Origin of the sequence: Pseudomonas farris, from assembly GCF_019145235.1 — a bacterium.
Taxonomy (GTDB): Bacteria; Pseudomonadota; Gammaproteobacteria; order Pseudomonadales; family Pseudomonadaceae; genus Aquipseudomonas; species Aquipseudomonas farris.
The window spans coordinates 225,418-456,103 of sequence record NZ_JAHSTV010000003.1; the positions used below are offsets into that span (position 1 = coordinate 225,418).

Annotated in this window: 183 protein-coding genes, 5 pseudogenes and 1 riboswitch (2 of these 189 running past the window's edge); of the genes and pseudogenes, 106 read left to right on the top strand and 82 right to left on the bottom strand. The window is 59.9% G+C overall.

Annotated elements, in window-relative coordinates; all coding sequences use genetic code 11:
* The 4 genes from KVG95_RS07360 to glnA form a co-directional block, all read right to left on the bottom strand.
* Nucleotides 1-255, bottom strand: partial view of a DUF4124 domain-containing protein gene (locus KVG95_RS07360; protein WP_264082247.1) — the beginning only. The gene continues 354 nt to the left of window position 1, outside the view; the window shows 255 of its 609 coding nt (coding positions 1-255); its start codon is at nt 253-255; its stop codon lies off the left edge, out of view.
* Complete coding sequence (locus KVG95_RS07365; protein ID WP_217855282.1) at nt 252-767, bottom strand: DUF4124 domain-containing protein; 516 nt, start codon at nt 765-767, stop codon at nt 252-254. Before KVG95_RS07365 ends, KVG95_RS07360 begins: the two co-directional genes overlap by 4 nt.
* A 101-nt stretch (nt 768-868) precedes the next feature.
* Nucleotides 869-1,417 (bottom strand): chorismate mutase, encoded by a 549-nt coding sequence (locus tag KVG95_RS07370; RefSeq protein WP_217855284.1) that lies wholly within the window; start codon nt 1,415-1,417, stop codon nt 869-871.
* 134 nt (nt 1,418-1,551) lie between these two features.
* Entirely contained in the window at nt 1,552-2,958 is a 1,407-nt protein-coding gene (gene glnA, locus KVG95_RS07375) for a glutamate--ammonia ligase (protein WP_007907861.1), read from the bottom strand.
* A 330-nt stretch (nt 2,959-3,288) separates the two neighbouring features.
* Between glnA and thiI the strand changes: the two genes are divergently transcribed.
* Both thiI and typA read left to right on the top strand, forming a co-directional pair.
* Nucleotides 3,289-4,743, top strand: a complete 1,455-nt coding sequence (thiI, locus tag KVG95_RS07380) for a tRNA uracil 4-sulfurtransferase ThiI (protein WP_217855292.1) — start codon at nt 3,289-3,291, stop codon at nt 4,741-4,743.
* 139 nt (nt 4,744-4,882) lie between these two features.
* Nucleotides 4,883-6,703: a translational GTPase TypA gene (gene typA / locus KVG95_RS07385; RefSeq protein ID WP_007907857.1), complete on the top strand. Its 1,821-nt coding sequence runs from the start codon at nt 4,883-4,885 to the stop codon at nt 6,701-6,703.
* Nucleotides 6,704-6,910: 207 nt separating this feature from the next.
* On the opposite strand, the gene KVG95_RS07390 is transcribed toward typA, so the two are convergent.
* On the bottom strand, nt 6,911-7,351 hold the full coding sequence (locus KVG95_RS07390) for a YkgJ family cysteine cluster protein (protein ID WP_217855294.1): 441 nt from the start codon (nt 7,349-7,351) through the stop codon (nt 6,911-6,913).
* A 256-nt stretch (nt 7,352-7,607) separates the two neighbouring features.
* Between KVG95_RS07390 and KVG95_RS07395 the strand changes: the two genes are divergently transcribed.
* The 5 genes from KVG95_RS07395 (at nt 7,608) to KVG95_RS07415 (ending at nt 17,220) form a co-directional block, all read left to right on the top strand.
* Complete coding sequence (locus tag KVG95_RS07395; RefSeq protein ID WP_217855296.1) at nt 7,608-10,058, top strand: glycogen/starch/alpha-glucan phosphorylase; 2,451 nt, start codon at nt 7,608-7,610, stop codon at nt 10,056-10,058.
* A 290-nt stretch (nt 10,059-10,348) separates the two neighbouring features.
* On the top strand, nt 10,349-13,936 hold the full coding sequence (locus KVG95_RS07400; protein ID WP_217855298.1) for a DUF2339 domain-containing protein: 3,588 nt from the start codon (nt 10,349-10,351) through the stop codon (nt 13,934-13,936).
* Nucleotides 13,933-15,300, top strand: coding sequence for a DUF3999 domain-containing protein (locus KVG95_RS07405; protein WP_217855300.1), 1,368 nt, complete (start codon nt 13,933-13,935; stop codon nt 15,298-15,300). Before KVG95_RS07400 ends, KVG95_RS07405 begins: the two co-directional genes overlap by 4 nt.
* Before the next feature lie 303 nt (nt 15,301-15,603).
* Nucleotides 15,604-16,614 carry a class 1 fructose-bisphosphatase gene (locus KVG95_RS07410; protein WP_038978569.1) on the top strand — a complete coding sequence of 337 codons (1,011 nt, stop codon included), beginning with the start codon at nt 15,604-15,606 and terminating at the stop codon, nt 16,612-16,614.
* Between the two features lie 3 nt (nt 16,615-16,617).
* Nucleotides 16,618-17,220 (top strand): DUF924 family protein, encoded by a 603-nt coding sequence (locus KVG95_RS07415; RefSeq protein WP_217855302.1) that lies wholly within the window; start codon nt 16,618-16,620, stop codon nt 17,218-17,220.
* Between the two features lie 133 nt (nt 17,221-17,353).
* Here the strand turns inward: KVG95_RS07415 and KVG95_RS30315 are convergent, their stop codons facing one another.
* On the bottom strand, nt 17,354-18,118 hold the full coding sequence (locus tag KVG95_RS30315) for a methyl-accepting chemotaxis protein (RefSeq protein ID WP_370694726.1): 765 nt from the start codon (nt 18,116-18,118) through the stop codon (nt 17,354-17,356).
* Between the two features lie 93 nt (nt 18,119-18,211).
* A pseudogene (locus KVG95_RS30320) lies at nt 18,212-19,246 on the bottom strand (HAMP domain-containing protein); the annotation flags it as partial.
* 280 nt (nt 19,247-19,526) lie between these two features.
* Between KVG95_RS30320 and KVG95_RS07425 the strand changes: the two are divergent.
* Entirely contained in the window at nt 19,527-19,781 is a 255-nt protein-coding gene (locus KVG95_RS07425; RefSeq protein WP_217855306.1) for an outer membrane protein assembly factor BamE, read from the top strand.
* Nucleotides 19,782-19,813: 32 nt separating this feature from the next.
* Nucleotides 19,814-20,383: a lipocalin family protein gene (locus KVG95_RS07430; protein ID WP_217855307.1), complete on the top strand. Its 570-nt coding sequence runs from the start codon at nt 19,814-19,816 to the stop codon at nt 20,381-20,383.
* A gap of 118 nt (nt 20,384-20,501) precedes the next feature.
* Here KVG95_RS07430 and KVG95_RS07435 read toward each other — a convergent pair whose 3' ends face one another.
* Entirely contained in the window at nt 20,502-21,866 is a 1,365-nt protein-coding gene (locus KVG95_RS07435; RefSeq protein WP_052966807.1) for a formimidoylglutamate deiminase, read from the bottom strand.
* A gap of 306 nt (nt 21,867-22,172) precedes the next feature.
* On the opposite strand from KVG95_RS07435, the gene hutC reads away from it, so the two are divergent.
* The 17 genes and pseudogenes from hutC (at nt 22,173) to mdoH (ending at nt 44,044) form a co-directional block, all read left to right on the top strand.
* Complete coding sequence (gene hutC / locus KVG95_RS07440) at nt 22,173-22,883, top strand: histidine utilization transcriptional repressor HutC (RefSeq protein ID WP_201087442.1); 711 nt, start codon at nt 22,173-22,175, stop codon at nt 22,881-22,883.
* 10 nt (nt 22,884-22,893) lie between these two features.
* A complete protein-coding gene (locus KVG95_RS07445) occupies nt 22,894-23,463 on the top strand; it encodes a HutD/Ves family protein (protein WP_217855309.1) in 570 nt (189 codons plus the stop codon).
* Between the two features lie 453 nt (nt 23,464-23,916).
* Nucleotides 23,917-25,620: a urocanate hydratase gene (hutU, locus tag KVG95_RS07450; protein WP_217855310.1), complete on the top strand. Its 1,704-nt coding sequence runs from the start codon at nt 23,917-23,919 to the stop codon at nt 25,618-25,620.
* Between the two features lie 156 nt (nt 25,621-25,776).
* Entirely contained in the window at nt 25,777-27,249 is a 1,473-nt protein-coding gene (locus tag KVG95_RS07455) for a purine-cytosine permease family protein (RefSeq protein ID WP_217855312.1), read from the top strand.
* A 68-nt stretch (nt 27,250-27,317) separates the two neighbouring features.
* Nucleotides 27,318-28,286 carry an ABC transporter substrate-binding protein gene (locus KVG95_RS07460; protein WP_123361141.1) on the top strand — a complete coding sequence of 323 codons (969 nt, stop codon included), beginning with the start codon at nt 27,318-27,320 and terminating at the stop codon, nt 28,284-28,286.
* A 71-nt stretch (nt 28,287-28,357) separates the two neighbouring features.
* Nucleotides 28,358-29,209 (top strand): ABC transporter permease, encoded by an 852-nt coding sequence (locus tag KVG95_RS07465; protein ID WP_030129253.1) that lies wholly within the window; start codon nt 28,358-28,360, stop codon nt 29,207-29,209.
* Nucleotides 29,206-30,036: a quaternary amine ABC transporter ATP-binding protein gene (locus tag KVG95_RS07470; RefSeq protein WP_051414811.1), complete on the top strand. Its 831-nt coding sequence runs from the start codon at nt 29,206-29,208 to the stop codon at nt 30,034-30,036. The genes KVG95_RS07465 and KVG95_RS07470 overlap by 4 nt, the downstream gene beginning before the upstream one ends.
* A 171-nt stretch (nt 30,037-30,207) precedes the next feature.
* Nucleotides 30,208-31,731, top strand: coding sequence for a histidine ammonia-lyase (hutH, locus tag KVG95_RS07475; RefSeq protein WP_217855314.1), 1,524 nt, complete (start codon nt 30,208-30,210; stop codon nt 31,729-31,731).
* A 118-nt stretch (nt 31,732-31,849) separates the two neighbouring features.
* Entirely contained in the window at nt 31,850-33,382 is a 1,533-nt protein-coding gene (hutH, locus tag KVG95_RS07480; RefSeq protein WP_217855316.1) for a histidine ammonia-lyase, read from the top strand.
* Between the two features lie 100 nt (nt 33,383-33,482).
* The gene (gene hutI / locus KVG95_RS07485; RefSeq protein ID WP_217855318.1) at nt 33,483-34,688 is read left to right on the top strand and encodes an imidazolonepropionase; all 1,206 of its coding nucleotides are present in this window, start codon (nt 33,483-33,485) and stop codon (nt 34,686-34,688) included.
* 10 nt (nt 34,689-34,698) lie between these two features.
* On the top strand, nt 34,699-35,502 hold the full coding sequence (hutG, locus tag KVG95_RS07490; RefSeq protein WP_217855347.1) for an N-formylglutamate deformylase: 804 nt from the start codon (nt 34,699-34,701) through the stop codon (nt 35,500-35,502).
* Between the two features lie 277 nt (nt 35,503-35,779).
* On the top strand, nt 35,780-36,727 hold the full coding sequence (locus KVG95_RS07495) for a choline ABC transporter substrate-binding protein (RefSeq protein ID WP_217855355.1): 948 nt from the start codon (nt 35,780-35,782) through the stop codon (nt 36,725-36,727).
* A 186-nt stretch (nt 36,728-36,913) separates the two neighbouring features.
* Nucleotides 36,914-37,834: pseudogene (locus KVG95_RS07500) on the top strand (alpha/beta hydrolase).
* Nucleotides 37,835-37,949: 115 nt separating this feature from the next.
* Nucleotides 37,950-38,921 (top strand): prolyl aminopeptidase, encoded by a 972-nt coding sequence (gene pip, locus KVG95_RS07505; protein ID WP_048396065.1) that lies wholly within the window; start codon nt 37,950-37,952, stop codon nt 38,919-38,921.
* Complete coding sequence (dtd, locus tag KVG95_RS07510; RefSeq protein WP_123361149.1) at nt 38,918-39,355, top strand: D-aminoacyl-tRNA deacylase; 438 nt, start codon at nt 38,918-38,920, stop codon at nt 39,353-39,355. Before pip ends, dtd begins: the two co-directional genes overlap by 4 nt.
* Nucleotides 39,356-39,675: 320 nt before the next feature.
* Nucleotides 39,676-41,481, top strand: a complete 1,806-nt coding sequence (locus KVG95_RS07515; RefSeq protein ID WP_217855357.1) for a glucan biosynthesis protein G — start codon at nt 39,676-39,678, stop codon at nt 41,479-41,481.
* The gene (gene mdoH / locus KVG95_RS07520) at nt 41,474-44,044 is read left to right on the top strand and encodes a glucans biosynthesis glucosyltransferase MdoH (RefSeq protein WP_217855359.1); all 2,571 of its coding nucleotides are present in this window, start codon (nt 41,474-41,476) and stop codon (nt 44,042-44,044) included. Before KVG95_RS07515 ends, mdoH begins: the two co-directional genes overlap by 8 nt.
* A 129-nt stretch (nt 44,045-44,173) precedes the next feature.
* Here mdoH and KVG95_RS07525 read toward each other — a convergent pair whose 3' ends face one another.
* The 10 genes from KVG95_RS07525 to ubiE all read right to left on the bottom strand — a co-directional run bounded on the left by KVG95_RS07525 (nt 44,174) and on the right by ubiE (nt 52,300).
* On the bottom strand, nt 44,174-46,090 hold the full coding sequence (locus tag KVG95_RS07525) for a methyl-accepting chemotaxis protein (protein WP_217855361.1): 1,917 nt from the start codon (nt 46,088-46,090) through the stop codon (nt 44,174-44,176).
* A 127-nt stretch (nt 46,091-46,217) separates the two neighbouring features.
* Nucleotides 46,218-46,925: a 16S rRNA (uracil(1498)-N(3))-methyltransferase gene (locus KVG95_RS07530; RefSeq protein ID WP_217855364.1), complete on the bottom strand. Its 708-nt coding sequence runs from the start codon at nt 46,923-46,925 to the stop codon at nt 46,218-46,220.
* Nucleotides 46,922-47,716, bottom strand: coding sequence for a twin-arginine translocase subunit TatC (tatC, locus tag KVG95_RS07535; RefSeq protein ID WP_123721594.1), 795 nt, complete (start codon nt 47,714-47,716; stop codon nt 46,922-46,924). Before tatC ends, KVG95_RS07530 begins: the two co-directional genes overlap by 4 nt.
* The gene (gene tatB, locus KVG95_RS07540) at nt 47,713-48,174 is read right to left on the bottom strand and encodes a Sec-independent protein translocase protein TatB (protein WP_217855366.1); all 462 of its coding nucleotides are present in this window, start codon (nt 48,172-48,174) and stop codon (nt 47,713-47,715) included. Before tatB ends, tatC begins: the two co-directional genes overlap by 4 nt.
* A gap of 10 nt (nt 48,175-48,184) precedes the next feature.
* Nucleotides 48,185-48,463: a twin-arginine translocase TatA/TatE family subunit gene (locus KVG95_RS07545; RefSeq protein ID WP_123721592.1), complete on the bottom strand. Its 279-nt coding sequence runs from the start codon at nt 48,461-48,463 to the stop codon at nt 48,185-48,187.
* 25 nt (nt 48,464-48,488) lie between these two features.
* A complete protein-coding gene (locus KVG95_RS07550) occupies nt 48,489-48,821 on the bottom strand; it encodes a phosphoribosyl-ATP diphosphatase (RefSeq protein WP_007899279.1) in 333 nt (110 codons plus the stop codon).
* Nucleotides 48,814-49,215, bottom strand: coding sequence for a phosphoribosyl-AMP cyclohydrolase (gene hisI / locus KVG95_RS07555; RefSeq protein ID WP_007909357.1), 402 nt, complete (start codon nt 49,213-49,215; stop codon nt 48,814-48,816). Before hisI ends, KVG95_RS07550 begins: the two co-directional genes overlap by 8 nt.
* Before the next feature lie 90 nt (nt 49,216-49,305).
* On the bottom strand, nt 49,306-50,910 hold the full coding sequence (ubiB, locus tag KVG95_RS07560; RefSeq protein ID WP_217855376.1) for a ubiquinone biosynthesis regulatory protein kinase UbiB: 1,605 nt from the start codon (nt 50,908-50,910) through the stop codon (nt 49,306-49,308).
* Complete coding sequence (locus KVG95_RS07565) at nt 50,907-51,530, bottom strand: ubiquinone biosynthesis accessory factor UbiJ (RefSeq protein WP_217855378.1); 624 nt, start codon at nt 51,528-51,530, stop codon at nt 50,907-50,909. The genes ubiB and KVG95_RS07565 overlap by 4 nt, the downstream gene beginning before the upstream one ends.
* Nucleotides 51,530-52,300: a bifunctional demethylmenaquinone methyltransferase/2-methoxy-6-polyprenyl-1,4-benzoquinol methylase UbiE gene (ubiE, locus tag KVG95_RS07570; RefSeq protein WP_008005057.1), complete on the bottom strand. Its 771-nt coding sequence runs from the start codon at nt 52,298-52,300 to the stop codon at nt 51,530-51,532. The genes KVG95_RS07565 and ubiE overlap by 1 nt, the downstream gene beginning before the upstream one ends.
* 155 nt (nt 52,301-52,455) lie before the next feature.
* On the opposite strand from ubiE, the gene KVG95_RS07575 reads away from it, so the two are divergent.
* The 3 genes from KVG95_RS07575 to KVG95_RS07585 all read left to right on the top strand — a co-directional run bounded on the left by KVG95_RS07575 (nt 52,456) and on the right by KVG95_RS07585 (nt 54,134).
* On the top strand, nt 52,456-52,731 hold the full coding sequence (locus tag KVG95_RS07575) for a polyhydroxyalkanoic acid system family protein (protein ID WP_007899268.1): 276 nt from the start codon (nt 52,456-52,458) through the stop codon (nt 52,729-52,731).
* A gap of 181 nt (nt 52,732-52,912) precedes the next feature.
* Nucleotides 52,913-53,335, top strand: coding sequence for a phasin family protein (locus KVG95_RS07580; protein ID WP_007899266.1), 423 nt, complete (start codon nt 52,913-52,915; stop codon nt 53,333-53,335).
* 10 nt (nt 53,336-53,345) lie between these two features.
* Complete coding sequence (locus KVG95_RS07585) at nt 53,346-54,134, top strand: phasin family protein (protein WP_217855380.1); 789 nt, start codon at nt 53,346-53,348, stop codon at nt 54,132-54,134.
* A 161-nt stretch (nt 54,135-54,295) separates the two neighbouring features.
* Here the strand turns inward: KVG95_RS07585 and KVG95_RS07590 are convergent, their stop codons facing one another.
* The 10 genes from KVG95_RS07590 to KVG95_RS07635 all read right to left on the bottom strand — a co-directional run bounded on the left by KVG95_RS07590 (nt 54,296) and on the right by KVG95_RS07635 (nt 67,298).
* On the bottom strand, nt 54,296-54,913 hold the full coding sequence (locus tag KVG95_RS07590) for a TetR/AcrR family transcriptional regulator (RefSeq protein WP_052965056.1): 618 nt from the start codon (nt 54,911-54,913) through the stop codon (nt 54,296-54,298).
* A 59-nt stretch (nt 54,914-54,972) separates the two neighbouring features.
* On the bottom strand, nt 54,973-56,655 hold the full coding sequence (gene phaC, locus KVG95_RS07595; protein WP_217855382.1) for a class II poly(R)-hydroxyalkanoic acid synthase: 1,683 nt from the start codon (nt 56,653-56,655) through the stop codon (nt 54,973-54,975).
* Between the two features lie 114 nt (nt 56,656-56,769).
* Nucleotides 56,770-57,624, bottom strand: a complete 855-nt coding sequence (phaZ, locus tag KVG95_RS07600) for a poly(3-hydroxyalkanoate) depolymerase (protein WP_217855384.1) — start codon at nt 57,622-57,624, stop codon at nt 56,770-56,772.
* A gap of 134 nt (nt 57,625-57,758) precedes the next feature.
* Nucleotides 57,759-59,438 carry a class II poly(R)-hydroxyalkanoic acid synthase gene (phaC, locus tag KVG95_RS07605; RefSeq protein WP_217855386.1) on the bottom strand — a complete coding sequence of 560 codons (1,680 nt, stop codon included), beginning with the start codon at nt 59,436-59,438 and terminating at the stop codon, nt 57,759-57,761.
* A gap of 242 nt (nt 59,439-59,680) precedes the next feature.
* Nucleotides 59,681-60,058 (bottom strand): gamma-butyrobetaine hydroxylase family protein, encoded by a 378-nt coding sequence (locus KVG95_RS07610; protein ID WP_019581848.1) that lies wholly within the window; start codon nt 60,056-60,058, stop codon nt 59,681-59,683.
* A gap of 179 nt (nt 60,059-60,237) precedes the next feature.
* The gene (gene hslU, locus KVG95_RS07615; RefSeq protein WP_217855388.1) at nt 60,238-61,578 is read right to left on the bottom strand and encodes an ATP-dependent protease ATPase subunit HslU; all 1,341 of its coding nucleotides are present in this window, start codon (nt 61,576-61,578) and stop codon (nt 60,238-60,240) included.
* A gap of 54 nt (nt 61,579-61,632) precedes the next feature.
* Nucleotides 61,633-62,163: an ATP-dependent protease subunit HslV gene (gene hslV / locus KVG95_RS07620; protein ID WP_007899242.1), complete on the bottom strand. Its 531-nt coding sequence runs from the start codon at nt 62,161-62,163 to the stop codon at nt 61,633-61,635.
* 231 nt (nt 62,164-62,394) lie between these two features.
* Nucleotides 62,395-63,102, bottom strand: a complete 708-nt coding sequence (locus KVG95_RS07625) for an SPOR domain-containing protein (protein WP_038978602.1) — start codon at nt 63,100-63,102, stop codon at nt 62,395-62,397.
* Between the two features lies 1 nt (nt 63,103).
* Entirely contained in the window at nt 63,104-64,840 is a 1,737-nt protein-coding gene (gene argS / locus KVG95_RS07630) for an arginine--tRNA ligase (RefSeq protein ID WP_052965061.1), read from the bottom strand.
* A 238-nt stretch (nt 64,841-65,078) separates the two neighbouring features.
* Entirely contained in the window at nt 65,079-67,298 is a 2,220-nt protein-coding gene (locus tag KVG95_RS07635) for a primosomal protein N' (protein WP_217855390.1), read from the bottom strand.
* A gap of 170 nt (nt 67,299-67,468) precedes the next feature.
* Between KVG95_RS07635 and rpmE the strand changes: the two genes are divergently transcribed.
* The 3 genes from rpmE (at nt 67,469) to KVG95_RS07650 (ending at nt 69,966) form a co-directional block, all read left to right on the top strand.
* Nucleotides 67,469-67,699 carry a 50S ribosomal protein L31 gene (rpmE, locus tag KVG95_RS07640; protein WP_007899231.1) on the top strand — a complete coding sequence of 77 codons (231 nt, stop codon included), beginning with the start codon at nt 67,469-67,471 and terminating at the stop codon, nt 67,697-67,699.
* A 14-nt stretch (nt 67,700-67,713) separates the two neighbouring features.
* Nucleotides 67,714-68,514, top strand: coding sequence for a thermonuclease family protein (locus tag KVG95_RS07645; RefSeq protein WP_217855392.1), 801 nt, complete (start codon nt 67,714-67,716; stop codon nt 68,512-68,514).
* Between the two features lie 183 nt (nt 68,515-68,697).
* Nucleotides 68,698-69,966 (top strand): malic enzyme-like NAD(P)-binding protein, encoded by a 1,269-nt coding sequence (locus tag KVG95_RS07650; RefSeq protein ID WP_007899225.1) that lies wholly within the window; start codon nt 68,698-68,700, stop codon nt 69,964-69,966.
* Nucleotides 69,967-70,219: 253 nt separating this feature from the next.
* Here KVG95_RS07650 and KVG95_RS07655 read toward each other — a convergent pair whose 3' ends face one another.
* Nucleotides 70,220-72,658 (bottom strand): penicillin-binding protein 1A, encoded by a 2,439-nt coding sequence (locus tag KVG95_RS07655; RefSeq protein WP_437180787.1) that lies wholly within the window; start codon nt 72,656-72,658, stop codon nt 70,220-70,222.
* A gap of 218 nt (nt 72,659-72,876) precedes the next feature.
* Between KVG95_RS07655 and KVG95_RS07660 the strand changes: the two genes are divergently transcribed.
* The 11 genes from KVG95_RS07660 (at nt 72,877) to hemE (ending at nt 88,678) form a co-directional block, all read left to right on the top strand.
* Nucleotides 72,877-73,941, top strand: a complete 1,065-nt coding sequence (locus KVG95_RS07660) for a pilus assembly protein PilM (protein WP_123499947.1) — start codon at nt 72,877-72,879, stop codon at nt 73,939-73,941.
* The gene (locus tag KVG95_RS07665; RefSeq protein ID WP_052965067.1) at nt 73,941-74,507 is read left to right on the top strand and encodes a PilN domain-containing protein; all 567 of its coding nucleotides are present in this window, start codon (nt 73,941-73,943) and stop codon (nt 74,505-74,507) included. The genes KVG95_RS07660 and KVG95_RS07665 overlap by 1 nt, the downstream gene beginning before the upstream one ends.
* Entirely contained in the window at nt 74,504-75,127 is a 624-nt protein-coding gene (gene pilO, locus KVG95_RS07670; protein WP_217855396.1) for a type 4a pilus biogenesis protein PilO, read from the top strand. The genes KVG95_RS07665 and pilO overlap by 4 nt, the downstream gene beginning before the upstream one ends.
* On the top strand, nt 75,124-75,651 hold the full coding sequence (locus tag KVG95_RS07675; RefSeq protein ID WP_217855398.1) for a pilus assembly protein PilP: 528 nt from the start codon (nt 75,124-75,126) through the stop codon (nt 75,649-75,651). The genes pilO and KVG95_RS07675 overlap by 4 nt, the downstream gene beginning before the upstream one ends.
* Nucleotides 75,652-75,664: 13 nt before the next feature.
* Nucleotides 75,665-77,740 carry a type IV pilus secretin PilQ gene (locus tag KVG95_RS07680; protein WP_217855400.1) on the top strand — a complete coding sequence of 692 codons (2,076 nt, stop codon included), beginning with the start codon at nt 75,665-75,667 and terminating at the stop codon, nt 77,738-77,740.
* Between the two features lie 4 nt (nt 77,741-77,744).
* The gene (aroK, locus tag KVG95_RS07685) at nt 77,745-78,263 is read left to right on the top strand and encodes a shikimate kinase AroK (RefSeq protein WP_052965071.1); all 519 of its coding nucleotides are present in this window, start codon (nt 77,745-77,747) and stop codon (nt 78,261-78,263) included.
* 150 nt (nt 78,264-78,413) lie between these two features.
* A complete protein-coding gene (aroB, locus tag KVG95_RS07690; protein ID WP_217855403.1) occupies nt 78,414-79,514 on the top strand; it encodes a 3-dehydroquinate synthase in 1,101 nt (366 codons plus the stop codon).
* Nucleotides 79,515-79,524: 10 nt separating this feature from the next.
* On the top strand, nt 79,525-81,111 hold the full coding sequence (locus KVG95_RS07695) for an SPOR domain-containing protein (RefSeq protein ID WP_217855404.1): 1,587 nt from the start codon (nt 79,525-79,527) through the stop codon (nt 81,109-81,111).
* Nucleotides 81,112-81,462: 351 nt separating this feature from the next.
* On the top strand, nt 81,463-85,908 hold the full coding sequence (gene gltB / locus KVG95_RS07700) for a glutamate synthase large subunit (protein WP_217855406.1): 4,446 nt from the start codon (nt 81,463-81,465) through the stop codon (nt 85,906-85,908).
* Between the two features lie 33 nt (nt 85,909-85,941).
* A complete protein-coding gene (locus KVG95_RS07705) occupies nt 85,942-87,360 on the top strand; it encodes an FAD-dependent oxidoreductase (RefSeq protein ID WP_048396075.1) in 1,419 nt (472 codons plus the stop codon).
* Between the two features lie 250 nt (nt 87,361-87,610).
* Nucleotides 87,611-88,678 carry a uroporphyrinogen decarboxylase gene (gene hemE / locus KVG95_RS07710; RefSeq protein WP_217855407.1) on the top strand — a complete coding sequence of 356 codons (1,068 nt, stop codon included), beginning with the start codon at nt 87,611-87,613 and terminating at the stop codon, nt 88,676-88,678.
* Between the two features lie 172 nt (nt 88,679-88,850).
* Here hemE and KVG95_RS07715 read toward each other — a convergent pair whose 3' ends face one another.
* The gene (locus KVG95_RS07715) at nt 88,851-90,092 is read right to left on the bottom strand and encodes an MFS transporter (protein WP_437180788.1); all 1,242 of its coding nucleotides are present in this window, start codon (nt 90,090-90,092) and stop codon (nt 88,851-88,853) included.
* A gap of 152 nt (nt 90,093-90,244) precedes the next feature.
* Here KVG95_RS07715 and KVG95_RS07720 point away from each other — a divergent pair, with 152 nt between their 5' ends.
* A complete protein-coding gene (locus KVG95_RS07720; RefSeq protein ID WP_052965078.1) occupies nt 90,245-91,147 on the top strand; it encodes a LysR family transcriptional regulator in 903 nt (300 codons plus the stop codon).
* A 139-nt stretch (nt 91,148-91,286) separates the two neighbouring features.
* Here the strand turns inward: KVG95_RS07720 and KVG95_RS07725 are convergent, their stop codons facing one another.
* From KVG95_RS07725 to KVG95_RS07835, 23 genes are all read right to left on the bottom strand, one after another.
* Nucleotides 91,287-91,727 (bottom strand): hypothetical protein, encoded by a 441-nt coding sequence (locus tag KVG95_RS07725; protein ID WP_052965079.1) that lies wholly within the window; start codon nt 91,725-91,727, stop codon nt 91,287-91,289.
* 102 nt (nt 91,728-91,829) lie between these two features.
* Nucleotides 91,830-92,354: a DUF4822 domain-containing protein gene (locus KVG95_RS07730; RefSeq protein WP_217855411.1), complete on the bottom strand. Its 525-nt coding sequence runs from the start codon at nt 92,352-92,354 to the stop codon at nt 91,830-91,832.
* Between the two features lie 423 nt (nt 92,355-92,777).
* Nucleotides 92,778-93,224, bottom strand: a complete 447-nt coding sequence (locus KVG95_RS07735; RefSeq protein ID WP_217855412.1) for an excinuclease — start codon at nt 93,222-93,224, stop codon at nt 92,778-92,780.
* Between the two features lie 30 nt (nt 93,225-93,254).
* Nucleotides 93,255-94,481, bottom strand: coding sequence for a beta-ketoacyl-ACP synthase (locus KVG95_RS07740; RefSeq protein ID WP_217855414.1), 1,227 nt, complete (start codon nt 94,479-94,481; stop codon nt 93,255-93,257).
* Nucleotides 94,481-95,209 carry a 3-oxoacyl-ACP reductase FabG gene (fabG, locus tag KVG95_RS07745; protein ID WP_217855416.1) on the bottom strand — a complete coding sequence of 243 codons (729 nt, stop codon included), beginning with the start codon at nt 95,207-95,209 and terminating at the stop codon, nt 94,481-94,483. Before fabG ends, KVG95_RS07740 begins: the two co-directional genes overlap by 1 nt.
* A complete protein-coding gene (locus tag KVG95_RS07750) occupies nt 95,209-95,667 on the bottom strand; it encodes a hotdog family protein (protein ID WP_008009164.1) in 459 nt (152 codons plus the stop codon). Before KVG95_RS07750 ends, fabG begins: the two co-directional genes overlap by 1 nt.
* Nucleotides 95,664-96,860 (bottom strand): beta-ketoacyl-[acyl-carrier-protein] synthase family protein, encoded by a 1,197-nt coding sequence (locus tag KVG95_RS07755; protein WP_217855418.1) that lies wholly within the window; start codon nt 96,858-96,860, stop codon nt 95,664-95,666. The genes KVG95_RS07750 and KVG95_RS07755 overlap by 4 nt, the downstream gene beginning before the upstream one ends.
* Nucleotides 96,857-97,339 carry a DUF3261 domain-containing protein gene (locus KVG95_RS07760; RefSeq protein WP_217855420.1) on the bottom strand — a complete coding sequence of 161 codons (483 nt, stop codon included), beginning with the start codon at nt 97,337-97,339 and terminating at the stop codon, nt 96,857-96,859. The genes KVG95_RS07755 and KVG95_RS07760 overlap by 4 nt, the downstream gene beginning before the upstream one ends.
* A complete protein-coding gene (locus KVG95_RS07765) occupies nt 97,339-98,064 on the bottom strand; it encodes a class I SAM-dependent methyltransferase (protein ID WP_217855427.1) in 726 nt (241 codons plus the stop codon). The genes KVG95_RS07760 and KVG95_RS07765 overlap by 1 nt, the downstream gene beginning before the upstream one ends.
* Nucleotides 98,061-99,308: an NAD(P)/FAD-dependent oxidoreductase gene (locus KVG95_RS07770; protein WP_217855429.1), complete on the bottom strand. Its 1,248-nt coding sequence runs from the start codon at nt 99,306-99,308 to the stop codon at nt 98,061-98,063. The genes KVG95_RS07765 and KVG95_RS07770 overlap by 4 nt, the downstream gene beginning before the upstream one ends.
* Nucleotides 99,295-100,455, bottom strand: a complete 1,161-nt coding sequence (locus KVG95_RS07775; RefSeq protein ID WP_217855431.1) for a sodium:proton antiporter — start codon at nt 100,453-100,455, stop codon at nt 99,295-99,297. Before KVG95_RS07775 ends, KVG95_RS07770 begins: the two co-directional genes overlap by 14 nt.
* The gene (locus KVG95_RS07780; RefSeq protein ID WP_217855433.1) at nt 100,452-102,791 is read right to left on the bottom strand and encodes an MMPL family transporter; all 2,340 of its coding nucleotides are present in this window, start codon (nt 102,789-102,791) and stop codon (nt 100,452-100,454) included. Before KVG95_RS07780 ends, KVG95_RS07775 begins: the two co-directional genes overlap by 4 nt.
* Nucleotides 102,775-103,377 carry an outer membrane lipoprotein carrier protein LolA gene (locus tag KVG95_RS07785; protein ID WP_217855435.1) on the bottom strand — a complete coding sequence of 201 codons (603 nt, stop codon included), beginning with the start codon at nt 103,375-103,377 and terminating at the stop codon, nt 102,775-102,777. Before KVG95_RS07785 ends, KVG95_RS07780 begins: the two co-directional genes overlap by 17 nt.
* Nucleotides 103,374-103,799 (bottom strand): acyl-CoA thioesterase, encoded by a 426-nt coding sequence (locus KVG95_RS07790; RefSeq protein ID WP_217855437.1) that lies wholly within the window; start codon nt 103,797-103,799, stop codon nt 103,374-103,376. The genes KVG95_RS07785 and KVG95_RS07790 overlap by 4 nt, the downstream gene beginning before the upstream one ends.
* A complete protein-coding gene (locus tag KVG95_RS07795; protein WP_217855440.1) occupies nt 103,792-105,336 on the bottom strand; it encodes an HAL/PAL/TAL family ammonia-lyase in 1,545 nt (514 codons plus the stop codon). Before KVG95_RS07795 ends, KVG95_RS07790 begins: the two co-directional genes overlap by 8 nt.
* A complete protein-coding gene (locus KVG95_RS07800; RefSeq protein WP_217855442.1) occupies nt 105,317-106,264 on the bottom strand; it encodes a lysophospholipid acyltransferase family protein in 948 nt (315 codons plus the stop codon). Before KVG95_RS07800 ends, KVG95_RS07795 begins: the two co-directional genes overlap by 20 nt.
* The gene (locus KVG95_RS07805) at nt 106,261-106,995 is read right to left on the bottom strand and encodes a glycosyltransferase family 2 protein (protein WP_217855811.1); all 735 of its coding nucleotides are present in this window, start codon (nt 106,993-106,995) and stop codon (nt 106,261-106,263) included. The genes KVG95_RS07800 and KVG95_RS07805 overlap by 4 nt, the downstream gene beginning before the upstream one ends.
* A gap of 131 nt (nt 106,996-107,126) precedes the next feature.
* Nucleotides 107,127-108,809: an acyl-CoA synthetase family protein gene (locus KVG95_RS07810; protein ID WP_217855444.1), complete on the bottom strand. Its 1,683-nt coding sequence runs from the start codon at nt 108,807-108,809 to the stop codon at nt 107,127-107,129.
* Entirely contained in the window at nt 108,806-109,351 is a 546-nt protein-coding gene (locus tag KVG95_RS07815) for a COG4648 family protein (protein WP_030129182.1), read from the bottom strand. The genes KVG95_RS07810 and KVG95_RS07815 overlap by 4 nt, the downstream gene beginning before the upstream one ends.
* Complete coding sequence (locus tag KVG95_RS07820) at nt 109,348-109,602, bottom strand: acyl carrier protein (RefSeq protein ID WP_007903178.1); 255 nt, start codon at nt 109,600-109,602, stop codon at nt 109,348-109,350. Before KVG95_RS07820 ends, KVG95_RS07815 begins: the two co-directional genes overlap by 4 nt.
* A 9-nt stretch (nt 109,603-109,611) precedes the next feature.
* Nucleotides 109,612-109,872 carry a phosphopantetheine-binding protein gene (locus tag KVG95_RS07825; RefSeq protein WP_217855446.1) on the bottom strand — a complete coding sequence of 87 codons (261 nt, stop codon included), beginning with the start codon at nt 109,870-109,872 and terminating at the stop codon, nt 109,612-109,614.
* Nucleotides 109,853-110,662 carry a lysophospholipid acyltransferase family protein gene (locus KVG95_RS07830; RefSeq protein ID WP_217855448.1) on the bottom strand — a complete coding sequence of 270 codons (810 nt, stop codon included), beginning with the start codon at nt 110,660-110,662 and terminating at the stop codon, nt 109,853-109,855. Before KVG95_RS07830 ends, KVG95_RS07825 begins: the two co-directional genes overlap by 20 nt.
* Complete coding sequence (locus KVG95_RS07835) at nt 110,638-111,363, bottom strand: beta-ketoacyl synthase chain length factor (protein ID WP_052965098.1); 726 nt, start codon at nt 111,361-111,363, stop codon at nt 110,638-110,640. Before KVG95_RS07835 ends, KVG95_RS07830 begins: the two co-directional genes overlap by 25 nt.
* 356 nt (nt 111,364-111,719) lie before the next feature.
* Here KVG95_RS07835 and KVG95_RS07840 point away from each other — a divergent pair, with 356 nt between their 5' ends.
* Nucleotides 111,720-112,490 (top strand): ParA family protein, encoded by a 771-nt coding sequence (locus KVG95_RS07840; RefSeq protein ID WP_008009127.1) that lies wholly within the window; start codon nt 111,720-111,722, stop codon nt 112,488-112,490.
* Nucleotides 112,491-112,620: 130 nt separating this feature from the next.
* On the opposite strand, the gene trxC is transcribed toward KVG95_RS07840, so the two are convergent.
* On the bottom strand, nt 112,621-113,055 hold the full coding sequence (gene trxC, locus KVG95_RS07845) for a thioredoxin TrxC (protein WP_030129872.1): 435 nt from the start codon (nt 113,053-113,055) through the stop codon (nt 112,621-112,623).
* A gap of 194 nt (nt 113,056-113,249) precedes the next feature.
* Here trxC and KVG95_RS07850 point away from each other — a divergent pair, with 194 nt between their 5' ends.
* Entirely contained in the window at nt 113,250-113,546 is a 297-nt protein-coding gene (locus KVG95_RS07850) for a type II toxin-antitoxin system HigB family toxin (RefSeq protein ID WP_123721553.1), read from the top strand.
* Entirely contained in the window at nt 113,543-113,944 is a 402-nt protein-coding gene (locus KVG95_RS07855) for a helix-turn-helix domain-containing protein (RefSeq protein ID WP_217855450.1), read from the top strand. Before KVG95_RS07850 ends, KVG95_RS07855 begins: the two co-directional genes overlap by 4 nt.
* A gap of 5 nt (nt 113,945-113,949) precedes the next feature.
* On the opposite strand, the gene selO is transcribed toward KVG95_RS07855, so the two are convergent.
* The 5 genes and pseudogenes from selO to KVG95_RS30330 all read right to left on the bottom strand — a co-directional run.
* Complete coding sequence (gene selO, locus KVG95_RS07860; protein ID WP_217855452.1) at nt 113,950-115,413, bottom strand: protein adenylyltransferase SelO; 1,464 nt, start codon at nt 115,411-115,413, stop codon at nt 113,950-113,952.
* A 48-nt stretch (nt 115,414-115,461) separates the two neighbouring features.
* Nucleotides 115,462-118,812: a mechanosensitive channel MscK gene (mscK, locus tag KVG95_RS07865; protein WP_217855454.1), complete on the bottom strand. Its 3,351-nt coding sequence runs from the start codon at nt 118,810-118,812 to the stop codon at nt 115,462-115,464.
* A gap of 34 nt (nt 118,813-118,846) precedes the next feature.
* Nucleotides 118,847-120,589, bottom strand: coding sequence for a potassium/proton antiporter (locus KVG95_RS07870; protein WP_217855456.1), 1,743 nt, complete (start codon nt 120,587-120,589; stop codon nt 118,847-118,849).
* 155 nt (nt 120,590-120,744) lie between these two features.
* Nucleotides 120,745-121,617: a methyl-accepting chemotaxis protein gene (locus KVG95_RS30325; protein WP_390176098.1), complete on the bottom strand. Its 873-nt coding sequence runs from the start codon at nt 121,615-121,617 to the stop codon at nt 120,745-120,747.
* Nucleotides 121,600-122,436: pseudogene (locus tag KVG95_RS30330) on the bottom strand (MCP four helix bundle domain-containing protein); the annotation flags it as partial. The gene KVG95_RS30325 and the pseudogene KVG95_RS30330, both read right to left, overlap by 18 nt.
* 209 nt (nt 122,437-122,645) lie before the next feature.
* Between KVG95_RS30330 and KVG95_RS07880 the strand changes: the two are divergent.
* The 4 genes and pseudogenes from KVG95_RS07880 (at nt 122,646) to KVG95_RS30340 (ending at nt 125,225) form a co-directional block, all read left to right on the top strand.
* Complete coding sequence (locus tag KVG95_RS07880) at nt 122,646-122,876, top strand: hypothetical protein (protein ID WP_217855460.1); 231 nt, start codon at nt 122,646-122,648, stop codon at nt 122,874-122,876.
* Entirely contained in the window at nt 122,873-123,175 is a 303-nt protein-coding gene (locus KVG95_RS07885) for a cell division protein ZapA (RefSeq protein WP_048396096.1), read from the top strand. The genes KVG95_RS07880 and KVG95_RS07885 overlap by 4 nt, the downstream gene beginning before the upstream one ends.
* Before the next feature lie 145 nt (nt 123,176-123,320).
* A pseudogene (locus KVG95_RS30335) lies at nt 123,321-124,358 on the top strand (HAMP domain-containing protein); the annotation flags it as partial.
* Nucleotides 124,359-124,493: 135 nt separating this feature from the next.
* Nucleotides 124,494-125,225 (top strand): methyl-accepting chemotaxis protein, encoded by a 732-nt coding sequence (locus KVG95_RS30340; protein WP_437180789.1) that lies wholly within the window; start codon nt 124,494-124,496, stop codon nt 125,223-125,225.
* A gap of 143 nt (nt 125,226-125,368) precedes the next feature.
* Here KVG95_RS30340 and KVG95_RS07895 read toward each other — a convergent pair whose 3' ends face one another.
* Nucleotides 125,369-127,171, bottom strand: coding sequence for an acyl-CoA dehydrogenase (locus KVG95_RS07895; protein WP_217855464.1), 1,803 nt, complete (start codon nt 127,169-127,171; stop codon nt 125,369-125,371).
* Between the two features lie 246 nt (nt 127,172-127,417).
* Nucleotides 127,418-131,371 carry a trifunctional transcriptional regulator/proline dehydrogenase/L-glutamate gamma-semialdehyde dehydrogenase gene (gene putA, locus KVG95_RS07900; protein WP_217855466.1) on the bottom strand — a complete coding sequence of 1,318 codons (3,954 nt, stop codon included), beginning with the start codon at nt 131,369-131,371 and terminating at the stop codon, nt 127,418-127,420.
* Nucleotides 131,372-131,831: 460 nt separating this feature from the next.
* Between putA and putP the strand changes: the two genes are divergently transcribed.
* The 7 genes and pseudogenes from putP to KVG95_RS07935 all read left to right on the top strand — a co-directional run bounded on the left by putP (nt 131,832) and on the right by KVG95_RS07935 (nt 143,182).
* Complete coding sequence (gene putP / locus KVG95_RS07905) at nt 131,832-133,316, top strand: sodium/proline symporter PutP (RefSeq protein ID WP_217855469.1); 1,485 nt, start codon at nt 131,832-131,834, stop codon at nt 133,314-133,316.
* Between the two features lie 375 nt (nt 133,317-133,691).
* Entirely contained in the window at nt 133,692-135,710 is a 2,019-nt protein-coding gene (locus tag KVG95_RS07910; RefSeq protein WP_217855470.1) for a type VI secretion system Vgr family protein, read from the top strand.
* Nucleotides 135,700-136,437 carry a DUF4123 domain-containing protein gene (locus KVG95_RS07915; protein ID WP_217855472.1) on the top strand — a complete coding sequence of 246 codons (738 nt, stop codon included), beginning with the start codon at nt 135,700-135,702 and terminating at the stop codon, nt 136,435-136,437. Before KVG95_RS07910 ends, KVG95_RS07915 begins: the two co-directional genes overlap by 11 nt.
* Complete coding sequence (locus tag KVG95_RS07920; RefSeq protein ID WP_217855474.1) at nt 136,437-141,098, top strand: RHS repeat protein; 4,662 nt, start codon at nt 136,437-136,439, stop codon at nt 141,096-141,098. The genes KVG95_RS07915 and KVG95_RS07920 overlap by 1 nt, the downstream gene beginning before the upstream one ends.
* Nucleotides 141,098-141,385 carry a contact-dependent growth inhibition system immunity protein gene (locus KVG95_RS07925; RefSeq protein WP_217855476.1) on the top strand — a complete coding sequence of 96 codons (288 nt, stop codon included), beginning with the start codon at nt 141,098-141,100 and terminating at the stop codon, nt 141,383-141,385. Before KVG95_RS07920 ends, KVG95_RS07925 begins: the two co-directional genes overlap by 1 nt.
* A gap of 388 nt (nt 141,386-141,773) precedes the next feature.
* Nucleotides 141,774-142,095 (top strand): annotated as a pseudogene (locus KVG95_RS07930) (hypothetical protein).
* Nucleotides 142,096-142,342: 247 nt separating this feature from the next.
* Nucleotides 142,343-143,182, top strand: coding sequence for a 23S rRNA (adenine(2030)-N(6))-methyltransferase RlmJ (locus KVG95_RS07935; RefSeq protein WP_008009107.1), 840 nt, complete (start codon nt 142,343-142,345; stop codon nt 143,180-143,182).
* A 150-nt stretch (nt 143,183-143,332) separates the two neighbouring features.
* Here KVG95_RS07935 and msrA read toward each other — a convergent pair whose 3' ends face one another.
* The 5 genes from msrA to aceE form a co-directional block, all read right to left on the bottom strand.
* Nucleotides 143,333-143,980 (bottom strand): peptide-methionine (S)-S-oxide reductase MsrA, encoded by a 648-nt coding sequence (gene msrA / locus KVG95_RS07940; protein WP_030129439.1) that lies wholly within the window; start codon nt 143,978-143,980, stop codon nt 143,333-143,335.
* A gap of 173 nt (nt 143,981-144,153) precedes the next feature.
* The gene (locus tag KVG95_RS07945) at nt 144,154-146,847 is read right to left on the bottom strand and encodes a putative bifunctional diguanylate cyclase/phosphodiesterase (protein WP_123721539.1); all 2,694 of its coding nucleotides are present in this window, start codon (nt 146,845-146,847) and stop codon (nt 144,154-144,156) included.
* Nucleotides 146,848-147,084: 237 nt separating this feature from the next.
* The gene (locus tag KVG95_RS07950; protein ID WP_217855480.1) at nt 147,085-148,482 is read right to left on the bottom strand and encodes an alkaline phosphatase D family protein; all 1,398 of its coding nucleotides are present in this window, start codon (nt 148,480-148,482) and stop codon (nt 147,085-147,087) included.
* 283 nt (nt 148,483-148,765) lie between these two features.
* Nucleotides 148,766-150,730, bottom strand: a complete 1,965-nt coding sequence (gene aceF / locus KVG95_RS07955; protein ID WP_217855482.1) for a dihydrolipoyllysine-residue acetyltransferase — start codon at nt 150,728-150,730, stop codon at nt 148,766-148,768.
* Nucleotides 150,731-150,741: 11 nt separating this feature from the next.
* On the bottom strand, nt 150,742-153,387 hold the full coding sequence (aceE, locus tag KVG95_RS07960) for a pyruvate dehydrogenase (acetyl-transferring), homodimeric type (RefSeq protein ID WP_123358735.1): 2,646 nt from the start codon (nt 153,385-153,387) through the stop codon (nt 150,742-150,744).
* A 384-nt stretch (nt 153,388-153,771) separates the two neighbouring features.
* Here aceE and glnE point away from each other — a divergent pair, with 384 nt between their 5' ends.
* From glnE to KVG95_RS08040, 16 genes are all read left to right on the top strand, one after another.
* Nucleotides 153,772-156,711 carry a bifunctional [glutamate--ammonia ligase]-adenylyl-L-tyrosine phosphorylase/[glutamate--ammonia-ligase] adenylyltransferase gene (gene glnE, locus KVG95_RS07965; protein WP_217855483.1) on the top strand — a complete coding sequence of 980 codons (2,940 nt, stop codon included), beginning with the start codon at nt 153,772-153,774 and terminating at the stop codon, nt 156,709-156,711.
* A gap of 296 nt (nt 156,712-157,007) precedes the next feature.
* Entirely contained in the window at nt 157,008-158,042 is a 1,035-nt protein-coding gene (gene waaF / locus KVG95_RS07970) for a lipopolysaccharide heptosyltransferase II (protein WP_201061386.1), read from the top strand.
* Nucleotide 158,043: 1 nt separating this feature from the next.
* Nucleotides 158,044-159,105, top strand: coding sequence for a lipopolysaccharide heptosyltransferase I (gene waaC, locus KVG95_RS07975; protein WP_052965121.1), 1,062 nt, complete (start codon nt 158,044-158,046; stop codon nt 159,103-159,105).
* Nucleotides 159,105-160,226 (top strand): glycosyltransferase family 4 protein, encoded by a 1,122-nt coding sequence (locus KVG95_RS07980; protein ID WP_217855485.1) that lies wholly within the window; start codon nt 159,105-159,107, stop codon nt 160,224-160,226. Before waaC ends, KVG95_RS07980 begins: the two co-directional genes overlap by 1 nt.
* The gene (gene rfaP, locus KVG95_RS07985) at nt 160,226-161,032 is read left to right on the top strand and encodes a lipopolysaccharide core heptose(I) kinase RfaP (protein WP_052965123.1); all 807 of its coding nucleotides are present in this window, start codon (nt 160,226-160,228) and stop codon (nt 161,030-161,032) included. The genes KVG95_RS07980 and rfaP overlap by 1 nt, the downstream gene beginning before the upstream one ends.
* The gene (locus tag KVG95_RS07990) at nt 161,032-161,766 is read left to right on the top strand and encodes a lipopolysaccharide kinase InaA family protein (RefSeq protein WP_217855487.1); all 735 of its coding nucleotides are present in this window, start codon (nt 161,032-161,034) and stop codon (nt 161,764-161,766) included. The genes rfaP and KVG95_RS07990 overlap by 1 nt, the downstream gene beginning before the upstream one ends.
* Nucleotides 161,763-162,515 carry a lipopolysaccharide kinase InaA family protein gene (locus tag KVG95_RS07995; RefSeq protein WP_217855489.1) on the top strand — a complete coding sequence of 251 codons (753 nt, stop codon included), beginning with the start codon at nt 161,763-161,765 and terminating at the stop codon, nt 162,513-162,515. Before KVG95_RS07990 ends, KVG95_RS07995 begins: the two co-directional genes overlap by 4 nt.
* On the top strand, nt 162,515-163,966 hold the full coding sequence (locus KVG95_RS08000) for a lipopolysaccharide kinase InaA family protein (protein ID WP_217855491.1): 1,452 nt from the start codon (nt 162,515-162,517) through the stop codon (nt 163,964-163,966). The genes KVG95_RS07995 and KVG95_RS08000 overlap by 1 nt, the downstream gene beginning before the upstream one ends.
* A gap of 237 nt (nt 163,967-164,203) precedes the next feature.
* The gene (locus KVG95_RS08005) at nt 164,204-164,539 is read left to right on the top strand and encodes a YceK/YidQ family lipoprotein (RefSeq protein ID WP_217855812.1); all 336 of its coding nucleotides are present in this window, start codon (nt 164,204-164,206) and stop codon (nt 164,537-164,539) included.
* A gap of 174 nt (nt 164,540-164,713) precedes the next feature.
* On the top strand, nt 164,714-166,471 hold the full coding sequence (locus tag KVG95_RS08010; protein WP_007902547.1) for a carbamoyltransferase family protein: 1,758 nt from the start codon (nt 164,714-164,716) through the stop codon (nt 166,469-166,471).
* Nucleotides 166,455-167,585, top strand: a complete 1,131-nt coding sequence (locus tag KVG95_RS08015; RefSeq protein WP_217855493.1) for a glycosyltransferase — start codon at nt 166,455-166,457, stop codon at nt 167,583-167,585. The genes KVG95_RS08010 and KVG95_RS08015 overlap by 17 nt, the downstream gene beginning before the upstream one ends.
* On the top strand, nt 167,585-168,481 hold the full coding sequence (locus KVG95_RS08020; RefSeq protein ID WP_217855495.1) for an antimicrobial resistance protein Mig-14: 897 nt from the start codon (nt 167,585-167,587) through the stop codon (nt 168,479-168,481). The genes KVG95_RS08015 and KVG95_RS08020 overlap by 1 nt, the downstream gene beginning before the upstream one ends.
* 8 nt (nt 168,482-168,489) lie before the next feature.
* Nucleotides 168,490-169,920 carry a PIG-L deacetylase family protein gene (locus tag KVG95_RS08025; RefSeq protein ID WP_217855497.1) on the top strand — a complete coding sequence of 477 codons (1,431 nt, stop codon included), beginning with the start codon at nt 168,490-168,492 and terminating at the stop codon, nt 169,918-169,920.
* Nucleotides 169,917-170,873 carry a glycosyltransferase family protein gene (locus tag KVG95_RS08030; protein ID WP_052965131.1) on the top strand — a complete coding sequence of 319 codons (957 nt, stop codon included), beginning with the start codon at nt 169,917-169,919 and terminating at the stop codon, nt 170,871-170,873. Before KVG95_RS08025 ends, KVG95_RS08030 begins: the two co-directional genes overlap by 4 nt.
* 39 nt (nt 170,874-170,912) lie before the next feature.
* Nucleotides 170,913-171,680, top strand: a complete 768-nt coding sequence (locus KVG95_RS08035) for a glycosyltransferase family protein (protein WP_217855498.1) — start codon at nt 170,913-170,915, stop codon at nt 171,678-171,680.
* Nucleotides 171,681-171,684: 4 nt separating this feature from the next.
* Nucleotides 171,685-172,836: an O-antigen ligase family protein gene (locus KVG95_RS08040; protein ID WP_217855500.1), complete on the top strand. Its 1,152-nt coding sequence runs from the start codon at nt 171,685-171,687 to the stop codon at nt 172,834-172,836.
* A 42-nt stretch (nt 172,837-172,878) separates the two neighbouring features.
* Here KVG95_RS08040 and KVG95_RS08045 read toward each other — a convergent pair whose 3' ends face one another.
* Nucleotides 172,879-173,520 carry a BUD32 family EKC/KEOPS complex subunit gene (locus KVG95_RS08045; RefSeq protein ID WP_052965134.1) on the bottom strand — a complete coding sequence of 214 codons (642 nt, stop codon included), beginning with the start codon at nt 173,518-173,520 and terminating at the stop codon, nt 172,879-172,881.
* Nucleotides 173,521-173,636: 116 nt separating this feature from the next.
* Here KVG95_RS08045 and msbA point away from each other — a divergent pair, with 116 nt between their 5' ends.
* Together msbA and hldE are read left to right on the top strand one after the other, a co-directional pair.
* Complete coding sequence (msbA, locus tag KVG95_RS08050) at nt 173,637-175,436, top strand: lipid A export permease/ATP-binding protein MsbA (RefSeq protein WP_217855508.1); 1,800 nt, start codon at nt 173,637-173,639, stop codon at nt 175,434-175,436.
* A 261-nt stretch (nt 175,437-175,697) separates the two neighbouring features.
* Entirely contained in the window at nt 175,698-177,119 is a 1,422-nt protein-coding gene (hldE, locus tag KVG95_RS08055) for a bifunctional D-glycero-beta-D-manno-heptose-7-phosphate kinase/D-glycero-beta-D-manno-heptose 1-phosphate adenylyltransferase HldE (RefSeq protein ID WP_052965997.1), read from the top strand.
* A gap of 121 nt (nt 177,120-177,240) precedes the next feature.
* Here the strand turns inward: hldE and KVG95_RS08060 are convergent, their stop codons facing one another.
* From KVG95_RS08060 to KVG95_RS08075, 4 genes are all read right to left on the bottom strand, one after another.
* Nucleotides 177,241-178,209, bottom strand: coding sequence for a metal ABC transporter ATPase (locus tag KVG95_RS08060; protein ID WP_217855510.1), 969 nt, complete (start codon nt 178,207-178,209; stop codon nt 177,241-177,243).
* Between the two features lie 32 nt (nt 178,210-178,241).
* The gene (locus KVG95_RS08065; RefSeq protein WP_217855512.1) at nt 178,242-179,054 is read right to left on the bottom strand and encodes an aldo/keto reductase; all 813 of its coding nucleotides are present in this window, start codon (nt 179,052-179,054) and stop codon (nt 178,242-178,244) included.
* Entirely contained in the window at nt 179,051-180,226 is a 1,176-nt protein-coding gene (locus KVG95_RS08070) for an NAD(P)/FAD-dependent oxidoreductase (protein ID WP_217855514.1), read from the bottom strand. Before KVG95_RS08070 ends, KVG95_RS08065 begins: the two co-directional genes overlap by 4 nt.
* Nucleotides 180,227-180,425: 199 nt before the next feature.
* Nucleotides 180,426-180,758, bottom strand: coding sequence for a DMT family transporter (locus KVG95_RS08075; RefSeq protein WP_052965993.1), 333 nt, complete (start codon nt 180,756-180,758; stop codon nt 180,426-180,428).
* A 103-nt stretch (nt 180,759-180,861) separates the two neighbouring features.
* Between KVG95_RS08075 and KVG95_RS08080 the strand changes: the two genes are divergently transcribed.
* A complete protein-coding gene (locus tag KVG95_RS08080) occupies nt 180,862-181,752 on the top strand; it encodes a LysR family transcriptional regulator (protein ID WP_217855515.1) in 891 nt (296 codons plus the stop codon).
* Between the two features lie 22 nt (nt 181,753-181,774).
* Nucleotides 181,775-183,052, top strand: coding sequence for a lipid IV(A) 3-deoxy-D-manno-octulosonic acid transferase (gene waaA / locus KVG95_RS08085; protein ID WP_217855517.1), 1,278 nt, complete (start codon nt 181,775-181,777; stop codon nt 183,050-183,052).
* Between the two features lie 101 nt (nt 183,053-183,153).
* On the opposite strand, the gene KVG95_RS08090 is transcribed toward waaA, so the two are convergent.
* The gene (locus tag KVG95_RS08090) at nt 183,154-184,593 is read right to left on the bottom strand and encodes a TolC family outer membrane protein (RefSeq protein WP_217855519.1); all 1,440 of its coding nucleotides are present in this window, start codon (nt 184,591-184,593) and stop codon (nt 183,154-183,156) included.
* A 193-nt stretch (nt 184,594-184,786) separates the two neighbouring features.
* A riboswitch (TPP riboswitch) is annotated at nt 184,787-184,892 on the top strand.
* 166 nt (nt 184,893-185,058) lie between these two features.
* Between KVG95_RS08090 and thiC the strand changes: the two genes are divergently transcribed.
* Complete coding sequence (gene thiC, locus KVG95_RS08095; protein WP_217855521.1) at nt 185,059-186,948, top strand: phosphomethylpyrimidine synthase ThiC; 1,890 nt, start codon at nt 185,059-185,061, stop codon at nt 186,946-186,948.
* A 187-nt stretch (nt 186,949-187,135) separates the two neighbouring features.
* A complete protein-coding gene (gene cytX, locus KVG95_RS08100) occupies nt 187,136-188,428 on the top strand; it encodes a putative hydroxymethylpyrimidine transporter CytX (RefSeq protein WP_217855523.1) in 1,293 nt (430 codons plus the stop codon).
* Here cytX and KVG95_RS08105 read toward each other — a convergent pair.
* Nucleotides 188,397-189,143 carry an RsiV family protein gene (locus tag KVG95_RS08105; protein ID WP_217855525.1) on the bottom strand — a complete coding sequence of 249 codons (747 nt, stop codon included), beginning with the start codon at nt 189,141-189,143 and terminating at the stop codon, nt 188,397-188,399. The genes cytX and KVG95_RS08105 overlap by 32 nt on opposite strands.
* Nucleotides 189,144-189,384: 241 nt before the next feature.
* Between KVG95_RS08105 and KVG95_RS08110 the strand changes: the two genes are divergently transcribed.
* The 9 genes from KVG95_RS08110 to KVG95_RS08150 all read left to right on the top strand — a co-directional run bounded on the left by KVG95_RS08110 (nt 189,385) and on the right by KVG95_RS08150 (nt 198,754).
* Nucleotides 189,385-190,002 (top strand): NUDIX domain-containing protein, encoded by a 618-nt coding sequence (locus KVG95_RS08110; RefSeq protein ID WP_038978686.1) that lies wholly within the window; start codon nt 189,385-189,387, stop codon nt 190,000-190,002.
* On the top strand, nt 189,993-190,445 hold the full coding sequence (locus tag KVG95_RS08115; RefSeq protein ID WP_007902592.1) for a DUF1249 domain-containing protein: 453 nt from the start codon (nt 189,993-189,995) through the stop codon (nt 190,443-190,445). Before KVG95_RS08110 ends, KVG95_RS08115 begins: the two co-directional genes overlap by 10 nt.
* A gap of 111 nt (nt 190,446-190,556) precedes the next feature.
* Complete coding sequence (cpdA, locus tag KVG95_RS08120) at nt 190,557-191,372, top strand: 3',5'-cyclic-AMP phosphodiesterase (protein WP_217855527.1); 816 nt, start codon at nt 190,557-190,559, stop codon at nt 191,370-191,372.
* A gap of 141 nt (nt 191,373-191,513) precedes the next feature.
* The gene (locus KVG95_RS08125; RefSeq protein WP_217855529.1) at nt 191,514-192,122 is read left to right on the top strand and encodes a YqiA/YcfP family alpha/beta fold hydrolase; all 609 of its coding nucleotides are present in this window, start codon (nt 191,514-191,516) and stop codon (nt 192,120-192,122) included.
* A gap of 52 nt (nt 192,123-192,174) precedes the next feature.
* Nucleotides 192,175-194,079 carry a DNA topoisomerase IV subunit B gene (gene parE, locus KVG95_RS08130; protein WP_007902595.1) on the top strand — a complete coding sequence of 635 codons (1,905 nt, stop codon included), beginning with the start codon at nt 192,175-192,177 and terminating at the stop codon, nt 194,077-194,079.
* Complete coding sequence (locus tag KVG95_RS08135) at nt 194,079-195,068, top strand: esterase-like activity of phytase family protein (protein WP_217855531.1); 990 nt, start codon at nt 194,079-194,081, stop codon at nt 195,066-195,068. The genes parE and KVG95_RS08135 overlap by 1 nt, the downstream gene beginning before the upstream one ends.
* The gene (locus tag KVG95_RS08140; protein WP_217855533.1) at nt 195,065-195,586 is read left to right on the top strand and encodes a retropepsin-like aspartic protease family protein; all 522 of its coding nucleotides are present in this window, start codon (nt 195,065-195,067) and stop codon (nt 195,584-195,586) included. The genes KVG95_RS08135 and KVG95_RS08140 overlap by 4 nt, the downstream gene beginning before the upstream one ends.
* Nucleotides 195,587-195,596: 10 nt before the next feature.
* Nucleotides 195,597-197,864, top strand: a complete 2,268-nt coding sequence (gene parC, locus KVG95_RS08145; RefSeq protein ID WP_008074670.1) for a DNA topoisomerase IV subunit A — start codon at nt 195,597-195,599, stop codon at nt 197,862-197,864.
* A 176-nt stretch (nt 197,865-198,040) separates the two neighbouring features.
* Nucleotides 198,041-198,754, top strand: coding sequence for a PqiC family protein (locus tag KVG95_RS08150; RefSeq protein ID WP_123721507.1), 714 nt, complete (start codon nt 198,041-198,043; stop codon nt 198,752-198,754).
* 253 nt (nt 198,755-199,007) lie between these two features.
* Here the strand turns inward: KVG95_RS08150 and KVG95_RS08155 are convergent, their stop codons facing one another.
* Nucleotides 199,008-200,543: an AhpA/YtjB family protein gene (locus tag KVG95_RS08155; RefSeq protein ID WP_217855535.1), complete on the bottom strand. Its 1,536-nt coding sequence runs from the start codon at nt 200,541-200,543 to the stop codon at nt 199,008-199,010.
* Nucleotides 200,544-200,677: 134 nt separating this feature from the next.
* On the opposite strand from KVG95_RS08155, the gene serB reads away from it, so the two are divergent.
* Nucleotides 200,678-201,892 carry a phosphoserine phosphatase SerB gene (serB, locus tag KVG95_RS08160; protein ID WP_217855537.1) on the top strand — a complete coding sequence of 405 codons (1,215 nt, stop codon included), beginning with the start codon at nt 200,678-200,680 and terminating at the stop codon, nt 201,890-201,892.
* 129 nt (nt 201,893-202,021) lie between these two features.
* On the opposite strand, the gene KVG95_RS08165 is transcribed toward serB, so the two are convergent.
* From KVG95_RS08165 to KVG95_RS08180, 4 genes are all read right to left on the bottom strand, one after another.
* Nucleotides 202,022-203,812 (bottom strand): cyclic-di-GMP receptor FimW-related protein, encoded by a 1,791-nt coding sequence (locus KVG95_RS08165; RefSeq protein WP_217855545.1) that lies wholly within the window; start codon nt 203,810-203,812, stop codon nt 202,022-202,024.
* Between the two features lie 157 nt (nt 203,813-203,969).
* Nucleotides 203,970-204,830, bottom strand: a complete 861-nt coding sequence (gene asd, locus KVG95_RS08170) for an archaetidylserine decarboxylase (RefSeq protein WP_217855547.1) — start codon at nt 204,828-204,830, stop codon at nt 203,970-203,972.
* Between the two features lie 19 nt (nt 204,831-204,849).
* The gene (locus KVG95_RS08175) at nt 204,850-205,665 is read right to left on the bottom strand and encodes a rhodanese-like domain-containing protein (protein WP_217855549.1); all 816 of its coding nucleotides are present in this window, start codon (nt 205,663-205,665) and stop codon (nt 204,850-204,852) included.
* A gap of 107 nt (nt 205,666-205,772) precedes the next feature.
* Nucleotides 205,773-207,305 (bottom strand): HDOD domain-containing protein, encoded by a 1,533-nt coding sequence (locus KVG95_RS08180; RefSeq protein ID WP_217855551.1) that lies wholly within the window; start codon nt 207,303-207,305, stop codon nt 205,773-205,775.
* A gap of 166 nt (nt 207,306-207,471) precedes the next feature.
* On the opposite strand from KVG95_RS08180, the gene motA reads away from it, so the two are divergent.
* Both motA and motB read left to right on the top strand, forming a co-directional pair.
* Nucleotides 207,472-208,323, top strand: coding sequence for a flagellar motor stator protein MotA (motA, locus tag KVG95_RS08185; RefSeq protein WP_052965961.1), 852 nt, complete (start codon nt 207,472-207,474; stop codon nt 208,321-208,323).
* A gap of 3 nt (nt 208,324-208,326) precedes the next feature.
* Entirely contained in the window at nt 208,327-209,355 is a 1,029-nt protein-coding gene (motB, locus tag KVG95_RS08190; RefSeq protein WP_217855553.1) for a flagellar motor protein MotB, read from the top strand.
* Nucleotides 209,356-209,494: 139 nt separating this feature from the next.
* On the opposite strand, the gene rsgA is transcribed toward motB, so the two are convergent.
* Entirely contained in the window at nt 209,495-210,526 is a 1,032-nt protein-coding gene (rsgA, locus tag KVG95_RS08195) for a small ribosomal subunit biogenesis GTPase RsgA (RefSeq protein ID WP_007902636.1), read from the bottom strand.
* A gap of 107 nt (nt 210,527-210,633) precedes the next feature.
* On the opposite strand from rsgA, the gene orn reads away from it, so the two are divergent.
* Complete coding sequence (gene orn / locus KVG95_RS08200; protein ID WP_008068863.1) at nt 210,634-211,176, top strand: oligoribonuclease; 543 nt, start codon at nt 210,634-210,636, stop codon at nt 211,174-211,176.
* Between the two features lie 250 nt (nt 211,177-211,426).
* Nucleotides 211,427-212,038 (top strand): trimeric intracellular cation channel family protein, encoded by a 612-nt coding sequence (locus KVG95_RS08205; protein WP_030128339.1) that lies wholly within the window; start codon nt 211,427-211,429, stop codon nt 212,036-212,038.
* Here KVG95_RS08205 and queG read toward each other — a convergent pair.
* Nucleotides 212,020-213,105, bottom strand: a complete 1,086-nt coding sequence (queG, locus tag KVG95_RS08210; protein WP_217855555.1) for a tRNA epoxyqueuosine(34) reductase QueG — start codon at nt 213,103-213,105, stop codon at nt 212,020-212,022. The two genes, KVG95_RS08205 and queG, sit on opposite strands and share 19 nt — an antisense overlap.
* 63 nt (nt 213,106-213,168) lie before the next feature.
* Between queG and KVG95_RS08215 the strand changes: the two genes are divergently transcribed.
* The 12 genes from KVG95_RS08215 (at nt 213,169) to KVG95_RS08270 (ending at nt 228,170) form a co-directional block, all read left to right on the top strand.
* Nucleotides 213,169-214,668: an NAD(P)H-hydrate dehydratase gene (locus tag KVG95_RS08215; RefSeq protein WP_217855557.1), complete on the top strand. Its 1,500-nt coding sequence runs from the start codon at nt 213,169-213,171 to the stop codon at nt 214,666-214,668.
* Nucleotides 214,656-215,126, top strand: coding sequence for a tRNA (adenosine(37)-N6)-threonylcarbamoyltransferase complex ATPase subunit type 1 TsaE (tsaE, locus tag KVG95_RS08220; RefSeq protein ID WP_217855565.1), 471 nt, complete (start codon nt 214,656-214,658; stop codon nt 215,124-215,126). The genes KVG95_RS08215 and tsaE overlap by 13 nt, the downstream gene beginning before the upstream one ends.
* A complete protein-coding gene (locus KVG95_RS08225) occupies nt 215,127-216,554 on the top strand; it encodes an N-acetylmuramoyl-L-alanine amidase (protein WP_302470493.1) in 1,428 nt (475 codons plus the stop codon). It begins immediately after the preceding gene.
* Nucleotides 216,551-218,461 carry a DNA mismatch repair endonuclease MutL gene (mutL, locus tag KVG95_RS08230; RefSeq protein WP_437180785.1) on the top strand — a complete coding sequence of 637 codons (1,911 nt, stop codon included), beginning with the start codon at nt 216,551-216,553 and terminating at the stop codon, nt 218,459-218,461. Before KVG95_RS08225 ends, mutL begins: the two co-directional genes overlap by 4 nt.
* Entirely contained in the window at nt 218,461-219,432 is a 972-nt protein-coding gene (gene miaA, locus KVG95_RS08235; RefSeq protein ID WP_217855573.1) for a tRNA (adenosine(37)-N6)-dimethylallyltransferase MiaA, read from the top strand. Before mutL ends, miaA begins: the two co-directional genes overlap by 1 nt.
* Before the next feature lie 94 nt (nt 219,433-219,526).
* Nucleotides 219,527-219,787: an RNA chaperone Hfq gene (hfq, locus tag KVG95_RS08240; RefSeq protein WP_007902656.1), complete on the top strand. Its 261-nt coding sequence runs from the start codon at nt 219,527-219,529 to the stop codon at nt 219,785-219,787.
* A gap of 12 nt (nt 219,788-219,799) precedes the next feature.
* Nucleotides 219,800-221,101, top strand: coding sequence for a ribosome rescue GTPase HflX (hflX, locus tag KVG95_RS08245; RefSeq protein WP_008009827.1), 1,302 nt, complete (start codon nt 219,800-219,802; stop codon nt 221,099-221,101).
* 96 nt (nt 221,102-221,197) lie between these two features.
* Complete coding sequence (gene hflK, locus KVG95_RS08250; RefSeq protein WP_038978711.1) at nt 221,198-222,370, top strand: FtsH protease activity modulator HflK; 1,173 nt, start codon at nt 221,198-221,200, stop codon at nt 222,368-222,370.
* Complete coding sequence (gene hflC / locus KVG95_RS08255) at nt 222,370-223,239, top strand: protease modulator HflC (RefSeq protein WP_038978712.1); 870 nt, start codon at nt 222,370-222,372, stop codon at nt 223,237-223,239. The genes hflK and hflC overlap by 1 nt, the downstream gene beginning before the upstream one ends.
* A gap of 315 nt (nt 223,240-223,554) precedes the next feature.
* Entirely contained in the window at nt 223,555-224,742 is a 1,188-nt protein-coding gene (locus KVG95_RS08260) for an ATP phosphoribosyltransferase regulatory subunit (protein WP_217855575.1), read from the top strand.
* 54 nt (nt 224,743-224,796) lie between these two features.
* Nucleotides 224,797-226,086 carry an adenylosuccinate synthase gene (locus KVG95_RS08265; protein ID WP_007902666.1) on the top strand — a complete coding sequence of 430 codons (1,290 nt, stop codon included), beginning with the start codon at nt 224,797-224,799 and terminating at the stop codon, nt 226,084-226,086.
* A 149-nt stretch (nt 226,087-226,235) separates the two neighbouring features.
* Complete coding sequence (locus KVG95_RS08270) at nt 226,236-228,170, top strand: methyl-accepting chemotaxis protein (RefSeq protein ID WP_217855577.1); 1,935 nt, start codon at nt 226,236-226,238, stop codon at nt 228,168-228,170.
* A gap of 122 nt (nt 228,171-228,292) precedes the next feature.
* Here KVG95_RS08270 and KVG95_RS08275 read toward each other — a convergent pair whose 3' ends face one another.
* Both KVG95_RS08275 and KVG95_RS08280 read right to left on the bottom strand, forming a co-directional pair.
* Nucleotides 228,293-229,858, bottom strand: a complete 1,566-nt coding sequence (locus KVG95_RS08275) for an ABC transporter permease (RefSeq protein WP_217855589.1) — start codon at nt 229,856-229,858, stop codon at nt 228,293-228,295.
* A protein-coding gene (locus KVG95_RS08280; protein ID WP_217855592.1) for an iron ABC transporter substrate-binding protein crosses the window boundary here: on the bottom strand, nt 229,858-230,686 show its 3' portion. Its footprint extends 182 nt past the window's final position; 829 of the gene's 1,011 nt are visible here — the last part of the coding sequence; its start codon lies off the right edge, out of view; the stop codon is at nt 229,858-229,860. The genes KVG95_RS08275 and KVG95_RS08280 overlap by 1 nt, the downstream gene beginning before the upstream one ends.

Consider the following 230,686-nt stretch of genomic DNA (forward strand, 5'->3'; position numbering starts at 1 on the left):
ATCCGGGTCCGGCACCAGCACACGAAGCATGTCGTAATGAAACAGGGGTTTGGCTTGGTTTTTCGCGGCCGTCATTGGCCCGGCGCCGCTCGGGTTGGCCGACATTCGATTGCTGGTCGCCAGCGGTACACGCTTGGCATTACGGGTGCCCGGCTGATCGGTGAAGACCCGATTGCCCTGGGCGTCTATGTAGGTAAAAACCTCGGCCATTACCGGCAGGCTGATCAGCCATGCGACCAACAGCCAGAACCTCAAGGCTTATGCACCCGTTGTACGGTGAGAGTCACGGTAGGGCTCTGCTGCACGACGTTTTGCCCATCGATCACCTGAACCGCGAGGCGGTGTTCGCCACGGTCGATGTTCACCAGTTGCAGAATCGGGACGTTGCTCGGTTGGCCGTAGGGTTGATCGTCCAGTAACAGCCTCAATCGATGAGAGCCTTGCAGGCGCGGTTGGATCAATACGCTGACCGTGAACGTGCCATTGTTGGCGCGCAGGGCTTCTTCGGTAGGCAAACCGGTCAGCTCCAGCACCTGATAGGCGCTGTTGGGCTGTTCGCGGCTACTGGATTGCGCAGGCGCTACAGGCTCGCTCGGCGGTTGAATCTCGACGCTGTTGAGCGGTGGCAACTCCACGGGTTGAGCCTTTACGCCATCAGGCGGTTGATTGCTGTAGGCGGTGTTGCCGTTGGCATCGGTGTACTTGTAGATCTGCGCGGCGGCGGGCAGGGCAATCAGCACAAGCAGGTATAACAACAATGAGCGCATTGCAGGCTTCCATTGGCCGTTGGGCAAGTGTCCGGCCCTGTTCCGTTCATGGCGACTAAGCGCTGAGCATAGAGCACTTCAGCGCACGTCGGCAGGTCGGCTCAACGGCTGGCGCTGCACAACTCAGCGGTGGCGCGTACCTGGGCAAGCTGACGCAATGGCGCGTGGGTGCCGGTTTTATTGGCCTTGGCCAGCCAGGACGGGCACTGCGGGTCGTTGCGATAAGGGCTGAAATCGGCCAGTTGTTGCAGCAGGCGTTTTTGTAACTGATCAAGTTGTGGGCGGATCTGCCCGACGAGATCGGGGCGGGGATCGTTGGGCGCCTTGCCTTGTGCATGCCAGTCAGACAGGTGCGCGTATTGCACCAGTTTGTTGGCCTCGATCTGCGCCGAGAAGAACTGTTCGACGGCTTCGTTGCTCAATTTATAGGCAGGTGCCAAGGCGACAGCGCCGGCAATGACTTCGCGCTCGCGCTGACGGTCTTCGACTGGTTTACCGCTGTCCCATTTGCTCAGCGCGACCTGATCGGCAATCGCCAGGCGTTCTTCGATGGTGCCAAGCAACGGGGCGAGGGCGGCGGGGGCTGGGCTGGCAAAAGCGCTGTTGGCCAGCAGGGTGGTGAGCAGGGCAAGGCACGGGCGTAGGCGCATGGGGCATCTCGGCTTTATCGGATGAAGGCCATGATGCACGCAACCGGGCATTCGATGACAGACGGTCGCCCATAAAAAAGGCCTCCCGAAGGAGGCCTCTCTTTTGTCACGCCGCGTAGCACGGCGCTACTGGATCAGCAGCTGTAGTACAGCTCATATTCCAGTGGGTGTACGAAGGTACGAACCTTGATTTCTTCTTCGCTTTTCAGGGCGATGTAAGCGTCGATGAAGTCGTCGCTGAAAACGCCGCCTTTGGTCAGGAACGCACGACCTTTGTCCAGCTCTTCCAGGGCTTCCTTCAGGCTGCCGCAAACTTGTGGGATCTCTTTCGCCTCTTCAGGCGGCAGGTCGTACAGGTTTTTGTCAGCTGCGTCGCCAGGGTGGATCTTGTTCTGGATGCCATCCAGGCCAGCCATCAACAGTGCAGCGAAGCCCAGGTACGGGTTAGCTGCCGGATCCGGGAAGCGAGCTTCGATACGGCGAGCGCGAGGGCTGGACACGTAAGGAATACGGATCGAAGCCGAACGGTTACGAGCCGAGTAAGCCAGCATCACTGGAGCTTCGAAACCTGGGACCAGACGCTTGTAGGAGTTGGTCGACGGGTTGGTGAAGCCGTTCAGAGCCTTACCGTGCTTGATGATGCCGCCGATGAAGTACAGAGCGGTATCGGACAGGCCGGCATAGCCTTCGCCAGCGAAGGTGTTCTTGCCATCTTTGGCGATGGACAGGTGAACGTGCATACCCGAACCGTTGTCGCCGTACAGAGGCTTAGGCATGAAGGTCGCGGTGCGGCCATATGCGTCAGCAACGTTGTGTACGCAGTACTTCAGGGTTTGAACTTCGTCAGCCTTGGCAACCAGGGTGTTGAACTTCACGCCGATTTCGTTCTGACCGGCAGTCGCCACTTCGTGGTGGTGAACTTCGATGACCAGACCCATTTCTTCCATGGCGTTGCACATGGAGGTACGGATTTCGTGGTCGTGGTCGAATGGCGGAACAGGGAAGTAGCCGCCTTTGACGCCTGGACGGTGGCCTTTGTTGCCGCCTTCCACGTCCTGGTCGGACATCCACGAACCTTGTTCGGAGAAGATTTTGAACATGGAGCCGGAGATGTCGGACTTGAACTTCACTTCGTCGAAGATGAAGAATTCAGGCTCTGGACCCACGAATACGGTGTCGCCGATACCGGTCGACTTCAGGTATTCCTCGGCACGCTTGGCGATCGCACGTGGGTCACGGTCGTAGCCTTGCATGGTCGAAGGCTCGATCACGTCGCAAACCAGGATCAGGGTCGGCTCTTCGGTGAACGGGTCGAGAACGGCAGTGCTGTCGTCCGGCATCAGGATCATGTCGGAAGCTTCGATGCCTTTCCAGCCAGCAATGGAGGAACCGTCGAACATTTTGCCTTCTTCGAAGAAAGCTTCATCCAGCCCATCGCGAGCCGGCATGGTCACGTGGTGCTGAGTGCCTTTGGTGTCCGTGAAGCGCAGATCAATCCACTTGACGTCATGATCTTTGATGAGTTGAACCGACTTCGACATAGTGTCCTCCGGGTGGCTTCGGGCTTAGTAGTGGATGCCCTTAGAATGTGGGTGATGCCGGCGCGAATACTCTGCCAAGGCAACCTGCCTCACAAGGGAGCAAATTGCATGCCAGTGCCCCACCATGGGTTTTTTGCCCCAATATCACGCTTATAAAGGTGCAAAGCCTCGAAAAGCGCCAAACCTCGCCCTGTAATGTAGCGTTGAAATCCATAAATGACCTGTTTTGGTGCGCGCAAAACCTTCTGCACATTAACTGGTTAAACCTTGAGCAATTTCCGCTATAATCCGCGCCCCCCTTTTTCGGCTGGCCCAGCGCGCGCTGTTTTCATGAAACTAATCGTAAAAGTCTTCCCCGAGATCACCATCAAGAGCCGCCCGGTACGGATGCGTTTCATCCGCCAGTTGGCCAAAAACATCCGTACCGTGCTCCGCGATCTGGACCCGGCTGTGGTGGTGAACGGTGTGTGGGACAATCTCGAGCTGGAAACCCGCGTCAGCGAGCCGAAAGCCCTGAAGGATATGACCGAGCGCCTGAGCTGCATGCCGGGCATCGCGCATTTCCTGCAGGTCGATGAATACCCGTTGGGCGACTTCGACGACATCGTCGCCAAGTGCAAGCAGCATTTCGGTGACGCCCTGGCCGGGAAGATCTTTTCGGTGCGCTGCAAGCGTGCCGGCAAGCACGAATTCAGCTCCATGGACGTCGAGAAATATGTCGGCAGCCAACTGCGTCGTCAGTGCGGCGCCGCCGGAATCTCGCTCAAAGAGCCGGAAATTGAAGTTCGCATCGAAATTCGCGACAAACGGTTGTTCGTGATCCACAGCCAGCACAACAGCATCGGCGGTTATCCGCTGGGTGCCCTGGAACAGACGCTTGTATTGATGTCCGGTGGCTTCGATTCCACCGTCGCCGCCTACCAGATCATGCGCCGCGGACTGATGAGCCATTTCTGCTTCTTCAATCTGGGCGGACGTGCCCACGAACTGGGCGTCATGGAAGTCGCGCACTTCATCTGGAAGAAGTACGGCAGCTCCCAACGCGTGTTATTTGTCAGTGTGCCGTTCGAGGAAGTACTGGGAGAAATTCTCGGGAAAGTCGATAACAGTCATATGGGTGTAGTTTTGAAGCGTATGATGTTGCGCGCTGCTTCCCGTATTGCCGATCGACTGGAGATCGAAGCGCTGGTCACCGGCGAAGCGATTTCCCAGGTGTCGAGCCAGACGTTGCCGAACCTGTCCGTGATCGACTGCGTGACCGACAAGCTGGTCTTGCGACCGCTGATCGCCAGTCACAAGCAGGACATTATCGACCTGGCCAACGAAATCGGCACTGCCGATTTCGCCAAGCACATGCCGGAATACTGCGGGGTCATCTCGGTGAACCCAAAGACCCATGCCAAGCGTCCGCGCGTGGAGCATGAAGAGAAAGAATTCGACATGGCAGTGCTCGAGCGTGCGCTCGAGAACGCCAAACTGGTGCCGATCGATCGCGTGATCGACGAATTGGGCCAGGATTTGCAGATCGAAGAAGTCAGCGAAGCACTGGCGGGCCAGATCATTATCGACATCCGTCACCCGGATGCCGCTGAAGACGAGCCGCTGGAACTTGCTGGCATTGAGGTGCAGACGATGCCGTTTTATGCATTGAACGCTCGTTTCAAGGAACTGGACCCTACTCGCCAGTACCTGTTGTATTGCGACAAAGGCGTGATGAGTCGCCTGCATGCCCACCATTTGCTCAGTGAGGGGCATGCCAATGTGCGCGTTTATCGACCGAGCTAAGTGCCCGGGGCTGTTTGCCTGTGGCCTGCGTCACCGGCCCCCCGACGCCGCCGTCAAGCTGTAACGGCTTTGACGGACTCTAAAGTTAATCGCTGCCACGACCTGTCAGCACACCGAATCCTCTGATCGAGATACACAAGTGATCGAAAATCTACGCAACATCGCCATCATTGCTCACGTTGACCATGGTAAAACCACCCTGGTAGACAAACTCTTGCGTCAATCCGGCACCCTGGAGCGCAACGAGCTCAACGACGAGCGCGTGATGGACTCCAACGACCAGGAGAAAGAGCGCGGTATTACCATTCTGGCGAAAAACACCGCCATCAACTGGAACGGCTACCACATCAACATCGTGGACACCCCGGGCCACGCCGACTTCGGCGGCGAAGTTGAACGCGTAATGTCGATGGTTGACTCCGTTCTGCTGCTGGTTGACGCTCAAGACGGCCCTATGCCGCAAACCCGTTTCGTGACCAAGAAGGCTTTCGAAGCCGGCCTGCGTCCAATCGTGGTTATCAACAAGGTTGACCGTCCAGGCGCGCGTCCGGACTGGGTTCTGGACCAGATCTTCGACCTGTTCGACAACCTCGGTGCTACCGAAGAACAGCTGGACTTCAAAGTCGTCTACGCCTCGGCCCTGAACGGCATTGCCGGTCTGGAACACACCGACATGGCTGAAGACATGACTCCGCTGTACCAGTCGATCGTCGACAACGTACCTGCGCCGAAAGTCGACCGTGACGGTCCGTTCCAGATGCAAATCTCCGCTCTGGACTACAACAGCTTCCTGGGTGTTATCGGCGTTGGCCGTATCGCTCGTGGTCGCATCAAGCCGAACACTCCGGTTGTCGCTATCGACGCCGACGGCAAGAAGCGTAACGGTCGTATCCTGAAGCTGATGGGTCACCACGGCCTGCACCGCATCGACGTTGAAGAAGCAGCTGCCGGCGACATCGTCTGCATCAGCGGCTTCGACCAGCTGTTCATCTCCGACACTCTGTGCGACCCACTGAACGTCGAAGCGATGAAGCCGCTGACCGTTGACGAGCCAACCGTTTCCATGACCTTCCAGGTAAACGACTCGCCTTTCTGCGGTAAAGAAGGCAAGTTCGTCACCAGCCGTAACATCAAGGAACGTCTGGACAAAGAACTGCTCTACAACGTTGCTCTGCGCGTTGAAGAAGGCGACACCGCCGACAAGTTCAAAGTCTCCGGCCGTGGTGAGCTGCACCTCTCGGTACTGATCGAAACCATGCGTCGCGAAGGCTTCGAAATGGGTGTTGGTCGTCCGGAAGTAATCATCCGCATGGTTGACGGCGTCAAGCACGAACCGTACGAAAACGTGACCATCGACCTGCCGGAAGAATCGCAAGGTTCGATCATGGAACAGATCGGTATCCGTAAAGGCGACCTGACCAACATGGTTCCGGATGGCAAGGGCCGTGTGCGCCTTGAGTACAACATCCCGGCTCGTGGCTTGATCGGTTTCCGTAACGAGTTCCTGACCCTGACCTCCGGTGCAGGCATCCTGACCTCGATCTTCGACCGTTACGACGTGATGAAGTCCGGCGACATGTCCGGCCGTCAGAACGGCGTGCTGGTTTCGGTTGCTACCGGTAAGGCGCTGACTTACTCGCTGGAAACCCTGCAAGCTCGCGGCAAACTGTTCCTGGGTCACGGTGAAGACGTGTACGAAGGTCAAATCGTCGGCATCAACAGCCGCGACAACGACCTGGGTGTCAACCCAACCAAAGGCAAGAAGCTCGACAACATGCGTGCTTCGGGTAAAGACGAAACCATCGCTCTGGTTCCGCCTATCCGCTTCACTCTGGAGCAGGCTCTGGAATTCGTTCAAGAAGACGAATTGTGCGAAGTCACTCCTAAGTCCATCCGTCTTCGTAAGAAGATCCTGGGCGAAAGCGAGCGTACCCGCGCTGCCAAGAAAGCCGGTAACTGAGTTTCGACTTAGTTAGCGCTTAAAAAAACGCCCCCGACCGCAAGGTCGGGGGCGTTTTTGTACGTCTGGGGTTTGTATGGTGTTTGATCTGGCCCCTTCGCGAGCAAGCCCGCTCCCACATTTGATTTGCGGCGTACACAAATCAAATGTGGGAGCGGGCTTGCTCGCGAAGGCGGGCTGTCAGGCGCCGAAGAACTCGGTGGCGGATTAAAACTTCTCGAGCGTGCGACGGCTGCTGCTCTCGCGCACCACTTCTTTGGGCTTGTACGCGCAATACCCCGGCCGCGGCCCGATCTTCGGGTGGTTGCGGCAGGTGTCCGGGCGCTTATCATAAATAGTGCACAGACGGCTCTTACGATCCAGGTACAGGCAATCGTTGTTGCTCATGCGCTGAAGGGTGAAGATCTCGGACTTCTGGTTATAGCGCTCGACGATCCCTTCCTTCTGCAAACGCTTGGCGATGTTCTTGGGCGGATCGCCACGCTCGAATTCGTCAACGATGCCGATACGGATCAGATCCTTGATCTTGACCTCGACCGGCAAGGTGCAGCAGCTGGACACGCAGGAACCGCACATCGGGGCAGAGTACTTGGCCCAGGTATCGAGGCGATCGATCTCCGCGGCGGCGATCAGGTTGGGCTTCATCATCGGTTGTTACCAGCGTGTGCATCAGGGCGCGCGATCATACCGGGACTGGTGGATTTTTGAACAACCTTTCGCCAGATTTTTTCACTTGGCGCAAAATAATCCCTGTGTCCGGCACGGCCCCTGCATTGTTTCTGGCACGCGACAATGTAATGTCGATCTATCTCGCACTAACAGGGAAAACTGCCGAACCAGAGTCTCAATGGTCTGTCAGACCGACTAGGCTCAGACAACTTCACGCTCGCTCGAGGTCTTATCGATGACTCAAGAACCACTTGTTCGCGAAGCAGAGGTGGCCGCATTCCGCGACGCCGTCTTGACCAAGCTTACCTACGCGGTGGGCAAAGACCCTGATCATGCCTTCGACCACGACTGGTTCGAAGCCATCGCCCTGGCGGCGCGCGATCACATGGTCGAGCACTGGATGGACCACACCCGGCAGATCTACCGTAAAGGTCAGAAGCGGGTCTATTACCTTTCCCTTGAATTTCTCATTGGCCGCTTGCTCTACGACAGCTTGAGCAACCTCGGCCTGCTCGATGTGGCCCGCGAGGCCATGACTGAACTTGGCGTCGACATCGAACGCATCCGTCTGCTGGAGCCCGATGCGGCGCTAGGCAACGGAGGCCTCGGGCGTCTGGCGGCGTGCTTCATGGAAAGCATGTCGACCCTGGGTATCGCCGGCCACGGTTACGGCATTCGTTACGAACACGGTTTGTTCCGCCAGGCCATCGTCGACGGTTGGCAGCAGGAGCAGACCGAACACTGGCTGGATTTCGGCAACCCATGGGAGTTCGAGCGGCCGGAGGTCGCCTACCCGATCGGCTTCGGCGGCAGTGTCGAAACCGTGACCGATGAAAACGGCAAATCCAGGCAAGTCTGGTCCCCGGCGGAAACCGTGCGGGCCATCGCTTATGACACCCCGGTAGTCGGTTGGCGCGGCGCGAGTGTCAACACGCTGCGACTGTGGCGTGCCCGGGCCATGGAAGATTTGCACCTGGAGCGCTTTAACGCTGGCGACCACTTGGGCGCGGTAGCTGAAGTGGCCCGGGCCGAAAGTATCTCCCGCGTACTCTATCCGGCGGACAGCACCGATGCTGGCCAGGAACTGCGTCTGCGTCAGGAGTACTTCTTCGTCGCCGCATCCCTGCAGGATCTGCTGCGCCGCCATCGCAACATGCACACCTCGGTGCTGACCCTGGGCGATCACGCGGCCATTCAACTCAATGACACTCACCCCTCGATCGCTGTGGCCGAGTTGATGCGTCAGTTGGTCGACGTTTATGACGTGGCGTGGGATGCGGCGTGGCAGGTCACTGTCGACACGCTGTCGTATACCAACCATACGTTGTTGCCGGAAGCGCTGGAAACCTGGCCGGTCGGTTTGATGGAGCGGATGCTGCCGCGGCACATGCAGATCATTTATTTGATCAACGCCCAGCACATCGATTCGTTGCGGGCCAAGGGCGTTCACGATTTCGACGTGTTGCGTGCGGTGTCGCTGATCGAGGAAGACAACGGTCGTCGCGTGCGCATGGGCAACCTGGCATTCCTTGGTTCTCACAGCGTAAACGGCGTGTCCGGCCTGCATACGCAGCTGATGCGCAGCACGGTGTTCTCCGAACTGCATAAACTTTATCCGGAGCGGATCAACAACAAGACCAACGGCATTACCTTCCGCCGCTGGCTCTATCAGGCCAACCCCGAGTTGACCTCGATGATGGTCGACGCCCTCGGCCCGGATATGCTGGATAACCCCGAAGAAAGCCTGATAGGGCTGGAACCGTTTGCCGAAAAGACGGCATTCCGTAAACAGTTCGCCGAGCAGCGGCTGCACAGTAAAAAAGCCCTGGCGTACCTGATTCATGAACGGTTGGGGATCGCGATCAACCCGGCGGCGATGTTCGACGTGCAGGTCAAGCGGATCCACGAATACAAACGTCAGTTGCTCAACCTGCTGCACACCGTCGCGCTGTATCAGGCGATTCGTGCCGAACCGGAAATCGACTGGGTGCCGAGGGTGAAAATCTTCGCCGGTAAGGCGGCGGCCAGTTATCACCAGGCCAAGTTGATCATCAAACTGACCAACGACATCGCCCGGGTGGTCAACAACGACCCGACCGTGCGTGGTTTGCTCAAAGTGGTCTTCTTGCCTAACTACAACGTCAGCCTGGCCGAAAGCATCATTCCGGCGGCGGACTTGTCGGAGCAGATTTCCACCGCCGGCTTCGAAGCCTCAGGCACCAGCAACATGAAGTTCGGCCTCAACGGCGCGCTGACCATCGGCACCCTGGACGGGGCCAATGTGGAGATGTGCGAGCGCATCGGTGCCGAACACATGTTCATCTTCGGCCTGAGCGCCGAGCAAGTGGAAGCGCGCAAGCTCAACCATGAATACAGTGCGGCGCCGGACATTGCCGCCTCCCATCGACTCAACGACGTGCTGCAAGCGATTCGCGGCGGGGTGTTCTCACCGGACGATCCGTCCCGCTACACCACACTGATCGATTCGCTGGTGGACTATGACCGCTTCCTGGTCTGCGCCGATTTCGACTCTTACTGGAACGCTCAGATGCGCGTCGAGGCTCACTGGCACGACTCGAAAGAATGGTGGCGCTCGGCGGTATTGAGCAGCGCGCGGATGGGCTGGTTCTCGTCCGACCGGACCATTCGCGAGTACGCCACGGATATCTGGAAAGCGTTGGAGTAACTTTTAGCGACAAATGTGCGTAAGGCCCAACGTCCGTTGGGCCTGATCGATATACTAAGCACCAACTTGACCCTTGTGGGAGCGGGCTTGCTCGCGAAAGTGGACCGACATTCAACATCAATGTCGAATGTCAGGCCCTCTTCGCGAGCAAGCCCGCTCCCACATTGGGTTTGTGGTGCAGATGCAATCTGGCTCTCACACTGGACTCCGGGTGTCTGCTCACTAGACTGAGCATTGACGCTATATCGCCCGGATTTGCCCCACCGCGGGGCTGCTTAGGGATATCGACCATGCAATGGATGTTCATGCTGATTGGGCTGCTGCTGGGCTGGATGCTTGACGAGTCGTTCAGCGATGCGTTGTTGGGCGCTTTACTCGGGCTGGGCATCGGTCAGGCAATCCGCATCAGCCGCTTGAATACTCAAACCGCCGAACAGCGGCGCTTGCTCGATCAGGCGCAGGTGGCGCTGCATGCGGTCGAGCAGCGACTGGCATTGCTGGAAGTGTCGGGCTTCAAAACACCTGAAGCCAGTGAACCTGCGGCCAGCGAACCGGTTCCATCCCCTGAAATCATTCTTGAGCAAGCCCCTGTCGCCACCCCGGAATTGATCTGGGAGCTGCCGCCTGAACTCGAACCCATCACAGCTGCTGCCACCGAAGCCAGTCGTCCGCCGTCCGCTGATGCCTGGAAACCCGATCCGGTTGCTCGTGAACCCCAGCAACCGGCGGCGCCTCGCGGCCCGAACTTCATCGAGCGCGCCATCAGCGGCGCGCGCAGTTGGTTGTTCGGCGGCAATACCGTGCTGCGGGTCGGCGTGGTGCTGTTGTTCCTCGGTCTGGCCTTCCTGTTGCGCTACGCCACTGAAGGCATGGTGGTGCCGGTCGAGTTGCGTTACGCCGGTGTTGCGGCGGCGGCCTTGGGTTTGCTCGCGCTGGGCTGGTTGCTGCGACTGCGCAACAGCAACTACGCGCTGATGCTGCAAGGCACTGGGATTGCGGTGTTGTACCTGACAGTATTTGCCGCGATGCGCCTGCATCCATTGCTCGACCCTACGGCTGCACTGGGGCTGCTGGTGGTGGTGACGGTGTTCTCGGCGATTCTCGCCATTACCCAAAACGCGTTGGGCCTGGCTGCCGCTGCCGCGCTGGGTGGTTTCGCCGCGCCAATCCTGACCTCCACCGGCGCCGGCAACCATGTCGCGCTGTTCAGCTACTTCGCCTTGCTCAATGCCGGCATCCTCGCCATCGCGTGGTTCAAGGCCTGGCGGCTGCTCAACCTGATCGGTTTTGTCGGCACCTTCGGCATCGGGTTGGCCTGGGGGCTGCGTTCCTATACACCGGAATTGCTGTGGAGCACCGAGCCGTTCCTGATTCTGTTTTTCCTGATGTACCTGGCCATCGGCCTGTTGTTCGCCCGGCGCAAGCTGCTGGAGATGAGCGATGCACCCGAGGACGACAGCCGCGAGGCACTGCTGCACTGGTCCGCGCGCAAGGGCGATTACGTCGACGGCACCATGTTGTTCGCGCCACCGCTGGTGGGTTTCGGTTTGCAGTTCGCGCTGGTGGAGCATCTGGAATTTGCCGCGGCTTTCAGCGCCTTGGCGCTGGGCATGATTTACATGGGGCTGGCCCGGTTGCTGATGGGCGGTAGAGCATTGTTGTTGGCGGAAACCTGTCTGGCGCTCGGGGTGATCTTCGCCAGCCTGGCGATTCCCTTGGGGCTCGACGCGCGTTGGACTGCAGCAGCCTGGGCGGTGGAAGGCGCGGGGATTTTCTGGCTCGGCCTGCGCCAACAACGACCGCTGGCGCGAGCCTTTGCCTTGCTGCTGCAACTGGGCTCGGCACTGGCGTTTCTCAGTGAGCTGCGGATCGGCGAGAGCAGCCTGCTCGATGGCGCGCCGCTGGGGGCGTTGATGCTCGGCGTGGCGCTGCTGTTCAGTTTCTACCAATTGCGCAAAGCGTTGCCTGAACAGGCGTCGCAGTGGGAGCGCCAAGCACTGCCGGTATTGGCCTGTCTGGGGCTGACGTTCCTTTATCTGCTGGCACCGCTGTTCTTCTTCACTCATGGCACGGCGATCAGTTGGGCGCTGGCCGGGTTGGCGACGCTGTTCGTCGGCCTGCGCCTGCAATCGAGGACGTTCCTGTTCACCGCGTTCGCCGTGCAACTGCTCGGCGGTGCATTGTTCCTGCTGCGGCTGCAAGGGGCGGGCGGTGAGTCGGCTGCGGTGTTCAGCGCCGGTTGGAGCGGTTTGCTCAGCGCGTCCCTGATCGGGCTGGCATTGATCGCCGGGATGTTGCTGGCGGCCCGCGACGAAATGGTGCGCAGTGACGTGCGTTTGCTGCGCGGCTTGTCAGTGGTGTTGCTGGCCGGTCTGGTGCTGATCAACCTCGCGGTGCTGTTCGTGTTGCCATGGCAAACCGCGAGCGCGGTATGGGCCGCCAGTGGTTTGTTCATCATCTGGCTGAGCCTGTACCTGAAGCAGCGCGTGAGTTTTGTCTTTGGTCTGCTGTTGCAGGTGATCGGTGGCGCTGCGTTCCTGTTCGCCGGGCCGGATCTGCTTGGCCCACTGCTTAGCGAAGGGTTGCGACCGCTGGCGCATAGCGGTTTCTGGACACCGCTGGTGCTGGGGCTGGCCGCATTCGTCGGGGCCTGGCGTCTGCAGCTCGGCAACCATGCTTCGTCCTTCGATGGGTTGAGCCTGCAGCGCTTATCGGAAGTGTTGCTGGTGTGGGGCGCGGGTTGGTGGGCGTTGGCGTGGGTCAGCGAAGTGCTGCGCTTTGCGCCGTTGAATCTGCAAGCCACCTTGTTGCTGGCCGTTGCCGCCGTGAGTGTCGCGCTGTGGGCGGTGTTGGCGCTGCGCCTGAAGTGGTCGTCGCTGGGCTTGCTCTGCACCTTGCTGATTCCCGCAGCCGGTCTGGTGCTGCTCGCGGCCTGGCATTCGCGTTATCACCCTGGCGCCAACTTCGGCTGGCTGGTTTGGGTTGCGGTGTTTGTCGTGCATTTCTTCTCCCTGCGGCGCCTGGCGCCGACGCTGCCTGCAACAGCCCTGAGCACCGCCCATGTACTCGGCTGCTGGCTGTTGATCGGCGTGTTGGCCCTGGAGCTGCGTTACGGTTTGTTGCTGTTGTCGGAGCAGTACAACGCCTGGCGCTGGTTGGGCTGGGCGATTCTGCCGAGCCTGTATCTGGTGCTGATGGCTGCACCGCGTGCGTGGCCATGGCCGGTATCGGAGTATTCCCGCGAGTACCGGGTCTATGCCGCTGCGCCGTTGGCGTTGTTGATGCTCGGCTGGTTCTGGCTGGCGAACATCGCCAGTGACGGCACCGCCGAGCCGTTGCCATATGTGCCACTGATCAACCCGCTGGAGCTGGGCCTGCTGTTTGCTCTGTTCGGCGTTTACGTCTGGTCTCGGACCGCCGTGACGCAACTGGCAATTCGCAGGGAGTACGCCGATAACGCCACGCAAGTGATCGCCGGGGTTTCGCTGTTCGTCTTCTTCACCGCGTTGGTGATGCGCGCGGCTCACCATTGGGGTGGCGTGCCGTACGCGCTGGATCTGCTGCTTGGGTCTATGTTGGTGCAGGCCGGCTTGTCCATCGTCTGGACCCTGATGGCCCTGAGTCTGATGATCGGTGGGCATCTGCGCCATCGCCGCGAAGTCTGGCTGATCGGCGCAGCGCTGATAGGGCTGGTGGTCGCCAAGTTGTTCTTCGTTGAATTGAGTAACCGCGGCGGGCTGGCGCGGATCGTGTCGTTTATCGGCGTTGGCGTGTTGCTGTTGGTGGTGGGCTATTTCGCTCCGTTGCCGCCCAAACGTGCCGAAGCTGTGCCGGATGTTGAAAAACCGGCCCCTGAAACCGAAGGAGTGTCGTCTTGAGTCAGAAACTGAACCTTGGCTGGTGGGGGGCTGTGGTGCTGGGTGTGACGCTATCGGCCGGCGCGCAGGAAAAACCGGCGGACTTTGCCACGCAGGTGCCGTTGTCGTTGAGTGGCGAGGGCCCGTGGTATCGCCTGGAGTTGCCCTTGGGCGTGCAACTGAAAGCGCGACAAACCGATCTCAGCGATCTGCGCGTGTTCAACGCCGCCGGTGAGCCTCAGGCTTATGCTCTGGCCCGAGAACCGGCGCAGACCCGCGAAAACCGCACGCTGAACGACGTAAAGTGGTTCCCGTTGTACAACTCGGCGGATGCCACCGAGCGCGCGCCGAGTGTGCGCGTGCAATCGAACACCAATGGCACGTTGATCGAAGTGCAGCCGTCCAGCCAGTTGGAGGCGGGCGAAGAAGAGCTGCGCGGCTGGTTACTCGATGCCAGTCGAATCAAGGCGCCGTTACAGCAATTGATCCTCGACTGGACCAGTGATCGTGACGGTTTCCAGCGTTTCAGCATTGAAGCCAGCGACGACTTGCAGCATTGGCAGTCGTGGGGCGAAGGGCAGGTGGCGCGTCTGACGTTTGCCGACGAACGGGTCGAGCAACATGAAGTCGGCCTGCCGGGGCAATCGGCGCGCTACTTGCGCTTGCTGTGGAGCTCACCGCAATCGGCGCCAGTGCTGACGTCGGCGCAACTGGAAAGCACTAACCCTCGCACCTTGCCGCTGCCGTTGGTCTGGTCGCAACCATTGGTTGGCACCAGCGTGAAGGCCGGTGAGTACATCTGGCAATTGCCGATGGGGCTGAACGTCCAGCGCTTGCAGATCGAGCTGAATCAACCCAACAGCCTGGCACCGGTGACGTTGTCGGGTCGCCGGGAAACCAGCCTGCCGTGGCAAACGTTGACCAGCGGTTTGCTCTACCGCTTGACCCAGAATGGCCAGGACGTGGTGCAGAACGAATTGCAGCTGTCGGGCCAGACCGTACAGCAATTGAAGCTGACGGTGGATGAGCGCGGCGGTGGCCTGGGCGCCGAAGCGCCGACCGTCCGATTTGCGGTGCGCTCCACGCAACTGGTGTTCCTGGCGCGCGGCGCCGGGCCTTATACGCTGGCGCTGGGGAGTGCGACGGTGAAGGCGGCGAGCTTGCCGTTGTCGACGCTGATTCCGGATTACAGCGCTGCGAAGCTGGCGGCGTTGGGCAAGGCGACGGTGGAGGGTGGGGTCGTGGTGACTCCGGCGGCGACCGTGCCAACGGTGGCGGACACAAACTGGAAGAAATTCGGGTTGTGGGCGGTGCTGTTGCTCAGTGTGCTGTTTTTGGGGGCCATGGCGTTCAGCTTGCTGCGCAAGCCGGTTGTTAAGTCCTGAGGATGGCTGGCGCTACGCGCCATTCGCGAGCAAGCCCGCTCCCACACTGGATCTCGGTCGTACACAAATGTTGTGTACGCTGAAGATCTACTGTGGGAGCGAGCTTGCTCGCGAAAGCGGTCTATCCGCCACAAAAAAACTCAATCTGCCACTGATCCACAAGCCACATCGGCCCCATTTCGAACTACGCTCAACCCCGCACATGAACTCTATTGGGTGTATCACGTCTGATAGGAGGAAATGCGCCCCGACTCGCGCTAAACTGCGCGGGTTTTTAGCCCCCCCATTCCACCGGAGCCTTCCATGTCCCGCGTTACCTTGAGTCGCTATTTGATTGAGCAGACCCGCAGCAACAACACTCCTGCCGATCTGCGCTTCCTGATCGAAGTGGTGGCGCGTGCCTGCAAGGAGATCAACCACGCCGTGTCCAAAGGCGCCCTGGGTGGCGTTCTGGGCAGCATGGGCACTGAAAACGTCCAGGGCGAAGTGCAGAAGAAGCTCGATGTGATCTCCAACGAGATCCTGCTCGAAGCCAACGAATGGGGCGGTCACTTGGCCGGCATGGCGTCCGAAGAAATGGACAATGCCTACCAGATCCCGGGCAAATACCCGAAAGGCGCGTACCTGCTGGTATTCGACCCGCTGGACGGTTCGTCGAACATCGACATCAACGCGCCGGTCGGCACGATCTTCTCGGTACTGCGTTGCCCGAACGAATACCTGACCCAGAACGAGCCCTTGAATGAAAAGGCCTTCCTGCAGCCAGGTACCCAGCAAGTGGCCGCCGGCTACGCGATCTACGGTCCGCAGACCATGCTGATCCTGACCTTGGGCGACGGCGTGAAAGGCTTCACCCTGGACCGTGAAATGGGCAGTTTCGTATTGACCCACGAAAACATCACCATTCCTGAAACCACCCAGGAATTCGCCATCAACGCGTCCAACCAGCGTCACTGGGAAGCTCCGGTACAGCGCTACGTGGGCGAATTGCTGGCAGGTGATGAAGGCCCGCTGAAAAAGAACTACAACATGCGTTGGGTTGCCGCAATGGTCGCCGACGTGCACCGCATCCTGAACCGTGGTGGCCTGTTCATGTACCCACGCGACAGCCGCGAGCCGTCGAAACCGGGCAAACTGCGCCTGATGTACGAAGCCAACCCGATGTCGTTCCTGGTGGAGCAAGCGGGCGGCGCGTCCACCGACGGCCACCAGCGCATCCTCGACATCCAGCCGGAAGGCCTGCACCAGCGTGTTGCGGTGTTCCTCGGTTCGAAAGAAGAAGTTGCCCGCGTCACGGCTTACCACAAGGAATAAACCATGACCGCGCCCTGGCAGCCGTTGCTCGAATGGTGGTTCGGATCTTTCGAATCACCCAACGAAATATCGGCTGACAAGGGCAAGTTATGGTTCGGCAAGCGCGACAGCCAGGACCTCGAAGCGCGGATGCGTTTCGGGGACCAGGTCGAGCAGGCACTGGCCGGCGGATTGACCGAATGGGTGCAACATCCTGAAGGTTGGCTGGCCCTGGTGCTGCTACTCGATCAACTTCCGCGAATGATCTTTCGCGACACTCCCAAATCCTTTTCAGGCGACCTCAGGGCTCAGGCACTGGTAGCGCAAGGCATTGCTGCGGATTTCGATCGGCAACTGCCACCGATCCAGCGGGTGTTTATCTATCTGGTGTTCGAGCACTGCGAAAATCTGGCAGTACAGAACGAAGCAGTTTCGCGGTTTCTTGATCTGGTTGAACAGCAACCGGAGGCGGATCGGGCGGTGTTTGCCGACAACCTGGATTATGCCGAGCGGCATCAGAAGATCATTGCGCGGTTTGGACGGTTTCCCCATCGCAATGCGGTGTTGGGGCGTGAATCTACGGCTGAGGAGCTGGAGTTTCTTTCAGGTCCCGGGTCTCGGTTTTAGATTTTCATTGCGGCAGAAGCCGCCTTCGCGAGCAAGCTCGCTCCCACATTGGATCTCGGTCGGACACAAAATCTGCGTTCGCTGAAGATCATATGTGGGAGCGGGCTTGCTCGCGAAGGGGTCTGCAAAAGCACTAGATCCGGAAACTACCCACCAACTGCTTCAACCGCGCCGCCTGCTGCTCAAGATCAGCACACGCACGCAATGTCGACTGCAAGTTCTCCACGCCTTCCTGGTTCAGCGTGTTGATCTCGGTGATATCGACGTTAATCGACTCGACCACGGCGGTCTGTTCTTCGGTCGCGGTCGCCACGGACTGGTTCATCCCGTCGATCTCTCCGATGCGCTGCGTCACGCTGCCCAGGCGTTCGCCGGCCTGGTTGGCGATGCCGACGCTGCTTTCGCTCTGGCGCTGGCTGTCGGTCATGGTGCTGACCGCTTCCCGGGCGCCGACTTGCAACTCTTCGATCATCTTCTGCACTTGCTGGGCCGAATCCTGAGTGCGGTGAGCGAGGTTGCGTACCTCATCCGCGACCACGGCAAAACCACGGCCGGCTTCACCGGCACGGGCCGCTTCGATGGCGGCGTTGAGCGCCAGCAGGTTGGTTTGCTGCGAAATGCTGGTGATCACTTCCAGAATCTGGCCGATGTTCACCGTGTTGCTGTTCAGGGTTTCGATGTTGCCGCACGAATCGCTGATTTTTGCCGACAGCTGCTGCATCGCGGCGATGGTTTTATCCACCACTTGCTGACCGTCTTCGGCCAGGGCACGGGCGTCGCTCGAATGCTGCGAGGCGAGGGCGGCGTTCTGGGCGATTTCCTGGGCGGCGGCGCCCAATTCGTTAATCGCTGCAGCCACGCTGCTGGTGCGTGAGGCTTGCTGATCGGAGTTGAACATCGACGAGTTGGAGGCCGCGACGACCCGCAAGGCCACTTCGTTGACTTGGCCGGTGGCCGAGGACACTTCGCGGATCGAGGTATGAATGCGTTCCACGAAACGGTTGAACGAGGTGCCTAGTGCGCCGAATTCATCCTGGCCGTGAATGGTCAGGCGCTTGGTCAGGTCACCTTCGCCCTCGGCGATGTCATGCATGGCGCGGCCCATGGTCAGCAGTGGTTGCATCAGCACGCGGATCAACATGCTCAGCAGTGCGATGATGATCACCACGGCGATGACCATGGCAATGATTGCCGAGGTGCGGAATTCGCTGAGCATCGAGAACGCGGTGTCTTTATCCAGCACCAGCGCCACATACCAGTCGGCAGACGGCACACCATTGACGTGAGTGAAGGAGATGAATTGGGTTTTGCCGTCCAGTTCGACTTCCTTCAGGCCCGGGCTGATTTTCGGCGCGCCGTTGGGATAGGCGTCGGCCAGGTTCTTGAGCACCAGTTTGCTGTCCGGGTGGATCAGGATCTTGCCGTCGGCGCTGACGATAAACGCATGGCCGTGGCCGCCGAAATTCAGCAAGTTGATGATCGCGCTGACGCTGGACAGATCAATGTCTGCGCCGGCGACGCCAATCATTTGATTCTGATGCTTCACTGGCGTGGCAACGGTAATCACCAGTTTGCCCGACGATGCCGCAATGTAGGGTTCAGTGACGATGGTCTGTTGCGCGTTGTTGGCCGCCTTGTACCAGCCACGGGCGCGCGGGTCGTAGTCTGCCGCGCGGTTGCCGGCCGGGACCGAGAACATCACGCCATCGGTGCCGCCAAAGTAGCTCAGCTGGAAGTTGCTGGTGTAAGCCGGCAGGTCGATGGCGCGCTTGAGGTTGGCCTGTGCGCTGCCGTCCACGGCAATCTGCTGGGACAGCGATTGCAGCAGCTGGATACGGCTTTCCAGCCAGGTCTGGATGTTGCTGGTGGTCAGGCTGCCAAGTTCCTGCATCGAGGACTCGGTACTGCTGAGTAAGGTCTGCCGCTGGCGGTAATCGTTGAACAGGATGAAGCAGGCGAATGCAACGGCCACCACGAGGGCGGCGGCCAACAGGATTTTGTGGCTGAACTTCATATTTCTGGTCATTAAATGAGCTACCGCGAAGGGCTGGTCAACAAGGGGTGTCGATTTGCCACAGTGGAAGGCTTTGCGCTGCTTCTATGTCGACTGGCAAGCGCCAAAGATTAGGCGGCCTGGGGGAAAACCGACGAAATACTCAACGGCGCGAAAAAGTGGGCTGATTTATCGTCAAAAGGCTGACGGCGACCAAACAAATAGCCGAATGCTCAGGGAACCAGACAGGAGTTTTCTCTTCTAAGCTTCAGCTTGGCAGCCATGCCATTCCCTTCGCCCCAGGAGTTACACCATGTCGCTGCGATCTATCGCCTTGCTCTCGTTCTGCGTGTTGTTGGCAGCGTGCGGCAAGATCAATCAGGAAAATTACTCGAAGCTGTCGACTGGCATGCCCAAGGCCGAGGTTGAAACCTTGCTGGGCAAACCTACCGATTGCTCGGGCGCGCTCGGCATGTCCAGTTGCACCTGGGGCGACCAAAACAGCTTTATCAGCGTGCAGTATGCCGGTGACAAAGTGCTGATGTTTTCTGGCCAAGGCCTGAAGTAAACCGGGGCTATTCGCCCACGGGAGAAAAAATAATGAAGCGGTTACTGATCGTTCTTTTTGCCGGCCTGGTATTGGCTGGCTGCGCCACTTCTGGCGTAGATCCGTTGGCACCCAAGACCGTCAACTCGGTCAACCTCAAGCGCTACCAGGGAACCTGGTACGAACTGGCGCGTCTGCCGGTGTATTTTCAGCGCAACTGCGCGCAATCCGAAGCCCATTACAGCCTCAAGCCTGAAGGTGACATGGCGGTGCTGAACCGCTGTCTGACGTCGGACTGGCAATGGGAAGAGGCCAAAGGCACGGCTTATCCACAGGTGCCCGGCAAGGCCGACAAGCTGTGGGTCGAGTTCGATACCTGGTTCTCGCGATTGATACCCGGTGTGGCGAAGGGAGAATACTGGGTGTTGTACGTCAGCGATGATTACAAGACCGCGATTGTCGGCGACCCGAGCCGCCGTCACCTCTGGCTGCTGTCACGCACCCCGACGGTCAATGGTGTGGTGCGAGAAGAACTGCTGAGCAAGGCGCGTCAGCAGGGTTATGACACGACGCGACTGATCTGGCGCGCGTCGGATACCAAGATGGCCAAGACTTCGAACTGATTGCCAACGAAGATTAAATGTGGGAGCGGGCTTGCTCGCGAAAGCGGTCTGTCAGTCAACAATTGTGTTGAAGATGACGGTCCCTTCGCGAGCAAGCCCGCTCCCACATTTTTTTGTGTCAGCCTAAGAGATCGCGCAGAACCTGGGTGAAGGCGCGGTTACTCTCTTCTTCCCCGGCATGCCGCCCATCACGCACGACCCACTGGCCGTTGACCAGCACATCCCGCACCTGACGATCACCACCGGCAAACAACCAGCGATTGAGAATCCCGTCACCACTGGCCGTCGCCAGGTACGGATCGTTGCCATCGAGCACCAACCAATCCGCACGCTTGCCGACTTCCAGGGCGCCGATCGGCTGCCCCAGCGCCTGGGCGCCGCCATCCAGCGCGGCGTCGTACAGTGTGCGGCCTACCATCGGCTGATCCGCGCCATACAAACGATTACGCCGCTGATCGCGCAGACGCTGGCCGTATTCCAGCCAGCGCAATTCTTCCACCACGCTTAACGAGACATGGCTGTCGGAACCGATGCCCATGCGCCCGCCCTGCGCCAGGAAATCCACCGCCGGAAAAATCCCGTCGCCGAGGTTGGCTTCGGTGGTCAGGCACAGGCCTGCGATGGCGCGGCTCTTGGCCATGAGCGTGACTTCTTCGGGGTTGGCGTGGGTTGCGTGGACCAGGCACCAGCGCTGATCGACGTCGGTGTTTTCGTACAGCCATTGCAACGGCCGGCGACCGCTCCAGCTAAGGCAGTCATCGACTTCCTTCTGCTGCTCGGCAATGTGAATGTGTACTGGGCACTGCTTGTCGCTGGCCGCCAGCACTTCACTGATCTGCTGCGGGGTGACCGCACGCAACGAGTGGAAACACAAACCCAGGGCCTGGGCCGGTTGCTGCGCCAGGATCGGCTGCAAGCGCGACTGAAGTTTCAGATAGTTTTCGGTGCTGTTGATAAAGCGGCGCTGACCTTCGTTCGGGGTCTGGCCACCGAACCCGGAATGGCTGTAGAGCACTGGCAGCAGGGTCAAACCAATACCGGCGGAGCTGGCCGCCTGGCTGATGCGCAGCGCCAGTTCGGCCGGGTCTGCGTACGGTTGGCCGCTCGTATCGTGGTGTACGTAATGAAACTCCGCGACTGAGGTGTAACCGGCCTTAAGCATTTCGATGTACAGCTGACGGGCGATGACGCCGAGTTGATCCGGGCTGATTTTTCCGACGAGCCGATACATCAAATCGCGCCAGGTCCAGAAACTGTCGTTCGGATTACCCGCCACTTCTGCCAACCCGGCCATGGCCCGCTGGAAGGCGTGGGAGTGTAAATTCGGCATTCCCGGCAGCAGCGGACCGCTCAGCCGTTCGGCGTCATCTGCGTGGGAATCGGCCTGGATATGGGTCAGCACGCCATCGGCACTGACCTCAAGACGTACATTGTTGGCCCATCCACTAGGCAGCAGCGCGCGTTCGGCAAAGAAGGCGGACATGGTTCAGCACCCCATCGTATGTTATTTGTATATACATATACAGACGTTTGCCTGCTCGGTAAACTCCGGCAAGCTATGTGGCTCGTGTGGTTAGTTCGTCAGCTCAAGTTCGGATGCCAGAAATTCAGAGCCAAGGCGCTGCGACGAGTCTTAGCTGGCTATGGCGAGGAGCAGCAACGCAGGATCTGGATTTTCTGGCGCCGAAATTGACTGACAGAACTAACCACACGAGCCACATTACCTCTATTCAACCAACAAGGATTAAACGTGCCGACTCCGCCTGCAGTCTCCCCGTTGGCCGCACACATGGGCGACAGTCCGGCGCCCTTGTACGCCCGCGTCAAACAGATGATCACCCAGCAAATCGACAGTGGAAACTGGCCGCCGCACTACCGCGTTCCGTCGGAAAGCGAGTTGGTCAGCCAGCTGGGTTTCAGCCGCATGACCATCAACCGCGCCCTGCGCGAGATGACCGCCGACGGTTTGCTGGTGCGCATGCAGGGTGTCGGTACGTTCGTCGCCGAGCCGAAAAGTCAGTCTGCCTTGTTTGAAGTGCACAACATCGCCGACGAGATCGCCTCCCGTGGCCATCGCCACACCTGCAAGGTAATCACCCTTGAAGAAGAGGCTGCCGGTTCCGAGCGCGCCCTGGCCCTGGACATGCGCGAAGGCCAGAGGGTTTTCCACTCGCTGATCGTGCATTTCGAAAACGACATTCCGGTGCAAATCGAAGACCGTTTCGTCAACGCGCTGGTGGCGCCGGACTACCTCAAGCAAGACTTCACCTTGCAAACGCCTTACGCCTATCTGAATCAGGTCGCGCCATTGACTGAAGGCGAGCACGTGGTCGAAGCGATTCTCGCCGAGCCGTCCGAATGCAAGTTGCTGCAGATTGAGAAGGGCGAACCTTGCCTGCTGATTCGTCGCCGTACCTGGTCCGGCCGTCAGCCCGTGACCGCCGCCCGTTTGATTCACCCCGGTTCCCGTCATCGTCTGGAAGGACGGTTCCATAAATAAAGAGCCATAAATGAGCCAGTTGAAAGTTTTACGCGCGGCCGATTACCCGCGCATGCCGTGGAAAAACGGCGGTGGCAGCACTGAAGAAATCACCCGCGATACCGGTGTGGGCCTTGATGGTTTTGGCTGGCGCCTGTCGATTGCCGACATCGGCGAGTCGGGCGGGTTTTCCACCTTTGCCGGCTATGAGCGGGTGATCACTGTGCTGCAAGGCGAGGGCATGACCTTGCGCGTCGACGGTCAGGACACACGGTCGTTGTTACCGCTGGACCCGTTTGCTTTCAGTGGCGAGAGTCATGTGTCCTGCACATTGCTCGGCGGCCCGATTCGCGATTTCAACCTGATTTATGCGCCGGACCGTTACCGCGCGCGGTTGCAGTGGCTGGAGGGTGAGCAGCGGTTTTTCAGTTCGGCCGGCACCGTGCTGGTGTTCAGCGTCGCTGAACAGCTTGAAGTGACGGTGGGTAACAACGCCTCTCAGCTAGGACGCCATGATTGTCTGCAACTGGACGGTAACGTTGGCCTGCTGGATATCTCTATCAAGGGGCAGTGCTGTGTGATCGAGCTGATCGCGCGCTGATCCAACACCGAGAGTCGCCTCTATCGCGGGCAAGCTCGCTCCCACAGGACACCGTCGTACTTGTGGAAGCGGGCTTGCCCGCGATGCTTTTCAGAGCTCGAAACCCCGTTTCCCATTGCGCACCACTTTGTTACCGAACGCCCCAGCGTGGCGCAAAACCACGCTCAAGTAACAGCCATCGTCCTCGCGCAAAATCCCCCCCCAAAAATTTCATCTTCCTCAAGGCCCTTGATCTACAGCCTTTCCAGCCCTTTCAAAACTTTTCTTGAACACTCATCCAGCAAGTTGGCCGCTTGATTGCATATGCTTGTATGTACAAGTAAAGACGTATGCGTATGAGTCGATCGAGACTCCTCGCAACGTCCACTGATTCGCTTGTGGCGCTCTGACGCGCACAAGCTCGCTTGCCCACCGCCAGGGTTGGTTTGGATTGATCGCTGAGGAGTCTTTTTCGTGACTGACAATACCCAGAAACCTACTACCGCCTCTTTTACAAAGTACCGTGATGTTGAAATACGTGCGCAGCGCGGTAACAAGCTGACCGCCAAGAGCTGGCTGACTGAAGCGCCGCTGCGCATGCTGATGAACAACCTCGACCCGGAAGTCGCCGAGAACCCTAAAGAACTGGTGGTTTACGGTGGTATCGGTCGTGCGGCACGTAACTGGGAATGCTACGACAAGATCGTCGAAAGCCTGACCAACCTGAACGACGACGAGACCCTGCTGGTGCAATCCGGCAAGCCGGTCGGCGTGTTCAAGACCCACAGCAACGCCCCACGCGTGCTGATCGCCAACTCCAACCTGGTGCCACACTGGGCGAGCTGGGAACACTTCAACGAACTCGACGCCAAAGGCCTGGCCATGTACGGCCAGATGACCGCTGGCAGCTGGATCTACATCGGCAGCCAGGGCATCGTTCAGGGCACCTACGAAACCTTCGTCGAAGCCGGTCGCCAACACTATAACGATGACCTGAAAGGTCGTTGGGTCCTGACCGCAGGCCTCGGCGGCATGGGCGGCGCTCAACCATTGGCCGCAACCCTGGCCGGCGCTTGCTCGCTGAACATCGAATGCCAGCAGATCAGCATCGATTTCCGCCTGAACAGCCGCTATGTCGATGAGCAAGCCACCGACCTCGACGACGCGCTGGCCCGCATCGCCAAATACACCAAAGAAGGCAAAGCGATTTCCATCGCCCTGCTGGGCAACGCGGCTGAAATCCTGCCTGAACTGGTCAAGCGCGGCGTGCGCCCGGACATGGTCACCGATCAGACCAGCGCCCACGACCCACTCAACGGTTACCTGCCGGCCGGCTGGACCTGGGAAGAGTACCGCGCTCGCGCCAAGACCGAGCCTGCTGCCGTGGTCAAAGCCGCCAAGCAGTCCATGGCCGTGCACGTTAAAGCGATGCTCGACTTCCAGAAAATGGGTATTCCGACCTTCGACTACGGCAACAACATCCGTCAGATGGCTCAGGAAGAAGGCGTCGAGAACGCGTTCGACTTCCCAGGCTTCGTACCGGCTTACATCCGTCCGCTGTTCTGCCGTGGCATCGGCCCGTTCCGTTGGGCGGCGCTGTCGGGCGATCCGCAGGACATCTACAAGACTGACGCCAAAGTAAAAGAACTGATTCCGGACGACGCCCACCTGCACAACTGGCTGGACATGGCCCGTGAGCGCATCAGCTTCCAAGGTCTGCCGGCACGTATCTGCTGGGTTGGCCTGGGCCTGCGCGCCAAGCTCGGTCTGGCTTTCAACGAGATGGTCCGCAGCGGGGAATTGTCCGCACCGATCGTGATCGGTCGCGATCACCTGGACTCCGGCTCGGTATCCAGCCCGAACCGCGAAACCGAATCGATGCAGGACGGTTCCGACGCCGTGTCCGACTGGCCACTGCTCAACGCTCTGCTCAACACCGCGAGCGGTGCGACCTGGGTTTCCCTGCACCACGGCGGCGGCGTCGGCATGGGCTTCTCCCAGCACTCGGGCATGGTGATTGTCTGCGACGGTACTGACGAAGCGGCCGAGCGTATCGCTCGCGTGCTGCACAACGACCCGGCTACCGGTGTCATGCGTCATGCCGATGCGGGTTACCAGATCGCAATCGACTGCGCCAAGGAGCAGGGCCTGAACCTGCCGATGATTACCGGCAAGTAACGCAGATTGCTTTACCTGTGGGAGCGGGCTTGCTCGCGAAGAGGCCGGCACATTCAACATCTGTGCTGGCTGATCCACCGCTTTCGCGAGCAAGCCCGCTCCCACAAAAAAGCAGTTCCACAATGGCTTCCCATAACAATCCACAGAGGTTGAACAATGGCTGTTAATGACGATCGTGCAGGCAGTAAACCGTTGATCGAGAAACGTTCGATCGACTACATCCCGGAAGCGGAGAGACACGGTCGTCTGTTGAGCCAGTTCACCCTGTGGATGGGTGCCAACCTGCAAATCACCGCGATTGTCACCGGGGCCCTGGCCGTGGTGCTGGGCGGTGACGTGTTCTGGTCGTTGATCGGTCTGTTGATCGGTCAGCTGCTCGGCGGTGGCGTAATGGCGCTGCATGCGGCGCAAGGGCCCAAGCTTGGCCTGCCGCAGATGATCTCTAGCCGGGTGCAGTTCGGTGTTTACGGCGCGGCCATCCCGATCGTGCTGGTGTGCCTGATGTACCTGGGCTTCACCGCAACGGGCACCGTGCTTTCCGGCCAGGCGCTGGGCCAGTTGTTTGGCGTCAGCGACAGCGTCGGGATCCTCATCTTCGCCAGCGTCATCGTGCTGGTCACGGTGCTCGGTTATCGGGTGATCCATTGGATCGGCCGTGTCGCCAGCGTCATTGGCGTGATTGCCTTTGTTTACCTGTTCAGTCGCCTGATGAGCCAGACTGACGTTGGCGCACTCCTGCAAATCCGCCACTTCAGCTGGACCAGCTTTCTGCTCGCGGTGTCGCTCGCGGCGTCCTGGCAGATCGCCTTCGGCCCCTACGTGGCTGACTACTCACGCTACCTGCCGAGCAGCACGTCCTCGGTGAAAACCTTTTTCGCCGCTGGCGCCGGTTCGGTTATCGGTGCACAGGTGGCGATGATCCTCGGCGTGCTTGCGGCCGCCTCGGCCAACGGGCAGTTCGCCGGCCACGAAGTGGCCTACATCGTGGGTCTGGGCGGTACCGGTGCCACCGCGGCGCTGCTGTACTTCAGCATCGCGTTCGGCAAGGTCACCATCTCAACACTGAACTCCTACGGCAGCTTCATGTGCATTGCGACGGTCATCAGCGGTTTCCGTGGTGACCTGAAAGTAACGCGTTTGCAGCGTCTGGTCTTCGTGCTGGTCATCGTCGGCACTGCGACCCTGATCGCGTTGCTCGGTCAGCACTCGTTCCTCGGTGCGTTCAAGTCCTTCATCCTGTTTTTGCTGGCTTTTTTCACGCCATGGAGCGCGATCAACCTGGTGGACTACTACTGCATCACCCGCGAGCGCTATGACGTGCCGGCACTGGCCGATCCGAACGGTCGCTACGGCCGTTGGAACCCCCTCGGTATCAGCGTCTATGTCTTCGGTGTGCTGGTGCAACTGCCGTTCATCTCTACCAAGTTCTACACCGGTCCGCTGGTGCACGCTCTGGGTGGTGTGGATATTTCCTGGATCATCGGTCTGGTGCTTCCCGCAGGCCTGTATTACGTGTGCGCAAAAAAATGGCACAGCGCAGTACCCGATCACCTGATTCTGCCAGTCGAGCAGGACAGCGATGCAGCACCTATAACAAGCGGGGCCGGTCGCGCTGCGGCGCAGGCCTGACTGGACGTGGACAGGGCTGGATGCCTCTTGACTGCCGTAAGCCAACTCATGATTAGGAGCGTCAAACAATGAAATCGAACAAGACCCTGCTGACCACATTGCTTTCCATGGGCCTGTTGGCCAGCGCCGGCGCCACTCAGGCGGCTGGTTGGTGCGAGTCGGGCAAACCGGTGAAATTTGCTGGCCTGAACTGGGAAAGCGCCATGCTGCTGACCGACGTGCTGCAAGTCGTGTTGGAGAAAGGCTACGACTGCAAGACCGACAGCCTGCCGGGCAACTCCATCACCATGGAAAACGCCCTGAGCAGCAACGATATTCAAATCTTCGCCGAAGAGTGGGTTGGTCGTAGCGAAGTCTGGAACAAGGCCGAGAAGGCCGGCAAAGTTGTCGGTGTCGGCGCGCCTGTCGTGGGTGCTGTCGAAGGTTGGTACGTGCCGCGTTACGTGATCGAAGGCGACGCCAAGCGCAAGCTGGAGCCTAAAGCACCAGACCTGAAAGCGATCGCCGATCTGGGTAAATACGCTGCAGTGTTCAAGGATCAGGAAGAGCCATCCAAGGGCCGTTTCTACAACTGCCCGGCCGGCTGGACCTGTGAGCTGGACAACAGCGAAATGCTGAAAAGCTACGGCCTGGAAAGCACCTACACCAACTTCCGTCCGGGCACCGGTCCGGCGCTGGATGCCGCGGTGCTGTCGAGCTACAAGCGTGGCGAGCCGATCCTGTTCTACTACTGGTCGCCAACCCCGCTGATGGGCCAGGTTGACCTGGTGAAACTCGAAGAGAAACCAGGCGTGAACAAGGAAGTGACCATCAAGGTCGGCCTGTCCAAGACCTTCCACGAGCAAGCCCCGGAACTGGTGGCTGTGCTGGAAAAGGTCAACCTGCCAATCGACTTGCTTAATCAGAACCTCGGGCGCATGGCCAAAGAGCGGATCGAATCGCCAAAACTGGCCAAGATCTTCTTGAAGGAACATCCTGAAGTCTGGCACGCATGGGTGAGCGAAGACGCAGCCAAAAAGATCGACGCGGCCTTGTAGGTTGAGTTTCTCCGACTGTCGGCAACGGCAGTCGGATGCTTGATCGCAACCCCTTGATTGAGAGTCTTTTTATGTTTCCCGAAAGCTTTACCTTTTCCATCGCCGACTGGGTCAACAGTTGGGTCGATTCGCTGGTCACCAACTACGGCGACGTATTCCGCAGCATCTCCGACACCCTGCTGTGGGCCATCGTCAATCTTGAAGGGCTGCTGCGTGCGGCGCCCTGGTGGCTGATGCTGGCGATCGTGGCGGGCGTTGCCTGGCACGCGACCCGCAAAGTCGTGACCACGTCGGTCATCGTCGGTCTGCTGTTCCTGGTGGGTGCGGTCGGCCTCTGGGACAAGCTGATGCAGACCCTGGCGCTGATGATGGTGGCGACGGTCATCTCGGTGCTGATCGGCATTCCGCTGGGCATCCTCTCGGCGCGCAGCAATCGCCTGCGTTCGGTGCTGATGCCGCTGCTGGACATCATGCAGACCATGCCGAGTTTCGTGTACCTGATCCCGGTGCTGATGCTGTTCGGCCTGGGCAAGGTCCCGGCGATTTTCGCCACGGTGATCTACGCTGCGCCGCCGCTGATCCGCCTGACCGATCTGGGTATTCGCCAAGTCGACGGTGAAGTGATGGAAGCGATCAACGCTTTCGGCGCCAATCGCTGGCAACAATTGTTTGGCGTGCAACTGCCGCTGGCCCTGCCAAGCATCATGGCCGGGATCAACCAGACCACCATGATGGCCCTGTCGATGGTGGTCATCGCCTCGATGATCGGTGCCCGTGGCTTGGGTGAAGATGTGTTGGTGGGGATTCAGACCCTCAACGTCGGACGCGGCCTTGAAGCCGGTCTGGCGATCGTGATTCTGGCAGTGGTCATCGACCGCATTACTCAGGCGTATGGTCGGCCACGGCATGAGGTGAGCAAATGAGCAACGAAGCCATCAGCAAGATCGAAGTCAAAAACGTCTTCAAGATTTTCGGCAGCCGCTCCAAGGATGCGCTGGGCATGATTGGCCAGGGCAAGACCAAAGATCAGGTATTGGCCGAAACCGGCTGCGTGGTCGGCGTGAACGACCTGTCGCTGAGCATTGGCACTGGCGAGATCTTCGTGATCATGGGCCTGTCGGGTTCCGGCAAGTCGACCCTGGTGCGCCACTTCAATCGCCTGATCGACCCCACCAGCGGCGCGATCCTGGTGGACGGCGTGGACATCCTGCAATACGACATGGAAGCCCTGCGCGAATTTCGCCGGCACAAGATCAGCATGGTGTTCCAGAGCTTCGGCCTGCTGCCGCACAAGACCGTGCTGGATAACGTCGCCTACGGCCTGAAAGTGCGTGGCGAGAGCAAGCAGATGTGCGCCGAGCGCGCGCTGCACTGGATCAACACCGTGGGCCTCAAGGGCTACGAAAACAAATATCCGCATCAGCTTTCGGGTGGCATGCGCCAACGTGTAGGCCTGGCTCGCGCACTGGCGGCGGACACCGACATCATCCTGATGGACGAAGCCTTCAGCGCCCTCGACCCGCTGATTCGCGCTGAGATGCAGGACCAGTTGCTGGAACTGCAAAAGACCCTGCACAAGACCATCGTCTTCATCACCCACGACCTCGACGAGGCCGTGCGCATCGGCAACCGCATCGCGATCCTCAAGGATGGCCGGCTGATTCAGGTCGGCACGCCACGAGAGATCCTGCATTCGCCGGCGGATGAGTATGTGGACCGGTTTGTACAGCGGCGGGCTGCGGTGGTTTAAAGAGATTTGCGGTGTTTGTGCTGGCCTCTTCGCGAGCAAGCCCGCTCCCACATTAGATTGTTGGTGTATTAAAAATTTGTGTTCGACACAGATCCAATGTGGGAGCGGGCTTGCTCGCGAAGGCGGTGGTGAAGCTGCATCAATATTCAGGTTGTACGCACGAGGTTGAAGATGTCCCAGGCTGAAAAAATCGTTATCGCCGACGCCCCGTTGCGCTGGCAGGATGTGGTTGCCGTAGCCCGTCACGGCGCACAGCTCGAGCTGTCGCCCCAGATCTGGGCGCGGATCGAGAATGCCCAGGCGATCGTCCAGCGCATCGTCGTCAGTGGCGAGCGTGCCTATGGCGTCAACACCGGACTCGGCGCGCTGTGCAACGTCTCGCTCAAAGACGAACAACTCAGCCAGTTATCGCGCAACACCTTGCTTAGCCACGCTTGTGGCGTCGGCGCGCCTTTGGCCGACGAGCAGACCCGCGCAATCATCTGCGCCGCTATTCGCAACTATAGCCATGGCAAATCCGGCATTCATCGCCAGGTGGTCGAAGCCCTGTTGGCACTGCTCAATCGCGGCATCACCCCGCAAGTGCCGTCCCAGGGTTCGGTGGGCTACCTGACCCACATGGCCCACATCGGAATCACGCTGCTGGGTGTCGGCAATGTCAGCTATCGCGGGCAGATCGTTTCCGCGCAGCAGGCGTTGAGCGAAGAAGGTCTGCAGCCGGTGCAACTGGGCGCCAAAGATGGCTTGTGCCTGGTCAACGGCACGCCGTGCATGACCGGTCTCAGCTGTCTGGCCATTGCCGATGCGACGCGTCTGGTGCAGTGGGCCGATGTGATCGGTGCCATGAGCTTCGAAGCTCAGCGTGGCCAGATCGCCGCGTTCGATGCCGAGATCATCGCGCTCAAGCCTCACCCGGGCATGCAGCAAGTCGGCATCAACCTGCGGGCGTTGCTCGATGGCAGTGAAGTGATTGCCAGCAGCAAGGGCATTCGTACTCAGGATGCATTGAGCATCCGCTCGATCCCGCAAGTCCACGGCGCCGCTCGCGATCAACTTGAGCACGCGAAAAAGCAGATCGAAACCGAACTCAACTCGGTCACCGACAACCCGATGCTGCTGGGCACGCCGGACAACTTCCGGGTGGTGTCCCAGGCCAACCCGCACGGTCAGTCGGTGGCATTGGCGGCGGATTTGCTGGCGATCGCCATGGCCGAAATCGGCTCCATCGCCGAGCGTCGCCTGGACCGTTTGATCAACCCGCACGTCAGCGGTCTGCCGGCGTTTCTGGTGGCCAATCCCGGGGTGAATTCCGGGATGATGATCGTCCAGTACGTTGCCGCGTCCCTGTGTGCGGAAAATCGTCAACTGGCGCAACCGGCGGTGCTCGACAACTACGTCACCTCGGGCTTGCAGGAAGATCACTTGAGCATGGGCACCAACGCGGCGCTGAAGCTGCATCGCGCGCTGGAAAACTGCACGCAGATCCTCGCCATTGAATATTTGCTGGCATCCCAGGCGTTTGAATTCCTCAAGGAGCAACGCTTTGGCGCTGGCACCGATACCGCGTGGCGTCTGCTGCGTGAGCGGGTTCCGGCCTACGACCAGGACCGCTGGCTGGCACCGGACATCGCTGCCGCTGCCGGTGTTTTGAAAGACCAGAGTTTGCTGCACAAGGCTTTACCGAACCTGAACTGAAATCCACAACACCAGCGTGCCAAGGCGCCAGCCCCTCTCAAAAAGTCGGGAAGCGACGGACAACGGAAATTTCCGGAGCGTCTGGTTAGTTAATAAAAACTCTCAAAAGGAGAATGATGTGACTGCGCTTAATTTGATTCCCGGCCAGCTGAGCCTTGCCCAACTGCGTGATGTTTATCAGCAACCGGTCAACATCACCCTCGACGAAAGTGCTTCGGCGCAAATCGAAGCCAGCGTTGCCTGTGTGGAACAGATCCTCGCCGAGAACCGCACCGCTTATGGCATCAACACCGGTTTCGGCCTGCTGGCCTCGACCCGCATCGCCAGTGAAGACCTGGAAAACCTCCAGCGCTCGCTGGTGCTGTCCCACGCCGCCGGTGTTGGCGAGCCGATCAGCGACGCCTTGGTGCGGCTGGTCATGGTGCTCAAGGTCAACAGCCTGAGCCGTGGTTTTTCCGGCATTCGCCGCGTGGTGATCGATGCACTGATCGCGCTAATCAATGCCGAGGTGTATCCGCACATTCCATTGAAAGGTTCGGTCGGCGCATCCGGCGATTTGGCACCATTGGCGCACATGTCGCTGGTGCTGCTGGGTGAAGGCAAGGCGCGTTACAAAGGCGAGTGGCTACCCGCCACCGAAGCGCTGAAAGTTGCTGGTCTGACTCCGCTGACCCTGGCTGCCAAAGAAGGTCTGGCGCTGCTCAACGGCACTCAGGTTTCTACCGCTTATGCATTGCGCGGTTTGTTCGAAGGCGAAGACCTGTTTGCTGGCGCCCTGGCCATTGGTGGCATGACTGTAGAAGCGGTACTGGGCTCGCGCTCGCCGTTTGATGCACGCATTCATGCGGCTCGCGGCCAGAAAGGCCAGATCGACGCCGCTGCCGCTTACCGCGATCTGCTGGGTGAGCGCAGCGAAGTGTCCGACTCGCACCAGAACTGCGAAAAGGTCCAGGACCCGTACTCCCTGCGCTGCCAGCCGCAAGTCATGGGCGCCTGCCTGACCCAGTTCCGTCAGGCCGCCGAAGTGCTCGCCATCGAAGCCAACGCCGTCTCCGACAACCCGCTGGTGTTCGCCGCTGAAGGCGACGTGATCTCCGGCGGTAACTTCCACGCCGAACCGGTGGCCATGGCTGCCGACAACATGGCCTTGGCCATCGCCGAAATCGGTTCGCTGAGCGAACGCCGCATCTCGCTGATGATGGATAAGCACATGTCACAACTGCCGCCATTCCTGGTGGCCAATGGCGGCGTGAACTCCGGCTTCATGATCGCTCAGGTGACTGCAGCAGCATTGGCCAGCGAGAACAAGGCGCTGTCTCATCCGCACTCGGTGGACAGTTTGCCGACATCGGCAAACCAGGAAGACCACGTGTCCATGGCTCCGGCGGCAGGTAAGCGTCTGTGGGAAATGGCGGAAAACACGCGTGGGGTTCTGGCAGTGGAGTGGCTGGCGGCGGCTCAGGGCCTCGACCTGCGTGAAGGTCTGAAAACCTCGGCCAAACTGGAAAAGGTCCGGGCGATTTTGCGGGCTGAAGTGCCGTTTTATGAGAAGGACCGTTTCTTTGCGCCAGACATCAATGCGGCCAGTGAGTTGTTGGCCACGCGTTGCCTGAATGAATTGGTGTCGGTGAAATTACTTCCTAGCCTGTAAGGGCCCCTTCGCGGGCAAGCCCGCACCCACAAGGATCTCGCTGAACCTGTGGGAGCAGGCTTGCCCGCGATACGATTTTGAACATTGTGGAGACTAAGGGATGAAAACTCTCTGGCAACACTGCCACGTCGCAACCATGGCGCAAGGCGTCTACTCGAGCATCGAGGATGCGGCCATCGTGACGTCAGGTGCGCACATTGAGTGGATTGGTCCGCGCGGCGAACTGCCGTCGGGCGAGTACCCGGCCGTCAATGATCTTAAAGGGGCCTGGGTGACTCCGGGCCTGATCGACTGCCACACCCACACGGTGTTCGGCGGTAACCGCAGCGGTGAATTCGAACAGCGCCTGCAAGGCGTCAGCTATGCAGAAATTGCTGCGGCCGGTGGTGGCATCGCCAGCACCGTGCGCGCTACTCGCGCGGCGACCGAAGACGAGCTGTTCGCCAGCGCCGCCAAGCGCCTGAAGAGCCTGATGCGCGACGGCGTGACCACGGTCGAGATGAAGTCCGGCTACGGCCTGGACCTGGCCAGCGAACGCAAGATCCTGCGGGTGATCCGCCGTCTTGGCGCCGAGCTGCCGGTCAGCGTGCGCAGCACTTGCCTTGCCGCCCATGCCTTGCCGCCGGAATACGTTGATCGCGCCGACGACTACATCGATCACATCTGCGCCGAGATGCTCCCGGCCCTGGCCGCCGAAGGGCTGGTGGATGCAGTGGACGCTTTCTGCGAGTACCTGGCGTTTTCGCCGGAACAGGTCGAACGGGTTTTCGTCGCTGCGCAGAACCTCGGCTTGCCAGTGAAGCTGCATGCCGAGCAATTGTCGTCGTTGCACGGTTCGAGCCTGGCGGCGCGTTACCACGCGTTGTCCGCCGACCATCTGGAATTCATGACCGAAGACGACGCCATCGCCATGGCCAAGTCCGGCACGGTCGCGGTATTGCTGCCCGGCGCGTTCTACTTCCTGCGGGAAACCCAATTGCCGCCGATGGAAGCCCTGCGCAAACACGGTGTAAAAATCGCCATCGCCAGCGACCTCAACCCGGGCACTTCGCCGGCGCTGTCGTTGCGCTTGATGCTGAACATGGCCTGCACCTGTTTCCGCATGACCCCGGAAGAGGCTCTTGCTGGCGCAACGATTCATGCCGCCACCGCGCTGGGCATGGCCGAGACTCACGGTTCGCTGGAAGCCGGAAAAGTCGCAGACTTCGTCGCCTGGCAGATTGATCGACCGGCGGACCTGTCGTACTGGCTGGGCGGCGACCTGGAAAAACGCGTCGTGCGTCACGGCGTCGAAACAAGCGTTTAGGAGAGCAGTTGTGGATAAGGTTCTGAACTTCAAACAAGGCCGCGTGCCGCTGCTGATCAGCATGCCCCACGCCGGCCTGCGCCTGACCCCAGTGGTCGAAGCGGGATTGATTCCCGACGCGAAAAGCCTGCCGGACACCGACTGGCACATCCCCCGGCTGTACGAATTCGCCGCCGAGCTGGGCGCGAGTACCCTGGCAGCCGAGTACTCGCGGTTTGTCATCGACCTGAACCGACCGTCCGACGACAAGCCTTTATATGTCGGCGCTACCACCGGTCTGTACCCGGCCACGCTGTTCGACGGTATTCCATTGTTCCGCGAAGGGCTGGAACCATCGGCCGCAGAACGGGCGACTTATCTGGAGCACATCTGGACGCCGTACCACCGCACCTTGCAGGAAGAACTGGCGCGGCTGAAAGCCGAATACGGCTACGCGCTGCTATTCGATGCGCACTCGATCCGCTCAATCATCCCGCACCTGTTCGACGGCAAGCTACCGGACTTCAACCTCGGCACCTTCAACGGCGCCAGTTGCGATCCACAATTGGCCAGCCAACTGGAAGCTATCTGCGCACGGCATGGCGATTACAGCCATGTGCTGAACGGTCGCTTCAAGGGCGGGCACATTACCCGGCATTACGGTAACCCGGCCGAGAACATCCATGCCGTGCAACTGGAGTTGGGTCAGTGCACGTACATGGAAGAGTTCGAGCCATTCCGCTATCGCCCGGACCTGGCGGCACCGACGCAAGTGGTGCTCAGGGAATTGCTGCAAGGGCTGCTGGCGTGGGGTCAACAGCGATATCAGGCATAACCATTCACCTGTGGGAGCGGGCTTGCTCGCGAAGAGGGAATGTCAGTCGACATCTATGTTGCCTGGTACACCGCCTTCGCGAGCAAGCCCGCTCCCACATGGATTGCGATTAACCCCTTCGCCACAGGTCGCCTCGATACCTGACTGGAACTGTCGCCACTGTGCAAATCTCGGTCGCTACAGTTCGCTTTTACCCTCTCGACGCTGCGTAATGTTCTGGGCACGGTGCATGAAGACACCGGGCCCATAATAATCTGCTGCCGAGCGAGCCTTCCCGATGAAACGACTGTTCAACCGCTGTCTGTTAATCCTCACCGGCACTGCTCTTCTGAGCACCAGCGTTTTCGCCAACGACCCCGCTTCCTGCAAGACCGTACGCATGGGCGTGGTCAACTGGACCGATGTGATCGCCACCAGCGGCATGGCTGACGTATTGCTCAACGGCCTCGGCTACGAAAGCAAGCAAACCAGCGCCGTGCAGCAAATCATCTTCGCCGGCATCCGCGACAAACGCCTCGATATCTTCCTCGGTTACTGGAAACCAGCGATGGACAAAAACATCGCGCCGTTCGTGGCCGCCAATCAAGTGAAGGTCATGGACAAACCGAGCCTCTCGGATGCCCAGGCGACCCTTGCCGTGCCTGACTACGTTGCGGCGGCGGGGCTGAAAACCTTCGCCGACATCGCCAGATTCAAGGATCAACTCGGCGGCAAGATCTACGGCATCGAGCCGGGCAGCGGCGCCAACACCACGATCAAAACCATGATCGAGACCAACCGCTTTGGCTTGAAGGACTTCAAACTGATCGAATCCGGTGAGGCCGGGATGCTGGCCGCCGTGCAGCGGGCGGTCAATCGCAAGGAGTTCGTGGTGTTCGTCGGCTGGACCCCGCATCCGATGAACATCAACATGAACATCGCCTACCTGACCGGCAGCGAAGACGTCTACGGGCCGAACGAAGGCGCGGCGACCGTTTCCACCGTGACCGCGCCGGACTATGCCGAACGCTGCCCGAACGTGAACCGCCTGTTGGAAAACCTGACTTTTACCGCCGCTCAGGAAAGCCAGTTGATGGTGCCGATCATGGAGCGCAAGACGCCGCAGGAGGTCGCCAGGCAATGGCTGCGTGATCATCCCGAAGATCTTCAACGATGGCTGGCAGGTGTCAGCAGTTTTGATGGCAAGGAGGGTGTGGCAACCGTTCAGGCCAGTTTGAAAAACTGACTGGTCGAACGGGATCACTGTGGCGAGGGGGAGCGCAGAACCTGTGGGAGCGTGGCTTGCCCGCGAAGAACGATGACGCGTAATACCTGAAAAACCGCGGCGCATTCTTCGCGGGCAAGCCACGCTCCCACAGGATTTGCGTCGTTCAAATTTTTTGACTTCCTCTATTTGGCTGGCTGCAGGCTCATGGCTCCTTATCCACTCTCTGAACACATGGCGGCTTTCGTCGAGAAAACCCTCAGCTTCAACAGCACCGACAGCAGCCTCACCGGTTTGCGTCAGGTCTACAGCGAGATGTGCCGGGCGTTTACCCCGCCATGCCCCGCAGGACTTGAGGTGGTCGACTTTCAATTGGCAGGCGTAGCCGTACGCTCCTGGCAACCGCCGGTCACGCCGCCGACCAACGGTTAGCCGTGCATTGTGTATCTGCACGGTGGCGGTTGGGTGGTGGGGGATCTGGATTCCCACGCCTTCATCTGCGCCGAACTGGCGTCGGTGCTCGGGGTGATGGTGATCGCCGTCGATTATCGGCTGGCACCGGAGCATCCGTTCCCGGCGGCGTTCGATGACTGCCTGAGTATCTGGCGCGCGCTGCACGCGGGACCGTTTCAGCTCGACCCTGTGCGCACCCTGGTGGCGGGCGACAGCGCTGGCGGCAATCTCGCCGCTGCGTTGTGCCTCGCGTTGCGCGATGCCGGTGAGCCAATGCCATGCGCACAAGTTCTGATCTATCCGGGACTGGGCGGCGACCACCGATTGCCGTCGCGCAACGAATGCGCCGATGCGCCATTGCTCAGCAGCAGCGATCTGGATTGTTATCACGCGTTGTATTTAGGCGGACCCCGCCAACCGGGTGCCTATGCGATGCCCTTGCTCGCCGACGATTTCAGCGGTCTGCCACCGGCATTGATCGCCGTGGCGCAGTTCGACCCGCTGCGCGATGACGGCGTGCTTTACGCTGAGCGACTCAACGCCGCAGGCGTAAGCGCAACGCTTTATTACGGGGAGGGGCTGGTTCACGGCTGTTTGCGGGCGCGGGGGCAGGTCGCCGAGGTCGACCGACTCTATGAAACCCTGCTCGGCTATTTGGCTGAGAAAACGGGCTGACAAACTCTGACGCGCCAAGGGGCATGCTCATTGAAGTAATTCGGGTTTATGATGCCGGACGGCAGAATAATAGAAGTCCCCCCAGGGATGACCTCGACCCCTTACGGAGCGCGCAATGCAGACTTTGTACCCGCAGATCAAACCCCACGCCCGGCACGATCTGGCTGTCGATAAAACCCACACGCTGTATGTCGACGAAAGCGGTTCGCCGGAAGGTTTGCCGGTGGTGTTCATCCACGGCGGCCCTGGCGCCGGATGTGATGCCCAGAGCCGCCGGTATTTCGATCCGAACCTGTATCGCATTGTCACCTTCGACCAGCGTGGTTGCGGTCGCTCCACGCCCCACGCCAGCCTGGAAAACAACACCACTTGGGATCTGGTCGCCGACCTTGAGCGCATTCGCAAACACCTGGGCATCGACAAGTGGGTGCTGTTCGGCGGCTCCTGGGGTTCGACCCTGGCCCTGGCCTACGCGCAAACCCATCCGGAGCGCGTACACGGTTTGATTCTGCGCGGGATTTTTCTCTGCCGTCCCCAGGAAATCGAGTGGTTCTACCAGTGTGGCGCCAGTCGCCTGTTTCCCGATTACTGGCAGGACTACATCGCGCCGATCCCGCAGGACGAACGCCACGACTTGCTCTCGGCGTTCCACAAACGCCTGGTGGGCAACGATCAGATTGCCCAGATGCACGCGGCCAAGGCCTGGTCCATGTGGGAAGGCCGCACCGCCACCCTGCGGCCGAATCCGCTGGTGGTCGACCGCTTCTCCGAGCCTCAGCGTGCGTTGTCCATCGCCCGTATCGAGTGTCACTACTTCACCAACAATGCTTTCCTCGAGCCGAACCAACTGATTCGTGACATGGCCAAGATCGCCCACCTGCCTGGCGTTATCGTCCATGGTCGTTACGACGTGATCTGTCCGTTGGACAACGCCTGGGAATTGCATCAGGCCTGGCCGAACAGCGAATTGCAGGTGATTCGCGACGCCGGTCATGCAGCGTCCGAATCGGGTATCACCGATGCCTTGGTACGCGCCGCTGATCTGATGGCCCGCCGTATGCTCAACCTGTCGCCTGACGAAGCATGAAGGGCCTGCTGCAACGCGTGCGTGGCGCGCGAGTCGAGGTTGCGGGAGAGGTGGTTGGCGCGATAGATCAGGGGTTGCTGGTGCTGGTGGCGGTCGAGCCCGACGATACTCCGGCCAGTGCCGACAAACTTCTGCATAAACTGCTTAACTATCGAGTATTCAGTGACGCCGAGGGCAAGATGAATCTGTCCCTGGCGGACGTAGGCGGTGGGTTGCTGCTGGTCTCGCAGTTCACCCTGGCCGCCGACACCAAAAACGGGTTGCGCCCCAGTTTTTCGACTGCGGCTCCTCCTGCTTTGGGCGAGGAGCTGTTCGACTATCTATTGGGTAAAGCGAAACAGGTGCATGGCACTGTGGCATCAGGTAGATTCGGCGCGGATATGCAGGTGCATCTGGTCAATGATGGCCCGGTAACCTTCCTGTTACAGACGTGAAAGCGCTTGAAATATCTTTTTAGGTGCATTTCGACTGTAAACAGAGGCTTTTCCCGATAAATACTTGGTTCCCCCTGATGCGTTGTAACGCGGCCTGCTAGATAATCGCGCGCTACGGGGATCGGCGTTCGTTGGTCCGTTTTGACTTAGGTAGAGACTTGTCCGAGGCCTGTTGGGGAATCATTTTGCCCCATAGGAGTCGGAACAATGCTCGCCAACTTGGCAAGAGTCGTTCGCAGGGTCGGTTTTTTCCACCGCACACCGTGCTGGCACTTTAACTGGCCGTTGGTTTTTTGATCTGTTTTCGGCGAGGGTTGCTCGTGATTGTTAGTCCCTGTAATGCACCAAAATTGTCTGCCAAACGGTTTCGAAGCGCTCTGGTAGCAGGCTCTGCACTGCTCTGCCTGTTCAGCGCCGGCCAACTTTGGGCATTCAATCTGGATGACGTATCGGTCAAGGCAAAAGAGCTGGCCGGGCAAAAATACGAAGCCCCGCGCAGTAACCTGCCGAATGAATTTCGCGAGATGAAATTCGCTGACTATCAAAAAATTCGGTTCCTCACGGAAAAAGCCGAATGGGCGAACCAGAAAACCCCATTCAAGCTATCGTTCTATCATCAGGGTATGCACTTCGATACGCCGGTGAAAATCAACGAAATCACGGCCAACACCGTCGAAGAGATCAAATACGACCCAAGTCGTTTCGATTTCGGCGACGTGAAGTTCGATCCTAAAGCCACCGAACAGCTGGGTTATGCCGGTTTCCGTGTGCTGTACCCGATCAACAAGGCCGACAAGCAAGACGAAATCATGACGATGCTTGGCGCGAGTTATTTCCGCGTCATCGGCAAGGGGCAAACCTACGGTCTGTCCGCTCGCGGCATGGCCATTGATACCGCGTTGCCATCCGGCGAAGAGTTCCCGCGCTTCACCGAGTTCTGGATTCAACAGCCGAAACCGGGTGACAAGCACCTGGTGATCTTCGCCCTGCTGGATTCGCCGCGTGCCACCGGTGCCTATCGCCTGACCCTGCGTCCGGGCAGCGACACGGTCGTCGACGTCAAGGCCAGGATGTTCCTGCGTGACAAGGTCGCCAAACTCGGCGTTGCGCCGCTCACCAGCATGTTCCTGTTCGGCGCCAACCAGCCGTCGAAAGTGCTGAACTACCGTCGCGAACTGCACGATTCCAGCGGCCTGTCGATTCATGCTGGTAACGGCGAATGGATCTGGCGTCCACTGAACAATCCGAAACACCTGTCCGTGAGTAACTTCTCGATCGAGAACCCGCGCGGTTTCGGCTTGCTGCAACGTGGCCGTGACTTCAGTCACTACGAAGACCTCGATGACCGCTACGACAAGCGCCCAAGTGCCTGGATCGAACCGAAAGGCGATTGGGGCAAAGGCTCCGTCGATCTGGTAGAGATTCCTACGGCTGACGAAACCAACGACAATATTGTCGCTTTCTGGAGCCCGGAAAAACTGCCTGAGCCTGGCCAGTCCCTGGACGTTGCATACCGCATGCACTGGACCATCGACGAAGCCTCCCTGCATTCGCCGGACAGCGCCTGGGTTCAACAGACCCTGCGTTCCACGGGTGACGTCAAGCAGTCGAACCTGATTCGTCAGCCGGACGGCAGCGTGGCCTATCTGGTGGATTTCGAAGGCCCGTCCCTGCAAGTCCTGCCGGAAGATGCTGAAGTACGCAGCCAGGTGAGTGTTGGCGACAACGCAGAACTGGTCGAGAACAGCGTCCGTTACAACCCTGAAACCAAGGGCTGGCGCCTGACATTGCGGATGAAGATCAAGGATCCAAGCAAAGCCACCGAAATGCGCGCAGCGCTGGTCAAGAACATCTCGCCTGCCGAGGCGCTCAAGACCGCGGCGCCAGCGTCCAGTTCTTCCGTTGCCAAGGCCGACAAGATCGCCGCCCGACAGCAAGAGAAGAAGGACAAGGAAGCCAAGCAGACTGAAGCGCAAGCCCAGCAAGTCAAGGACACCAAGGACAAGGACAACAAAGACGCCAAGCAGCCTGTTGCTGCTGAAGCGGCCCCAGCCACAACGGAATCGGCACCGACTGAACAAGTCCTGACCGAGACCTGGAGCTATCAGTTGCCCGCCGATGAGTAATTCACAAGTACAGCCACAAACGCTTGCCGAATATCTGGCGCATTTGCCGATGAGCGACGAGCAGCGCGCGGAACTCGCGGGCTGCAAGTCTTTCAGTGAACTGCATGAACGTCTGTCGTCCTCGACGTTCGACGCGCCGACCGAGGCTGCTCAAGCCTCGGTTGGCCGGCGCCTGACCCTGAACACCGCCGAAGAACTGGCGGACTCGGAAATGCTGGTGCTCGACGCCAGTGGCCGGGTTTGCCTGAAGGCAACCCCGCCGATCCGTCGGACCAAAGTCGTGCCGGAGCCGTGGCGCACCAACATTCTGGTGCGTGGCTGGCGTCGGCTGACCGGTCGCACCAATCCGCCGGCTCCGCCGAAGGATGAGAACGTGCTGCCGGCAGCTCGCTGGCGCACCGTCGGTTCGATCCGCCGTTACATTCTGCTGGTGCTGATGCTCGGTCAGACGATCGTCGCCGGCTGGTACATGAAAGGCATCATGCCGTACCAGGGCTGGTCGTTCGTCGATCTTGAAGAAGTTCTGCATCAACCTCTGACCCAAACCGCCACGCAAGTGCTGCCATATGCCTTGCAAACCAGCATTCTGATTATGTTCGGGATTCTGTTCTGCTGGGTCTCGGCGGGGTTCTGGACCGCGCTGATGGGCTTCCTCGAGTTGATCACCGGCCGTGACAAGTACCGCATTTCCGGCGCCAGCGCCGGCAACGAGCCGATCGCCAAGGACGCACGCACCGCACTGGTGATGCCGATCTGCAACGAAGACGTGCCGCGGGTGTTCGCCGGTTTGCGGGCGACCTTCGAGTCGGTTGCGGCCTCGGGTAATCTGGATCGCTTCGACTTTTTCGTGCTCAGCGACAGTAACGACGCCGACATCTGCGTTGCCGAGCAGCAGGCCTGGCTGGACGTCTGCCGTGAAGGCAAAGGCTTCGGCAAGATCTTCTATCGCCGCCGCCGCCGCCGCGTAAAACGTAAAAGCGGCAACCTCGACGACTTCTGCCGTCGTTGGGGCGGTGACTACAAGTACATGGTCGTGCTCGACGCCGACAGCGTAATGAGCGGCGAATGCCTGAGCAGTCTGGTGCGCCTGATGGAAGCCACGCCGGACGCCGGGATCATCCAGACCGCGCCGCGTGCGTCGGGCATGGACACCCTTTATGCGCGTATGCAGCAGTTCGCCACGCGTGTGTACGGTCCGCTGTTCACTGCCGGTCTGCACTTCTGGCAGTTGGGCGAATCCCACTACTGGGGTCACAACGCGATTATCCGCATGAAGCCGTTCATCGAGCACTGCGCCCTGGCGCCGTTGCCCGGTAAAGGCGCGTTTGCCGGTGCGATTCTGTCCCACGACTTCGTCGAAGCTGCGCTGATGCGCCGTGCCGGCTGGGGCGTATGGATTGCCTACGACTTGCCGGGCAGCTACGAAGAACTGCCACCAAACCTGCTGGACGAACTCAAGCGTGATCGTCGCTGGTGCCACGGCAACCTGATGAACTTCCGGCTGTTCCTGGTCAAGGGCATGCACCCGGTGCACCGTGCGGTGTTCCTGACCGGCGTCATGTCGTACCTGTCTGCGCCGTTGTGGTTCTTGTTCCTGGTGTTGTCGACGGCCTTGCTGGCGGTCAACACGTTGATGGAGCCGCAATACTTCCTGGAACCGCGTCAGCTCTATCCACTGTGGCCACAATGGCAGCCGGACAAGGCGATTGCGCTGTTCTCGACGACCATCGTGCTGCTGTTCCTGCCGAAATTGCTGAGCATCATCCTGATCTGGGCCAAGGGCGCGAAAGAGTTCGGTGGCAAGTTCAAGGTGACGCTGTCGATGCTGCTGGAGATGTTGTTCTCCATGTTGCTGGCGCCGGTGCGGATGATTTTCCACACCCGTTTCGTACTCGCAGCGTTCCTCGGCTGGGCCGCGACCTGGAACTCGCCACAACGTGACGATGACTCCACGCCATGGAGCGAAGCGGTCAAACGCCACGGTCCGCAAACCTTGCTGGGCTTCTTCTGGGCGCTGTTGGTGATCTGGCTGAACCCGAGCTTCCTCTGGTGGCTGGTGCCGATTGTCGGTTCGCTGATGCTGTCGATCCCGGTATCGGTGATCTCCAGCCGTGTCGGCCTGGGCCTCAAGTCCCGTGACGAAAGCCTGTTCCTGATCCCTGAGGAATACAATCCGCCACAGGCGTTGCTGGCGACCGATCAGTACACCCACGAAAACCGTTGGCATGCGCTGAACGACGGCTTCGTCCGGGCAGTGGTCGATCCACAACAGAACGCCTTGGCGTGCGCGCTGGCGACGTCCCGTCACCGTCAGGCAGAACCGATCGAATGGCTGCGTATCGAGCGGGTTCGCCATGCGATGAAGGTCGGACCTGCCGGGCTGACCAACGACGAGCGTGTGGCCCTGCTGAGTGATCCGGTGGCACTGGGTCGCTTGCATGAGCAAGTCTGGAACGAAGGCCACGCCGAGTGGCTGCAAGCCTGGCGCACATCGGTGGATGCCGATCCCCATGCGCCGCTGTTGCCGCTCAAGCCTGTGAGCGTACAGCCTCAGTTGGCCTAATGAAAAACCCCGCGAAAGCGGGGTTTTTTTTGTGCTGCTGATCTGACTGAGCGGCGCGAATCCTGTGGGAGCGGGCTTGCTCGCGAATGCATCACCCGGTTTCAAGCGAACCGGGATACCCGCATCAGCTCAAACCTTGAACCGCCCCACCAGCATCTGCAAATGCGTCCCCAACCGCGCCAGCTCGACGCTGGAGGCCGCGGTCTCTTCACTGGCGGCCGAGGTCTGCTCGGACACATCGCGCACGTTCAGCACGCTGCGGTTGATCTCTTCGGCCACTGCGCTCTGTTGCTCGGCAGCAGCAGCGATCTGCTGGTTCATCGACTGGATCGCCGACACAGTGCGGGTGATGCTTTCCAGCGAACCACCGGCGCGGCGGGTCAGTTCGACGCTGCTGTCGGTCAGGTTGCGGCTGTTGTCCATGATGGTTGCGACTTGCTGAGTGCCGGTTTGCAGGCCGACGATCAACTCTTCGATTTCTTCGGTGGACTTCTGGGTGCGCTGGGCCAGGCTGCGGACTTCGTCTGCGACCACCGCAAAACCGCGCCCGGCTTCACCGGCGCGGGCGGCTTCGATGGCGGCGTTGAGCGCCAACAGGTTGGTTTGCTGGGCCACGGACTTGATCACGTCGAGCACGCTGCCGATCTTGTCGCTTTCGCGCTTCAGATGCCCCATGGCTTCGGTGGAGTTACCGACTTCGGTAGCCAGGCGCTCGATCTGGGCGATGGCTTCGCCAACCACCCGGTCACCCTCGCGGGCCTGCTGGTCGGCGGCGACGGCTGCTTCGGATGCTTCCTCGGCGTTACGCGCGACTTCCTGCACCGTGGCGGTCATTTCGTGCATGGCGGTGGCCACCTGATCGGTCTCGACCTTCTGGCTGTTGACCCCGGCGCTGGTCTGCTCAGTGACGGCGGACAGCTCTTCAGCGGCGCTGGCGATTTGGGTCACGCCATCGCTGATGCCACCGATCAGATCTCGCAGGCCCAGGGTCATGCTCTGCATGGCGCGCTGTAACTGACCCAGTTCGTCCCGGCGTTCGGACGTCAGGTTGTGAGTCAGGTCGCCCGCGGCGACACGCTCGGCCACTTTGAGGGTCTGGCTCAGAGGAATGACGATCTGGCGAGTGATGGCCCAAGCTGCGAACAAGCCAAAGGCCGACGCGAGGACGGTGGCCATCAGCAGCAGGTTTTTGGCGTGCGCTGCATCGGAGTCACGCACGACGGTTTGCGAGACAGTGAGCTTTTTGCTGAGGTCGAGCAGAATGTCGCCTTGCGTGCTCATGCGTTTGAGGGCGGCAGCGCTGGCGACCTGGGAGTCGCGGAACTGGCTGACGGCCGCGCGATAGGCTTTGAGTGAGTCGGTCGCTTGTTGCAGGTTGGCGATGTGTTGTTCCGGCAGTTGAGACGGCAGGCTTTCGAGGTTTTTCAGAGCGTTGCCAATGGCGTCCAGCGCAGGCTGCTCGGCCTCGGGTTTACCGCTGTAGGTATAGCCGCGGACCTGGAAACGCGCTTGTTGGATCAGCTTGCTCAGGTCGATCACGTTGTTGAACTGAGCGACGCTGTCGCCTTGCAACAAGGATTTTTCGACTTCGGCGACACGGGCCACGGCGTTATCGGCGGTGGCGCCCAGTTTGCTGCGAGCATCTTCGCGGGTAGCGGTGGCCTGAGTCATATCAGCGAAGGCGCGTTTGTATTCGCTGACCGCGGCCAATTGTTGATCGATCATTGCCACGTCGGCAGGCTGTTCGATCAGCGAGCGGGCGGTTTTCAGGCCGGTATCGAGTTGGCCGATCAGCTCGTTGACAGCGCCCGGGCCTTGTTCGCCACGGCGCATGTCGTAATCCAGGCGGGCGAGGCGCAGGTCTTTGGTCAGCTCATTGAGGCTGGAAATAAACCCAAGCGTATCGCCACGGCTGATCACACCGCTCAGACCGGTCCAGCCGGTGAAGGTGATCAACAAGGTCAGAAGTAGCACCAGACCGAAGCCGATACCCAGTTTGCGATTGACGCTTACGTTTCCCAGTTTCTCGGCTAGCCAACGGTACATGCTGCAACTCCCCTAGGACCTAATCGGTTTTATGGGAACTGTATCGGCCGGCTGGCAGGGATCTGTAGGGGAGTAAACACTTGTGGCGAGGGCGCAAGCTCCCTCGCCACAAGTAGGGTGTTTGACGTTAAAACAGTCGCGAAAGCAGCGCAGTGACGGCGGTTTCAACCCGCAGGATGCGCTCGCCAAGTTGCACCGGTTGCAGGCCGGCCTTGCCCAGCAAGTCGATTTCGTAGGGAATCCAGCCGCCTTCGGGGCCGATGGCCAGGGTCACGGGTTCGTCCAGGCCACGAGGGCAGGGCGGGTAGTTACCGGGATGACCGACCAGACCGAGGGTGCCTTCGGTAATGGCCGGCAAACGATCTTCGACAAAGGGCTTGAAGCGCTTCTCGATGACGACTTCCGGCAGCACGCTGTCCCGGGCCTGTTCAAGACCCAGGATCAACTGCTCGCGAATCGCCTCGGGTTCCAGGAACGGGGTTTGCCAGAAGCTCTTCTCGACGCGATAGCTGTTCACCAGCACGATGCGCGGCACACCCATGGCGGCCACGGTCTGAAACACCCGACGGAGCATTTTCGGTCGCGGCAGGGCCAGCACCAAAGTCAGTGGCAGCTTGGCCGGTGGCGGCTGGTCGAGGGTGACGCGCAACTCGGCTTCATCGGCGTCCAGGCGCAGCAACTCGGCCGAGCCCATCAAACCGCCGATACGCCCGACCCGCAGGCTGTCGCCAACCACCGAGCGATGGACTTCCTGCATATGAGTCAACCGGCGATCGCGCAGGATCGCCCGGTCGGCCGCAATGAAGTCGGCCTCTTCGAGGAGCAGCAGGTTCACGCTTGGGTCGCTGGCGGCTGGTCGTTGTGATCGTCAGCCGGCTGATCGTCCGGGTGCTCGCCGCGCTTGCTGATCAGGCTACCGAACAGGATGCCGATCTCGAACAGCAACCACATCGGAACGGCCAGCAACGTCTGCGAGAAGATGTCCGGCGGCGTCAGGATCATGCCGACCACGAAGCAGCCGATGATCACGTACGGACGTATTTTCTTCAGGTAGGCGACGTTGACCACACCGATCCATACCAGCAGCACCACGGCTACCGGAATCTCGAACGCCACGCCGAAGGCGAAGAACAGCGTCATGACGAAATCGAGGTAGCTGCTGATGTCGGTCATCATCTCCACGCCGGCCGGGGTGGCGGCGGCGAAGAACTTGAAGATCAGCGGGAACACCAGGTAATAGGCGAACGCCATGCCGGTATAGAACAGCATGATGCTCGATACCAGCAAGGGCACGGCGATGCGCTTCTCATGCTTGTACAGGCCCGGTGCGATGAAGCCCCAGATCTGATGCAGAATCACCGGGATCGCCAGGAACAGCGAAACCATCATGGTCAGTTTCAGCGGCGTCAGGAATGGCGACGACACGTCGGTTGCGATCATTGTCGCGCCGGCCGGCAGGTACTGGCGCAGCGGCGTGGAGACGAAGGTATAGATCTGCTGGGTGAAGGCGAACAACCCGGCGAAGATGATGAAGATCGCCGCTACGCAACGCAGCAGGCGAGTGCGCAACTCGGTGAGGTGCGAAACCAGCGGCATGTGCTGGTCGTTTTCGGGGAGATCGCTCATGAGGCTCGCGGCGGCAAAGTGGTGTCGTGAGGCGCCGGTGTTGTCGGCGCGGCGGCTGGAGCAACAGGTTCAACGGACGCGACCACCGGCGCCGGCTCAACAGCTTTCACCGTTTCCGTTGGTGCAGCGGCAGGTGCAGCTTCTACAATCGGAGCATGAATCGTCTGCTCCGCCGCGGGCTCAACCGGCTGAACCGGCGTCGGCTCCTGCTGAGTCGGCGTGAAGATCTTCCGCGCCTCCTGCTCCAGGGACAGAATGTGCTCGTTGTGCAGTTGCCGGCGAATCTCGTCGGCACCGATTTCACGTTCAACTTCTTGTTTGATCGCGTTGAAGCTGCGCTTCAGCCGCCCAACCCACAGACCGGCGGTGCGCGCAGCGCCCGGCAGACGCTCGGGGCCCAGCACCAGCAGGGCGACAAGGCCGACAAGCAGCAGTTCAGAGAAGCTGATACCAAACATTAGTCAGTGCTCACGAGTCTTTGCGGATCGGCTCTTCGACTTTTTGCGCCTGCACGTCGATGGTGTGCGGCGGGTTCACGGACTGTGTGGTCTGTGGCTGAACAGGTGGAACCGGTTGGGCCGGGGTCGCTGTCGGGTCAGCCGGTTTCTCGTCGTCGTTCATGGCTTTACGAAAGCCCTTGATCGACTCGCCCACGTCAGTGCCGAGGTTTTTCAGTTTCTTGGTGCCGAACACCAGCACCACGACAACCAGGATGACGACCCAGTGTTTCCAGTCAAAAATGCCCATGTTGCGTTCCTCTCTAAATAGTTGTTCAGGCGGACGGGCGAGAGGCTTTCTCGGCGTGTCCGGACAGACCGAAGCGACGGTCCAGTTCATCGAGCACAGCCTGTGGATGCTGCCCCAGTTGGGCGAGCATGACCATGCTGTGGAACCACAAATCGGCGGTCTCGTAGATCACATCGCTGCAGTCACCGCTGATGGCGGCATCCTTGGCGGCAATGATGGTTTCGACCGACTCTTCGCCGACTTTTTCCAGAATCTTGTTCAAGCCCTTGTGGTACAGGCTGGCGACATACGAGCTATCGGCGGCGGCGCCTTTGCGCTCTTCCAGCACCTGAGCCAGACGGGTCAAAGTGTCACTCATGTTTGTGTCCTGCGGAATAGATAGCGTGCGGGTCTTTCAGCACCGGGTCGACGGTTTTCCAGTCGCCGTTCTCGAAGACGCGGTAGAAGCAGCTCTGACGGCCGGTATGGCAGGCGATGTCGCCGATCTGCTCAACCATCAGGATGATCACGTCAGCGTCACAGTCCAGGCGCATCTCATGCAGGGTTTGCACGTGGCCGGACTCTTCGCCCTTGCGCCAGAGCTTGCCACGGGAACGTGACCAGTAAATGGCACGGTTCTCGGCAGCGGTCAATTCCAGCGCTTCGCGGTTCATCCAGGCCATCATCAGGACGCGTCCGGTCTTGTGATCCTGGGCAATCGCGGGCACCAGGCCATCGGCGTCCCACTTGATCTCGTCCAGCCAGTTTTTCATCTTCGACTCCGACAGCGGGCTCTACTTCAATAGTTGAGGCCGACGTTCAATTCAGCGTTCAAACAGTGTGCCAGCCGATCACTCGACTGGCTATCGGCGAACGACCAGATACAAGCCGACCGCCACCATGATTCCGGCGGGCCAATGCCCCAATTCGTTCAGTGGGCCCCCGGCAGCGAGTATCGTGCCACCCGCCAGGTGAGCGGTACCGAGCAACCGCAGGAACCAGTCGTCCTTACGCTTGTGCCAAGGGGGCGGCGGGTCGTTGGCGTGGGGCTGGGACATACGTTCGAGCAGGTCGCGGGCCATGTTGGCCAGATGCGGGATTTGCTCGAACTGGCTCTGCACGTTGCCTAACAAGGCTTTGGGGCTGACGCGCTCGCGCATCCAGCGTTCGAGGAACGGCTGGGCGGTGTTCCACAAATCGAGGTCCGGGTACAGCTGACGGCCCAGGCCTTCGATGTTCAGTAGGGTTTTTTGCAGCAAGACCAATTGCGGCTGCACTTCCATATTGAAGCGTCGAGCGGTCTGGAACAGGCGCATCAGCACCTGGCCGAAGGAAATATCTTTTAACGGTTTTTCGAAGATCGGCTCGCACACGGTGCGGATCGCTGCTTCGAATTCGTTGAGTTTGGTTTCCGCCGGCACCCAGCCCGAATCGATGTGCAACTGCGCGACACGGCGGTAATCACGCTTGAAGAACGCGAACAGGTTGCGCGCCAGATAGTCCTGGTCTTCCGGGGTCAGGCTGCCGACGATGCCGCAGTCGATCGCAATGTACTGCGGGCTCCACGGTTGCACGGTGCTGACGAAGATGTTGCCGGGGTGCATGTCGGCGTGGAAGAAGCTGTCGCGGAACACCTGGGTGAAGAAAATCTCCACACCACGCTCGGCGAGCATTTTCATGTCGGTGCGCTGGTCGGCCAGGGTCGCGAGGTCGGTGACCTGAATCCCGTAGATGCGCTCCATCACCAGCACTTTTGGCCGGCACCAGTCCCAATAGACTTGCGGCACATAGAGCAGCGGCGAACCTTCGAAATTGCGCTTCAGCTGGCTGGCGTTAGCCGCCTCGCGCAGCAGGTCGAGTTCGTCGTAGATGGTTTTTTCGTAGTCGCTGACCACGTCCACCGGGTGCAGCAAGCGAGCGTCGGCCGAGAGCTTTTCCGCCGCACGGGCAAGAATGAACAGCCATGCCAGGTCCTGGGCAATGATCGGTTTCAGGCCCGGGCGGATCACTTTGACGACGACTTCTTCGCCGGTTTTCAGCTGCGCGGCGTGCACCTGCGCCACCGAGGCCGAGGCTAGCGGTTCGACGTCGAAACGGCTGAAGACTTCACTGATTTTTTTGCCAAGCTGCTCTTCGATCAGCCGGATCGACACTTGCGAGTCGAATGGCGGCACGCGGTCCTGCAGTTTCATCAGTTCATCGGCGATGTCTTCGGGCAGCAGGTCGCGGCGCGTCGAAAGAATCTGGCCAAACTTGATGAAAATCGGCCCCAGGTCCTGCAGCGCCAGGCGCAGTCGCGCACCACGGCTCAGGTCCAGCGTCTTGCGCGGAAACCAGCGCCACGGCAAGGCAAAGCGCAGTGCCAGCAGAAACCAGGGCAGTGGCAGGGCGAACAGCAAGTCATCGAGGCGGTAGCGAATCACAACGCGCTGGATGCGCAACAAACGGCGGACGGCAAGCAGCTTCATGCGTTATCGCTTGGGTCGAGGGATCGGAAAAGGCGCTCGAAACGCGCCTCGAGACGTTCCAGATCGAGCTTGATCTGGTCCAGTTCATTAAAACGGGCGTCAGCTTCGCGCTGACCGACGAGGGCGCGCGATTCTTCGGCCAGGTATTCGCCCAGGTTCTGATTCAGGCTGGCGAACCCTTGCTGATACCAGCGTGCGCGACTGCGCAGGTGACCGCCGACCAGTTGCGTGGCCACCGGGCCGAGCCAGCGCGAGAGTTCGTACTCCCAGTCCAGTTCGAGGTCCTGAAGGATCGCCGCCAGTTCCAGCAGCACGCCACTGTCGCCGTCGAGTTCGACTTCCGGGGCATGCAGAACCGAGGTCTTGTCCTTGCTCGTCGCCAGTTTCAGCAGGCTTGAGGCCGGTGCGCGCAAGGTGCAGTCGGCACCGGTTTCCCACTGGGAGGCGAGCATCAGGCCTTCATCGCTGGGCAGGATGAACAGTTGCAACGCCGGGTTGCGGCAGTCGACGGCAACCACCTTGCCACTCAAATGCGCCAGCCGCGGCAGCGCCGTGCTGTCGAGACGCAGCACCCGGTTCAGGCCGAGCTCAGCGCTGGCAAGCAGGCCGGCCAGCAGCATCAGGGCTTGATGCCGCGGTGCAGGGCGACGATGCCTGCGGTCATGTTGTGATAGGTCACGCGGTCGAAACCGGCCTCGACCATCATCGACTTCAGGGTTTCCTGGTTCGGGTGCATGCGGATCGATTCGGCCAGGTAGCGATAGCTTTCCGAATCATTGGTGATCAGCTTGCCCATCAACGGCATGAAGGCGAACGAATAGGCGTCGTAGGCCTTGGACATCAGCGCGTTGGTCGGCTTGGAGAACTCCAGTACCAGCAAACGGCCGCCCGGTTTCAGCACGCGCAGCATCGAGCGCAGGGCGTCTTCTTTATGCGTCACGTTGCGCAGGCCGAAGGCGATGGTCACGCAATCGAAATGGTTGTCCGGGAACGGCAGCTTTTCAGCATCGGCCTGGACGAATTCGACGTTGCCGGACACACCCAGATCCAGCAGGCGGTCACGACCGACCTTGAGCATGGATTCGTTGATGTCCGCCAACACTACCTGACCCGTCGGTCCCACAAGATGCGAGAACTTGCGGGTCAGGTCGCCAGTACCGCCGGCGATGTCCAGCACGCGGTTACCGGTGCGCACGCCCGACAGTTCGATCGCGAAGCGCTTCCACAGGCGGTGCATGCCGCCCGACAGGAGGTCGTTCATCAGGTCATACTTGGCGGCTACCGAGTGGAAAACCTCAGCGACTTTTTCCGCTTTCTGGCTTTCCGGAACGTTTTTGAAGCCGAAGTGAGTGGTGGGTTCGGCATCGCTGCCTTTGCGCTGATCAGTCATATCGCTGTCACCAAAAGAGAATGCGGGACATTCTAATCCCGGTGGCCTGCTTTGTCTTGGCAAGGCTGAAGGTAAGATAGGCAACTACCGGGACGTTTTGACGCATGCAGGGTCAAGATGTCTTGAGCAAGTCACGATAAAGCAGGAGTCATTCGATGGCCCGTATTAGTGTTGAGCGTGCCCACGGCCTGGGTAAGGAAGCGGCCCGCGAGAAGGCCGACAAGTTGGCGCAGAAACTGTCCGAACAATATGGCCTGGAGCCGCAGTGGTCCGGCGACACCCTGAATCTCAGACGCTCGGGTGTAAAAGGCGCGGTGTATGTGGGCGAGGACTCGATCAAAGTCGATGTCGAACTGGGCCTGTTGATGTCCGCCATGAGTGGCACCATCAAATCGGAAATCGAAAGGGCGCTCGATAAAGCGTTGGCATAATCCGGTCGTTGTGTGGAATGCGATTAATGTGGGAGCGGGCTTGCTCGCTCCCACATTTGTTCTGCGTCTACAGGTTTTGTGTCACTTGTTAGGGTGCCGTTTCTAATTATTCTCACTACTTTGTGCCTGAGCCCGACTCTCTGCGGGCAGTTCCTCGACCCTTCTGCGCGTGAGGTGCACCATGGCCAAAGTTATTTTGAAGAAAAAAGTCGACGTTGAAACTAACGCCTTGGGCGACGTCAAATCGTATGCCCGCAAGATCTGGCTCGCTGGTCTGGGTGCTTACACCAAGGTCGGCCAAGAGGGTAGCGAGTACGTTCAAGAGCTGATCAAGGCTGGTCAAGCTGTTGAAAAGAAAGGCAAAAAGGTCGTCACTGAAAAACTTGAAGCGGCCAATGCCGAGATCGATGAAGCCAAGAGTGAAGTGAGCACTTTCAAAGGCAAAGTCGAACTTCAACTCGATAAGGTCGAGCGGGCTTTCGATACACGTATCGCAAGTGCCTTGAATCGTATCGGCATTCCGTCTAAACATGACGTTGAGACACTCTCTGCTAAGCTCGATGAGCTGACGGCATTGCTCGAACGTGTCGCGCGTAAATCTTAAGGAGAACGGGATGGCTGGTAAAAAGAATACTGAAAAAGAAGGCAGCTCGTGGATCGGGAAGGTCGAAGACTACTCCCGCAAGATCTGGCTGGCTGGTTTAGGCGTGTACTCGAAGATCGACACTGACGGCAGCAAGCTCTTCGATACATTGGTTAAGGACGGCGAGAAAGCCGAGAAGCTCACCAAGAGCGCTGTCGGCAAAAAAGTCGATGCCGCCAAGGACTCCGCTTCGTCGGCCAAGTCGCGCATCAGCGGCGTGAAAGATCGTGCACTGGGCAAATGGGATGAGCTGGAAGGGGCTTTCGACAAGCGTCTGAACAGCGCCATTTCGCGCCTGGGTGTACCGAGCCGCAATGAGGTCAAGGCACTGCACAGCAAGGTCGATACTCTGACCAAGCAAATCGAAAAACTCACCGGTGCCAAGGTTGCGCCTGTTGCGGCGAAAACCGCGGCGGCCAAACCAGCGGCCAAAAGCGTAGCCAAACCATTGGCCAAGGCTGCCGCTAAACCGGCAACCAAAACTGCCGCAGCGAAACCTGCAGCGAAACCTGCAGCCAAAGCGGCCGCAAAACCTGCAGCTAAAACCGCAGCGGCCAAACCCGTTGCAGCGAAGAAGCCAGCAGCCAAGAAGCCAGCAGTGAAAAAACCGGCAGCCCCGAAAGCGGCTGCACCAAAACCAGCAGCGGCTGCCGCCAAGCCGGTAACCCCGGTCAGCACGGCGAACTCCGCCACTGCACCGACCCCTGCTGTAACCCCGACTGCCGCGCCGGCTCCATCGACGCCAACCAGTCAGTCCTGAGTTCAGGACTAAAAAAACGCCCGGCCTGCAAAGGTCGGGCGTTTTTGTTTTGAAGATTCAAGATTTGGGTCGCTTGTCGAAAAAAGATCGCAGCCTTCGGCAACTCCTACAGGGGATTGCGTATACCTGTAGGAGCTGCCGAAGGCTGCGATCTTTTGATCTTAATGCTCTTCCAGATACTGCAACGCCAACCGCTCGGTCGCAATCTTGATCGGCGGCAGCAAGTGCGGCGCCACGAGCATCATGATCTGATACACCACCAGTCGCACTTCACCTTCACGGTCGAGAATCCGTTGATAGTCCAGTGAAAACAGCAAGGTCATGGTGATTTGTTCCACCAGCTGCCCCAGCGCCTGGGTGTCACTGACCAACTGACCTTGAGCTTTCAACTGTGCCAGCAATGACGCCAGTGTGCGCTTCAACGCATTGAGCAGGTTGCGTATCCCCTTGGCCAGTTTCGGCAGGCGGCCAGCAAGGTTCGACAGGTCCTGGAACAGAAACCGGTAATGGGCCAGGCGTTCGATGATCAGGTGCAGGAACAGCCAGTAATCTTCGGGCGCCAATTCCACATCGGACGGTGGATCGAGCAAGGGCGTCAGCTCGGCCTGGAAACGCTCGAACAGCCCGAGGATCAGCGGTTCCTTGCCGTGGAAGTGGTAGTAAAGGTTGCCCGGGCTGATGCCCATTTCGTTGGCCACTTCCATGGTGGACACATTCGGTTCGCCCTTCTGATTGAACAACTGCAGGGCACATTCGAGAATCCGGTCGCGGGTTTTCATCCAGTCTTCTTAATGGTCGAGTCATGCCACGGCCATTGGCGGCCGTGGTTCGTTGAACGTCAGCGCACGCGCACGTAAGTACCGGGTGCCGCCTCCATCGGTGGATAGTTCTGGTTGCCGAGGGTCATCTGGGTTTCGCGTTGCGCGCCGGAGCGTTCCTGAATCCAGCCCAGCCATGGCGTCCACCAACTACCGTCGACGCGCTTGGCGTCGTAATACCAGGCCCGTGGGTCGCTGCTCAGTTTCGGATTCTCGACGTAGTTGGCTTTCGGATTGTGGGGCGGGTTGAGAATGCTCTGCACATGACCGCTATTGGACAGCACAAAGCGCCGCTCGCCACCCAGCAGCAATGTCGAGCGATACACCGCATCCCATGGGGTGATGTGATCATTCATGCCCGCCACGCTGAAGCTGTCGACAGTGACTTTCTGCAGGTCGATCGGCGTGCCGCACACTTCCAGCCCGCCCGGATGACTCAGTGGGTTGTGCTTGAAGAAGTCCAGCAGGTCGCCATGAAACGCTGCCGGCAGCCGGGTGTTGTCATTGTTCCAATAGAGGATATCGAACGCCGGCGGCTCCTTGCCCAGCAGGTAGTTGTTGACGAAGTAATTCCAGATCAAGTCGTTGGGGCGCATCCAGGCAAACACCCTGGCCATGTCACGACCTTCCAGAACACCCTTCTGGTACGAGCGGCGCTTGGCCGCTTCCAGTGTCTGTTCGTCGGCGAAGAGGGTGGCCGGGCTGTCTATCTGACTGTCGAGCATGCTGACCAAGTAGGTCGAGCTGGACACCCGTCGTAGCTGCCGCTTGGCCTGCAAGTGCCCTTGCAGCGCGGCAATGGTCAGCCCGCCGGCGCAGGCACCCATCAGGTTGACCTCGCGAGCGCCGGTGATCGCCCGGCATACATTCATCGCTTCTTCGGCGGCTTCGACGTAAGACGACAGCCCCCATTCGCGATGACGCACATCAGGGTTGCGCCAGCTGATAACGAAGGTCTGCAAACCGTTTTTAAGGGCGAACTGGACGAAGCTGTTAGCGGGGCTCAAGTCAAAAATGTAGTACTTGTTGATCTGTGGCGGCACGATCAGCAAGGGCTTGGCATACTGCTTTTCGCTCATCGGTTTGTATTGGATCAGTTCCAGCAGCTCATTGCGAAACACCACAGAGCCGGTGGTGGTGGCGACCGTTTTGCCCACCTCGAATGCTTGTTTGGTGACTTGTCTTGGAAGGCCGTCGTTGTGGAGGAGGTCGTCGAGCAAATGGCCAATGCCCCGGACCAGGCTGCTGCCACCGGAGTTGAAGAGTTCCTTGATCGCCAGCGGATTGAGCAGGGTGTTGGATGGCGCCACGGCGTCGTTGATCAAGGCAAAGGCGAAGTGGGCGCGGGCACGATCCTCCGGGCTCATGTTGCTTTCGTCGATCCAGCTTTTGACTTCTTTCTGCCAGCTCAGATAGGCCTGCAAGCTGCGGCGATAAAAAGGATTGAGGCTCCACGTCGGGTCGGCAAAGCGACTGTCTTGGGGGTTGGTCGGGTGCAGGGTTTCACCCAACAGTACGCGGCCCAACTGGCCACCCAGCTTCAAGGCATGCCGGGCCGTATACACCGGATTGCGCAGGCCGTGGGTGGCCAGGCTGCGCAAGGTCGAAAGCAGGTCCCGGCCGCGCAGACCGGTAACCGCACTCTGTGCATTGATGAATGCAGCGGGAGTGGGCAGAGAGCCCTTCGCTGGTTTGTCGCGCATGAGTTAACACTCCTTCGTCATCAGGCCAAAAACAAACACACCCGAACAAAACACCATAGACGTTGTTGCGGATTGTTGCGCGGCACGGCGTCCTGCCGAGCAATACTGCGTCGGTTAACTGCCCGATGGCGCCGGATGCGGATGCATCACGGCACGCTGACGTTCTTCCTCAAGAAACTTCATGATGATGGGCGCCACCGCTTCGGCACGGGTAATCAAAAACAGATGCCCATCGTCGATGATGTGCAATTGGGCGTTTGGGATTCGCCAAGCCAACATGCGCATGTTGATCAGCGGGATCAGTGGATCGTCGTCGCCGGCCAACACCAACGTTGGCTGGTTAATCTTGTGCAGCCAGTGAATGCTGGTCCAGCCGAAGCCGGCGAACAGTTGCCAGTAATAACCGAGTTTGCCTGCCGAGCGGACCCTGGCGGCGTGACTGGCTGCCAGGGTCGGATCGCGACGGAACGAACCGCCATAGATCATCGGTGCGATGCGGATCACATGGGATGGCTGGATGTAGCGCCGTGGGCTGGCCATCATCCACAGCACTTTAGGCTTGCCCGGCACCATCACGGTACCGGCCGCTGTAGCCGCCAGCACCAGCTTCTTGCAGCGCTCGGGATAGTCATGGGCGAATTGCTGCGCCAGGGCGCCACCCCACGACACACCAATCACATTGACTTGCCCGTAATCGAGATAGTCGAGCATTCGCGCCGTGAGTTTCGCCAGGCCCGAAAAACGATACGGGCGGTTGGGCGTCGATGAACCGCCGACGCCGGGGACGTCGAAGGCAATGACTTCCAGGTCCGGATCCAGAGCCTGGACGAACGGGAATATCAGCTCCAGGTTGGCGCCGATGCCGTTGAAAATCAGCAAGGGCGTCAAGTGAGGCTTGCCGGGGCGTACCGCTGTGCGGAGGGTCTGGCCATCCAGGTTGACGGTACGAAAGACGAACGGTTGCGGCATGCACAGAGCCCTGTAGGTTTTAAACGCTGATCGAGCCGTCCCGGGCCGTCGCAGAATGTTCGAGGCTGGCCTCGAGAGTAATAGATAGAGATCGCGGCACCTCCCAGTGCCGCGGACTGCGAGTTAGTTGAAGCTCAACGTTCATGCACATAAGTACCCGGCGAAGCTTCACCTGCGGGATAGGCCTTGTTGCCAAGGTGGGCGGGGGATTTTTTCAGTTTGCCCGAACGCTCGGCCTGCCACGCCTGCCAATGCAACCACCAGGAATCGGTGTGCTTGGTGGAGTTTTCCAACCACTCTTCGGCTTTGACCGGCATTTCGATACTGGTCATGTAGCGTGCTTTCGGATTGCCCGGAGGGTTCAGAATGCTTTGGATGTGCCCGCTGCTGGACAGCACGAACTCGACCTTGCCGCCGAACAGCTGCGCGGATTTGTAGCAGGACTTCCACGGAGTGATGTGATCGTTGGTACCGGCCAGGGAAAAGATGTCGGCGGTCACCTGCTTGAGGTCAATCGGCGTGCCGCACACTTCCAGGGCATCGGAGCGGATCAGTGGGTTGTTTTTGAACATCTCGATCAGGTCGCCGTGGAACGCCGCGGGCAACCGGGTGGTGTCGTTGTTCCAGAACAAGATGTCGAAAACCGGCGGCTCATTACCCAGCAGGTAGTTGTTGACCCAGTAGTTCCAGATCAGGTCGTTGGGGCGCATCCAGGCGAAAACTTTCGCCATGTCGCGACCTTCCAGCACACCGGCCTGGTAGGAATGGCGCTTGGCGGCTTCGAGGGTCTGCTCGTCGACGAACAGGGCTACGTCGCTGTCCAGGGTGGTGTCCAGCACGCTGACCAGCAGGGTGAGGGCGTTGACCTTCTTCTCACCGATCGCTGCGTAGTGACCCAGCAGGGCGGTGCAGGTGATGCCGCCGGAGCAGGCACCGAGCATGTTCACGTCTTTGCTGCCGGTAATCGCGGTGACGACATCGACCGCTTCCTTGAGCGCTTCGATGTAGGTCGACAGACCCCACTCGCGCTGCTCCTTGGTCGGGTTGCGCCAGCTGACGATGAACGTCTGCACGTTGTTACGCAGGCAGAAGCGCGCCAGGCTCTTGTCCGGGCTCAGGTCGAAAACGTAGAACTTGTTGATCTGTGGCGGCACCACCAGCAGCGGGCGTTCATGCACCTGCTCGGTGATCGGTCGGTACTGGATCAACTCCAGCACATCGTTGCGAAACACCACTGCGCCTTCGGTTACGCCGAGGCTCTTGCCGACTTCGAATGCACCCATGTTGACCTGGCTCGGCATACCGCCGTTGTGCACCAGATCCTTGGCCAGATGGGAGAGGCCGTCGAGCAGGCTCTTGCCACCGGTTTCGAAGAAGCGTTTGACTGCCGCCGGGTTGGCCGCCGTGTTGGTCGGGGCCATGGCTTCGGTCATGAGGTTGATCACGAAATGACCGCGAGCGACGTCCTTGGGCGAGAGGTTGCTGTCATCGATCCACGCGTGAAGCTCCTTGCGCCACGCCAGATAAGTTTGCAAATAACGTTTGTAGAGCGGGTTCTGACTCCACGCCGGGTCAAGGAAGCGACGGTCATCACTTTGCGGTTGAAGCTCGGATTTTCCGAGCAGCACGTTCTTGAGTTCGATGCCGAAATGGGCGACATGCCTGGCACTGTGGATGGGTTGTCTGATGGCCTGGCTCAGCACCATGCGTGCAGAACCCAGTAGATCCTTTCTACGCAGCCCAACAACAGGATTCAGTCCCAAGGTATTTTCTGAAGCCTGGAATTTCAGGTCATCGTTTTGCTTGTTACTCATCTACGACGCTCCATTGTCCTGAGGCGAGTACCGGAGCCCAGCTGTGTAGTCACACAACAAACGCCAGGTACTACTGCTCGGGTGACCGTTAATTGCGCATAGCTACAAATGCACGGAACTTGCCAGCTCCATTGGTTACCCGAGTTTAATTTTTTTCGCAAGCGGGCCAATCGTTGACCCGGCAGCCAAGCATTCAAACAGATGGAATTAGAAAATGCCCTCTAAATAGCCAGAGGCCTGATTTAGAGCATCAGCTTGACGACCGACTCATTCGGATCACGGGTCTTTCCAGCCGCTTTGAGTTCCGCAAGATAATCGTTCCAGAGATCTTCCTGGCGCACTGCCAGTTGGTACAGATATTCCCAAGTGAACAGGCCGCTGTCGTGGCCGTCGTCGAAGGTCAATTTCAGTGCGTACTGACCGGCCGGTTCGACCTTGCTCAGGCCGACGCCGATCTTGCCAAATTGCAGGATAGGTTTGCCGTGGCCCTGGACCTCGGCGGAGGGGGAGTGCACGCGGAGAAATTCGGCGGGCAGGTGATATTCCTCGCCGGACGCGTATTTGAGCGTCAGGGTTTTTGAGGCTTTGTGGAGTTTGATGTCGGTGGGGAGTTGGGTCATGGCCGGCAGTCCGTCTTTGTGGGAGACCTGTTGGAACCTGATCTGCAAAACACCACAGTTCAAATGTGGGAGCGGGCTTGCTCGCGAAGGCGGTGTAACAGTCAACTCAGATGTTGAATGTTACGGCCTCTTCGCGAGCAAGCCCGCTCCCACAGGTTCGCTGACACTGTAAGTATGGCTTACAGGATATAACGGGACAGGTCTTCGTTCTGCGCCAATTCGCCCAAGTGACTGTTGACGTAGTCGGCATCGATCAGGATCGGCTTGTCCTCGTGGGTGCTGGCCAGATCGCCGGCGCTGAACGACACCTCTTCGAGCAGGCGCTCGAGCAGGGTGTGCAGGCGACGGGCACCGATGTTTTCGGTTTTCTCGTTGACCTGCCAGGCGATCTCGGCGAGACGCTTGATGCCGTCCGGCAGGAATTCGATGAGCAGACCTTCGGTTTTCAGCAGTGCACAGTACTGCTCGGTGAGCGATGCATGCGGCTCGCTGAGGATGCGCTCGAAATCTTCCGGGCTCAGGGCCTTGAGTTCGACCCGAATCGGCAGACGACCTTGCAGCTCTGGCACCAGATCGCTCGGTTTGCTCAGGTGGAACGCACCGGAGGCGATGAACAGGATGTGGTCAGTCTTGACCATGCCCAGTTTGGTGTTGACGGTGCAGCCTTCGATCAGCGGCAGCAAGTCGCGCTGTACGCCTTCGCGGGACACGTCGATGCCACCGGAATTGCCACGCTTGGCGACCTTGTCGATTTCGTCAATGAACACGATGCCGTGCTGCTCGACGGCTTCCAGGGCCTTGGCCTTCAGTTCTTCTTCGTTGACCAGGCGACCGGCTTCTTCGTCGCGAACCAGTTTCAGCGCTTCCTTGACCTTGAGCTTGCGGTTTTTGCGCTTGCCCTTGCCCATGTTGGCGAACAGGCTCTGCAGCTGGTTGGTCATTTCTTCCATGCCCGGTGGCGCGGAGATATCGACGCCGGTCGCTTCGGCCACTTCGATTTCGATCTCCTTGTCATCCAGCTGACCTTCACGCAGGCGTTTGCGGAACAGCTGACGGGTGTTGGAATCCTGGGACGGTGCGGCGTCCTCGTTGCTGAAGCCCATGCGTGCCGGTGGCAGCAAAGCGTCGAGGATGCGCTCTTCGGCGGCGTCTTCGGCGCGGTGACGAACCTTGGTCATTTCCTGTTCGCGCAGCAGCTTGATCGCGGCGTCGGCCAGATCACGAATGATCGATTCGACGTCACGGCCGACATAGCCCACTTCGGTGAACTTGGTCGCTTCGACTTTGATGAACGGCGCGTTGGCGAGCTTGGCCAAGCGACGGGCGATCTCGGTTTTACCGACACCGGTCGGGCCGATCATCAGGATGTTCTTGGGGGTGACTTCGACGCGCAGCTCTTCGGGCAGCTGCATCCGGCGCCAGCGGTTGCGCAAGGCGATGGCGACGGCGCGTTTGGCATCGTCCTGGCCGATGATATGGCGATTGAGTTCGTGGACGATTTCACGGGGGGTCATGGGCATAATAATTGGCGGTCCTCAAGCAAAAGTGAGCCGTGGCGCTAGGCCGAAACAGGCTTACTCGGCGAGGTCCTGCTCCTCAATGGTGAAGGTGTGGTTGGTGAATACGCAGATGTCGCCGGCGATGCCGAGCGCTGTTTCGACAATTTCCCGCGCCGACAAATCGGTTTTCTTCAACAGGGCACTCGCGGCAGCCTGGGCGTAGCCGCCGCCGGAACCCATGGCGATCAGGCCTTCTTCGGGCTCAACCACGTCACCGTTGCCAGTGATGATCAGAGAGGCATCTTTGTTGGCGACCGCGAGCATGGCTTCGAGGCGGCTCAGGGAGCGGTCGGTGCGCCATTCTTTGGCGAGTTCGACGGCGGCGCGAACCAGGTGACCTTGATGTTTCTCAAGCTGGCCTTCAAAACGCTCGAAGAGGGTGAAGGCGTCAGCGGTGGCCCCGGCAAAACCGGCGATAACCTGGCCGTGGTAGAGGCGACGAACTTTCTTCGCGTTGCCTTTCATCACGGTATTGCCGAGTGAAACCTGGCCGTCGCCGCCCATGACGACTTTGCCGTGGCGGCGAACTGAAACGATGGTGGTCAAGGGAGAGTCTCCACGCAGCGGGGCGAAAATGCCTATGCCAACTCATATGGGGGTGGTGGAGCGTTTTTCAACTGTAGGACGCGGCGGGGGACGAGCGGTGTAGGGCAGGTGGAGGAGGCGGTGTCGCTGATGACGCCATCGCGGGCAAGCCCGCTCCCACAGGATATGCGCCAACCCTGTGGGAGCGGGCTTGCCCGCGATGAACGATGACGCGGCTACCCTGTCGGGAAATCAGCGACTCTGACGTTGTTGTAACAACAGGTTGCTGAAACCGCTGCCAGCCAGTTGTTTCTGAGCGGTGGTCAGCTGTTCGCGGTTGCTGAACGGGCCGACCAGAACCCGATACCAGGTCTCGTCCTTCACAGTGCCGGATTCAACCGCCACGGCCTGACCCAACAGAATGATCTGCGCACGCACCTTGTCGGCATCGGCTTCCTTGCGGAACGAACCGGCCTGCAGGAAGAACTTGGTCACCGGCGCAGCTTTCGCCACGGGTGGCGCTGGCGGCGGGGTGATGCCGGCCAATGCCGCTTGAGCCCGGGCCGTGTCGATCTTCGCCGCTTCCGCTGGCGTCACCGGCGTGGTCGGGATGGCCGGCACTTGTGGCGTCGGCAGGGTTTTCTCCGGCACCGCGTCCGGCGGCACGATGACTTCCGATTCCGGCAGCAAGGTGTAGAAGTCGTACTTCGGCTTCACCGGTTGCGTCGGGCTCGGCGGAGTCTTGTTGGCCTCGGCGATCTTGCTGGCTTTCTGCTGCTCGATCTTCTCGCGCTTGACGGTATCGCTGCCCTTGCCCGGCTCCAGCTTCATCAGGAATACAATGAACGCGCCGACCGTCAGGCCAATGGCCATCCACAGCCAGCCCGGGATCGGTTGCTTTGCAGGAGCTTGGTAACGGCTGGCGCCACGCTTGGGTGCAGGTTTTTTCTTGGCAGCCAACTTACATACGCTCCAGAGTTTCCAGACCCAAGAGTTCCAGGCCTTGCTTGAGAGTGCGACCGGTCAGCGCGGCGAGGCGCAGGCGGCTCTGCATTTGCGCCGGGGTGTCGGCGCCGAGGATCGGGCAGTTCTCATAGAAGCTGGAGAACAGGCCGGCGACATCGTACAGGTAGGTGCAGAGGATGTGCGGCGTGCCTTTGTCGGACACGTTATTCAGGATTTCACCGAACTGCGCCAGTTTCGCCGCCAGTTCATGTTCGTGGGCGGCTTCGAGGACTATCTGCCCTTCGACTTCGCTGAAGTCTTTGCCGAGCTTGCGGAACACACCGGCCACGCGGGTGTAGGCGTACAGCAGGTATGGCGCGGTGTTGCCTTCGAAGTTCAGCATCAGGTCGAAGTTGAAGCTGTAGTCGCTGGTGCGGTGCTTGGACAGGTCGGCGTATTTCACGGCGCCGATGCCCACGACCTTGGCGATGTTGCGCAACTCGTCTTCGGCAAGCGTCGGGTTCTTCTCCTTCACCAGGGTGTAGGCGCGTTCCTGGGCTTCGGTCAGCAAGTCAATCAGCTTCACGGTGCCGCCGTCACGGGTCTTGAACGGACGGCCGTCGGCGCCGTTCATGGTGCCGAAGCCCATGTGTTCCATTTCCATCGGATGGGTCACGAAGCCGGCCAGGCGCGCGACCTGGAACACTTGCTGGAAGTGCAGGGCCTGACGCTGGTCGACGAAGTACAGCGCACGATCGGCCTTCAGCACGCCGCTGCGGTAGCGTACAGCCGCCAGGTCGGTGGTGGCGTAGAGGTAGCCGCCGTCGGCCTTGACGATGATCACCGGCAGCGGGTCGCCGTCGGCGTTTTTGAATTCGTCGAGGAACACGCACTGGGCGCCGTTGCTTTCGACCAGCAGGCCGGCGGCCTTGAGGTCGTTGACCACGTTGATCAGGTCGTCGTTATAGGCGCTTTCACCCATTACGTCGGCCATGGTCAGTTTGACGTTCAGCAGTTCGTAGATTTTCTGGCAGTGCGACAGCGAGATGTCTTTGAACTTGGTCCACAGCGCCAGGCAGTCCGGGTCGCCGGCTTGCAGCTTGACCACCAGGCCACGGGCGCGGTCGGCGAATTCTTCGGATTCATCGAAGCGTTGCTTGGCGGCGCGGTAGAAGTTTTCCAGGTCCGACAGCTCATCGCTGGTGATCGGGTTTTCCTGCAGATAAGCCATCAGCATGCCGAACTGGGTGCCCCAGTCGCCAACGTGGTTCTGGCGGATCACTTCGTCGCCGAGGAATTCCAGAACCCGGGCCACGCCGTCGCCGATGATGGTCGAACGCAAATGGCCGACGTGCATTTCTTTGGCCAGGTTCGGGGCCGACAGGTCTACCACGGTGCGCTGCACCGGGCCGGCCTTGCGCACGCCGATGTGGTCGTCGGCCAGCGCGGCGTCCAGACGGGTCGCCAGGGCTTGAGTGTTCTGGAAGAAGTTCAGGAAGCCAGGGCCGGCGATTTCAGCTTTGGAGACGTTCTCGTCAGCCGGCAGCGCGGCGATGATTTTCTCGGCCAGGTCACGGGGTTTCATGCCCGCAGGCTTGGCCAGCATCATGGCGATGTTGCTGGCGAAGTCGCCGTTTTTCTTGTCACGGGAGTTTTCCACCTGGATCGCCGGCGACAGGCCTTCAGGCAACACACCTTCGTTGACGAGTTGGGTGATGGCTTGTTGGATCAGCTGGCGAATGGTGTCTTTCATGGTGTTCTCTGTCGACCGCAAACGCGGCGGCGCTTCGATGCGCTAGTGGAAAAACTGGGTATTATCCGTGGCGAAGACGGGCTTGCCAACTATAGCGGGCAGGTTATGGATATGTGGTGACAATTCGGCCGCTATCGCGGGCAAGCCCGCTCCCACAGGGTAAGTGGTAGGACGTAGAGCATGTGAACAACGCAGATCCCTGTGGGAGCCGGGCTTGCCCGCGATAGCGATCTTGAATTCAATACAAATCGACCGGATCGACATCCAGCGACCAGCGCACCGCCCGCCCACTCGGCATCTGCTCCAAAACCAGCAACCAACTGCTCAGCAATCGATGCAGCGGTGCCCGGGCCGTCGCTTGCAGCAACAACTGTGCACGATATCGCCCGGCTCGGCGCTCCATCGGCGCCGGCACTGGCCCCAGCAACTCGATACCGGTCAGATTCTGCTCGGCCAGCAAACGCTCGGCCTCGCTGCACGCCTCATCAAGGAAGCCTTCGGCTTGCCCCGGTTTATGTGCTTCGGCCCGCAGCAGCGCGAGATGCGCAAACGGCGGAAGCCCTGCGGAGCGGCGTTCGCTCAACGCCTGTTCGGCAAAGGCGAAATAGCCTTGCTCAGTCAGTTGCACCAGCAGTGGATGGTCTGCCAAATGCGTCTGGATGATCACTTTGCCCGGCTCTTCGGCCCGCCCCGCGCGCCCGGCGACCTGGACGATCAGCTGCGCCATGCGTTCGCTGGCGCGGAAGTCGCCGGAGAACAGTCCGCCGTCGGCATCCAGAATCGACACCAGCGTTACCCGAGGAAAGTGGTGACCTTTGGCAAGCATTTGTGTGCCGACCAGAATGCATGGCTGGCCTTTCTGGATGGTGGCGAACAGTTGATTCATCGCGTCTTTGCGTGAAGTGCTGTCGCGGTCGACCCGCAGCACCGGCACGTCCGGAAACAGAATCCCCAAGCGTTCTTCGGCGCGCTCGGTACCGGCGCCCACGGGCCGCAAATCGACCTTGCCGCACTTCGGGCAATGCCGAGGCACGCGTTCGACGTAGCCACAGTGGTGGCAACGCAGTTCGCCAGAGCGCTGGTGCACGGTCATTCGCGCGTCGCAGCGCTGGCATTCAGACATCCAGCCGCAGTCGTGGCAGAGCAGCGTCGGGGCGAACCCTCGTCGGTTGAGGAACACCAGCACCTGCTGGCCGGCGGCCAGGGTCTGACCGATGGCTTGCTGCATCGGCCCGGAAATGCCGCTGTCCAGCGGGCGACTTTTCACGTCCAGACGCAGGAAACGCGGCTGCTTGGCGCCACCGGCCCGCTCATTCAGGCGTAAGAGGCCGTAACGACCTGTGTAGGCATTTTGCAGGCTTTCTAGCGAAGGGGTGGCGGATCCGAGGACAATCGGGATGTTTTCCTGCCGGGCGCGGACCAGTGCCAGATCGCGGGCGTGGTAACGAAGACCTTCCTGCTGTTTATAAGAGCCGTCGTGTTCTTCATCGATGATGATCAGGCCCGGGTTCTTCATCGGCGTGAACAGTGCCGAACGGGTACCGATAATAATGTCGGCCTCGCCATCCCGCGCCGCCAGCCAGGCTTCCAGGCGTTCGCGGTCATTGACTGCGGAGTGGATCAGCGCGATGCGCGCATTGAAGCGCTGCTCGAAGCGCGCCAGGGTTTGCGGGCCGAGGTTGATCTCCGGGATCAGCACCAGAGCTTGCTTGCCAGCTTCGAGGGTTTCGCGGATCAGCTGCAAATAGACTTCGGTCTTGCCGCTGCCGGTAACGCCGGCCAGCAGGAACGCGTGATAACTGTCGAATCCGGCGCGAATCGCTTCATAAGCGGCGCGCTGCTCAGGGTTAAGCGGCAGTTCCGGTTGCGCCAGCCAGTGTTCGTGGCGCACACCGGGCGCGTGCTTGCGGATTTCGACTTGCACCAGATCCTTGGCCAGCAACAGATCGAGGCTGTCCTTGCTCAGCATCAATTTGCTCAGCAGCTGATGAGCGACGCCGTGTGGATGCTGGGCCAAGGTCGCCAGGGCTTCGCGCTGTCGCGGTGCGCGGGCGATGCGCGGGTCTTCAAGGCTGGCGCCGGGCGCGGCGGACCAGAAGCGTTCCTGGCGTGCTTCGGCCAGTTCACCTTGTCGCAACAGTACCGGCAGAGCCCAGCTCAAGGTGTCGCCGAGGCTGTGCTGGTAATACTGGGAAGTCCACAGGCACAGTTTGAACAGCGCTGGCGGCAGCGGCGGCGTGGCGTCGAGCAGCGCCAGAGCCGGTTTGAGTTTTTCCGGCGGTACTTCGCTGGTGTCGGTGACCTCTACCAGAATCCCGATCATCTCTCGCCGACCGAAAGGCACCCGCAAGCGCATACCCGGGTGCAACTGGGCGCGCAGGACTCCGGCCGGGGCGCGGTAATCGAACAGGCGGCGCAGGGGCGAAGGCAGGGCGAGGCGCAAAATGGCGTTGGGCACGCGATTGTTTTCTCGATGAGAGGGCGATGAAGAAGGCCGGGAGCCTAGCAGACGACTGGTTTAAGCGACAGCTTGCGTGATTGCAAAGGTCTGGTAGAATCCGCGGCCTAATTACGTGCGGTATTCAACAATGGTGTTGAGTGGCGGCACGCTAGCCTGAGGAATACATCATGAAAGCCGATATCCATCCAACATACGAAATCACCGCAGTTACCTGCAGCTGTGGCAACAAGTTCGAAACTCGTTCGAACCTGGCCAAGCCTCTGGCGATCGACGTATGCAACGAATGCCACCCGTTCTACACCGGTAAGCAGAAGACTCTGGATACTGGCGGTCGTGTACAGCGCTTCGCAGACCGTTTCGGCGCTTTCGGCAAGAAAGCTCCAGCTGCTGCAGAGTAAGGTTGAAGGGCCCGATGGGCTTTTCCTTGCTGATGAAAAAGGCGTCCCTCGCGGGCGCCTTTTTTGTGTCCGCGATTTGGCTTTCCGCTGCCCAGGCCTTCTGCCCGGCGCCGAGCGGGCTGACGTCGACCGCGGTGCAGCGGGTGGTGGATGGCGACACCTTGCGTCTGCGCGATGGCCGCAGCGTGCGCATGATCGGTTTGAATACGCCGGAGTTGGGCAAGCAGGGGCGTTCAGACGAGCCTTTCGCCGTGGCCGCGCGCAAACGCCTTGAAGCACTGGTGGCCGCCAGCGACGGGCAGGTCGGTTTGCTGCCGGGTAAAGAAAGCAAGGACCATTACGGCCGGACTCTGGCCCATGTCTATGGCGTCGATGGTGCCAACCTCGAAGCGCAGATGCTCGCCGAGGGGCTCGGCTTTCAGGTGGCGGTGGCACCGAATGTCGATTTGGTCGCCTGTCAGCAAGCCGCGGAACGCAGTGCTCGTCGGGCCGGTCTCGGGCTGTGGCGACAATCACCTGTACTGAAAGCGGAGCAGATCAGCGCGTCCGGTTTCGCCATGCTCAGCGGTCGTGTGAGCAAGGTTCAGCGCAATCGCGGCGGGGTTTGGATCGAGTTACAGGATTCGGTTGTATTGCGGGTTGCACCCAATATGCTGGACCAATTCGATGTCGCATCGCTTGAAAAGCTCAAAGGCAGGCAAATCGAGGCTCGTGGCTGGGTGGTGGATCGTTCGCGCCGTGGTGGGTTGAAACCGGGGCAGGCGCGCTGGCTTCTGCCGCTGACCGATCCGTCGATGTTGCTGGTAGCGCCGTAAGAAAAAGTTGTAGACATTTTTTCTATCGATTGTGAACAGTCTATCCCTTGTTTTCCGTGGCTCTTGGCCCAAAGTCGTAGGGCCGGGCGCTTGACAGGGGTGACTGGTCAGTCTTGTGAGGACTTTGCGAGGCGAGTATCCTCGGCGGTCCGTCTGTCCAACAGTAAAAAGCGGAACGCCCCTATGTCTGATCTGAAAACTGCCGCTCTCGAATATCACGCCCATCCCCGTCCAGGGAAGCTGAGTGTCGAGCTCACCAAGGCCACCGCTACCGCCCGCGATCTGTCGCTGGCCTACAGCCCCGGCGTAGCCGAACCAGTACGCGAAATCGCCCGCGATCCTGAACTGGCCTACAAATACACCGGCAAGGGCAACCTGGTTGCAGTCATTTCCGATGGCACCGCGATTCTCGGCCTGGGTAACCTTGGCCCATTGGCTTCCAAGCCGGTTATGGAAGGTAAGGGCGTGCTGTTCAAGCGCTTTGCCGGCATCGACGTATTCGACATCGAAGTCGACTCCGAAAGCCCGCAAGCCTTCATCGACACCGTCAAGCGTATCTCCATTACCTTCGGTGGCATCAACCTGGAAGACATCAAGGCACCTGAGTGCTTTGAGATCGAACGCGCTCTGATCGAGCAGTGCGATATTCCGGTATTCCACGATGACCAGCACGGCACCGCGATCGTTACTGCGGCCGGCATGATCAACGCCTTGGAAATCGCTGGCAAAACCCTGGCTGACGCCAAAATCGTCTGCCTGGGCGCCGGTGCGGCCGCCATCTCCTGCATGAAATTGCTGGTGAGCATGGGCGCCAACATCGAAAACATCTACATGGTTGACCGTACCGGTGTGATCCACTCCGGCCGTGACGACCTGAACCAGTACAAGGCTGTGTTCGCTCACGCGACCGAGAAGCGCACCCTGGCTGACGCGCTGGAAGGCGCTGACGTGTTCGTTGGCCTGTCCGGTCCGAACCTGCTGAGCGCTGAAGGCCTGAAATCCATGGCGGCCAACCCGATCGTGTTCGCGTGCTCGAACCCGGATCCGGAAATCTCCCCGGAACTGGCTCACGCCACCCGTAACGACGTGATCATGGCCACCGGCCGTTCGGACTACCCGAACCAGGTCAACAACGTACTGGGCTTCCCGTTTATCTTCCGTGGTGCCCTGGACGTTCGCGCCAAGCGCATCAACGAAGAAATGAAAGTGGCTGCCGCCAACGCCCTGCGTGAACTGGCCAAGCTGCCAGTGCCTCAGGAAGTGTGCGACGCCTACGGCGGCATCAAGCTGGAATTCGGTCGTGAGTACATCATTCCGAAACCAATGGATGCCCGTCTGATCACCCTGATCTCCGATGCCGTGGCCAAGGCTGCGATCGAGACCGGTGTGGCGACCCTGCCGTATCCGAAGAACTACCCGCTGAAAAGCGTGGATGACGTGTTCAACGGCTAAGCCGTTGTAACGCTTCAACCAAAAGCCCCGGCTCTCGCGAGTCGGGGCTTTTTATTGTCTGCGGTTTTTGTGGTGTCTTTGAGGGCCTCTTCGCGAGCAAGCCCGCTCCCACAGGGGTATGCATTCCAATGTGGGCTTGCTCGCGAAGGCGGCCTGACAGGCAACCCTGGTTTCAGTCGGTGCACAAATTCCAGGCGCAACAAAAAGCCCCGTCTTCTAGAGAAGAACGGGGCTTTTGCGTTGCGCTACGGGATCAGAACAAATCGATCGGCGCTGCCTCGTCCGCTGGCAGCGGGCTGCCCGGCACATTGCCGTTACCCAGCTCGTTCACCGACGGTGGTGTGTCTTCGGCCTTGAACAGTTCGAAGTAGGCGCCTGGCGTACTTGGGGTGGCTGCACGGCCGCTGATCGGGTCGACGCGCAGGCTGAGAATGCCTTCGGGTTCCGCTTGGGTGTGGGGCGGTTTGTCTTTGAGGGCCGCCGCCATGTAGTTCATCCAGATCGGCAAGGCAACGGTACCGCCGAACTCGCGTCTGCCCAGGCTTTCCGGTTGGTCGAAGCCGGTCCAGACGGTGGTCACGTAATCGGCATTGTAGCCGGAGAACCAGGCGTCCTTGGATTCGTTGGTGGTGCCGGTCTTGCCCGCGATGTCGCTGCGACCCAAGGCCAGTGCACGGCGGCCGGTACCGAGTTTGATCACGTCCTCAAGCATGCTGTTGAGGATGTAGGTGGTACGGCCATCGACGATGCGCTCGGCCACGGCTGGCGTTTGTGGCGCTGGCTGGGCGCTCGGCGCTGCGCCTGGAGTGGCGTTGACCGTGAAGGTGTCGGAGGCCGGCATGGCGATGCCATCGCTTGCTACGACGCCTTTCGGAACGCTCGGCGGGTTGGCGACGAATAGCGTGTCGCCGTTGCGGCTTTCAATCTTGTCGATGATGTACGGAGTGATCTTGTAGCCGCCGTTGGCGAAGGTGCTCCAGCCGGTGGCGATTTCCATTGGCGTCAGGGTCGCGGTCCCCAGGGCCAGCGACAGGTTGCGCGGCAGGTCCTGTTTGTTGAAGCCGAATTTGCTGATGTAGTCGATGGTGCGGTCGACACCCAGCGCTTGCAGCAATCGGATCGATACCAGGTTGCGCGACTTGTAGAGCGCTTCACGCATGCGGATCGGACCGAGGAAGGTATTGGTGTCGTTCTTCGGACGCCAGACCTTGTCCAGGTACTCGTCGACGAACACGATCGGTGCGTCGTTTACCAGGCTGGCGGCGGTATAGCCGTTGTCCAGGGCGGCGCTGTAGACGAATGGCTTGAAGCTCGAACCCGGCTGACGCTTGGCCTGCATGGCGCGGTTGTAGTTGCTCTGCTCGAAGGCGAAACCGCCGACCAGCGAACGAATGGCGCCGTTCTGCGGGTCGAGGGAAACCAGTGCGCCCTGGGCCTGCGGAATCTGGCTGAATTTGAGCGAACCGTCTGGCTGACGCTGCACGCGAATCAGATCACCGACCTGCGCAACATCCGACGGCTGCTTCGGATTGGCGCCCATGCTGTTGGTGTTCAGGAAGGGGCGAGCCCACTTCATGGTGTCCCAGGCAACGTGTTCTTCGCCGGTGCGGGTCAGCACCTGCACGCCGTTCTTCTCGACCTGGGTCACGATCGCCGGTTCCAGGCTGCTGATGGTCCGCTGCTTGGTCAGCTCCAGGGCCCAGGCCTCTCGGGTTTTACCTGGCAGGCGTGACTCGGGGCCGCGATAACCGTGCCGTTGATCGTAGGTCATCAAACCTTCGTGAACCGCGGTGTTGGCCATCTCCTGCAGATTGCTCGGCACGGTGGTGGTGACACGGAAACCTTCGGTGTACGCATCGCTGCCATAGCGGCCGACCATTTCGGCACGGGCCATTTCGGCGATGTACGGTGCGTTCACTTCCGGGGTCGGCACATGGTAGCTGGCGTTCAGCGGTTCATTGATCGCAGTGGTGTAGTCGGCTTCGGTGATCTTGCCGAGCTTGTACATGCGCCCCAGGATCCAGTCGCGACGCTCCTTGCTGCGGGCCGGGTTGGCCAGCGGGTTGAAGCGTGAAGGGGCTTTTGGCAGGCCGGCGATCATCGCCATCTGCGCCAGGCTGACGTCACGAATCGACTTGCCGTAATAGACCTGCGCCGCCGCCTCGATGCCATAGGCGCGGTTGCCCAGATAGATCTTGTTGACGTACAGCTCAAGGATCTCGTCCTTGGTCAACTGCCGTTCGATCTGCAGGGCCAGGAGGATTTCGGTGGTTTTGCGCGAGAAGCTGCGTTCGCTGGTCAGGAAGAAGTTCTTCGCCACCTGCATGGTGATGGTGCTGCCGCCGGACTGAATGTGTCCGCTCTTTACCAGCTGGGTAGCGGCACGCATCAGACTGCTGGGATCGACGCCGTAGTGGTTGGCGAAATTGTCGTCTTCAGCACTTAGTAACGCATTAATGAAATTGGGGGGAATGTCGGCGAAACGGATTGGCGTACGGCGCATTTCGCCAAATTCTGCGATCAATTTGTTGTCGCTGCTGTACACCCGCAAAGGAATCTGCAACTGAATACTTCTCAGCGCCTCCACGGATGGCAATCCGGGGCTAAGGTAAAGAAAAGCGCCGCTCAGACCCAGGAGCAGTCCGCAGAAAACGGCGACGATGGACCAACCGAAAAATTTCAGCAGACGAATCAAGGCTTTTGGATATCCAGGGCAAAGAATGAATTAGGCATCAGGGTTCAGGCTATACAGAGAATGACCCGCGCTTGCAGTGAAAGCGGAAAAAACGCTCGGCATTATAAGCATTTTTCCGCCGGGGGCGTCATTTGCGCTTCTGTCAAGACGGGGGGTATTGAACGCAATGGATATTACAGAGTCCGTAACTCACGGATAGTCATAGGGAATTGGTAGTGCTAGGACTCTTCAATAAAAAAGCCAATACGCTTTTGGGGATCGACATCAGCTCCACGTCGGTGAAGCTACTGGAGCTAAGTCGCCAGGGCGACCGCTATCGGGTCGAGGCCTATGCGGTCGAACCGCTGCCCGCCAGTGCTGTGGTCGAGAAAAATATCGCCGAGCTCGAAGGCGTGGGGCAGGCTCTTGCGCGGGTGCTATCCAAGGCTAAAACCAGCCTCAGGAACGTTGCCGTGGCGGTGGCCGGTTCGGCGGTGATCACCAAGACCATCGAGATGGATGCCGGTCTTTCCGACGACGAGATGGAAAACCAGCTGAAGATCGAGGCCGATCAGTACATCCCTTATCCGCTGGACGAAGTGGCGATCGATTTCGAAGTGCAGGGTGTGTCGGCGCGTAACCCCGAACGGGTCAATGTGCTGCTGGCGGCCTGTCGCAAGGAAAACGTCGAGGTCCGTGAAGCGGCCCTTGCTCTGGCCGGGCTGACCGCGCGAGTGGTCGATGTCGAAGCCTATGCCCTGGAGCGATCGTTCGGCCTGCTGGCAACCCAGTTGGCCGCTTCTCAGGAGCGTCTGACCGTGGCGGTGGTCGATATCGGCGCCACCATGACCACCCTGAGCGTGCTGCACAACGGGCGGATTATCTACACCCGCGAACAATTGTTCGGCGGCCGTCAACTGACGGAAGAGATCCAGCGTCGTTATGGTCTGACCGTCGAGCAGGCGGGGCTGGCGAAGAAGCAGGGCGGTTTGCCGGACGATTACGTTAGCGAGGTCTTGCAGCCATTTCGTGATGCGTTGGTGCAGCAGGTGTCGCGTTCATTGCAGTTCTTCTTTGCCTCCGGCCAGTACAACTCGGTCGATCACATCCTCCTGGCCGGCGGCACCGCCTCGGTCCCCGGGCTGGAGCGATTGATCGAGCAGCGACTGGGTACGCCGACCCAGGTTGCCAATCCATTCTCCAACATGACCCTGAGCAGCAAGGTCAACGCCGGTGCCCTGGCGAGCGATGCTCCGGCGCTGATGATCGCCTGCGGGCTGGCCCTCAGGAGTTTCGACTGATGGCGCGGATCAATCTTTTACCCTGGCGTGAAGAGTTGCGCGAAGGGCGTCGCAAACGCTTTTTACTGGCGTTGGTCGGTGTGCTGGTGGGGTCGGTGGGCGCGCTGTTGATCGCGGATCAGGTCATTAACAGTGCCATTAATCGGCAAGTCGCCCGTAACGATTACATCAGCAAGCAGATTGCCGTGGTCGACGAGCGGATTAAACAGATCAGCGACCTGAAGGCCCGTCGACAGCAACTCGTCGAGCGCATGCGCATTATTCAGGACCTGCAAGGCAACCGGCCGATCAGTGGGAGGATTTTCGATCAATTGGCGCGTACTTTGCCGGACGGAGTTTATTTCACCGAAGTGAAAATGGTCGGCAAGACGTTGTCCATCACCGGCGCGGCGGAGTCCAACAATCGTGTTTCGGATCTGATGCGCAATCTTGATGCTTCCGACTGGTTCGATGCGCCCAACCTCACGGAAGTCAAAGCGACCACCGCCGGTCAGCTGGATCAGGCCAATGTTTTTCAGTTGACCGTCCGTCAGACTCAGCCCGCAGTTGTGGGGGGCGTGAAATGAGGCTGTCCGAATGGTTCGAAGGGTTACGCCAGATCGACATCAACGATCTGGATACCAACAACATGGGGTCCTGGCCACCGGCGATCAAGGTCCTGGCGAGTGTCCTGCTGATGGTGCTGGTGCTGGGTCTGGGCTACAGCTTCTTGATCAGCGATCTGCAAAACCACCTGGAACTCAGGCGCGAGGAAGAGTCGACGCTCAGGGAGCAATTCGCGACCAAGGCCCATATGGCGGCGAATCTGGAGCTGTATACCCAGCAGATGAAGGAAATGGAGAACTCCTTCGGCATGCTATTACGGCAATTGCCCAGCGACACCGAAGTACCCGGCCTGCTGGAGGACATCACCCGCACCGGCCTGGGCAGCGGCCTGGAGTTCGAAGAAATCAAGCTGCTTCCGGAGGCCACCCAGCAGTTCTACATTGAGCTCCCTATCCGGATCACCGTCACCGGCGCCTATCACGACCTGGCCACTTTCGTCAGCGGCGTGGCCGGGCTGCCGCGGATCGTCACCCTGCATGACTTCGACCTGGCGCCGGCCAATCCTGATGGCGGTCCGAAGTTACGCATGAGCATCCTGGCCAAGACCTATCGCTACAACGATAAGGGGTTGCAGAAATGAGCCCGATTCGTTGCCTGTCGATGGTTATGTGTCTGGTCATCCTGGCCGGTTGTGGCGGCGACACTGATTTCAGCGACCTGGACGCCTATTTGAACGAAGTGCGCCTGCGTGCCCCCGGCAAGATTGAACCAACGCCGACATTCCGGTCTTACCCGACATTCACCTACAACGCTGCCAATCTGCGTAGCCCGTTCTCCCGGCAGGTCAGAGTCGATCTGGCCGGCCAGAAGCACGGCTCGCGTAACGTCAAACCCGACCCCAACCGGGTCAAGCAGTACCTCGAAGGTTTCAACATCGAGCAATTTGAAATGGTCGGCACCATCTCCAATGCAGCTGGCTCCTTTGCGCTATTGCGCGGGGCGGGCGGCGTGCATCGGCTGAAAGTCGGCGATTACCTGGGGCGTAACGATGGGCGGATCGTCGCCATCAGCGGTTCGCAAGTTGACGTGGTTGAAATCGTTCCCGATGGCGAAGGTGCCTGGCTGGAACGGCCGCGAACCATCCCTTTGAAAGAGCACTCATAGTGGAACTCGAATAATGAACAGGATTTTCTCAACCTTCGGTATTTCGCTATGGATAGCGTTTTTGTCGCCGATGGTAGTGGCGGCGAACCTCAAAGCGCTGGATGTCGCCGCGTTGCCCGGTGACCGTGTCGAGTTGAAGTTGTCGTTCGATGGGCCACCACCGCAGCCTCACGGTTACACGACAGAGCAGCCTGCGCGGATTGCGCTGGACCTGCCGGGGGTCACCAGTCAGCTGGCGAACAAGAATCGGGACCTGGGCGGCGGCAATGCCCGCAGCGCCACGGTCGTGGAGGCCAAGGACCGTACACGGCTGATCATCAGCCTGACTCAATTAGCCCCGTACAATGCCCGCGTCGAAGGCAACAATCTGTTCGTTGTCGTCGGGCAAGGGGCCGGTAACAAGGCATCCAAACCGATCCCCGCCGCACCGCGCGCAGCCACAGCGATGCCAGCACCTGCCAGGGTCAATGTACCCGTTGGCAAAGCCATTCGGGGCGTGGATTTCCAGCGCGGTACCCAGGGTGAGGGCAATGTGGTCATTGATCTGTCGGATCCGTCCATCGCCCCGGACATCCAGGAGCGCGATGGCAAAATCATCGTCGGTTTCACCAAGACACAACTGCCTGAACGGTTGCGTGTACGCCTCGACGTCAAGGATTTCGCCACGCCGGTGCAGTTCGTCAACGCCAGCGCCACGGGCGACCGGGCCATTATCAGTATCGAGCCCAGTGGCGCCTTCGATTATTCGACCTATCAGACCGACAACAAACTGACCGTCAGCATCCGGCCGATGACTGTCGATGACTTGCAGAAGCGCAACACCGAACGCTTTGCCTACACCGGCGAAAAACTCTCGCTGAATTTTCAGGACATCGATGTGCGCTCGGTGCTGCAACTGATCGCCGATTTCACCAACCTCAATCTGGTGGCCAGCGACACGGTGCAGGGCGGCATCACGTTGCGTCTGCAGAATGTGCCGTGGGATCAGGCGCTGGACCTGGTGTTGAAAACCAAAGGTCTGGATAAACGCAAGATCGGTAACGTGCTGCTGGTGGCGCCGGCTGATGAAATCGCTGCCCGAGAGCGTCAGGAGCTGGAGTCGCAGAAGCAGATATCCGAACTGGCGCCTCTGCGTCGCGAGCTGTTACAGGTCAACTACGCCAAGGCCGCCGATATCGCCAAGCTGTTCCAGTCAGTGACCAGCGCCGAAGCGAAAGTCGACGAGCGAGGTTCAATCACTGTCGATGAGCGAACCAACAACATCATTGCCTACCAGACCCAGGATCGCCTCGACGAACTGCGTCGTATCGTTGCGCAATTGGATATTCCGGTGCGTCAGGTGATGATCGAGGCGCGTATCGTCGAGGCCAACGTCGATTACGACAAAAGTCTTGGCGTACGCTGGGGTGGTTCGGTGCAGAAGGGCAACTGGAACACATCCGGGGTCAACGGCTCTTCGACCACCATTGGTACGCCGGGCAGCACCAGTACCAACTCGCCGTTCGTCGACTTGGGGACCTCTGCCAATACTTCTGGGATCGGCATCGCCTTCATTACCGACAATGTGCTGCTGGACCTTGAGCTTTCGGCCATGGAGAAAACCGGCAACGGGGAAATCGTCTCGCAGCCCAAGGTGGTCACGTCCGACAAGGAAACCGCGAAAATCCTCAAGGGCACCGAGATTCCCTATCAGGAAGCCAGCTCCAGCGGCGCCACCTCGGTGTCGTTCAAGGAAGCTTCGCTGTCCCTGGAAGTGACCCCGCAGATCACTCCAGACAATCGCATCATCATGGAGGTCAAAGTCACCAAGGACGAACCGGACTACCTGAACAAAGTGCAGGATGTGCCGCCGATCAAGAAAAACGAGGTCAACGCCAAGGTGTTGGTTAACGACGGCGAGACCATCGTCATTGGTGGGGTTTTCTCAAATACTCAGAGCAAGGTTGTAGATAAGGTGCCATTTCTCGGTGATGTGCCGTATCTTGGCCGCCTTTTCCGGCGTGACGTGGTTTCGGAGAAAAAATCCGAGCTGCTGGTATTTCTCACTCCGCGTATCATGAACAATCAGGCGATTGCTGTGAGTCATTGATTCTGTGCGAAATTTGATTCTTGTTGGACCGATGGGGGCTGGTAAAAGCACCATCGGCCGTTTGCTGGCCAAAGAGCTGCGCCTGCCATTCAAAGATTCCGATAAGGAAATTGAATTGCGCACGGGCGCCAATATCCCGTGGATTTTCGATAAGGAAGGCGAACCGGGTTTTCGTGACCGCGAGCAGGCGATGATTGCCGAGCTGTGCGCGTTCGATGGCGTGGTATTGGCGACCGGTGGTGGCGCGGTGATGCGCGAAGCCAACCGTCGAGCGCTGCACGCCGGTGGTCGGGTGGTCTATCTGCATGCGTCTGTTGAGCAGCAGGTCGGCCGAACAGCCCGCGACCGCAATCGGCCATTGCTGCGCACCGCCGATCCCGCCAAGACCCTGCGGGACTTGCTGGCGATCCGTGATCCGCTGTATCGGGAAATCGCCGACCTGGTGGTGGAAACCGATGAGCGGCCGCCGCGGATGGTGGTGCTCGACATCCTCGAACGCTTGCAGCAGCTACCTCCCCGTTAATGCGCGGCGCGAAATGCGCTATCCTCGGCGTCCTGTCGCAGCCGCTGAAGGTTGTGGTGGCTGGCTACCAAACGGCGTCACACCAGCAGACGCCATGGAATTCGTTAACTCAAGGCAGGACGCCTGATTCCATCTTCACTGTGGGGACACATGCAGACACTCAAAGTCGACCTAGGCGAGCGCAGCTACCCGATTCATATTGGCGAAGGTTTGTTGGATCAGCCTGAGCTGCTGGCCCCGCATATCCGCGGGCGGCAGGTGGCGATCATCTCCAACGAGACCGTCGCGCCGCTCTACCTGGAGCGTCTGACCAGCAGTCTTGCGCAGTTCTCGGTGATTTCCGTGGTGCTGCCCGATGGCGAGGCCTTCAAGACCTGGGAAACCCTGCAACTGATTTTCGACGGACTGCTGACTGCACGGCATGATCGCCGCACCACGGTAATCGCCCTGGGTGGCGGTGTGATCGGCGACATGGCCGGTTTTGCGGCCGCCTGCTACCAGCGTGGCGTCGATTTCATCCAGATACCGACCACATTGTTGTCTCAAGTCGACTCCTCGGTGGGCGGCAAAACCGGGATCAATCACCCGTTGGGCAAGAACATGGTCGGCGCCTTCTATCAGCCCAACGTGGTGCTGATCGATACCGCCACCCTCAACACCTTGCCGCCCCGCGAGCTGTCCGCCGGATTGGCGGAAGTCATCAAATACGGGCTGATCTGCGACGAGCCATTCCTGACCTGGCTCGAAGAAAACGTCGATCGCCTGCGCGCCCTGGATCAGGTCGCCCTGACTTACGCCATCGAACGCTCTTGCGCGGCCAAGGCTGCGGTGGTCGGTGCCGACGAGAAAGAGACGGGCGTACGTGCCACGTTGAATCTGGGCCACACCTTCGGCCACGCGATCGAAACTCATATGGGCTATGGTGTCTGGCTTCATGGTGAAGCAGTGGCTGCTGGCACCGTAATGGCTTTGGAGATGTCCGCGCGCCTGGGCTGGATCAGCGAACAGGAACGTGATCGCGGTATTCGTCTATTCCAGCGTGCCGGTCTGCCGGTCATTCCGCCGGAAGAGATGACCGAAGCCGATTTTCTCGAACACATGGCAGTTGACAAGAAAGTGATCGACGGTCGTTTGCGCCTGGTGCTGCTGCGCCACATGGGCGAAGCAGTAGTGACCGACGATTATCCGAAAGAGGTTTTACAGGCCACGCTGGGAGCGGATTACCGCGCCCTGGCTCAGCTTAAAGGTTAATAAGATCCCGATGACTAGTTTGCATGCCGACGAGGCTTTCCTCGGCCATTACCAGTTAAGTCATGACCCTTTCGCTCCACGGGTGCCTGGCTTCAAATTTTTCCCGGCCCAGCGCAAACCGGTGCTGGGGCAGCTGCATCATCTGGCCCGTTACAGTCAGTTGTTGCTGGTGGTCACTGGCCCTCAAGGCAGTGGCAAAACCCTGTTGCGTCAGGCCCTGGTGGCCAGCACCAACAAACAGTCAGTGCAGAGCGTGGTGGTTTCCGCCCGTGGCGCTGGCGATGCCGCTGGCGTTCTGCGTCAGGTGGCTCAGGCGTTGAACGTCGAGCAGGTCGAAATCGGCGCGATCCTGGCCCAAGTGGTACAGCTTGCCCTTACGGGGCAGGAAGTCTATTTGCTGTTGGATGATGCCGAGCAACTCGATGAATCTGCCTTGGAAGCCTTGCTGGCGTTGGCCGCTGGTGCACCGGAAGGTCGCCCGCACGTGTTTCTGTTCGGGGAGTCCTCGCTGATTGCCCAACTTGAAGCGCTGAGCCTTGAGGAAGAGCGCTTCCACGTCATCGAATTGCAGCCCTACACCGAGGAAGAAACTCGCGAGTATCTGGACCAGCGTCTTGAAGGTGCCGGCCGGGGTATCGAACTTTTTACCGCGGATCAGATCTCTGATATTCACGAAAGCTCCGACGGCTGGCCTGGCACCATCAACCAGGTCGCCCGCGATGCAATGATCGAAGCCATGATTGCCAGCCGCTCAGCGGTGAAGCGTCCAAGTATGGGGTTCAACATGCCGAAGAAACACGTATTGGCGATTTCCGCCGTTGTCGTGGTCGCGGTAGCCGCCGCCTGGTTGATGCCGGGTCGCAGCAAAGCGCCGACCACCGGCGCACCTGCCAACGAACAGGCGCAACTGCCGCTGGGCCAGGGCACGCCACAACCTGACAGTGGCGGCGCTCCATCCGTCGAGTTCGCCGGTAATTCGCAACCGATGCCGTTGCCGTTGGTCGGCAACTCGCAGCCGGTGATGCGTGGCCCATTGGCCGAAGCGGCTGGTGGTATCACCGAAGGCGACGACGGCGTGCCGGTCGAAGGTTCCAGCTCTACACCGCCAACCGTGACCACCACTGCGCCGCCTGCCGGCATCCAGCCGGGCCCGGCGCCAACACCTGCCGCCAAACCGGTTCCAGCGCCGACTCAGGTCGCGACCGCCAAGCCAGCGCCTGCACCAGTTGCCAAACCGGCTCCAGCGCCCGCCAAGCCGGCCACCGCCGTCAAACCGGTCGAGAAGCCAGTCACCGTGGCCAAAGCCGCCGGTGGCAGCTGGTACGCAGGCCAGGCGCCGGGTAACTATGTGGTGCAAATCCTCGGCACCAGCTCCGAATCGGCCGCGCAAAGCTTCGTCAAAGAGCAGGGCGGCGAGTACCGTTATTTCAAGAAAGTACTCAACGGCAAGCCGCTTTACGTCATCACCTACGGTAGCTTCGCCAACCGCGATGCAGCCGTTACCGCCATCAAGGCCTTGCCAGCGAAGGTTCAGGCTGGTAAACCTTGGCCTCGCACTGTCGCCAGCGTCCAACAGGAACTGGCAACAACTCGCTGAAGATTCGGCGGCCTTACCCAGGCCGCCTCTCCCGGCACCTCAAAATTTCTGCAAGTGCATGCCGCCTCTCCAGGCCGCGTGCCTTGTGGTGTCTGCGTCACAGTGGTCTTTGAGTCGTTGCGGTCAAAATTAAAAAAAGTTTTGACTAGCACAGCATATCGCTTTAAACCTTTCACAAATGCGACATAGATTTGCGACATTTCGTCGTCAAATTTGTGAGCCTCAGTGTCGGTGTGTACAATGACCTCCCTTTTGCCCCCGCAAAGCTGGCGTACGTTCGGCGTGGATGGTAACTGGCTGAATTGAAAAGAAATTTGCCTCGATAAGAGGCAGCCTGGTGAGAAAGTGTCTATGAAAGCAGGTCTGTACCAACCAGATGAATTCAAGGATAACTGCGGTTTCGGCCTGATAGCCCATATGCAGGGCGAGCCCAGTCATACCCTTTTGCAAACGGCCATTGAGGCCCTGACCTGCATGACCCACCGCGGTGGGATCAACGCCGACGGCAAGACCGGTGACGGTTGCGGTCTGCTGATTCAAAAGCCGGATGTATTCCTGCGTGCGATTGCCCAGGAAACCTTCGGCGTCAAACTGCCCAAGCAATACGCTGTGGGCATGGTCTTCTTCAACCAGGACCCGGTCAAAGCCGAAGCCGCTCGCGAGAACATGAACCGCGAGATTTTGGCCGAAGGCCTGACCCTGGTTGGCTGGCGCAAAGTGCCGATCGACACCAGCGTCCTCGGCCGCCTAGCCCTCGAGCGCCTGCCGCAGATCGAACAAGTGTTCATCGGTGGTGAAGGCCTGAGTGATCAGGACATGGCGATCAAGCTGTTCAGCGCCCGTCGTCGTTCGTCCGTGGCCAACGCCGCCGACGTCGATCACTACATCTGCAGCTTTTCCCACAAGACCATTATTTATAAAGGCCTGATGATGCCGGCGGATCTGACCGCCTTCTATCCAGACCTGAGCGACCAGCGCCTGCAAACCGCAATCTGCGTGTTCCACCAGCGCTTCTCCACCAACACCTTGCCGAAATGGCCGCTGGCTCAGCCGTTCCGCTTCCTCGCCCACAACGGCGAAATCAACACCATCACCGGCAACCGCAACTGGGCTCAGGCCCGTCGCACCAAGTTCACCAACGATCTGATGGATCTGGAAGAACTCGGCCCGCTGGTGAACCGTGTAGGTTCCGACTCCTCCAGCATGGACAACATGCTCGAGTTGATGGTCACCGGTGGCATCGACCTGTTCCGTGGCGTGCGGATGATCATTCCGCCTGCGTGGCAGAACGTCGAAACCATGGACCCGGATCTGCGCGCGTTCTACGAATACAACTCGATGCACATGGAGCCGTGGGACGGCCCGGCCGGCGTAGTAATGACTGACGGTCGTTACGCGGTGTGCCTGCTCGACCGTAACGGTCTGCGTCCGGCGCGTTGGGTCACCACCAAGAACGGCTTCATTACCCTGGCCTCGGAAATCGGTGTCTGGAACTACCAGCCTGAAGACGTGATCGCCAAGGGCCGTGTCGGTCCGGGCCAGATCTTTGCCGTGGACACTGAAACCGGTCAGATTCTCGACACCGATGCCATTGACAACCGCTTGAAGTCCCGTCATCCGTACAAGCAATGGCTGCGCAAGAATGCCCTGCGCATCCAGGCGACCATGGAAGACAACGACCATGGTTCGGCGTTCTACGACGTCGACCAGCTCAAGCAGTACATGAAGATGTATCAGGTCACGTTCGAAGAGCGCGACCAGGTGCTGCGTCCGCTCGGCGAACAAGGCTACGAAGCCGTTGGCTCGATGGGCGACGATACGCCGATGGCCGTGCTGTCCCAGCGCGTGCGCACGCCGTACGACTATTTCCGTCAGCAGTTCGCGCAGGTGACCAACCCGCCGATCGACCCGCTGCGCGAAGCGATCGTCATGTCGCTGGAAGTCTGCCTCGGCGCCGAACGCAATATCTTCCAGGAGTCGCCGGAACACGCCTCGCGCGTAATCCTCAGCTCGCCGGTCATTTCCCCGGCCAAGTGGCGTTCGCTGATGAACCTCGATCGCCCAGGCTTCGAGCGTCAGATCATTGACCTCAACTACGACGAGAGCGTTGGCCTCGAAGCGGCGGTGCGCAATGTTGCCGATCAGGCTGAAGAAGCCGTTCGCGCCGGTCGCACCCAGATTGTACTGAGTGACCGTCACATCGCCCCGGGCAAGTTGCCGATCCACGCTTCGCTCGCTACCGGCGCAGTGCATCATCGCCTGACCGAAAAAGGCCTGCGTTGCGACTCCAACATTCTGGTCGAGACCGCCACTGCGCGCGATCCGCACCACTTTGCAGTGTTGATCGGTTTCGGCGCTTCTGCCGTTTATCCGTTCCTGGCCTACGAAGTGCTGGGCGACCTGATCCGCACCGGTGAAGTGCTGGGCGACCTCTATGAGGTGTTCAAGAACTACCGTAAAGGCATCACCAAAGGCCTACTGAAGATCCTGTCGAAGATGGGTATCTCCACCATCACCTCTTATCGCGGTGCGCAACTGTTCGAGGCTATCGGCCTGTCCGAAGAAGTCTGCGACCTGAGCTTCCGTGGTGTGCCAAGCCGCATCAAGGGCGCGCGTTTCGTCGACATCGAAGCCGAGCAGAAAGCCCTCGCGGCCGAAGCCTGGAGCCCACGCAAGCCGATCCAGCAAGGCGGCCTGCTGAAGTTCGTCCACGGTGGCGAATATCACGCCTACAACCCGGACGTAGTCAGCACTCTGCAAGCCGCTGTGCAGCAGGGCGACTACAGCAAGTTCAAGGAATACACGGCGCTGGTGGACAACCGTCCGGTGTCGATGATCCGCGACCTGTTCAAGGTCAAGACCCTGGATACGCCGCTGGACATCAGCGAGATCGAACCGCTGGAATCGGTGCTCAAGCGCTTCGACTCCGCGGGCATCTCTTTGGGCGCATTGTCGCCGGAAGCTCACGAAGCCCTGGCCGAAGCCATGAACCGCCTCGGTGCGCGTTCCAACTCCGGCGAAGGCGGCGAAGACCCGGCACGCTACGGCACCATCAAAAGCTCGAAAATCAAGCAGGTCGCCACTGGCCGTTTCGGTGTGACCCCGGAATACCTGGTTAACGCTGAAGTGCTGCAGATCAAAGTCGCTCAGGGCGCCAAGCCCGGCGAAGGTGGTCAGCTGCCGGGCGGCAAGGTCAACGGTCTGATCGCCAAGCTGCGTTACGCAGTGCCGGGTGTGACCCTGATTTCGCCTCCGCCGCACCACGACATCTATTCGATCGAAGACTTGTCGCAGCTGATTTTCGACCTGAAACAAGTCAACCCGAAGGCGCTGGTCTCGGTGAAGCTGGTAGCAGAAGCGGGCGTCGGCACCATCGCTGCCGGTGTGGCCAAGGCTTACGCGGACTTGATCACCATTTCCGGCTACGACGGCGGCACCGGTGCATCGCCACTGACCTCGATCAAATACGCGGGCGCACCGTGGGAACTCGGTTTGGCCGAAACCCATCAGACCCTGCGCGGCAACGACCTGCGCGGCAAGGTCCGTGTGCAGACTGACGGCGGCTTGAAAACCGGCCTCGACGTGATCAAGGCAGCGATCCTTGGCGCTGAAAGCTTCGGCTTCGGCACCGCGCCAATGATCGCCCTGGGCTGCAAATACCTGCGTATTTGCCACCTGAACAACTGCGCCACCGGCGTCGCGACTCAGAACGAGAAGCTGCGCAAGGATCACTACATCGGTACCGTTGACATGGTGGTGAATTTCTTCACCTACGTCGCCGAAGAAACCCGTGAGTGGCTGGCCAAGCTGGGCGTGCGCTCCCTCGAAGAGCTGATCGGTCGCACCGATCTGCTGGAAATCCTCGAAGGCCAGACCGCCAAGCAAAACCACCTGGACCTGACGCCGTTGCTGGGCAGCGATCACATCCCGGCAGACAAGCCTCAGTTCTGCCAGGTCGAGCGCAACCCGCCGTTCGACAAAGGCCTGCTGGCCGAGAAAATGGTCGACTTGGCCACCTCGGCCATCAACGACATGAGCGGCGCCGATTTCGCCCTGGATATCTGCAACTGCGACCGTTCCATCGGCGCGCGGATCTCCGGTGAAATCGCTCGCAAGCACGGCAACCAGGGCATGGCCAACGCGCCGATCACCTTCCGCTTCAAAGGCACGGCCGGCCAGAGCTTTGGTGTGTGGAACGCCGGCGGTCTGAACATGTATCTGGAAGGCGATGCCAACGACTACGTCGGCAAAGGCATGACCGGCGGCAAGCTGGTCATCGTTCCGCCGAAGGGCAGCATCTACAAGACTCAGGACAGCGCCATTATCGGCAACACCTGCCTGTATGGCGCCACCGGGGGCAAGCTGTTCGCCGCCGGTACCGCGGGCGAGCGTTTCGCGGTGCGTAACTCCGGTGCTCACACTGTGGTGGAAGGCACTGGCGATCACTGCTGCGAGTACATGACCGGTGGTTTCGTCTGCGTGTTGGGCAAGACCGGTTACAACTTCGGCTCAGGCATGACCGGCGGTTTCGCCTACGTGCTCGACCAGGACAACACCTTCGTTGACCGGGTCAACCACGAACTGGTGGAAATCCAGCGGATCAGCGGTGAGGCGATGGAAGCCTATCGCAGCCACCTGCAACGCGTGCTGAACGAATACGTCGAGGAAACCGACAGCGAGTGGGGTCGTAACCTCGCTGAAAACCTCGATGACTATCTGCGTCGTTTCTGGCTGGTCAAGCCCAAGGCTGCCAACCTGAAATCGTTGCTTTCCAGCACCCGTGCCAACCCGCAGTGATATGCGCCTGAAGAGTTTGATGAGGTTTTAACAATGGCTGAACGTCTGAATAACGACTTCCAGTTCATCGATGTCGGGCGCAAAGATCCGAAGAAGAAACTGTTGCGTCAACGCAAGAAAGAGTTCGTGGAAATCTACGAACCGTTCAAACCCCAGCAGTCGGCCGACCAGGCCCACCGCTGCCTGGGTTGCGGTAACCCGTATTGCGAATGGAAGTGCCCGGTGCACAACTTCATTCCGAACTGGCTCAAGCTGGTGGCCGAGGGCAACATCCTCCAGGCCGCCGAGCTGTCGCACCAAACCAACACCCTGCCGGAAGTCTGCGGCCGGGTTTGTCCCCAGGATCGTCTGTGCGAGGGTGCCTGCACCCTTAATGACGGTTTCGGTGCGGTGACCATCGGTTCGGTGGAGAAGTACATCACCGACACCGCGTTCGCCATGGGCTGGCGCCCGGACATGTCCAAGGTCAAACCGACCGGTAAGCGTGTCGCGGTAATCGGCGCGGGCCCTGCCGGCCTGGGCTGTGCCGACGTGCTGGTACGTGGTGGCGTGACCCCGGTGGTGTTCGACAAGAACCCGGAAATCGGCGGTCTGCTGACCTTCGGGATCCCCGAGTTCAAGCTGGAAAAGACCGTGCTGAGCAATCGCCGCGAAGTCTTCACCGGCATGGGCATCGAGTTCCGCCTGAACACCGAGATTGGCAAGGACGTGACCATCGAGCAACTGCTCGAAGAATACGATGCCGTGTTCATGGGCATGGGCACCTACACCTACATGAAGGGCGGCTTTGCCGGTGAAGATCTGCCGGGCGTGTATGACGCGCTGGATTTCCTGATCGCCAACGTCAACCGCAACCTGGGCTTTGAAAAGTCGCCGGAAGATTTCGTCGACATGAAAGGCAAGAAGGTCGTGGTGCTGGGTGGTGGCGACACGGCGATGGACTGCAACCGCACTTCGATCCGTCAGGGCGCCAAGTCGGTGACCTGTGCGTATCGTCGTGACGAAGCGAACATGCCGGGCTCGCGCAAAGAGGTGAAGAACGCCAAGGAAGAAGGCGTGAAATTCCTCTACAACCGCCAGCCGATCGCTATCGTGGGTGAAGATCGCGTCGAAGGTGTGAAAGTGGTCGAGACCCGTCTCGGCGAACCGGACGCCCGTGGCCGTCGCAGCCCTGAGCCGATCCCGGGTTCCGAAGAGATCATCCCGGCCGACGCCGTGGTCATCGCGTTCGGTTTCCGTCCAAGCCCGGCGTCGTGGTTCGAGCAGTTCAGCATACAGACCGACAGCCAGGGCCGCGTCGTGGCGCCGGAACAAGGTCAGTACAAGCACCAGACCAGCAACCCGAAAATCTTCGCCGGTGGCGACATGGTGCGCGGTTCCGACCTGGTGGTGACGGCGATCTTCGAAGGCCGCAATGCCGCTGAAGGGATCCTGGATTACCTGGGCGTCTGATCACTTTCCAAAACTGGAATGCGATCAAATGTGGGAGCGGGCTTGCTCGCGAAAGCGGTCTGTCAGTCAACATCTCTGTTGAATATGACGGCCCCTTCGCGAGCAAGCCCGCTCCCACAGTGTTTTTTGGTGTTGCCAAAACCGTGTTCCACCGCGACAAATTGACCCGATAGACAAAAGGAACGGCTCTTACCGTGCCTTTTGCGTCGCGCTCTGAGAAAATGCCCGCACTTTTTTTCCGGATGCCGACATGACTGCCCTGAAGAACGACCGTTTCCTTCGCGCCCTGCTCAAGCAACCCGTAGACGTCACCCCTGTGTGGATGATGCGTCAGGCCGGTCGCTACCTGCCTGAATACCGCGCCAGCCGTGCCAAGGCCGGTGATTTCATGAGCCTGTGCATGAACCCGGCGTTCGCTTGCGAAGTCACGATGCAGCCGCTCGACCGCTATCCACAACTGGACGCGGCGATCCTGTTTTCCGACATCCTGACCATCCCCGATGCCATGGGCCAAGGCCTGTACTTCGAAACCGGTGAAGGTCCGCGCTTCAAAAAAGTCATCAGCACCCTGGCCGACATCGAAGCCCTGCCGATTCCTGATCCGCACAAAGACCTCGGCTACGTCATGGACGCGGTCAGCACCATCCGCCGCGAACTGAACGGCCGCGTGCCGCTGATCGGCTTCTCCGGCAGCCCATGGACCCTGGCCACCTACATGGTCGAAGGCGGTTCGTCGAAAGACTTCCGCAAGACCAAAGCCATGCTCTACGACAACCCGCAAGCCATGCACCTGCTGCTGGACAAGCTCGCACAGTCGGTCACTACGTACCTCAACGGCCAGATCATGGCTGGCGCGCAAGCGGTGCAGATCTTCGACACTTGGGGTGGCAACCTCTCCGCAGCGGCCTACCAGGAATTCTCCCTGGCCTACATGCGCAAAATCGTCAGCGGCCTGATCCGCGAACACGAAGGCCGCAAAGTGCCGGTCATCCTGTTCACCAAGAACGGCGGCCTGTGGCTGGAAAGCATCGCTGACGCTGGCGCGGATGCGCTCGGCCTGGACTGGACTTGCGACATTGGCGAAGCCCGCCAACGCGTCGGCAGCAAAGTCGCCCTGCAAGGCAACATGGACCCAACCGTGCTCTACGCGAAACCTGAAGCCATCCGCACCGAAGTCGGCCGGATCCTCGCCAGCTACGGCAAAGGCAGCGGCCACGTGTTCAACCTCGGTCATGGCATCACGCCGGAAGTCGACCCAGAACATGCTGGTGCGTTCCTGCGTGCGGTACATGAACTGTCGGCGCAGTATCACGAGTAATCGTGGCCCAATAAAAAACGCCCGGCTTATGCCGGGCGTTTTTGTATGAGACATCAGGTAGTACCCGGTCAATGTGGGAGCGGGCTTGCTCGCGAAAGCGGTTAATCATTCAGCATTGATGTCGACTGATCCGCCACCTTCGCGAGCAAGCCCGCTCCCACAAGGTTGTGCGTCAGGCTTTCACATTTTCCAACGGCGGCAACTTCGCCAGCTTCAACGCCACCAACAACGCAATCACCAACAACCCGCCAATAAATAACCCGATCCCGTTCCAGCCACCCCAGTGCCAGGCCACACCGCCCGCCGTACCCGCGATACTCGACCCGGCGTAATAGCTGAACAGGTACAGCGACGACGCCTGTCCTCTGGCCTTGATCGCACGACGGCCGATCCAGCTACTGGCCACCGAATGCGCCCCAAAGAAGCCGAAGGTAAAGATCAGCATGCCGAGAATCACCAGCGGTAACGGCGTGAACATGGTCAGGGCGATGCCCGCGAGCATGACCACAATGGTCGCCCAGAGCACTTTGCGCCGGCCGAGTTGGTCGGCCAGGGCGCCGATTTTCGCCGAGCTGTAGATGCCCGACAGGTACACCACCGAAAGCAGCCCGACGAAGGCCTGGTCCATATGGTACGGCTCGGCCAGCAAGCGATAGCCGATGTAGTTGAACAGCGTGACAAACGCGCCCATCAGCACGAACGCCTCAAGGAACAGCAGTGGTAGACCTGCATCGCGAAAGTGCATGGTGAAGCCGTCCAGCAAGCTGCGCGGATGAAGCGAGCGGGCTCGGAAGTTGCGCGATTCCGGGAGGATTTTCCAGAACACCGCTGCGGCAATCAGCGCCAGGCTGCCGATGACCAGCATCGCCGTGTGCCAGCTGACGAAGTCGATCAATACCCCGACGATCAACCGTCCACACATGCCGCCGATGGCATTGCCACCGATGTATAACCCCATGGCGAGGCCAAGGTGCTGCGGATGGATTTCTTCGCTCAGGTAAGTCATCGCGACCGCCGCCAGACCGCTCAACGACAGCCCCACCAGCGCCCGCATCACCAGCACGCCTTGCCAGCTCGGGATCATCGCGCTGGCCATGGTGAAGAGAGCTGCGGCGAACAGTGCGGCGACCATCACCGGTTTACGCCCGATGCGATCAGAGATGGGGCCGGTGATCAGCAAGCCGATGGCAAGCATGCCGGTGGCGACCGACAGGATCAGGCTGCTCTGGGCTGCGTTGATGGAAAACTCATGTGACAGCAGCGGCATCATCGGCTGCACGCAATACAGCAGGGCAAAGGTCGCGAAACCGCCCGAGAACAGCGCCAGCACCGTGCGCATAAACATCGGTGTGCCTTTCTCGATGTAGATCTCGCTTAGCTCAGTGACGACGTCGTCCAGCGGAGTGGGCGGAATTTCATGGGCGAGTGGAGCGACAGCAGTTTTCACTTCGGACCTCGGAGGGGCGCAGCCGGTCAGGCAATGAAAAAATCATATAGCTGGCTAATGATTCAATCCAATATATTGTTCGACCTGTTTGATAGGTTTTACGACCTAATGGAGTTTTCATGGAATTGCGCCACCTGCGCTACTTCATCGCCGTCGCCGAAGAACTGCATTTCGGCCGCGCCGCCCAGGTGCTGGGCATCTCGCAACCGCCGCTGAGCCAGCAGATTCAGGCGCTGGAACAGGAGGTCGGCGCCCGGTTATTCGAACGGACCAATCGTCGGGTCGAACTCAGTGAGGCCGGTCGGCTGTTTCTGGAAGAGGCGCGGTTGGTGCTGGCTCAGGTCGACAAAGCAGCGGATGTTGCGCGGCGGGCACAACTCGGAGAGTTGGGTGAACTGAAGATCGGCTTCACCTCGTCGGCCCCGTTCAACTCGACCATTCCTCAGGCGATTTTCTCGTTTCGCCAGAGTTTCCCGGCGGTGCACCTGAACCTGCGGGAAATGAGCAGCACCCAAGTGGCCGATGCATTGGTGGATGAGTCGATTGAAGTCGGCATCATGCGGCCGCTGGGCTTGCCGGACTCACTCAGCGTGGTGGAACTGATGCGCGAGCCACTGGTGGCGGTGCTTAGCTCCAAGCATCCGTTGGTGAGCGGCAGCGAAGACGGTTTATTCCTCTCGGCGCTGGCCCTCGAACCCTTCGTATTTTTCCCACGTAGCTATGGCAGTGGTTTGTACGCACAGCTGCTCAGCCTGGCGCGGGATGTCGGGTTCAGCCCGCACTTCGCGCAAGAGGCTGGCGAGGCGATGACGATTATCGGGTTGGTGGCGGCAGGTCTGGGAGTGTCGGTATTGCCGGCGTCGTATCAGCGGATGCGTATTGATGGCGTGGTCTACCGCCCGTTGCTCGATCCGGAAGCGGTGTCGGCGGTGTGGCTGGTACAGCGCAAGGATCAGAAGTCGCCGATGGCCAAGGCGTTTGTGGAATTGCTGACGCGTAAGGTTGAACCTTTGAAGCCGTAACTACGGGTGACCCCAGTGAGGTCACCCGTTTTTTTACCAGGCACTACACCGAAACCTGCACCTGCAATCGTCGCCCGATGACATCCATCAGATCGCAACCATCGCGCAATGAATTCGCTAACACTCGCGCCAACTAGCATCACTGGGCAGTTTGCGTTTGCTGCGCCTTGTTTTGTTCCGCCTGTGCTATAGCTTTGAAATCATAGGTCGGATAGAACTCGGTTTTGTAACTTCCCCACGCTGTATTTTCAAGTGCAAGGTTTACTTCGGCAAGACGGGAGGCCGGGAAGCGCACTGTGACGACTTGTCCGATACCCATCATTATGTTCCAACTGACAACCTCTACTCCCGCAGGTGGAAATGCCTTATAGAATCCTTGTTTGGCAAGTTGAGCCTTTAATTCGCCCAATGGCCGTGATTGATCGTGCTTTAAAAATACGGTCAGCATGACCGCATTATCTGGCGTGGCAACGGCATTTTTTGCAGGGGAATTTGTTGTGGACTGCGCATTGACAGCGCCGCAGAAGGCCGAGGTTATCAAAAGCGTAGATGCAAGGAGTGTTTTGAGTGATTTCTGCATGTTGAAATTCCATGTTTTATTAGGCGGCAAGATTGATTTCAAGCGGTAACGCTACTCCAGCGGAACTACCTGAGTCATTTAGTGTGCTATGGGCGACTGGTTTCAGTTTGTGATATTAGTATCTGGCTTAATGGTGGACTTTGTTTCCACTGTTCCAGTGTAGGGGGCATGAACTACATAGATACGCACCAGAGGGTTATTGGCTATCATGTCGCGAGGCACTTCGCGAGAATAGGTGAATTCATTTGGATTCAACTTTTCCAATCGCCTGACTACGGTTTTGGTTGGCCCGACATCGGGCACTAAAATGTGGCTTTTTTGATCGCCAGTGACAAAGAAGTAACCTCCACCTCCATTGTCGTACTTTGAATTTCCCGTATCGGTGTAAAAGAATTCATAGCGATTGCGTTCGGGATCCCACGTCGATATTCCGACCACGCCAGGATAATTCGCTTTTACGTCCGTTTGTGGTGCGCCCTCTATATAGACCTTGGTTGTCAGCCATTGAGGAGAAGATGCCAGAGCCCGAGTATCGGCAGTGGCGGGGGCTTGTTGCGCAAAACTACCCAGCGGACAGAACAATGCCGCAAGAAGTAGGCATGTAGAAGTAATGTTGTTCTTTTGCATGCGGATAACTCCTTATCTGCTTTTGTTGGTTGCTCGCTATTGATTATCCAGATTCAATGCGTGAAAAGTATAGGCTGGGAGTGAGGGGGGCAATAGCGGGGTAATGAATTGTAATAGTTCGGCGTTTTTTCGAAGTAATACTTCGTCGCGCTTGTTTTAGATGTGCTGGTTGTTTGGGTTTGCCTATATATTGAAATCACAAGGCTGGCTGTAGGAACTTTCCGAAGTGATACACTCCGTTTTCCTATGTTTCATGTATGTGCCGAGGACTCAGATGTGGCGAGAAGTTGCTGGCGCGTAAAGCGTTTAAAAGATCGCAGCCTTCGGCAGCGCCTACACCGATCTATGTAGGAGCTGCCGAAGGCTGCGATCTTTTGATCCTCGGTAATACCTGAGTGTGTCGCGGCTAGTCTGCGTCAGGCGTTACTGAACCTTCGCCAAATCCCCTTTCAACGCAACGCCCGCCATGAGCGCCCCAGCGTGGCACTCATAGTTCTTGGCATCCTTGCGCTCGTTGCTCTTGTAGAAACTGACGATGTTGGTCACGGCGTTGGCGCCGGCGTTCTTCGCTGCTTGGTGCAGGCTGATGATTGCCGATTGCGCGACCCACTCGCAGGCCACTTCGTCAGACTTGTTGAAGGCGTTGGTTTTCTTGTTGGTCACGGCACCCGTACTGAGGACGGTGACGTTGCCAGTCGGGGTATTGCCCGCCAGGTAGAATTTCACGCTGCCATCGATTTTGCCGGCGCGGGTTGCTTCGGCGACTGCTTTGTCAAAAGGCAGATACACCGCGGTGTCACGGGCCTGGCTGATGCCCGGCAACGCACAGATCAGCAGGGTGGCGGCGGCAGCGAGTTTCTTGAAGTGCATGGAGGTCTCCTTGACCCTGAGTAATTCCGATTACGACCAGCGGCGGAAAATCAACGAGGTGTTGACCCCACCAAAAGCGAAATTGTTGTTCATCACGTACTGGTTGCTCATCTGCCGGAATTCACCGCGCAGGTAATCGAGCTTGCCGCACTGCGGATCGACCTCATCGAGGTTGAACGTATGCACGTACTGGTCGCGGTTCATCATTTCGATGCTGAACCAGGACTCCAGAGCGCCGCAGGCTCCCAGGGTATGACCGAGGAAACTCTTCTGCGAACTGATTGGCATGTGTTCGCCGAACAACGCGCTGGTGGCCAGTGTTTCGGCAATGTCGCCCTGTTCCGTAGCGGTGCCATGACCGTTCACATAGCCGATGTCCGAAGGCTGCAGTCCGGCGTCTTCCAGGGCGAGTTCCATGGCCCGCCGCATGGTGAGCTGCTCCGGACGGGTGGCGTGCTGACCGTCGGCGTTGCTGCCGAAACCCACGATCTCGGCGTGGATATGTGCACCGCGCGCCAGGGCGTGTTCGAGTTCTTCAAGCACCAGCATGCCGCCGCCTTCACCGATAACCAGGCCATCGCGGCCGGTGTCGTAAGGGCGAGGGTTGGTTTGCGGGGCGTCGTTTTTCAGGCTGGTGGCGTAGAGCGCATCGAACACCATGGCTTCGGTCGGGCACAGCTCTTCGGCGCCGCCGGCGAGCATCAGCGGCAGGCGGCCGAACTTGATCGATTCGTAGGCATAACCGATGCCCTGGCTGCCGCTGGTGCAGGCGCTGGAGGTCGGGATCAGTCGGCCGGTGAGGCCAAAGAAGATGCTGATATTCGCTGCCGTGGTGTGCGGCATCATTCGTACGTAAGAGTTGGCGTTCAGGCCTTCGGCCACTGAGTTGAGCAGCATTTTGCCGAACGCCTTGATCTCGTCGGTGCTGCCGGTGGACGAGCCGCAGGAAACGCCCATGCGTCCGTCCTTGATCGACTCGTCACCCAGCAGACCGGCGTCCGTCAAGGCCTGTTCAGCCGCGCCCACGGCCAGGCGCGAGACGCGGCCCATGCTGCGCAGCTGCTTGCGGGTCCAGTGGCTTGGCACCTTGAAGTCATCGATCGGCCCGGCCAGGCGCGTGTTGAGTTCAGTGAAACGGTCCCACTCGTCCATGCGGCGGATGCCGCTGCGATTGGCGGCGAAGTTGCCGGCGATGGTGTCCCAGTCGCTGCCCAGTGAGGTAATGCCGGCCATGCCGGTGACGACGACGCGTTTCATCAGCACAGGCCTCCATTGACGGCCAGAACCTGCCGGGTGATGTACGACGCTTCCGCCGACATCAGGAAATTCACCGCACCGGCCACCTCTTCCGGGGTACCCATGCGTTGTGCGGGGATCATTTTCATCAGTTCTTCCACCGGCACGTTTTCGTCGAGCATCGCCGTGTCGATCAGGCCGGGTGCGACACAGTTAACCGTGATTTTGCGCTTGCCCAGTTCGATCGCCAGCGCCTTGGCTGCGCCGATCAAACCGGCCTTGGACGCGCTGTAATTGACTTGCCCGCGATTGCCGATCAGGCCGGAGACCGAGGTAATGCAGACAATCCGTCCGGCGGCGCGACGACGGATCATCGGCATCATTACCGGGTGCAGCACGTTGTAGAAGCCGTCGAGATTGGTGCGCATCACCAGATCCCAATCCTCCTCGCTCAGGGCTGGAAAAGCACCGTCGCGGGTCAGGCCAGCGTTGAGCACTACGCCGTAATAGGCGCCATGAGCTTCGACATCGGCTTCGAGAATAGCTTTGCAACGGGCACGGTCGGACACGTCGAATTGCAGAATGCGAGCGTTGCGGCCCAGGGCCTCGATTTCGGCCTTGACGGCTTCGGCGTCCGCCAGACCACTGCGGCAATGCAGCACGATGTCATGCCCGGCTCGGGCCAGACGCAACGCGATGGCGCGGCCGATACCACGGCTGGAGCCGGTGACCAGTACGGATTCAGTCATCACTCGACTCCTTGGGGTTCATGAAGATATTGCGCGGCCTGGGGCGGGCGAAACACGTTCAGCCGGGCGGTGGCGTGGATGCCGGGGGCGGTGAGATGGCATTCGAACACACCCATGCCGTTGTCGTCTTCCAGCGAGCGTATCCCATGAATGGTCAACTCGGTGCCGGCGGGGAAGTGTTCCACGTTGCATTCGAATTTTCGGGTGCCGAGCAGGAAACCCAACTCCACCGCATTGCCTTTCTGGCGCGCATGGCAGCCGGCGTACGCGGCGACGCTCTGGGCCATCAGCTCGATGCCGACCCAGGCCGGCAGGCTGCCGTCGGGGCGGTTGAACAGCCCGCCGGGTTTGACGGTGAGTCGGGTGTGAATCTGCTCGTCATCGAACGACAGGATCTGCTCGATGAGGATCATGTCGCCAGCATGCGGCAGCAGTTCGGCGAGCGGCCAGGCAATCATGGGGCGTCTCCGATAATCAGGCTGACGTTATTGCCACCGAAGGCAAAGGAATTGCTCATCAGGTAGCGAGGTGCAATGGACGTCAGGTGGTCGGTCGGGGTCACCCAATGCAGGGCCGGTAATTCGGGGTCGGCCTTGCCGTCCCAGACGTGAGGCGGCAAGGCATGTTCGCTGTTGTCCGCGCTCAGGCTCAACCAGCAGAACGCCGCCTCCAGGGCACCGGCAGCGCCGAGGGTATGGCCGGTCATCGGTTTGGTCGATGAGCAGGGCACGCCTTGCGGGAATAGCGTCGTCACGGCCAGGCTTTCCATGGCGTCGTTATGTTGCGTGGCGGTGCCGTGCAGGTTCAGATAACCGATCTGCTGCGGTTGCAGGCCCGCGCGGCTCAAGGCTTTGCGCATCGCTTGCAGAGCGCCACGGCCGGTCGGTTCCGGCGCGGAAATATGGTGTGCATCGGAACTGGCGCCACTGCCGAGCAGGGCAATCGGTTGGCTATTGCCGGCGCATTTGCTCATCAGAAACAGCACCGCCGCTTCGCCGATATTGATGCCGTTGCGGTTGGCTGAAAACGGGTTGCAGCGCTGCTCGGACACCGCTTCCAGGGCCGAGAAACCGTTGAGGGTCAGCTTGCACAAGCTGTCGACACCGCCGCACAACACAGCGTCGCACACGCCCAGATCGAGCAGTCGTTGAGCACTCATCAGCGCACGGGCGCTGGAGGTGCAGGCGGTGGAAATCACATAGGCCGGGCCGCTCAATTGCAGCCAGTCGGCGAGAAACGTCGCCGGCGCGCCGAGTTCCTGTTGCTGATAGTCATAATCGGCAGGGAACTGATGCTCTCGGATGTAATGGGCCAGACCGCTGCTGGCCTCGTGAATGCCCGAGGTGCTGGTGCCCAGAATGACGCCGATACGGTCGCGACCGTAGGTCTGGATCGCCTGCTCGATGTCTTCGCGGATCTGCAGCGCAGCCTCCAGCAGCAATTGATTGTTGCGACTGCTTTGATGCGCCAGCTCAGCCGGAATCGGCGCCAGCTCACCGCGCACCGCCGCGACCGGCAGCGAGCGTTCCACCACCCAGCCGGCCTCGCTGCGCATGCCCGAGCAATCGCCGGCAAACAGGTTGCGGGCGACTTCCTGCTTGTCGCGGCCCAAGGCGCAGATCACCCCGAGGGCGTTCAGATAAGCCGTCATGGCGTGTGCTCGCCTAACGGAGTAATGCGATAGTGCGGGCCTTGGGACACGTTCAATTCAAAGCTCAATGGTTGTGAGTAACGAATGTTCCAGCGCGGTGACAATGACCGTTGCCCGCCATCCTGCCGGGCGGCGGGATAGCTGCCATGCAACTCGCCCGCAGGGGTCAACGCAAACAACAAGGCGGCGAACAGCTCCCGGGCTTCCGGATTGGGCGGCAGCAGGCCGTCGGCCTGCCACTGGCCATCGATCAATTTCTGCCGTGCCACGGGAATCCCCAAAGGGTCCATCATCGACCAGCGAATGCCTGGACCTTCACGCTGGATCACCAGTAGCCAGTCCTGACGCTGTTCGGCCATCTGCCGTTCGATGTGCAGTTGCAGCGGCAACGCCAGGTTCGGGGTTCGCTCGGGCAGCGGTGCCTGGCTGGCGCAAGCGCTCAGCAACAGGAGGCAACCCAGAAGCAGGAAACGGATCATCAGGCACACCCTTCAAGAGGCTTGCGCGCGACTACATTGACCAGAGTTTCTTCCCGTTGGCCAAAGGTTTTGGGCTGGCGCAGGCCGAAGCGTTCGAGCAGGCCGAAATCCTTGGCGCGACTCCACCACAAGTAAGGGTAAGACACGTTCTGCACGCCGAATTCAAAACCCTGCCGACGAATCATCTCCAGGTAGCCGGCGGCGCTCTTCTGCACGTGCATCGGGTGGCGGAACAGCCAACGAATCACCCATGTATCAATGTAAGCCTCGGTGGACTCGGCGAACAGCAAATAGCCGCCCGGCTTGAGCACCCGATAGAACTCGGCCAGGGCCTGATCCTGCTCGACAAGGTGATGGAAGGTCTGGTGACAGAACAGCAGATCGACGCTGGCGTCCGGCACTTTGATGTTCGCGCAGTCACTGCCGATGAGTTCTACATCCATGCCCTGGCGAGCCGCTTCTTCGCCGCTCAGGTTCAGGCTGTGAGGGTCGGCATCCAGCCCGATCAGGCGCCGAGGCGCGAAGGTCTGGCGCAGGTACTGGAACGATTTGCCCTGGCCGCAACCGGCATCCAGCAATACCGGGTTGTCGGGCAATGGCGCGCTGAACAGGTCGCGCAAATCATTGATCGCCACTCGCAATACATGGTGCTGCCAGGTGTGACTGCGCAGAAACCAGAAACCGAAACGGGTTTCTTCGACATAGTTGTCGCTCAAGTAACTCATGTCGGATCCTGGGCGCACAGGTCCGAAATCATCCGCAGTCGACGTTTGGGTTCGCTGACAAACGGGTTGCGTTCATCCCAGGCGTAACCCGCGAGGATCGAGCTGATCATGCGGCGGATTTCCGCTGCGCCGCCCTGATAGAAAATCACATCCTGAAAGGTCCCGGCGTACCAGCCTTCGACGTAGCAACGGAAGGTGTCGACGCCGCGCTTGAGCGGTTCGGCGAACTCGGTCTGCCAGTCGACGCTTTCACCTTGCAATTGGCGGTGCAGCACCCCGGCGGCCATGCTCGCCGAACGCATGGCGATGGTCACACCGGAAGAGAACACCGGGTCGAGAAATTCCGCCGCGTTGCCCAACAGAGCGAAACCTTTGCCGTGCAGGGTTTTGACGTTGGCAGAATAGCCGCCGATGGTCCGCGCGGGCGTATCCCACACGGCGTTGTTCAGCACACCGGCCAGGCTTGGGGTTTCAGCGATAAAGCCGCGCAGGCAATCGTCCAGATTCTCGGTGCGGCCTTCGAAGTGTTCGGCAGACGCCACTACGCCCACCGAGCAACGGCCGTTGCTGAATGGGATGGTCCAGAACCAGATATCACGCTGGGTCGGATGGGTGGTGATGAGAATTTTCTCCCGGTCGAAAGCCGGGTTGTCGATACAGTCTTCGACGTGGGTGAACACGGCCTGGCGCACCGGGAAGTTCGACGGTGCTTCAAGATCGAGCAAGCGCGGCAGCACGCGACCGTAGCCGCTGGCGTCGAGCACGAAGTCTGCCTCGACGCGGTATTGACTGCCGTCTTCGCGAAGCACATCGAGCTGCGGTTTCGGCAGGCTGAAATCGGCGCTGACGATGGCTTCGCCATAACGGACATCGACACCCTGCAACTCAGCTTGATCGGCCAGCAGCTTGTCGAAGTCGGCGCGCGTGACCTGGAACGTGGTCGGCTTGCCGTTGGTGAAGGTGTCGCCGAAATCGAAGGTGCTGTACTGATCGCCCCAAGCGAACGCTGCACCGTTTTTGCGCTGGAAACCAGCAGCATTTACCGCCTCGAGCATGCCGGCTTCTTCGACGAAATCCAGGCAGTGGGACAGCAGGCTTTCACCGATGGAAAACCGTGGGAAATGCTGGCGCTCGATCATCAGCACATCATGACCTTTACGCTTGAGCAGCGCGGCGGCGATGGCGCCCGAGGGGCCGGCGCCGATTACCAGTACCTGACGACGTTCCATTTCAACTGTTGGCACGGGTGCTCCTTGCCGGGGCGGCGATGTTCAAAGGGATTCGGTGCATGCCGGCGAGTGCCGGCAGCAGGGTTGCGATCAGGCCCATCAGCATCAGCGCGAAGTACAGCGCCGGGCTGATGAGCTGTTGTTGCAGCAGCAGGTTGAGAAAGACGATCTCGCTCAAGCCGCGAATATTCAGCAGCAGGCTTTCCCGCCAGCGGCTGGCACCTTCAAACGAGGCGCCAGCCCAGCCGAGGCCCAGCCAGTTGCCCAACAGTTTGCTGGCGATCGGCAACAGCAGGAGCGCGGCCAGTTGCACGCCGCTGAGACTGTCGATGGCGCTGTGCACGTTGATCTGCACGATGCCGAACGTGAGGATCAGCGGGATGGCAATCCAGGTTTGCAAACGGCTCATCCACGCCGCCGACAATGGCAGCACCAATGGCACCTTGAGCGTGGCCATGCACAGCAGATAGCCGATGCCGAAAATCAGCGCATTGAGTTTGAAGTGTTCGGCGACCACCAGCAGCGCGAAGAAGCAGCCGCTGTGCAGCAACGGTTGGCGCAACCCGAGCAGCCGCAGCAACAACGGCAGGCAGGCGCCGGCCAGCGGCAGCAAGAGGCTGCTCAGGTGCAGGCTGCCTTGGGCGAACGCGAACAGGGTCCAGCAGGTCAGGTCGATCAGGATCGCGGTCTGCACCAGGCGTCGGGTGGCAGCGGGCGGGTAGTTGATGTGTCGCAGGTACAGATACAACACGGGAATCGCGGTGATGGCGAACAGCAGACCGACCGCCAGCGAGCTGATCCACGGCTGCGGCGGCAACAACCAGACTGCCGTTACCAGCCCGCAGGCAAACGGAATGCAGAAACTCGGCAGGGCGATTTTCAGGCTCTGGCGTTCCAGCCGCAGGTCAATCACGTCGCTGAGGATGTGCCCCAACAGTAAGGCAAAGCTCAGACTGTAGAGGTTCTTCAGCCAGTCCGGCGAGATCAGGTCGGCGCCGCTCAAGTGCCAGCCCGGTTCGATCCAGAAGTACATCAGCAATGGCAGGCCGAAGGTCGCCAGCAGCAACTGGCTGACAATCGGAATCAGACCGAAATGACGACCGATACGGGTGGCCACGGCGAACAACACCAGGGCCATCAACCAGAACACAGCGACCATCATGCTGCCGGCTCCGTGATTGGGGCGGCGTGGACTTGGCGTCCGGCCCACGGCGCCAGAATGAAACTGAACGCCAGGCCGAGGCTCACCGACAGGCCGAAGTTGCTCACCGCCGGCGTGCTGGACACCGCCAGCAGGCCGAACGACAGCCAGGTGGTCACCGCTGCCAGCAAAGTGCCCAGCAGGCTCGCCGCAGCACCACCGATCTGTTCGCGCATGAGGATCGCATAATCGACGCTGATCGCCGTCACCAGCAAGAGGCCGAACAGGCTGAACAATGTCAGCGGCTGACCGAGCCAACCCAGGCTTGCCAGACTGCACAGGGCCGCCAGCAATGGCAGGGAGACGATGCGTAACGCGCCACCGAGACCGAATGGCAGGATCAGCACCAGCACGATCAACACGCAGGAGGCGAGTTTCAGTTCAGCGGCGCTGATTTGAGTGGCGGCGAAAACCTGGTTCAGTTCGCCGAGGCGATCCACCAGTTCCACACCCGGCAAGTCCAGCGCCTGGACCCGCAGCAGCGTGGGATTGTTCAAGCCTTGCAGGCTGACCATCGCCGCCACGCCGTCATCGGTCGGTCCCAGCCACAGGGTGCGGTAGGGCTCGGCCAATGGGCCGGCCAGCGCTGCGTCGATGTCTTCGGTGGGCAGCGCCTGCAACGTTGCCAACTCGGCTTGCAACGCGGCGGCCGGCACGCCGAGTTCGAGCAACGGTTGCCAGAACTGCGGCAGTTTGCTCAGTGCTTCACGCACTTTGCGCTGTTCGCTCGGCTGGCTGACCAGTTGATTGAGCGACAGATAGCCCTGAAGTTTCTCCAGATTGACCAATTGATCCAGACGCTCGCTCAGTGCCGTCAGGCGTTCGAGCAACTCCTGCTGATTGGTCGCGCACACCAGGAAGAACTGGCTGGTAGGCTGATAGCCGGTGATGCGCGCGATGGTCTGGGCTTCGTCAGTCAGTTGCTGCGGCGTGCCGACCCATTGGCGAATGTCGTTTTTGCTCTGCAACTGCAACAGACCGCCGACACAGAAGGCGATCAGCAGTGCCAGCAGTACCGGCGTGCGCAAGTATTTCAGCAGCGATTCACGCAGCTCCAGCAACTTCTCGGCGATGCGCATCGGCCATTGTGCCGGACGCAGATCCACGCCCTTGAGCAGCGCTGGCAGCAGGCACACTGCCGACAGATAGGCGCCCACCAGACCGGCGGCGGAGAACACGGCAATTTGGGTCAGGGCCGGGAACGGCGTCCAGGCCAGGGCCAGGTAGCCGATGCAACTGGTGATCAGGCTCAGCGTCAGCCCCGGCAGGGTCAGGCGCAACGCCGGCCAGCTGTGCCAGGGTTTCAGGCTCCAGCTTTTGGACAGGTAATGCAGCGGGTAATCCACCGCCACGCCGATCAGGCTGGAGCCCAACACCAGCGTCATCACATGCATGTGACCGAACAGCGCCACGCAGGCAACCGCGCCGAACAGCATGCCCACCAGCACCGGGACGAATGCCAACAACACCCGCCAGCGCCGGAAGGCCAGCAACAGCAACAACAAAATCCCGACCGTGGCGCCGCCGCCGACCCAGGTCATCTCGCGTGCGGCTTGCCGTTGACCGCTGGCGGCATACAACAGGCCACTGGCGGCGAGTAGTTGCACATCCGACCGGGCGGCTTCTTCGCGACTGTGCTGGAGCAGGTCAGCCACTTGCAGCGGCAGGTTCATGTCGAATGCGTTGCCGACGGTTCGCGCCCGCAGCATCACCCAACTCTTGCCGTCAGCATCGGCAACCAGCGCACCGCTGCCGATGTCCAGTTGCACAGAGCCGTGCTGTGGCTGGCTGTTCTGGATGCGCCCGGTCAGGCCGAGCCAGTCGTCCTGGCTCGGCACCAGGCTGAAGCCGGTGAACGGGTCGAACAGGGCTTGTACCCGTTGCTGAATAAAGGCGTCGGGGTGCTCGATGAGTTGCTGCCGGTCGGCCGCGGACAGCATCGCCAGGCGGCCTTGCAGCAATTGCGTGCGTAGCGCCGGCAAGTCGGCCTGCAGGTTCCACTGGACCTTTTCGAACACGCCGCTGGCCTGCCATTGCTCGCCCAGCTTTTGCGCCATGGCGATGGCTTGCTGGCGGTCTTTATGGCCGACCAGCACCAGCATTTCCCGATTCAATGGTTCTTGCATGCGTTGTTCGGCGCGCAGTTCCAGGGCGTCCGGCGCGGTGCCTGGCACCAATTCCATCAGGTTGGCCGACAGTGGTGTGTCGCCGCGCCATTGCCAGCCGGCGAGCGCGAGCACCGCCAGCAGCAGGATCAGAAACAGCCGCGGCAGCATCCGTTCACTCGGCAAAGTCATGTTGCTCCGCATCGCTCAAAGGTTGTGCGCTGGTGCTGTCCTGCATGCGCAACAGGGTTCGGTCACCCTGGGTTTCGAGCAGCTCGATGCTGTGCACCAGTTCGCCACCGTCAATGTTGATCTGATTGAACACCTGCTTGAGCAGCATCGAACGCGGGGTCAGGGTCAGCTTCCAGTTTTGTGCGTCGCCGCTCAGCGAAAGCTCGAAATCCCGTTGCAGGCCACTGCTGTCGCCTTGCAGCACCGCGAGGAACAAGCGGTTCTGCTCGGCGCCGGCGCTCTTGTTCGGCAGCATTTGCCAACCGTTGGCATCACGCCGGGCAATGCCCTTGTCGCTGATGCGGTAGTCCTGTTGCAGCGGGGTTTTCAGCAGCCAGAGCAGACCATGGTTTTTTGCCAGAACGAAGGAGCCCTTGCTGGTCAGCGGCTGGGGCAGGGCGCGCAGGTGTTTTTCCTGGATGAAGCTGCCGTGGATCACATCGGGTTTGGCCAGTTGATCGCTGAGCTGTTGCAGATCGAAGGCTTGCGCCAATGATGAAAGCCCGAGCAACGCGAAGGCGCCGAGGCATTTGAGCAGCGAATTCATGGCAGCATCCTTTCAACCGCGTCGGTGAACACCTTCGGTGAGGCCAGCTGCATTTCGCGGCTGCTCATGTCGACGGCGACCTGCACGGAACAGGCGCGGGTCAGGCGCTCGCCGGTGGCCAGATCGCTGATCAGATAGGTGATCTTCAGGCGGTTTTCCCACTCCACCAGGCTGGCGCGCACATTCAGCATCTGGCCGAACACGGCACCGCGCACATAGCGCAGCTGCAAGTCGATCACCGGCCACGCGTAACCCGACGCCACCATGGCGTCGTAGTTGTGGCCGATCTTGTCCAGCAGCGCACAGCGGGCGACTTCCAGGTATTTGACGTAATGGCCGTGCCAGACCACGTTCATGGTGTCGACGTCAAAGAACGGTACGAGGATTTCCGTGTCGGTGTGAAGCACTCCCTTGCTACGCATGCAGCCTCCAGTGTTGTTCGGCGATGCGTTGCAGGCACAGGCGCAATTCACCTTCCAGCGCACGGTCTTCGATGACCGGCGGGAAGTCCTTGGCCAATTCTTCGTGCATCGCGGCCAGGGCCGGTGGCAGTGGGCGCGCGTCTTCAGCCCGGCCGCGCAGCCAGACGCCCTGATTGGCGGCGAGCAAGGTGGCAGCGGCGACCTGTTCGGTCAGCTCCAGCACGCGGATGGCGTCGCGGGCGGCGATGGTGCCCATGCTGACTTTGTCCTGGTTGTGGCACTCGGTGGAGCGCGAGAAGACGCTGGCCGGCATGGTGTTTTTCAGCGCTTCGGCGGTCCAGGCGCTGGTGCCGATCTGCACGGCCTTGAAGCCGTGGTTGAGCATCGCGCGGTCGGCGGTGGCGCCGGACAGGTTGCTCGGCAAGCCATGGTTGTAACGCTCGTCCACCAACAGTGCGAGCTGACGGTCGAGCAAGTCGGCGACGTTGGCCACCAGGGTTTTCAGGCTGTCCATGGCGAAGGCGATATGGCCGCCGTAGAAGTGCCCACCGTGCAGTACGCGTTCGGCTTCGGCGTCGATGATCGGGTTGTCGTTGGCGCTGTTGAGTTCGATCTCGATGAACGAGCGCAGCCAGTTCAGGCTGTCGGCCAGCACACCGAGCACGTGCGGCGCACAACGCAGGGAATAACGGTCTTGCAGGCGATGCAGCGGCGCGGTCGGCGCATCGATCGCCAGGTCCTTGCGCAACCATGCGGCGACTTGCATCTGCCCTGGATGGGGTTTGGCGGCGAACAGGCGCTCGTCGAAGTGTTCCGGGTTGCCCTGCAAAGCGACCACGTTCAGCGCGGTGATGCGCGTGGCCAGTTGCAGCAGGTAATCAGCGCGGGCATAAGCCAGGCAAGCGAGGCCGGTCATCACGGCGGTGCCGTTCATCAGCGCCAGCGCTTCTTTGGGGCGCAATACCAGCGGTTCCCAGCCCAGTTCGCTGTGCACATCGGCGGCTTGTCGACGCTCACCACGGAACATCACTTCGCGCTCGCCGGACAAGGTCGCGGCGACGTAGGACAGCGGCGTCAGATCACCACTGGCGCCCACCGAACCTTCTTCCGGAATCAGCGGCAGAATGTCGTGTTCGAGGAAGGCTTGCAGACGCTCCAGCAGTTCCACGCGTACCCCGGAAACGCCGTAGCAAAGCGATTGCAAACGCGCCGCCAGCACCGCGCGGGTGGCTTGGGCGTCGAGCAGTTTGCCCAGGCCGCAGCCGTGGAAGGTATACAAGTGACGGGGCAGAGCTTCGACGTGGTGCAGCGGCACCGCCACCACACAGGAATCGCCATAACCGGTGGTCACACCGTAAATCACGCCTTCCTTGTCCAACAGGGAGTCAAGGAACTGCGGCCCCTTGGCGATGCGCTGGCGAAACTCGGGGTCGCCCTGCAACTGCGTCGGCACCTGGCGGTTGGCCAGGGCTAACACGTCCTCGATGCACAAAGGGAGTTCGCCGAAGGTTACCGGCTCAAGCGTTGGCGTCGTCATCGGTCTTCCAGAAAGGGTAAAAGTTGAACCATTGTTGGGGCGCTTCAAGGCAATAGTGACTCAGGCGTTCGGCGTAGCGGGAGGCCCACTGATGAATGACCTGTTCGCGGTCGCTGCGTTTCCACACGATGGCGTCGGCGAACGGTTCGAGGGTCAGTCGATAGTCGCCAGTGGGTTTCTTCAGGCACAGCATCAGGTTGATCGGGCATTTCAGCAGACCGGCCAGCAACCATGGGCCCTGAGGAAACGCGGCTTGATGGCCGAGGAAATCCACGCTCACGCTGCGTCCGCCATGCAGCGGCACGCGGTCGCCGGCAATCGCCAGCCATTCGCCGCGCTCCAGGCGTTCATGCAGTTGCAGCATGATCACCGGGTCCAGCTCGCTGACCTGGATCAGCCGCAGATTGGTCGCCCCGGCTTCGCCCAGCAGACGGTTGAATTGTTCGGCGTGCTTGGTGTGCACCAGCACGTTCATGGTGACTTTCTCACCGATCTCGGCCAGCGCCCGGCAGACCTCGAGATTGCCCAGGTGTGCGCCCACCAGCATTTGCCCGCGTGTACCGCGCAGTTTATTGCGCAGCAGCGCCGGGTCGATGATTTCGATTTGATCGATGCTCAGCTTGCCGTTCCACACATCGAGCTTGTCGAGCATAGAGTCGGCGAACGCCATGAACTGGCCGAACACCCGCCAATGGCTCGGGCGCAATTCGCTACGACCGCTCCAGTCGGCAAGCCGCTGCTGGTATTGCCAGGCGCTTTGGCGGGCGCTGCGTCCGAACAGGAAAAAATACAGCACGATGCCGTACAGCAGCGGGCTCAACAGTCGGCGACCCAAGACTTTTGCGCAGAGCGCGGTGAACTTCATCAACCAGAAACTGCCGCGCTCCTGGCGGTCGGCCCAATGCTGTTTGTCTGCGTTGTCGCTCATGCTCGCCACCGTCGCCAGAGGATCACCGGTGCGCGCAGCAACATGCCGAAGAACAGCCGGGTGTGCATGCTCGAAATCAGTACATTGTCGTGGAACAGGCGGAAATGCGAGACGCCATCCAAGGGGTAATGGACCTTGGTTTTCAGCCACTGCATTGGCATATTGCGCCAGGCAAGGCGCACCAGGATGTCGGAGTCGAAGTCCATGCGTTTACCAATCCTGGCCGAGTCGATCAGTGCCAGTGTTGGTGGCAATGGATAGACGCGAAAGCCGCACATGGAGTCGCGAATCTGCAATGACAGGGTGTTGATCCACACCATGACGTGCGTCAGGTAGCGGGCGTACAAACGGCCCTTCGGCACGCTGTCGTCGTATTGCGGATAGCCGCAGATCACCGCCTCGGGATTAGCGCGCGAATGCTCGATGAAGACTTTGACGTCTTGCAGGTCGTGCTGGCCGTCAGCGTCCACCTGCAAGGCGTGGCTGAAGCCCAGGCGCGAAGCTTCGCGCAAACCGGTCATCACCGCGCCGCCCTTGCCTTGATTGACGGTGAGCCTGATCAGGTAAACCCGGTCACGCAGGGCCAGTTGATCAAGTACCTTGGCGCAGGCCGGACTGCTGGCATCGTCCACTAGAATGCAAGGCAGGCCACTGGCAAGCAGGGCATCGACCACGGCAGTGATTGCGGTTTCGTGGTTGTAGACCGGGATTACGGCGCAGGGGTTATGCATGATGGCGTGCATCTGAAGGATCGAGGTGTCTGCATCGCGAGCAGGCTCGCTCCCACAGGGAAATCGTGTTTAACAGAGATCCAATGTGGGAGCGAGCCTGCTCGCGATTGAGTGCGTAGCACTCACCAAAGTTATGCATCGCTGGCAGCCTCCAGCAAAATCCGCCCACTTGAGCAGGTGGCGGTTTCATTGCGATAGGCGAAATACAATTTGCTGCGCGCCGAGTCGAAGCGCAGGTGCAACTGGATTTCATCACCGGGGCGCACCAGTTGCTGGAATTTCAGCACTTCCATACCGGCGAATTTTGCCGGCAGATCCATCAATTGCTGACCCAGGCTCAGCGCCCAATCCACCTGCACCACGCCGGGCAATACCGGTGTCTGAGGGAAATGCCCGCTGAAATACGCCAGGTCTGGCGGGACGGCCAGTTGCAGGCTCCACTCGCCATCGGTGTCGATCTGCTCCAGCACTTCCGGCGCCTTTGGGCGTGGCGCCAGCAATATGGTCTCCACGTCGGCCTGAGGCAGTTTACCTTGAGCGTTCAGTGGCAATTGTCGCAACAGGCGCCAGCGACGGGGCAGGGCGAGTGCTTCGCAATGCTGGCTCAGGTGTTGGCGCAACTCCTGAGTAAGCGTACGTCGACCCTGATTGCGCAAGGCATGCAAACCCTGCTCGCTCAACACCAGCAGCGCGCCCAGCGAAGCACGGTTTTCCTGGACGACGCCAAGCCGCGCTTCAGCGACCCACTCATGGGTCATCAGCGCTTGTTCGAGCATCGGTAGCGAGATACGTTTTTCTTCCAGTTTGACGATTCGGTCCAGCCGTCCCAACAGCTCGAAACGGCCGTCGGCGGCGATGCGCGCGGCATCGGCGGTGTGTTCGATATGGCCGGCCGGCAAGTACGGTGAGGCGATAAGCAAGGCGCCATCGCTGTCCTGGCTCAGCGCAACCTCGGCGAAGGGCTGCCAGAGATTCTGGCCCTGACGCCAGGCGATGCCGCCGGTTTCCGAGCTGCCGAAGATTTCTGTCGGCCATTGTTGCAGGCGCTCATGCAGGCTTTGCGCCGCATCGGCGGGCAACGCGCCACCGGAGGAAAACACTCGGCGCACCGCGCTCAGCGCTGGCCAGTCGAGGTTGTCGCCCATGCGTTTGAGCAGTGCCGGGCTGGCGACCCAGGCGAAGGCCGAGTGTTCGCGGCTGGCGCGTTGCAGGTCTTCCGGGAAGGCCAGTTGTTTACGCACGAACGAGCGCCCGGCGCACAACGGCCACAGCACCCGAAACAGCAACCCGTAGATGTGCTGGGTGGCGACGCTGCCGATGATGCAGGCCTCGCCCAAATCTGCGCCCCACAGGTGCTCCAGCGCTTTGACTTCATTGGCCAGTTGGCGCAGGGTTTTGTCGATGCGCTTGGGTTCGCCACTGGAGCCGGAGGTGCACAGGCTCAGCTGACAGCGATCCAGATCCAGCGGGCTGGCCGGCAGCGGTGGATGCTGATAATCGCTCAAATGAGCATCGTCGGCCTGATCGGTCAGCCACAGATCGACCTCGATCGACCAGCGCTGGCGAGTCTGCGCTTGCAGGTCGGCGGGCAGCAGCACGCTGACCCCGGCACGCCAGGCGCCGAGCAGGGCAATGGCCAGGTCGGCAGCGTCCTCAAGGTGCACGGCGATGCGCTGTACGCCTTGCGCTTGCAGGCCGGCAGCCAGGCTCAGGGCCTGTTCGCACAATTGCGCGTGATTTAACGCAGGTTGCACCGTCACGGCTCGGTCCGGCTGAGCTTTGAGCAACAGTTGCTCAAGTGTTATCCAATTCATGGGCGGCCTCTTACCCGTTGTCGTATCAGCCATTCAATGGCAAACATCAGGCCGATCAATCCGTAGGAGATCAGGCCGGTGTACAACATCCACCAACTCAGCGGCGCCCAAAGGGTCAGGGCGGCGGCGCACAAGCCGTTGCAGAGAAAAAACACGCTCCAGGCAATCGTCACCTGGCGGGTGTAGCGAATGGCCCTGGCCGGTAATTCCGGCTCTCGCAGACGGGCCAGGCGTTCGATCATCGGTGGGCCGTATTTCAGGCTCAGGCCGAACAGCACCAACATGAACGCGCTGATCAGCACCGGGTACCAGCGCAGCAGCACCGGGCTGTCGAATAGCGCCAGCAGCAGGCAAAACCCGATGGCGACCGTGGCCATCCACAGGCTTCCGGGGCGCCGCTCGCCGGTCAGCGCTCGCGCCAGCCACAGGCTACCCAGCAGCAGACCGAACTGCCACGGGGCAAAATGCTCCATGCCGAAATACACCGCAAAGGGGTACAACAGGCCTGCCAGCAGCAGGCCCAGGCCGATCAATCGGCTCATGCGGCGGGTTGAACCAGACGGTAGACCGCCTCGACCACGTCGCTGACGGTACGCACCGATTTGAATTCTTCGGCGGCGATTTTCTTGCCTGTCTGGCGTTTGATGTGATCGATCAGATCGACCGCATCGATGCTGTCGATTTCCAGATCCTGATACAGGTTGGACCCCAGGCTGATGCGCTCGGGCTCCAGCTCGAAGAGTTCGACCAGAGCATCGCGCAGGGTATTGAAAATATCGTCACGAGTTTGCATGGTCCGGTCTCAAGCTGCCTGTTTTGCAGTGACGAACGCCGCAAGGCTCGCCACGTTGGTGAAGTGATTACGGGTGTCCTTGGCGTCGGCATCGATTTTGATACCGTACTTTTTCTGAATCGCCAGACCGAGTTCCAGGGCGTCTACCGAGTCCAGGCCCAAGCCTTCGCCGAACAGTGTCTGGTCATCGCCAATGTCTTCGACGCTGATGTCTTCGAGGCCCAGGGCGTCAATGATCAGTTCTTTGATTTCACGGTGTAGATCGCTCATCTTCGGCGAGCTCCTTAATAAAGTAATGGTGCAAATAATCATTGAGCTTGCGCGAGGCTTGGGGCGCGGGCCCCTGCGTAGCGAAGGCCTGTGGGTCTATATCGGCCCCGACACGAAAACTGAAGTGCACGCGGCGTTTGGGGATCCGATACCAGGGTTCGGCCTTGGTTAATGTGCTCGGGCTGACCTTGATGATCACCGGGGTGAGGATTTTCGCACCGCGCACAGCGATTGCCGCGCCCCCCCGATGAAATGCCGGTGGTTTGCCGGGTTGAGTGCGGGTGCCCTCGGGGAAAATGATCAGGGTCTGACCGCTTTTCAGCGCGTCGGCAGCGGCGTCGAGCATGTCCATGCTGCCGTCGTTGCTGATGTAATCGGTGCGACGTAGTGGGCTGCGGGTGAACGGATTTTCCCAGAGGCTTTTCTTGACCACGCAGTTGGCGTGGCCTACCAGGCCGATCAAAAACACCACATCGATCAGCGAAGGGTGATTGGCGACGATCATCTGGCCTGGCCGCCCAAGCTTTTCCGCACCCTGAATGTCATAAGTCAGCACGCCAGTGCGAGCCATGAACCGAATGAAAAACCAGAAACAGCGGCTCACCGTCTGTCGTGCCCGCTGACGATGGGCCTGGGCGTTTCCCGGCAAGCAACTCAACAGCGGGAACACCACCAGTCGCAGGCATAGCCCGCCCAACCCGAACAGGGTGAAGCTTGCGGCAGTGGCCAGCAGGCGCCAGTAATAGGCGTCGCGGTTTTTATCGGTTACAGGTTGCGTTGCCAGGTCCATAGACGATTTTTCCAGGCATGTTGGCAGGTGGTCTGCTGGCCGAGCAGGGTACGCAACAGATTCAGGGCATGGGGCCAGTGGGCTTTGGACAACGCTTGCGAGGTGCTGTTCAGCGACAGCTGCCACTGATTGCCGGGCGTAATCAGCAGGCCGACCGCATAAGGGAATGGCACGTCGTCGATCCAGGCCGAGTAGGCCGCGGGCGGTTGCTCTTCCGTCACTACCAGCAGTACCGCAGGCGCTCCTTCATCAAGCAATGCCGCCGCCTCTAGCATGCCGTGTTCAAGGCCATCACCGGCCGCAGCGAGGGCGGTCATTTCGCTGGTTTCGCCGCGCATGATCGACCATAGGCCGATGACCGCGTTGTGCACCGACAAGCTGAACTGAGTGGGCGACAACGGTTGGTCAGTCGCCAGATCGCTGAGAATTTCGAAAGTGCGCGGGGTTTCGCCGTGGCGGGAAATAAAGACCAGCGGTAGGTCCTGGCGACCATCAGCCAACGGCCAGCCAACGCTGAATGCCATCCGCGCCAGACGGCTGAGTCGCCGACGCTGCATAGCCGGCAAAAACGACACATCGGGGGCGGCATCGCTGGGCTCGAGCACGACCGGTTGTCGGCTCCAGGCCTGCCAATCATCCACGCTTTCAAGCCCAGGGGCCCACGCGCGCCATTGGGCGATGTTGAAATTGATCACAGACATTCATCCCGCCCCTGCGGGCTTCCTTGACGCGGTGAGTCGCAGAAATCGCGGCTGACCTTACGTGGCGCTTAACGCCGAGTGGTGCGCATTATCCCGGTGCGGCGGGCGTGTAGCAAATGCTGGTTACATTTTGCGCAACGAAATGTACCGTCTGGTTCGCGAAAAAACTGTCGTTTGGCCATTATCCACGTTGCAGCGGACATGTCTGTCGGCTCTATCGGCTGTCAATGGACGAGTTGGCGGCTTCTTCCGACGGATATTTACCAATGACTGTGTAGTCCCGATGCCGGCGAGGTAGCTAAGCAGCGCCGTGGACTACTACACTCGGTCATTCTTTGATACACGGAGGTTTTGACATGCGGCGCGTGGTGTTCAATCAGAAAGGTGGCGTGGGCAAGTCAAGCATTGCCTGTAATCTGGCGGCGGTCAGCGCCAGCGAAGGCTATCGTACGCTGTTGGTGGATCTCGATGCTCAGGCCAACTCCACTCAATACCTGACGGGACTCACCGGTGATGATATCCCGATGGGGATCGCTGACTTCTTCAAGCAAACCCTGTCCTCCGGACCGTTCTCGAAGAAAAACCAGGTCGATATCTACGAAACCCCATTCGACAACCTTCACGTCGTCACCGCCACCGCCGAGCTGGCTGACTTGCAGCCCAAGCTTGAGGCCAAGCACAAGATCAACAAACTGCGAAAATTGCTCGAGGAGCTGGACGGCGATTACGACCGAATATACCTCGATACACCGCCAGCACTGAATTTCTATGCCGTCTCGGCCTTGATCGCCGCTGATCGTGTATTGATTCCCTTCGACTGCGACAGTTTCTCGCGTCAGGCGCTGTATGGCCTGCTGGCGGAAATCGAAGAGTTGAAGGAGGACCACAACGAAGGGCTGGAAGTTGAAGGCATCGTCGTCAACCAGTTCCAGGCACGCGCCAGTTTGCCTCAGCAAATCCTCGACGAACTGATCGCCGAAGGGCTACCGGTGTTGCCGGTGTACCTGGCAAGCTCGGTGCGCATGCGCGAATCCCACCAGGCCAACACGCCGCTGATCCACCTCGACCCGCGGCACAAGCTGACCCAGCAGTTCGTCGACCTGCACAACCTTCTCGAAAACGCCTGATTCCTGCAAACAACACCGAACCACTGTGGGAGCGAGCCTGCTCGCGAAAGCGGAAGTCCAGTCAACAGAGATGTTGAATGTGAAACCCTCTTCGCGAGCAGGCTCGCTCCCACATTTATTTGTGGTGGCTCTAAATCCCTTGGCTACGCAGCCAGCTCATCAACTGCGGCAACGGGAAGGCCCCGCTCTGGCGAGCCACTTCCCGGCCGTTCTTGAACAGAATCAGGCTCGGAATCGAGCGAATCCCCAGCTGTGCCGACAATTGCTGATTCGCCTCGCTGTCCAGCTTGGCCAACCGACACTTGCCCGCCAACTGACCCGCCGCTTGCTCGAACACCGGCGCAAACGACTTGCACGGCCCGCACCAGTCCGCCCACACATCCACCAGCAACGGCAGGTCGCCCTTGATCTGACTGGCGTAATCGCCTTGCTTCAACTCGAATGGCTTGTTGAGCAGGACTTCGGCCTTGCAGCGGCCGCACTTTGGGTGGTCATTGAGACGCTCGGCGGGAATGCGATTCAGCCCGTTGCAGTGGGGGCAGGGGATGAGGAGTGGGTCAGTCATGAGGATGGTCCTGTTAAGAAGCCGATTACTTCTATTTGGAGACGTTTGCTCATGTTTTCAATCGTGCAGCGACCTGCGATGTAACTAGGCTGGGTTGTACTGAGCGACACCGTTGGTCTGCTTAGAATTATCGCAACTTGCGATATTTTTTATCTGTGATTAATCTCCATAGCAGAATGCGATAAGGATGTTGCATGCATGTGTTCACCGAAAAACCAGTCCGTGAGGCCAAGGAAAAGTGGCCGCGGGCAGCCAATGCACTGGAGCAGTGGTATCGACTTGCCAAAGGGAGTAACCCAAGAGACTTCGCGGCGATGAAGTCGATTTTCCCCGCGACTGACAAAGTCGGCGAGTTTCATGTGTTCGACATCGGTGGCAACAAGTTGCGGCTGATCGCTTTCGTCAGGTATCGGTCTCAAAAGCTTTATATCAAGCATGTGCTGGATCACCGCGAATATGACCGCGGTAAATGGAAGGAGGGAAGGTCATGAGTGTTCTGATCAAAAAGGCTGCCGAGCATTGGGAGTTCGTCTCGCCATTGCTTCGAAAACCGAAAAACGAAGACGACTACGACAGGTTGGCGCAGGCACTCGATGAATTGCTTGAGATGACCGGGGATGATGAGTCGCACCCGTTGATGAGCTTGGTGGATATCATCGGTGACTGGATTGCGGAGTGGGATCGCAAGCATCACCCCATGCGCGAGGCCTCTGGTGCAGAGGTTCTCGGCTATATGATGCGCGAACACGGCCTCAGCCAGAGCGAACTGCCCGGCGTTGGCACTCAGTCGGTGGTTTCCGAGATATTGAGCGGCAAGCGTCAGCTCAACCTGCGGCAGATCCGCTGGTTAGCCGAACGCTTTGGTGTATCAGTGGAGACGTTTATCTGACCCGTCTACGACGAACAACTGATCTCCAAATGCTTACCCCACTCCGGTGGCCGCTCGGCATAACTCTCCATTCCAGGTTGTTCCTCGAACGGATTGCTCAATACTGCGTGCAAACGACGAACTTCCGCATAGTCGCCGCTTTCCGCCGCATCGATGGCTTTCTGCGCCAGATAGTTACGCAGGATGTACAGCGGATTGACCGCATGCATGCGTTTGCGGCGCTGTTCCTGGTCAACTACGCCTTCACGGCCAACCCGGGCGATGTAGAGCGCGCCCCATGCATCGAAGCCTTTGATGTCGACGAAGTCATCGCGCAAACGGGCGACGGCCAGTTCGGGTGACTGATCGCCGAGGCGGCGGAAGAACAGGCTGTAGTCGACGCCGCTGTTCTGCATCAGTTGCAGCAAGTGTTCCAGCAGTTTCTGGTCGTCGTCTTCGGCAGTGGTGAAACCGAGGCGGCGGCGCATCAGGTCCAGGTAGTGGGCCTGAAACAGCGGCAGGTACAGGCCGAGGGTTTCGCGCAGGGCTTCGACGCTGATGAACGGCGTCAGGGCCTGGGCGAGGGCGCTGAGGTTCCACTGGCCAATCGGCACCTGGTTGCTGAAGGAGTAACGGCCTTGGTCATCGGAGTGGTTACAGATGAAGTGGGCGTCGAAGTCGTCGAGGAAGGCGAACGGGCCGAAGTCGAAGGTGATGCCCAGGATCGACATGTTGTCAGTGTTCATCACGCCGTGGCAGAACCCATAGGCCTGCCATTTGGCGATCAGCTCGGCGTTGCGCTCGACGATTTCGCGGAACATCGCCAGGTACGGTTCCGGCTGTTCCAGGCAATGCGGGAAATGCATGGCCAGCACATGGTTGCCGAGTTCTTTCTGTTGCTCGGGGCGCTTGGTGTAGTAGAAAAATTCGAAATGCCCGAAGCGCACATGGCTCGGTGCCAGGCGCAAGACCATGGCCGCGCGTTCCTGTTTCTCGCGCCAGACGGGCGTGTCGGAGCCGATCACGCACAGCGCGCGAGTGGTGGGAATGTTCAGGGCATGCAAGGCTTCGGAGGCGAGAAACTCGCGGATCGACGAACGCAGCACCGCCCGCCCATCACCCATGCGCGAGTAAGGCGTCTGGCCGGCGCCCTTGAGGTGCAGGTCCCAATGTTCACCGGCTTCGTTATAGACCTCGCCCAGTAACAGGCCGCGACCGTCGCCCAGTTGCGGGTTGTAAGAGCCGAACTGATGCCCGGAATAGACCATTGCCCGAGGCTCGGCTTCGGCCCAGAACTTGTGGCCACCGAACAGCTCGGCGAACACCGGCGTTTCGGCCGCGGCCGGGTCCAGGTCCAGCAGCGCCATGGCGGCGGGGCTGGCGACCACCAAGCGTGGCGCGGCGATGGGCTCGGGCAGCACATGGGTTGAGAACGCGTCGCCCAGGCGGGCGAAGCGATTGTCGAAGGTCAGTTCGTCGAGGGCTTTCAACGGCCATCTCCAGCAGAATGTCCGAGCATTCTGCTAGGGATAGAGCAGTTAGTCGAGTTCGACAGGCGGCGGCTCGTGTCGCGGTTTGCCATCGGCCAGCGGCACGATGGTTTTGGTTTCCTGCTCGACCGGCACCATCTTGTACTCTTGGCCGTGAAGGTTCTTGAGGTAGACCTCCATTTGCCGGAACGAGATGTTGATCTTCTGCTTCTTGAACTCACGATTTATGAAGCGGTTGACCTCGTCGAGTACTGGGTTACGGTCGCCGAGGTCGCGCACATGCATGCGCAACTCGTGGTCGAGGGTGCTTTCGCCGAAGTTCAGGAAGTACACGTGAGGCTCCGGATCCTTCAGCACGCGCGGGTTGTCCCGGGCAGCCTTGAGCAGCAGCTCTTTCACCAGGTCCAGGTCTGAGCCGTAGTCGACGCCGAGCTTGAGGGTCACCCGGGTGATGGTGTCGGTCAGGGACCAGTTGATCAGTTGCCCGGTGATGAACGTCTTGTTCGGGACGATGATGTCCTTGCGGTCGAAGTCGGTGATGGTCGTAGCACGGATGCGGATCTTGCTCACCGTGCCCGACAGATTGCCGATGGTGATGGTGTCACCGATCCGCACCGGGCGTTCAAACAGGATCATGATGCCGGAGATGAAGTTGGCGAAGATCTCCTGCATCCCGAAACCGAGGCCTACCGACAGTGCCGCCACCAGCCATTGCAACTTGTCCCAGCTCACGCCGAGAGTGGACAGTGTCGAAACGAAACCGACACCCGCGATCACATAGGACAGCAGCGTCGTCGTGGCATAGGCGCTGCCCTGAGCCAGGTTCAGCTTCGACAGCACAAACACTTCCAGCAAACCCGGCAAGTTGCGCGCCAGTGCAAAGGTGATACCGATGATGATCAGCGCGCCGAGCATGTCGCCGATGCTGATTGGCACCATGCTCATGTTGGCGCCGGTGCCGCTGGTGTACTCGTAGAGGGTGATGTTGTCCAGGTACGAGAATACCGAGATCAGGTCCGACCAGACCCAATACAGCGCCGCGATGAAACCGCCGAGCAGCGCCAGACGGATCAGTCGCAGGGACTGCTCGTTGACCTTCTCGATGTCCAGGGTCGGCTCTTCGATCACTGTTTCGCCGTCGCCTGCCTCTTTCGCAGCCTGACGTTTGGCCAGCGCGCGCTGATAGGCCAGGCGCCGTGCCGCAACGCTGAGGCCGCGCACGAAGGTCGCCTCGATCACCAGCCAGAACATCAGCAGGTAAAGCGTGTTGATCAACCGGTCGCTGAGTTTCAGCGCGGTGTAGTAGTAGCCAAAGCACACGGCCACGAACAGCGCGATTGGCAGGGCGGTGAACAGAACCCCCACAGCCTTGCGGAACAGTGAAGCGTTCTGGTGAGTCGGGCTGCTAACCAGCAGGCGGCTGAGTAGCCAGGCCATCAAGGCGTAGCAAGTCAGCACCACCGGCATGCCTAGCACGTCATCGGCCAGTATCGCTGGTTGCAACTCGGCGACCGCTACTACCGCCACCAAAGCCATCACTACCAGCCCTAGTCGGCGTATCCAGCCTTGAAGGAATTCGACCTGAGGTTTTTCCCAGCGGAAATGCAATTCGGCGACGCCGCCCGGCGCGAGGATGCGGTAGGCGGTATAGAACACCAGCCAGGCTTGAGCCATTTGCAGCAGCGCCGCGCCCATATTGGCGTTCTGCCCGCGGGCGTCGATTTGCAACGCCAGGCCGCACAAGGCCAAACCCAGGGCGACGGGCATCGCCAGCAGGATGTTGATCAGAATCGCTTGCGGTGTGTGCCACTGGCTGTCGCGCTTGAAGTGGCCGATGTCCAGGTGAACTTTATTCAGGCGGGCATAGAGATTTTTGCGGCGCCACAGCAGCGCTCCGATCAGAAAGGCCAGCGGCAGAAACAGCAGCGGCCGCTGCGTCAGGCCATCGGTCAGTTCGCTCAGGCTTGAGGCCCAAGGCAAGGTGGTGACCTGACGTTCCAGGCGTTCCGGCACGCCGCGCATCCACTCAAGATCCAGCGGTTTGTTGCTGGGAATCCAGAACATTTGCTCGTCGAGGGTCGCCCGCAGACTTTGCGCGGTGCTGAGCAGTTGCTTCTGGTTGAGTTGCAGCGTGATGGATTCGTTGAGCACCGCGCTCAGTTCGCGATTCAAACGCTCCAGCAGGTCTGCGCGGGTGGTGGCCAGTTCCAGCAGGCTCTTGCGCAGTTGCGGGGTGACTTGCTCGGGCGGTTGAGTCGCCAGCAGGTTATCTACATAGGTTGTCGGATTGCTGAGCAGCTCCCGTTGCTGGCTGACTTCGAACTGATACAGGCGAATGTCGGCGATCTGGTCGGCGAGGTCGCGATCGAGCTGGAGGCGCGGCAGAGCCTGTTTCTGTTTGTAGAGAATCTTGGAGAGCAGCAGGCTGCCCTTGAGCACGTTGATCTGTTCGTCCAGCGCCGAATCGCTCTGGGTCACGCTGTCCAGTTGCTGTTTGGTCTGCAGGTTCTGTTGAGTGACTTCGTTGAGGCGGTCGGTGCTTTTGAGCAGGTAGTCGGAGAGCTTCAGGTTGGCCGCGCTTTCGGTGGCCAGCAGGCTACTGCCGCCGGCCTTCTGCGCTTCGATGGACTGCTGGGTGACGGTCTCTTGGGATTGAGCCAGGCGCTTCTGGTTGATCAGGTTTTGCAGCTCCTGGATTTCTCGTTCCAGGCGATCGGATTTTTCCGACAGCAGATCATGCTGGCTATTACCCAAATCCTGCAGCTGACTGTTACCGGCCAGCTCCTGTCGACGCAACGGGATCAGCGCATTCAGCGCCGCGAGCTCCGCGTTGAGCTGGTCGCGCTGCTCACCGCTCAACGTCTTGCCGTTGTCTTTTCCGATTTTAAGGATGTTATTGATTTGCTGAATGCGCGTCTGGCTGGCGGAAATTTCCGCCTGGGCACGCTCGGGACGGGTCTGGGCAGTAATCACCAGACTGTTGGCCTCGGCCAGTGCTTTTTGCAGATCGCTTTGCTGGGTCGAGCGCTCGGTCAATAGCTGCTCAAGCTGCTGAATGGTCTCTTTGGTATAGCGTTGCGCCACCGGCACTACATTGGTGGCCTTCAGGCGAGTCAGTTCGCGCTGGTTCTCGATGTTCTGCTTTGGCGCACTAGCTAGCTGCTGCTTGAGATCAACCAGCTTTTGCTCGTAATCACGCTTGTTGGTGAGTTGCGTCAACGTGCCTTGCAAAATGCTCTGCAGAGCTTTTTGATCAGCTTCCGGCAGCTTGCGGTCGGCGATCTTGTCCAGGCTCGCCTGCACGGCTTCGCTGGACGGCGGTTCGGCGGCTTGCAGGGTGCTGATGGAAAGGCTCAAGCCCAGCAGGGCCATGATGATAAAAGTGCGCAGGGTTGACATAGAGACCGATCGAAAACGAGGCGAAGAATGGAGTTTAGAGGAAGAGTCCCGGTCCGGGGCGACTTCCTTCGGGGAATCTGACGCCTACCTTACCAATCTTGTTCCCTTCCATGACAGCGACGGTCCAGAGGGTGTTGTTCCATTCCACCTGGTCACCCACTACGGGTGCACCGCCCACTTTCTGGGCAATGAAGTGGCCCAGCGACATGTTCGGATCGATGCCTTCGACTTTCAACCCGTACAGGGCAGCAACCGCGCCCAGCTGGGCGTCTCCTTCGAGTACGAAGTCGCCGAAGAAGCGCAAATCCAGACCCCGTTGCGGTGCCTGACTGAAGAGTTTTCCGAGGGCCGGAAGGTTGTGTTCATGGCCGATAACGCAGAGCAAATCATCGACTTCGAGCACCGTACTACCCGACGGATGGAGCAGTTGTTGGCCACGAAACAGGGCTGCGATACGGGTACCTTCGGGCATTTTCAGCTCGCGAAGAGGGGATCCAATGCACCATTTCTCGGCACCGAGGCGGTACACGAACAGCTCCCACTCGCTGGTGACATGCACTTCCAGCGCCGATCGAGAGATCGGCAGGGGCTCCGGCGGGACGGTCACTTTCAAAAGCTTGGCAACCCAGGGCAGGCTTGTGCCTTGCACCAGCAGCGAGACCAGGACGATAAAGAACGCCAGATTGAAGTAGAGCTGAGCGTTGGGTAGCCCCGCCATCAGCGGGAACACCGCCAGAATGATCGGTACGGCACCGCGCAAGCCAACCCAGGAAATGAATGCCTTTTCGCGGCCATGGAACGCCTTGAAGGGCAACAGGCCGACCAGCACCGACAGCGGACGGGCAAACAGAATCATCCACAGCGCCAGGCCCAGTGCCGGCAAGGCAATCGGCAGCAGGTCATGGGGCGTAACCAACAGCCCCAACACCAGGAACATGCCGATCTGTGCCAGCCAGGCCATGCCGTCGAGCATGTGCAGAATGCCGTGGCGACTGCGGACCGGGCGGTTGCCGATCACCAGGCCACACAAGTACACCGCCAAAAAGCCGCTGCCGTGCAGGGCGTTGGTCAGAGCAAACACTACCAGACCGCCAGCGATGACCAGAATCGGATAAAGGCCGGTGGCCAGATGGATACGGTTGACCAGTTGCAGCAGTAGCCAACCACCGCCGAGGCCGATCACACCACCGATGCCGAACTCGCGCACCAAATGCACCAGCAGATTCCAGTGTAGGCCGGTCTCGCCGCTGGCGAGCATGTCGATCAGGGTCACGGTGAGGAACACCGCCATCGGGTCGTTGCTGCCGGATTCGATTTCCAGGCTCGCGCTCACCCGTTCGTTCAGGCCCTTGCCGCCCAGCAGCGAGAACACGGCCGCGGCGTCGGTGGAGCCAACGATGGCGCCGATCAGCAAGCCCTGGATCATGTTCAAGTCGAACAACCACGCCGCCGCCATGCCGGTCAGCCCGGTGGTGATCAATACACCCACCGTGGCCAGCGATAGCGCCGGCCATAACGCCACGCGGAAACTCGCCACCCGGGTGCGCAAGCCGCCGTCGAGCAGGATTACCGCCAGGGCAAGGTTGCCGACCAGATAGGCCGTTGGGTAGTTATCAAAAATAATACCGGCGCCGTCGACACCAGCCGCCATGCCCACCGCGAGGATGATCACCAGAATCGGGATACCGAGGCGCGATGAAAGTGAGCTCACCAGAATGCTCGCACCTACCAGCAACGCGCCGATCAAGAACAGGCTGTTGATGGTCGTCGCATTCAAAGGCAGTACTCCAGAAAGCTAAAGGCGGGCACAAACTGACCATGCAGTCTGCGTGCCAGCGATTCTAACCTGTTGAAATGTGATGCTGTCAAAAAGCTTTTAACGTGAGTCGACTGATCGTTCCCACGCGGAGCGTGGGAACGATCAGTCGCAGGTTACAGACTAAACCGCCCAACCATGTTGTTCAGGTCCAGCGCCAAGCGTGACAGCTCGTTGCTGGCCGCGCTTGTCTGGTTGGCACCGGTGGCCGATTGCACCGACAGGTCACGAATGTTCACCAGATTGCGGTCCACTTCACGGGCCACCTGTGCCTGCTCTTCGGCCGCGCTGGCGATCACCAGGTTGCGTTCGTTGATTTCGACGATGGCGCTGTTGATGGTGTCCAGCGACATGCCTGCACCACGGGCGATGTTCAAAGTCGATTCAGCACGCTCGGTGCTGTTGCGCATCGAATCCACGGCGTGTTCGGTGCCGCTCTGGATGCTGCCGATCATCCGCTCGATTTCGCTGGTCGACTGCTGGGTGCGATGGGCCAGGGCACGCACTTCGTCGGCGACCACTGCGAAACCACGACCAGCTTCACCGGCACGGGCTGCTTCGATGGCAGCGTTCAACGCCAACAGGTTGGTCTGGTCGGCCAGGCCGCGAATCACGTCCAGCACCTTGCCGATGTCCCGCGACTCGTTGGCCAGATCGCCGATCAGGGTGGCGGTGCTCTGTACATCGGCACTCATGCGCTCGATGGCACTGACGGTTTCCTGCACCAGGTCACGACCGTCGCCCGCCGACGTGGTGGCGTTTTTCGAAGCTTCGGAGGTGCTCACGGCGTTGCGGGCGACTTCCTCCACGGCGCTGGTCATTTCATTGACCGCGGTGGCGGCTTGTTCGATTTCGTTGTTCTGTTGGGTCAGGCCGCGGGCGCTTTCGTCGGTGACGCTGTTGAGCTCTTCCGCGGCGGACGCCAGTTGCGTGGCCGAACCGGAGATCCGTTGCAGGGTGTCGCGCAGTTTGTCCTGCATCTTCGCCATCGCGGCCAGCAGGCGACCGGCTTCGTCTTCACCATCGACCGTGATCGGGCGCGTCAGGTTGCCTTCGGCAATTTCTTCGGCGGCGCTCAGGGCGTTGGCGATCGGCTTGGTGATACTGTTGGTCAGCAGCCAGGCGAACAGCAGGGTCAGGCCGGTGGCGATGACCAGCAGGGTCACCGTCAGGTTGAAGGCTGATGAGTACTCTTCGGCGGCCTGCTGGTTGGTGTCGACGGTCTGCTGGGTGTTGATTTCCAGCAAACGGTTCAGCACGACGTTGATCGCTTCAGAGTTAGTCAGCAAATCGGTATTGAGCAGCGTGCGCAGTTCGTCGACCTGATTGTTGCGCGACAGGCTCTTCATCCGGTCCTCGATCTGGCGATACTGCCCCAGCAGCTGCACATACTGATCATAGGCTGCACGTTCCTGCGGGCTGGCGATCAGTTTTTCGTAGACGGCTTGAGCCGCTCGGATCTGTTGGTTACGGGTTTCCAGCAGGTCCATGGTTTTCTGCTGGACGTCCGGCTCGCGGTTCACCAACAGACGGTAAGACAGGACGCGCAGGCGCAAGGTTAGCTGAGTGAACTCGTCGAGGCTTTTAATGCTGGGTACGCTGTTTGAGGTGATTTCTTCGGCGGCGCCGCGAATTTTGCTCATCTGGTTCAGCGCAAACACCCCCAGAACCAGCATCAAGCTGCCAATCAAGGCAAAACCGAGGAACGCCCGCGGTGCGATATTCATATTTCGTAAGGACATGGTGTTCACCGAAAAAAGCGCATCCGTGCGGGGCTGAGACTGCTGTATGGATGACTTATCGGTCATACGACTAAAGTCTTGAGGCGCTGCGCGCTTTTGTCGCAGAAGGGCCGCGGCGACGAAGTGCAGGAACCAGAACCGCCAAACACAGTCTTTAAAGCTCGCGAGGAAGGTCGCCTGCCAGGAAAATCAAGGCCTTGCGCCTGTATAACCCTGGCATCCACGGTGACTTTTCTTTATCGTACGCGCCCTTTGAAAATGCCCGGAAAATCAAAATGTTGGAAGCATCCCTAAGCCAATTGGAACAACTGGTCAGCGACCTGGTGCAGCAGAACCAGACCCTGCTCGGCACCAATCAATCCCTGAGTGCAGAACTGGCCCAGGTCAAGGATGAAAACGAAAGCCTGCAACTGAGCCTGATGGAACAGGAAGAGAAACAAGGCTCCACCGCGGCACGCATTCAGGCCTTGGTTGAGCGCGTCAGCGCAGGCCCTGTCAGCGCATGAGTTACGGCGCCGCAGGGGTAAAAGTCGTCTCGATTCTGGGGGAGGACTATTCGATCAAGGCGCCGGCCGGGGAAGAGCAGACCCTGCTGGACGCCGCATTAATGTTGAAGGCCGCCTTGGCCGAGACCAAAAAGAAATACCCGACGCTGATCGGTGACCGCTTGCTGGTGCTGGCGGCGATGAATCTGTGCTCGCAGCAGATCGAAATGCAAAAGCGTCATCAGGAGGAACTCAACCGTTACCAAGAGCAAGTCAGCGCCACGGTTGAAGTGATCGCCAAGACAATCAATCAAGCCTGATCAGCTTTGCGCACAACCAAAGAATAAATTGTCGTTTGCGTTGTATACAATCGGCATGGCTGTTGCAGTGTTTCAGCCTCTTATTCTTTGGGGGTGCTCCATGCAGTTCTGGCGACGCAGTATTCAATGGCAGTTGATCCTGAGCATGGGCACCGCCCTGCTGGTCAGTATTCTGATCGTGGTTGGCGTTTATACCCTCGTGGTCAACCGCCTCGCCCAGCGCTATCTGGTCGAGCAAGCGCTGCCGTCGAGCATCGAAGCGATGCGCAACGACATCGAACGAATCCTCGTTCAACCCCTCACCGCCGCCAAGGACATCGCCAGTAACAGCATGGTACGCGACTGGTTGGCCGGGGGTGAGAACAATGCCCAGACCGACACATTCGTGAAGTATCTGGAAGGCATCCGCGCCGAGCACAAAGCCTTTACCGCGCTGATTATCGGGGCTGCTTCAAGCCATTACATCACTGAAAAAGGCCTGGACCGGACGCTTCGCCGATCCAATCCCAATGATGCCTGGTTCTATTCGTTTCTCGACAGCAACCAGCCGCGCACCCTCAATATCGACAATGACACCGCCACCGGTGAGTTGGCGCTGTTCATTGACCTCAAGGTCGAGCAGGCCGGCAAAGTCGTGGGTGTCGCCGGGCTGGGCCTGAGCATGAAAGAGCTGTCGGAGTTGATCCGGAATTTCAACTTCGGTGAGCGCGGCAAGGTCTATCTCGTGCGCTCCGACGGTTTGATCCAGATTCACCCCGAGACGCAGTTCAGCGGCAAACGCACGCTGGTCGAACAAATCGGTGCTCCGGCGGCGCAAGCGGTCATGGGGCCGCTCTCTACCTCCATCGCGTCCGCCACCAGCAGTTTTGTCCGCGATGGCGAAGATTTTCTGGCGTTGAGCCTGCCGCTGCGGGATCTGGGCTGGACCCTGGTGGCCGAAGTGCCGCAGTCGCAAATCTATGCCGAAGCCCGTCGCGCGATGTGGATGAGCAGCGGCATTGGCCTGGCGGTTGCGTTGGTTTGCCTGTTGCTGGTGGTGTTGCTGGCCCGTGGATTGGTGCGACCGATTCGTCAGGTAACAGCGGCGCTGGTAGCCATCGGTAGCGGTGGTGGAGATTTGACCCACAGGTTAGATTCCAGCCGCGCCGATGAGCTGGGTGACCTCGCTCGCGGCTTCAATCGGTTCCTGGAAAGTCAGCGCGACATGATCGGCGAAGTCCTGGCTACCAGTGAGCGTTTGCGCACGGCGGTCGGCCAAGTGGCACGGGTGGTGGACAACACGGCCGAACGCTCGGGCCGTCAACAGGAAATGACCGACATGGTCGCCACCGCCGTCCACGAGATGGGCCTGACCGTGCAGGAAATCGCTCAAAACGCCGGCAACGCGGCCGTCGCTTCGCAAACCGCGCGGGAGGAAGCGCTGCAGGCGCGGGAAGTGGTGGGCGGGTCGATCCGGCATATCGAAAGCATGTCCGACGAGATCGGCATCGCCGCCGGAGCGGTGGGCGAGTTGGCCCATCAAGTAGCGTCCATCGATCAGGTGTTGGCGGTGATTCGCGGGATTTCCGAGCAGACCAATTTGCTGGCGCTCAACGCCGCCATCGAAGCGGCGCGAGCCGGGGACATGGGGCGCGGATTTGCCGTGGTGGCCGATGAAGTGCGGACCCTGGCGCGGCGAACTCAATCGTCTACCGACGAGATTCAGCAGATGATCGGCAGCCTCAAGCAGGGCGCAGAGAATGCGGTGTCTTCCATGCACGCCGGGCAAGCGGCGACCGGCACGGGTGTTGAGTCGAGTCAGCGCACCGGGGCGTCGTTGACGGCGATTACCGGGCAGGTCGAGCGCATCAGCGACATGAACCATCAGGTGGCGACGGCGACGGAAGAGCAGTCGGCGGTGACGGAAGAGATCAACCGGAATGTGCAGGGGATTTCTGATTTGGCTCGAGCGACGGCGGGGGAGGTCAGGGCTTGTCGGGAAGACTGTCAGATGTTGCAGCGGTTGGCGGATGATTTGGCGCGGCAGATGGGTGGGTTTCGGTTGGGCTGATATATGCGTTGCCTGAACTGACGCCTTCGCGAGCAAGCCCGCTCCCACACTCGATCGAAGGTGTTCACAAATTATGTGTTCGCCGCAGAATCAGTGTGGGAGCGGGCTTGCTCGCGAATTTCAGCAACACCACAAGGATAGGATCAAAACCACTCATCCCGCATCGCCAGGCACACATCATCCCGCGCCTCAAGAATCGCCAGTTCATGGTGGCAACCCGGCACTTCCCACGTCAGGAAATACCGCGCCGCCTGCAGCTTGCCTTTATAAAAGCTCTCATCCGCCGCATTCCCCTTGGCCAATCCTTCCTCGGCGCGAATCGCCTGTTCCAGCCAACGCCAACCAATCACCATATGCCCGAACACTTTCAGATACAGCGCTGAGTTCGCCAGGCTGCTGTTGACCTTGCCCTGAGCCAGATCGGTCAGCAGGCCGATGGTCACGGTTTGCAGGCGTGCCACCAGTTTCTCCAGCGGTTCACGCAGCGGCGTCAGTGATTCATACGCCTGCGCTCGCTCGGCGGTGTTGGCGATCAGGCGGATCAGCTGCTTGAGCCCCGCGCCCCCGTTCTGAGCCAGCTTGCGCCCCAACAAGTCCAGCGACTGAATGCCGTGAGTCCCTTCATGAATCGGGTTCAGTCGGTTGTCGCGGTAGTACTGCTCCACCGGGTACTCACGGGTATAACCGTGGCCACCGAGAATCTGGATCGCCAGTTCATTGGCCTTCAGGCAAAACTCCGACGGCCAGGATTTGACGATCGGCGTCAGTAAATCCAGCAGCTCATGGGCCTGTTTGCGCTCGGCTTCGTTCTCAAGGGTTGTGGTGTCGTCGAACAGCCGCGCCGCGTACAGCCCGAGGTCGAACGCGCCTTCGACGTAGGCTTTCTGGGTGAGCAGCATGCGTTTGACATCGGCATGCTGAATGATCGCCACCGGTGCGGTGCTCGGATCCTTGCTATCCGGCACCCGACCTTGCGGTCGCTCACGGGCGTATTCCAGGGAATACAGGTAACCGGCATAACCGAGCATCACCGCGCCCATACCGACGCCGATCCGCGCCTCGTTCATCATCTGGAACATGTAGCTCAAACCGTGGTGCGGCTTGCCCACCAGATAGCCGACACACTCGCCGTTGTCGCCGAAGTTCAGCGCGGTGGACGTAGTACCGCGCCAGCCCATCTTGTGGAACAACCCGGCCAGCAATACGTCGTTGCGCTTGCCGAGACTGCCGTCATCGTTGACCAAAAACTTGGGCACGATAAACAGCGAAATGCCCTTCACCCCGGCCGGTGCGTCCGGCAGTTTGGCCAGCACCATGTGCACGATGTTTTCCGACAGCGGGTGATCGCCGCCGGAGATGAAGATCTTGTTGCCCTTGAGTCGATAGGTGCCGTCGGACGCGGGCTCCGCGCGTGTACGAATATCCGAAAGCGACGAGCCGGCATGTGGCTCGGTGAGGGCCATGGTGCCGAAGAAACGGCCGTCGATCATCGGTTGCAGGAAGCGCTGCTTCTGCTCATCGGTGCCGAAGCTTTCGATCAGGTTCGCCGCGCCCATGGTCAGGAATGGGTAGGAAGTCGACGCTGCGTTGGCCGACTGAAAGTGCGCGAAGCAAGCTTGCGACAGCAATGTAGGAAGTTGCATGCCGCCCGCCTCGAAACTGCGCGCGGCGTTGAGGAAACCGGCTTCAAGGAAGGCATCCACCGCCGGTTTCACTTCCGGAATCAGAATCGCCTGACCGTCCTCATAGCGCGGTTCGTTCTCGTCGCCCTTGCGGTTGTGTGGGGCGAAGAACTTCTCGGCGATGTTGCGGGCGGTACCGATGGCCGCATCGAAGGTCTCGCGGTTGTGCTCGGCGAACCGCTCACGCTGGGTCAGGCCCTCGGCATCAAGGACTTCATACAGCTCGAAAGCCAGATTGCGGGAACTGAGCAACGTCTCGGACATGGCGGCCTACCTTTTTTTGGAATGGACCGAGTCTAGGCGTGGGGAGGGCTGGCTGAACAGGATGATTGATGAGCGTGATGGTGCAGCGAGAGCACCACTGATCAAATGTAGGAGCGGGCTTGCTCGCGAAGAGGCCAGCACATTCAACATCAATGTTGAATGAACGACCGCTTTCGCGAGCAAGCCCGCTCCCACAAGGGTTCTGCTAACCAGGCAGCCATTGCGGATGCCCGGTCTTATTGCGGTTTAGCCGATCGTCATCAAACTGGCGTTACCACCCGCCGCAGCGGTGTTAACGCTCAATGCACGCTCGATCACCAGACGCTCCAACGCAATGTTGGTTTCGCCCTGCGACAAACCATGAACCCCAACAATCGCACCGGCACGCTTGGCCACTTGCTGGCAGACCGCACGCAACTGGTCGGAATGGCCATGATGCAGAACCGCATCAATTACCACCTCGTCCTTGGTCCAGTCGGCAACCCGCTTGATCCGCGCCTGGATTTCTTTCGGCAGGCGTGCGAACAGTGCCTTGCCCGGTTCAGCGTCCGGCCATACCGCCGAGCCGCCTACGGCCAATACCGCAGCCAGTTGGGTCAGCAAATCGCCTTCGACTTCAGCCAGGCACAGCACGTGTTCGCGCGGCAGGATGGCGTAGCTGTTGCGCTCGCCGGTCGGGCCCGCCAGAACACGGGTGATCCCGCTTTGCGATTGCGCCGCGAACTGTACGCACAGGGTGCTCAAGTCTGCGAACTTATTGCTGTCGGCCCAGGCTTTCAGCGCGGTCAGCGGTTTGCTCATGGCATCACGCAGGCGGACGTCAGGTGCAGCGATAGCGTCGCCGCGAGCGAAGGATTGTTCGATCGCATCGGTAGGACGTGTCGACAGCAGACGGTACAGGTACAGCGGACCACCGGCTTTCGGGCCAGTACCCGACAGGCCTTCACCGCCGAACGGTTGCACGCCAACTACAGCACCAACAATGTTGCGGTTCACGTAGACGTTACCGGCGTTGACGTTGTCGATCACCTTGGCGATGGTCTCGTCGATGCGAGTGTGTACGCCCAGGGTCAGGCCGTAGCCGGAAGCATTGATCTGGCCGATCAGTTGATCGATCTCTTTGCGCTTGTAGCGAACTACGTGCAGCACCGGACCGAAGATCTCCCGTTGCAGTTCGTCGAAGCTTTCCAGTTCGATCAGGGTCGGCATCACGAAGGTGCCGCGTTTGACTTCTTCGCTGTTGGCGATTGCCACCTGATACACATTGCGACCTTTGTCGCGCATGGCCTGGATGTGCTTCTCGATGCCCGCCTTGGCTTCGGCGTCGATCACCGGGCCGATGTCCACGGACAGGCGCTCTGGATTACCGAGACGGCATTCAGCCATGGCACCCTTGAGCATTTCGATGACACGGTCGGCGGAATCTTCCTGCAGGCACAGTACCCGCAGCGCCGAGCAACGCTGGCCAGCACTGTCGAAGGCCGACGACACCACGTCGATCACAACCTGTTCGGTCAGTGCCGAGGAGTCAACGATCATCGCGTTCTGACCGCCAGTTTCAGCGATCAGCGGAATCGGACGGCCCTGGGCATCCAGACGACCGGCGACGTTACGTTGCAGCAGGCGAGCGACTTCGGTGGAACCGGTGAACATCACGCCTTTGACCCGATCGTCACCGACCAGACGGGCGCCGACAGTTTCGCCACGGCCCGGCAGCAGTTGCAGCACGCCTTCCGGAATCCCGGCTTCGAGCAGCAAACGCACGGCTTGAGCAGCCACCAGCGGGGTTTGTTCCGCAGGTTTGGCCAGTACCGGGTTACCGGCGGCCAGGGCAGCAGCGACCTGACCACTGAAGATCGCCAGCGGGAAGTTCCACGGACTGATGCAGACCACCGGACCCAACGGGCGGTGGGCATCGTTGGTGAAATCGTTGCGAGCCTGCACCGCGTAATAACGCAGGAAGTCCACGGCTTCACGCACTTCGGCGATGGCGTTGGCGAAGGTCTTGCCGGCTTCGCGAGCCAACAGGCCCATCAGCGGCTGGATCTCGCCTTCCATCAAATCGGCGGCACGTTCCAGAATCGCGGCGCGTTCGGCGGGCGGGGTGGCCTGCCAGATCGGGGCGGCGTTCAGGGCGCACTGGATCGCGTTGTCGACGTCTTCAACGGTGGCTTCCTGTACATGGCCGACCACGTCACGCAGATCGGACGGGTTCAGGACTGGCGCAGGGGTTTCAGTGCTGGACGCGCAACCGAGCATCGGCGCGGCTTTCCAGTTGTTATGAGCGGTGGCCAGCAGGGCGCACGACAGGGAAGCCAGACGATGTTCGTTGGCCATGTCGATGCCGCTGGAGTTGGCGCGCTCGGCACCATAAAGATCACGCGGCAGCGGGATACGCGGGTGCGGCAGGCCGAAGCCGCCTTCCAGCGTAGCCATCTGCTCGATGCTGGCTACTGGATCGGCCACCAGCTCCTGAATCGAAATAGACTGGTCGGCGATGCGGTTGACGAACGAGGTGTTCGCACCGTTTTCCAGCAGACGACGCACCAGGTACGCCAACAATGTTTCGTGAGTGCCAACCGGTGCGTACACGCGGCACGGACGGTTCAGCTTGCCTTCGGAAACTTTACCTACAACCTGTTCGTACAGCGGTTCGCCCATGCCGTGCAGGCACTGGAACTCGTACTGACCGGGGTAATAGTTCTGACCGGCGATGTGATAAATGGCCGACAAGGTGTGGGCGTTGTGCGTGGCGAACTGCGGATAAATGACTTCCGGCACCGACAGCAGTTTGCGTGCGCAGGCGATGTAGGACACGTCGGTGTACACCTTGCGGGTGTAGACCGGATAGCCTTCCAGGCCTTCGACTTGGGCGCGCTTGATTTCGCTGTCCCAATACGCGCCTTTTACCAAACGAATCATCAGGCGATGACGGCTGCGACGAGCCAGGTCGATCACGTAGTCGATCACATACGGGCAACGCTTCTGGTAAGCCTGGATCACGAAACCGATGCCGTTCCAGCCGGTCAGTTGCGGCTCGAAGCACAGACGCTCCAGCAGATCCAGCGACAGCTCGAGGCGGTCGGCTTCTTCGGCGTCGATGTTCAGACCGATGTCATATTGCTTGGCCAACAGAGTCAGCGACAGCAGGCGCGGGTACAGCTCTTCCATCACGCGCTCGTACTGGGCGCGGCTGTAACGCGGGTGCAAGGCGGACAGCTTGATCGAAATGCCTGGGCCTTCATAAATCCCACGACCGTGGGACGCTTTGCCGATCGAGTGGATGGCTTGTTCGTACGAGGCCAGGTACTTCTGGGCGTCATGCTCGGTGAGTGCGGCTTCACCCAGCATGTCGTAGGAATAGCGGAAGCCTTTGGCTTCGAACTTGCTGGCGTTGGCCAGGGCTTCGGCGATGGTTTCGCCGGTCACGAACTGCTCGCCCATCAGGCGCATGGCCATGTCGACGCCCTTGCGGATCATCGGCTCGCCGCTCTTGCCGATGATGCGGCTCAGGGACGATGTCAGGCCGGCTTCGTTGTGGGTGGCGACCAGTTTGCCGGTCAGCAGCAAGCCCCACGTGGCGGCGTTGACAAACAGCGACGGGCTGTTGCCCAGGTGCGGATGCCAGTTGCCGGTGCTGATTTTGTCGCGGATCAGGGCGTCACGGGTGCCTTTGTCCGGGATGCGCAGCAGCGCTTCGGCCAGGCACATCAGCGCCACGCCTTCCTGGGACGACAGGGAAAATTCCTGCAACAGGCCCTGAACAATTCCGGCACGGCCGCCGGCGCTTTTCTGATTGCGCAGTTTCTCGGCAATCGAGGCGGCGAGCTTGTTGGTGGCTTCGGCCATCGTGGCCGGCAGGCGCGCCTGCTCGATCAGCATCGGCACCACTTCAGGTTCCGGGCGACGGTAGGCGGCAGTGATGGAAGCGCGCAGCACCGATTGCGGCAAGATGCTTTCAGCGAATTCCAGGAAGCATTGATGCGCGTGATCGACGTGGATCTCGCCCGCTTCGTCAACTTCCTTGCCGTTCAAACCGTTCAGCTCGGACAGGGTTGCACCACCCTCGAGTTTTTCCAGGTAATTGAAAATTGCCTGCTTGATCAGCCAGTGCGGCGTGCGATCAATCGAGGTCGCGGCAGCCTTGAGGCGTTCGCGGGTCGGGTCGTCAAGTTTGACCCCAAGAGTGGTGGTAGCCATATTTTTATCCTCATGTTTGCCACGACCGCGTGGCATCAGCTGGCGGCAAGATTAGCTGTGCGTCGGTCGAGGTGCAACCGGGTGCAACCCTTTTTTGTCGGAATAATAAGCAACTCGTCAGGAATTTAATTCTGATCCATTCGTCCTGCGCCTGCTTGGTGCTTTTACTTCTAGCGCAACCCGAAAAACGCCCTAAAAAGGAGCAAGAACCGACCCTTTTCAGGAAAATCCGACTAGGTGCAACTTATTCGTACGAAACTGGTTGCACCTTATTTGCTTTGTTGAATAGCATTCGCGGCCAAGGTGCAACCGGTCAAAAAGATCGGTGTGCCGGCTGATGGCTTTCCTGGGGAAACATCAGTCATAAATGCGCGGGATCCGGAATCGTCTGTCAAACGTCGTCGTTTGCGAGCGGTTCACCAGCCGCCGCTACATAAAAACAATGCCAGGGCGTAACTCAATGAGCGTAAGCAATCCAACCCTGATCACGTTCGTGATCTACATCGCAGCAATGGTGCTGATCGGCTTCATGGCCTATCGCTCCACCAACAACCTTTCTGACTATATTCTGGGCGGTCGTAGCCTGGGCAGCGTCGTGACCGCGCTTTCTGCCGGTGCTTCCGACATGAGCGGATGGTTGTTGATGGGCCTGCCAGGCGCTATCTACATGTCCGGTCTTTCCGAAAGCTGGATCGCTATCGGCCTGATCATCGGTGCTTATTTGAACTGGCTGTTCGTCGCCGGCCGTCTGCGCGTGCAGACCGAGCACAACGGCGATGCACTGACCCTGCCGGACTACTTCTCCAGCCGTTTTGAAGATAAAAGCGGCCTGCTGCGGATCATCTCCGCGGTCGTGATCCTGGTGTTCTTCACCATCTACTGCGCTTCCGGCATCGTGGCCGGTGCCCGTCTGTTCGAAAGCACCTTCGGCATGTCCTACGAGACAGCGCTGTGGGCCGGTGCTGCGGCGACGATTGCCTACACCTTCGTCGGTGGTTTCCTGGCAGTGAGCTGGACTGACACCGTACAAGCCACGCTGATGATCTTCGCCCTGTTGCTGACGCCGATCATCGTGCTGCTGGCGACTGGCGGTATCGACACCACGTTCCTGGCGATCGAAGCACAAGATCCAAGCAACTTCGACATGCTGAAAAACACCACTTTCATCGGCATCATCTCGCTGATGGGCTGGGGCCTGGGCTACTTCGGCCAGCCGCACATCCTGGCGCGTTTCATGGCGGCGGATTCGGTCAAGTCGATTGCCAACGCACGTCGCATCTCCATGACCTGGATGATCCTGTGCCTGGGCGGCACCGTCGCTGTAGGTTTCTTTGGTATTGCTTACTTCTCGGCCAACCCGGCCGTGGCGATGCCAGTATCCGAGAACCACGAGCGTGTATTCATCGAACTGGCAAAAATCCTGTTCAACCCATGGGTCGCTGGCATTTTGCTGTCGGCTATTCTGGCTGCGGTGATGAGTACGTTGAGCTGTCAGTTGCTGGTGTGCTCAAGCGCCCTGACCGAAGACTTCTACAAAACCTTCCTGCGTAAAACCGCTTCTCAGGTTGAGCTAGTCTGGGTCGGCCGCGCCATGGTGCTGCTGGTTGCCCTGATCGCCATTGCGATGGCGGCTAACCCGGAAAACCGTGTGCTGGGTCTGGTCAGCTACGCCTGGGCTGGTTTCGGTGCCGCTTTCGGTCCAGTTGTCCTGATCTCCGTAATCTGGAAAGACATGACCCGCAACGGCGCACTGGCCGGCATCCTGGTTGGCGCGATCACCGTGATCGTCTGGAAACACTTCGAACTGCTGGGCCTGTACGAAATCATCCCTGGTTTCATCTTCGCCAGCCTGGCGATCTACTTCGTCAGCAAAATGGGCGCACCGACCGCCGGCATGCTTCAGCGCTTTGCCGCGGCCGAGAAGGATTTCCGCCTGAACCAGTGATGGGGATGAGCTGATGCTCTGATCTTTCGCCGGACATGAAAACGGTCCGCTTCCTTTTGGAGGCGGGCCGTTTTTTTGCGGTTTTCTTTTGGCGCAAGGCGTGAAGCCTCGAAACTCCACTGTGGGAGCGGGCTTGCTCGCGAATGCGGTGTGACAGGCAGCGTTGATGTCGACTGGCACACCGCATTCGCGAGCAAGCCCGCTCCCACATTTGTTCGGTGGTGCTTCTGACAGGAATGTCTGTAGTTCTATATCTCAACTTGTGAAGGAAAAATCCCTAAAAAAGTAGGGAAAATCTGATTTCCTTGTCCCTCCGTCAACACCCCTTGTCGCTCATGCAGAATCGCCCGCCTTCATTCTGCAGAGACACATCGGATGTTCGCGTCTGCCAATCAACCGCGTTTCACGTTGACCCTCGACGGCGTCCAGAATGAGCTCAAGGTACTTGAGTTCACGGGCAAGGAAGCCATCAGCCAACCCTACCGCTTTGACCTGGAACTGGTCAGCGAACGGCCCGACATTGACCTCGAAAGCCTGCTGCACCGTCAGGCGTTTCTGAGTTTCGATGCACAAGGCTCCGGTATTCACGGTCAGATTTTTCGCGTCGGCCAGAGCGATTCCGGCCAACGTCTGACGGGCTATCAAATCAGTCTCGTACCGCGTCTGGCGTACCTCGCTCGGCGCATCAATCAGCGAATCTTCCAGCACAAAAGCGTGCCGGCGATCGTCACGCAAATCCTCAAAGACCACGGCATCCAGCGCGATGCCTTCGAGTTCCAGCTCGGCAGCGCCTACCCCGATCGCGAGTATTGCGTGCAGTACGCCGAAAGCGATCTGGCGTTCATCCAGCGGTTATGTGCAGAAGTCGGCATTCATTACCACTTCCAGCACAGCCCCGACGGGCATCTGTTGGTGTTCGGCGATGATCAGACGGTTTTCCCCCGGCTGCCCGAGCCGACGCTGTACCTGCCGGGCAGTGGGATGGCGGTGGATGCGCCGGCGATCAAACGTTTCAACGTGCGATTGGAAACCCGCACCACGGCGGTCACTCGTCGGGACTACGACTTCCAGAAACCGCGTTTGCAACTCGAAAGCCGCCTCGACAGCGAACAGCGACCGGTGCTTGAGGACTACCACTTTCCCGGCCAATTCACCGATCGCGAACACGGCAAGCATCTGGCGCAACGGGCCTTGGAGCGCCACAGTGCAAATTACCGCCAGGCTGAAGGTCGCGGCGATGAATCTGCTTTGGTCAGTGGGCATTTCCTGCACCTCGCCGAACACCCGCGTCAGGCGTGGAATGACCTCTGGTTGATCACCGAAATCGAACACCGTGGCCGGCAGCCGCAGGTGCTGGAAGAGTCGGCCACCGGTGACAGCCCGGATGATTTCCAAGGCTATCGCAATACCTTTCTGGCGACGCCGTGGGACGTTTCCTTTCGCCCGCCGCTGGGGCCAGAAAAGCCGCGGATGCTTGGTTATCAACCCGCCGTGGTCACCGGCCCGACTGACAGCGAAATCCATTGCGACGAGTACGGTCGGGTCAAGGTTCAACTCGCTTGGGACCGTGACGGCCAGCTCAACGAGCATTCCAGTTGCTGGTTGCGTGTCGCCACTGGCTGGGCGCACGACCGCTACGGCAGCGTGATGATTCCGCGCGTCGGCATGGAAGTGCTGGTGGGGTTCGTCGACGCCGATGCCGACAAACCATTGGTGATGGGTTGCCTGCCCAACGCGGCGACCCCGGTGCCGCTCGATCTACCGGCGGACAAAACCCGCAGCATTTTCCGCAGCCAAAGTAGTCCCGGTGGCGTCGGTTACAACGAATTGCGCATCGAGGATCGTAAGGGCGCCGAGGAAATCTACCTGCGCGCGCAGCGAAACTGGACTCAGCATGTACTGAACGATCAACAGGTGCAGGTCGATAACGCCCGCAGCATCGTTGTCACCGGCACCGCCCGCCATGAACTGAAGGCCGACGAAAAGCGCATCACCCACGGTCAGCGCCAGACCGAAGTGCGGCTGGACGATCAATTGGTGGTGGTCGGCAACCGGCACATTCGCGTGACCAGTCAGGCCCTCAACGCCAGTCAGCAATTCCACGTCAGCGCCGGCCAGCAAGTGGTCATCGACGGCGGCGCCAGCGCGACCATTCAGGCGGGCGGGCAGTGGATCAACATCGGCCCCGGCGGGATTTTCAGCAGCGTGCCGATCCAGGTCGGTGGCGCGCCGATGGCGGCCATGGCTGCGGCGCCGAGCCTGCCGGACGTTCCGTTGAAACTCGCCGCCGCCCCGGCGGCGCTGCTCAGTGCCGCACAAATACTCAGCCTGCAAAGCGACGCGCCATTCTGTGAAGAATGCGAGCGCTGCAAGGACGGTGTTTGTGCCGCCTGATGCCTTGTCACCTTGCGACTGGCTGGAGCGCCAGCCGCTGCAACCGGCAGAGCAACTGTTCGCGATTTTCAGCAGTGCCAGTGCTGCGGAACCGTTTAAAGCCTGGCAACGCTCGATCACAGCTCAAGCGCCGAGCCCGATCTGGGCTGACACCGCGTATGCCAAGTGGGAAGCGGTGATGCCCTATGTCGGAATTGTCGCTGCTGGCAGTGAGTTTCTGGAGTGGGTTGCTACGACTGAGTCCCGCGATTGGGGATGGTTGACGGTTTCTTCTGTTTCTCAAGAAGCGCTGGTCGAGCATTTACGCAGCCTCACTCAAGTTCTTTTGCCAAATGGCAACGCGGTGTTTTTTCGGTTCTGGGATGGGCGCTATTTGCTGTCGATTCTTCAGACTGCCGACGTTAACGCCACGCAGTTAATGCCTGTCATCGACCGCTGTTTGATCAATGGGCAAGCGCTCGATATCGGCGGCAGTGCGTTGAAAACCTCCAGGGATTTTCCGTGGTGGGAAGTTTCTGAATCGCTGCTTAAACATCTCGCCACCGAGTCCGCCACAACCCGCATCAACAACTTGATGAAGTGGTTGAGCGAGGATCGACCTGATTTATATGAGGCGTTCTCAGAGCGCGTATTGCGGCACAAAGTTGCGATCTTTTTGCAAGCGCCGGACCTGCCTCAAGCACCGAAATCAGCCTTGGTGGATTACCTGATATCGGAGCTGAACTGATGGATCAGATCGTACGGATCGAGCAGGAGCTCGAGGGTTTTAAAGACACCTTGAGTTTGTATCGCCAGCAGCTTGGCAGCTTCTTGAGCCGGAATGCGGACAGGGTCAGCCGGGCTACGGATATGCCGTCGCTGATGGGCATGGAGCGGAAGATCAAGCTGGGAAATACCAGCAAGTCTGTAAGTAGTCGCGATGACGATTTTTTTTCCAGCGTTGCGCAGTGTCCGGACAGCGGAACTCTGGAGATCGAGAGCAAGTTCGAATCGGTTTATGACATTCCGTTGGGGAATATTCAGATCGATGTGATTGCAATGGATGGCGGTAAGTCGACGTCTGTGACGCTCGATGAAAACGGTAAAGGACAGTTTGAAGGCTTACCCGGCAAGTTCTATCGCGTTCATGTTCAAAGTGAACTTACCCCGACTCAAATCAATGATCTTTTCTCCTCATACGACGGCCTGACCACAGAGCTAGAGGGCTGGCTACGCAAGGAGTGGGAGGGGTTCAAACCGCAGTGGTCGCAGTCGACTTTTGTGGCCGCTGGTAATGGAATGCTAGCGGGAAGTTGGGCAGCAGTCATGGGTGTTTGGGATGGCCTGAGCCTTGTCTTTGACATCCTTAAGAATCCTGCCGCTCACCTTGAACAACTTGGCAGCAGTGCACAGCAACTCATCGATCTGGCGAAGCAATCACCAGCAACGATGGAAAAAGCCATGCTGCTGGCAAGCGATGAAGCGGCGCTTTGTCTGCTGTTTCGTGCCGCGAGTCTTTGGCTTTCGGCGTTACCGCCTAGCGAAATGGCTGGTAACTCGGCAGAGGTAGCCAGCCATGTCATTGTCTCGGTACTGATCGATATTCTGATTGCTTTGGCGCTGGCCTGGACGGGTGTAGGTATACCCGTCGCCAAAGCCTATCTCACATTTCGCGGGATTAAGTACGGGGCGTTGCTGGCTGGTCTTGCGATGCGTTTCGTCGATGCGACATTCAGCATCCTCACCACCTTCATGAAGTACGTCGACCAGTACAAAGCAGTCGCCGCACGCGGTGTTGCAGCGGGTCTGAAGAAAGGTCGGATGCAACTGCGCTGGGATGCCAAGCGCAACACCACGCTCAAGCAAAACGAACACCACGACGACTCCCCCGATCAAGCAAAAAACCCCAACGGCGACAGCGCCACTTGCGCGCCGTCCACCTGCAAGAACGGTTGCCCGGTGTCGATGGTCACCGGCGAAGAATTGCTGACCCTCACCGACGGCTCGCTGGACGGAATCCTGCCGTTCGACTTCACCCGGCTCTATCGCACCAGCGCCGCCGAGATCGACTGCGGCCTCGGCTTTGGCTGGAGTCATTCGCTCGCCCATCGACTGGAGATCGAGGGCGATCAGGTCATCTGGATCGACCACGAAAACCGCCGCACCACGTTCCCGCTGCCGAACTACGAACGCCCGGCGATCCACAACAGCCTGTCGCGCGCGGCGATTTATCTCGGCGCTGATCCCGAAGAACTGATCCTCGCCCAGGCTGGCGACGACACGCGTTTTTACCACTTTCATAACGGTCGGCTGACGGCGATCAGCGATGCGTACGACAACCGCTTGCGCATCACCCGCGACCGTCAGGAGCGCATTCAACGCATGGACAACGGCGCCGGTCGCGCCTTGTTGTTGCGCTATGACCGCGCCCACCTGATCGCCGTCGACTATCAGGTTTTTGTCCCGGCGCAGGCCCTCGACGAGGCCTGGCACACCGAGCAAGCGCTGGTCAGTTACCGCTACGACGAATGCGCTCAACTGATCGAGGCGAGCAACGCCGCCGGGGAAAGCGAGCGTTACGACTACGACGATCAGCACGTGATTCTGCAGCGGCAACTGGCCGGTGGCGCGAGTTTCTTCTGGGAGTGGGAGCGGCCCGGCAAGGCGGCGCGCTGCATCCGGCACTGGGCGTCGTTTTCGCAGATGGACACGCGTTATGTCTGGGATGACCAGGGCAGCGTCACCGTCCAGAACATCGACGGCAGCGAAGAGGTTTACGTCCACGACGACCGGGCGCGGCTGGTGCGCAAGGTCGAGCTGGATGGTGGTGAACACCTCAAGGCCTATGACGATCAGGGTCGGCTGATTGCAGAGCAGGATCCGCTCGGCGCCGTCACCGAATACCGCTATGACGACGTCGGACGGTTGGTGGCGCTGATTCCGCCGGAAGCCGAGCCAACGGCCTACGAGTATCGCAACGGTTTCCTGCATGCGCGCTATCGCGGCAAAGCGGTATGGAAGTATCAGCGCAATGCCCAGGGGGATGTCACCGAAGCGACCGATCCCGATGGTCAGGTCACTCATTACCACTACGACGCTCAGGGGTGTTTGCTGTCGATCCGCTACCCGGACACCAGTCGGCATGTGTTCGTCTGGAATGCCTTGGGGCAGTTGCTCGAAGAGACCTTGCCGGACGGTGGTCAGCGGCGCTTTTCCTACGATGCGCTGGGTCGGCAGATTACCCGTCAGGACGAACACGGTGCCGTCACCCAGTACCAATGGGATGCCATCGACCGACTGATCCAGACGACGCTTCCTACCGGTGCCACTCGCGCCTTCAGCTACAACGCCTACGGCAAGATCACCGCTGAACGTGATGAGCTGGGGCGCGTCACGCGCTACGAATACGCCGACGACCTGCACTTGGTCAGCCGCCGGATCAACCACGATGGTACCCAGCTCAAATACCACTACGACAACGCGCAGCTGCTGCTGACGGAAATCGAAAACGAATCCGGTGAAAAATATCAGCTGGATTACACCCCCGGCGGACTGATCCGACAGGAAATTGGCTTCGACGGCCAACGCACGGCCTACGCCTACGACCTCAATGGTCATCTGCTGGAGAAAACCGAGTTCGGCGCTGACGGTTCGCAGCTGATCACCGCTTACGAGCGGGATTCGGCAGGGCGACTGCTGGTCAAAACTCTGCCCGACGGCCTGAAGGTCGAATACCGCTACGACAGCCTCGGCCGACTGATCGGTGTCGACGATGGCCACGACCATCCGCTGGAATTCGAATACGACCAACAAGACCGACTGATCACCGAACATCAGGGCTGGGGCACGCTGTGTTATGGCTACGACGCGTGCGGTCAGCTCAATCGCCTGCGCCTGCCCGACGGCAGCAAACTCGATTACCACCACGCCAAGGGCGGTGCACTGACGGCCATTGACCTCAACGGCGCGCGACTCACTGGCCACCAATTTACCTTCGGTCGCGAACAACAACGCCAGCAAGGCCAGCTGCTCAGCGACTATGCCTACGACGATCAGGGGCGTCTGAAAGCCCACGCCATCAGCCAACAGCAACAACCGATCTATCGCCGCGACTATGCCTACAGCGCCAACGGCAATCTCGACCATATCGCCGACACCCGCCACGGCCAACGCAACTACATCTACGACCCGCTAAACCGCCTGACCCGCGTGCGTCACACCCGCGACACCCCAGCGGAAAGCTTCGCCCACGACCCCGCCGGCAACCTGCTGATGCAGGACCGGCCTGGTTTGGCGACCGTTAAAGGTAATCGCCTGCTGATGCAGGGCGATCGGCGTTACGACTACGACGCCTTCGGCAACCTGATCCGCGAACGCCGCGGCACCGCGCAAAAAATCGTCACCGAATACCGCTACGACTGCCAGCACCGCTTGGTCGGCATCACAACCCCGGACGGTCGTTGCTCCAGTTACCGCTACGACGCCTTCGGCCGGCGCATTTCCAAAACCGTTGACGGCAAAACCACCGAGTTTTTCTGGCAGGGCGACAACCTCGTCGCTGAAAGCAGCCGCGAACACTACCGTAGCTACGTCTACGAACCCGGCAGCTTCCGCCCGTTAGCGATGCTTGACGGCAAAGGCCCACGCAAGGCTTGCCCGTTCTACTACCAACTCGATCACCTCGGCACGCCGCAGGAAATGACGGATTACGGTGGTGAGATCGTTTGGTCGGCGAAGTACAACGCCTATGGCAAGGTCACGCATCTGGCGTTCGGAGGGGGAGAGCAGCTCGATCAGCCACTGCGCTTTCAGGGGCAGTACTTCGACGTCGAAAGCGGTCTGCATTACAACCGGCATCGCTACTACAATCCGGATATTGGTCGGTACCTGACCCCGGACCCGATCAAGTTGGCGGGTGGGCTGAACCAGTACCAGTACACGCCGAATCCGACGGGGTGGGTTGATCCGTTGGGGTTGGCATGCAACCCGTGTCCTGGCGATAGAGATGTCGCTGGGCCGTATAGCGAAATTGTTCCGGGAGGTGGCTTAGGTGCACACGAGGCCCGGGGAGGTCACCTAATTGATAAACACATTGGCCGATCTGAGGCTCAGCTAGCGCAACGGCTTGAGGATGAGCCATGGCTTGGCAGGGCGTCTACTTTCTATGATCGAGCAACGGCGGAAAAAGCTATGTCCAGCGTCATAACTACCAATAAGGCAGTGATAGCAAGATTCTTACAGGGCCGAGACACTCAGATCATTATTAGTGACTCTGTCCCTTATCCAGTTGGAGTTGTTTTAAGACGTAGAGCATCCACCGTTATGCCTGTATCCGGGGTGTATCTACTTTTACGCAAGGACCAGCGAATGCCAGATGGTTATCGAATACATACAGGATATGCAGAGTAATGAGCGCAAGATTTCCGGCACTATTCCAGTTCTTGGCTGGCTACTTTCATGAGGATTGGAGCTGTGATCACGAGTCAGAAGATGATGTCGTTCGATCGTTTGTTGCTGAATCTTCTCCAGAAAGGATTTCTCAAGTGAAGGATGAGTTGCAGGTCGTTTTACGTTCTATCCAAAGTGAAGAGGAATTGCAGGTTTTTTTGTTTGAGGAAATTGGATGTTCTTACTATTACCCCTATGCGTGGCCCTCAAGTAAAGCATGGTTGGAGCATATTTTGAGCATGCTTTAGCAGTGAATCCTGTTAGCTTTTCTGCGCTCATCGGGTGAAGGAGGAAGAGAAATTTCTGGGCAAGGTCGTCGGAAGTTTCCTTCAAAACGTATCGGTTTCCATGAACTGGTGCGAGGTGAGATCCATGGATAGTCTTTGGCTGTCGCTGCACATGCAGTGGCAGGGTGTAGGAACCCTTGGAGATTTACCGCGCATCAGCGCTGTCGTTTGATTGCGGCACTTAATTTGTGTCCGTAACATCGTTCGCGGCGGCTGTACGCGGGACACGCTTCGGCGTGGCTGAGTTTTGGTGGATCTCCTCAGTTTCCTACTCTCGCGTACGGCTGCCACCCAAGCCCGTAGGAAAGGCCGGTGGTAGCTTGAATTTATCCACCAAGGTCTCTCAAAAATGAAAACTCTTACACCAGATCCACCCTACGAAGAGCCAATCCCCCACCCCGAAAACCGCTTCATGGCGCTCACCAGACTGCACCGACATGCCCACGCTGTTCGTCGATACCCACGCGCCGCTCGATGTTTTGTATGACGCTGGCAACTACCGAATTCGAGCAGTCACGCAGGTGCTTGAAAACATGTCGATGCGCGGTTCAGTCGAGTGCGAATCCTTCATTCTCAGCGACTTTGCCTTGCTCTGTGCCATTCCATTGCGCGATGGGTGTGATGTGCTGGATGTGATTGGGCGGCGGTTGCGGGCTCGCCCTTCGGAGTAACGCCGCCGAATGATCGTTCCCACGCTCCTGCGTGGGAATGCAGCCCGTGACGCTCTGCGTCACATCGGTGTCAGGCGCGAATTCGATTGCGTGGCTGGAACGCGGAGCGTCCCTTGAGGCATTCCCACGCGGAGCGTGGGAACGATCACCGTGTAGAGTCGGGCTTATCAGAATTGCCCACTCGGCCGCGAACCCCTGACGTCCAGCCCCGTACAAGGTAAACTTCCCGGCCTTCGCAGGAGCAATCATGAATTATCGTCACGCCTTCCATGCCGGCAATCACGCCGATGTGTTCAAACACCTGACTTTGACCCGCCTCATCGCCTTGATGTCGCGCAAGGAGCAGCCGTTTGCCTATCTCGACACTCACGCCGGTATTGGTCTGTATGACCTGCAGGGCGATCAGGCCAGTCGTACCGGTGAGTACCTGGAAGGGATCGCGCGGTTGTGGGATCAGCCGGATTTGCCGGCGCTGACTGCTGATTACATGAAGGTGCTGCACGACATGAACCCGGATGGCCAGTTGCGCTATTACCCGGGGTCGCCGGAGTTGGCGCGGCGTCTGACGCGGCCGCAGGATCGGCTGATGCTCAACGAGAAGCACCCCGAAGACGGCTTGCTGCTCAAGGACAACATGGCCGGTGATCGTCGGGTGAAGGTTCACTTGGGCGAGGGCTGGCATGTGCCGCGGGCGATGTTACCGGTGCAGGAGAAGCGGGCGGTGATGCTGATTGATCCGCCGTTCGAGCAGCTTGATGAGATGCAGCGTTGTGCGGCGTCGTTGAAAGAGGCGATTGGCCGGATGCGTCAGACGGTGGCGGCGATCTGGTACCCGGTGAAGGACCAGCGCATGTTGCGTCGTTTTTATCAGGATCTGGCCGGCACGGGCGCGCCTAAGTTGTTGCGCGTGGAATTGCTGGTGCATCCGTTGGATACGCCCAATAGCCTGAATGGCTCGGGGTTGGCGATTGCTAATCCGCCATGGGGGCTGGAAGAGGAATTGCGTGAGTTGCTGCCGTGGTTGTCCAAGAAGCTTGGGCAGACCCAGGGTGGGTGGCAGATGGATTGGTTGATTGCCGAGAGTTGAGTTGCTGATCAGATGGATTGATGGCGTCTGAAAGGACGCCTTCGCGAGCAAGCCCGCTCCCACAGGGGGCTATGTCGATCACAAGAGTGTGGTCAGGCACAGATCCAGTGTGGGAGCGGGCTTGCTCGCGAAGCTTTTTGGGGCCTGAGATCAGATCGGGCAAGTCACGCCTGTACCGCCAATCCCGCAATACCCTTCAGGATTCTTAGCCAGGTATTGCTGGTGATACGCCTCGGCGAAGTAGAACGTCGGGGCTTCTTCGATTTCGGTGGTGATGGTGCCTTTGCCGGCCTTGGTCAACTCGGCCTGGAATACTTGCTCGCTATGCTTGGCGGCTGCCAGTTGAGTCGGGTTGGTGGCATAGATCACCGAGCGGTACTGGGTGCCGATGTCGTTACCCTGGCGCATGCCCTGGGTCGGGTTGTGCAGTTCCCAGAACATCTTCAGCAGCTCTTCGTAGCTGACTTTTGCCGGCTCGTAGACCACCAGCACCACTTCGCTGTGGCCGGTCAGGCCCGAGCAGACTTCTTCGTACGTCGGGTTGGGGGTAAAGCCGCCGGCGTAACCCACCGCCGTACTGACCACGCCTTCGCGCTGCCAGAACTTGCGTTCCGCGCCCCAGAAGCAGCCCAGGCCGAAGATCGCGAAATCCACGTCGGTGACGAACGGGCCCAGCAGCGGGGCGTCGTGGACGAAGTGTTTTTCCGGCACGGTCATTGGGGTTTCGCGGCCAGGCAGAGCTTGTTCTTTAGTCGGGAGCACGTTTTTGTTCACCAGAATTTCCGAGCGCAAGACCATGATCAGTCCTCTCAGTCAGGTTGAGATGTAAATACACAGACCGTCAGTTTGCCTAATGACGCCCGGTTAAGCACTACCCAATGTGGGAGCGGGCTTGCTCGCGAAAGCGGTGTGACAGTCGACATCAATGGCGTCTGACACACCGCTTTCGCGAGCAAGCCCGCTCCCACAGGTCAGGCGATTGGGCCGCGCGGGTAGCGTTTGAGCTTTTCGATCAGCTCGGAACCCGGGATCGGTCGGTCGAACAGGTAGCCCTGGCCGACGTCGCAGCGGTGGCGGCGCAGGAAGGCCAACTGCTCGGCCGTCTCGATGCCTTCAGCCACAACCTTGAGTTTCAGGTTGTGGGCCATGGCGATCACCGCGGAGGTGATTTCCATGTCGTCCTGGTTGTCGGGGATTTCGTGGATGAAGCTTCGATCGATCTTGATGATGTCGATCGGGAATTTTTTCAAGTAACTGAGCGACGAGTAACCGGTGCCGAAGTCGTCCATCGCCAGGGTCAGGCCCAGACGCTTGAGCTGATCGAGCTGCAAGTGGGTGTCTTCGGTGGCTTCCAGCAGCAGGCCTTCGGTCAGCTCCAGCTCCAGCAGGTTCGCCGGCAGCTCTTCTTCCTTGAGGATGTTGGCGATGGACGCCACCAGGTCCGGGTCGGAGAACTGTTTGGGCGACAGGTTGATCGCCACCTGCAGATCGCCGAGGCCGGCGGCGGTCAGTTCTTTGCTCATGCGGCAGGCCTGGCGGGCGATCCATTTGCCGATCGGGATGATCAGCCCGGTTTCTTCGGCAACGCTGATGAACTGGTCCGGGCGGATCATGCCCTTTTCCGGATGGTTCCAGCGCAGCAGCGCTTCCATGCCCAGCAGGCGACCGCTGCGCAGGCACAGCTTGGGCTGGTAGAACACATCCAGCTCATTCTGGGTCAGGGCGCGGCGCAGGTTGTTCTCGACAAACAGTTTGTAGCTGGCCTCGGCATTCAGCGCTTCGGTGAACACCTGCACTTGGTGTTTGCCGTTGGCCTTGGCCTTGTGCAGCGCCAGGCCGGCGTTGCGCATCAGCGTCTGTGGGTCGCGGCCATGCAGCGGCGCGCAGGCCAGGCCCACGGAGCCGGTGACGCTGATCAACTGATTGTCGACGAACATCGGTTTGTCGAGGGTCGCCAGCAATTGGTTGGCGACCTGCTGGCCCGTCGAGAGGTCAGTGTCGTCCAGCAGCACCGCGAATTCGTTACTGGCGAAGCGCGCCAGACTGCCGCTCGGGCTCAGGCTGTTGCGCAAGCGTCGCGCCAGGCTGATCAGGAGCTTGTCGCCGGTCTGGTGGCCGAGGCTGTCGTTGATGCGTTTGAAGTTGTCGATGTCCACCAGCAGCAGGCTGATCGGCGTGTCGCTGTCTCGGGCGAAGCGTTCATCAAGGTTGCGGATGAACGCCGGGCGGTTGCCGAGGTTGGTCAGATTGTCGGTGTAAGCCAGGCGCTCGATGCGCTGCTGGGCGAGCTTGGTCTGGGTGATGTCTTCGTAGATGCCGATGTAGTGCGTCAGCTCACGGTTGTCGCCATAGACCTTGGATATCGACAACTGGCCCCAGTAGGGTTCGAGGTTTTTGCGTCGGCTCTTGAACTCGCCCTGCCAGCTGTTGCTCTTGGCCAGCGCCGACGGTGCGTCGAACAGCAGTTCGCTGAGGTTTTCCAGCGCCGGCAGTTCCGACAGCCGCTGGCCGTGGACTTCTTCGGTGGTGTACTGGGTGATCGCGGTAAAGCTTGGGTTGACGTACTCCACCACGCCGTCGCAATTGACCAGCAGAAAGGCGTTGGCGCTTTGCTCCACCGCGCGCTGGAACAGATGCAGAGCGCTGGTGGCGGTGCGGCGGTTGTGGTTGTTGATGACTTGGGCGAACTGATCCGCCAGCTCGCCGGCAAAGGCGATTTCGTCCGACTGCCAGGCCCGGGTCGCACCGATCTGCTCCAGGCAGAGCACGCCGACCACCTGACCATCGACGCGGATACTGGCGTCGAGCATGGCGTTGACATCACGCGGGCGCAGGCTTTCGGCGATTTCCCGGGTGCGTGGGTCGCGCATGGCGTTGTGGGCGTCGATGGCGCGACCGGTGTGCAAGGCGTCGAGGTAATCGGGAAAACCGCTGACGTCGATCGGCTCCGGCAGTCGGTGACCCCGGGTAACGCGGTGATAGGCGGAGATCGGCGTCAGTAGCGAGCCGTCGAGGTTCCACAGGCTGGCGCAGTCGACTTCATAGATGTCGCAGGCACTGCGGGTGATCAGCTCGGCGGCTTCTTGCAGGGAATTGTTGGTGCTGTAGCGCTGGCGGGTCAGCAGCAGAATCAGATCTTGCTGGGCGCGCACCCGGTCCAGATGCTGCAGTTGTTCCTGCTGGGCGCGTTGATTGAGTTCCAGGGCGATTTGCAGGCGTGAGTTCTGGGTTTCCAGGTCCAGCGCCGGCGTTAGCGGTTCGCCGTCGAACAGACCGTCCACCACCATCAGGTAGCCGCGCAGCAGGTGTCGATTGTGTTGTTTGTAAGCTTCGCCCAGTTCCAGCAGGCTCAGTACGCCTGCGGCAGTGTGCAAGGTGTAGCGGATCAGGTAATGCGGGCTATCGGCGAGTTGCTGCTGGATCGTGTCGTGCAGTTGATAGCGCGCTTCCGGCTCCATCAGGCTGGCATAGGGCGAGCCGACCAAAGCACAGAGCTCCACTGCCGGCAGGCCAAACTGTCGCTCGCAATTGGGGTCGAGAAACAGCAGCGCCCAGCTCGGTTCATTCAGCCGTTCGAAACGCAGCATGCCGAGCCGCGAGGGCACTGGCAACTGCGTCACTACCTCGGCCACCATACGGCTGGCGGCATCGGGTTGGCTCTTCATATGGAGGGAAACTCGCTTCGAATATGCTGATCGCGCCGGGCTCTCGCCCTCTTTACTGTTGTCTGCGGCAAGGTTGCATCATTGCGACACCGACTGACAAGAGACATGAAGGCCAAGTGCTATAAGAATATGTCGGCAGGCGCGAAGATTTCTCCAGCGAGGCGCCGAAAAGTAATGTAGTGAGTCAAAAAATCGCAGCCTTCGGCAGCTTCTGCAAGGCTGCGATCTTTCCCGGGATCAACGCAATTCTATGGATATCGACTGCAGTTGCTTGCCATCCCGATCGTGATAATTGACGCGAACCTGTTCGGCATCGACGACCAGATGCGCGAAATTATCCTGGCTGATCACCTCACTGGTCAGCTCATGCCGATAATCTCCCGCGGTCGTTCGGGCCAGCGCCTGGTCGAGAATGAAGGTCGATGCCTTGGCATACGGCAGCAGTTTGCTGTTGCACAGCGGTGAAGGCACGATGGTGTGAACTTCGAAATCCGGGTCCGCGCTGTGAGTCAGGCGACTGGTCAGCGAGCCATGGACATCGCCGGAAATGAAGAAGATGTTCTTGATGCCATACGTACGAATCGTCTCCAGCAGCCGTAGTCGTTGTTCCGGGAAAGCTTTCCAGGCGTCATCACCGTGAAGCTTGCGGTCGGGGTAGAACATGACGCTGGTGACCACGAATTTGACCCGGGCCGTGCTGTTGATCAGCCATTTGAGCAGCGCCTGTTCCTGCTCTTCATCAAGGATGCGCCGGTCGCTGGCCGACAGATTGCGTCGGGTTCGACTGTCGGTAATAAACCATTCGATATCACCCTCGGTGAATTGATACCAATAGTGCGGCAACAGCGCTCTGTTGACTTGCCCGTTGGCAAGCAGTTCATGTACGGGGCTGTGGCTGACTTGATAGAGCTCATACGCCGTCATGGCGTTTCGGTATAAGTGAACATCGCTCTTACTTGCATTGGCGGGCCAGTTGTCTTCAATTTCATGGTCATCGAGGATCATGTAAGTCGGCATGCCGGACATTAACTTCGATATATGCGGCTGAGAAAAAGCCGTGCGGTATTTGCTGAGGATGTCCTTGTATTCCCGGTCGGGGGCCACGAGGTTCAGGTCATCGACGTAGATTTGGTCGCCAGTCATCAGTATGGCGCTGATAGGCGGCTCGGCGCGTTCCGCCAGGCTTGTGATCGAGGCAAAGATCCGATCACCCAAATGCGGGGCTGAGGCAATGCCGGCGGTCATTCGCAGGTAACGACATGAGCCTGCGATGTAGGCCCGTGGCGTGGTGGTTTTGCTGGACTGCGTGCGAAAGCGGTAGATCTCCCGCGGCCATTGCAGCGGCAGTTCCTGAACCGTCTCCACGGTATGCACCGGGCTCATGGGGCTGAACCAGCCTGCCTGATATTCATAGGCGGTATCGGTGGCGAGATCGTTGAGGGCGATCACATCGGACATGTCGCGCAAGATTGTCAGTTTTGCAAATACGCCTTTTGACCAGTGTTCCTCACCGGCGCGTCGATAACGGATACCTGCAAATACCAAGGCGTTGTTCTGTGAATTACCGCGCAAGAAGATACGGGTATGATTAGTTGTAGTGTGGCCAATAATCGGGCCGACAGTCGGTTTGAACATGTTCGAATCCATTCGAAGTAATGCTAACTAAGCAGATTAAGTTGTCGAAGTTTCTATTAGAAATTCTCCTAACTAAGACTAGTTATTGGCTCGCAAAAAATATCGGGAGGAAGTGGACTCGAGTTGTAGGCGGCGTAAGCCATGAATGTAGGAATAAGGTGCAGAGGAGGGCTTTCTTCAGGGCAAAAAAAGCCCCGCCAAATTGGCGGGGTTGAGGTACGAGCGTGGCGCTCGGAAAACATGGACCGTGACTGGCCCTCCGGTGAAGGAGGGCCGGCCGGTGTTACAGCAGGATGGTGCGGATGTCCGCCAGCAGGTCGCTCAGACGCTTGGTGAAGCGTGCAGCAGCGGCGCCGTTGATCACACGGTGATCGTAGGACAGCGACAGCGGCAGCATCAGTTTCGGCTGGAAGGCTTTGCCGTCCCAGACTGGCTGGATGGTTGCCTTGGAAACACCGAGGATCGCCACTTCCGGCGCGTTGACGATCGGCGTGAAGCCGGTGCCGCCAATGTGGCCGAGGCTGGAAATGGTGAAGCAGGCGCCTTGCATGTCGTCAGCGGTGAGCTTTTTGTCGCGGGCTTTGGCAGCCAGCGCAGCGGCTTCGGCTGCCAGTTGCAACAGGCTCTTCTGGTCGACGTTCTTGATGACCGGTACCAGCAGGCCTTCAGGGGTGTCGACCGCGAAGCCGATGTTCACGTACTTCTTGCGGATGATCGCCTTGCCGCTTGGCGCCAGCGAACTGTTGAAGTCCGGCAGTTCCTTGAGCAGGTGCGCGCAGGATTTGAGCAGCAGCGGCAGGATGGTCAGCTTGACGCCGGCCTTCTCTGCAACGGCTTTCTGAGCGATACGGAACGCTTCCAGCTCGGTGATATCAGCCGAATCGAACTGAGTCACGTGAGGAATGTTCAGCCAGCTGCGATGCAGGCTCGACGCGCCGATTTGCATCAGGCGAGTCATCGGTACTTCTTCGGTTTCGCCGAAGCGGCTGAAGTCCACGACCGGAATCGGCGGGATGCCCGCGCCGCCGGTTGCGCCGCCAGCGGCCGGTGCTTCCTTGGCCTTCTGCATCATGGCTTTGACGTAAACCTGCACGTCTTCTTTCAGCACACGACCGTGCGGACCGCTAGGGCTGACCGCGCTCAGCTCGACGCCGAATTCGCGGGCCAGTTGGCGCACCGCAGGGCCTGCGTGAACCTTGGCGCCAGGCTTGGCCGGTGCAGCAGCAGGTGCGGCAGGTGCCGGAGCAGCAGGTGCTGCGGCGGCTGGAGCAGGCGCGCTAGGTGCAGCAGCGGCTGGAGCCGGAGCCGCAGCAGGCGCCGCGCCTTTGACTTTCAGCTTCAGGATCAGGTCGCCGGTACCGACTTCGTCATCCAGCTTGACGGAAACGCTTTCCACCACGCCAGCGGCAGGCGATGGAATTTCCATGCTCGCCTTGTCGGATTCCAGGGTGATCAGCGACTGGTCGGCGGTGACGGTATCGCCAGCCTTGACCAGCACTTCGATGATCTTGGCCTTGCCCGCCGAACCGATGTCCGGGACGTGAATGTCCTGAACGGTGTCGGCAACCGGAGCCGCCGGAGCCGCAGCGGCTGGCGCCGGAGCAGCGGCAGCAGGCGCAGCAGCCTGGGCTGGCGCGGCCGCGGCCGGTGCAGCGGCACCCGCCACTTCCAGATCCAGAATCAGGTCGCCGGTGCCGACTTCGTCATTGAGCTTGACGCTGATGGCCTTGACCACGCCAGCGGCAGGCGATGGGATTTCCATGCTCGCCTTGTCGGATTCCAGGGTGATCAGCGACTGATCAGCCGCGACGGTGTCGCCGACCTTGACCTGGATCTCGATGATCTGGGCCTTGCCCGACGAACCGATGTCCGGCACGTGTACTTGCTGAACACTGGCAGCAGCAGGCGCGGCAGCAGGAGCGGCTGGCGCTTTCGCGGCAGCAGGTGCAGCTTCAGCCTTGGCAGCTGGCGCAGCGGCAGCCGCAGGCGACGGTGCAGGGGCCGCAGCAGCGGCACCTTCGACTTCCAGCTCCAGCAGTTCGTCGCCTTCTTTCAGGCGATCGCCCAGCTTCACTTTCAGGCTCTTGATGATACCGGCCTTCGGCGCAGGCACTTCCATGCTCGCCTTGTCCGACTCAAGTGTCAGGATGCTCTGGTCGGCTTCGATACGGTCGCCGACCTTCACAAACAGTTCAATTACTTCACCTTCACCGCTGCCGATGTCAGGTACGCGAATGAGTTCGCTCACAGAGTGTCTCCTCAGCAGTCCAGTGGGTTGCGTTTTTCCGGGTTGATACCGAACTTGGCGATGGCTTCAGACACCACCTTAGGTTCGATATCGCCACGGTCAGCCAAAGCTTCCAGGGCTGCCAACACCACGAAATGACGATCGACTTCGAAGAAGTGACGCAGCTTCTTGCGGCTGTCACTGCGGCCGAAACCATCGGTGCCCAGGACTTTGAATTCCTTGGACGGGACCCACTGACGAATTTGCTCAGCGAACAGCTTCATGTAGTCGGTAGACGCGATGACCGGACCTTTACGGCCGTTCAGACACTCTTCGACGTAGCTCAGTTTAGGCTTCTGGCCCGGGTGCAGACGGTTGCTGCGCTCGACGGCCAGGCCATCGCGACGCAGTTCGTTGAAGCTGGTAACGCTCCACACGTCAGCGCCGACGTTGAACTGTTCACGCAGAATCTTCGCCGCTTCACGGACTTCACGCAGGATGGTGCCGGAGCCCATCAGCTGAACGTGGTGCGCCGCTTCGCGGGTGTCTTCCTCGAGCAGATACATGCCCTTGATGATGCCTTCCTCTACACCGGCCGGCATGGCGGGTTGCTGGTAGGACTCGTTCATCACGGTGATGTAGTAGAAAACGTCCTGCTGCTCTTCGGTCATCTTCTTCATGCCGTCCTGGATGATCACCGCCAGCTCGTAGCCGTAGGTTGGATCAAAGGTGCGGCAGTTCGGGATGGTGGCAGCCAGGATGTGGCTGTGACCGTCTTCGTGTTGCAGGCCTTCGCCGTTCAGCGTGGTCCGGCCAGCGGTGCCGCCGATCAGGAAACCACGGGTGCGGCTGTCGCCAGCGGCCCAGGCCAGGTCGCCGATACGCTGGAAGCCGAACATCGAGTAGAAGATGTAGAACGGCAGCATTGGCTGATTGTGGCTGGAGTACGAAGTACCGGCGGCAATGAAGGAGCTCATGGCGCCCGCTTCGTTGATGCCTTCTTCGAGGATCTGGCCCTTCTTGTCTTCTTTGTAAAACATCACCTGGTCTTTATCGACTGGCTCGTAGAGCTGGCCGACGGACGAGTAGATGCCCAACTGACGGAACATGCCTTCCATACCGAAGGTACGGGCTTCGTCCGGGATGATCGGAACGATGCGTGGACCGATTTCCTTGTCCTTGACCAGTTGCGCGAGGATCCGCACGAAGGCCATGGTGGTGGAAATTTCACGGTCGCCCGAACCGTCGAGGATAGCCTTGAGGGTATCCAGCGATGGAGTCGGAACGCTGAAGCTTTGCGCGCGGCGCTGTGGCACGAAACCGCCCAGTGCAGTGCGGCGCTCGCTCAGGTAGCGGGCTTCGGCGCTGTTTGGCTCTGGCTTGAAGAACGGCAGATTTTCCAGCTCTTCGTCTTTGACCGGAATGTCGAAGCGATCACGGAACAACTTCAGGCTGTCGACATCGACTTTCTTGGTGTTGTGCGCAGTGTTTTTCGCTTCGCCGGCACCGGTGCCATAACCTTTGATGGTTTTGGCCAGGATGACGGTCGGTTGTTCTTTGTGGTTGACCGCTTCGTGGTACGCCGCGTAGACCTTGTACGGGTCGTGGCCGCCACGGTTAAGTTTCCAGATCTCGTCGTCGGACAGATCAGCAACCATCGCCTTGAGTTCTGGCGAGTTGAAGAAGTGTTCACGCACGAACGCGCCGTCTTTGGCTTTGTAGTTCTGGTACTCGCCGTCGATGACTTCGTCCATGCGACGTTGCAAGATACCGTCGACGTCTTTGGCCAGCAGTGGGTCCCAGAAACGGCCCCAGATGACTTTGGTCACGTTCCACTGAGCACCACGGAACACGCCTTCGAGTTCCTGGATAATCTTGCCATTGCCGCGAACCGGGCCATCAAGGCGCTGCAGGTTGCAGTTAATGACAAAGATCAGGTTGTCCAGCTTCTCGCGGCCAGCCAGCGAGATGGCGCCCAGGGATTCTGGTTCGTCGCACTCGCCGTCGCCCAGGAAACACCAGACTTTTTGCTTGCCTTCCGGGATGAAACCACGGGCTTCCAGGTACTTCATGAAGCGTGCCTGGTAGATCGCCTGGATCGGGCCCAGACCCATGGATACAGTCGGGAACTGCCAGAAATCAGGCATCAGCCATGGGTGCGGGTAGGACGACAGGCCCTGACCGTCCACTTCCTGACGGAAGTTGTTCATCTGGTCTTCGGTGATGCGGCCTTCCATGAACGCGCGGGCGTAAACGCCTGGCGAGGTGTGGCCCTGGAAGTAGATCAGGTCGCCACCGTGCTCGTCGGTCGGGGCCTGGAAGAAGTAGTTGAAGCCGATGTCATACAGGGTCGCACTGGAAGCGAAGCTGGAGATGTGACCACCCAGGTCAGAATCTTTCAGGTTCGTACGCATTACCATGGCCATCGCGTTCCAGCGTACCAACGAGCGAATGCGGCGTTCCATGAACAGGTCGCCAGGCATGCGTGCTTCGTGGGTAACGGGGATCGTGTTGCGGTAAGGCGTGGTGATGGCGTAAGGGAGCTGCGAGCCGCTACGGGTCGCGAGTTCGCCCATACGGGTCATCAGATAGTGAGCACGGTCTTCGCCTTCTTTGTCGAGAACCGATTCCAGGGCGTCCAGCCATTCCTGGGTTTCGACGGGATCGAGGTCTTGCATGGCTTGCTCCAGGGCGGAAAGGCTTCCAGAATCGGTTGCCTGAGTTTGCGACTGGCCTTGTGGGCAGACGATATAAATTCTTGGATTGCCGAGAGGTATGTTCCGGCGGCGTGTAGTTTTACTACAAATCATCGGGCATTTCAGCCTTTCGAATGTATAGACGAGTAGTAAAACTACAGAAGATTGGCTTGTGGCCTCCGGCTGCGTTGTGAGAATAATCGTTAAGGTTGGTCTTTTGCCAACCAAAAAAGGTGAAGGCTTGATGATCGCTGCCAAAAATAAACAAATTCCAGCTATTTCTAACCTTTGTTCGACAGTCGGTCAGGTAGCGTATTTTCACGAATCACTACATGCAGCCCTTCACACGCCGATCAAGGATAGACCATGAGCCTCCCTTCGCTTGCCGAACTGCCCAGCGTACTCCTGCCCTTTGTCACCCGTGCCGAGCAGTCGTTCCGTACGGCCGTCGCGGTGCTTGCCGATGATCATGGCTTGTCCGCCTGGACGCCTGAGCGTTGGGCGCAATTTGCCCGTGTCACCGCGGCCAGCGACTTTGTCATTGAACAGAGTGTGCGTGACCCTTTGATGTTGCTGGAGCTGGTGCAATCCGGCGAGCTGGACCGTTTTTTTGCGCCGGGCGAGTTGTGCGCACAGATTGCGACGGCGGTGAGTACCGCTGAAACCGACGACCAACTTGGTCGCGCCTTGCGTCGCCAGCGCACACGCCAGCAAGTGCGGATTATCTGGCGCGATCTGACTCGCCAGGCTGATTTAATCCAGACCTGTCGCGACCTCTCGGACATGGCCGATGCCAGCATCGATCAGGCCTATCAGTGGTTGTATCAGCGCCATTGCCAGCAGTTTGGCACGCCCACCGGGCGACGTAGCGGCGAGCCGCAGCAGATGGTCATCCTCGGCATGGGCAAGCTCGGCGCCGTGGAGCTGAATCTGTCGTCTGACATCGACTTGATCTTCGCCTACCCCGAGGGCGGCGAAACCGTCGGTGTGAAGCGGTCGCTGGATAACCAGGAGTTTTTCATTCGCCTCGGCCAGCGGCTGATCAAAGCGCTGGACCCGATGACCGTCGACGGTTTCGTGTTCCGCGTCGACATGCGCTTGCGGCCTTACGGTTCGTCCGGTGCGCTGGTGCTGAGCTTCAATGCACTGGAGCAGTATTACCAGGATCAGGGCCGCGACTGGGAACGCTACGCGATGATCAAGTCGCGCGTGGTGGCCGGCGATCAAGTGGCGGGCGCGCAACTGCAAGAGATGCTGCGCCCGTTCGTTTACCGGCGTTATCTGGACTTCTCGGCCATCGAAGCGCTGCGCACCATGAAGCAGCTGATCCAGCAGGAAGTCCGGCGCAAGGGCATGGCCGACAACATCAAGTTGGGCTCGGGCGGCATTCGTGAAGTCGAATTTATCGCCCAGGCCTTCCAGCTGATTCACGGTGGCCGCGACCTGAGCCTGCAACAGCGTCCTCTATTAAAAGTACTGAGCACCCTCGAAGGTCAGGGTTACCTGCCGGCGGCGGTGGTCGGCGAATTGCGTGAAGCCTACGAATTTCTGCGTTACACCGAACACGCGATTCAGGCGATTGCCGATCGCCAGACCCAGATGTTGCCGGATGGTGAGCAGGATCAGGCACGCATTGCCTTTATGCTCGGGTTTGCCAACTGGACGGCATTCCACGAGCAGCTGATGTATTGGCGTGGCCGGGTGGCCTGGCACTTTGCTCAGGTGATCGCCGATCCCGATGAAGAGGCCGGCGCCGAGAGCGAAGTGGTGGTCGGCGGGGAATGGTTGCCGCTGTGGGAAGAAGCGCAGGACGAGGAAGCCGCGTGCCGTCAGCTGGAAGAAGGGGGTTTCGCCGATGCCTCCAAGGCGCTGAAAGCCTTGGCCAGCCTGCGCGGCAGTCCGCAATTGCGCGCCATGCAGCGCCTGGGGCGTGAACGCCTCGATGCTTTTATTCCGCGTTTGCTGGCTCAGGCTGTGGAGCATGCCAATCCCGATCTGGTGTTGGAGCGAGTACTGCCACTGGTGGAAGCCGTGGCGCGTCGTTCCGCCTATCTGGTGTTATTGACCGAGAACCCCGGCGCCCTGCGCCGCTTGCTGACACTGTGCGCCGCGAGCCCATGGATTGCCGAACAGATCACGCGCTTCCCGCTGCTGCTCGACGAATTGCTTAACGAAGGCCGGTTGTTCAAGCCGCCGCTGGCGCCAGAACTGGCGGCCGAGTTGCGCGAGCGTTTGACGCGGATTCCCGAAGACGACCTCGAACAACAAATGGAAGCCCTGCGGCATTTCAAACTGGCGCACCGCTTGCGCGTCGCCGCCTCGGAAATCGCCGGCAGCCTGCCCTTGATGAAGGTCAGTGATTATTTGACCTGGCTCGCCGAAGCGATCCTCGAGCAAGTGCTGGCCCTGGCCTGGCGCCAGACTGTGGCCAAGTACGGTACGCCGCTGCGCACCGACGGCAGCTTGTGCGACCCTGGTTTCATCATTGTCGGTTACGGGAAAGTCGGCGGTCTGGAGTTGGGGCACAGTTCGGACCTGGATCTGGTGTTCATCCACGACGGCGATCCGCAGGCCGAAACCGACGGGCCGAAGCCTATCGATGGCGCACAGTTTTTTACCCGGCTCGGGCAGCGCATCATTCATTTGCTGACGGCGCAGACCAACTCCGGCCAGCTGTATGAAGTGGACATGCGCCTGCGGCCGTCCGGTGCCTCCGGTTTGCTGGTGAGTTCCCTGGGGGCATTTGCCCGGTATCAGGAAAACGAAGCCTGGACCTGGGAGCACCAGGCGCTGGTGCGGGCGCGGGTGCTGGTGGGCAGTCAGGATGTCGGCCAGGCATTCGAGAAGGTTCGCGCGGCGATATTGGCCAAGCCGCGGGACCTGCCGACCTTGCGCCAGGAGGTCAGCGAGATGCGCGCCAAGATGCGCGATAATCTCGGCAGCAAGAGCACGGCGGCGGGCACGGCGGCAAATGCCTTCGAGGCCACGGCGCCGTTCGATCTCAAGCAGGACGCCGGAGGTATCGTCGATATTGAATTTATGGTGCAATACGCGGCTCTGGCATGGTCTGAGGCGCATCCGTCGTTACTGCGCTATACCGACAATATCCGCATTCTGGAAGGGTTGGAGGAGGTCGGGCTGATGCCCGCCGAAGACGCCAGCCTGTTGCGTGAGGCCTATAAGGCCTATCGCTCCGCCGCTCACCGGGAGGCCTTGCAGAAGGACGCCGGCGTGATACCGGGCGACCAGTTTGTGGATGAACGACTGCAGGTAATGCGGATCTGGCGCGAGCTGGGGTTAAGCTGAAACTGGATATTTGCAACACCTGATACCCAATGTGGGAGCGGGCTTGCTCGCGAAGGCGGAGTGTCAGTCACTACTGATATTGAATGTGACGGCCCCTTCGCGAGCAAGCCCGCTCCCACAGTAGATCTGCAGTGTCTGGTAGATTGAGGCAGCTAAGCTGTATCGCATGGATGCGCACAAAATTGATCCGACGAGCCCCAATCGGCTCGTCCAAATGACCTGACGGTTCACCCCGAAGGTGCTGGATTCTCGAGGCGGGGAGGCGTATGCCTCCCCGGCTCGTTTTTGGAAACCACATGAAAATTCTGATCGTTGGGCCCAGTTGGGTCGGTGACATGGTGATGGCGCAGACACTTTTTCAGTGTCTCAAACAACGCCACCCGCAATGCGAAATCGACGTGCTGGCCCCCGAGTGGAGCCGGCCAATCCTCGAGCGCATGCCCGAAGTACGCCAGGCCTTGAGCTTCCCGCTCGGCCATGGCGTGCTGGAGCTGGCGACGCGTCGGCGCATCGGTAAATCCCTGGTCGGTCAGTACGACCAGGCCATCCTGCTGCCCAATTCCCTGAAGTCGGCACTGGTACCGTTTTTCGCCGGTATCCCGAAACGCACCGGCTGGCGTGGCGAATTCCGCTACGGCCTGCTCAATGACGTGCGCACGCTCGACAAAGAACGTTACCCGCTGATGATCGAGCGCTTCATGGCCCTGGCCTTTGAGCCCGGCGTCGAGTTGCCGAAGCCGTATCCGCGGCCGAGCCTGCAGATCGACCCGGTGACCCGCGACGGCGCACTGGCCAAATTCAGTCTGGCCCTCGACCGTCCAGTGTTGGCGCTGTGCCCCGGCGCCGAGTTCGGCGAGTCCAAGCGCTGGCCGTCCGAGCACTACGCGAAGGTCGCCGAAGCGAAGATCCGTGAAGGCTGGCAGGTCTGGCTGTTCGGCTCGAAAAACGATCATGCGGTCGGCGAAGACATTCGCGCGCGACTGATTCCCGGTCTGCGTGAAGAGTCGGTGAACCTCAGTGGCGACACTTCTCTGGCCGAGGCCATCGATCTGCTGTCCTGCGCTGATGCGGTGGTCTCCAACGACTCCGGCCTGATGCACGTGGCCGCCGCGCTGAACCGCCCATTGGTGGCGGTATACGGCTCGACGTCGCCGGGTTTCACGCCACCATTGGCCGAGCACGTCGAAATCGTACGCCTGGGCATCGAATGCAGTCCGTGCTTCGATCGCACCTGCCGTTTCGGTCATTACAATTGCTTGCGCCAGCTCATGCCGAAGGCAGTGAACGAAGCCTTGCAGCGGTTGCTGGGCACTGTGGTCGAGGTCAAATAGTTTGCGGGTACTGTTGATCAAGACTTCTTCGCTGGGCGACGTGATTCACGCGTTGCCAGCGTTGACCGACGCAGCGCGGGCGATCCCCGGCATCACGTTCGACTGGGTGGTGGAAGAAGGCTTCGCCGAGATTCCGACCTGGCACCCGGCCGTGGGCAAGGTGATTCCGGTGGCGATCCGTCGCTGGCGCAAGAACATCTGGCAGACCATCAAGAGTGGCGAGTGGAAGCGCTTCAAACAAAGCATTCGCGCGACCAAATACGACTTGGTGATCGATGCCCAGGGCCTGCTGAAAAGCGCGTTGCTGACTCGCTACGCCAAAGCCCCGGTGGCCGGGCTGGACAAGAACTCGGCCCGCGAACCGATCGCCGCGCGTTTCTATTCCCGACGTCTGGCCGTGGCCCGTGGGCAGCACGCGGTAGAGCGCGTGCGTCAGCTGTTCGCGGTGGCCCTGGGTTACGACCTGCCCAAAGGCCTGGGCGACTATGGTCTGAACGTCGAGCGACTGGTGGAGTTGCCGCGCAAGAATCCGTACGTGGTGTTTCTCCATGGCACCACCTGGGACACCAAGCACTGGCCCGAAGCCTATTGGCGCGAGCTGGCCGAGCGGGTGGGTTACCTCGGCGTGGCGGTGAAGCTGCCGTGGGGTAATCCGGTCGAAAAGGCCCGCGCCGAGCGCATCGCCAAAGACATGAAGCACGTCGAAGTGCTGCCCAAGCTGAACCTGGCGGGTGTCGGCAAAGTCCTGGCCGGAGCGCAAGCCTGCGTGGCGGTGGACACCGGTCTCGGTCACCTCGCTGCGGCGCTGGATGTGCCGACCCTGTCGCTGTTCGGCCCGACCAACCCGGGCCTGACCGGCGCGTACGGCAAGTCGCAGATTCACATGGCCAGTGACTTTCCCTGCGCGCCGTGCCTGCAAAAGAAATGCACCTATCAACCGACGGCCGACGATGCCCGTCGGTTCGACCTGAAACGCGAGTGGCCCCTGTGCTTCACGCGTCTGAATCCCGAGCGTGTCGCGAGCCGACTGAGCACGTTGTTACTGGCTGAGGAGCTGCGCTGATGCAATTGGCATTTGTCCTGTACAAATATTTTCCGTTTGGTGGCTTGCAGCGCGATTTCATGCGCATCGCCCAGGAATGTCAGCAGCGCGGCCATCAGATTCGCGTCTACACGCTTATCTGGGAAGGCGATGTTCCGCCGGGTTTCGAAGTGCTGGTGGCACCGGTCAAGGCGTTCTTCAATCATCGGCGCAACGAGAAGCTCACCGAGTGGATGGAGGCCGATCTGGCCAAGCGTCCGGTGGACCGCCTGATCGGTTTCAACAAGATGCCGGGTCTGGACGTTTACTACGCCGCCGACGGCTGCTTCGAAGACAAGGCGCAGAACCTGCGCAACTCGCTGTACCGTCGCTGGGGCCGCTACCGGCACTTCGCCGAGTACGAGCGCGCGGTGTTCGCCAAGGATGCCAAGACCGAAGTGCTGATGATTTCCGAAGTACAGCAGCCGCTGTTCATCAAGCATTACGACACGCCGCTTGCACGCTTCCATTTACTGCCGCCGGGTATCTCTCAGGACCGTCGCGCACCGGCCAATGCCGCCCAGATCCGTGCCGAGTTTCGTCGCGAATTCAACCTGAAAGATGATGAACTGCTGCTGGTGCAGATCGGCTCCGGGTTCAAGACCAAAGGCGTGGACCGCAGCCTCAAGGCACTGGCCGCCTTGCCCGCCGAGCTGAAAAAGCGCACCCGGCTATTTGTAATTGGCCAGGACGACCCCAAAGTATTCCAGTTGCAGAGCGCCACATTGGGGCTCGGCGACAACGTGCAGTTCCTCAAGGGGCGCAGCGATATCCCGCGTTTCCTGCTCGGTGCCGATCTGTTGATCCACCCGGCGTATAACGAAAATACCGGGACGGTGCTGCTTGAAGCCGTGGTGGCCGGCTTGCCAGTGCTGGTGAGCGCGGTGTGCGGCTATGCCCATTACATCGCCGAGGCCGACGCCGGTCTGGTGCTGGACGAACCCTTCGATCAGGCGCAACTGACGCAGTACCTGACCGGCATGTTGAACGACGCAAATTCACGGGCGGCCTGGAGCCGCAACGGTCTGGCTTTCGCCGAGACGGCCGACCTCTACAGCATGCCGCAACACGCGGCCGATGTGATTCTGGCGGAGCACGCTTAATGAAGTTGATGCTGGCTGAACCGTTCAAGAGCCTCTGGGCCGGACGCGACCCGTTCGCCGAAGTCGAGGGTCTCAAGGGCGAGGTGTACCGCGAGCTTGAAGCGCGCCGGACACTGCGTACCGAAGTGGACGGCCATGGGTTCTTCGTGAAAATCCACCGTGGCATCGGCTGGGGCGAGATCTTCAAGAATCTGCTGACCGCCAAGCTGCCGGTGCTTGGCGCGGGCCAGGAGTGGGAGGCCATTCAGCGCCTGCAAGAAGTCGGGGTGCCGACCATGACCGCCGTCGCTTACGGCGAAAAGGGCAGCAACCCGGCGGACCAGCATTCGTTCATCGTCACTGAAGAGCTGGCGCCCACCGTCAGCCTCGAAGATTTCAGCATCGACTGGGTCAAGCAGCCGCCCGAGCCAAAGCTCAAGCGCGCCTTGATCGCCGAAGTCGCGCGCATGACCGGCATGATGCACCGCGCCGGGGTCAACCACCGCGACTGCTACATCTGCCACTTCCTGCTGCACACCGACAAACCGGTGACAGCCGACGACTTCAAGCTGTCGGTGATCGATCTGCACCGTGCTCAGACCCGTCCGACGATTACCCAACGCTGGCGCAACAAGGACCTGGCAGCGCTGTATTTTTCGGCGCTCGACATTGGCCTGACCCGTCGCGACAAACTGCGTTTCCTCAAGGGGTACTTCCAACAGCCCCTGCGCCAGATTCTGGCTGAAGAAGCGGGGCTTTTGGCATGGCTCGAAGGCAAGGCCAACAAGCTCTACGAGCGTAAACAGCGATACGGGGATGCGCTCTGATGTCGGGTTGGACACTGGAACCTGCTTACAGCAATCTGGCAGAAGACTTCGGCAGTCTTGACGCGGTGTTCGCGCTCGAGGGTGAGCGACTGACCCGCGATCCATTGTCCGAGGTCATTCGCGTCCAGCGCAGTGGCGTCAATTATTACGTCAAGCGTTACGTCGGCGCTGGCAAAGGCCTGCGCCGTTACTTGGGCAAGCCGCGGGTGAAAGCCGAATGGCAGAACCTCAAGCGTTTTGCCAAGTGGGGCATTCCTACCGCCGAAGTAGTGGCCTGGGGGTTGGAGCGGCGCGGCGCGGCATACGATCGTGGGGCTATGATCACGCGCGAGCTGCCCAATACCGAAGACTTGTCGGCTTTGGCTGGTCGACATGATCCGAAGCTGGCGGATCGCGCCTGGGTCGACAACATCAGTCGACAGCTGGCGGGCTATACCCGGACCATGCACGACCATCGTTTTACCCATAACGATTTGAAGTGGCGCAACCTGCTGATCGACGATGAGCCCCGGTTGTTTCTGATCGACTGCCCCAACGGTGATTTCTGGCGTGGCTTCTGGCTCAAATACCGGATCACCAAAGACCTGGCTTGTCTGGACAAAGTGGCCAAATATCACCTGTCGGCCACCCAGCGTCTGCGCTTTTACATGCAATACCGCCAATGCACCCGGCTCAATGCCGCCGACAAGAAACGGATTCGGCACGTGGTGAGATTTTTTGAGGGACGCGAATGACTGATTTTCTGGCTGCTGAAGACCGTGCGCTGCTTGAGCGTCATGGCCTCGGCACCTTCGACGCGCTCTGGGCCAAACAGCTCGAGGCGGTGGATGAACCCAATACCGCCGGTGAGGGCTGGAGCAGTGTGTTTCGGCTGGAACTGGAAGGTCATGGCTACTACCTCAAGCGCCAGAGCAACTACTTGACGCGCACATGGCATTCACCCTTTGGCGAGCCAAGTTTTGCCCGTGAATTTCGCAACATCAGTCGTTATCAGAAATTGGGTGTTCCGGCGCTGCAGGCGGCATTTTTCGGTGAGCGCAAAGTCGATGGCGAAGTCCGGGCGATTCTGCTGACCCGCGCGCTGGACGGTTGGGATGACCTGGATTCGCTGTTGCAGCGCTGGTCGGACCTGAGCGCGGCGCAGCACTCGGCGATTCTGAAAGCCTGTGGGCAACTGGCGCGACGCCTGCACGAGGTGCGTCAACTCCACGGTTGCTTTTATCCCAAGCATATTTTTCTGCGGGCCACCGGTGACGGCTATCAGGCTCAGTTGATCGATCTGGAAAAAACCCGTCCGCTGTTGTTCGGCCAACGTGATCGGGTCAAAGACCTGGAACCGTTGCTGCGTCGGGCGCCGGAATGGAGCGAAAGTCAGCTGCGCGAGTTGTTGGCGGTTTATCTGGATCAACCATTGAGCAGTTCGTTGGTGGACAGTTGGGTATCGCGCCTGAGTGCGCGGCGCAGTCACAAGGAGGCGCGTTGATGCGTTTGTCCGAACTGAAACACGCCGGCCGCAGCCCAAGCCTGCCGCTGAACATTCCACTGGCCGATGCTGCGGGGCCTGCGGAGTTACAACTGCTAAGTCTGCTGCGAGTGCTGCCAGGCCAGCGTTACGTTGGTGCCGGAGTCTGGCGCGGCCGGCCGGTGTTGGCCAAGTTGCTGGTCGGCGGTAAAGCAGCGCGGCACTTTCAGCGTGAACTGGACGGCGTGCGTTTGCTCGCCACTCAGGGGCTGACTACGCCATTGTTATTGGCTGATGGCCTGAAGGACGGCGAAGGCGGCTGGTTGTTGTTCGATTTCCTTGAAGGTGCCGAGAGCCTGGGAGACGCCTGGAAACAGGTCGAACACTTGCCCGTGTTGGCGGATGAACAATCAGCGGTGCTGGCCGAGGCCTTGGGCGCGATCGGTCATCTGCACAGCAAGGGCTTGTGGCAGGAAGACTTGCACCTGGACAACCTGTTGCGCCATGGCGGTCAGTTGTATTTGATCGATGGCGCCGGAATCTGTGCCGAGACGGCTGGCAAGCCACTGTCGCAGCAGAAAGTCCTGGAAAACCTCGGGGTGTTTTTCGCCCAGTTGCCCAAATCGCTGGAACCCTTCACCGAAGAACTGCTGGTGTATTACCTGCTGGGAAACGGCGAGCATGCCTTGCCCATGGAAGCGTTGCAGAAGCAGATCGACAAGGTCCGTCGCTGGCGTTTGAAGGATTTCCTGATCAAGGTCGGCCGCGAATGCACGCTATTCAGCGTCCAGCGCGGAGCGTTCGGCTTGCGGGCGATTCGCCGTGAGGAAGAGGCGGCGATGTTGCCGGTGCTGGAGCAGGCCGATGCCTTGCTCGATCAAGGCCATCTGTACAAGACCGGCGGCGCGGCGAGCGTCGGCAAGGTCGAAGTGGCTGGGCGCACATTGGTGGTTAAACGCTACAACATCAAAGGTTTTTCCCACTGGCTCAAACGTTTCTGGCGCCCGAGCCGCGCCTGGCACTCATGGCGAGAAGGCAATCGTCTGGCGTTCCTGGGTATTGCCACGCCCAAGCCACTGGCATTACTGGAGAAGCGTTTTCTCTGGCTGCGCAGCCGGGCATACCTGGTGACCGAGTATTTGCCGGGGCCGGACATCATCGAGCGATTTGCGCCGTACGTGGAAAGCGGCGAAGCACCGGAAGCTGAGTTGCAGGCTCTGGATCACCTGTTCGCCGAGCTGATTCGCGAGCGGATCAGCCATGGCGATTTCAAGGGTCATAACCTGTTCTGGCAGCAGGATCGCTGGGCGCTGATCGACCTGGATTCGATGTGTCAGCATGGCTCGATCAGTAGCTTTGCCCCGGCGTACGCGCGGGATCGGGCGCGATTCATGCGTAACTGGCCTGAGAGCAGTGCGCTGCATCAGGTGATTGACCAGCGTTTGCCCAAAGATATCTCTAGCGCTGCCTGAATCGGGTCTTCGACCCTTTCGCGAGCAAGCCCGCTCCCACAGGTTCAGTGGTGTGCATAAGTTTTGTGTGCGGTGCGATCACTGTGGGAGCGGGCTTGCCCGCGATGGCGCCAGATCAGTCCCCTGAGATCTAGAGGACAAGTTCTTATGAACCGTCCTACATGATCTACAGACCCCGTGAACTGTGCCCTGAATAGCCACGATGCTAGTTTGCCTGACGTTCTCGGAGGGCAGATTTTGACGATAAAAATGGCTGTGTTGCTGAGCACTTTCTCACTGGCGCTATCCGGTTGCGGGACTGCAGTCACGGTGTTGCAGGATGACGAGGAAGCCGCCCGTGGCCTCAGAAAGCAAAAAACCTACTGCCAGTCCATCCCTCGCATCTACAGCGGTCTGGCCCACGACTTTTGTCTCCTGCATGCGCCGCCCGATCCCACCGGTATTCTGGTGCCGTTCGTGTTACTGGATCTGACTCTTTCGGGTGTCTTCGACACGATATCCCTGCCCTATACGGTTTACCGGCAGGCTACGGATGGCAATATCAGGATTTACTGGCGTCCGGGTCGCGGATGAGCGACGGCGAACGCCTGGGCTCGACGTCATCTGCACGGCGCTGAGAAGGGCAGGCTCATTCCCGCCACGTTTACGCTATAATCCCGCCCTTTAGCTGTCTCTCGCCCCTTGCGAGGGCACATTAATTTTTGAGGCGCGTTGCGCCTGCATGCAGACTAAAGAGGCTAGACCCCTGTGGCATTGACGATTCTTGGCCTGTCCGGCGCCCTTAGCCATGATCCTTCCGCAGCCCTGTATATCGACGGCAAGCTGGTCGCGGCGGCTGAAGAAGAGCGCTTCGTGCGCGATAAACATGCAAAGAACCGCATGCCTTACGAATCGGCGAAGTTCTGCCTCGAGCAGGCGGGCATCAAGCCGTCCGACGTTGACGTGGTGGCGATTCCGTTCGCGCCGATCAGCCTGTTCGGCAAGGCTCGCTGGCACTACGCCAAGCGTTACTGGTACGCCCCGGACCGCGCCCTCGATGCGATCCTGATGGGCAACCGTCGCTACAAGCGCTATCGCAACAAGATTGTCTGGTGCCTCGAGCAACTGGGCTTCGATCCGAAGAAAATCAAGATCGAGCCGGTCGAGCACCACCTTGCCCACGCCTCCAGTGCCTACCATTGCTCCGGTTTCAAAGAGAAAACCGCGATCCTCGGGATCGACGGCAAGGGCGAGTACGCCACGACCTTTTTCGGCTACGGCGAAAACGGCAAGATCCACAAGATCAAGGAATTCTTCGATCCGGACTCTCTCGGCGGCCTGTACGGCGCGATCACCGAGTTCCTCGGTTTCGAGATGCTCGACGGTGAGTTCAAGGTCATGGGCATGGCGCCGTACGGCGATGCCAGCAAATACGATTTCTCGCGTCTGGCCTCGTTCGAGAACGGCGAGCTGGTGATCAACACCGACTACGCCAACGTTATCGGCCTGCGTCGTTATAAAGAGAAGGGCAAAGGTTTCTACTTCTCGCCGAAGTTGATCGAGTGGCTGGGACCGAAGCGCGAAGGCGACATCGCCGACGAGCCATACATCCACTACGCCGCAAGCATGCAAGCGCTGTTCGAGAAACTGGCGTTGCAGATGATCGACCACTACCTGGGCGATGTGCTCAAGGAAACCGGCAAACTGGCCTTCGCCGGTGGCTGTGCGTTGAACGTCAAGTTGAACCAGAAAATCATTGCCCGCGACGACATCAAAGAGCTGTTCGTTCAGCCTGCGTCCGGCGACGCCGGTACCGCGGTTGGCGCTGCGGCTTACGTGTCCCACGCCCGTGGTGTACCGGTCGAGAAGATGGAACACGTCTACCTCGGCCCGTCCTACAGCAACGAAGACGTGCTCGCGGCCTGTGCCCGTCACCCGAGCAAGCCCGCGTGGCGCAAGCTTGAGAACATGCCGGAAAGCATCGCCAAGATCATGGTCGACGGCAACCCGGTGGCCTGGTTCCAGGGCCGCATGGAGTTCGGTCCGCGCGCCTTGGGCGGTCGTTCGATCATCGGTTGCCCAAGTGCGACCGGCGTGGCTGACCGGATCAACCACCAGATCAAGTTCCGCGAGCGCTGGAGGCCTTTCTGCCCGTCGATGCTCGACACCGTTGCGCCACAGATGATCAAGATCGATCACCCGGCGCCGTTCATGACCTTTACCTTCGAAGTGGCTGAAGAGTGGAAGACCCGCGTGCCGGAAGTCGTCCACGAAGATGGCACGTCCCGGGCCCAGGTGTTGAAGCGCGAATACAACCCGCGCTACTACGACATGATGAAGGCGCTGGAAGTGCTGACCGGTAACGGCGTGTCGCTGAACACCTCGCTCAACCGTCGTGGCGAGCCGATGATCTGCTCACCGACCGACGCCTTGAATATGTTCTTCGGTTCCGACCTGCAGTACCTGATCATGGAAGACATTCTGGTGGTCAAAGAAGGTGCGGACGCTTATGACACGCTCGGCTGAACGCCATGTGTTGCAGTTCTGTCACGGCTATGACGGGCCGTTTCTGGACTGCGCCCGGCAGTACGCCAGCCTGTTCGCGGGGACCGGTTTTCGAGTGACCACGGTGTTTCTGACCGGGGCTGCCGATGCCGAAGTCGCCGCGAGCTGCGCCTCCGATGAAGTGCTGTTCATGGAATACAGTTCCAAGGCCATTCGTGGCCTGAAGCTGGGCGCCATCGGCGATCTGCGCAAGATCGCCGCCTCGCGCAATTTCAGTTTCTGCATTGCTCACCGTTTCAAACCGATCTACATCGCCTTGCTCGGCACCTCGTTGCCGGTCATTGGTGTGCATCACGCGTTTGGCGATTACCAGCGCGGCACCCGCAAACTGTTCGCGAATATTTTCCGCAAGCGCCTGAGTCTGCTCGGGGTCTCCGATGCGGTGCGTGACGACATGCGCCGTTGTTTGCCGAAATGGCCGGTCGAGCGGATTCAGACGCTTTATAACCGTATCGATGTGCAGGCGTTGCAGACCAGTCAGGTATCGGTTCGCGAGGCCCGGGAAACCCTCGGTCTGTCGATGGATGCCTGGATTGTCGGCAACGTCGGGCGCCTGCATCCAGACAAGGATCAGGCCACACTGCTGCATGGTTTTGCCGCGGCATTGCCGGGGTTACCGGCCAACAGTCAGTTGGTGATCCTTGGTAGCGGTCGGCTGGAGCAGGATCTCAAGGCTTTGGCGCGCGAACTGGGTATCGGCGATCGTGTGCTGTTCCTCGGCCAGGTGCCCGATGCTCGTCGTTACTTCTGTGCTTTCGATGTGTTTGCCCTGAGTTCCGATCACGAGCCATTCGGCATGGTGTTGCTGGAGGCCATGGCCGCCGGTGTGCCGTTGCTCGCGACGGCGTGCGGCGGTGCCAGGGAAGTGGTCGAAGGCGTGGGCATTCTGTTTCCGTTGGGCGATGCCGAGCGTTTGGCTCAAGGGCTGCAACATCTGGCCGCGATGGATGAGCAGCAACGTCGCCAGTGTGCCGAGCTGATGTTCGACCGCTTGCGTGAGCGCTTCTCCGATCACGCGGTACGCGATGCTTTCTGGCATTTGCCGCATGTCACCGAACTGGCACCGAGGGGCTGATGCTCAACCGATTTCAAGGCTGGCGCGAACGTGGCTGGGCGCAGGTCGACGCCTCGACTTATGCACAGGCCTGGCAACGTTTTGGCGGCAGTGTCGCGACTCATCCTCTGGTGATCGAACGTCTGGCGCAGTTGGCTGACATTCCGGTGCGCTATCTGGCCTGGGAACATAACGGCGAAGTGAAAGCCGCCATCCCGACCTGGGGTCGCGACTTGGCGCTGTCCAAGGACGAGCTCAAACGCAGTGGTAAAAAAGGCCTGTTCGACCTCGGCAATGCCGAATTGATCCTGCCGGCCGCCGCGGATGCCCAGGCACCGTTGCGCCATCGTGGCCGTTACTTGTCGGCCCTGAATGAAGGCCGTTTCACCGGAATGAAACTGCAGGCCGAACAACTGGCCATGGCGCGGACGCCTGAAGAGCTGTCGAAGAAGTTTCGCTACAACCAGCGCCGCGAATTGCGTCTGCTGGAAGAGGCTGGTGGTGTAGCGCGGCCGGTTACCGAGTTTTCCAGCAGCGAACTGGCGGCTATCTATTGTGACCTGTTCCAGCGTCGTTGGGGGTTCCCGGCCACCGGTGCCGAGCGTATGGGCGAGGTGATCGAGCTGTTGCGCGAGTTGCTGATCGGCTCGGTGATTTTCCTCAATGACGCACCGATTGCGATTCAACTGGTGTACCGCGTCGAGGCGCCGGAGTGGATCAGCGTCGAGTACGTCAACGGCGGTGTCGATCCCGAGACTCGCGAATTCAGCCCCGGCAGCGTACTGAGTTTTCTCAACACTCAAAGCGCCTGGGAACATGCACGCGCGCTGAATAAACCTCTGCGGTTTTCCTTTGGTCGGACCGACCGTGAGTACAAGGACCGCTGGTGCAATTCTGTGCCGGTCTTCACGGTATGAGCCAACCCATGAGCCGCAAACAGCAACTGCTCAAGCGCCATCGGCGCAACAAACGCATAGGCCTGCTGATTGCGCTGATGCTGTTGATCGCTATTGGCGTGCTGGTTGCCTGGTGGCTGCCGCTGGTGCTTGCGGTGCTGGGCTGGGTTGCCCATGAGGCGTGGTTCGCCGACCATCTGTTTTATTCACCCAACGACGATTACCAATACAACTTCCCGCCATACACCCCGCAGCCCAAGATTTATCTGGACGGTGAGCGGCTGCGTCTGGATGAGGGCGTCATGCTGGTCGATGACGCTACACTGGTGCTGGCGCTGCGGGTGAAAAGCACGTGGCTGGGGCGCTTTATCGATCCCGTGGTCGAGTTGGCGGGTGGCGATAATCCCGACCGACAAACCTTTGAACGCGGTGTAAATGGCCTGCGTTACCTGAACCTCACGGGCCAGGCGCAGGTGCTGTCGCGAGGTGAGCTGCGATTGCGCGGGCGTTTCTGCCGATTGCTCGGCGAGCCCGTGCTCTGGGCGCTCGAGCATCCGGACTACCGTCGTCAGCGGGTGATGGTGATCGCGCCCCACGCCGACGATGCCGAGCTGGCCGCATTCGGGTTGTACAGCGGCGCGAGTGAAAGCTGGATCGTGACCCTGACCGCCGGTGAAATCGAGGCCGGGCACTATCGACAGATGGGACTCGATGGCGTCGAAGCATCTCGGTTGAAAGGCTCATTGCGTGCCTGGGACAGTATCAGCGTGCCGTTGTGGGGAGGCGTGCCTCAGGAACGCTGTATTCAACTGGGTTACTTCTGCCTGCAATTGCCGGCCATGCAGAGCGCACCGGCCGATGCCGTAGCGTCCCGTGAGGCACAGCTAGGCGATACCCGATATTTCCGACGGTTCAATCCGTTTGCCCTGGGCAGTGACGTCGATGGCCTGCCGTCCTGGAACAATCTGCTGGCAGATCTGCGCGAGTTGATCGAGCGTATCGAGCCCCAGGTCATTGTCTTGCCGCATCCGCGCTTCGACCCGCACCCAGACCATCTATGCTCGCAGCAGGCAGTGATGCAGGCGCTGAGCGGCACAACCTGGCAGCCCGACACTTTATTGCATTACGCCAATCATTTGCACGACAACGATCGCTGGCCAATGGGTGATGCTGGCACTGGCGTGGCACTGCCGCCACAGATGGATATGCATGAACCATTGCGTCCGTGGACGCTTTGTCTGTCAACCGAAAATCAGTGGCACAAGGCAATGTCGTTGGGCATGATGCACGACCTTCAGCCCCGGCTTCCCTTCAAGCGTCTGATTCGCCGGGCGCTGCAGCGTTGCCTGGTGGCTCGGCGCTGGCCGGCCTTCGGTGAGAACGAATTTTTCCGTAAAACGGTGCGACGTCACGAGTTGTTCTGGGTCCAAGAGCTGTCTGGAAAGAGAGAGACCAATTGAAAGTTCTGTTTCTGGTGCAGAAAGAGCAACGAGCGATCCTCGATCGCCTGTATGACGGCATCGCCGAGCAATGCGATTGCGACAAGCGTGAATTGACCAGTGCGGAGCAGGACGACTTGCGTGGGTATTTTCGCAAGCACGTCGATGTGACCCTCTATGACCGGATCGTATTGTTCCTGCGCTTCAAAAAAGAGATCAGGCAGGTGAGGTTCATACAGACCCTGCCCAATCTGGTTATTCTCGAACACGACGCGTATCAGAACTACATCCCGTGCAAATACACCGGCAAGTTCAGCGCCCATTACCGCAAGCTGCCCTGGGCACGTGTGATCAGTTCGGGTTTCATGGTCAGCGAGCGCTTGCGTGATGAAGGTTTTGACGCGCATTTCGTGCCTAAGGGCTACGACCAGGCGCTGTTGCAGAACCGCCAGCGCGAACGGGATATCGAGCTGGGCTTCGTCGGCAGCCTCAACAGTGTGGCGTATGCCGGTCGCAAGGCCATGCTCGAGTCGGTGGCCGAGGTCGAAAACCTGTTGATCACGCGCACCAAGTCGGGTGAGGAATACTGCGAGACGTTGAGCCGGATCCGTTATTTCGTGAGTGCCGATGTCGGCATGGGCGAATACATGATCAAGAATTTCGAGGCCATGGCCTGTGGTTGCGTGCTGTTTGCTTACGATCAAGGGGAAGCAGAGAATCGCGCGCTGGGTTTTGTCGATATGCAAAATATTGTGCTCTATCGAACGCGCGACGAACTCAAAGAGAAACTCGCCGTGTTGCGCGCGTCTCCGCAGCTGACCGAGGCCATTTCGTTGGCCGGGCAGGCTCTGGTAGAGCAGCGCTATACCTTCCGGGCGGTGGGGCATGCAATTGTCGATGCCATGCGGGCACCGCTGCGCAAGCATGTCCCGCTGGGCTGGAAAGAAAAACTACGCTTGTCGCTGGGGCTGTAAAGCCGGGCGATTAAACAATCAATGGTGCGGTGCATATAAATGCTGTTCAGTGAGACTAGCGACATTTCGATCGTCATCACCAGTTGCGGTCGCTTCGATTTGTTGAAGCGGACTCTGGAGACACTTGACCGGTTCAACACGGCCCCCATCCGTAAAGTGTTCATTACCGAGGACTCCGGCGACAGTGCCGTAGAGGCCTGTATTCCGGAACACTGGAGGGCGCACACCCAGTTCTTCATCAACAATCCGCGTCTGGGTCAGTTGCGATCCATCGATGCCGCCTACGCTCAGGTGCCGACGTCGTGGATTTTCCATTGCGAAGACGACTGGGATTTCTATCGCGAAGGGTTTATCGAAGAATCCCAACGCCTGTTGGAGGAAGATCCGCAGGCGCTCCAGGTGTGGTTGCGCAGCTTCAATCATGACCTGATGGTTCACAGTCCTTATGTGTTCCTGGGCGAACGAAAAGTCAGCCATGGCATTCCTTTCTACGTGCTGGGCTCGCACAAAGCCGACTGGCAGGGTTTTTCCTTTAACCCGGGGCTACGCCGCCGCGCGGATTACCTGTTGCATGCACCGTATTCCGGGTTTTCCGGAGAGAAAGACCTGTCGCGTCTATATGCCGGGGAAAACCGCTACGCGTTGATTCTGGAAAACGACGCGGTGTTGCATACCGGTTTCGGTGAGCATGTGGTTGTTCCACAGGAGCGTGTGAACAAGTTGAAGCGTAAACGTCTCGATCGGCTCAAGCTGATAGCGGTCCTTATTATCGGCTTGGCAACGGGTTGGGTTCTCCATGGAATCTAGCGGTATGAAACCCGGAAAGATCACCATTGCGTCGTATTTTGGAGCCGCACTCTGCCTGTTTCTTCTGAGTTTTGTGGTCGGTTGGTCGTCCAAGTGGACTAACAATCTGTTTTACAGCCTGATGGTATTGCCGGGCTTGGTGTTCCTGATCAAGCAACGAGGCTCTGGCCTGTTCAAGCAGCCGTTGGTGTGGGCCTGGACGGCGTTCATTCTGTGGTTTCTGGTGCCTGCGACGATTGCCGGGCAGTTTCAGTTCTTTAAACACGTCTTCTATGTGTGGATGTTCGTCATGGTGATCGGCGCGTTCACCGATCCACAGTTCTTCCGCAGCCCTGTGTTTGTTCGCGGGCAATTCTGGATTCTGGCGTTGTACATTTTCGGCTGCGCACTCTACAGCTGGGTATCGGGTGAGTACGCTGTCGGTAGCCGGGTGGCACTGCTTCCGGCACGTTTGCAGAATGTTATCTACGCCGGCATCTGGCTGCTTTGTGCGTTGGCGTTGGCGTTGCCAATCTGGCTTCGGGAGCGAAAGTTGATCGAAGGGGCGGTGGCCGTCGTCTTCTCGATATTTGCAGTGGTCTTCATACTCCAGGCGCGCACAGCGTTGGTGGGGGTTGTGTTCCTGTTGGGCGTCTGGTTGCTTTACGGCCTTTACCACAAGCCGCGGTTGGTGGGGAGTGTCGTGGCGCTGGGGGTTGTGGTCCTGGGCCTGTTGTTTCTGATGGTGCACAACGAAGCGTGGTATCAGTCGCTTTGGGCTCGAGGCGATTCTTACCGTATCGAAATCTTTAACATCATGGTTGGCGAGTGGCGGAATTGCGGCTGGATGTTGGGCTGTGGCATCAATTTCCACACCGCCCAGCTGCTTGATGGCTGGATGCCGATTCAGCATCCGCACAACATTTACGTGGCGCTTGGGCTGTACAGTGGCGGGGTGGCGCTGGCGTTGTTTGTCGTGTTGATGGCGAGCACTATTTGGCAGGCTTGGCGTCTGCGCGATGTGTGGGGCGTCTACCTGGCGTGTGCCCTGGTGATGCTGAATTTCGATGGCAGCCTGTTGATCGGCAACCCGGACGAGTTATGGCCGCTGGTCCTATTGCCTGCGGCGATGATCCTCGGTCGAGTGTTGCAAGCGCAGCGCCAGGCGCTGGCGTAATACATGACCTTCGTCCCCGCTCCGGGGACGAAGGTGTCTGGATCATTTCTGCAGGGCGATGCTCAGTTCCTCCGGGGAACAGATGCTCTGGGTCTGACCATAATTGTCTATGAAGACTTCGCCGCGACCGTCGAGCAACCATTGGCGGTCTTGCGGGTAGCGCACCATATGCTTGAAGTTGCGCAGCCGCAGGGTCTTGCGTAGCGGACGGCGATAAACCCGCATGTCGGCAATGTCGATCAGCCCCAGCTGATGCTCAGGCGTGAGCACGATATTGCCCAGATGCGCGGAGCGAAAGTAGATCCCGCGCTCATGCAAAGTGGCCATGAAGGCCCCAAGCTGACCGCGCAATGGATCGGCATCGTCTTGGGTATCCAGCAGTTGGCGCAGAGTCTGGCCCGGTAACGGGTCGTAATGCACGGCATCGCGCTCGATACTCGGGATGCGGTAGATCTGGCGAATCGACGGGCAGGGAATCTGCCGTTCACGCAACGCATCGCAGTTGTCGGCAAAGCGTTTGGCGTATGGATACCAGGCAGCCGATGTAAGCAGGCGCTTGCGGCGAAACAGCTTGAGGATCGAGCCGTCCGTCAATCGCAGAACCTTATCCCCCGAACCATCCGCTTCAAGGACTTGTGCACCCTCGCGCAGGGCGAGATATCGGGTATGGTCAAGCGCTTGCATCAATACTCCAGTGGTCGACGCTGTGAGGCATGGATAGCCGGCCATGTTACCGCAGCTCAGTGACTAAAATGGCCTGTGTTACACTCGCCGGCTCTTTTCTCATACAACGGGTTCTCATGACTAGCCCTGATTCGCCTGCGCCGTCGAGCTTGAAGATTTACCTGCGCCTGCTGTCGTATGTGCGCCCGTACTTGGGCATGTTCGTCGTCAGTATCGTCGGCTTCGTGATTTTTGCTTCGACGCAGCCTATGTTGGCCGGGATTCTCAAATATTTCGTCGATGGCCTGAGCAACCCGGAAGCGGTGCTCTTTCCTAATGTGCCTTATCTGAAGGATTTGCAGCTATTAATGGCTGTGCCAATGCTGATCATTCTGATCGCCGCGTGGCAAGGTCTGGGGTCGTTTCTTGGCAACTATTATCTGGCGAAGGTTTCGCTGGGGCTGGTGCACGACCTGCGCGTTGAGCTGTTCAACAAGTTGCTGGTACTGCCCAACCGTTATTTCGACACCCATAACTCCGGGCACCTGATTTCACGCATCACCTTCAACGTGACCATGGTCACCGGCGCCGCCACCGACGCCATCAAGGTAGTAATCCGCGAAGGCCTGACCGTGGTGTTCCTGTTTGCCTACCTGTTGTGGATGAACTGGAAACTGACCCTGGTGATGCTGGCGATCCTGCCGCTCATCGCGATCATGGTAAGCAGCACCAGCAAAAAATTCCGCAAGCAGAGCAAGAAGATCCAGGTGGCCATGGGCGACGTGACCCACGTCGCGTCCGAGACCATCCAGGGTTATCGCGTTGTGCGCAGTTTCGGTGGCGAGAGCTATGAAGAGCGCCGCTTTGCCGAAGCCAGTCAGGGCAACACCGACAAGCAGTTGCGCATGACCAAGACCGGTGCTGTCTACACACCCATGCTGCAATTGGTGATCTACAGCGCAATGGCCGTGCTGATGTTCCTGGTGCTGTTCCTGCGCGGCGATGCAACTGCCGGTGACCTGGTGGCATACATTACTGCGGCGGGTCTGTTGCCCAAGCCGATTCGGCAGCTGTCGGAAGTCAGTTCGACGATCCAGAAAGGCGTCGCCGGAGCCGAAAGCATTTTCGAGCAACTCGATGTCGAACCTGAGGTGGATAACGGGACGGTCACAAAAGATCGTGTCAACGGTCACCTGGAGGTACGCAACCTGAGCTTCACGTATCCGGGGACCGAGCGTGAAGTGCTGAAAAACATCAGTTTCACCGCGGCTCCGGGGCAAATGATTGCACTGGTGGGCCGTTCCGGCAGCGGCAAGTCGACTCTCGCCAGCCTGATTCCTCGCTTCTATCACCACGAAACCGGCGAGATTCTGCTCGATGGCGTGGAAATCGAAGACTATCGTCTGCGCAACCTGCGTCGTCATGTTGCCCAGGTGACGCAACACGTCACGCTGTTCAATGACACGGTGGCCAACAACATCGCCTACGGTGATCTGGCCGGCGCACCGCGTGCCGATATCGAGAAAGCTGCCGAAGACGCTTATGCCATGGATTTCATCGCCCAGCTGCCGCAGGGGCTGGACACCGATGTCGGCGAGAACGGTGTGCTGCTCTCTGGCGGTCAGCGTCAGCGACTGGCAATCGCCCGTGCCTTGCTGAAAAACGCGCCGCTGCTGATTCTCGATGAAGCGACGTCGGCACTGGATACGGAGTCCGAGCGGCACATTCAGGCCGCTCTGGATAAAGTCATGAAAGGTCGCACGACACTGGTCATCGCTCACCGTCTGTCGACGATCGAGAAGGCTGACCTGATTCTGGTCATGGATCACGGCGAAATCGTCGAGCGTGGCACCCACGCGCAATTGCTGGCTCAGAATGGCTACTACTCGCGCCTGCATGCGATGGGCCTCGACGCCCCGGCTGAAGACATCGCCTGACCCCGATGCGAGGGTGAGCCTGACTCACCCTCGCATTCACCGGCGTGCAATGCGTCCGGTGGTTCGTATCTACTGATATCGAAGAACGAAATCAACACCCGGGTGCTGCAAATGGCGGACGCCTGTTGTCGGTTATCGGTATTTCTGCTCAATTAATGAGCAAAAACTCCTGCCGATTCATCCGGTTGCAGCCGTCACACAAGCCAGCGCCAACCCTGTGTTAATATCGCGCCCCTGTTCATTTTGTATGTGGGTTGCTCCATGAAGTTGTCCATGCCGCGATTCGATCAAGCCCCTGTCTTGGTGGTCGGCGATGTCATGCTCGACCGTTACTGGCATGGTGGTACCTCACGGATTTCCCCTGAGGCACCGGTACCGGTAGTCAAGGTCGAGCAAATCGAGGACCGCCCAGGCGGTGCCGCCAACGTTGCCCTGAACATTGCCGCGCTCGGTGCGCCGGCCTCGCTGGTCGGCGTGACTGGTGACGACGAGGCTGCCGACAGCCTGGTCAATAGCTTAAAGGGCGCCGGCGTACGGGCGTTGTTCCAGCGCATCGCGCACCAGCCGACCATCGTCAAGCTGCGGGTGATGAGCCGTCACCAGCAATTGCTGCGTATCGACTTTGAAGAACCTTTCTCTACCGACGCTCTGGCGCTGGGCGAGCAAGTCGACGAATTGCTCGAAGGCATCAAGGTGCTGGTGCTGTCCGACTACGGCAAAGGTGCGCTGAAAAACCATCAGGTGCTGATCCAGGCTGCCCGTGCACGTGGGATTCCGGTTCTGGCCGATCCCAAGGGCAAAGATTTCTCGATCTACCGCGGCGCGAGCCTGATCACCCCGAACCTCAGCGAATTCGAAACCATCGTCGGTGGTTGCGCCGATGAGCACGAGCTGGTGAGCAAGGGCGCGCAGCTGATGCACGACCTCGACCTCGGCGCCTTGCTGGTGACCCGTGGCGAGCATGGCATGACTTTGCTGCGTCCGGATCATCCGGCGCTGCACCTGCCAGCCCGTGCCCGTGAGGTCTTCGACGTGACCGGTGCCGGTGACACGGTGATTTCTACCCTGGCGGCAGCGATCGCCGCTGGCGAAGAACTGCCCCACGCGGTGGCCCTGGCCAACCTGGCGGCAGGCATCGTGGTTGGCAAGCTCGGTACGGCGGCTATCAGCGCGCCGGAACTGCGTCGTGCCATCCAGCGTGAAGAAGGTTCCGAGCGTGGTGTGTTGGGGCTGGAGCAACTGCTGCTGGCGGTCGATGACGCGCGTGCGCACAAAGAGAAGATCGTCTTCACCAACGGCTGCTTCGACATCTTGCATGCCGGCCACGTGACCTACCTCGAACAGGCGCGGGCCCAGGGCGATCGTCTGATCGTGGCGGTCAACGACGATGCGTCGGTGAGCCGCTTGAAGGGGCCAGGTCGTCCGATCAACAGCGTCGACCGTCGCATGGCGGTACTGGCCGGTCTGGGCGCCGTGGACTGGGTAATCAGCTTCGCTGAAGGCACCCCGGAAAACCTGCTGCGCGAGGTCAAGCCGGATGTGTTGGTGAAGGGTGGCGATTACGGGATCGACCAAGTGGTCGGTGCGGACATCGTCACTGCTTACGGTGGGACTGTGAAAGTGCTGGGGCTGGTGGAAAACAGCTCGACCACGGCGATTGTCGAGAAGATCCGCAATCACTGATAGCGGTGAGAGTGCTTGATCATTCCCACGCTCTGCGTGGGAATGCCTCTATGGACGCTCTGCGTCCGCTTTGAGACGCGGAGCGACTCGGGCTGCATTCCCACGCAGAGCGTGGGAATGCTCAGGGGCGTGCGGCCTTGCGCGGCACGATTCTTTTCAGCAGTTGCTTTGCTTTTCCGTGCAGGCGGGCTAAACCGGAATCCTTCCCCGGGGGGCTCAAACCCTGTTGCCGCACCCAGTCCTTCCAGCGAATCCGCTCATCCTTCACCAGCCACCCTTCCTGCCGGGCAAAACTTTCTGCCAGATACAACCCGCGGGTACTCGCCGGGTACAGCTGATCCTTTTTCAAGGTATACAGCTCAGCCATCGGCTGGCCGTCCTGCAGTGGCATCAGATACAAATCGGGACGTTTGCGATCGAGCCGGGCCACCAATTGATCGCCCTCCAGCCGTTCGTCAACATGGAACAGGCTCAGGGATTTGGCTTCCTTGGGCACATCCAGGCGCAAGTCGTAGATCAATTGCAGCGACGCGGTCGGCAAGTGCACGTAGGCTCGCGGACGCTCGATCAGCGGCATGTTGGCGCAGCGCACTGGCCGCGCCGAGCCGGACAGCGGCGTCAGGCGAAACGGCAGGGCTTCGCGGTAATGCAGGGCGGACGAGTAGGGCGCCGGCAGCCAGGTGTCATTGAAACGCCCGCTGAGCCAGCCTTCCGGGGTTTCCAACAGGCACTCTTCGGCAATTTCCTGGGTCGCCGTGTGCAGCGGCAGGTTCAGTTCATGGGCCGGCACGTAACCCGAGATCAGCTTGAGCACTACATCGCCGCGGTCCTGCCGACGCTGACGTACCAACACCCAGTAATCACGATTCTGCCAATGCAGGGTCAGGCGTACCGAAACCCCAAGGTTCGCCAGTTCCAGGGCAAACCGCTCGCTGTCGGGCACCGTCACCGGGCGGCGACGTTGCAGGGTCTGGGAGAAATTCAGCGGCATCCCGACGCTCTGGTAACTCAGGCCTTCGGGTGTCGCTTCGACGAATAACGGCAGGGTCTTGAAGTTGCTCGGGTTCTTTCTGATCAGCGTACGCGGCATGTCGGCTCCTGCTTAAGGCCGCGTGGGCGGCATCAGTTACTACGAAGGACTTGGGCAACAGTCGCGACGTTGTGGGCGAGGTGCAGCGGATTAATGGTCCCGACAATAGCACTGGCGACACCCGGGTGTTCAAACAACAACTCGAAGCTGGCCCGCACCGGGTCCACGCCAGGGCTCAAGCAGACGTGACCGCTGGCCAAGGCTTTTTTGACCAGGATCGCTTTGCCGTGAGCAGCAGCATAGTCAATGACCGGCTTCTCGTTCTGTTCGTTCAGATTGTAGGTGACCATCGCGCAATCACCTTGTTCCAGAGCCTTCAAGCCGCCTTCGACGGTTTTGCCGGAGAAACCGAAACCGCGAATCTTGCCTTCGCGCTTGAGCTCGGCGAGGGTCGCGTAGACCTCGCTGTCATTGAGGATCGCCAGGTCGTTGCCGTCGGAATGCACCAGCACCAGATCGATAACATCCGTTTCCAGCCGTTGCAGGCTGCGTTCCACCGACAGGCGAGTATGGGCGGCGCTGAAGTCGTGACTCGACTGGCCGTCGGCAAATTCTTCGCCAACTTTGCTGACGATCACCCAATCCTGACGTTGACCACGCAGCAACGGGCCAAGACGTTCTTCGCTGCGGCCATAGGCCGGCGCGGTGTCGATCAGGTTGATGCCCAGGTCGCGCGCGAGTTTGAGCAGCATGCGCGCTTCGTCATCGCCGGGGATCTGGAAGCCATTGGGATATTTCACCCCTTGATCGCGGCCAAGTTTCACCGTGCCCAGGCCCAGAGGCGATACCAGCAGGCCGGTGCTGCCCAAAGGGCGATGCAGATCGTGCAGGGTGGGTTGGCTCATGGCAGCAGTTGCTCCCAGGCAGGGACGCCCATCGGCGGTTTCGGCAGTTCCGGCAGCGGCGCCGGATGGCTCGGCTGGATGCCGTCGCGTTGCAGTGCGGCGAGGACGCGGTCAGCGAAGTCTGGCGCCAGAGCCAGTTTGGTCGGCCAACCCACCAGCAGACGATCTTGCTCGGCGAGAAAGGCATTGTCCGGGCGAGTCAGGCCCGATTGCAGCGGCTCCGCGCGTTCGACCCGCAAGGTCGCCCACTGTGCGGTGCTCAAGTCGATCCATGGCAGCAGGTTGCCGAGTTCTTTCTGCGCGCTGGCGATCTGCGCCGCAGGATCGCGGGCCACGCCTTCGGCTTCGGCGATGTCGCCCCCCAGATACCAGACCCACTGGCCATCGGCGGCCGGGTGAGTGGTCACGGTGATGCGTGGCTTCGGCCCGCCGCCCAGGCAATGGGCGTACAGCGGTTTGAGGCCCGGGCCTTTGACGATGATCATGTGCAGGGGGCGGCGCTGCATGGCCGGCTGACTCAGGCCTAGCGCCGCGAGCAGGTCGGCGGTGCCGGCACCGGCGCTGAGGACGATGCGCTGGGCGCGGATCTCGCGTTCGTCGACTTTCAAGCCGACCAGTTCGCCGTTTTCCAGCAGCGGCTCGATGTGCTGACCGGCCAGCAAGCCGTCGCCAGCCAGATCGGCCAGGCGCTGGATCAGGCTTGGCACGTCGACCACCAGTTCCGCCAGGCGATAGACCTTGCCCTTGAAACGCTTGTCTTGCAGCGCCGGCGGTAATTGATCGCCTTTAACCTGATCGACCCGCCCGCGCACGGCTTTGCTGGCGAAAAAACTGGTGAGGTTGCCGGCGAGGGTACCGGGGGACCAGAGGTAATGGGCTTCGGACAGCAGGCGCACGCCGGACAGGTCCAGTTCGCCGTCACCGGCCAGCGCTTCACGCCAGCGACGCGGCATGTCGGCAATGGCTTCCGAGGCGCCGGTCAGGGCACCGTGCAATGCGTACTTGGCGCCGCCGTGGATGATGCCCTGGGACTTCAGGCTCTGCCCGCCACCGAGGCTGGCGCTTTCCACCAGCACGGTCGAAAAACCCTGACGGCGCAGGCGCGCATTCAGCCAGAGGCCGGCGACACCAGCGCCGACAATCAGAACGTCGGTGGAAATAACAGATGGCATGCAGCGACCTCAGTGTTCAAGACGAGGGCGCAGTATACAGACTCGATGCGGAGGGGATTTGTTGGTGATCAATAGGGAGGATGCAAAACCTGTGGGAGCGGGCTTGCTCGCGAAGAGGGCGTGTCAGTCGATATCAATGTTGCCTGGCGCACCGCTTTCGCGAGCAAGCCCGCTCCCACAATAGATCGTGCTTCGGGTTTTAGTGTCCGGCAGTCTTGGAGAACAGCTGAATAACCACAACGCCCAGCACAATCAGCGCCATCCCCAGCATTGCTGGCACATCCAGCTTCTGCCCGTAGATAAACAGCGCCGCGACGCTGACCATCACGATCCCCATGCCGGCCCATACCGCGTAGGCCACGCCCACCGGAACACTGCGCACCACCAGGGTCAACATCCCGAAAGCAATGCCGTACCCGACGATGACCAGCAGCAGCGGCAGTGGCGTGCTGAAACCCTTGACCGCTTTCATCGAAACGGTAGCGATCACTTCGGCGCAGATGGCGATGGCCAGGTAGTAGTAAGCGGTCATGGGTTAATCCTCGTGTGAAGCGTTGCTTTCTGAGGTCGGCATTCTAGAGATTCGCCAGATGCGGTAAAGTCATTACCTATCTGTTCTGAAGATGGGTTGAGCCATGAACATGCAATGGAATCTGGAACAGCTGCGCTTGTTTGTCAGCGTCGCGGAACAGCGTTCGTTTTCCGCAGTGGCGCGGGATCAGCGCAAGGCGCAGTCGGCGGTCAGCAGTTCGATTGCGCTGCTGGAAGAGGATTTGGGCGTCAGTCTGTTCGATCGCAGCAGTGGTCGTCAGCCAAAACTCACTGAAGCCGGCACCGCCCTGCTTGAGGAGGCGCGGGAAGTGCTGCGCCAATGCGAGCGCCTCAATGGCCGGGCGCTGGCGATGATGCGCGGGCAGGAAGCGAGTCTGCGTGTGGCTCAGGATGAAGCGATGCCCTATCAAGCAGTGGTTGAAAGCTTTGAGGCTCTGGCAGAAAAGTTTCCCAGTCTTGAAGTGCAGCTGACCAGCGCCGCCCAGGGTGATGTCGCGCGCAAATTGGTAGAGCGGCGGGCTGATCTGGGCTTGCTGTTTTATCACGACCAGATTCCCGAAGCCCTTGAACGGCGAGTGCTGGGCAGCGTCGAGATGGTCACGGTGTGCGGCGCGGGGCATCCCTTGGCGAAGCAGACGCAGGTCGACTGTCAGCAATTGGCGCAGCATCGACAGTTGCTGATGTCGACGCAGTCCAGCGTCTATCCCGGCAGCGAGCCGGCCAGCCCGCAGGTCTGGCGCGCCGACAGTTTCTATGTGATGGCTGAATGGGTGATGCGCGGCCTTGGCTGGGCCTGGTTGCCGCGACATGTGGTGCAGTACCCGGCGTATCAGGATCAGATGGTCGAACTGGCCAGCGAATGGACTCCGCCGGCATTGATTGTCGAACTGGTCTGGCGCCGCGACGAGCCACTGGGCCCGGCGGCTCGTTGGCTGGCGGAACGTTTTGCCGTGCACTTGCAGGCGATCGGCTAAAAAACCGATAAACTCCGCCGCCATGAATAGAACTCTCTATACCGCGCTGTTTTACCTGGGGCTGCCATTGGTAGCGATTCGGCTTTGGCTGCGGGCGCGCAAGGCGCCGGCGTATGCCAAGCGCATTGGCGAGCGTTTCTCTCTCGCGCTGCCGGCGATGAAGCCGGACGGCCTCTGGGTGCACGCGGTATCCGTGGGCGAAAGCATCGCCGCGGCGCCGATGATCCGTGCCTTGCTGCAACGGTATCCGACGCTGCCGATCACCGTCACCTGCATGACACCGACCGGTTCCGAGCGCATCCAGGCGTTGTTCGCCAACGAGCCGCGCATCCAGCATTGCTATTTGCCTTATGACTTGCCCTGCGCAGCAAAGCGATTCCTTGATCGAGCCCGGCCGAAACTGGCGGTGATCATGGAAACCGAGCTCTGGCCCAACCATATTCATCAATGCGCCAAGCGCGGGATTCCCGTGGCACTGGCCAATGCGCGACTGTCTGAACGCTCGGCCAAAGGCTATGGCCGCTTCCATAAATTGACCCAGCCGATGCTCGCCGAGATGAGCCTGTTCGCGGTGCAGACCGAAGCCGAGGCGCAGCGCTTCCGGGATTTGGGCGCGCGCCCGGAAACCGTCGAAGTGACCGGTTCGATCAAGTTCGACCTGACCATCGACCCGCAACTGCTGCAGCGTGCCGGCGAATTGCGTGCGCAGTGGCAGGCACAGGATCGTCCGGTGTGGATCGCCGCGAGTACGCATGAGGGCGAAGACGATGTGGTGCTGGCTGCCCATCGTCGGCTGCTGGTCAATCATCCCGATGCCTTGCTGATTCTGGTGCCGCGTCATCCGGAGCGTTTCAACCCGGTGTTCGAATTGTGCCGACAACAGGGTTTCGCCACGGTGCGGCGTTCGACGGGCGAACCGGTTACCGCAGACACTTCGGTGCTGCTGGGCGACACCATGGGCGAGTTGCTGTTTCTCTACGCGTTAGCCGACAGCGCGTTCGTCGGTGGCAGCCTGGTGCCGAACGGCGGTCATAACCTGCTGGAGCCGGCGGCCTTGGCCAAACCGGTGCTCAGTGGGCCACATCTGTTCAACTTCCTCGAGATCGCCGCGCAGTTGCGCAGTGCCGGGGCGTTGGCTGAGGTCGATGATGCCGAAGGTCTGGCGCTGGCGGTGCAGCGGCTGTTCGAATTGCCGAGTGATGCGCAGCGGATGGCAGAGGCGGGGCTGAAGGTGATGCGCACCAATCAGGGCGCGTTGCAGCGGTTGCTGGATGGGTTGGGGCGGTTGATCGAGCGTTAGACCGAGTTGCCTGAAACAAAAAGATCGCAGCCTTCGGCAGCTCCTACAGGATGTACATCAATCCCAATATAGGAGCTGCCGAAGGCTGCGATCTTTTGCTTTTATTGAGCCGGATTAGCCCGTAATTGCTCCGCCGCAGCCTTGGCCAGATCCGGTGGCAGGAAGTCCTTGTCCGGGTTGTAGTCGGCTTTGAGGTAGCGCGTCAGGTCCTGCAAATCCCCCGGGCTCAACGTGCCGGCAGCCTGCTTCAAGCGCAGGTTGTCGAGGATGTAGTCGTAGCGGGTGTTGTTGTAGTTGCGCACCGAGGTGTACAGCTGACGCTGGGCATCGAGCACGTCAACGATGTTGCGCGTCCCCACCTGATAACCGATTTCGGTCGCTTCCACCGCGCTCTGGTTGGAGATGATCGACTGCCGGCGTGCCTGCACCTGCTCGACGTCGGTGTTCACGGCACGGTGCAGGTTGCGGGTGTTTTCCACGACCTGGCGACGCAGCGCTTCGCGTTGCTGCTCGGACTGAGTCAGTCGCGAATAGGACTCACGCACCTGCGAGCTGGTCAGGCCACCGCTGTAGAGCGGGATGCTCAGTTGCAGGCCAACCGTGCGCTGTTCGACATCGCCGCCGTAACGCACGCCGTTCGGGCTCGGGTTGGTAAAGCCGAGGGCGTCGTTGTCACCTTTCTGGTATTGCGCGACCGCATCCAGGGTGGGCGCATGTCCGGCCTTGCGCTGCTTGAGAGTTTCCTCGGCGGCGCTTACCGCGTAGTTGCTGGCCAGCAAATTCAGGTTCTGTTTGGCGGCGGTGTCGACCCAGGCTTTGGCATCATTCGGTGCCGGCGGCAGGATCGGCAAGGTGTGGACGATGCCCTGGATAGAGTTGTATTGGCGGTTGGTCAGGGTGATCAGCGCTTCGAACGCGTCGTCCACCTGACGCTGAGCGAGAATCCGGTTGGCCCGCGCCGTGTCGTAACTGGCTTGGGATTGCAGCACGTCGGTCTTGTCGGACAGGCCGACGTCGAAGCGCTCGTTGGACTGATCGAGTTGACGCTTGAACGCCGCTTCTTCGGCCTTGGTCGAGGCCAGGGTGTCCTGGCTGCGCAGCACGTTGAAATAGCTTTCGGCGCTTTGCAGAATCAGGTTCTGTTCGGTGGCCGAGAGTTGCAGGGCTGCCTGTTCGTTGACGTCTTTGGCGGCCTGCAACTGGAACCAGCGATCGGCGCGGAAAATCGGTTGCGCCAGGGTCGCCTGATACACCGTGCCACTGCGGGTCGAAGTCACCGATGGCTGATCGAGTGAGGTGCGGGTGTTGTTCAGGTCGGCACCGGCGGACAGGTTGGGCAACAGCCCGGCGCGGGCCTGGGGTACAACTTCCTTCTGGGCGCCGTATTGGGCGCGGGCGGCGGCGAGGTCGGCGTTGTTGTCCACCGCTTCCTGATAGACGCTGACCAGGTCTGTCTTGGTCGATAAGGGCGCTTCAGCTGCCCAGGCCATTCCATTGGAAGCACAAGACACGGCAAGGGCCAGTGAGAGTTTGCGCAGCATGAGGCCATCCCTAAAAAATTACGCTGATAATTTGAGCGCCAAGGCTACGGCGCGGCGCCCTGCAGCGTCAAGGCGCGGCACGGCGTAGCGAGTGTAGTTGCACGCAGGCACGGCAACAATCCTGCAATTGCGCCATTCATCATGGTGTTTGCTGCGGCGTTGGCGTTCTTTGCCGGTTGTGTCTAGACTGGCCGGGTTCTTGTCGGGGTGCCTTGCTATGAGGCTGAGATCGAATAATTTCGGATCCCGTTGAACCTGATCAGGTTAGCGCCTGCGTAGGGAACAAGATTTCTCGTCACCCGGCGAGTCCTCTTGTGCTTCGTCCGGGATGTTGTTCGACAATCGAACACCCCTCGAGCACCGAGCACAGCACCAGCTGGTTTTCCCAGCGCCCGTGCGTCCATTCGTTTACAGGTTCGCTCCGACAAAAATCCACTGCCTGGATGTGTGTCTGGAGAGCCCGTGATGACTACAAAATCAAAAATCGAAACCAATCTGAGTGACTCGGCCAAGGTCGATCAGCAATCGGTTCAGCCGTTTACCCGCTCGCAAAAAATCTATGTCCAGGGCACTCGCCCGGACATCCTCGTGCCGATGCGCGAAATCAGCCTGGACGTGACCCCGACCGACTTCGGCGGTGAAATCAACGCGCCGGTGGTGGTGTATGACACCTCGGGCCCGTACACCGACCCCAATGTCATCATCGACGTGCGCAAAGGCCTCGCCGATGTGCGTTCGCCGTGGATCGAATCCCGTGGCGACACCAAGCGCCTGCCCGGCCTGAGCTCCAACTTCGGTCAGGAACGCCTGGCCGATGCCGAGCTCACCAAGCTGCGTTTCGCCCACGTGAATAACCCACGCCGCGCCAAGCCGGGTGCAAACGTCAGCCAGATGCACTACGCCCGTAAAGGCATCATCACCGCCGAGATGGAATACGTCGCCATCCGCGAAAACATGAAGCTCGAAGTGGCCCGTGCCGCGGGCTTGCTGGATCAGCAACACGCCGGCTACAGCTTCGGCGCCAGCGTGCCGAAAATCATCACGCCGGAATTTGTCCGTGAAGAGATCGCCCGCGGTCGCGCGATCATTCCGGCCAACATCAACCACACCGAACTGGAACCGATGATCATCGGCCGTAACTTCCTGGTGAAGATCAACGGCAACATCGGCAACAGCGCCTTGGGTTCGTCCATCGAAGAAGAAGTGGCGAAACTGACCTGGGGCATTCGCTGGGGTTCGGACACGGTCATGGACTTGTCCACCGGCAAGCACATTCACGAAACCCGCGAATGGATCATCCGTAACTCGCCGGTGCCGATCGGTACCGTGCCGATCTATCAGGCCCTGGAAAAAGTCGGCGGCGCCGCTGAAGACCTGACCTGGGAGTTGTTCCGCGACACGCTGATCGAGCAGGCCGAGCAGGGCGTCGACTACTTCACCATCCACGCCGGTGTGTTGTTGCGCTACGTGCCACTGACCGCCAAACGCGTGACCGGCATTGTTTCCCGTGGTGGTTCGATCATGGCCAAGTGGTGCCTGGCGCATCACAAGGAAAACTTCCTCTACACGCATTTCGAAGACATCTGCGAAATCATGAAGGCCTACGACGTCAGCTTCTCGCTGGGCGATGGCCTGCGTCCGGGCTCGATTGCCGACGCCAACGACGCCGCACAATTCGGTGAACTGGAAACCCTCGGCGAGCTGACCAAAATCGCCTGGAAGCACGACGTGCAGTGCATGATCGAAGGCCCGGGCCACGTGCCGATGCAGTTGATCAAAGAGAACATGGACAAGCAGCTCGAGTGCTGCGACGAGGCGCCGTTCTACACCCTCGGCCCACTGACTACCGACATCGCCCCAGGCTACGACCACATCACTTCCGGTATCGGTGCGGCCATGATCGGTTGGTTCGGTTGCGCGATGCTTTGCTACGTGACGCCAAAGGAACACTTGGGCTTGCCGAACAAGGATGACGTGAAGACCGGGATCATCACTTACAAGATCGCCGCTCACGCTGCCGACCTTGCGAAGGGCCATCCGGGTGCGCAAATTCGTGACAATGCCTTGAGCAAGGCGCGTTTCGAATTCCGTTGGGAAGACCAGTTCAACCTGGGCCTGGACCCGGACACCGCGCGTTCGTACCACGACGAAACCTTGCCTAAGGATTCGGCCAAGGTCGCGCACTTCTGCTCCATGTGCGGACCGAAATTCTGCTCGATGAAGATCACCCAGGAAGTCCGCGAATACGCGGCCAACCAGCGGATCGAAACTGTCGATGCGGAAGTTGCGCAAGGTCTGGCAGAACAGGCGGAGCGGTTCAAGCAGGAAGGTAGTCAGTTGTACAAGAAGGTTTGATTTGACCTGTGATTGACGGCGCCTGTGCTGCCGTCTTCGCGAGCAAGCCCGCTCCCACATTGGATCTCCTGAAAACAAAAACTTTGTGTACGACCGAGGCCTAATGTGGGAGCGGGCTTGCTCGCGAAAGCGCCGGATCAGACACAAAAAATCCAACGGATACACTTATTCCTCTGAGATAACACCCTTGAGCATCCAACCCAGTACTTACTCCCCGGACATCGCCGTGCCGATCGACAAGCGTGTCTTCGGCGGCCGTGATCTGTGTTCCCTGTGGTTCTCCCTCGGCATCGGCCTGATGGTTCTGCAGACCGGCGCGCTGCTCGCACCAGGTCTGGGCCTGTCCGGCTCGTTGCTGGCGATTTTTCTTGGCACGCTGGTCGGCGTTCTGTTACTGGCCGCCGTCGGCGTAATCGGCAGCGACACCGGCCTGTCGTCGATGGCCGCGCTCAAACTCAGCTTGGGCCGTCATGGCGCGAGCCTTCCGGCGGTGTTGAACCTGCTGCAACTGATCGGTTGGGGCTCGTTCGAAATCATCGTGATGCGCGACGCTGCCAGCCTGCTCGGCGCCCGTGCCTTCAGCGAAGGCAGCCTGTGGTCGAGTCCTCTGCTGTGGACGCTGTTCTTCGGTGCATTGGCAACCCTGCTCGCTGTCAGCGGCCCATTGACCTTTGTGCGCAAAATCCTGCGCAAGTGGGGCATCTGGCTGCTGCTGGCCGCGTGCATCTGGCTGACCTGGAACCTGTTCGGCAAAGCCGATCTGGTAGCGTTGTGGGCGCAGGCCGGTGATGGTTCGATGCCGTTTGCCGTGGGCTTCGACATTGCGATCGCCATGCCGCTGTCGTGGTTGCCGCTGATTGCCGACTACTCGCGGTTCGGCAAGCGTGCGAAGAATGTCTTCGGCGGCACGGCGCTGGGCTTCTTTATCGGTAACTTCTGGCTGATGAGCCTGGGCGTGGCCTACACCCTGGCGTTCGCGCCGAGCGGTGAAGTGAATGCCTTGCTGCTGGCGTTGGCCGGTGCAGGTTTGGGGATTCCGTTGCTACTGATTCTGTTGGACGAGTCAGAAAATGCCTTTGCCGATATTCACTCGGCGGCGGTGTCCAGCGGGATTCTGTTGCGCTTGAAAGTCGAGCATCTGGCCTTGGCGATCGGCGTGATCTGCACGCTGATAGCTTGCCTGGCGCCATTGGCCCAGTACCAGAACTTCCTGCTGTTGATCGGCTCGGTGTTTGCGCCGCTGTTCGGCGTGGTGCTGGTGGATCACTTCATCCTGCGCAAGCGCAGCGCTCACGTAGCGTCAGCCGCATTGCGCTGGCCGGCGTTGCTCGCCTGGTTGGGCGGGGTGAGCACCTATCATTTGCTGGCCAATCTCTATCCGGACATCGGCGCAACCCTGCCGTCGCTGGTACTGGCAGGGCTGCTGCAATTGCTGCTCGGTCGAGCCTTCAGCTACGGCCGGGAAACAGCTCGGGCTTGAGAATACCGTTCAGGCGCGGGTAGGGGATCTTCAGTTCGACATGGCCCAATGCGTAAGGCGCGATGGTGCTCACTTCGTACTTGAGAATCACCCCGCCGTAGGTCAGCGCCACGTTCTGGGTTTTCACGAAGGGCCAGTTCTTCACGAACTCTGGTTCCTGATCGAGTTTGGTGCTGATCAGCCAGCTGTTGTGCGCCACTTGGGCCGCTTTCCAGAACGCCTCTTCCTGCCCCGGGATCAACATGTCCGAGAGGGTCAGCACTTTATGCTGTTGACGTGAATAGTTGATGAAACCACGGCCCGGCGTGCCATGGGCGCCACCGGTGTCCAGGTAGCTGGATAATTCAACAATCACCAAGCCGTCATGCTGCTCACGTACCTTGGCTTGCAGGTAGCTGCTGTAGCGCGGGCCGGCACTGCTCAAAAACTGCTCGCGATAGGCCGCCAGCGTCGGCGCTACGGGGGCTTCGGGTGAGGTGCGGGTCATTTGCAGCAGGCGTTTTTCGATGATGCCATCAAGCGCAGGCTCATCCGGGAAACGCAGCGTATCGATGTTCACCAGCGGGCAGTCAGGGGTCGTGCAGCCTGGTTTCAACTGTTCCGATGCGTCGCGGGTAGTTTCCAGCGGCGCCCGATAGTTGGGCTGGAACAAACTCTGGCAGGCGCCCAGGGTCAGGGCGATTGCGGCCACGGAGGCGATTTTAAAAAGCGACATGGGCGTCCTTCATAAAACAGGGAAAGGCGAAAAGTTACCCGCTTCGACTCTTAACGAAGCAGTCAGTTCGCCACTAAGCTAATTAGAGTTGGTTTCATCCTCACCGTCTATCCCGCTGACTGGAAAGGGGCTGCATCAAACATCGCGGGCGCGTTAGGATGGCGCGAAGTCGAGGTTGCAAGTAACGAGTTGCAAGTAAAAAAAGGAACCTCATAACGGATTTGCAGTAAAGAGGATTGTCATGACTGATTTTGCCAACGCCATTCCGACCGCCGTTGATATCGTTCGGCGCGAAAAGTGCTACGAGGGTTTCTATAAGCTCGACCGCGTGCACTTGCGCCACGAATTGTTCGCCGGTGGCATGAGTCGCGAGATCAATCGTGAACTGTTCGTGCGCCATGATGCGGTGTGCGTGCTGCCTTATGATCCGCAGCGCGATGAAGTGGTGCTGATCGAGCAGTTTCGCGTCGGCGCCATGGGCAAGACCGACAACCCGTGGTTGATCGAACTGGTCGCCGGTCTGATCGACAAGGATGAAGTACCGGAAGAAGTTGCTCACCGCGAAGCGCAGGAGGAAGCTGGGCTTGTATTCGGGGCGCTCTGGCCGATGACCAAATATTTTCCATCGCCGGGCGGCAGTAATGAATTCGTGCACTTGTACCTGGGGCGTTGCGAAACAACCGGGGTCGGCGGCCTGCATGGGCTGGAGGAAGAGGCAGAAGATATTCGCGTCACGGTCTGGGCCTTCGAAGATGCCCTGCAAGCCGTGCGCGACGGACGTATTGCCAACGCGGCAAGCATCATCGCCTTGCAATGGCTGGCTTTGAATCGCGTTGAAGTGAGGGGGTTATGGTCGTAAACAAGCTGCGCGATCGCTATCGGATCGACCTCGTGGGGCTACAAGCCTCCTGCGAGGCTAACTACGCGCGCCTGATGCGACTGTTGCCGGATATGCGTAGCGAGCCGCAGGCGCGGCGCATTGCCGTGACTCACGGCGACCAGATGCTTGGCGTGCTGGCCCTGGAAGTATTGCAAGTCTGTCCGTACACCACGACGCTGCAAGTACGCCAGGAACACAGCCTGCCGTGGCTGCCGGTGCCGCAACTGGAAGTTCAGGTCTATCACGACGCCTGCATGGCCGAAGTGGTCAGCGCCGAACATGCAAGACGCTTCCGGGGCATCTATCCTTACCCGAACGCCGCGATGCATCAGCCGGACGAAAAGGCTCAGCTCAATCTGTTTCTGGGGGAATGGCTGAGTCATTGCCTGGCTTGCGGGCACGAGTACGCCGTTGTGCGCTAAGAGCCCTGTGTAGTTGTGAACTGCGTCCGGTTCACAGGTTTCCTCTTTTGATCGTCCCCCAGCATAATTGCGGCACTTACCCATCCCGTGATCACGCCCTGGGAGAACGCCTTGCCGAGCGTATCCACATTGACCACCGCCGATCCGGCGTTGCTGGTGCAACTCTCCGACAGCCATCTGTTTGCCGAGGCGGACGGAACGTTGCTGGGGATGAATACCCGCGACAGCCTGCAAAAAGTCATTGAGCTGGTAAAGCTTCAGCAGCCGCAGATCGACCTGATCATTGCCAGTGGCGATCTTTCCCAGGACGGGACGCTGGAGTCGTATCAGCTGTTTCGTGACCTGACCCGACAGATCGATGCGCCGGGACGCTGGATTCCCGGTAATCACGACGAACCGCAGATCATGGCCGAGGCCGCAGTGCAAAGCGCGCTGCTGGAACCGGTGGTGGACATCGGCAACTGGCGGGTTACGTTGCTCGATTCGGCGGTGCCGGGGTCGGTGCCGGGGTATTTGCAGGATGAGCAATTGCAGTTGCTGGCCCGCTCGTTGAGTGAGGCGCCGCAGCGGCATCATCTGGTGTGTTTCCACCATCATCCGGTATCGATCGGGTGTGCGTGGATGGAGCCCATTGGGTTGCGCAATCCAGAAGCGTTGTTCGCGGTGCTGGATCGCTTTCCACAGGTGCGTGCAGTGTTGTGGGGGCATGTGCATCAGGAAATTGACCAGGAGCGCAACGGTGTTCGCCTGATTGCATCGCCCTCGACCTGTATTCAGTTCGAGCCGGGCAGTGATGATTTCAAGGTGAGCGAGCAGGCGCCGGGGTATCGGTGGTTGCGGCTGTTGCCGGATGGTCGGCTCGAAACAGGCGTGGAACGCGTCACCGGGTTCGATTTCCAGATTGATTACGGCTCCAATGGCTACTGAACACTCAGAAAGACCGCGGCGCGGCCATCGCGAGCAGGCTCGCGATGGCGTCCGCCAAGACAACCTGATTCCCACGCATATCCCCGATTCCCCCGACACCCTGTAAACTGCGCCTCTTTACCCGACGCACAGGGAGCTCAAATGTCTGGTTCGATCCTTTATATCCACGGTTTCAACAGCGCGCCGGCGTCGAAAAAGGCCTGCCAGTTGATCAATGTGATGGAACGGCTGGGCTTGATCGATCAATTGCGTGTGCCGGCCTTGCATCACCATCCTCGCGAGGCCATCGGTCAGCTGGAACAGGCGATTGCCGAGCTGGGGCGGCCACTGCTGGTCGGCAGCTCCCTCGGCGGCTACTATGCGACTCACTTGGCCGAGCGCCATGGCTTGAAAGCCCTGCTGATCAACCCTGCCGTCAGCCCGCACCGGATGTTCGACGGGTTCCTGGGGACGCAGAAAAATCTGTATACCGATGAGACTTGGGAATTGACCCACGACCATGTGACGGCCCTGGCCGAGCTGGAAGTGCCGGCGCCCAAGGATCCGCAGCGGTTTCAAGTATGGTTGCAGACTGGCGATGAAACGCTGGATTATCGCCTCGCCCAGCAGTATTACCGCGCCTGTGCCTTGCGCATCCAGGCGGGCGGCGACCATAGTTTCCAGGGTTTTGCCGAGCGATTGCCGGCAATGCTGAGTTTCGCCGGCATCGGCGCAGATTTGTATCAGGCGATTGATTTCACTGCACTGTGAGTCGTCGCCTCTTTTTCACAGAACACTTTTTACAGGCGGACGACGAGACCCCATGGCCACTCCCAGCGCTAGCTCTTATAACGCAGACGCCATCGAAGTCCTCTCGGGCCTCGACCCGGTGCGCAAACGCCCCGGCATGTACACCGACACCAGTCGGCCGAACCACCTCGCCCAGGAAGTCATCGACAACAGCGTCGACGAAGCCTTGGCCGGGCATGCGACATCGGTGCAGGTCATCCTGCACGCCGATCACTCTCTGGAAGTCAGCGATGACGGCCGTGGCATGCCGGTGGACATTCACCCGGAAGAGGGTGTGTCGGGCGTCGAGCTGATCCTCACCAAGCTTCATGCGGGCGGCAAGTTTTCCAACAAGAACTACCAGTTCTCCGGCGGTTTGCACGGGGTGGGTATTTCCGTGGTCAACGCCTTGTCGACCGAAGTCCGGGTGCGTGTGAAGCGCGACGGCAACGAATACCAGATGACTTTCGCTGACGGTTACAAAAAGACCGAGCTGGAAGTGATCGGCACCGTCGGCAAGCGCAACACCGGCACCAGCGTGTTCTTCGCGCCGGACCCGAAGTACTTCGATTCACCGAAATTCTCCATCAGCCGCCTCAAGCACGTGCTCAAGGCCAAGGCCGTTCTGTGCCCGGGGCTGCTGGTCAGTTTTGAAGACAAGGCCACCGGCGAGAAAGTCGAATGGCATTACGAAGACGGCCTGCGCTCCTACCTGGTGGACGCGGTCAGCGAATTCGAACGCCTGCCGGACGAACCGTTCTGCGGCAGCCTGGCCGGTAATAAAGAAGCGGTCGATTGGGCGTTGCTGTGGTTGCCCGAGGGCGGCGACAGCGTTCAGGAAAGCTACGTCAACCTGATCCCGACGGCCCAGGGCGGTACACACGTCAACGGTCTGCGTCAGGGCTTGCTCGATGCGATGCGCGAGTTCTGCGAGTTCCGCAGCTTGTTGCCGCGTGGCGTGAAGCTGGCGCCGGAAGACGTCTGGGAACGCATTGCGTTCGTCCTGTCGATGAAGATGCAGGAACCGCAATTCTCCGGTCAGACCAAGGAACGCCTGTCATCCCGTGAAGCGGCCGCTTTCGTTTCCGGTGTGGTCAAGGACGCTTTCAGCCTGTGGCTCAACGCCCACCCGGAAACCGGCATGCTGCTGGCGGAACTGGCGATCAACAACGCCGGCCGACGCCTGAAGGCCAGCAAGAAGGTTGAGCGTAAGCGCATTACCCAAGGTCCGGCGTTGCCGGGCAAACTCGCCGACTGCGCCGGGCAGGACCCGATGCGTTCCGAGCTGTTCCTGGTGGAAGGTGATTCCGCTGGCGGTTCGGCCAAGCAGGCGCGGGACAAAGAGTTTCAGGCGATCCTGCCGTTGCGCGGCAAAATTCTGAACACCTGGGAAGTCGACGGCAGCGAAGTGCTGGCCAGTCAGGAAGTGCACAACATCGCCGTGGCCATCGGTGTCGATCCGGGCTCGGCGGACATCGCCCAACTGCGTTACGGCAAGATCTGCATCCTCGCCGACGCCGACTCCGACGGTCTGCACATCGCCACATTGCTGTGCGCCTTGTTCGTCCAGCATTTCCGCCCGCTGGTGGATGCCGGTCACGTCTACGTCGCCATGCCGCCGCTGTACCGTATCGACCTGGGCAAAGAAATTTACTATGCCCTGGACGAGGCCGAGCGCGATGGCATTCTCGATCGTCTGGTAGCCGAGAAGAAACGCGGCAAACCACAGGTCACCCGATTCAAAGGTCTGGGTGAAATGAACCCGCCGCAGTTGCGCGAAACCACCATGGACCCGAACACACGGCGTCTGGTGCAGTTGACGCTGGAAGATTTCGACGCGACCTCGGAAATGATGGACATGCTGCTGGCGAAAAAACGCGCCGGCGATCGCAAGTCCTGGCTGGAGTCCAAGGGCAACCTGGCCGAGGTTCTGGGCTGATGCGATTTGGCTGGGCCCTGGCGTGTGCGTTGCTGCTGACCTCGGTAACGGTTTCGGCGGAGCCTGCACCCGAGCTGCGCCTGTTATCCGAGCATGCCGTCGATGGCATGCGCGGCGGCAATCTGTCGGGGCTGGCCCAGTGCGGCAAGGAGCTGTGGACCGTTTCGGATCGTGACGATGATCAAATCTATCGCCTCGACACGCGCAACACTACCTGGCAAGCCGAAACCGTGCGCATCGACGTACCCCTGGTGCCCGACAGCGGCTTGCCCTGGGGCTTGCGTTCGCGGACCTGGGCGGCGTCGTTCGTGCGGGGTGGGAACCTGGATTTCGAAGGCATCACCTGTGACAGCGCCGGCAATCGTTACATCGTCAGCGAAGCACACGCCGCGGTGCTGCAAGTTCCGCCAATCGGGCCTGCGTCCTGGCTGAAAATCTCGCCGATGCTGGTACGCGAAGCACGGGCCAGCGGTATGTTGCTGCACTTCAATGCATTGTTTGAAGGGCTGGCGATCAATCCTGCCGGTGACACGCTGTGGCTGGCCGCCGAACGGGAGCGCCGCGGTTTGTTGCTGATCAAGCGCCAGCAAACGGTCTGGGACTGCAAGGGTGGTTGTGTGCTGCTGAGTGAAGCAGGGGTGGAGATGCAACCAGCGCAATTTCCCAAGGCCCGTGCACGCTCCCGGGATTTTGCCGATCTGTCATTCTTCGACGGCAAGCTGTTTACCCTTGAGCGCAATGTCTTTCAGATTTGCCGTCGCGATGCGGTGACGGCCAAGGTCGAGCGCTGCTGGTCGTTTGCCGCCGAGGCCTTGCAGGAAAACCGTCGTTATTCACAGCCCTTTGGGCTGACGGAAGCGTTGATCGTGGACGCCGACGGTGCCTGGATCGGTATCGACAACAATAATGGTGCGCGCGTCGACGGCGAGAAACGCCCGATTGTCTGGCGCTTTGCCGCGCCTGAAGGTGGCTGGAGTGCCAAGCCATGAGTCAACAACCGCCGGGCAAACGCGCCGGTCGGGTGTTGATGGTGTTGGCCTGGTGCGCCGCGCTGTTTCTGGCAACGCGGTTTTTCGGCCAGTGGGAGGCGCGTCAGCAAAATCCCAACACCGTAGTCAGCTCCGAGCAGGGCGAAGGTTTTATCGAAGTGAAGCTGATCAGCAACAGCCAGGGGCATTTTATCGCCACTGGCCAGATCAACGGCCAGCCGGTGGAGTTCATGCTCGATACCGGCGCGACCGATGTGGCGATCCCGGCCGAAGTGGCCGAGCGGCTGAAACTGGAAAAAGGCTTTGGGGTGACCCTGAGCACGGCCAATGGCTTGAGCCAGGGCTATCGAACCCGCCTCGACCGGCTGCAATTGGGCGACATCGTGCTGCGTGACGTTCGCGCGCTGGTGGCGCCCGGTTTGCACGGCAATCAGGTGCTGCTCGGTATGAGCGCATTGAACAAACTTGAATTTACCCAGCGCGGTGGCACCATGCTGCTGCGCCAGACAACGAACTGATGAGGCCCGCATGAGCGACTCCCTTGATCTCAGCCTGGACGGTGTAGAACGCCGGTCATTGGCTGACTTCACCGAAAATGCCTACCTCAACTACTCCATGTACGTGATCATGGACCGTGCCTTGCCGCATATCGGCGACGGCCTGAAACCGGTACAGCGGCGCATCATCTATGCGATGAGCGAGTTGGGGCTGGACGCCGATTCCAAGCACAAGAAATCGGCGCGTACCGTCGGTGACGTGCTCGGTAAGTTCCACCCGCACGGCGACTCGGCGTGCTACGAAGCCATGGTCCTGATGGCCCAGCCGTTCAGCTACCGCTACACGCTGGTCGACGGTCAGGGTAACTGGGGTGCGCCGGACGATCCGAAGTCCTTCGCCGCCATGCGTTACACCGAAGCGCGGCTGTCGCGTTATTCCGAAGTGCTGCTCAGCGAACTGGGCCAGGGCACCGCGGACTGGGGCCCGAACTTCGACGGCACGCTGGAAGAGCCTTTGGTGTTGCCGGCCCGTTTGCCGAACATTCTGCTCAACGGCACCACCGGTATCGCCGTGGGCATGGCCACCGACGTACCGCCGCATAACCTGCGCGAAGTCGCGACCGCTTGCGTGCGCTTGCTGGACGAGCCGAAAGCCACGGTCGAACAGCTCTGCGAACACATCCAGGGCCCGGATTACCCGACCGAAGCGGAAATCATCACGCCGCGCGCCGACCTGCTGAAAATCTACGAAACCGGCAAGGGCTCGGTGCGCATGCGCGCCGTGTACCACATCGAAGATGGCGACATCATCGTCACCGCGCTGCCGCATCAGGTTTCGGGCGCCAAGGTGCTGGAACAGATAGCGGCCATGATGCAGGCCAAACCGTCGAAAGCCCCGCAGATCGCTGACCTGCGCGACGAGTCTGACCACGAAAACCCATGCCGCATCGTGATCATTCCCGGTGCGCGCAAAAACTTCGATCACGATGCACTGATGCAGCACCTGTTCGCCAGCACCGAGCTGGAGTCGAGCTACCGGGTCAACATCAACATCATCGGTCTGGATGGCAAGCCGCAGTTGAAAAACCTGCGGGCCTTGCTGGTCGAGTGGCTGGAGTTCCGGGTGCAGACCGTGCGTCGTCGTCTGCAATTCCGCCTGGACAAGGTTGAGCGTCGTCTGCACCTGTTGGACGGTTTGTTGATCGCTTACCTCAATCTGGATGAAGTGATTCATATCATCCGCACCGAGGAACACCCGAAAGCCGCACTGATCGAGCGTTTCGCCCTGAGCGAAATCCAGGCCGATTACATCCTCGACACCCGTTTGCGTCAGTTGGCGCGACTGGAAGAAATGAAGCTGCGTGCCGAGCAGGATGAACTGCTCAAGGAACAAGCCAAGCTGCAAGCCCTGCTGGGCAGCGAAGCCAAGCTGAAAAAGCTGGTACGCACCGAGCTGATCAAGGACGCCGAAACTTACGGCGATGACCGTCGTTCGCCAATCGTCGAGCGTGCAGAAGCCAAGGCCTTGACCGAGCACGATCTGCTGCCGAACGAGAAAGTGACCGTAGTTCTGTCGGAAAAAGGCTGGGTTCGCTCTGCCAAGGGGCACGAAATCGACGCCACCGGGCTTTCCTACAAGGCCGGGGATGGTTTCAAGGCCTTAGCGCCCGGTCGCTCCAACCAGTTTGCAGTGTTTATCGACTCCACCGGCCGCAGTTATTCAGTCGCGGCCCACACCTTGCCCTCGGCCCGTGGCCAGGGCGAACCGCTGACCGGCCGTCTGACGCCGCCGCCAGGGGCGAGTTTTGAATGCGTGCTGATGCCTGAAGACGATTCGCTGTACGTGATCGCCTCCGACGCCGGTTACGGTTTCGTGGTCAAGGGTGAAGACCTGCAAGCCAAGAACAAGGCGGGCAAGGCCCTGTTGAGTTTGCCGAACAACGCTAAAGTGATTCTGCCGCGCCCGGTAGCCGATCGTGAGCACAACTGGCTGGCCTCGGTGACCACCGAAGGTCGGCTGCTGATTTTCAAAATCAGCGATCTGCCACAATTAGGTAAAGGTAAAGGGAATAAGATTATCGGGATTTCCGGTGAACGTGTTGCCAGTCGCGAAGAATATGTCACGGACATTGCCGTTTTGCCGGAGGGTGCCACGTTGGTGCTACAGGCTGGAAAACGTACCTTGTCGCTGAAGGCGGATGACCTCGAACACTACAAAGGTGAGCGTGGGCGTCGCGGTAACAAACTGCCACGTGGCTTTCAGAGGGTTGATGCGCTGTTCGTCGAAAACCTCAATTAAGCGTCCTAGAGCGCTCGATCTACGATTTAACGCGTAGATCGACGCTTTGCCGCTGGAGTCGGAACGCATATTCACGGATGATATGGCCTTTCAAGCGCCGGCGTGGCCGAGCGTTCTTCATATTTTTTGAGTATTTTCACTGTGGTTAGCCTTGTGGCAGCCACCTGGATGGGACGATGACTGCTCTGCGCCTTCCTTTTATTTTGATGCTCGCTGGCGTACTTGGCCTGGCGGGTTGCAGCGTTCACCAACCGGTGTCGTTGTATCAGCTGGACAGCGGAAGTCCGGCTCAGCCTGCGCAAAGCGCTGGCATGGCGGTATTGCTGGGCCCGGTAACGGTTGCCGACTACCTGCAACGCGAAACCTTGTTGCAGCGTCAGCCCGATGGCAGCCTGCAAGCTTCGGTTGATGGTCGTTGGGCGGGTAGCCTGTCGTCCGACATCGATCAGTTGTTGCTGCGTCAGGTTGCCGGTCATCTGGACAGCCAGCGCGTTGTCCTGGCACCGGCGACATTAGGCTTCACGCCGGATGTTCAGGTTCTGCTGACGATCACGCGTCTGGACTCGGGTGCGTCGCAACCGGCAATCCTTGATGCGCAATGGCGCCTGATCGACCGTCGTGGTCAGGTGCGCGATAACCGCATCATTCATCTGCAGGAGCAGCACGCTGGCGGGACTGCGGCTCAGGTTCAGGCTCAGGGTGTGTTGCTGCAGCGTCTGGCCGAGCAGCTGTCCACGGCGCTCAAGCCGCTGGCCAACCAGCCGCCGATCGCCGAAGCGCCACGCAAGCAGGCTGCCAAGCCTGTGGCACCGGCAGCAGAGCCAGAGAAGCAACCGAAAATCCCGATGGCTTCGCCAATTCGCACGGATATGGAAGTTTTCAGGTTCTAAGCCTGGATTGATCCAAAGCAAAGCCCGCCATTGATGCGGGCTTTGTTGTTTCTGCGGAATGAAGTCTTCAGTGCTTCTGATGGCCTCTTCGCGAGCAAGCCCGCTCCCACAGTGGATCTTCAGTGAGCACACCGTTTGTGGACAGCCGAGATGAATGTGGGAGCGGGCTTGCTCGCGAAGAGGTCGGGACAGGCAACAAAAAGCCCGCAGACGATCACTCGTCTGCGGGCTTCTTTACCGCGGGGGCTAGCGTTTACGCGCGGCGTTCGTGCATCCGCGCCAGTTGTCGTTCCAGCATCGACGGATAGGGCTCCATCAAGCGCTCTACGCAGCATGCACCTTCAGGGCTTGCGATCGGCCGGATCCGCGCACGCTGGCGAATCAGCGCGTCGTCGCTGATCTTGCGCTCCACCAGCAGCAGGTTGCGGCTGTGTTGCGACAGGGCCAGTGCATCCTGAGCGGTTTCAGTCAGCAGCAGATCAATCTGGCTCAAGCCGAACAGTTCGTCACCCAGCGTCAGACCCAGTTGCAGTTGCAGGGTGATGCCGCTGTCGGCGACTTCGATCTGCAACTGATGACCCAAGGCGCGCAGTAACTCACCGCAGCAGATGGCGTTGGTCAGGTAGTCGTCGCCACTGTCTTCGTTGTGGAACAGCATCAGCGTGCTGCCATCGTTCAGGGTGTGCAGCTCGCTCTGGTAAAGCGACACGGCCTGATCGAGGCAATCGCGGTAGCGTTTTAGCAGCTCTTCCAGACGTGCGCGGGGCAGGCGGCGCAATTGATCTTGCGCACCCAGTTGCACGGCCAGTACCGCGCTGTGCTGCGGCAGGTTCGATACCTTCGGCTTTACGACTGGTTTCGGCGCGCTGTCTGCCGAATCATCACGCAGATCGGCAAACGGATCTTCGTCGTCCTCATCGTCTTCGACGGTGCTGACAGTGCGCCGCGGCGCAGGCTTGAGGCCGGCGACAGGCTTGGTTTCGTCGAAACTCGGATCGCGCAGGTTACGCACTTCGAAGCTCGGCTCGTTATCGTCGGCCTCTTCGTAATCGCTGTCGTCGTATTCAGGCTCCGGCGCGGGTTCCGGCTCGGCCGGCTCCGGTGCGAAATTGGCGTGCAGCTGACGGGCGAGGTCGCCGACCTCATCCTGGCGCTCGGTGGCCGGGGTGTATTCGTCGATATTGCGCAGCCACACCCGCAATTGCATCAGCGGTGTGGAGATATTGCGTCCCAGGCGCAGGCTCAAGGCCAGGGACAGCGCCAGCAGAATCGCACTCAGAATGCCCATGCTTTGCAGGCTGATGGTCATCGGCTGCTGGAACTGATCCATGTCCAGGCTGATGCGCAGTTGCCCGGCGGTCACGTCCTGAAAGGTGATCTTGCTCTGGTACATGCCCTCGGCTTCGCCCAAGAGGCTATGCTTGGGGCGCTGACCGGCTTCGGCGAGGATGCGGTTATCCACGCTATAAATGGCGGCGTGGGCCACCAGTTTGTTCTTGGTCAGGTTGTTGAGCAGCACGTTCAGGCTGAGGATGTCATTGGACACCAACAGTTCCGTGGCCGAGGTCGCGGTCTGGGTGGTCAGGCTTTCGCCCAGGGCATCCGCCTGCTCGTGCATGGCCTGCTTGAACTGCAAACCCATCACGCAGGCATAGATCACCAGGGCCAGAGCGACCAGGATCACGTTATGGCTGGCAATGCGCAATGCGATCGGTACACGGCGATGACGCAGTGCCCGGAAGATCAGCAGAAAGAAGTTATCGGTTTTTACTGGCGTGGGCCGGTTCACTTGAGCTCGGCTCTTTGTCCGTGAAGTTGACGCGCAGTATAGCGACAGGCCCTAGGCCGTCAAAGCGCTCGCGGTGCCCGATGGTCACTGAAAATGGGTAGAATGCGGTTTTTTTCCACCTGCGGGGGTGCGCCTTGCGCGAAATCGTCCTGATAAACATCACGGGAGTCGACCGTCCGGGTCTGACTGCGGCCATTACCGGCGTTCTGGCCCAGGGTGGTGTGAACATTCTCGACATCGGTCAGGCGGTGATCCACGACACCCTGTCGTTTGGCATCCTGGTTGAAATTCCCGATACCGAACAAGGTAACTCGGTGCTCAAGGACATCCTGTTCAAAGGCTATGAGCTTGAGCAACAGGTGCGTTTCACGCCGGTGTCCGAAGAGGATTACCAGCTGTGGGTCGGCAATCAGGGCAAGAAACGCCACATCGTCACCCTGCTGACCCGCAAAGTGACCGCCGAGCAATTGCAGCGCGTGAGCTCGATCACCGCCAAATATGGCCTGAACATTGATCATATCGATCGCCTGTCCGGGCGCATGCCGCTGGACACCCCTGCCGATAAGGGCAAGGGCTGCATCGAGTTTTCTGTGCGCGGCGAGGCGGCGGATCCGCAAGCGCTGCGGGCCGAATTCCTCAGCGTCGCTCAAGAATTGAACGTCGACATCGCCTTCCAGGAAGATTCGCTGTTCCGCCGTAACCGCCGTTTGGCGGTGTTCGACATGGACTCGACACTGATCGAAGCCGAAGTCATCGATGAGCTGGCCAAGGCTGCCGGTGTGGGCGACCAGGTGTCCGCGATCACTGAACGGGCGATGTCTGGCGAGCTGGACTTCCGCGCCAGCTTCAAGGAGCGCCTGGCCTTGCTGCAAGGGCTGGACGTCAGCGTGCTGGACTCCATCGGCGCCTCGCTGCGCCTGACCGAAGGCGCCGAAACCCTGTTCGCCGAACTCAAGCGTCTGGGCTACAAAACGGCGATTCTGTCGGGCGGCTTCACCTACTTCGCCAAGCAATTGCAGGCCAAGCTGGGCATCGACTACGTATTCGCCAACGAACTGGCTGTGGTCGATGGCAAGGTCACTGGCGTGGCGGTCGAGCCGATTGTCGATGCGCAACGCAAGGCAGATCTGCTGCGTGAGCTGGCTCACAAGGAAGGTTTGCGTCTGGAGCAGACGATTGCCGTCGGTGACGGTGCCAACGATTTGCCGATGCTGGCGATTGCCGGGCTGGGTGTGGCGTTCCGTGCCAAGCCGCTGGTCAAGCAATCGGCGAAGCAGGCGATTTCCACCCTTGGGCTGGATGGCGTGCTGTATCTGCTGGGCTTCCGGGATCGCGACGGGCAGCTCTGAGTTTCAGGTTGTCTGGGCGGGCCTCTTCGCGAGCAAGCCCGCTCCCACATTGATCGTGTGATCGACATAGATCCAATGTGGGAGCGGGCTTGCTCGCGAAGGGCGCGCCGCGGTTTTACAGACTTACGCTCAAAGCGACTTCCACAACGAATCAAATTCTTCCGCTACCCCGACCACGCCGCTCCCCGCGGCGTTTTCGTTTCTGGCTGTCTCAAGTGAACGGTAGGCAAACTGATTGAAGCTGTTGGTGCTCGCCACCCGGCGCTCCAGCCCCGCCCGGCGTTCCTCGCCGTTGGTATTGATTAGCACCTTATTGCCTTCCTGGAACGGCAGGCGCGGCGTGAGCAGGGTAGCCGGCAGGTCAATGGCGCTAATGGCAGGCAGCAACAGCCCGCGCAAGTACTGACTGTGCTCGTCGCCGGAGCGCATCAGCTGCAGGCCGCAGGGTTCGGCACAAGGCGCGACTTGCTCGATACCCATCTGCGTGCCGCCGCCCCGAACCTGGCGGATCCAGCGCACCACTGCAATGCTCCAGCCTTGACCGGCAGCATCCTCGATACCGACCATTTCGCCGGCCTGTAGCTCGGCGGGCACCGCGCCGGGCCAGGCCAGGCAATAGCCGCCAGGGCTGTGATTGATCACCGGCAGCACATAGGTCGGGAAATGCTGCTGGCGGTCGGCCGCCTCGTGGCTGTCATCGTTCTGAAGGTGTGGGTACTCGATCTCTTCGTAGGGCAGCAGCGTGTCTGCCGTGCCATGAGGGGCGGCGTCGAAGGCGTGGCGCCATTGGTCTTTGGCGCGACCTGTCGGGTCGGTCGCCGAGAACTGCGCGGGTCGGGCGCCGGGTTTTTTCAGGATGTCGTTGAACGAGCGTTGCCCGCCGAGATAAAAGTGCAGCGCGCTCATGCCTACGCATAGAGTCAATGTGCCGTGGCCGACGGTGCGCTGGAAACTGCGCTCGGCGGCCTGACCCCAGGCGGCATGCAGGTGTTGCAGCGTATCCAGATTCAGCCCCGCCGGAACGTGCAACGACGATGCCTTGTCGGCCGACTGTTGCAGATGGGTTTCGATGGCCGCGACCAGCGGTTGCGGGTTGATCCCCAGCAAGCTCTCCTGTTGTTCGGCGAGGAATTTGGAGCGGTAACGCGGCCCGGTGTCGAGATCCGGGGCGATGGCAAACAGCCCGTTGTCCGGTTTGGCCGGTTGCAGCTTGATCCACTGGCTCCAGGGTTCGAGCACCTCGGCGAGCCGGGCGATCTGGTTCTGGCGCAGTTGATTGCAGCGTGAAGCACCCAGCAGGAGGGCGACGACGTAGGTTTGCTCGATGCTCAGGCTTTGCGTCTGACTGGCCAGTTCATCACGCATGCTCAAATTTTGCAGCTGGAACTGACAGCCAATCCGGTACAGCTGATGTAACTCGAGCCACAGATTTTCGGGCACCGGGCAATAGAGTTCAGTGGCGCGAATCAACGCGCCGTTCAGGCAATGGATTGCCCGCTGCAAAGCCTGGATCAGCAGCGGCGCGCGGTCCTTACTGAAGCGCGGCGTGATGCGGATGACGATTTGCTTATAGCCGATCGCCAAGTGGCTCTGCAGCGCCTGGCAGAGGTTGGCGATTTTTCGCGAGCGCTCGTCGAGCACAATCGCCTGATGCAGGAAATGCCGCTCCAGGTGCTTGCAGACGTAATACACCTCGGGCCGCAGAAGTTCGAGCAATTGCAGGCGATTGTCGCTGGGTGTGAGCAGTTGGTTGAGTTCGCTCAAGCCTTGATACAACTGGCGAGCGGTTTCGCCGATGTTGGCTTTGGGCAGGTTGGCGATCCAGCGCTTGAGATCGCGAGGCGTGGCTTCGCAGAAAGACAGACGCGACTGCGTCGGAATCGGTGCGCGTAGCTGCAGGACAGGATTGGTCTCATTCATGCCGTAGACAAACTCCGACCGGGAAATGGGCAGTGAATGACTTGACTGTAGCAGCTATGAACGCTGGAGGGGATGTCGCGATATTTACGTCATGCTTGCCTTCGGCAGCTACAGGGGGATGCGCCGCCCAAAAGAAATTCGGGCGGCGGGTCCGGGCTCAGGCGGTTGGCAAGCCGATGCCCTGGCCCATCTGCACTGGCGAAAGGGCGCCCAGTCCTTCAGCCCATTTCACTTGATCCGGCCCGAACAGCACGACAGCCGTGGAGCCGAGTTTGAAACGACCCAGTTCCGCGCCTTTTTCCAGATGGATCGGCGCACGGGCGGCTTCGTCGTAACGGAAGGTTTTCAGCTCGCGTTTTGGCGGTGTGATCAACCCGGCCCAGACAGTTTCGATCGACGCCACAATCATCGCGCCCACCAGCACCACGGCCATCGGCCCGCGCTCGGTATCGAAAATGCACGCCACACGCTCATTGCGCGCGAACAGTTCCGGTACGTTTTCAGCGGTGGTCTGGTTGACCGAGAAGATGCGGCCGGGGATGTAGACCATCTCGCGCAGCGTGCCGGCCAGCGGCATGTGCACGCGGTGGTAATCCTTGGGCGACAGGTAAATGGTGGCGAAATCACCGCCCATGAATGGCGCTGCGTTGGCCGCGTCACCACCGAGCAGTTCCAGCACGCTGAAGCTGTGGCCCTTGGCCTGGAAAACGCGACCGTGTTCGATCGGGCCGAGCTGGCTGACGGCACCGTCGGCCGGGCTGAGGATCGCGCCTGGGGTTTGGTCCAGCGGGCGAGCGCCGTCTTTCAAGGCGCGAGTGAAGAACGCATTGAAGTGCTCGTAAGCCGTCAGGTCTTCGACCAGCGCCTGGGACATGTCCACTTGATAACGCTTGGCGAACCAGGCGGTTAAGGCGTTCTTGAACCAGCGCACGCGGCATTCGGCAATGCAGCCGGCCAGTCGCGAGAGCAAGTGGTGGGGCAGCAGGTATTGGCTGAGGATAAACAAACGCTTATTCATTAACTGTCCTTAAAAAACCTTAAATCTCTACGGGCGTGTCGGGATGGTTGCCCCATTCGCCCCAGGAGCCGGCGTAGCCTTTGACTCGCGGATAACCGAGCGACTTGGCGACTAGATACGTGAAGCCAGAACGATGGTGAGTCTGGCAGTGGGTAATGACTTCTTTGTCTTTGGTAATACCGAGTTGTTCCAGGATTTTCGGCATGTCGGTGCGGATGCGCAGGTTGCGCGCCTGATCCATGCCGGCGGTCCATTCGAAGTTGACCGCGCCGGGAATGTGCCCGCCCTTGGCTGCCAGCACTTTCTCGCCGGAGTATTCCAGCGGCCCGCGTGCGTCCCAGATCGCCAGGTCGGCGGCACCGAGACGGCTTTGCAGGTATTCGCGGGTGGCGATGGGGTCATCGTGCAGGGTCAGGGCGACCGGGCCGCCGACCGCTGGCGGGATCTGGATCGACATGGGCAAGCCTTCTGCCAGCCAGGCCTTCAGGCCGCCATCGATATAGTGATACTTGCTGTGACCGATGACATCCAGCAGCCAGATAAAGCGTCCGGCCCAACCGCCGCCTTCGTCGTCATAGACGACGTAGACCGCATTGGGGTTGTGGCCCAGTTCGCCGAACAATGCTTCAAGCGCGGCATGGGTCGGCAGCAGGCCTGGCGCAGGCGCCTGACCCAATTGAGTACGTTTTGGATCGACAAAGCGTGCCCCGGGGATATGCCCTGCGGCATAGCGGGCGCTGCTGGTCAGGTCCACCAGAATCAGTTCGCGGGAGTCGAGACGCGGGAGCAGGTCGCTCGGCTCGATCACCAGCGCCAAGCCAGAGAAGTCAGACATGTGAGGTCTCCAGAGCACAAAGGGGAGGATTGTAGCGCAGCGTCATGAGGGCCTGTTATCAGTTATTTCGGCACAGGAAATAACTGAAAACAGGCCCGGTGGTGGTCCTAGCGCTGGCTAAAGCTGTGCAGGGCCTTTTCGATGCACTGCGCGGTTTTGCCGAATGCTTGCACGGTGATTTCCGAGAACGGCCCGCCGCCCTGATCCGCCACCACGATCATGATCACTCGACCGTTGTTGACCAAGGAGCGCAGCAGCAGGTGTTCGCCACCGAACTGCGAACGCAGGCTGGCCGGCAACAGGGCTGAGAATTGGGCATTGTTGGCCGGCGTCAGGCGCACCTGGGCCTGTTGCGCGAGCAGGCGTTGCAGCACGGTACTCTGGCTGACCGCCAGGTTCAGGCCGGCCACTTCTTTGGGCAGCCCGGCAATCTGGTGCACGCGCAGATTAGCGTGCGTGCGGTCGGCCATCAGGATCATCACCCTCCGCATGCCACACGCCACCAGGGCGTCTCGGGCCGATGTGGTCAAGTGCATGGCATTGGTAAAACGGCTCGGCTCCACCAGCAGTTCGGCGCATTGTTTACGCCACTTCGCCAGGTCTTCGGCGGTGGGCGCCGGGGCCGGCAGCAAACCGGCGTGAACGCGGTTCATGCCCGACGGCCAGATCAGCGCTTCGGCCGGGTGCCAGAGGTCCGGCATGGCGTGTTGGCGGGCACTGTTGGCGGCCTGTTGGTGCAATTGTTGTTGCACCTCATCCATCGGCATTTGCAGGTAAAGGCTGGTCAGGTATTGCCAGCGTTCACAGTGGGGACTGTCCCAGGCCTGTTGTGCCGACAACGCCAGACCATTGGCCAGCAGCACGGTATTGGCGGGCTGATTGAGCCAACGCCGTAGCGTCGGGTCGTCATCGAGACGGTTCTGTTGGCGTAGCGGGTGATCGCTGTCACGCGCGATGCGCAGGACTTTCACCAGCTCGCGTTGTTCGCTGCGCAGCAGTCGATAACCCTGCTGCACCCAGATTGGCAAATGCCAGACATCCACCAGCGCCAGACAGATTTCCAGCAAGCGCACGCCGAATAATTGCTTTTCTACTTTGCGCGCCGACTCACCTTTATGGATGACCCGCAGTTCCCATTCTTCAAGCAACTGCGGATGGGTCAACGCCATGGGCCACAGTGGCGAAAGAAACAGCAGGCTGCCCCAGTGGATGTCCTGCCACAACCGCGCCAGGCGACCGGCAAAAAAACCGTTGGCCTGTTGAGTGGCGTGCTGGCTGATCAGCTGAAGCTGGCGCAGGGCGACGGGGATCTCCGATTGGGGTTCGGCGGGCAAGCGCTCGAGCAATTCTTCGGTGCGTTTCAAGCCGAGGCGATTAATTGCCACTTCAAGATTTTCAGCGGGTTCGCTCATGCTGCCATGAGTGTGGCGATTGGCTTCGCGAATCACACTCAAGGCCAGGGCCGGGCTGTCCTGCATCATTTCGGCAATGTCGCGCAGCGAGCTGCGGCTATCGCGGATGGCTTTGCAGACTTGGTCGTGACTGGCTTGCGGAACCGGCAGGCGCACACCATCGAGAAGCTTGACCCAGCCTTCGAGCGTGGTCGGTTTTGGCATTGGGACGTTCGTTTCGTTAGCCATGGCTGGACGCGATCATTGTCTGCACTACCTGTGCCCGGAGCGGGCTAATTTAGCTTTTCGATTGAACTGGCTATAGTCTGGCGCAGTTTTGCCGATAAGGAGAAGAAGAGATTTTTTAACTTCCGAATATGACCTTGAACCCGACTCAGTAAGTGCTCTCCTACCTATGGCTAAAATTATCGGCATCATCGTCGTATTCGCGAGCGTGCTCGGCGGATACGTGCTTTCCCACGGCAAGATTGCCGCCCTCATCCAGCCTTTCGAGGTGATGATTATCGGTGGCGCGGCCCTTGGTGCATTCCTGCAGGCCAACCCCGGTCATATGACGATGCACGTGCTCAAGAAGTCCTTGGGCATGTTCAGTTCGCGTTTCAACCACACCTTCTACCTGGAAGTGCTGGGGCTGATTTACGAGATTCTTAACAAGAGCCGCCGAGAAGGCATGATGGCGATCGAAGGCGACATCGAAGATGCCGCTGCGAGCCCGATCTTCGCCAAGTATCCGGCAGTCCTGAAAGATGACCGCATGACTGCGTACATCTGCGATTACCTGCGCATCATGTCCTCCGGCAACATGGCTCCCCATGAACTCGAAGGCTTGTTCGACATGGAACTGACCAGCCTCAAGGAAGACCTGGACCACCCTTCCCACGCAGTCAACGGCATCGCCGATGCCATGCCGGGTTTCGGTATCGTTGCGGCGGTATTGGGTATCGTGGTGACCATGGCTTCCCTGGGTGAAAGCGACCAGAAAATGATTGGCTTGCACGTAGGTGCCGCACTGGTAGGTACCTTCTTCGGTATTCTCGCCGCCTACGGTTTCTTTGGTCCGCTGGCCCATGCGCTGGCCCACGATGCCAAGGAAGAACTGAACGTCTACGAAGCCATCAAGGCCTCGCTGGTGGCTTCGGCTTCCGGCATGCCGCCATCGCTGGCGGTGGAATTCGGTCGCAAGGTTCTGTACCCGGCGCACCGTCCTAGCTTCGCTGAGCTGGAACAAGCGGTTCGCGGTCGCTAAGTCATGGAAAATAACCAGCCGATAATCATCAAGCGCGTCAAAAAGTACGCGGGCGGGCATCACGGGGGCTCCTGGAAAATCGCCTTCGCGGACTTTGCAACGGCGATGATGGCGTTCTTCCTGGTGTTGTGGCTGTTGTCCACGGCAACACCGGAACAGAAGATCGCCATTGCCGGTTACTTCAAGGACCCGGTCGGTTTTTCCGAAAGCGGCACGCCATACATCATCGATCTGGGCGGCTCGCCGACCCTGGCGCCGGAGAACACCCTCAACCCCGAGGTGCAATCCCAGCCTCAGCCGGACAAGGTAACGATCGACTCCGAACAGGTCGAAGGCATGGCCGAGCAGGTCGAGAAGGAACGCTTGGAATTGCTGCTGCAAGAGCTGCAGAACAAGGTCGAAGAAAATCCGCAGCTGCAGAAGTTCAAGGACCAGATTCTCTTCGAGATCACTCAGGACGGTCTGCGCATCCAGATCGTGGACGCCGAAAACCGCCCGATGTTCGACTCCGGTAGTGCGCGTCTGAAGCCGTATTTCGAAGACATCCTGCTGGCCATGGCCGACACCATCAAAGCGGTGCCGAACAAGATCAGCATCAGCGGCCACACCGATGCCAAGCCATACTCGGGCACCGGCGACTTCGGCAACTGGGAGCTCTCGGCCAACCGCGCCAACGCGGCTCGCCGTGCATTGATCGCCGGCAGTTATCCGGACTCTCAAGTAGCGCGGGTCGTGGGCTACGCCTCGTCGGCGCTGTTCGACCGGGAGAGCCCGTTCAACCCGGTCAACCGCCGTATCGACATCGTCGTGCTGACCAAGAAAGCCCAGCGTGCCATCGAAGGCTCGCAAGGTGCGGAACCTGCGCCAGTGCCGACGCAAGGGCAGGGTGGTCCGGGCGAAGTGCCCGCACCACCGGTTGATCCGAATGCCTTGCCGGCGGATAAGGAACCGCTGCCGGCTCATGAGCTTCGGGAGCGGTTGAATCTGTTTGATGCTCCTGCGCCGAAACCGGGTGAGCCGCCCAAGCAGTGATCCACAAAAAAGCCGACAGTGATGTCGGCTTTTTTGTCTCTGTTATCTCGTCCGGAATAAGGTTTACGCCTGTTTCAGGACTAGACACGCGGGGTGCTGCTGATCATTTTCGTAGCGTCACAAAAATGATCCAGGCTACTTAATAGCTGCTTTCCGGCAAACTGGCGATGATCGACCGATAGCTGTTCATCCGTTGCTGCTGCACGCGGCCTTCTTCAAGAGCCTTGAGCAGGGCGCAACCCGGCTCGCGGTCGTGCTTGCAATCGCGGAAACGGCAGGTGCCGATCAGGTCGTTGAATTCGATGAAGCCGGCTTCGACGTCGGCACGGCTGACGTGGCCCAAGCCGAATTCCCGGATACCCGGGGAGTCGATCAACTCACCGCCACCGGGGAAGTGGAACAACCGCGCGGTGGTGGTGGTGTGGGTGCCTTGGCCCGACAGCTCGGACAGCGGGCCGACGCGGGTGTCGACTTCCGGCAGCAGGCTGTTGACCAGCGACGACTTGCCGACACCGGATTGGCCGACGAATACGCTGATGTGCCCGTCCAGCTGCTTCTGCAACTGCTCCATGCCATTGCCGTGGTGGGCCGACACTTCCAGCACCGGGTAACCCAGCGTGCGGTAAACCGCCAGCAAGGCATTCAGCGCCGGGGCGTTCTGCTCGTCGATCAAGTCGAATTTGTTGAGCAACAGCAGCGGGCGGATGCCGGCGTGTTCAGCGGCGACCAGGTAACGGTCGATCAGGTTGGCGTGAGGCTCGGGCAGCGGGGCGAAGACGATAACGATCAAGTCGACGTTAGCCGCCACCGGCTTGAGCTGGCCACGGCTGTCGGGACGGCAGAGCTCGGTCTTGCGCGGCAGTTGCGCCACGATTACGCCGATGCCCTGGTTGCCGGCACGCCACACAACCTGATCGCCGGTCACCAGCGCTGGCAGGTTGGCGCGCAAATGGCAGCGGAACACCTGGCCGGCCAATTCACCATCGAGGGCCTCGACTTCGACCTGCACACCGAAGTGCGCGATCACCAGGCCCGTCTGTTCCGGGCCCAGGTCGCCGCCTTCGAGTGCCTCGACAGCCGAGGACTCGCGTTTGGCGGCGCGGGCAGCGCGCTCGCCCTGAATCTTTTCGATGCGCCAGTTTTGACGACGATTGAGTTGGCGTTTGGCCATGGGTGTTCCGTATCGAGAATGCAGCGATTAGGTAAAACGGCCGCGAGTTTAGCACGCCCGGCGGCCTCCCTAGGCTAAACTGCGCACCTACGCCGAGGAGCCGACTCATGCAAAACCCGCTGAACCTGATCTGGATCGACCTGGAAATGACCGGTCTGAACCCTGATACCGACGTCATCATCGAGATGGCCACTATCGTCACCGACAGTAATTTGAACACCTTGGCCGAAGGTCCGGTGATCGCCATCCATCACAGCGACGAGATCCTCGCCGGCATGGACGAGTGGAATACCCGTCAGCACGGCGGCTCCGGGCTGACCCAACGGGTTCGCGACAGCCGTATCAGCATGGCCGAAGCAGAAGCCGAAACCATCGCCTTCCTGGAAAAATGGGTGCCGAAGGGCAAGTCGCCGATCTGTGGCAATAGCATCTGCCAGGACCGTCGCTTCCTTTATACCCACATGAAATCCCTGGAAAGCTACTTCCACTACCGCAATCTTGACGTGTCGACCCTTAAAGAGCTGGCCGCGCGCTGGGCACCGGACGTACGCGACAGCTTCAAAAAGGGCAGCACCCACCTGGCCCTGGATGACATCCGCGAATCGATCGCCGAGCTGCAGCACTACCGCAAGAATTTCATCAAGTTCTGATTGGGTGGTCGCGGGCCATTGTGGCGAGGGGGCTTGTCGGAACGCCGCACCGCCCCGTTCGGCTGCGCAGCAGTCGCAAACCGGTCGGTCGCGGTATGCCTGACAAAACATGGTGTCTGGTTTTGGGGCCGCTGCGCGACCCTACGGGAGCAAGCCCCCTCGCCACAGATCTGCGTGAATGCTTCGGCGCCCTCTTTTGGTGCTTCGGTGAAGTGAGTAGACTGCGCGCCTTCTTGTAAGGACCGCCACCATGTTGCTGATGCTCTACCTGATCGCCATTACTGCCGAAGCCATGACTGGCGCCCTGTCTGCAGGCCGTCGCGGCATGGACTGGTTTGGCGTGGTGCTGATTGCGTGCGTCACGGCTTTGGGCGGCGGTTCGGTGCGCGACGTGCTGCTCGGCCACTACCCGCTGACCTGGGTCAAACACCCGGAATACCTGGTGCTGACCTCCGTCGCGGCGATGCTGACGATCTTCATCGCTCGTTGGATGCGCCATCTGCGTTCGCTGTTTTTGGTGCTTGATGCCGTGGGCCTGGTGGCGTTCACCCTGATCGGCTGCATGACGGCCCTGGAAATGGGTCATGGCATGCTGGTGGCCTCGGTCAGTGGCGTGATCACCGGGGTATTTGGTGGCATCCTGCGAGACATCTTCTGCAACGACATCCCACTGATATTCCGCCGCGAGCTCTACGCCAGCGTCTCGTTTGCCGCGGCGTGGTGCTATCTGCTCTGCATCTACCTGCAATTACCCGGTGAACAGGCGATCCTGATTACCCTGTTCGGCGGCTTCCTGCTGCGTTTGCTGGCGATCCGTTTCCACTGGGAAATGCCCAAGTTTGTTTATAACGACGAGGCATGATCCCCACGACTCGCGTGTTGTTTCAAAGCCCATTCAACATGCTCGCGCACCAGCTCCGACGGATAGTCCCGCCGTGCCTTCAGCGCCTCCAACACCGGAATACTCGACGGCGCATTACCCAGGCCGACCGCCAGATTGCGCAACCAGCGCTCGTAACCCGCGCGTCTGAGCGGTGAGCCCTCGGTGCTGCTGAGGAACTTCTCTTCGTCCCACATGAACAGTTCGGCCAGTTCGGCGTTGTCCAGATTGTGCCTTGGTTTGAAATCGCTTTCGCCAGAAGGTCGAGCGAAGCGGTTCCACGGGCAGACGATCTGACAGTCATCGCAACCGAATACCCGATTGCCGATCAATGGCCGCAAATCTTCGGGGATAGCACTTTTCAGTTCGATGGTCAGGTACGAAATGCAGCGCCGGGCGTCCAGCACATACGGACCCACGAAGGCGTTGGTCGGGCAGATGTCCAGACAGGCGGTGCAGCGACCGCAATGTTCGGTGGCGTGGGGCGGGTCGACCGGCAGCGGCAGGTCGACGAACAGTTCGCTGAGGAAGAAGTAGCTGCCGGCCTTGCGATTCAAGACCAGGGTGTTTTTGCCGATCCAGCCAAGGCCAGCCTGTTCCGCGATGGCTTTTTCCAGCACTGGGGCGCTGTCGACAAAGGCGCGGTAGCCGAACGGGCCGATCACCGCCTGAATTTTTTCCGCCAGTTGTTGCACGCGTTTACGGATCAATTTGTGGTAATCGCGGCCCAAGGCATAACGTGAGACGTAGGCTTTTTCCGGTTCGGCCAGGCGTTTGGCCATTTCGGTGTCGCCCGGCAGGTAGTCCATGCGCAGGGAAACGACGCGAAGCGTGCCGGGCACCAGCTCTTCCGGGTGCGAACGTTTGCTGCCGTGGGCGCCCATATACTCCATTTCGCCGTGGTAGCCGGCCGCGAGCCAGCGCTCCAGGTGCTGCTCATGCTCGGCCAGGTCGAGGCCGCTGATGCCGACTTGCTGAAAGCCCAGCTCGCGGCCCCAGTCCTTGATGGATTGGGCGAGGGCTGGCAGGTCTGTGTTAATAGCGGGCATGAGACGAGAGAAACCGGAGCTGAGGTGCGTATAATTCTGCCAGACATCGGAGCCTGAAGACGCATGCCGCACACTAAAGATGAATTACCCGACGCGCTGTATAGCGCCGCGCAAGTCCGAGGGCTCGATGCGAGCCTGATTGCGGCCGGTACACCGGGCTTCGAATTGATGCAGCGTGCGGCGCGGGCGACTTGGCGCGCGCTGGTCCGTCATTGGCCGACGGCGCACGAATTGAGCGTGGTGGCCGGTCACGGCAATAATGCGGGCGACGGTTACCTGGTGGCCGTGCTGGCCCGACGGGCCGGCTGGCACGTGCGGGTGCTGGCCGCCGGTGATCCCGGGCGTTTGCAGGGCGATGCCGCGTCGGCCCATGCCGAGGCAGTAGCCGAAGGCGTCGCCATTCAAGGCTGGAGCGCGCACTGCGAATTACGCGGCATTGTGCTGGATGCCTTGCTTGGCACCGGCCTGACCGGTGAAGTACGCGAGCCGTATGCCAGCGCCATTGCCGCGATCAACGCCAGTGGGCTACCGGTTGCGGCGGTGGATATCCCCTCGGGGCTGTGCGCCGATACGGGCCGCATACTCGGCATTGCGGTTCGAGCCGACCTGACGGTGACGTTCATCGGTTTGAAGCTGGGTCTGTTCACCGGTGACGCTGCGGATGTGGTCGGCGATTTGGTATTCAATGATCTGCAAGCCGCCCCCGAGACGTTTATCGGGGCCACGGTCAGCGCTCGTCGCCTGACGGCCGGTAATGTGCCGCGTCTGACCGGTCGCGCTCCAACGTCCCACAAAGGCAAATTTGGTCACGTATTGCTGATCGGCGGTGATCGCGGTTTTGGCGGCGCCATCCTGCTCGGTGCACAAAGTGCTTTGCGCAGCGGCGCCGGCATGGTGTCTGTGGCCACCCGCAATGAGCATGTTCCAGCCGCCTTGGCGCGTTTGCCAGAAGCTATGGTGCTCGGCACTTCGTCGGCCAATCAATTGATGGGGCTGCTTGAGAATGTCACGGTGCTGGTCGTCGGCCCGGGGCTGGGGCAGGCCGCTTGGGGGCGCAGTCTATTGTCGGCCGCGGCCAATGCGCCGCTGCCGCAAGTCTGGGACGCCGATGCGTTGAACCTGTTGGCCGAAGGTGGCGTGAGTTTGCCCGCAGGTTGTGTTATCACGCCGCACCCTGGCGAGGCGGCGCGATTACTGGGGGTATCGACAGCCGATGTTCAGGTCGATCGTCCTGCCGCTGCCCATGCATTGAGCAAAAAATATACAGCGGTGGTGATCCTCAAGGGCGCCGGTAGTTTGATCGCCAGCCCCCACGGGCGTCTGGCGCTGTGTCATCAGGGTCATCCGGCCATGGCATCTGCCGGTTTGGGCGATGTGCTGGCCGGTCTGGTCGGCGCCTTGCTCGCTCAGGGCATGGACGCGTACGACGCGGCGTGCCTTGCGGTCTGGCTGCACGCCAATGCCGGCGAGCAACAAGGTAAATTCGGCCGCGGGCTGGCGGCCAGTGATCTGATTCCAGCCATTCGTCAGTTGTTGGAGGAGCAAGCACCGTGTCTGAAGTAACCCTGTACCTGGCTGATGAAGAGGCGATGACTGCGTTTGGTGCGCGCATCGCACAAACCACTGAAGGGCACGGTCTGATTTTCCTCGAGGGGGACTTGGGGGCGGGGAAAACCACGCTGTCCCGGGGCATTATTCGTGGCCTGGGACATACAGGCGCGGTAAAAAGTCCGACGTTCACATTGGTTGAACCCTACGAGATCGGCGACATCCGCGCCTTCCATTTCGACCTGTATCGACTGGTCGATCCGGAGGAGCTGGAGTACCTCGGCATCCGCGACTATTTCGAAGACGATGCACTGTGCCTGATCGAATGGCCCCGCAATGGTGCAGGCTTTTTGCCAAAGCCCGACCTGACCATTACCATTAGCCCGCAAGACAGCGGGCGTTCGCTGAAAATTTTGCCCCAGGGCTCGCGTGGCGAGTTGTGGTGTGCCGCTTTGGCATTGGAATCCAATTAAATGATGGGGTTAGGTATGCGCTTTCGCGCGTTGGTTGCTGCCGTAGGATTGTTGTTTTTGGCGGTGACCGTCGACGCTGTGGCCGAGACGAAGGTCAACAGTGTTCGCCTGTGGCGGGCGCCGGACAACACGCGACTGGTGTTTGACCTGACAGGGCCTGTCCAGCACAGCGTTTTTACCCTGACCTCCCCGGATCGGCTGGTGATCGACATCAATGGCGCCTCTCTGGGGTCGCCGCTGAACGTCAATACCTCGAACACTCCGATCACCGCAATGCGCTCGGCTCAACGTACGCCGACCGACCTGCGAGTGGTCATCGACCTGAAAAAGGCCGTCACTCCGAAAAGTTTTACCTTGGCGCCCAATGCCCAATACGGTAATCGCTTGGTGGTCGACCTGTTCGATAACGCCGCCGATGCCGCGCCAATTCCTGTACCAACTAACGTCGTGACCGTGGCTCCGGTGCCGGTCACTCCGGTAGATCCGCCGGTCAAGCTGCCGCCCGCACCGGCCGGCAAGCGCGACATCATTGTGGTGATCGACGCCGGCCACGGTGGTGAAGATCCGGGTGCCTCGGGCTCTCGCGGTCAGCGTGAAAAAGACGTGGTACTGGCGATCGCCCGTGAACTGCAGCGTCAGGTCAATGGCATGAAAGGCTTCCGCGCCGAACTGACGCGTACCGGCGACTACTTCATTCCGTTGCGCGGTCGTACCGAAATCGCCCGCAAGAAGGGTGCTGACCTGTTTGTTTCGATCCACGCCGACGCCGCGCCTTCGGCCGCCGCGTTCGGTGCCTCGGTGTTCGCTTTGTCTGACCGTGGTGCCACGTCGGAGACTGCCCGTTGGTTGGCCGACAGCGAAAACCGTTCCGACTTGATCGGCGGTGCCGGCAACGTCAGCCTCGATGACAAGGATCGCATGCTGGCCGGCGTGCTGCTCGATCTGTCGATGACCGCTTCCCTGACATCCAGCCTGAACGTTGGCCAGAAAGTCTTGAGCAACATCGGTCGCGTCACGCCGCTGCATAAACAGCGCGTGGAGCAAGCCGGGTTCATGGTGCTGAAGTCGCCTGACATCCCGTCGATCCTGGTGGAAACCGGTTTTATCTCCAACGCCAACGAAGCTTCCAAGCTTGCCGCAGCGAACCACCAGCAGGCGCTGGCGCGTTCTATCAGCAGCGGTGTGCGGCAGTTCTTCCAGCAGAATCCACCGCCGGGCACCTACATTGCCTGGCTGCGCGATTCCGGCAAAATCGCCCAGGGCCCGCGTGACCATCGCGTGAACCCCGGTGAAACCCTGGCGATGATCGCCGTGCGCTATCAGGTGTCTCCGGCCACCTTGCGCAACGCCAACAACCTCAAGAGCGATGAGCTGAAGATTGGTCAGACATTGACCATTCCCGGCACTGAACTGGCGGCCAAAGAATGAACCAGGTGCTGACCAACACTGCGCGGATCGAGCTGCTCAGCCCGCGGCTGGCGAACCAGATCGCCGCCGGTGAAGTGGTTGAACGCCCGGCCTCGGTGATCAAGGAGTTGCTGGAAAACAGCCTCGACTCCGGCGCCAAACGCATCGATGTCGATGTGGAGCAGGGCGGCGTCAAGCTGCTGCGGGTGCGCGACGATGGCAGCGGCATTTCTGCAGATGACCTGCCCCTGGCCCTGGCCCGTCACGCCACCAGCAAGATTCGCAATCTGGAAGACCTCGAACAGGTGATGAGCCTGGGCTTTCGTGGTGAGGCGCTGGCGTCCATCAGCTCCGTGGCGCGTCTGACCCTGACGTCCCGCACTCGCGATGCCGATCAGGCCTGGCAGGTGGAAACCGAAGGCCGGGACATGGCGCCTCGCGTGCAACCGGCGGCCCATCCGGTGGGGACTTCGGTGGAAGTGCGCGATTTGTTCTTCAACACCCCGGCGCGCCGCAAGTTTCTCAAGACTGAAAAAACCGAATTCGATCACCTGCAAGAAGTGATCAAGCGTCTGGCGCTGGCGCGGTTCGATGTGGCGTTCCATTTGCGCCACAATGGCAAAACCATCCTCAGCCTGCACGAAGCCCACGATGACGCGGCCCGCGCCCGGCGTGTGGCGGCGATCTGCGGGGCGGGTTTTCTGGAGCAGGCGCTGCCGATCGAAATCGAGCGCAATGGCCTGCATCTGTGGGGGTGGGTCGGGTTGCCGACCTTTAACCGCAGCCAGGCGGACTTGCAGTACTTCTTTGTGAATGGCCGCGCGGTGCGCGACAAACTGGTGGCCCACGCGGTGCGCCAGGCTTATCGCGACGTGCTGTTCAACGGTCGGCATCCGACGTTCGTGCTGTTTTTCGAAGTCGATCCGGCGGGCGTCGACGTCAACGTGCACCCGACCAAGCACGAAGTACGCTTCCGTGACGGGCGCATGGTTCACGATTTCCTCTATGGCACTTTGCACCGCGCCCTCGGCGATGTGCGGCCGGAAGATCATCTGGCCGCGCCTGTCGCGACGGCCATTGTCCGGCCCACCGGGCTCGACGCCGGTGAGTTCGGTCCGCAGGGCGAAATGCGTCTGGCGGCCAATGCGCTGCTGGAACAGCCTCAGGCCCAACCTTCCTTTAATACGACGGCGGGCTCCGGCGCTGGTGCCGGTTATCAGTATCAGTACACGCCACGGCCTCAGTCCGGCGTACCCGTCGCCGAAGCTCAAGCGGCCTACCGTGAGTTCTTCGCGCCGTTGCCCGAAGCCAATGCGGTAGCGCTCCCGGCCGGCCAGGACGACATTCCGCCGCTGGGTTACGCGTTGGCGCAGCTCAAGGGCATCTATATTCTTTCGGAAAACGCCCAAGGCCTGGTGCTGGTGGACATGCACGCCGCCCACGAGCGGATCATGTACGAACGCCTGAAAATCGCCATGGCCAGCGAAGGCCTGAGCGGTCAGCCGCTGTTGGTGCCGGAGTCCCTGGCGGTCAGTCAGCGGGAAGCCGATTGTGCCGAAGAACACGTCGCGTGGTTCCAGCGGCTGGGCTTTGAGTTGCAGCGTCTTGGCCCGGAGTCGCTGGCGATCCGGCAAATCCCCGCGTTGCTGAAACAGGCGGAAGCCAATCGATTGGTCAGCGATGTTCTGGCGGATTTGATGGAATACGGCACCAGCGACCGGATTCAGGCACACCTGAACGAACTGCTCGGCACCATGGCCTGCCACGGCGCGATTCGCGCGAATCGGCGACTGGCCTTGCCGGAAATGAACGGTCTGCTGCGGGACATGGAAAACACCGAACGCAGCGGTCAATGCAACCATGGCCGACCGACCTGGACCCAATTGGGCCTGGACGATCTGGACAAACTGTTTTTGCGCGGTCGTTGATGAGCCAGCTCCCTCCTGCGATTTTCCTGATGGGGCCGACGGCTGCCGGCAAGACCGACCTGGCCATCGAACTCACCAAGGTCCTGCCCTGCGAGCTGATCAGCGTCGATTCGGCGCTGGTTTACCGTGGCATGGACATTGGCACCGCCAAGCCTTCCAAAGAAATTCTGGCCGAATTCCCGCATCGATTGATCGATATTCTCGACCCGGCCGAAAGTTATTCGGCTGCTGATTTTCGTCGTGATGCGCTCCAGGCCATGGCCGAGATCACCGCGCGGGGCAAAATTCCGCTGCTGGTAGGCGGCACAATGCTCTACTACAAGGCTTTGCTCGAAGGTCTGGCCGACATGCCGGCGGCCGATCCGGACGTGCGCGCGCAAATTGAAGAAGAGGCTGCACGCCTTGGCTGGCAAGCCCTGCACGATCAATTGGCGATCATCGATCCGCAATCCGCAGCGCGAATTCATCCGAACGATCCACAGCGCCTCAGTCGAGCGCTGGAAGTTTATCGCGTCAGTGGTCAGAGCATGACTGAGCTACGCTTGCGACAATCTGCGCAAAGTACTGAAGCAGCCGCTTCGGGACTGCAACAATTGCCCTATACTGTCGCGAACTTGGCCATCGCTCCGGCAAATCGCCAGGTACTGCACGAGCGTATTAAACAAAGATTCACAAATATGTTGGAACAGGGATTCATCGAAGAGGTCGTAGCCCTGCGAGATAGAGGTGACCTGCATTCAGGGTTGTCGTCTATACGTGCTGTGGGTTATCGACAAGTCTGGGATTACCTGGATGGCAAGCTGACGCAAGCCGAGATGCAGGAGCGTGGAATCATTGCCACGCGCCAATTGGCAAAGCGCCAGTTCACCTGGCTACGCAGTTGGGCTGATTTACACTGGTTGGACAGCCTCGATTGCGACAATCTGCCGCGCGCCTTGAAATACCTTGGGACCATCTCCATATTGAGCTGAGTCCTTGCAATTGCCGTCTATCCTTGGGGGTGTGACGGCCCCAAGCCATTTGTTTACCTATTTTTTATATTGAATCCTTAAAGGAGTGCGGCACATGTCAAAAGGGCATTCGCTACAAGACCCTTACTTGAATACTTTACGTAAAGAGAAAGTGGGGGTTTCCATCTACCTGGTCAACGGGATCAAACTGCAAGGCACGATCGAGTCTTTCGACCAGTTCGTTATCCTGCTGAAAAACACCGTTAGCCAAATGGTTTACAAACACGCTATCTCTACAGTGGTGCCGGTTCGTCCAATTCGTCTGCCTAGCGCAACCGAATCCGAAGCAGGTGACGCTGAGCCAGGTAACGCCTGATAGGAGTCTCCTTTGTTCTTTGAGCGCCACGGTGGTGGTGAACGGGCAATTCTCGTTCACTTGGATGGTCAGGACCCTGAGGCGCGCGAAGATCCGCAGGAGTTTCAGGAGTTGGCAATTTCGGCAGGCGCCGAGACCGTCGCGTTTTTTAACGTGCCGCGTCATCGGCCAACCGCCAAAACCCTGATTAGCAGTGGCAAGGTCGAAGAATTACGCGACCTGGTCAGCGCCGAACAGGTCGATCTGGTGATTTTCAATCACATCCTCACGCCCAGTCAGGAACGTAACCTCGAACGTATTTTCGAGTGCCGCGTGATCGACCGCACGGGTTTGATTCTCGATATCTTCGCCCAACGCGCCCGCACCCATGAAGGCAAGCTCCAGGTTGAACTGGCCCAGCTTGAACACATGAGTACGCGGCTGGTTCGTGGCTGGACTCACCTTGAGCGGCAGAAGGGCGGTATCGGTCTGCGCGGCCCGGGTGAAACCCAGCTGGAAACCGACCGGCGCCTGTTGCGGGTTCGCCTGCGGCAGATCAAGGGGCGCCTGGAAAAGGTCCGCAGCCAGCGCGAGCAATCTCGTCGCGGGCGCAAACGTGCTGACATTCCGACGGTTTCACTGGTGGGTTATACCAACGCCGGCAAATCGACGCTGTTCAACTCGGTCACTGATTCCGACGTCTTCGCCGCCGACCAGTTATTCGCTACCCTCGACCCGACCTTGCGCCGACTCGAACTCGATGACCTCGGGCCGATCGTGCTGGCCGACACAGTGGGCTTCATTCGCCACTTGCCGCACAAACTGGTCGAGGCATTTCGGGCTACGCTCGAAGAGTCGAGCAACTCCGACCTGCTGCTGCACGTGATCGATGCGCATGAGCCTGAGCGGATGGCCCAGATTGAACAGGTCATGGTGGTGCTCGGAGAGATCGGGGCACAAGACTTGCCGATCCTTGAGGTATACAACAAACTCGATTTGCTCGAGGGTGTTGAGCCGCAGATCCAGCGCGATGCCGATGGCAAACCGCAGCGGGTCTGGTTGTCGGCCAAGGACGGTACCGGTCTGGACCTGCTCAAGCAGGCTGTGGCCGAACTGTTAGGCAGTGATTTGTTTGTTGGCACCTTGCGCTTGCCGCAGCGTTTTGCTCGACTGCGTGCGCAGTTTTTCGAACTCGGTGCGGTGCAAAAAGAAGAACACGACGAAGAAGGCATCAGCTTGCTGGCTGTACGCTTGCCACGAATCGAATTGAATCGACTCGTGAGCCGTGAAGGTCTGCAGCCGATGGAATTCATCGAGCAACACACTTTGCAATAAAAGCCTGAGAAAGCGGTTGTGCCGTGGTGACAGGCATTCTGTAGCATTGGTCGGCGCGCCGTGGGTGCGTCTTTGCTTTATCAGATGGAGAGCGCTATGGCTTGGAATGAGCCGGGTGGCAACTCGAATAATCAGGATCCTTGGGGTGGCAAGCGCCGCAATAACGGCGACCGCAAGGGACCACCGGATCTCGACGAGGCCTTCCGAAAGCTGCAGGAAAGCCTGAACGGGTTGTTCGGTGGTGGTAAAAAACGCGGTGACGAGGGCGGTGGTTCGGGCAAGAGTGGCGGCTTCGGCGGCCTGCTCGGCATCGGCCTGGTCGTGCTGGCGGCTGTGTGGCTGTACAGCGCTGTCTACGTGGTCGACGAGCAGGAGCAAGCTGTAGTGCTGCGCTTCGGCAAATACTATGAAACCGTCGGCCCGGGCCTGAACATCTATTTCCCGCCGATCGATCGCAAGTACATGGAAAACGTCACGCGTGAGCGTGCCTATACCAAGCAGGGTCAAATGCTGACTGAAGACGAAAACATCGTCGAAGTGCCGCTGACCGTGCAGTACAAGATCAGCAACCTGCAAGACTTCGTGCTGAACGTCGATCAGCCGGAAATCAGCCTGCAACATGCGACCGACAGTGCCTTGCGTCACGTGGTGGGTTCTACCGCCATGGATCAGGTGCTGACCGAAGGTCGTGAATTGATGGCCAGCGAAATCAAGGAGCGTCTGCAACGCTTCCTCGATACCTATCGCACCGGTATCACCGTCACCCAGGTCAACGTACAGAGCGCAGCTGCACCGCGTGAAGTTCAGGAAGCCTTCGATGACGTGATCCGCGCCCGTGAAGACGAGCAGCGTTCGCGCAACCAGGCTGAAACCTACGCCAACGGTGTCGTGCCGGAAGCCCGTGGTCAGGCCCAGCGCATCCTCGAGGATGCCAACGGTTACCGCGACGAGACCGTCTCCCGCGCCAAGGGTGAGGCCGATCGCTTCACCAAGCTGGTAGCCGAGTATCGCAAGGCCCCTGAAGTCACCCGCCAGCGTCTGTACCTGGACACCATGCAGGAAATCTTCAGCAACACCAGCAAGGTTCTCGTGACCGGCAACAAGGATGGCCAGAACAATCTGCTGTACTTGCCGCTGGACAAGATGATCGACAGTGGCCGCAGCCCCGGTGCTCCGGTGACCGGCGCAGCAGCCAGCAGTAATGAAGTGAATGCGCGTGCAGCAGCTGATCTGCAGCAACAGCAAGCACGTACCAGGGAGAGTCGCTGATGAGCAATAAATCGCTGATCGCCCTTATTATCGGCGTCGTCGTGGCGATCGTTGCCTGGAACTGCTTCTACATCGTGGCTCAGACCGAGCGCGCGGTGATGCTGCAGTTCGGTCGCGTGGTCCAGGCCGATGTTCAGCCGGGCCTGCATGTGAAAGTGCCTTACGTGAACAAGGTGCGCAAATTCGACGCGCGTCTGATGACACTGGATGCACCGACACAGCGCTTCCTGACGCTGGAAAAGAAAGCCGTAATGGTCGATGCCTACGCCAAGTGGCGTGTGAAAGATGCCGAGCGCTTCTACACCGCGACTTCCGGCCTCAAGCAGATTGCCGACGAGCGTCTTTCCCGTCGTCTGGAATCGGGCCTGCGTGACCAGTTCGGTAAGCGCACCCTACACGAAGTAGTGTCCGGTGAGCGTGATGCGCTGATGGCTGACATCACCAATTCGCTGAACAAGATGGCGGAAAAAGAGCTGGGCATTGAAGTTGTCGATGTCCGGGTCAAAACCATCGACCTGCCGAAGGAAGTGAACCGCAGCGTGTTCGAACGTATGAGCACCGAACGTGAGCGTGAAGCTCGCGAGCACCGCGCCAAGGGTAACGAGCTGGCTGAAGGCATCCGTGCCGACGCCGACCGTCAACGCCGCGTGCTGCTGGCTGAAGCCTATCGTGAGTCCGAAGAGGTTCGCGGTGACGGTGACGCCCAGGCTGCTGCGATCTACTCCAAGGCATACGGCCAGGATCAGGAGTTCTACGCGTTCTACCGTAGCCTGCGTGCCTACCGTGAAAGCTTCGCGAACAAATCCGACGTCATGGTCCTGGACCCGGGCAGCGACTTCTTCCGTTACCTGGAAAAAGCCAAGCCTTGATGCGGCGTTGACCTGAATCATCCCCCGCCTGGCGGCTAAAGCCTCGGGCGGGGTGATCCTTTGGGAAAACGTGTGTATGATGCGGCAGCCGGGAAATTCCCGGCTTTTTTGCGTCTGCACGTTTGATTGCTGTTTTTATGCAGGCGCCCGAGTTGAATGACTCGACAGGTTTTTCGAGGAAAATGGTTGGCGAAGCCGATTTCAGGCTTTTCGCCCCGTTGTTCATGCGCGTGGTTTGCACATGAGCCGATCATTTTCTGCTTCACTCAAGGCTCGCCCAAAGGCTTGTCGCCCGGATCATAGGGGAATGGCGTAATGGCAACGGTAGACCGCTGGCTGCTGCCAGATGGCATCGAAGAAGTACTGCCACCAGAAGCTGCGCGCATTGAAGTAGCGCGTCGCCAGGTGTTGGATCTGTTCCAGAGCTGGGGTTACGAGTTTGTCGTGACTCCCCATATCGAGTACCTGGAATCCCTGCTGACCGGCGCGGGTTCGGATCTTGATCTGCGTACCTTCAAGGTCATCGACCCGCAGTCGGGCCGGCAGATGGGTTTCCGTGCCGACATCACGCCGCAAGTGGCGCGCATCGATGCGCACACCCTGCGTCGCGAAGGTCCGAGCCGTCTGTGTTATGCCGGTAGCGTGCTGCATGCTCAGCCGCGCGCCTTGTCGTCCTCGCGCAGCCCGATTCAACTGGGTGCCGAGTTGTACGGCGATGCCAGCCCGAGCAGCGACGTGGAAGTCATCAGCCTGATGCTGGCCATGCTGCAACTGGCCGATGTGCCGGATGTGCACATGGACCTCGGCCATGTCGGTATCTACCGCGGCCTGGCCCGCGCCGCCGGTTTGTCCGGCGAAGTCGAGCAACAGTTGTTCGATGCGTTGCAACGTAAAGCCATCGACGAGGTCATTACCTTGACCGAAGGCCTGCCTGCCGATCTGTCGGGCATGCTGCGAGCGTTGGTCGACCTGTGTGGCGGTCGTGAAGTGTTGAGCGCAGCGCGTGAGCGTCTGGCCAATGCGCCGGGACCCGTGCTGGCGGCCCTGGACGATTTGCTGGCAATTGCCGAGCGTCTGTCCACGCGTTTCCCGGAATTACCGTTGTATTTCGACCTGGGCGAGTTGCGCGGCTACCACTACCACACCGGTGTAGTGTTCGCCGTGTTCGTGCCGGGTGTTGGCCAGTCCATTGCTCAGGGCGGTCGTTACGACGACATCGGTGCCGACTTCGGTCGTGCCCGTCCGGCAACTGGTTTCTCTACCGATTTGAAAACCCTGGTGACCCTGGGGCGTGCTGAAATCGAGCTACCGTCTGGCGGTATCTGGATGCCTGACAGTACGGATGCAGCTCTCTGGCAGCAGGTTTGCCAGTTGCGCAGTGAGGGTCAGCGTGTCGTTCAGGCATTGCCTGGGCAACTTTTGGCCGCCGCCCGTGAAGCGGACTGCGACCGGCAATTGATTCAGCAGAACGGGCTTTGGCAAGTATTGCCGCTGGCTTCTTGAGTTTTCCTGCCGGCCGCCGCCGGCACCAAGTTTGCGCGAATGAGGACAAGTGTTATGGGTAAGAATGTCGTAGTCCTGGGCACCCAATGGGGTGATGAGGGCAAAGGCAAGATCGTTGATCTGCTGACCGAACATGCTGCCGCCGTAGTGCGCTACCAAGGTGGTCACAACGCTGGCCACACCCTGGTGATCGACGGCGAAAAAACCGTCTTGCACCTGATCCCGTCGGGCGTGCTGCGCGAAGGCGTGCAGTGCCTGATCGGTAACGGTGTGGTGGTTGCACCCGACGCTCTGCTGCGGGAAATCATCAAGCTGGAAGAGAAAGGCGTACCGGTGCGCGAGCGCCTGCGTATCAGCCCGTCCTGCCCGCTGATCCTGTCCTACCACGTAGCGCTGGACCAGGCCCGTGAAAAGGCCCGTGGCGAGCTGAAGATCGGTACTACCGGTCGCGGCATCGGCCCGGCTTACGAAGACAAGGTTGCCCGTCGCGGTCTGCGCGTAGGTGATCTGCTCAACATGCCGCGTTTTGAAGCCAAGCTGCGTGAACTGGTGGAATACCACAACTTCATGTTGGTCGGTTTCTATAAAGAACCAGCCATTGACTTCGACAAGACCCTGGCCGAGTGCAAAGAATACGCTGAACTGCTCAAGCCGCTGATGCTGGACGTGACTGCCGAGCTGCACGACCTGCGTCGTGCTGGCAAAGACATCATGTTCGAAGGCGCCCAAGGTTCGTTGCTGGACATCGACCACGGCACCTACCCGTACGTGACCAGCTCTAACACCACCGCTGGCGGCGTTGCTACCGGTTCGGGCGTTGGTCCTATGTTCCTGGACTACATCCTGGGTATCACCAAGGCTTACACCACACGTGTAGGTTCGGGTCCATTCCCGACTGAGCTGTTCGACGAAGTCGGTGCGCACCTGGCTAAACAAGGTCACGAGTTCGGCGCGACTACCGGCCGTGCTCGTCGTTGTGGCTGGTTTGACGCCGTTATCCTGCGTCGCGCTATCGATGTGAACAGCATCTCGGGCATCTGCCTGACCAAGCTGGATGTACTCGACGGTCTGGAAACCATCAACATCTGCGTCGGCTACAAAGATGCAGAAGGTAAGGACGTTGCCCCGACTGACGCTGACAGCTACATGGGCCTGCAGCCGGTGTACGAAGAAGTGCTGGGCTGGACAGAGTCGACCGTGGGTGCCAAAACCTTGGAAGAGCTGCCAGCTAACGCCCGTGCTTACATCAAGCGCGTTGAAGAGCTGATCGGTGCGCCGATCGACATTATTTCGACGGGCCCGGACCGCAACGAAACCATCGTTCTGCGTCACCCGTTCGCTTAATAAGTCGTTGATGTAAAACACGAAGGCCCCTTAATTGGGGCCTTTGTCGTTTATGCCTGTCGAACGGCATGACCTTTGCTGGGAACATTGAAAAAGCATCGTTTCTGACGTGCTATCAATTTGATGGCGTCAAAGCAGAGGGATTTTCAGTGTCGGCCGTTCTCTCACTGTTACAAAGCCGTCTCTTGCGGCCCGTGTTCGTTACCCTTGGTATCGCCCTTTTGGTGCAGGTGCTGGTGGCTGTCGCTCTGACCCGGAGCACAGTGACTGCGCTGGAAGCTGATTTGGGTATGCGCCTGGACGCCGACAGCCAAAAGCTCTCTGGTGAACTTGAGCAGGCAGGGCGTGAAGTCACGTCGAGCCTGGATAACCTGTCCACCAGTACCCGTCAGCGCCTGACGGCCGGGCTGTCTTCGCGTCTGAAGGGCGAGCAGGCGCAACTGCGTACGACGTTGGAGAAGGACCTGAAGGATTCGGCCAACGACATGGCGCAGCTTCTGGCCTCGGTCGCACCCCGCGCCATGTGGGACAGCGACATTCCCACCCTGTCCGAATTCGCTCGCCGTGCCCAGCGTAATCCCAATGTGTTGTTCGTGGTCTACGACGACGCCACGGGCCAGCACCTGACGCGCTACCTCAACCGGGAGAACCCGATCAACAAGGCGCTTCTGGAAAAAGGCCAGGGCGAGCGGGCGTTGGACAAGGTCCTGGATGCGGCGAAGAACGATCCGTCGGTCTACTACCTTGAAGCCTCGATCAACCCCAATGGGGTAGAAATCGGCAAGGTCCTAATGGGGGTTTCGACCGCTTCCGTGGAAACCGATCTGGCGGCGCTGGACAAGCGCTTCTCGGCGCTGATCGCTAGCAGCGATCAATTGGTAGGCGACAGTCTCAAAGGCGCGGCAGCTGACAGCGCAACGGCGATGCGCGGGCGCCTGCAATCGGCGCAGTCCACCGCCACTGAAATGAAAACCAATACCACCACTGCCGTGCAGGAAGCGGCGGGGACTTTGCGCTGGCGCATCGGCATGGGCCTGGCGGTGGTGGGTTTTGGTGTGCTGCTGTTGCTGGCGGTGGTGCTGGGGCGTCGAGTGGTCAACCGCTTGAAGCTGCTGATCGCTGCCATGGATGATCTGGCGGCGGGTGAGGGTGATTTGACCAAGCGTGTGCAGATCAACAGCCAGGATGAGATCGGCGACATGGCTTCAGCGGTCAATCGCTTTGTGGATAAGTTGCAGCCGATCGTGCGGGAGGCGGGCGATGTGGCCCAGCGTACCGGCGTGGAAATTGGTGCCATGACCCTGCGCAATGCCGGTGCGGATGCAGCAGCGGGCATGCAGCGTGATGAAGTGGCCGAAAGCTTGCGCGCGTTGTCGCAAATGGCTGACGAAGCTCAGTCTGAAAGCCATGCCATGCAGGCTGCTTTGCAGCAGGTGGTGGGCATTCGTCAGGCCACGGATGAAAACACTCGGACCTCGGCGAAAGTCGGCAGCCTGATCGAAGCGTTGGCCGGACAGGTCGACACCGGCGCGAAAGTCATTGAGCGCCTGGCGCAGCAGAGTGAGCAGATTGAAGTGGTATTGACTGTGATTCACGGGATCGCCGAACAAACCAACTTGCTGGCATTGAACGCGGCCATTGAGGCGGCGCGTGCCGGCGAGACCGGTCGCGGGTTTGCCGTGGTGGCGGATGAGGTGCGGGCACTGGCGAGCAAGACTCAGAGCTCAACCGGCGACATTCAGGCTCATATCGTTGCGTTGCAGCAGGGCGCGCGCGAGGCTGTTGCAGCGATTGGCCAGGCCGGACGTCAGGCCAGCGAAGGTTTGCTGGTGTTGCGCGACAGTGCGCGGTTGCAGCAGTCGGTGCAGGTGTCGGTTGAGCAGGTGCATGCGGCGATCGGTCTGGCGACCCAGGCCGCGGCGCATCAGGCTCAAGGTGCGCAGGCCGTGCGTGGGCGGGTTGAGACCATTCATGCTCAGGCTGAGAAGGCTGCTCAGGCGGTGGTGGAGACTACGGCCAGCGGCAAAGTGCTGGATGGCTTGGCGGCGCAATTGAAGGCGAGCCTGGGGCAGTTCAGGGCTTGATGGGGTGTCTGGGCTGGCCCCTTCGCGAGCAAGCCCGCTCCCACATTTTGATCTCTGGTGTTCACCAATGGCGTGATCAAGGCAGATCCAATGTGGGAGCGGGCTTGCTCGCGATGACTATGTCAGCGGCCCAAATACATCCGGGTTGTTAACAGGTACACAGGCAACCCCGACACCAATATCAACAACGCCGCATAAGGCGCCGCCGCCGCAAACTCCACATTCGCGGTATGCGCCCAGACTTCCGTCGCCAGTGTGTTGAGCCCGGTCGGACTCAGCAGCAGCGTCGCTGTCAGCTCCTTCATCGCATCCAGAAACACCAGCGCAAACGCTGCCCCCAAGGCTGGGAAGATTATCGGCAACGTCACCCGACAAAACGCGCTGAAGGACGACGCTCCCAGCGTGCGTGCGGCCTCTTCCAGTTGTGGCGCTGCCTTGTTCAGCGCGGTGCGAATCGGCGCTTGAGCCAGCGGCAGAAACAACAGCGCATAAGCAATCAGCAGCAGCGCCGAGGTCTGGTACAGCACCGGCACATAATGCAGGGCGAAATACACCAGGGTCAGCGCAATTACTAATCCCGGCAGTGCATGCAGCAGATACGGCAGGCGTTCGGCCCAGATTGCCAGTCGGCCTTTATGGCGCACCACCAGCAACCCCACCGGTACCGCGAGCACCAGGCATAGCGCTGCGCCACCGAGAGACAGCGCCAGAGACGACAACAAGGCCTCGCTGATCGCGGCCACCGGGAACGCCGCTGACGAACCCACCATCAGCCAGTACGCCAGCATCCCCAGCGGAATGCCGCTGCCGATGATCGCTAGCAGCAGGCAGTAGAGTTGTCCGGCAGTCGCCCAAGGCCCCAGACGAACCTGCTGCGCATGCCGCGCCGCGCCCTGGCCGGTGCGCACATGTCGGCCCTTGCCACGCACTCGCAACTCCAGCCATAGCAGCACCAGACACAGCACCAGCAGCACCGCCGAAAGCATCGCTGCGTTAGCGTTGCTGAACTCCAGCTCGAACTGTTGGTAGATCGCTGTGGTGAAAGTCTGCAGGCCGATGATCGATAGTGCGCCGAACTCCACCAGCATGTGCAGCGCAATCAGCAGCGAACCGGCCAGCAGTGACGGCCAGAGCAAAGGCAGGGTGATTTTAAAGAACACGCCCCAGCGATTCTGCCCCAGGGTTCGTGCGGACTCCTCCAGGGACGGATCGAGATTGCGCAGGGTTGCCGCCACCGGCAGAAAAATCAGCGGGTATTTGGATAGGGTCATCACCAGGATCGCCCCACCCAGCCCTTCGAAATGAGCGCTCAGGGAGACCCAGGTGAAGCTGCTGACAAACGCCGGCACCGCGAACGGCAGGCACAGGATCACGCCCCATAGCCGTCGCCCCGGAAGATTGCTGCGCTCCAGCAGCCAGGCGAGCGACAAGCCAATCACACCGCAGGCCAGCGTGACGCCGATCATCAGCGCCAGCGTATTGCGCAGCAGGCCAAACACGTAGGGCCGCCACAACAGATGCAGCGCCTCGGCCCAGCCGGCCTGCCAGGTCTTGAGGCCGACATAAGCCAGTGGCAACAGGCTGAGCACCACCAGCAGCAAAACCGGCAGTAACAACCAGATCGACGGCCGCTTGCGCCGTGGCACGTAGCCCCCGCGCAAGGCGGGGGCAGATAACGATGCGCTCATCAGTTCAAGCCAACGTCACGTTCCAGGTCCAGGGCTTCTTCGGCGTTGCCGAGATCGGCTGGCGTGACTTTCGGCGCTTGCAGTTCGTTGAACGGCTTGAGGTCACGATCCGATTCCATGCCTTTGTGCAGCGGGTATTCGGCGGTGGTCTGGGTGATCACGCGCTGACCTTCTTCGCTGGCCATGTAGGCGAGGAATTGTTGGGCTTCCTTCGGATGCTTGCTGGATTTCAGCACCGCAGCGCTGGAAACGGTGATCAGTCCGCCGACATCACCGCCGGTGAAATAATGCAGTTTCGAATCGAGCTGGCCTTTTTCACGCTGCAAGGCGAACCAGTAGTAATTGTTCACCAGTACGGTGGCGACTTCGCCGTTTTCCACAGCCTTCAGCGCAACCATGTTGTTGCTGTAGGTCTTGCCGAAAGCGCGCAGGCCGGTCAGCCATTCTTCGGCGGCGTCCATGCCGTGGATTTTGATGATCGCCACGGCTTGTTCCTGAAACGCGCCACTGGTTGGAACGAAGCCCACCTTGCCTTGCCATTTCGGATCGGAGAATTCCATTACCGACTTGGGCAGGTCTTTTTCATCGATCAACTTGGGATTGAACGCAACCACGCGGACTCGCGCAGTGATACCGATCCAGGTGCCGTTGCCGGCAACGTAGTCCTTGGGCAGAACGGCGAGGGTAGCGGCGTCGGTTTTCGCCAGCAGGCCTTGTTCGCCGAGTTTGTTCAGTGGTGGGGATTCTTCGGTGTAGATCACGTCGGCGGGGGAGCGATCGCCTTCTTCGACGATCTGGCTGGCGAGCTGGTTGCTGCTGCCCTTGCGC

Bases quoted from the DNA above. Each gene is read 5' to 3' on its own strand.
- KVG95_RS07365 (WP_217855282.1), bottom strand. From the start codon at position 767: ATGCGCTCATTGTTGTTATACCTGCTTGTGCTGATTGCCCTGCCCGCC.
- KVG95_RS07370 (WP_217855284.1), bottom strand. From the start codon at position 1,417: ATGCGCCTACGCCCGTGCCTTGCCCTGCTCACCACCCTGCTGGCCAAC.
- glnA (WP_007907861.1), bottom strand. From the start codon at position 2,958: ATGTCGAAGTCGGTTCAACTCATCAAAGATCATGACGTCAAGTGGATT.
- thiI (WP_217855292.1), top strand. From the start codon at position 3,289: ATGAAACTAATCGTAAAAGTCTTCCCCGAGATCACCATCAAGAGCCGC.
- KVG95_RS07390 (WP_217855294.1), bottom strand. From the start codon at position 7,351: ATGATGAAGCCCAACCTGATCGCCGCCGCGGAGATCGATCGCCTCGAT.
- KVG95_RS07395 (WP_217855296.1), top strand. From the start codon at position 7,608: ATGACTCAAGAACCACTTGTTCGCGAAGCAGAGGTGGCCGCATTCCGC.
- KVG95_RS07400 (WP_217855298.1), top strand. From the start codon at position 10,349: ATGCAATGGATGTTCATGCTGATTGGGCTGCTGCTGGGCTGGATGCTT.
- KVG95_RS07410 (WP_038978569.1), top strand. From the start codon at position 15,604: ATGTCCCGCGTTACCTTGAGTCGCTATTTGATTGAGCAGACCCGCAGC.
- KVG95_RS07415 (WP_217855302.1), top strand. From the start codon at position 16,618: ATGACCGCGCCCTGGCAGCCGTTGCTCGAATGGTGGTTCGGATCTTTC.
- KVG95_RS30315 (WP_370694726.1), bottom strand. From the start codon at position 18,118: ATGTTCAACTCCGATCAGCAAGCCTCACGCACCAGCAGCGTGGCTGCA.
- KVG95_RS07425 (WP_217855306.1), top strand. From the start codon at position 19,527: ATGTCGCTGCGATCTATCGCCTTGCTCTCGTTCTGCGTGTTGTTGGCA.
- KVG95_RS07430 (WP_217855307.1), top strand. From the start codon at position 19,814: ATGAAGCGGTTACTGATCGTTCTTTTTGCCGGCCTGGTATTGGCTGGC.
- KVG95_RS07435 (WP_052966807.1), bottom strand. From the start codon at position 21,866: ATGTCCGCCTTCTTTGCCGAACGCGCGCTGCTGCCTAGTGGATGGGCC.
- hutC (WP_201087442.1), top strand. From the start codon at position 22,173: ATGGGCGACAGTCCGGCGCCCTTGTACGCCCGCGTCAAACAGATGATC.
- KVG95_RS07445 (WP_217855309.1), top strand. From the start codon at position 22,894: ATGAGCCAGTTGAAAGTTTTACGCGCGGCCGATTACCCGCGCATGCCG.
- KVG95_RS07455 (WP_217855312.1), top strand. From the start codon at position 25,777: ATGGCTGTTAATGACGATCGTGCAGGCAGTAAACCGTTGATCGAGAAA.
- KVG95_RS07460 (WP_123361141.1), top strand. From the start codon at position 27,318: ATGAAATCGAACAAGACCCTGCTGACCACATTGCTTTCCATGGGCCTG.
- KVG95_RS07465 (WP_030129253.1), top strand. From the start codon at position 28,358: ATGTTTCCCGAAAGCTTTACCTTTTCCATCGCCGACTGGGTCAACAGT.
- KVG95_RS07470 (WP_051414811.1), top strand. From the start codon at position 29,206: ATGAGCAACGAAGCCATCAGCAAGATCGAAGTCAAAAACGTCTTCAAG.
- hutH (WP_217855314.1), top strand. From the start codon at position 30,208: ATGTCCCAGGCTGAAAAAATCGTTATCGCCGACGCCCCGTTGCGCTGG.
- hutI (WP_217855318.1), top strand. From the start codon at position 33,483: ATGAAAACTCTCTGGCAACACTGCCACGTCGCAACCATGGCGCAAGGC.
- KVG95_RS07495 (WP_217855355.1), top strand. From the start codon at position 35,780: ATGAAACGACTGTTCAACCGCTGTCTGTTAATCCTCACCGGCACTGCT.
- pip (WP_048396065.1), top strand. From the start codon at position 37,950: ATGCAGACTTTGTACCCGCAGATCAAACCCCACGCCCGGCACGATCTG.
- dtd (WP_123361149.1), top strand. From the start codon at position 38,918: ATGAAGGGCCTGCTGCAACGCGTGCGTGGCGCGCGAGTCGAGGTTGCG.
- mdoH (WP_217855359.1), top strand. From the start codon at position 41,474: ATGAGTAATTCACAAGTACAGCCACAAACGCTTGCCGAATATCTGGCG.
- KVG95_RS07525 (WP_217855361.1), bottom strand. From the start codon at position 46,090: ATGTACCGTTGGCTAGCCGAGAAACTGGGAAACGTAAGCGTCAATCGC.
- tatC (WP_123721594.1), bottom strand. From the start codon at position 47,716: ATGAGCGATCTCCCCGAAAACGACCAGCACATGCCGCTGGTTTCGCAC.
- tatB (WP_217855366.1), bottom strand. From the start codon at position 48,174: ATGTTTGGTATCAGCTTCTCTGAACTGCTGCTTGTCGGCCTTGTCGCC.
- KVG95_RS07545 (WP_123721592.1), bottom strand. From the start codon at position 48,463: ATGGGCATTTTTGACTGGAAACACTGGGTCGTCATCCTGGTTGTCGTG.
- KVG95_RS07550 (WP_007899279.1), bottom strand. From the start codon at position 48,821: ATGAGTGACACTTTGACCCGTCTGGCTCAGGTGCTGGAAGAGCGCAAA.
- hisI (WP_007909357.1), bottom strand. From the start codon at position 49,215: ATGAAAAACTGGCTGGACGAGATCAAGTGGGACGCCGATGGCCTGGTG.
- ubiB (WP_217855376.1), bottom strand. From the start codon at position 50,910: ATGAAGCTGCTTGCCGTCCGCCGTTTGTTGCGCATCCAGCGCGTTGTG.
- KVG95_RS07565 (WP_217855378.1), bottom strand. From the start codon at position 51,530: ATGCTGCTGGCCGGCCTGCTTGCCAGCGCTGAGCTCGGCCTGAACCGG.
- ubiE (WP_008005057.1), bottom strand. From the start codon at position 52,300: ATGACTGATCAGCGCAAAGGCAGCGATGCCGAACCCACCACTCACTTC.
- KVG95_RS07575 (WP_007899268.1), top strand. From the start codon at position 52,456: ATGGCCCGTATTAGTGTTGAGCGTGCCCACGGCCTGGGTAAGGAAGCG.
- KVG95_RS07580 (WP_007899266.1), top strand. From the start codon at position 52,913: ATGGCCAAAGTTATTTTGAAGAAAAAAGTCGACGTTGAAACTAACGCC.
- KVG95_RS07585 (WP_217855380.1), top strand. From the start codon at position 53,346: ATGGCTGGTAAAAAGAATACTGAAAAAGAAGGCAGCTCGTGGATCGGG.
- KVG95_RS07590 (WP_052965056.1), bottom strand. From the start codon at position 54,913: ATGAAAACCCGCGACCGGATTCTCGAATGTGCCCTGCAGTTGTTCAAT.
- phaC (WP_217855382.1), bottom strand. From the start codon at position 56,655: ATGCGCGACAAACCAGCGAAGGGCTCTCTGCCCACTCCCGCTGCATTC.
- phaZ (WP_217855384.1), bottom strand. From the start codon at position 57,624: ATGCCGCAACCGTTCGTCTTTCGTACCGTCAACCTGGATGGCCAGACC.
- phaC (WP_217855386.1), bottom strand. From the start codon at position 59,438: ATGAGTAACAAGCAAAACGATGACCTGAAATTCCAGGCTTCAGAAAAT.
- KVG95_RS07610 (WP_019581848.1), bottom strand. From the start codon at position 60,058: ATGACCCAACTCCCCACCGACATCAAACTCCACAAAGCCTCAAAAACC.
- hslU (WP_217855388.1), bottom strand. From the start codon at position 61,578: ATGCCCATGACCCCCCGTGAAATCGTCCACGAACTCAATCGCCATATC.
- argS (WP_052965061.1), bottom strand. From the start codon at position 64,840: ATGAAAGACACCATTCGCCAGCTGATCCAACAAGCCATCACCCAACTC.
- rpmE (WP_007899231.1), top strand. From the start codon at position 67,469: ATGAAAGCCGATATCCATCCAACATACGAAATCACCGCAGTTACCTGC.
- KVG95_RS07645 (WP_217855392.1), top strand. From the start codon at position 67,714: ATGGGCTTTTCCTTGCTGATGAAAAAGGCGTCCCTCGCGGGCGCCTTT.
- KVG95_RS07650 (WP_007899225.1), top strand. From the start codon at position 68,698: ATGTCTGATCTGAAAACTGCCGCTCTCGAATATCACGCCCATCCCCGT.
- KVG95_RS07665 (WP_052965067.1), top strand. From the start codon at position 73,941: ATGGCGCGGATCAATCTTTTACCCTGGCGTGAAGAGTTGCGCGAAGGG.
- pilO (WP_217855396.1), top strand. From the start codon at position 74,504: ATGAGGCTGTCCGAATGGTTCGAAGGGTTACGCCAGATCGACATCAAC.
- KVG95_RS07675 (WP_217855398.1), top strand. From the start codon at position 75,124: ATGAGCCCGATTCGTTGCCTGTCGATGGTTATGTGTCTGGTCATCCTG.
- KVG95_RS07680 (WP_217855400.1), top strand. From the start codon at position 75,665: ATGAACAGGATTTTCTCAACCTTCGGTATTTCGCTATGGATAGCGTTT.
- aroB (WP_217855403.1), top strand. From the start codon at position 78,414: ATGCAGACACTCAAAGTCGACCTAGGCGAGCGCAGCTACCCGATTCAT.
- KVG95_RS07695 (WP_217855404.1), top strand. From the start codon at position 79,525: ATGACTAGTTTGCATGCCGACGAGGCTTTCCTCGGCCATTACCAGTTA.
- gltB (WP_217855406.1), top strand. From the start codon at position 81,463: ATGAAAGCAGGTCTGTACCAACCAGATGAATTCAAGGATAACTGCGGT.
- KVG95_RS07705 (WP_048396075.1), top strand. From the start codon at position 85,942: ATGGCTGAACGTCTGAATAACGACTTCCAGTTCATCGATGTCGGGCGC.
- hemE (WP_217855407.1), top strand. From the start codon at position 87,611: ATGACTGCCCTGAAGAACGACCGTTTCCTTCGCGCCCTGCTCAAGCAA.
- KVG95_RS07720 (WP_052965078.1), top strand. From the start codon at position 90,245: ATGGAATTGCGCCACCTGCGCTACTTCATCGCCGTCGCCGAAGAACTG.
- KVG95_RS07725 (WP_052965079.1), bottom strand. From the start codon at position 91,727: ATGCAGAAATCACTCAAAACACTCCTTGCATCTACGCTTTTGATAACC.
- KVG95_RS07730 (WP_217855411.1), bottom strand. From the start codon at position 92,354: ATGCAAAAGAACAACATTACTTCTACATGCCTACTTCTTGCGGCATTG.
- KVG95_RS07735 (WP_217855412.1), bottom strand. From the start codon at position 93,224: ATGCACTTCAAGAAACTCGCTGCCGCCGCCACCCTGCTGATCTGTGCG.
- KVG95_RS07740 (WP_217855414.1), bottom strand. From the start codon at position 94,481: ATGAAACGCGTCGTCGTCACCGGCATGGCCGGCATTACCTCACTGGGC.
- fabG (WP_217855416.1), bottom strand. From the start codon at position 95,209: ATGACTGAATCCGTACTGGTCACCGGCTCCAGCCGTGGTATCGGCCGC.
- KVG95_RS07750 (WP_008009164.1), bottom strand. From the start codon at position 95,667: ATGATTGCCTGGCCGCTCGCCGAACTGCTGCCGCATGCTGGCGACATG.
- KVG95_RS07755 (WP_217855418.1), bottom strand. From the start codon at position 96,860: ATGACGGCTTATCTGAACGCCCTCGGGGTGATCTGCGCCTTGGGCCGC.
- KVG95_RS07760 (WP_217855420.1), bottom strand. From the start codon at position 97,339: ATGATCCGTTTCCTGCTTCTGGGTTGCCTCCTGTTGCTGAGCGCTTGC.
- KVG95_RS07765 (WP_217855427.1), bottom strand. From the start codon at position 98,064: ATGAGTTACTTGAGCGACAACTATGTCGAAGAAACCCGTTTCGGTTTC.
- KVG95_RS07775 (WP_217855431.1), bottom strand. From the start codon at position 100,455: ATGATGGTCGCTGTGTTCTGGTTGATGGCCCTGGTGTTGTTCGCCGTG.
- KVG95_RS07780 (WP_217855433.1), bottom strand. From the start codon at position 102,791: ATGACTTTGCCGAGTGAACGGATGCTGCCGCGGCTGTTTCTGATCCTG.
- KVG95_RS07785 (WP_217855435.1), bottom strand. From the start codon at position 103,377: ATGAATTCGCTGCTCAAATGCCTCGGCGCCTTCGCGTTGCTCGGGCTT.
- KVG95_RS07790 (WP_217855437.1), bottom strand. From the start codon at position 103,799: ATGCGTAGCAAGGGAGTGCTTCACACCGACACGGAAATCCTCGTACCG.
- KVG95_RS07795 (WP_217855440.1), bottom strand. From the start codon at position 105,336: ATGACGACGCCAACGCTTGAGCCGGTAACCTTCGGCGAACTCCCTTTG.
- KVG95_RS07800 (WP_217855442.1), bottom strand. From the start codon at position 106,264: ATGAGCGACAACGCAGACAAACAGCATTGGGCCGACCGCCAGGAGCGC.
- KVG95_RS07805 (WP_217855811.1), bottom strand. From the start codon at position 106,995: ATGCATAACCCCTGCGCCGTAATCCCGGTCTACAACCACGAAACCGCA.
- KVG95_RS07810 (WP_217855444.1), bottom strand. From the start codon at position 108,809: ATGAATTGGATAACACTTGAGCAACTGTTGCTCAAAGCTCAGCCGGAC.
- KVG95_RS07815 (WP_030129182.1), bottom strand. From the start codon at position 109,351: ATGAGCCGATTGATCGGCCTGGGCCTGCTGCTGGCAGGCCTGTTGTAC.
- KVG95_RS07820 (WP_007903178.1), bottom strand. From the start codon at position 109,602: ATGCAAACTCGTGACGATATTTTCAATACCCTGCGCGATGCTCTGGTC.
- KVG95_RS07825 (WP_217855446.1), bottom strand. From the start codon at position 109,872: ATGAGCGATCTACACCGTGAAATCAAAGAACTGATCATTGACGCCCTG.
- KVG95_RS07830 (WP_217855448.1), bottom strand. From the start codon at position 110,662: ATGGACCTGGCAACGCAACCTGTAACCGATAAAAACCGCGACGCCTAT.
- KVG95_RS07835 (WP_052965098.1), bottom strand. From the start codon at position 111,363: ATGTCTGTGATCAATTTCAACATCGCCCAATGGCGCGCGTGGGCCCCT.
- KVG95_RS07840 (WP_008009127.1), top strand. From the start codon at position 111,720: ATGCGGCGCGTGGTGTTCAATCAGAAAGGTGGCGTGGGCAAGTCAAGC.
- trxC (WP_030129872.1), bottom strand. From the start codon at position 113,055: ATGACTGACCCACTCCTCATCCCCTGCCCCCACTGCAACGGGCTGAAT.
- KVG95_RS07850 (WP_123721553.1), top strand. From the start codon at position 113,250: ATGCATGTGTTCACCGAAAAACCAGTCCGTGAGGCCAAGGAAAAGTGG.
- KVG95_RS07855 (WP_217855450.1), top strand. From the start codon at position 113,543: ATGAGTGTTCTGATCAAAAAGGCTGCCGAGCATTGGGAGTTCGTCTCG.
- mscK (WP_217855454.1), bottom strand. From the start codon at position 118,812: ATGTCAACCCTGCGCACTTTTATCATCATGGCCCTGCTGGGCTTGAGC.
- KVG95_RS30325 (WP_390176098.1), bottom strand. From the start codon at position 121,617: ATGGCGAAGATGCAGGACAAACTGCGCGACACCCTGCAACGGATCTCC.
- KVG95_RS07880 (WP_217855460.1), top strand. From the start codon at position 122,646: ATGTTGGAAGCATCCCTAAGCCAATTGGAACAACTGGTCAGCGACCTG.
- KVG95_RS07885 (WP_048396096.1), top strand. From the start codon at position 122,873: ATGAGTTACGGCGCCGCAGGGGTAAAAGTCGTCTCGATTCTGGGGGAG.
- KVG95_RS30340 (WP_437180789.1), top strand. From the start codon at position 124,494: ATGGTCGCCACCGCCGTCCACGAGATGGGCCTGACCGTGCAGGAAATC.
- KVG95_RS07895 (WP_217855464.1), bottom strand. From the start codon at position 127,171: ATGTCCGAGACGTTGCTCAGTTCCCGCAATCTGGCTTTCGAGCTGTAT.
- putA (WP_217855466.1), bottom strand. From the start codon at position 131,371: ATGGCTACCACCACTCTTGGGGTCAAACTTGACGACCCGACCCGCGAA.
- putP (WP_217855469.1), top strand. From the start codon at position 131,832: ATGAGCGTAAGCAATCCAACCCTGATCACGTTCGTGATCTACATCGCA.
- KVG95_RS07910 (WP_217855470.1), top strand. From the start codon at position 133,692: ATGTTCGCGTCTGCCAATCAACCGCGTTTCACGTTGACCCTCGACGGC.
- KVG95_RS07920 (WP_217855474.1), top strand. From the start codon at position 136,437: ATGGATCAGATCGTACGGATCGAGCAGGAGCTCGAGGGTTTTAAAGAC.
- KVG95_RS07925 (WP_217855476.1), top strand. From the start codon at position 141,098: ATGAGCGCAAGATTTCCGGCACTATTCCAGTTCTTGGCTGGCTACTTT.
- KVG95_RS07935 (WP_008009107.1), top strand. From the start codon at position 142,343: ATGAATTATCGTCACGCCTTCCATGCCGGCAATCACGCCGATGTGTTC.
- msrA (WP_030129439.1), bottom strand. From the start codon at position 143,980: ATGGTCTTGCGCTCGGAAATTCTGGTGAACAAAAACGTGCTCCCGACT.
- KVG95_RS07945 (WP_123721539.1), bottom strand. From the start codon at position 146,847: ATGAAGAGCCAACCCGATGCCGCCAGCCGTATGGTGGCCGAGGTAGTG.
- KVG95_RS07950 (WP_217855480.1), bottom strand. From the start codon at position 148,482: ATGTTCAAACCGACTGTCGGCCCGATTATTGGCCACACTACAACTAAT.
- aceE (WP_123358735.1), bottom strand. From the start codon at position 153,387: ATGCAAGACCTCGATCCCGTCGAAACCCAGGAATGGCTGGACGCCCTG.
- glnE (WP_217855483.1), top strand. From the start codon at position 153,772: ATGAGCCTCCCTTCGCTTGCCGAACTGCCCAGCGTACTCCTGCCCTTT.
- waaF (WP_201061386.1), top strand. From the start codon at position 157,008: ATGAAAATTCTGATCGTTGGGCCCAGTTGGGTCGGTGACATGGTGATG.
- KVG95_RS07980 (WP_217855485.1), top strand. From the start codon at position 159,105: ATGCAATTGGCATTTGTCCTGTACAAATATTTTCCGTTTGGTGGCTTG.
- rfaP (WP_052965123.1), top strand. From the start codon at position 160,226: ATGAAGTTGATGCTGGCTGAACCGTTCAAGAGCCTCTGGGCCGGACGC.
- KVG95_RS07990 (WP_217855487.1), top strand. From the start codon at position 161,032: ATGTCGGGTTGGACACTGGAACCTGCTTACAGCAATCTGGCAGAAGAC.
- KVG95_RS07995 (WP_217855489.1), top strand. From the start codon at position 161,763: ATGACTGATTTTCTGGCTGCTGAAGACCGTGCGCTGCTTGAGCGTCAT.
- KVG95_RS08000 (WP_217855491.1), top strand. From the start codon at position 162,515: ATGCGTTTGTCCGAACTGAAACACGCCGGCCGCAGCCCAAGCCTGCCG.
- KVG95_RS08015 (WP_217855493.1), top strand. From the start codon at position 166,455: ATGACACGCTCGGCTGAACGCCATGTGTTGCAGTTCTGTCACGGCTAT.
- KVG95_RS08020 (WP_217855495.1), top strand. From the start codon at position 167,585: ATGCTCAACCGATTTCAAGGCTGGCGCGAACGTGGCTGGGCGCAGGTC.
- KVG95_RS08025 (WP_217855497.1), top strand. From the start codon at position 168,490: ATGAGCCGCAAACAGCAACTGCTCAAGCGCCATCGGCGCAACAAACGC.
- KVG95_RS08035 (WP_217855498.1), top strand. From the start codon at position 170,913: ATGCTGTTCAGTGAGACTAGCGACATTTCGATCGTCATCACCAGTTGC.
- KVG95_RS08040 (WP_217855500.1), top strand. From the start codon at position 171,685: ATGAAACCCGGAAAGATCACCATTGCGTCGTATTTTGGAGCCGCACTC.
- KVG95_RS08045 (WP_052965134.1), bottom strand. From the start codon at position 173,520: ATGCAAGCGCTTGACCATACCCGATATCTCGCCCTGCGCGAGGGTGCA.
- msbA (WP_217855508.1), top strand. From the start codon at position 173,637: ATGACTAGCCCTGATTCGCCTGCGCCGTCGAGCTTGAAGATTTACCTG.
- hldE (WP_052965997.1), top strand. From the start codon at position 175,698: ATGAAGTTGTCCATGCCGCGATTCGATCAAGCCCCTGTCTTGGTGGTC.
- KVG95_RS08060 (WP_217855510.1), bottom strand. From the start codon at position 178,209: ATGCCGCGTACGCTGATCAGAAAGAACCCGAGCAACTTCAAGACCCTG.
- KVG95_RS08065 (WP_217855512.1), bottom strand. From the start codon at position 179,054: ATGAGCCAACCCACCCTGCACGATCTGCATCGCCCTTTGGGCAGCACC.
- KVG95_RS08070 (WP_217855514.1), bottom strand. From the start codon at position 180,226: ATGCCATCTGTTATTTCCACCGACGTTCTGATTGTCGGCGCTGGTGTC.
- KVG95_RS08075 (WP_052965993.1), bottom strand. From the start codon at position 180,758: ATGACCGCTTACTACTACCTGGCCATCGCCATCTGCGCCGAAGTGATC.
- KVG95_RS08080 (WP_217855515.1), top strand. From the start codon at position 180,862: ATGAACATGCAATGGAATCTGGAACAGCTGCGCTTGTTTGTCAGCGTC.
- waaA (WP_217855517.1), top strand. From the start codon at position 181,775: ATGAATAGAACTCTCTATACCGCGCTGTTTTACCTGGGGCTGCCATTG.
- KVG95_RS08090 (WP_217855519.1), bottom strand. From the start codon at position 184,593: ATGCTGCGCAAACTCTCACTGGCCCTTGCCGTGTCTTGTGCTTCCAAT.
- thiC (WP_217855521.1), top strand. From the start codon at position 185,059: ATGACTACAAAATCAAAAATCGAAACCAATCTGAGTGACTCGGCCAAG.
- KVG95_RS08105 (WP_217855525.1), bottom strand. From the start codon at position 189,143: ATGTCGCTTTTTAAAATCGCCTCCGTGGCCGCAATCGCCCTGACCCTG.
- KVG95_RS08110 (WP_038978686.1), top strand. From the start codon at position 189,385: ATGACTGATTTTGCCAACGCCATTCCGACCGCCGTTGATATCGTTCGG.
- KVG95_RS08115 (WP_007902592.1), top strand. From the start codon at position 189,993: ATGGTCGTAAACAAGCTGCGCGATCGCTATCGGATCGACCTCGTGGGG.
- KVG95_RS08125 (WP_217855529.1), top strand. From the start codon at position 191,514: ATGTCTGGTTCGATCCTTTATATCCACGGTTTCAACAGCGCGCCGGCG.
- parE (WP_007902595.1), top strand. From the start codon at position 192,175: ATGGCCACTCCCAGCGCTAGCTCTTATAACGCAGACGCCATCGAAGTC.
- KVG95_RS08135 (WP_217855531.1), top strand. From the start codon at position 194,079: ATGCGATTTGGCTGGGCCCTGGCGTGTGCGTTGCTGCTGACCTCGGTA.
- KVG95_RS08140 (WP_217855533.1), top strand. From the start codon at position 195,065: ATGAGTCAACAACCGCCGGGCAAACGCGCCGGTCGGGTGTTGATGGTG.
- parC (WP_008074670.1), top strand. From the start codon at position 195,597: ATGAGCGACTCCCTTGATCTCAGCCTGGACGGTGTAGAACGCCGGTCA.
- KVG95_RS08150 (WP_123721507.1), top strand. From the start codon at position 198,041: ATGACTGCTCTGCGCCTTCCTTTTATTTTGATGCTCGCTGGCGTACTT.
- KVG95_RS08165 (WP_217855545.1), bottom strand. From the start codon at position 203,812: ATGAATGAGACCAATCCTGTCCTGCAGCTACGCGCACCGATTCCGACG.
- asd (WP_217855547.1), bottom strand. From the start codon at position 204,830: ATGAATAAGCGTTTGTTTATCCTCAGCCAATACCTGCTGCCCCACCAC.
- KVG95_RS08175 (WP_217855549.1), bottom strand. From the start codon at position 205,665: ATGTCTGACTTCTCTGGCTTGGCGCTGGTGATCGAGCCGAGCGACCTG.
- KVG95_RS08180 (WP_217855551.1), bottom strand. From the start codon at position 207,305: ATGGCTAACGAAACGAACGTCCCAATGCCAAAACCGACCACGCTCGAA.
- motA (WP_052965961.1), top strand. From the start codon at position 207,472: ATGGCTAAAATTATCGGCATCATCGTCGTATTCGCGAGCGTGCTCGGC.
- motB (WP_217855553.1), top strand. From the start codon at position 208,327: ATGGAAAATAACCAGCCGATAATCATCAAGCGCGTCAAAAAGTACGCG.
- rsgA (WP_007902636.1), bottom strand. From the start codon at position 210,526: ATGGCCAAACGCCAACTCAATCGTCGTCAAAACTGGCGCATCGAAAAG.
- orn (WP_008068863.1), top strand. From the start codon at position 210,634: ATGCAAAACCCGCTGAACCTGATCTGGATCGACCTGGAAATGACCGGT.
- KVG95_RS08205 (WP_030128339.1), top strand. From the start codon at position 211,427: ATGTTGCTGATGCTCTACCTGATCGCCATTACTGCCGAAGCCATGACT.
- queG (WP_217855555.1), bottom strand. From the start codon at position 213,105: ATGCCCGCTATTAACACAGACCTGCCAGCCCTCGCCCAATCCATCAAG.
- KVG95_RS08215 (WP_217855557.1), top strand. From the start codon at position 213,169: ATGCCGCACACTAAAGATGAATTACCCGACGCGCTGTATAGCGCCGCG.
- KVG95_RS08225 (WP_302470493.1), top strand. From the start codon at position 215,127: ATGATGGGGTTAGGTATGCGCTTTCGCGCGTTGGTTGCTGCCGTAGGA.
- mutL (WP_437180785.1), top strand. From the start codon at position 216,551: ATGAACCAGGTGCTGACCAACACTGCGCGGATCGAGCTGCTCAGCCCG.
- miaA (WP_217855573.1), top strand. From the start codon at position 218,461: ATGAGCCAGCTCCCTCCTGCGATTTTCCTGATGGGGCCGACGGCTGCC.
- hfq (WP_007902656.1), top strand. From the start codon at position 219,527: ATGTCAAAAGGGCATTCGCTACAAGACCCTTACTTGAATACTTTACGT.
- hflK (WP_038978711.1), top strand. From the start codon at position 221,198: ATGGCTTGGAATGAGCCGGGTGGCAACTCGAATAATCAGGATCCTTGG.
- hflC (WP_038978712.1), top strand. From the start codon at position 222,370: ATGAGCAATAAATCGCTGATCGCCCTTATTATCGGCGTCGTCGTGGCG.
- KVG95_RS08260 (WP_217855575.1), top strand. From the start codon at position 223,555: ATGGCAACGGTAGACCGCTGGCTGCTGCCAGATGGCATCGAAGAAGTA.
- KVG95_RS08265 (WP_007902666.1), top strand. From the start codon at position 224,797: ATGGGTAAGAATGTCGTAGTCCTGGGCACCCAATGGGGTGATGAGGGC.
- KVG95_RS08275 (WP_217855589.1), bottom strand. From the start codon at position 229,858: ATGAGCGCATCGTTATCTGCCCCCGCCTTGCGCGGGGGCTACGTGCCA.